Annotated in this window: 216 protein-coding genes, 5 tRNA genes, 1 pseudogene and 1 riboswitch (2 of these 223 cut by a window edge); of the genes and pseudogenes, 90 read left to right on the top strand and 132 right to left on the bottom strand. The window is 57.0% G+C overall.

Going from position 1 to position 230,686, the window contains the following annotated elements; translation table 11 throughout:
* Window positions 1-47 carry the 3' portion of an NADH oxidoreductase gene (hcr, locus tag GNG29_RS07565; protein WP_103178893.1) on the top strand. 922 nt of this gene lie to the left of the window's left edge, so the window shows 47 of its 969 coding nt (coding positions 923-969); the start codon falls outside the window, past its left edge; the stop codon is at window positions 45-47.
* Between the two features lie 99 nt (window positions 48-146).
* On the opposite strand, the gene GNG29_RS07560 is transcribed toward hcr, so the two are convergent.
* Window positions 147-581: a DoxX family protein gene (locus GNG29_RS07560; RefSeq protein WP_156654197.1), complete on the bottom strand. Its 435-nt coding sequence runs from the start codon at window positions 579-581 to the stop codon at window positions 147-149.
* A 151-nt stretch (window positions 582-732) separates the two neighbouring features.
* Here GNG29_RS07560 and poxB point away from each other — a divergent pair, with 151 nt between their 5' ends.
* From poxB to GNG29_RS07540, 4 genes are all read left to right on the top strand, one after another.
* Window positions 733-2,451 carry a ubiquinone-dependent pyruvate dehydrogenase gene (gene poxB, locus GNG29_RS07555; RefSeq protein WP_156654196.1) on the top strand — a complete coding sequence of 573 codons (1,719 nt, stop codon included), beginning with the start codon at window positions 733-735 and terminating at the stop codon, window positions 2,449-2,451.
* Window positions 2,452-2,489: 38 nt separating this feature from the next.
* Window positions 2,490-3,491, top strand: coding sequence for a low-specificity L-threonine aldolase (gene ltaE / locus GNG29_RS07550; RefSeq protein WP_156654195.1), 1,002 nt, complete (start codon window positions 2,490-2,492; stop codon window positions 3,489-3,491).
* A gap of 9 nt (window positions 3,492-3,500) precedes the next feature.
* Complete coding sequence (locus GNG29_RS07545) at window positions 3,501-4,937, top strand: SDR family oxidoreductase (protein WP_103178889.1); 1,437 nt, start codon at window positions 3,501-3,503, stop codon at window positions 4,935-4,937.
* Window positions 4,938-5,028: 91 nt separating this feature from the next.
* Window positions 5,029-6,042 carry an NAD(P)-dependent oxidoreductase gene (locus GNG29_RS07540; RefSeq protein ID WP_103178888.1) on the top strand — a complete coding sequence of 338 codons (1,014 nt, stop codon included), beginning with the start codon at window positions 5,029-5,031 and terminating at the stop codon, window positions 6,040-6,042.
* A 55-nt stretch (window positions 6,043-6,097) separates the two neighbouring features.
* On the opposite strand, the gene GNG29_RS07535 is transcribed toward GNG29_RS07540, so the two are convergent.
* From GNG29_RS07535 to gspC, 15 genes are all read right to left on the bottom strand, one after another.
* On the bottom strand, window positions 6,098-7,939 hold the full coding sequence (locus tag GNG29_RS07535; RefSeq protein ID WP_156654194.1) for a glycoside hydrolase family 19 protein: 1,842 nt from the start codon (window positions 7,937-7,939) through the stop codon (window positions 6,098-6,100).
* 135 nt (window positions 7,940-8,074) lie between these two features.
* The gene (gene iagB / locus GNG29_RS07530; RefSeq protein ID WP_156654193.1) at window positions 8,075-8,518 is read right to left on the bottom strand and encodes a type III secretion system invasion protein IagB; all 444 of its coding nucleotides are present in this window, start codon (window positions 8,516-8,518) and stop codon (window positions 8,075-8,077) included.
* Window positions 8,519-8,614: 96 nt separating this feature from the next.
* Window positions 8,615-11,305, bottom strand: a complete 2,691-nt coding sequence (locus tag GNG29_RS07525) for a glycosyl hydrolase family 18 protein (RefSeq protein WP_156654192.1) — start codon at window positions 11,303-11,305, stop codon at window positions 8,615-8,617.
* Between the two features lie 246 nt (window positions 11,306-11,551).
* On the bottom strand, window positions 11,552-12,349 hold the full coding sequence (locus GNG29_RS07520; RefSeq protein WP_103178885.1) for an A24 family peptidase: 798 nt from the start codon (window positions 12,347-12,349) through the stop codon (window positions 11,552-11,554).
* Window positions 12,346-12,831 carry a type II secretion system protein GspM gene (gene gspM, locus GNG29_RS07515; protein WP_156654191.1) on the bottom strand — a complete coding sequence of 162 codons (486 nt, stop codon included), beginning with the start codon at window positions 12,829-12,831 and terminating at the stop codon, window positions 12,346-12,348. Before gspM ends, GNG29_RS07520 begins: the two co-directional genes overlap by 4 nt.
* Window positions 12,828-13,973, bottom strand: coding sequence for a type II secretion system protein GspL (gene gspL, locus GNG29_RS07510; RefSeq protein ID WP_156654190.1), 1,146 nt, complete (start codon window positions 13,971-13,973; stop codon window positions 12,828-12,830). The genes gspM and gspL overlap by 4 nt, the downstream gene beginning before the upstream one ends.
* Before the next feature lie 15 nt (window positions 13,974-13,988).
* Window positions 13,989-15,002 (bottom strand): type II secretion system minor pseudopilin GspK, encoded by a 1,014-nt coding sequence (gspK, locus tag GNG29_RS07505; RefSeq protein WP_156654189.1) that lies wholly within the window; start codon window positions 15,000-15,002, stop codon window positions 13,989-13,991.
* Window positions 14,999-15,658 carry a type II secretion system minor pseudopilin GspJ gene (gspJ, locus tag GNG29_RS07500; RefSeq protein WP_156654188.1) on the bottom strand — a complete coding sequence of 220 codons (660 nt, stop codon included), beginning with the start codon at window positions 15,656-15,658 and terminating at the stop codon, window positions 14,999-15,001. Before gspJ ends, gspK begins: the two co-directional genes overlap by 4 nt.
* Window positions 15,655-16,035, bottom strand: coding sequence for a type II secretion system minor pseudopilin GspI (gene gspI / locus GNG29_RS07495; protein WP_103178880.1), 381 nt, complete (start codon window positions 16,033-16,035; stop codon window positions 15,655-15,657). The genes gspJ and gspI overlap by 4 nt, the downstream gene beginning before the upstream one ends.
* The gene (gene gspH / locus GNG29_RS07490) at window positions 16,028-16,513 is read right to left on the bottom strand and encodes a type II secretion system minor pseudopilin GspH (RefSeq protein WP_103178879.1); all 486 of its coding nucleotides are present in this window, start codon (window positions 16,511-16,513) and stop codon (window positions 16,028-16,030) included. Before gspH ends, gspI begins: the two co-directional genes overlap by 8 nt.
* Entirely contained in the window at window positions 16,513-16,956 is a 444-nt protein-coding gene (gspG, locus tag GNG29_RS07485) for a type II secretion system major pseudopilin GspG (RefSeq protein WP_103178878.1), read from the bottom strand. The genes gspH and gspG overlap by 1 nt, the downstream gene beginning before the upstream one ends.
* A gap of 2 nt (window positions 16,957-16,958) precedes the next feature.
* Complete coding sequence (gene gspF, locus GNG29_RS07480; protein WP_156654187.1) at window positions 16,959-18,167, bottom strand: type II secretion system inner membrane protein GspF; 1,209 nt, start codon at window positions 18,165-18,167, stop codon at window positions 16,959-16,961.
* Window positions 18,167-19,645, bottom strand: a complete 1,479-nt coding sequence (gene gspE, locus GNG29_RS07475; protein WP_156654186.1) for a type II secretion system ATPase GspE — start codon at window positions 19,643-19,645, stop codon at window positions 18,167-18,169. The genes gspF and gspE overlap by 1 nt, the downstream gene beginning before the upstream one ends.
* A gap of 11 nt (window positions 19,646-19,656) precedes the next feature.
* Window positions 19,657-21,567, bottom strand: coding sequence for a type II secretion system secretin GspD (gene gspD / locus GNG29_RS07470; protein ID WP_156654185.1), 1,911 nt, complete (start codon window positions 21,565-21,567; stop codon window positions 19,657-19,659).
* Between the two features lie 13 nt (window positions 21,568-21,580).
* On the bottom strand, window positions 21,581-22,312 hold the full coding sequence (gspC, locus tag GNG29_RS07465; RefSeq protein ID WP_103181054.1) for a type II secretion system protein GspC: 732 nt from the start codon (window positions 22,310-22,312) through the stop codon (window positions 21,581-21,583).
* A gap of 304 nt (window positions 22,313-22,616) precedes the next feature.
* Here gspC and GNG29_RS07460 point away from each other — a divergent pair, with 304 nt between their 5' ends.
* Window positions 22,617-24,194 (top strand): ExeA family protein, encoded by a 1,578-nt coding sequence (locus GNG29_RS07460; protein ID WP_156654184.1) that lies wholly within the window; start codon window positions 22,617-22,619, stop codon window positions 24,192-24,194.
* The gene (locus GNG29_RS07455; protein WP_197431837.1) at window positions 24,194-24,847 is read left to right on the top strand and encodes a hypothetical protein; all 654 of its coding nucleotides are present in this window, start codon (window positions 24,194-24,196) and stop codon (window positions 24,845-24,847) included. Before GNG29_RS07460 ends, GNG29_RS07455 begins: the two co-directional genes overlap by 1 nt.
* Here the strand turns inward: GNG29_RS07455 and GNG29_RS07450 are convergent.
* The 3 genes from GNG29_RS07450 to GNG29_RS07440 form a co-directional block, all read right to left on the bottom strand.
* A complete protein-coding gene (locus GNG29_RS07450; protein WP_103178873.1) occupies window positions 24,841-25,464 on the bottom strand; it encodes a helix-turn-helix domain-containing protein in 624 nt (207 codons plus the stop codon). The two genes, GNG29_RS07455 and GNG29_RS07450, sit on opposite strands and share 7 nt — an antisense overlap.
* 253 nt (window positions 25,465-25,717) lie before the next feature.
* The gene (locus GNG29_RS07445) at window positions 25,718-26,548 is read right to left on the bottom strand and encodes an N-acetylmuramoyl-L-alanine amidase (protein ID WP_156654183.1); all 831 of its coding nucleotides are present in this window, start codon (window positions 26,546-26,548) and stop codon (window positions 25,718-25,720) included.
* Complete coding sequence (locus GNG29_RS07440; RefSeq protein WP_103178871.1) at window positions 26,545-26,868, bottom strand: heavy metal-binding domain-containing protein; 324 nt, start codon at window positions 26,866-26,868, stop codon at window positions 26,545-26,547. The genes GNG29_RS07445 and GNG29_RS07440 overlap by 4 nt, the downstream gene beginning before the upstream one ends.
* Window positions 26,869-26,983: 115 nt before the next feature.
* On the opposite strand from GNG29_RS07440, the gene GNG29_RS07435 reads away from it, so the two are divergent.
* The 6 genes from GNG29_RS07435 (at window position 26,984) to artJ (ending at window position 31,515) form a co-directional block, all read left to right on the top strand.
* The gene (locus tag GNG29_RS07435) at window positions 26,984-27,502 is read left to right on the top strand and encodes a lipoprotein (protein WP_156654182.1); all 519 of its coding nucleotides are present in this window, start codon (window positions 26,984-26,986) and stop codon (window positions 27,500-27,502) included.
* A gap of 237 nt (window positions 27,503-27,739) precedes the next feature.
* Window positions 27,740-28,468, top strand: a complete 729-nt coding sequence (artP, locus tag GNG29_RS07430) for an arginine ABC transporter ATP-binding protein ArtP (protein WP_039029538.1) — start codon at window positions 27,740-27,742, stop codon at window positions 28,466-28,468.
* Between the two features lie 19 nt (window positions 28,469-28,487).
* Window positions 28,488-29,219 (top strand): arginine ABC transporter substrate-binding protein ArtI, encoded by a 732-nt coding sequence (gene artI, locus GNG29_RS07425; RefSeq protein WP_103178869.1) that lies wholly within the window; start codon window positions 28,488-28,490, stop codon window positions 29,217-29,219.
* Window positions 29,220-29,225: 6 nt separating this feature from the next.
* Entirely contained in the window at window positions 29,226-29,942 is a 717-nt protein-coding gene (artQ, locus tag GNG29_RS07420; protein WP_156654181.1) for an arginine ABC transporter permease ArtQ, read from the top strand.
* On the top strand, window positions 29,942-30,610 hold the full coding sequence (gene artM / locus GNG29_RS07415; protein ID WP_039029540.1) for an arginine ABC transporter permease ArtM: 669 nt from the start codon (window positions 29,942-29,944) through the stop codon (window positions 30,608-30,610). Before artQ ends, artM begins: the two co-directional genes overlap by 1 nt.
* A 173-nt stretch (window positions 30,611-30,783) precedes the next feature.
* Entirely contained in the window at window positions 30,784-31,515 is a 732-nt protein-coding gene (gene artJ, locus GNG29_RS07410) for an arginine ABC transporter substrate-binding protein ArtJ (protein WP_103823610.1), read from the top strand.
* 147 nt (window positions 31,516-31,662) lie between these two features.
* On the opposite strand, the gene GNG29_RS07405 is transcribed toward artJ, so the two are convergent.
* From GNG29_RS07405 to nfsA, 11 genes are all read right to left on the bottom strand, one after another.
* Complete coding sequence (locus GNG29_RS07405) at window positions 31,663-33,117, bottom strand: sensor histidine kinase KdpD (RefSeq protein ID WP_156654180.1); 1,455 nt, start codon at window positions 33,115-33,117, stop codon at window positions 31,663-31,665.
* Window positions 33,114-33,806 carry a response regulator transcription factor gene (locus GNG29_RS07400; RefSeq protein WP_103178865.1) on the bottom strand — a complete coding sequence of 231 codons (693 nt, stop codon included), beginning with the start codon at window positions 33,804-33,806 and terminating at the stop codon, window positions 33,114-33,116. The genes GNG29_RS07405 and GNG29_RS07400 overlap by 4 nt, the downstream gene beginning before the upstream one ends.
* 157 nt (window positions 33,807-33,963) lie before the next feature.
* Window positions 33,964-35,091, bottom strand: a complete 1,128-nt coding sequence (gene rlmC, locus GNG29_RS07395) for a 23S rRNA (uracil(747)-C(5))-methyltransferase RlmC (RefSeq protein WP_156654179.1) — start codon at window positions 35,089-35,091, stop codon at window positions 33,964-33,966.
* 40 nt (window positions 35,092-35,131) lie between these two features.
* Window positions 35,132-35,620 (bottom strand): YbjO family protein, encoded by a 489-nt coding sequence (locus GNG29_RS07390; protein WP_103178863.1) that lies wholly within the window; start codon window positions 35,618-35,620, stop codon window positions 35,132-35,134.
* Window positions 35,621-35,679: 59 nt separating this feature from the next.
* Window positions 35,680-36,525: a putrescine ABC transporter permease PotI gene (gene potI / locus GNG29_RS07385; protein WP_103178862.1), complete on the bottom strand. Its 846-nt coding sequence runs from the start codon at window positions 36,523-36,525 to the stop codon at window positions 35,680-35,682.
* A complete protein-coding gene (potH, locus tag GNG29_RS07380; protein ID WP_103178861.1) occupies window positions 36,522-37,472 on the bottom strand; it encodes a putrescine ABC transporter permease PotH in 951 nt (316 codons plus the stop codon). Before potH ends, potI begins: the two co-directional genes overlap by 4 nt.
* Before the next feature lie 9 nt (window positions 37,473-37,481).
* A complete protein-coding gene (gene potG, locus GNG29_RS07375) occupies window positions 37,482-38,615 on the bottom strand; it encodes a putrescine ABC transporter ATP-binding subunit PotG (RefSeq protein ID WP_156654178.1) in 1,134 nt (377 codons plus the stop codon).
* Between the two features lie 96 nt (window positions 38,616-38,711).
* Window positions 38,712-39,824, bottom strand: coding sequence for a spermidine/putrescine ABC transporter substrate-binding protein PotF (gene potF / locus GNG29_RS07370; protein ID WP_103178859.1), 1,113 nt, complete (start codon window positions 39,822-39,824; stop codon window positions 38,712-38,714).
* A gap of 349 nt (window positions 39,825-40,173) precedes the next feature.
* Complete coding sequence (locus GNG29_RS07365) at window positions 40,174-40,650, bottom strand: YbjN domain-containing protein (protein WP_103178858.1); 477 nt, start codon at window positions 40,648-40,650, stop codon at window positions 40,174-40,176.
* 61 nt (window positions 40,651-40,711) lie between these two features.
* A complete protein-coding gene (rimK, locus tag GNG29_RS07360) occupies window positions 40,712-41,614 on the bottom strand; it encodes a 30S ribosomal protein S6--L-glutamate ligase (protein WP_103178857.1) in 903 nt (300 codons plus the stop codon).
* A gap of 72 nt (window positions 41,615-41,686) precedes the next feature.
* Window positions 41,687-42,409: an oxygen-insensitive NADPH nitroreductase gene (gene nfsA, locus GNG29_RS07355; protein ID WP_103178856.1), complete on the bottom strand. Its 723-nt coding sequence runs from the start codon at window positions 42,407-42,409 to the stop codon at window positions 41,687-41,689.
* A gap of 181 nt (window positions 42,410-42,590) precedes the next feature.
* Between nfsA and GNG29_RS07350 the strand changes: the two genes are divergently transcribed.
* Window positions 42,591-42,860 (top strand): GrxA family glutaredoxin, encoded by a 270-nt coding sequence (locus tag GNG29_RS07350; protein WP_103178855.1) that lies wholly within the window; start codon window positions 42,591-42,593, stop codon window positions 42,858-42,860.
* Between the two features lie 13 nt (window positions 42,861-42,873).
* Here the strand turns inward: GNG29_RS07350 and GNG29_RS07345 are convergent, their stop codons facing one another.
* Window positions 42,874-43,263: an inner membrane protein YbjM gene (locus GNG29_RS07345; protein WP_156654177.1), complete on the bottom strand. Its 390-nt coding sequence runs from the start codon at window positions 43,261-43,263 to the stop codon at window positions 42,874-42,876.
* A gap of 273 nt (window positions 43,264-43,536) precedes the next feature.
* On the opposite strand from GNG29_RS07345, the gene GNG29_RS07340 reads away from it, so the two are divergent.
* Complete coding sequence (locus tag GNG29_RS07340; protein ID WP_103178853.1) at window positions 43,537-45,222, top strand: aspartate:alanine antiporter; 1,686 nt, start codon at window positions 43,537-43,539, stop codon at window positions 45,220-45,222.
* Between the two features lie 274 nt (window positions 45,223-45,496).
* Window positions 45,497-46,033, top strand: coding sequence for a sterol desaturase family protein (locus GNG29_RS07335; RefSeq protein WP_156654176.1), 537 nt, complete (start codon window positions 45,497-45,499; stop codon window positions 46,031-46,033).
* Here GNG29_RS07335 and crtB read toward each other — a convergent pair.
* The 7 genes from crtB to GNG29_RS07300 all read right to left on the bottom strand — a co-directional run bounded on the left by crtB (window position 45,972) and on the right by GNG29_RS07300 (window position 53,029).
* Window positions 45,972-46,898, bottom strand: coding sequence for a 15-cis-phytoene synthase CrtB (gene crtB / locus GNG29_RS07330; protein ID WP_103178851.1), 927 nt, complete (start codon window positions 46,896-46,898; stop codon window positions 45,972-45,974). The two genes, GNG29_RS07335 and crtB, sit on opposite strands and share 62 nt — an antisense overlap.
* On the bottom strand, window positions 46,895-48,373 hold the full coding sequence (locus GNG29_RS07325; RefSeq protein ID WP_103178850.1) for a phytoene desaturase: 1,479 nt from the start codon (window positions 48,371-48,373) through the stop codon (window positions 46,895-46,897). The genes crtB and GNG29_RS07325 overlap by 4 nt, the downstream gene beginning before the upstream one ends.
* A complete protein-coding gene (crtY, locus tag GNG29_RS07320; protein WP_103178849.1) occupies window positions 48,366-49,541 on the bottom strand; it encodes a lycopene beta-cyclase CrtY in 1,176 nt (391 codons plus the stop codon). The genes GNG29_RS07325 and crtY overlap by 8 nt, the downstream gene beginning before the upstream one ends.
* Entirely contained in the window at window positions 49,541-50,569 is a 1,029-nt protein-coding gene (gene fni / locus GNG29_RS07315; RefSeq protein WP_156654175.1) for a type 2 isopentenyl-diphosphate Delta-isomerase, read from the bottom strand. The genes crtY and fni overlap by 1 nt, the downstream gene beginning before the upstream one ends.
* Window positions 50,566-51,486: a polyprenyl synthetase family protein gene (locus GNG29_RS07310; protein WP_103178847.1), complete on the bottom strand. Its 921-nt coding sequence runs from the start codon at window positions 51,484-51,486 to the stop codon at window positions 50,566-50,568. The genes fni and GNG29_RS07310 overlap by 4 nt, the downstream gene beginning before the upstream one ends.
* Window positions 51,487-51,696: 210 nt before the next feature.
* Window positions 51,697-52,269: a DUF2239 family protein gene (locus tag GNG29_RS07305; protein WP_156654174.1), complete on the bottom strand. Its 573-nt coding sequence runs from the start codon at window positions 52,267-52,269 to the stop codon at window positions 51,697-51,699.
* 211 nt (window positions 52,270-52,480) lie between these two features.
* Entirely contained in the window at window positions 52,481-53,029 is a 549-nt protein-coding gene (locus GNG29_RS07300) for a TetR/AcrR family transcriptional regulator (RefSeq protein ID WP_156654173.1), read from the bottom strand.
* Window positions 53,030-53,110: 81 nt separating this feature from the next.
* Here GNG29_RS07300 and GNG29_RS07295 point away from each other — a divergent pair, with 81 nt between their 5' ends.
* Together GNG29_RS07295 and GNG29_RS07290 are read left to right on the top strand one after the other, a co-directional pair.
* The gene (locus GNG29_RS07295; RefSeq protein WP_103178844.1) at window positions 53,111-54,319 is read left to right on the top strand and encodes an MFS transporter; all 1,209 of its coding nucleotides are present in this window, start codon (window positions 53,111-53,113) and stop codon (window positions 54,317-54,319) included.
* Window positions 54,319-55,131 (top strand): Cof-type HAD-IIB family hydrolase, encoded by an 813-nt coding sequence (locus tag GNG29_RS07290; protein WP_156654172.1) that lies wholly within the window; start codon window positions 54,319-54,321, stop codon window positions 55,129-55,131. The genes GNG29_RS07295 and GNG29_RS07290 overlap by 1 nt, the downstream gene beginning before the upstream one ends.
* A gap of 196 nt (window positions 55,132-55,327) precedes the next feature.
* On the opposite strand, the gene GNG29_RS07285 is transcribed toward GNG29_RS07290, so the two are convergent.
* Window positions 55,328-56,563: an MFS transporter gene (locus GNG29_RS07285; protein WP_156654171.1), complete on the bottom strand. Its 1,236-nt coding sequence runs from the start codon at window positions 56,561-56,563 to the stop codon at window positions 55,328-55,330.
* A gap of 167 nt (window positions 56,564-56,730) precedes the next feature.
* Between GNG29_RS07285 and GNG29_RS07280 the strand changes: the two genes are divergently transcribed.
* From GNG29_RS07280 to deoR, 3 genes are all read left to right on the top strand, one after another.
* Window positions 56,731-57,459, top strand: a complete 729-nt coding sequence (locus GNG29_RS07280; protein ID WP_156654170.1) for a phosphatase PAP2 family protein — start codon at window positions 56,731-56,733, stop codon at window positions 57,457-57,459.
* A gap of 7 nt (window positions 57,460-57,466) precedes the next feature.
* Window positions 57,467-58,075: an undecaprenyl-diphosphate phosphatase gene (ybjG, locus tag GNG29_RS07275; protein WP_156654169.1), complete on the top strand. Its 609-nt coding sequence runs from the start codon at window positions 57,467-57,469 to the stop codon at window positions 58,073-58,075.
* Window positions 58,076-58,142: 67 nt separating this feature from the next.
* Window positions 58,143-58,901 (top strand): DNA-binding transcriptional repressor DeoR, encoded by a 759-nt coding sequence (gene deoR, locus GNG29_RS07270; RefSeq protein WP_103178839.1) that lies wholly within the window; start codon window positions 58,143-58,145, stop codon window positions 58,899-58,901.
* Between the two features lie 101 nt (window positions 58,902-59,002).
* Here deoR and GNG29_RS07265 read toward each other — a convergent pair whose 3' ends face one another.
* Window positions 59,003-59,914 carry a LysR family transcriptional regulator gene (locus GNG29_RS07265; protein WP_156654168.1) on the bottom strand — a complete coding sequence of 304 codons (912 nt, stop codon included), beginning with the start codon at window positions 59,912-59,914 and terminating at the stop codon, window positions 59,003-59,005.
* A gap of 76 nt (window positions 59,915-59,990) precedes the next feature.
* Between GNG29_RS07265 and GNG29_RS07260 the strand changes: the two genes are divergently transcribed.
* The 3 genes from GNG29_RS07260 (at window position 59,991) to GNG29_RS07250 (ending at window position 66,743) form a co-directional block, all read left to right on the top strand.
* Window positions 59,991-61,328 carry an MFS transporter gene (locus tag GNG29_RS07260; RefSeq protein ID WP_197431836.1) on the top strand — a complete coding sequence of 446 codons (1,338 nt, stop codon included), beginning with the start codon at window positions 59,991-59,993 and terminating at the stop codon, window positions 61,326-61,328.
* 251 nt (window positions 61,329-61,579) lie between these two features.
* The gene (locus GNG29_RS07255) at window positions 61,580-65,266 is read left to right on the top strand and encodes an ACP S-malonyltransferase (protein WP_156654167.1); all 3,687 of its coding nucleotides are present in this window, start codon (window positions 61,580-61,582) and stop codon (window positions 65,264-65,266) included.
* Between the two features lies 1 nt (window position 65,267).
* Window positions 65,268-66,743: a hypothetical protein gene (locus tag GNG29_RS07250; RefSeq protein WP_156654166.1), complete on the top strand. Its 1,476-nt coding sequence runs from the start codon at window positions 65,268-65,270 to the stop codon at window positions 66,741-66,743.
* 59 nt (window positions 66,744-66,802) lie between these two features.
* Here the strand turns inward: GNG29_RS07250 and dacC are convergent, their stop codons facing one another.
* Entirely contained in the window at window positions 66,803-68,008 is a 1,206-nt protein-coding gene (gene dacC, locus GNG29_RS07245; RefSeq protein WP_156654165.1) for a serine-type D-Ala-D-Ala carboxypeptidase, read from the bottom strand.
* Between the two features lie 256 nt (window positions 68,009-68,264).
* Here dacC and GNG29_RS07240 point away from each other — a divergent pair, with 256 nt between their 5' ends.
* Entirely contained in the window at window positions 68,265-68,891 is a 627-nt protein-coding gene (locus GNG29_RS07240; protein WP_103178833.1) for a glutathione S-transferase family protein, read from the top strand.
* A 1-nt stretch (window position 68,892) separates the two neighbouring features.
* On the opposite strand, the gene GNG29_RS07235 is transcribed toward GNG29_RS07240, so the two are convergent.
* Both GNG29_RS07235 and bssR read right to left on the bottom strand, forming a co-directional pair.
* Window positions 68,893-70,011 (bottom strand): PQQ-dependent sugar dehydrogenase, encoded by a 1,119-nt coding sequence (locus tag GNG29_RS07235; RefSeq protein ID WP_156654164.1) that lies wholly within the window; start codon window positions 70,009-70,011, stop codon window positions 68,893-68,895.
* A gap of 104 nt (window positions 70,012-70,115) precedes the next feature.
* The gene (gene bssR, locus GNG29_RS07230) at window positions 70,116-70,499 is read right to left on the bottom strand and encodes a biofilm formation regulator BssR (RefSeq protein ID WP_103178831.1); all 384 of its coding nucleotides are present in this window, start codon (window positions 70,497-70,499) and stop codon (window positions 70,116-70,118) included.
* 294 nt (window positions 70,500-70,793) lie between these two features.
* On the opposite strand from bssR, the gene rimO reads away from it, so the two are divergent.
* A complete protein-coding gene (gene rimO, locus GNG29_RS07225) occupies window positions 70,794-72,119 on the top strand; it encodes a 30S ribosomal protein S12 methylthiotransferase RimO (RefSeq protein ID WP_156654163.1) in 1,326 nt (441 codons plus the stop codon).
* Between the two features lie 51 nt (window positions 72,120-72,170).
* On the opposite strand, the gene GNG29_RS07220 is transcribed toward rimO, so the two are convergent.
* The 7 genes from GNG29_RS07220 to GNG29_RS07190 form a co-directional block, all read right to left on the bottom strand.
* Window positions 72,171-73,181, bottom strand: a complete 1,011-nt coding sequence (locus tag GNG29_RS07220; RefSeq protein WP_156654162.1) for an SIS domain-containing protein — start codon at window positions 73,179-73,181, stop codon at window positions 72,171-72,173.
* Window positions 73,182-73,194: 13 nt separating this feature from the next.
* Entirely contained in the window at window positions 73,195-74,256 is a 1,062-nt protein-coding gene (locus GNG29_RS07215) for an SIS domain-containing protein (RefSeq protein ID WP_156654161.1), read from the bottom strand.
* 12 nt (window positions 74,257-74,268) lie between these two features.
* Entirely contained in the window at window positions 74,269-75,114 is an 846-nt protein-coding gene (locus GNG29_RS07210) for a PTS system mannose/fructose/sorbose family transporter subunit IID (protein ID WP_103178827.1), read from the bottom strand.
* Complete coding sequence (locus GNG29_RS07205; RefSeq protein ID WP_156654160.1) at window positions 75,095-75,871, bottom strand: PTS mannose/fructose/sorbose/N-acetylgalactosamine transporter subunit IIC; 777 nt, start codon at window positions 75,869-75,871, stop codon at window positions 75,095-75,097. The genes GNG29_RS07210 and GNG29_RS07205 overlap by 20 nt, the downstream gene beginning before the upstream one ends.
* 16 nt (window positions 75,872-75,887) lie before the next feature.
* Window positions 75,888-76,358 (bottom strand): PTS sugar transporter subunit IIB, encoded by a 471-nt coding sequence (locus GNG29_RS07200; protein ID WP_114387589.1) that lies wholly within the window; start codon window positions 76,356-76,358, stop codon window positions 75,888-75,890.
* Window positions 76,359-76,373: 15 nt separating this feature from the next.
* Entirely contained in the window at window positions 76,374-76,796 is a 423-nt protein-coding gene (locus tag GNG29_RS07195; RefSeq protein ID WP_156654159.1) for a PTS sugar transporter subunit IIA, read from the bottom strand.
* A 105-nt stretch (window positions 76,797-76,901) separates the two neighbouring features.
* On the bottom strand, window positions 76,902-79,664 hold the full coding sequence (locus tag GNG29_RS07190; RefSeq protein ID WP_156654158.1) for a sigma 54-interacting transcriptional regulator: 2,763 nt from the start codon (window positions 79,662-79,664) through the stop codon (window positions 76,902-76,904).
* A 318-nt stretch (window positions 79,665-79,982) separates the two neighbouring features.
* On the opposite strand from GNG29_RS07190, the gene GNG29_RS07185 reads away from it, so the two are divergent.
* A complete protein-coding gene (locus GNG29_RS07185) occupies window positions 79,983-80,546 on the top strand; it encodes a hypothetical protein (RefSeq protein WP_156654157.1) in 564 nt (187 codons plus the stop codon).
* Window positions 80,547-80,626: 80 nt separating this feature from the next.
* Window positions 80,627-80,800 (top strand): hypothetical protein, encoded by a 174-nt coding sequence (locus tag GNG29_RS23155; protein WP_168192009.1) that lies wholly within the window; start codon window positions 80,627-80,629, stop codon window positions 80,798-80,800.
* Between the two features lie 57 nt (window positions 80,801-80,857).
* Here GNG29_RS23155 and GNG29_RS07180 read toward each other — a convergent pair whose 3' ends face one another.
* Window positions 80,858-81,295: a GNAT family N-acetyltransferase gene (locus GNG29_RS07180; RefSeq protein WP_103178821.1), complete on the bottom strand. Its 438-nt coding sequence runs from the start codon at window positions 81,293-81,295 to the stop codon at window positions 80,858-80,860.
* A gap of 149 nt (window positions 81,296-81,444) precedes the next feature.
* On the opposite strand from GNG29_RS07180, the gene GNG29_RS07175 reads away from it, so the two are divergent.
* Both GNG29_RS07175 and GNG29_RS07170 read left to right on the top strand, forming a co-directional pair.
* The gene (locus GNG29_RS07175) at window positions 81,445-82,122 is read left to right on the top strand and encodes a type 1 glutamine amidotransferase domain-containing protein (RefSeq protein WP_156654156.1); all 678 of its coding nucleotides are present in this window, start codon (window positions 81,445-81,447) and stop codon (window positions 82,120-82,122) included.
* Between the two features lie 109 nt (window positions 82,123-82,231).
* The gene (locus GNG29_RS07170) at window positions 82,232-82,972 is read left to right on the top strand and encodes a nitroreductase family protein (protein WP_103178819.1); all 741 of its coding nucleotides are present in this window, start codon (window positions 82,232-82,234) and stop codon (window positions 82,970-82,972) included.
* A gap of 107 nt (window positions 82,973-83,079) precedes the next feature.
* On the opposite strand, the gene gsiD is transcribed toward GNG29_RS07170, so the two are convergent.
* Genes gsiD through iaaA form a run of 5 tightly spaced genes read right to left on the bottom strand, consistent with a single transcriptional unit; the run spans window position 83,080 to window position 89,353 of the window.
* Entirely contained in the window at window positions 83,080-83,991 is a 912-nt protein-coding gene (gene gsiD / locus GNG29_RS07165; protein WP_103178818.1) for a glutathione ABC transporter permease GsiD, read from the bottom strand.
* A gap of 1 nt (window position 83,992) precedes the next feature.
* Window positions 83,993-84,913: a glutathione ABC transporter permease GsiC gene (gene gsiC / locus GNG29_RS07160; protein ID WP_103178817.1), complete on the bottom strand. Its 921-nt coding sequence runs from the start codon at window positions 84,911-84,913 to the stop codon at window positions 83,993-83,995.
* A gap of 47 nt (window positions 84,914-84,960) precedes the next feature.
* Window positions 84,961-86,499 (bottom strand): glutathione ABC transporter substrate-binding protein GsiB, encoded by a 1,539-nt coding sequence (gsiB, locus tag GNG29_RS07155; protein WP_156654155.1) that lies wholly within the window; start codon window positions 86,497-86,499, stop codon window positions 84,961-84,963.
* Between the two features lie 32 nt (window positions 86,500-86,531).
* On the bottom strand, window positions 86,532-88,403 hold the full coding sequence (gene gsiA / locus GNG29_RS07150; RefSeq protein WP_156654154.1) for a glutathione ABC transporter ATP-binding protein GsiA: 1,872 nt from the start codon (window positions 88,401-88,403) through the stop codon (window positions 86,532-86,534).
* 11 nt (window positions 88,404-88,414) lie between these two features.
* Window positions 88,415-89,353, bottom strand: a complete 939-nt coding sequence (iaaA, locus tag GNG29_RS07145; RefSeq protein ID WP_156654153.1) for a beta-aspartyl-peptidase — start codon at window positions 89,351-89,353, stop codon at window positions 88,415-88,417.
* A 189-nt stretch (window positions 89,354-89,542) separates the two neighbouring features.
* On the opposite strand from iaaA, the gene moeA reads away from it, so the two are divergent.
* A complete protein-coding gene (moeA, locus tag GNG29_RS07140) occupies window positions 89,543-90,775 on the top strand; it encodes a molybdopterin molybdotransferase MoeA (RefSeq protein WP_156654152.1) in 1,233 nt (410 codons plus the stop codon).
* A 2-nt stretch (window positions 90,776-90,777) separates the two neighbouring features.
* Window positions 90,778-91,530: a molybdopterin-synthase adenylyltransferase MoeB gene (moeB, locus tag GNG29_RS07135; RefSeq protein WP_156654151.1), complete on the top strand. Its 753-nt coding sequence runs from the start codon at window positions 90,778-90,780 to the stop codon at window positions 91,528-91,530.
* An 89-nt stretch (window positions 91,531-91,619) separates the two neighbouring features.
* Here the strand turns inward: moeB and fsa are convergent, their stop codons facing one another.
* Window positions 91,620-92,282 carry a fructose-6-phosphate aldolase gene (gene fsa / locus GNG29_RS07130; RefSeq protein WP_103178811.1) on the bottom strand — a complete coding sequence of 221 codons (663 nt, stop codon included), beginning with the start codon at window positions 92,280-92,282 and terminating at the stop codon, window positions 91,620-91,622.
* Window positions 92,283-92,409: 127 nt separating this feature from the next.
* Between fsa and GNG29_RS07125 the strand changes: the two genes are divergently transcribed.
* The 4 genes from GNG29_RS07125 (at window position 92,410) to GNG29_RS07110 (ending at window position 98,143) form a co-directional block, all read left to right on the top strand.
* Window positions 92,410-93,309 carry a glycyl-radical enzyme activating protein gene (locus GNG29_RS07125; RefSeq protein ID WP_156654150.1) on the top strand — a complete coding sequence of 300 codons (900 nt, stop codon included), beginning with the start codon at window positions 92,410-92,412 and terminating at the stop codon, window positions 93,307-93,309.
* Window positions 93,310-93,313: 4 nt separating this feature from the next.
* Window positions 93,314-95,746, top strand: coding sequence for a formate C-acetyltransferase/glycerol dehydratase family glycyl radical enzyme (locus GNG29_RS07120; RefSeq protein WP_156654149.1), 2,433 nt, complete (start codon window positions 93,314-93,316; stop codon window positions 95,744-95,746).
* 168 nt (window positions 95,747-95,914) lie between these two features.
* The gene (locus GNG29_RS07115) at window positions 95,915-96,730 is read left to right on the top strand and encodes a Cof-type HAD-IIB family hydrolase (RefSeq protein ID WP_103178808.1); all 816 of its coding nucleotides are present in this window, start codon (window positions 95,915-95,917) and stop codon (window positions 96,728-96,730) included.
* A gap of 150 nt (window positions 96,731-96,880) precedes the next feature.
* A complete protein-coding gene (locus GNG29_RS07110) occupies window positions 96,881-98,143 on the top strand; it encodes a DUF1479 domain-containing protein (RefSeq protein WP_103178807.1) in 1,263 nt (420 codons plus the stop codon).
* Between the two features lie 407 nt (window positions 98,144-98,550).
* On the opposite strand, the gene GNG29_RS07105 is transcribed toward GNG29_RS07110, so the two are convergent.
* Window positions 98,551-100,146 carry an ABC-F family ATPase gene (locus GNG29_RS07105; RefSeq protein WP_156654148.1) on the bottom strand — a complete coding sequence of 532 codons (1,596 nt, stop codon included), beginning with the start codon at window positions 100,144-100,146 and terminating at the stop codon, window positions 98,551-98,553.
* A 219-nt stretch (window positions 100,147-100,365) separates the two neighbouring features.
* Here GNG29_RS07105 and ldtB point away from each other — a divergent pair, with 219 nt between their 5' ends.
* Window positions 100,366-101,286: a L,D-transpeptidase gene (ldtB, locus tag GNG29_RS07100; protein WP_103178805.1), complete on the top strand. Its 921-nt coding sequence runs from the start codon at window positions 100,366-100,368 to the stop codon at window positions 101,284-101,286.
* A 675-nt stretch (window positions 101,287-101,961) separates the two neighbouring features.
* On the opposite strand, the gene GNG29_RS07095 is transcribed toward ldtB, so the two are convergent.
* The 5 genes from GNG29_RS07095 to mntR all read right to left on the bottom strand — a co-directional run bounded on the left by GNG29_RS07095 (window position 101,962) and on the right by mntR (window position 107,833).
* Window positions 101,962-103,485, bottom strand: a complete 1,524-nt coding sequence (locus GNG29_RS07095; protein ID WP_197431845.1) for an efflux transporter outer membrane subunit — start codon at window positions 103,483-103,485, stop codon at window positions 101,962-101,964.
* Window positions 103,482-105,053, bottom strand: a complete 1,572-nt coding sequence (locus GNG29_RS07090) for a DHA2 family efflux MFS transporter permease subunit (protein WP_103178802.1) — start codon at window positions 105,051-105,053, stop codon at window positions 103,482-103,484. The genes GNG29_RS07095 and GNG29_RS07090 overlap by 4 nt, the downstream gene beginning before the upstream one ends.
* Window positions 105,050-106,150 (bottom strand): HlyD family secretion protein, encoded by a 1,101-nt coding sequence (locus tag GNG29_RS07085; protein WP_156654146.1) that lies wholly within the window; start codon window positions 106,148-106,150, stop codon window positions 105,050-105,052. Before GNG29_RS07085 ends, GNG29_RS07090 begins: the two co-directional genes overlap by 4 nt.
* 103 nt (window positions 106,151-106,253) lie before the next feature.
* Window positions 106,254-107,363, bottom strand: coding sequence for an anion transporter (locus GNG29_RS07080; RefSeq protein ID WP_156654145.1), 1,110 nt, complete (start codon window positions 107,361-107,363; stop codon window positions 106,254-106,256).
* Window positions 107,360-107,833 carry a manganese-binding transcriptional regulator MntR gene (gene mntR / locus GNG29_RS07075; protein ID WP_156654144.1) on the bottom strand — a complete coding sequence of 158 codons (474 nt, stop codon included), beginning with the start codon at window positions 107,831-107,833 and terminating at the stop codon, window positions 107,360-107,362. The genes GNG29_RS07080 and mntR overlap by 4 nt, the downstream gene beginning before the upstream one ends.
* A gap of 183 nt (window positions 107,834-108,016) precedes the next feature.
* Between mntR and mntS the strand changes: the two genes are divergently transcribed.
* Window positions 108,017-108,142 (top strand): manganase accumulation protein MntS, encoded by a 126-nt coding sequence (mntS, locus tag GNG29_RS07070; RefSeq protein WP_103178798.1) that lies wholly within the window; start codon window positions 108,017-108,019, stop codon window positions 108,140-108,142.
* 279 nt (window positions 108,143-108,421) lie between these two features.
* A complete protein-coding gene (locus GNG29_RS07065; RefSeq protein WP_156654143.1) occupies window positions 108,422-110,005 on the top strand; it encodes a phosphoethanolamine transferase in 1,584 nt (527 codons plus the stop codon).
* A gap of 279 nt (window positions 110,006-110,284) precedes the next feature.
* Here GNG29_RS07065 and ompX read toward each other — a convergent pair whose 3' ends face one another.
* Window positions 110,285-110,803, bottom strand: coding sequence for an outer membrane protein OmpX (gene ompX / locus GNG29_RS07060; protein ID WP_103178796.1), 519 nt, complete (start codon window positions 110,801-110,803; stop codon window positions 110,285-110,287).
* Between the two features lie 355 nt (window positions 110,804-111,158).
* Here ompX and rhtA point away from each other — a divergent pair, with 355 nt between their 5' ends.
* The 6 genes from rhtA to ybiO all read left to right on the top strand — a co-directional run bounded on the left by rhtA (window position 111,159) and on the right by ybiO (window position 117,784).
* Window positions 111,159-112,046 (top strand): threonine/homoserine exporter RhtA, encoded by an 888-nt coding sequence (rhtA, locus tag GNG29_RS07055; protein WP_156654142.1) that lies wholly within the window; start codon window positions 111,159-111,161, stop codon window positions 112,044-112,046.
* 279 nt (window positions 112,047-112,325) lie between these two features.
* The gene (gene dps, locus GNG29_RS07050; RefSeq protein WP_156654141.1) at window positions 112,326-112,829 is read left to right on the top strand and encodes a DNA starvation/stationary phase protection protein Dps; all 504 of its coding nucleotides are present in this window, start codon (window positions 112,326-112,328) and stop codon (window positions 112,827-112,829) included.
* 360 nt (window positions 112,830-113,189) lie between these two features.
* Window positions 113,190-113,936, top strand: a complete 747-nt coding sequence (glnH, locus tag GNG29_RS07045; protein WP_103178793.1) for a glutamine ABC transporter substrate-binding protein GlnH — start codon at window positions 113,190-113,192, stop codon at window positions 113,934-113,936.
* Window positions 113,937-114,056: 120 nt separating this feature from the next.
* On the top strand, window positions 114,057-114,716 hold the full coding sequence (glnP, locus tag GNG29_RS07040; protein WP_039029408.1) for a glutamine ABC transporter permease GlnP: 660 nt from the start codon (window positions 114,057-114,059) through the stop codon (window positions 114,714-114,716).
* Complete coding sequence (gene glnQ, locus GNG29_RS07035; RefSeq protein WP_103178792.1) at window positions 114,713-115,435, top strand: glutamine ABC transporter ATP-binding protein GlnQ; 723 nt, start codon at window positions 114,713-114,715, stop codon at window positions 115,433-115,435. The genes glnP and glnQ overlap by 4 nt, the downstream gene beginning before the upstream one ends.
* Before the next feature lie 135 nt (window positions 115,436-115,570).
* A complete protein-coding gene (gene ybiO, locus GNG29_RS07030) occupies window positions 115,571-117,784 on the top strand; it encodes a mechanosensitive channel protein (RefSeq protein ID WP_156654140.1) in 2,214 nt (737 codons plus the stop codon).
* Between the two features lie 34 nt (window positions 117,785-117,818).
* Here ybiO and rlmF read toward each other — a convergent pair whose 3' ends face one another.
* Entirely contained in the window at window positions 117,819-118,733 is a 915-nt protein-coding gene (rlmF, locus tag GNG29_RS07025; protein WP_197431835.1) for a 23S rRNA (adenine(1618)-N(6))-methyltransferase RlmF, read from the bottom strand.
* A gap of 241 nt (window positions 118,734-118,974) precedes the next feature.
* Here rlmF and mcbA point away from each other — a divergent pair, with 241 nt between their 5' ends.
* The 5 genes from mcbA (at window position 118,975) to ybiJ (ending at window position 123,438) form a co-directional block, all read left to right on the top strand.
* Entirely contained in the window at window positions 118,975-119,235 is a 261-nt protein-coding gene (mcbA, locus tag GNG29_RS07020) for a DUF1471 family periplasmic protein McbA (RefSeq protein ID WP_156654138.1), read from the top strand.
* A 272-nt stretch (window positions 119,236-119,507) separates the two neighbouring features.
* Window positions 119,508-121,793 carry a catecholate siderophore receptor Fiu gene (locus GNG29_RS07015; RefSeq protein WP_103178788.1) on the top strand — a complete coding sequence of 762 codons (2,286 nt, stop codon included), beginning with the start codon at window positions 119,508-119,510 and terminating at the stop codon, window positions 121,791-121,793.
* A gap of 82 nt (window positions 121,794-121,875) precedes the next feature.
* Window positions 121,876-122,553 carry a PKHD-type hydroxylase YbiX gene (gene ybiX / locus GNG29_RS07010; protein WP_156654137.1) on the top strand — a complete coding sequence of 226 codons (678 nt, stop codon included), beginning with the start codon at window positions 121,876-121,878 and terminating at the stop codon, window positions 122,551-122,553.
* Window positions 122,554-122,625: 72 nt separating this feature from the next.
* A complete protein-coding gene (locus GNG29_RS07005) occupies window positions 122,626-122,892 on the top strand; it encodes a DksA/TraR family C4-type zinc finger protein (protein ID WP_039029401.1) in 267 nt (88 codons plus the stop codon).
* Between the two features lie 285 nt (window positions 122,893-123,177).
* The gene (gene ybiJ / locus GNG29_RS07000; RefSeq protein ID WP_103178785.1) at window positions 123,178-123,438 is read left to right on the top strand and encodes a DUF1471 family protein YbiJ; all 261 of its coding nucleotides are present in this window, start codon (window positions 123,178-123,180) and stop codon (window positions 123,436-123,438) included.
* Between the two features lie 112 nt (window positions 123,439-123,550).
* Here ybiJ and ybiB read toward each other — a convergent pair whose 3' ends face one another.
* Window positions 123,551-124,513: a DNA-binding protein YbiB gene (gene ybiB / locus GNG29_RS06995; protein WP_156654136.1), complete on the bottom strand. Its 963-nt coding sequence runs from the start codon at window positions 124,511-124,513 to the stop codon at window positions 123,551-123,553.
* A gap of 280 nt (window positions 124,514-124,793) precedes the next feature.
* Between ybiB and GNG29_RS06990 the strand changes: the two genes are divergently transcribed.
* Genes GNG29_RS06990 through GNG29_RS06970 form a run of 5 tightly spaced genes read left to right on the top strand, consistent with a single transcriptional unit; the run spans window position 124,794 to window position 130,133 of the window.
* The gene (locus GNG29_RS06990) at window positions 124,794-125,330 is read left to right on the top strand and encodes a fimbrial protein (RefSeq protein ID WP_103178783.1); all 537 of its coding nucleotides are present in this window, start codon (window positions 124,794-124,796) and stop codon (window positions 125,328-125,330) included.
* 57 nt (window positions 125,331-125,387) lie between these two features.
* Window positions 125,388-126,062: a molecular chaperone gene (locus tag GNG29_RS06985; RefSeq protein ID WP_156654135.1), complete on the top strand. Its 675-nt coding sequence runs from the start codon at window positions 125,388-125,390 to the stop codon at window positions 126,060-126,062.
* A gap of 13 nt (window positions 126,063-126,075) precedes the next feature.
* Window positions 126,076-128,619, top strand: a complete 2,544-nt coding sequence (locus tag GNG29_RS06980) for a fimbria/pilus outer membrane usher protein (protein ID WP_156654134.1) — start codon at window positions 126,076-126,078, stop codon at window positions 128,617-128,619.
* 16 nt (window positions 128,620-128,635) lie between these two features.
* Entirely contained in the window at window positions 128,636-129,625 is a 990-nt protein-coding gene (locus tag GNG29_RS06975; RefSeq protein ID WP_103178780.1) for a fimbrial protein, read from the top strand.
* 7 nt (window positions 129,626-129,632) lie between these two features.
* Entirely contained in the window at window positions 129,633-130,133 is a 501-nt protein-coding gene (locus GNG29_RS06970) for a fimbrial protein (RefSeq protein ID WP_103181052.1), read from the top strand.
* On the opposite strand, the gene dinG is transcribed toward GNG29_RS06970, so the two are convergent.
* On the bottom strand, window positions 130,120-132,297 hold the full coding sequence (gene dinG, locus GNG29_RS06965; RefSeq protein WP_156654133.1) for an ATP-dependent DNA helicase DinG: 2,178 nt from the start codon (window positions 132,295-132,297) through the stop codon (window positions 130,120-130,122). The genes GNG29_RS06970 and dinG overlap by 14 nt on opposite strands.
* 95 nt (window positions 132,298-132,392) lie before the next feature.
* Window positions 132,393-133,754, bottom strand: coding sequence for an ATP-dependent RNA helicase RhlE (rhlE, locus tag GNG29_RS06960; RefSeq protein ID WP_103178778.1), 1,362 nt, complete (start codon window positions 133,752-133,754; stop codon window positions 132,393-132,395).
* Window positions 133,755-134,024: 270 nt separating this feature from the next.
* On the opposite strand from rhlE, the gene cecR reads away from it, so the two are divergent.
* The 5 genes from cecR to GNG29_RS06935 all read left to right on the top strand — a co-directional run bounded on the left by cecR (window position 134,025) and on the right by GNG29_RS06935 (window position 139,764).
* Window positions 134,025-134,702, top strand: coding sequence for a transcriptional regulator CecR (gene cecR, locus GNG29_RS06955; protein ID WP_103178777.1), 678 nt, complete (start codon window positions 134,025-134,027; stop codon window positions 134,700-134,702).
* Window positions 134,699-135,694: a secretion protein HlyD gene (gene hlyD, locus GNG29_RS06950; RefSeq protein WP_156654132.1), complete on the top strand. Its 996-nt coding sequence runs from the start codon at window positions 134,699-134,701 to the stop codon at window positions 135,692-135,694. Before cecR ends, hlyD begins: the two co-directional genes overlap by 4 nt.
* Window positions 135,687-137,423, top strand: coding sequence for an ATP-binding cassette domain-containing protein (locus tag GNG29_RS06945; protein ID WP_103181051.1), 1,737 nt, complete (start codon window positions 135,687-135,689; stop codon window positions 137,421-137,423). Before hlyD ends, GNG29_RS06945 begins: the two co-directional genes overlap by 8 nt.
* Window positions 137,416-138,549, top strand: coding sequence for an ABC transporter permease (locus GNG29_RS06940; RefSeq protein ID WP_156654131.1), 1,134 nt, complete (start codon window positions 137,416-137,418; stop codon window positions 138,547-138,549). Before GNG29_RS06945 ends, GNG29_RS06940 begins: the two co-directional genes overlap by 8 nt.
* A gap of 108 nt (window positions 138,550-138,657) precedes the next feature.
* Window positions 138,658-139,764 carry an ABC transporter permease gene (locus GNG29_RS06935; protein ID WP_103178774.1) on the top strand — a complete coding sequence of 369 codons (1,107 nt, stop codon included), beginning with the start codon at window positions 138,658-138,660 and terminating at the stop codon, window positions 139,762-139,764.
* On the opposite strand, the gene GNG29_RS06930 is transcribed toward GNG29_RS06935, so the two are convergent.
* Window positions 139,726-140,136, bottom strand: a complete 411-nt coding sequence (locus tag GNG29_RS06930; RefSeq protein WP_114315572.1) for a YbhQ family protein — start codon at window positions 140,134-140,136, stop codon at window positions 139,726-139,728. The genes GNG29_RS06935 and GNG29_RS06930 overlap by 39 nt on opposite strands.
* 132 nt (window positions 140,137-140,268) lie before the next feature.
* Here GNG29_RS06930 and GNG29_RS06925 point away from each other — a divergent pair, with 132 nt between their 5' ends.
* Genes GNG29_RS06925 through GNG29_RS06915 form a run of 3 tightly spaced genes read left to right on the top strand, consistent with a single transcriptional unit; the run spans window position 140,269 to window position 143,230 of the window.
* Window positions 140,269-141,030: an endonuclease/exonuclease/phosphatase family protein gene (locus GNG29_RS06925; protein WP_103178772.1), complete on the top strand. Its 762-nt coding sequence runs from the start codon at window positions 140,269-140,271 to the stop codon at window positions 141,028-141,030.
* Window positions 141,027-142,268 (top strand): cardiolipin synthase ClsB, encoded by a 1,242-nt coding sequence (gene clsB, locus GNG29_RS06920; RefSeq protein ID WP_103178771.1) that lies wholly within the window; start codon window positions 141,027-141,029, stop codon window positions 142,266-142,268. The genes GNG29_RS06925 and clsB overlap by 4 nt, the downstream gene beginning before the upstream one ends.
* Window positions 142,268-143,230, top strand: a complete 963-nt coding sequence (locus GNG29_RS06915; RefSeq protein ID WP_103178770.1) for a YbhN family protein — start codon at window positions 142,268-142,270, stop codon at window positions 143,228-143,230. The genes clsB and GNG29_RS06915 overlap by 1 nt, the downstream gene beginning before the upstream one ends.
* Window positions 143,231-143,314: 84 nt before the next feature.
* Here the strand turns inward: GNG29_RS06915 and GNG29_RS06910 are convergent, their stop codons facing one another.
* The 6 genes from GNG29_RS06910 to moaA form a co-directional block, all read right to left on the bottom strand.
* Window positions 143,315-144,022 carry a Bax inhibitor-1/YccA family protein gene (locus GNG29_RS06910; protein WP_103178769.1) on the bottom strand — a complete coding sequence of 236 codons (708 nt, stop codon included), beginning with the start codon at window positions 144,020-144,022 and terminating at the stop codon, window positions 143,315-143,317.
* Window positions 144,023-144,080: 58 nt separating this feature from the next.
* Window positions 144,081-144,533: a molybdopterin synthase catalytic subunit MoaE gene (gene moaE, locus GNG29_RS06905; protein WP_103178768.1), complete on the bottom strand. Its 453-nt coding sequence runs from the start codon at window positions 144,531-144,533 to the stop codon at window positions 144,081-144,083.
* Window position 144,534: 1 nt separating this feature from the next.
* The gene (gene moaD, locus GNG29_RS06900; protein ID WP_156654130.1) at window positions 144,535-144,780 is read right to left on the bottom strand and encodes a molybdopterin synthase sulfur carrier subunit; all 246 of its coding nucleotides are present in this window, start codon (window positions 144,778-144,780) and stop codon (window positions 144,535-144,537) included.
* On the bottom strand, window positions 144,773-145,258 hold the full coding sequence (moaC, locus tag GNG29_RS06895) for a cyclic pyranopterin monophosphate synthase MoaC (protein ID WP_156654129.1): 486 nt from the start codon (window positions 145,256-145,258) through the stop codon (window positions 144,773-144,775). The genes moaD and moaC overlap by 8 nt, the downstream gene beginning before the upstream one ends.
* Before the next feature lie 3 nt (window positions 145,259-145,261).
* Window positions 145,262-145,774 (bottom strand): molybdenum cofactor biosynthesis protein B, encoded by a 513-nt coding sequence (gene moaB, locus GNG29_RS06890; RefSeq protein WP_156654128.1) that lies wholly within the window; start codon window positions 145,772-145,774, stop codon window positions 145,262-145,264.
* 20 nt (window positions 145,775-145,794) lie between these two features.
* Window positions 145,795-146,784 carry a GTP 3',8-cyclase MoaA gene (gene moaA, locus GNG29_RS06885; RefSeq protein ID WP_103178764.1) on the bottom strand — a complete coding sequence of 330 codons (990 nt, stop codon included), beginning with the start codon at window positions 146,782-146,784 and terminating at the stop codon, window positions 145,795-145,797.
* A riboswitch (molybdenum cofactor riboswitch) is annotated at window positions 146,772-146,906 on the bottom strand. It overlaps the preceding gene by 13 nt.
* 225 nt (window positions 146,907-147,131) lie before the next feature.
* On the opposite strand from moaA, the gene yvcK reads away from it, so the two are divergent.
* Window positions 147,132-148,040 carry a uridine diphosphate-N-acetylglucosamine-binding protein YvcK gene (gene yvcK, locus GNG29_RS06880; protein ID WP_103178763.1) on the top strand — a complete coding sequence of 303 codons (909 nt, stop codon included), beginning with the start codon at window positions 147,132-147,134 and terminating at the stop codon, window positions 148,038-148,040.
* A 92-nt stretch (window positions 148,041-148,132) separates the two neighbouring features.
* On the opposite strand, the gene uvrB is transcribed toward yvcK, so the two are convergent.
* Complete coding sequence (uvrB, locus tag GNG29_RS06875; protein ID WP_103178762.1) at window positions 148,133-150,148, bottom strand: excinuclease ABC subunit UvrB; 2,016 nt, start codon at window positions 150,146-150,148, stop codon at window positions 148,133-148,135.
* A gap of 745 nt (window positions 150,149-150,893) precedes the next feature.
* On the opposite strand from uvrB, the gene GNG29_RS06870 reads away from it, so the two are divergent.
* Window positions 150,894-151,598, top strand: coding sequence for an ABC transporter ATP-binding protein (locus GNG29_RS06870; RefSeq protein ID WP_103178761.1), 705 nt, complete (start codon window positions 150,894-150,896; stop codon window positions 151,596-151,598).
* Here the strand turns inward: GNG29_RS06870 and bioD are convergent.
* Genes bioD through bioB form a run of 4 tightly spaced genes read right to left on the bottom strand, consistent with a single transcriptional unit; the run spans window position 151,558 to window position 155,188 of the window.
* Entirely contained in the window at window positions 151,558-152,262 is a 705-nt protein-coding gene (gene bioD, locus GNG29_RS06865; protein ID WP_168192008.1) for a dethiobiotin synthase, read from the bottom strand. The genes GNG29_RS06870 and bioD overlap by 41 nt on opposite strands.
* Window positions 152,255-153,010 (bottom strand): malonyl-ACP O-methyltransferase BioC, encoded by a 756-nt coding sequence (bioC, locus tag GNG29_RS06860; RefSeq protein ID WP_156654127.1) that lies wholly within the window; start codon window positions 153,008-153,010, stop codon window positions 152,255-152,257. Before bioC ends, bioD begins: the two co-directional genes overlap by 8 nt.
* On the bottom strand, window positions 152,994-154,151 hold the full coding sequence (gene bioF / locus GNG29_RS06855) for an 8-amino-7-oxononanoate synthase (protein WP_156654126.1): 1,158 nt from the start codon (window positions 154,149-154,151) through the stop codon (window positions 152,994-152,996). The genes bioC and bioF overlap by 17 nt, the downstream gene beginning before the upstream one ends.
* Window positions 154,148-155,188, bottom strand: a complete 1,041-nt coding sequence (gene bioB, locus GNG29_RS06850; RefSeq protein WP_103823529.1) for a biotin synthase BioB — start codon at window positions 155,186-155,188, stop codon at window positions 154,148-154,150. Before bioB ends, bioF begins: the two co-directional genes overlap by 4 nt.
* A gap of 69 nt (window positions 155,189-155,257) precedes the next feature.
* Here bioB and bioA point away from each other — a divergent pair, with 69 nt between their 5' ends.
* Both bioA and GNG29_RS06840 read left to right on the top strand, forming a co-directional pair.
* Window positions 155,258-156,565, top strand: coding sequence for an adenosylmethionine--8-amino-7-oxononanoate transaminase (gene bioA, locus GNG29_RS06845; protein WP_156654125.1), 1,308 nt, complete (start codon window positions 155,258-155,260; stop codon window positions 156,563-156,565).
* 44 nt (window positions 156,566-156,609) lie between these two features.
* Window positions 156,610-157,086 carry a kinase inhibitor gene (locus GNG29_RS06840; protein WP_103178756.1) on the top strand — a complete coding sequence of 159 codons (477 nt, stop codon included), beginning with the start codon at window positions 156,610-156,612 and terminating at the stop codon, window positions 157,084-157,086.
* Window positions 157,087-157,227: 141 nt separating this feature from the next.
* Here the strand turns inward: GNG29_RS06840 and hutH are convergent, their stop codons facing one another.
* The 5 genes from hutH to hutI form a co-directional block, all read right to left on the bottom strand.
* Window positions 157,228-158,748, bottom strand: coding sequence for a histidine ammonia-lyase (hutH, locus tag GNG29_RS06835; protein WP_156654124.1), 1,521 nt, complete (start codon window positions 158,746-158,748; stop codon window positions 157,228-157,230).
* Entirely contained in the window at window positions 158,748-160,433 is a 1,686-nt protein-coding gene (gene hutU, locus GNG29_RS06830) for a urocanate hydratase (RefSeq protein WP_156654123.1), read from the bottom strand. The genes hutH and hutU overlap by 1 nt, the downstream gene beginning before the upstream one ends.
* A gap of 125 nt (window positions 160,434-160,558) precedes the next feature.
* A complete protein-coding gene (locus GNG29_RS06825) occupies window positions 160,559-161,293 on the bottom strand; it encodes a histidine utilization repressor (protein ID WP_103178753.1) in 735 nt (244 codons plus the stop codon).
* Window positions 161,294-161,337: 44 nt separating this feature from the next.
* Window positions 161,338-162,276 (bottom strand): formimidoylglutamase, encoded by a 939-nt coding sequence (hutG, locus tag GNG29_RS06820; RefSeq protein ID WP_156654122.1) that lies wholly within the window; start codon window positions 162,274-162,276, stop codon window positions 161,338-161,340.
* Window positions 162,273-163,496, bottom strand: coding sequence for an imidazolonepropionase (hutI, locus tag GNG29_RS06815; RefSeq protein WP_156655450.1), 1,224 nt, complete (start codon window positions 163,494-163,496; stop codon window positions 162,273-162,275). Before hutI ends, hutG begins: the two co-directional genes overlap by 4 nt.
* Window positions 163,497-163,764: 268 nt before the next feature.
* On the opposite strand from hutI, the gene GNG29_RS23150 reads away from it, so the two are divergent.
* Complete coding sequence (locus tag GNG29_RS23150; protein ID WP_159339266.1) at window positions 163,765-163,947, top strand: hypothetical protein; 183 nt, start codon at window positions 163,765-163,767, stop codon at window positions 163,945-163,947.
* A 330-nt stretch (window positions 163,948-164,277) separates the two neighbouring features.
* Here GNG29_RS23150 and GNG29_RS23280 read toward each other — a convergent pair.
* Window positions 164,278-164,376, bottom strand: a pseudogene (locus GNG29_RS23280) (recombinase family protein); the annotation flags it as partial.
* A gap of 450 nt (window positions 164,377-164,826) precedes the next feature.
* Here GNG29_RS23280 and GNG29_RS06810 point away from each other — a divergent pair.
* Window positions 164,827-165,444: a mechanosensitive ion channel family protein gene (locus GNG29_RS06810; RefSeq protein ID WP_156654121.1), complete on the top strand. Its 618-nt coding sequence runs from the start codon at window positions 164,827-164,829 to the stop codon at window positions 165,442-165,444.
* Between the two features lie 441 nt (window positions 165,445-165,885).
* Here the strand turns inward: GNG29_RS06810 and GNG29_RS06805 are convergent, their stop codons facing one another.
* The 3 genes from GNG29_RS06805 to GNG29_RS06795 form a co-directional block, all read right to left on the bottom strand.
* Window positions 165,886-166,533 (bottom strand): hypothetical protein, encoded by a 648-nt coding sequence (locus GNG29_RS06805; protein WP_231736596.1) that lies wholly within the window; start codon window positions 166,531-166,533, stop codon window positions 165,886-165,888.
* A gap of 70 nt (window positions 166,534-166,603) precedes the next feature.
* Window positions 166,604-167,878 (bottom strand): hypothetical protein, encoded by a 1,275-nt coding sequence (locus tag GNG29_RS06800; RefSeq protein WP_156654120.1) that lies wholly within the window; start codon window positions 167,876-167,878, stop codon window positions 166,604-166,606.
* A 76-nt stretch (window positions 167,879-167,954) separates the two neighbouring features.
* Window positions 167,955-168,233 (bottom strand): hypothetical protein, encoded by a 279-nt coding sequence (locus tag GNG29_RS06795; protein WP_156654119.1) that lies wholly within the window; start codon window positions 168,231-168,233, stop codon window positions 167,955-167,957.
* A gap of 497 nt (window positions 168,234-168,730) precedes the next feature.
* On the opposite strand from GNG29_RS06795, the gene GNG29_RS06790 reads away from it, so the two are divergent.
* Both GNG29_RS06790 and GNG29_RS06785 read left to right on the top strand, forming a co-directional pair.
* Window positions 168,731-169,851 (top strand): IS3-like element ISSen4 family transposase gene (locus GNG29_RS06790; protein WP_156653759.1). Its coding sequence is split into 2 segments (ribosomal slippage): window positions 168,731-168,989 and window positions 168,989-169,851, totalling 1,122 coding nucleotides; the frame shifts between segments, so codons are not numbered across the junction.
* 958 nt (window positions 169,852-170,809) lie between these two features.
* On the top strand, window positions 170,810-172,093 hold the full coding sequence (locus GNG29_RS06785; RefSeq protein WP_156654118.1) for a putative acyl-CoA thioester hydrolase: 1,284 nt from the start codon (window positions 170,810-170,812) through the stop codon (window positions 172,091-172,093).
* 52 nt (window positions 172,094-172,145) lie between these two features.
* On the opposite strand, the gene tisB is transcribed toward GNG29_RS06785, so the two are convergent.
* A complete protein-coding gene (tisB, locus tag GNG29_RS06780; RefSeq protein WP_103178749.1) occupies window positions 172,146-172,235 on the bottom strand; it encodes a type I toxin-antitoxin system toxin TisB in 90 nt (29 codons plus the stop codon).
* A gap of 440 nt (window positions 172,236-172,675) precedes the next feature.
* On the bottom strand, window positions 172,676-173,671 hold the full coding sequence (gene pgl, locus GNG29_RS06775) for a 6-phosphogluconolactonase (RefSeq protein ID WP_156654117.1): 996 nt from the start codon (window positions 173,669-173,671) through the stop codon (window positions 172,676-172,678).
* A gap of 153 nt (window positions 173,672-173,824) precedes the next feature.
* Here pgl and GNG29_RS06770 point away from each other — a divergent pair, with 153 nt between their 5' ends.
* Window positions 173,825-174,643, top strand: a complete 819-nt coding sequence (locus GNG29_RS06770; protein ID WP_103178747.1) for a pyridoxal phosphatase — start codon at window positions 173,825-173,827, stop codon at window positions 174,641-174,643.
* Here GNG29_RS06770 and modC read toward each other — a convergent pair whose 3' ends face one another.
* From modC to GNG29_RS06750, 4 genes are all read right to left on the bottom strand, one after another.
* On the bottom strand, window positions 174,644-175,702 hold the full coding sequence (modC, locus tag GNG29_RS06765) for a molybdenum ABC transporter ATP-binding protein ModC (RefSeq protein ID WP_103178746.1): 1,059 nt from the start codon (window positions 175,700-175,702) through the stop codon (window positions 174,644-174,646).
* Window positions 175,703-175,704: 2 nt separating this feature from the next.
* Complete coding sequence (gene modB, locus GNG29_RS06760; RefSeq protein WP_156654116.1) at window positions 175,705-176,394, bottom strand: molybdate ABC transporter permease subunit; 690 nt, start codon at window positions 176,392-176,394, stop codon at window positions 175,705-175,707.
* Window positions 176,391-177,167 (bottom strand): molybdate ABC transporter substrate-binding protein, encoded by a 777-nt coding sequence (gene modA / locus GNG29_RS06755; RefSeq protein WP_156654115.1) that lies wholly within the window; start codon window positions 177,165-177,167, stop codon window positions 176,391-176,393. Before modA ends, modB begins: the two co-directional genes overlap by 4 nt.
* A gap of 179 nt (window positions 177,168-177,346) precedes the next feature.
* Window positions 177,347-177,496, bottom strand: a complete 150-nt coding sequence (locus tag GNG29_RS06750) for an AcrZ family multidrug efflux pump-associated protein (protein ID WP_103178743.1) — start codon at window positions 177,494-177,496, stop codon at window positions 177,347-177,349.
* 128 nt (window positions 177,497-177,624) lie between these two features.
* On the opposite strand from GNG29_RS06750, the gene modE reads away from it, so the two are divergent.
* From modE to gpmA, 7 genes are all read left to right on the top strand, one after another.
* Complete coding sequence (modE, locus tag GNG29_RS06745) at window positions 177,625-178,413, top strand: molybdenum-dependent transcriptional regulator (RefSeq protein ID WP_156654114.1); 789 nt, start codon at window positions 177,625-177,627, stop codon at window positions 178,411-178,413.
* Window positions 178,414-178,481: 68 nt separating this feature from the next.
* A complete protein-coding gene (gene modF, locus GNG29_RS06740) occupies window positions 178,482-179,951 on the top strand; it encodes a molybdate ABC transporter ATP-binding protein ModF (protein ID WP_156654113.1) in 1,470 nt (489 codons plus the stop codon).
* 206 nt (window positions 179,952-180,157) lie between these two features.
* Window positions 180,158-181,174, top strand: a complete 1,017-nt coding sequence (galE, locus tag GNG29_RS06735) for a UDP-glucose 4-epimerase GalE (protein ID WP_156654112.1) — start codon at window positions 180,158-180,160, stop codon at window positions 181,172-181,174.
* A gap of 9 nt (window positions 181,175-181,183) precedes the next feature.
* Entirely contained in the window at window positions 181,184-182,230 is a 1,047-nt protein-coding gene (gene galT, locus GNG29_RS06730) for a galactose-1-phosphate uridylyltransferase (RefSeq protein WP_103178739.1), read from the top strand.
* Window positions 182,231-182,232: 2 nt separating this feature from the next.
* Window positions 182,233-183,381: a galactokinase gene (gene galK / locus GNG29_RS06725; RefSeq protein ID WP_114387637.1), complete on the top strand. Its 1,149-nt coding sequence runs from the start codon at window positions 182,233-182,235 to the stop codon at window positions 183,379-183,381.
* The gene (gene galM / locus GNG29_RS06720) at window positions 183,375-184,415 is read left to right on the top strand and encodes a galactose-1-epimerase (RefSeq protein WP_103178737.1); all 1,041 of its coding nucleotides are present in this window, start codon (window positions 183,375-183,377) and stop codon (window positions 184,413-184,415) included. Before galK ends, galM begins: the two co-directional genes overlap by 7 nt.
* Window positions 184,416-184,626: 211 nt before the next feature.
* Window positions 184,627-185,379, top strand: coding sequence for a 2,3-diphosphoglycerate-dependent phosphoglycerate mutase (gene gpmA, locus GNG29_RS06715; RefSeq protein ID WP_103178736.1), 753 nt, complete (start codon window positions 184,627-184,629; stop codon window positions 185,377-185,379).
* 66 nt (window positions 185,380-185,445) lie between these two features.
* Here gpmA and aroG read toward each other — a convergent pair whose 3' ends face one another.
* Complete coding sequence (gene aroG / locus GNG29_RS06710; protein ID WP_103178735.1) at window positions 185,446-186,498, bottom strand: 3-deoxy-7-phosphoheptulonate synthase AroG; 1,053 nt, start codon at window positions 186,496-186,498, stop codon at window positions 185,446-185,448.
* A gap of 321 nt (window positions 186,499-186,819) precedes the next feature.
* Between aroG and GNG29_RS06705 the strand changes: the two genes are divergently transcribed.
* Window positions 186,820-187,338: a protein YbgS gene (locus tag GNG29_RS06705; protein ID WP_156655446.1), complete on the top strand. Its 519-nt coding sequence runs from the start codon at window positions 186,820-186,822 to the stop codon at window positions 187,336-187,338.
* Between the two features lie 108 nt (window positions 187,339-187,446).
* Window positions 187,447-188,385, top strand: a complete 939-nt coding sequence (zitB, locus tag GNG29_RS06700; protein WP_103178733.1) for a CDF family zinc transporter ZitB — start codon at window positions 187,447-187,449, stop codon at window positions 188,383-188,385.
* Here zitB and pnuC read toward each other — a convergent pair.
* The 26 genes from pnuC to sdhC form a co-directional block, all read right to left on the bottom strand.
* Complete coding sequence (gene pnuC / locus GNG29_RS06695) at window positions 188,382-189,101, bottom strand: nicotinamide riboside transporter PnuC (RefSeq protein WP_103178732.1); 720 nt, start codon at window positions 189,099-189,101, stop codon at window positions 188,382-188,384. The genes zitB and pnuC overlap by 4 nt on opposite strands.
* 30 nt (window positions 189,102-189,131) lie before the next feature.
* Window positions 189,132-190,175 (bottom strand): quinolinate synthase NadA, encoded by a 1,044-nt coding sequence (gene nadA / locus GNG29_RS06690; RefSeq protein ID WP_156654111.1) that lies wholly within the window; start codon window positions 190,173-190,175, stop codon window positions 189,132-189,134.
* A 342-nt stretch (window positions 190,176-190,517) separates the two neighbouring features.
* Window positions 190,518-190,593 (bottom strand) — tRNA-Lys (locus GNG29_RS06685).
* Window positions 190,594-190,622: 29 nt separating this feature from the next.
* A tRNA-Lys gene (locus GNG29_RS06680) sits at window positions 190,623-190,698 on the bottom strand.
* 145 nt (window positions 190,699-190,843) lie between these two features.
* Window positions 190,844-190,919, bottom strand: a tRNA-Lys gene (locus tag GNG29_RS06675).
* A gap of 3 nt (window positions 190,920-190,922) precedes the next feature.
* Window positions 190,923-190,998, bottom strand: a tRNA-Val gene (locus GNG29_RS06670).
* 135 nt (window positions 190,999-191,133) lie between these two features.
* Window positions 191,134-191,209, bottom strand: a tRNA-Lys gene (locus GNG29_RS06665).
* Window positions 191,210-191,371: 162 nt separating this feature from the next.
* Window positions 191,372-192,154, bottom strand: a complete 783-nt coding sequence (cpoB, locus tag GNG29_RS06660) for a cell division protein CpoB (RefSeq protein WP_103178730.1) — start codon at window positions 192,152-192,154, stop codon at window positions 191,372-191,374.
* A 9-nt stretch (window positions 192,155-192,163) separates the two neighbouring features.
* Window positions 192,164-192,685: a peptidoglycan-associated lipoprotein Pal gene (pal, locus tag GNG29_RS06655; protein ID WP_032617096.1), complete on the bottom strand. Its 522-nt coding sequence runs from the start codon at window positions 192,683-192,685 to the stop codon at window positions 192,164-192,166.
* A gap of 34 nt (window positions 192,686-192,719) precedes the next feature.
* Window positions 192,720-194,012 carry a Tol-Pal system beta propeller repeat protein TolB gene (gene tolB / locus GNG29_RS06650; protein ID WP_103178728.1) on the bottom strand — a complete coding sequence of 431 codons (1,293 nt, stop codon included), beginning with the start codon at window positions 194,010-194,012 and terminating at the stop codon, window positions 192,720-192,722.
* Window positions 194,013-194,139: 127 nt separating this feature from the next.
* On the bottom strand, window positions 194,140-195,465 hold the full coding sequence (gene tolA / locus GNG29_RS06645; RefSeq protein WP_156654110.1) for a cell envelope integrity protein TolA: 1,326 nt from the start codon (window positions 195,463-195,465) through the stop codon (window positions 194,140-194,142).
* A gap of 37 nt (window positions 195,466-195,502) precedes the next feature.
* A complete protein-coding gene (gene tolR / locus GNG29_RS06640; protein WP_039029343.1) occupies window positions 195,503-195,931 on the bottom strand; it encodes a colicin uptake protein TolR in 429 nt (142 codons plus the stop codon).
* A 3-nt stretch (window positions 195,932-195,934) separates the two neighbouring features.
* Window positions 195,935-196,627 (bottom strand): Tol-Pal system protein TolQ, encoded by a 693-nt coding sequence (tolQ, locus tag GNG29_RS06635; protein ID WP_072036639.1) that lies wholly within the window; start codon window positions 196,625-196,627, stop codon window positions 195,935-195,937.
* The gene (ybgC, locus tag GNG29_RS06630; RefSeq protein ID WP_032617092.1) at window positions 196,624-197,028 is read right to left on the bottom strand and encodes a tol-pal system-associated acyl-CoA thioesterase; all 405 of its coding nucleotides are present in this window, start codon (window positions 197,026-197,028) and stop codon (window positions 196,624-196,626) included. Before ybgC ends, tolQ begins: the two co-directional genes overlap by 4 nt.
* A gap of 148 nt (window positions 197,029-197,176) precedes the next feature.
* The gene (ybgE, locus tag GNG29_RS06625) at window positions 197,177-197,461 is read right to left on the bottom strand and encodes a cyd operon protein YbgE (protein WP_103178726.1); all 285 of its coding nucleotides are present in this window, start codon (window positions 197,459-197,461) and stop codon (window positions 197,177-197,179) included.
* Window positions 197,461-197,574 (bottom strand): cytochrome bd-I oxidase subunit CydX, encoded by a 114-nt coding sequence (gene cydX, locus GNG29_RS06620; protein WP_003858598.1) that lies wholly within the window; start codon window positions 197,572-197,574, stop codon window positions 197,461-197,463. The genes ybgE and cydX overlap by 1 nt, the downstream gene beginning before the upstream one ends.
* A gap of 14 nt (window positions 197,575-197,588) precedes the next feature.
* A complete protein-coding gene (gene cydB, locus GNG29_RS06615) occupies window positions 197,589-198,728 on the bottom strand; it encodes a cytochrome d ubiquinol oxidase subunit II (RefSeq protein WP_103178725.1) in 1,140 nt (379 codons plus the stop codon).
* Window positions 198,729-198,743: 15 nt separating this feature from the next.
* Complete coding sequence (gene cydA / locus GNG29_RS06610) at window positions 198,744-200,345, bottom strand: cytochrome ubiquinol oxidase subunit I (RefSeq protein ID WP_103178724.1); 1,602 nt, start codon at window positions 200,343-200,345, stop codon at window positions 198,744-198,746.
* Between the two features lie 810 nt (window positions 200,346-201,155).
* Entirely contained in the window at window positions 201,156-202,025 is an 870-nt protein-coding gene (gene sucD, locus GNG29_RS06605; protein ID WP_032617085.1) for a succinate--CoA ligase subunit alpha, read from the bottom strand.
* Window positions 202,025-203,191: an ADP-forming succinate--CoA ligase subunit beta gene (gene sucC, locus GNG29_RS06600; protein WP_103178722.1), complete on the bottom strand. Its 1,167-nt coding sequence runs from the start codon at window positions 203,189-203,191 to the stop codon at window positions 202,025-202,027. Before sucC ends, sucD begins: the two co-directional genes overlap by 1 nt.
* Window positions 203,192-203,278: 87 nt before the next feature.
* Window positions 203,279-204,505, bottom strand: a complete 1,227-nt coding sequence (gene odhB, locus GNG29_RS06595; protein ID WP_103178721.1) for a 2-oxoglutarate dehydrogenase complex dihydrolipoyllysine-residue succinyltransferase — start codon at window positions 204,503-204,505, stop codon at window positions 203,279-203,281.
* 14 nt (window positions 204,506-204,519) lie between these two features.
* On the bottom strand, window positions 204,520-207,327 hold the full coding sequence (sucA, locus tag GNG29_RS06590) for a 2-oxoglutarate dehydrogenase E1 component (protein ID WP_103823558.1): 2,808 nt from the start codon (window positions 207,325-207,327) through the stop codon (window positions 204,520-204,522).
* 363 nt (window positions 207,328-207,690) lie between these two features.
* A complete protein-coding gene (gene sdhB, locus GNG29_RS06585; RefSeq protein ID WP_103178719.1) occupies window positions 207,691-208,407 on the bottom strand; it encodes a succinate dehydrogenase iron-sulfur subunit SdhB in 717 nt (238 codons plus the stop codon).
* A 15-nt stretch (window positions 208,408-208,422) separates the two neighbouring features.
* The gene (gene sdhA / locus GNG29_RS06580; RefSeq protein WP_103178718.1) at window positions 208,423-210,189 is read right to left on the bottom strand and encodes a succinate dehydrogenase flavoprotein subunit; all 1,767 of its coding nucleotides are present in this window, start codon (window positions 210,187-210,189) and stop codon (window positions 208,423-208,425) included.
* A complete protein-coding gene (gene sdhD / locus GNG29_RS06575; RefSeq protein WP_103178717.1) occupies window positions 210,189-210,536 on the bottom strand; it encodes a succinate dehydrogenase membrane anchor subunit in 348 nt (115 codons plus the stop codon). Before sdhD ends, sdhA begins: the two co-directional genes overlap by 1 nt.
* On the bottom strand, window positions 210,530-210,934 hold the full coding sequence (sdhC, locus tag GNG29_RS06570) for a succinate dehydrogenase cytochrome b556 subunit (RefSeq protein WP_168192044.1): 405 nt from the start codon (window positions 210,932-210,934) through the stop codon (window positions 210,530-210,532). The genes sdhD and sdhC overlap by 7 nt, the downstream gene beginning before the upstream one ends.
* A 640-nt stretch (window positions 210,935-211,574) precedes the next feature.
* On the opposite strand from sdhC, the gene GNG29_RS06565 reads away from it, so the two are divergent.
* Complete coding sequence (locus GNG29_RS06565) at window positions 211,575-212,861, top strand: citrate synthase (protein ID WP_103178716.1); 1,287 nt, start codon at window positions 211,575-211,577, stop codon at window positions 212,859-212,861.
* A gap of 81 nt (window positions 212,862-212,942) precedes the next feature.
* Here GNG29_RS06565 and nei read toward each other — a convergent pair whose 3' ends face one another.
* From nei to GNG29_RS06515, 10 genes are all read right to left on the bottom strand, one after another.
* Window positions 212,943-213,734, bottom strand: a complete 792-nt coding sequence (gene nei / locus GNG29_RS06560; protein ID WP_156654109.1) for an endonuclease VIII — start codon at window positions 213,732-213,734, stop codon at window positions 212,943-212,945.
* A 12-nt stretch (window positions 213,735-213,746) separates the two neighbouring features.
* Window positions 213,747-214,391 carry a pyroglutamyl-peptidase I gene (pcp, locus tag GNG29_RS06555; protein WP_156655444.1) on the bottom strand — a complete coding sequence of 215 codons (645 nt, stop codon included), beginning with the start codon at window positions 214,389-214,391 and terminating at the stop codon, window positions 213,747-213,749.
* 9 nt (window positions 214,392-214,400) lie between these two features.
* The gene (locus GNG29_RS06550) at window positions 214,401-215,396 is read right to left on the bottom strand and encodes a DUF979 domain-containing protein (protein ID WP_156654108.1); all 996 of its coding nucleotides are present in this window, start codon (window positions 215,394-215,396) and stop codon (window positions 214,401-214,403) included.
* Complete coding sequence (locus GNG29_RS06545) at window positions 215,393-216,103, bottom strand: DUF969 domain-containing protein (protein WP_103178712.1); 711 nt, start codon at window positions 216,101-216,103, stop codon at window positions 215,393-215,395. The genes GNG29_RS06550 and GNG29_RS06545 overlap by 4 nt, the downstream gene beginning before the upstream one ends.
* Window positions 216,104-216,138: 35 nt before the next feature.
* Window positions 216,139-216,873, bottom strand: coding sequence for a 5-oxoprolinase subunit PxpA (pxpA, locus tag GNG29_RS06540; protein ID WP_103181048.1), 735 nt, complete (start codon window positions 216,871-216,873; stop codon window positions 216,139-216,141).
* The gene (gene pxpC / locus GNG29_RS06535) at window positions 216,863-217,795 is read right to left on the bottom strand and encodes a 5-oxoprolinase subunit PxpC (protein WP_103178711.1); all 933 of its coding nucleotides are present in this window, start codon (window positions 217,793-217,795) and stop codon (window positions 216,863-216,865) included. The genes pxpA and pxpC overlap by 11 nt, the downstream gene beginning before the upstream one ends.
* Window positions 217,789-218,445, bottom strand: coding sequence for a 5-oxoprolinase subunit PxpB (gene pxpB, locus GNG29_RS06530; RefSeq protein ID WP_103178710.1), 657 nt, complete (start codon window positions 218,443-218,445; stop codon window positions 217,789-217,791). The genes pxpC and pxpB overlap by 7 nt, the downstream gene beginning before the upstream one ends.
* A 14-nt stretch (window positions 218,446-218,459) precedes the next feature.
* Window positions 218,460-219,203, bottom strand: coding sequence for a type 2 GTP cyclohydrolase I (locus GNG29_RS06525; RefSeq protein ID WP_103178709.1), 744 nt, complete (start codon window positions 219,201-219,203; stop codon window positions 218,460-218,462).
* A 9-nt stretch (window positions 219,204-219,212) separates the two neighbouring features.
* Window positions 219,213-220,625, bottom strand: a complete 1,413-nt coding sequence (gene phrB, locus GNG29_RS06520) for a deoxyribodipyrimidine photo-lyase (RefSeq protein ID WP_103178708.1) — start codon at window positions 220,623-220,625, stop codon at window positions 219,213-219,215.
* A 179-nt stretch (window positions 220,626-220,804) separates the two neighbouring features.
* Window positions 220,805-221,011, bottom strand: coding sequence for a YbfA family protein (locus tag GNG29_RS06515; protein ID WP_103181047.1), 207 nt, complete (start codon window positions 221,009-221,011; stop codon window positions 220,805-220,807).
* Window positions 221,012-221,319: 308 nt separating this feature from the next.
* On the opposite strand from GNG29_RS06515, the gene kdpF reads away from it, so the two are divergent.
* From kdpF to speF, 8 genes are all read left to right on the top strand, one after another.
* Window positions 221,320-221,409 (top strand): K(+)-transporting ATPase subunit F, encoded by a 90-nt coding sequence (gene kdpF, locus GNG29_RS06510; protein ID WP_103178707.1) that lies wholly within the window; start codon window positions 221,320-221,322, stop codon window positions 221,407-221,409.
* Complete coding sequence (kdpA, locus tag GNG29_RS06505) at window positions 221,409-223,088, top strand: potassium-transporting ATPase subunit KdpA (RefSeq protein WP_156654107.1); 1,680 nt, start codon at window positions 221,409-221,411, stop codon at window positions 223,086-223,088. Before kdpF ends, kdpA begins: the two co-directional genes overlap by 1 nt.
* An 18-nt stretch (window positions 223,089-223,106) precedes the next feature.
* Complete coding sequence (gene kdpB, locus GNG29_RS06500; protein WP_156654106.1) at window positions 223,107-225,155, top strand: potassium-transporting ATPase subunit KdpB; 2,049 nt, start codon at window positions 223,107-223,109, stop codon at window positions 225,153-225,155.
* Window positions 225,156-225,167: 12 nt separating this feature from the next.
* Complete coding sequence (kdpC, locus tag GNG29_RS06495; RefSeq protein ID WP_156654105.1) at window positions 225,168-225,743, top strand: potassium-transporting ATPase subunit KdpC; 576 nt, start codon at window positions 225,168-225,170, stop codon at window positions 225,741-225,743.
* A complete protein-coding gene (gene kdpD, locus GNG29_RS06490) occupies window positions 225,744-228,419 on the top strand; it encodes a two-component system sensor histidine kinase KdpD (RefSeq protein ID WP_156654104.1) in 2,676 nt (891 codons plus the stop codon).
* Window positions 228,416-229,093: a two-component system response regulator KdpE gene (gene kdpE, locus GNG29_RS06485; RefSeq protein ID WP_103178702.1), complete on the top strand. Its 678-nt coding sequence runs from the start codon at window positions 228,416-228,418 to the stop codon at window positions 229,091-229,093. Before kdpD ends, kdpE begins: the two co-directional genes overlap by 4 nt.
* Window positions 229,094-229,369: 276 nt before the next feature.
* Window positions 229,370-229,474 carry a leader peptide SpeFL gene (gene speFL, locus GNG29_RS06480; protein WP_138369585.1) on the top strand — a complete coding sequence of 35 codons (105 nt, stop codon included), beginning with the start codon at window positions 229,370-229,372 and terminating at the stop codon, window positions 229,472-229,474.
* Window positions 229,475-229,728: 254 nt separating this feature from the next.
* Window positions 229,729-230,686, top strand: the 5' portion of a protein-coding gene (gene speF, locus GNG29_RS06475; protein WP_156654103.1) for an ornithine decarboxylase SpeF. It continues 1,241 nt past the right edge of the window; only the first 958 of its 2,199 coding nucleotides appear in the window; the start codon lies at window positions 229,729-229,731; its stop codon lies beyond the right edge, outside the window.

The raw sequence follows: 230,686 nt of genomic DNA, 5'->3' as shown, positions 1-230,686 counted from the left end.
TGCTGGCCTGCTCCTGCCATCCGCAGGGGGATCTGGTGCTGGCCTGAAAAAACGCCCGGTGGCGCTACGCTTGCCGGGCCTACAAAAGAGCGCGAACCGTAGGCCGGGCAAACGCAGTGCCGCCCGGCATTACCGCCGCAGAGGAATTACTTCCACGCCGGATCGCTGACCACCGCAAACCGCCCTGCCCCCAAAAATGCCACCGCCAGCGCCCCCACAAAGAAATAGACCAGACTCTCAATCGCCCATGCCCCTACCGCATCCAGCGCGAAGGTTTTCCCGGTGCCTACCATCAGCCACGCCACCACCATGGTGAACGCTAATATCAGCGCCGCCGGACGGGTGAGAATGCCGAGAATAATCAGGATCGGCGCCACCACTTCACCCATCAGCACGCCCCAGGCGATAAAGCCCGGCAGCCCTTTTGCCACCAGCATGCCTGCAATCCCCCCGACCCCGTCGATAGCCTTATGCAGGCCATGAAACAGCATCAATCCCCCCACCGCCAGCCGCAGCAACAATCTGCCGAAATCTTCGTGCGTTAGCGTTTTATTAACAGCAAGTAACAATGATTTAACCATCTGAATTAACTCCATTTTTAACTAAACTCATACCACAATATGACGAAATGTTGCACAGTGAAAGCAACTATTAATAAGGGGGATTCCGCGGGCATGCCGGTCAGTTTCATCTAAGCTTGAAAGCGTTATCACATTCAGGAGATGGACTACCATGAAACAAACCGTGGCGAACTATATTGCGAAAATGCTGGAACAGGCCGGGGTAAAACGGATCTGGGGTGTTACCGGGGATTCCCTCAACGGTCTGAGCGACAGCCTGAACCGAATGGGCACCATCGAATGGATGCCGACCCGCCATGAGGAGGTCGCCGCGTTCGCCGCCGGGGCCGAAGCCCAACTGACCGGAGAGCTGGCGGTCTGTGCGGGCTCGTGCGGGCCTGGCAACCTGCACCTGATCAACGGTCTGTTTGATTGTCACCGTAATCATGTCCCGGTGCTGGCTATCGCCGCGCACATTCCGTCGAGCGAGATCGGCAGCGGCTATTTTCAGGAGACGCATCCGCAGGAGCTGTTCCGTGAATGCAGCCACTACTGTGAACTGGTCTCCTCCCCTGAGCAGATCCCCCAGGTGCTGGCCCTGGCGATGCGCAACGCCATTCTGAAGCGCGGCGTTTCGGTGATTGTGCTGCCAGGCGACGTGGCGCTGCAGGCTGCGCCGGAAAGTGCCAGCACCCACTGGTATCCTGCGCCCCAGCCGGTGGTGACGCCCGCCCACGCGGAGCTGAAAAAACTGGCCCAGCTGCTGCGCTACTCCAGCAACATCGCCCTGATGTGCGGCAGCGGCTGCGCCGGAGCCCACGAGGAACTGCTGGAATTTGCCGGCACCCTGAAGGCGCCGATTGTTCACGCCCTGCGCGGGAAAGAGCATGTAGAATACGATAACCCCTACGACGTGGGGATGACCGGGCTAATTGGCTTCTCCTCCGGGTTCCACACCATGATGAATGCCGACACCCTGGTGCTGCTCGGGACCCAGTTCCCCTATCGCGCGTTTTACCCCACCGACGCCAAAATTATCCAGATCGACATTAACCCCGCCAGCATCGGGGCGCACAGTAAAGTGGATATGGCGCTGGTGGGCGACATCAAGGCGACCCTGAGCGCACTCATGCCGCTGCTGGAGGAGAAGACCGATCGCACCTTCCTGGATAAAGCCCTGAGCGATTATCGCGATGCCCGCAAAGGGCTGGATGACAAGGCGAAACCCAGCGATAAAGCGCTGCACCCGCAATATCTGGCCCAGCAGATCAGTCGTTACGCCGACGAGGACGCCATCTTTACCTGCGACGTGGGTACCCCCACCGTCTGGGCGGCGCGTTACCTGAAAATGAACGGCAAGCGCCGCCTGCTGGGGTCGTTTAACCACGGCTCAATGGCCAACGCCATGCCGCAGGCGCTGGGGGCGAAAGCCACCGCGCCGGACCGTCAGGTGGTGGCGATGTGCGGCGACGGCGGCTTCAGCATGCTGATGGGCGACTTCCTTTCAGTGGCGCAGATGAAACTGCCGATCAAAATCATCGTCTTTAACAACAGCGTGCTGGGCTTTGTGGCGATGGAGATGAAAGCGGGCGGCTATCTGACCGACGGTACGGATCTGCACGACACCAACTTCGCCGCCATCGCCGAAGCCTGCGGTATCACCGGTATTCGCGTGGAGAAAGCCTCGGAAGTGGATGATGCCCTCAGCCGCGCCTTTGCCACCGACGGCCCGGTGCTGGTGGATGTGGTGGTGGCCAAAGAGGAGCTGGCTATTCCGCCGCAGATCAAACTGGAACAGGCGAAGGGCTTTAGTCTCTATATGCTGCGCGCCATTATCAGTGGCCGCGGTGACGAAGTTTTGGAGCTGGCAAAAACCAACTGGCTCAGGTAAAACATTTCACATCACCTTTTAAATTATAGGGATGTGAAATGATTGATTTACGTAGCGATACCGTAACCCGCCCGACGCAGGCCATGCTCAAGGAGATGCTGGCCGCGCCGGTCGGGGACGACGTCTATGGCGATGACCCCACCGTTAACGAACTTCAGCGCTATGCCGCCGAACTGAGCGGCCACGAGGCCGCCCTGTTCCTGCCCACCGGCACCCAGGCGAACCTGGTGGCCCTGCTCAGCCACTGCGAGCGCGGCGAAGAGTATATCGTCGGCCAGGGAGCGCATAACTATCTGTACGAAGCGGGCGGCGCGGCGGTGCTCGGCAGCATTCAGCCCCAGCCGCTCGATGCCGCCGCAGACGGCACCCTGCCGCTGGACAAGGTGGCGGCTAAAATCAAAGCCGACGACATTCACTTCGCCCGCACCAGACTGCTCAGCCTCGAAAACACCCATAACGGCAAAGTGCTGCCGCGCGACTACCTGAAAGCGGCGTGGGAGTTTACCCGCGAGCGTAAACTGGGGCTGCACGTCGACGGCGCGCGCATCTTCAACGCCGTGGTGGAGTATGGCTGTGAGCTGAAAGCGATTACGCAATATTGCGACTCGTTCACCATTTGTCTCTCCAAAGGGCTGGGCACGCCGGTGGGCTCCCTGCTGGTGGGCAACGCCGACTACATCAAGCGCGCCAACCGCTGGCGCAAAATGACCGGCGGCGGCATGCGCCAGGCCGGGATCCTCGCCGCGGCGGGTCTGTACGCCCTGAAAAATAACGTAGCCCGCCTGAAGGACGATCACGACAACGCCGCGTGGATGGCTGCGCAGCTGCGCGAGATCGGCGCCGACGTGATGCGTCACGACACCAACATGCTCTTTGTCCGCGTCGGAGAGGAACACGCCGCAGCATTAGGCGAGTTTATGAAGGCGCGCGGCGTGCTGATTAACGCCTCGCCGGTGGTGCGTCTGGTGATGCATCTCGACGTTAACCGCGAGCAGCTGACAGAAGTGGTTGCTCACTGGCAGGCATTTTTGCAGCGCTAAGGAGTCCATGTGCCGCAACGTATTCTGGTGCTGGGTGCCAGCGGGTATATCGGTCAACATCTGGTGGCCGCCCTGAGCGCACATGGGCACCAGGTCCGGGCTGCGGCACGCAGCATTGAGCGTCTGCAAAAGCAGGCCCTGCCCCACGTCACCTGCCATGCTATCGACCTCAACTGGCCGCAGACGCTGGCGGCGCTGCTGGAGGGGGTGGATACCCTTTACTATCTGGTACACAGCATGGGCGAAGGGGGGGACTTTATCGCCCACGAGCGCCAGGTGGCGATGAACGTGCGCGACGTGCTGCTGGAACACCCGGTTAAGCAGATTATCTTTCTCAGTTCGTTACAGGCACCGGCGCATGAGCAGTCCGACCATCTGCGTGCCCGGCAACTTACCGCCGATATTCTGTGCAGCGCCGGGATCCCGCTTACCGAACTGCGGGCCGGGATCATCGTTGGCGCCGGTTCTGCCGCCTTCGAAGTGATGCGCGATATGGTCTATAACCTGCCGGTGCTGACCCCGCCGCGCTGGGTCCGCTCCCGCACCACGCCGATTGCGCTGGAGAACCTGCTGCACTATATGGTGGAGCTTCTCAACCACCCGGCCACGCAGCACCGGGTGCTGGAGGCCGCCGGGCCCGAGGTGTTGAGCTATCAGCAGCAGTTTGAGCATTTTATGCGGGTAAGTGGCCGTCGTCGCCCGCTGATCCCCATTCCTTTCCCGACCCGCTGGATCTCAGTGTGGTTTTTAAATGTGATTACCTCCGTGCCGCCGACCATTGCCAAAGCGTTAATCCAGGGTCTGAAACACGATCTGCTGGCGGACGATCGCGCGCTGCGCAACCTGATCCCGCAAACGCTGATCCCCTTCGATGACGCGGTTCGTAACACGCTGAAAGAAGAGGAGAAGCTGGTGAACTCCAGCGACTGGGGCTACGACGCCCAGGCGTTCGCCCGCTGGCGTCCGGAATATGGTTACTACCCGAAACAGGCCGGATGCACGGTGAAAACCACCGCCAGCCTCAGCGCCCTGTGGGAAGTGGTGAACCAGATCGGCGGTAAAGAGCGCTACTTCTTTGGCAACGCGCTGTGGCAAACCCGGGCGATGATGGATCGGCTCGTCGGGCATAAGCTGGCGAAAGGCCGTCCGGCCGCGCCATATTTGCAAACCGGCGATACCGTTGACAGCTGGAAGGTAATTATCGTTGAACCTGAAAAGCAGCTGGCGCTGCTGTTTGGCATGAAAGCCCCCGGCCTCGGGCGGTTGTGCTTTACGCTCAAGGACAAAGGCGACCACCGGGAGCTGGACGTGCGCGCCTGGTGGCATCCGCACGGCATGCCAGGTCTGTTCTACTGGCTGCTGATGATCCCGGCACACCTGTTTATCTTCCGGGGAATGGCCCGGCGTATTGTTTTTCTGGCAGAACAAAACAGAGAAAAAGAGTAATTAAAACTCTGAATCTTTCACGTTTCCCATTGCATACAGTCGTAATTCACGGAAGAATGCGCACGAAATTCTTTCAATACAGTGGATCGATATGAAGGTACTGGTTACCGGCGCCACCAGCGGCTTAGGCCGCAATGCGGTGGAGTTTTTGCGCAATAAAGGCGTCAGCGTCCGGGCCACCGGTCGTAATGAAGCGATGGGTAAATTGCTGCAAAAAATGGGCGCAGAGTTTGTCCATGCCGACCTGACGGAACTGGTCTCTTCCCAGGCAAAAGTGATGCTGGCCGGAATCGATACGCTGTGGCACTGCTCCAGCTTTACCTCACCCTGGGGAACCCAGGAAGCGTTCGACCTGGCAAACGTGCGCGCCACCCGCCGTCTGGGTGAGTGGGCTGTGGCCTGGGGCGTGCGCAACTTCGTGCATATCTCCTCGCCGTCGCTCTATTTCGACTATCACCACCATCGCGATATCCAGGAAGATTTCCGTCCGGCGCGCTTCGCCTGCGAATTTGCCCGCAGTAAAGCCGCCAGCGAAGAGGTAATCGATCTGCTGGCGCAGTCTAACCCGCATACCCGTTTTACCATTTTGCGTCCGCAGAGCCTGTTTGGCCCGCACGACAAAGTGTTTATTCCGCGCCTGGCGCAGATGATGCACCACTACGGCAGCGTGTTGTTGCCGCGCGGCGGGGATGCGCTGGTGGACATGACCTATTACGACAATGCCATTCATGCCATGTGGCTGGCCAGCCAGCGTGAGTGCGACGGGCTGCCATCCGGCCGGGCATACAACATCACCAACGGCGAGCCACGCTCGCTGCGCAGCATTGTGCAAAAGCTGATCGACGAGCTGAACATTCACTGCCGGATCCGCTCCGTGCCCTACCCGATGCTGGATATTATTGCCCGCAGCATGGAGCGGCTGGGCAATAAGGCTGCCAAAGAGCCGATGCTGACGCACTACGGGGTGTCGAAACTGAACTTTGATTTTACCCTCGATACGCAACGCGCTGAGAGCGAGCTGGGCTATAAGCCGCTGGTGACGCTGGATGAGGGGATTGTGCGCACCGCGGCCTGGCTGCGGGATCACGGGAAGTTACATCGCTAACAGCCCGGCGCGCGGCAGAGAAAAAAACGGCAACCCTGAGGTTGCCGTTTTGCTATTAAAGCGCGGTCCAGGCGTCTGCCCATGCCAGGCCTACGCCTGGTTCATAGTAAGCCGGGGTGCTGTTACACCAGCCGCTGTACGGGAACGGCTTGCACTGGAAGAGTTTACCGTGGTTGTTCACGATATCCCCTGCGTTGTACTTGTTGTTGGCGCTCCACGCCGCGTAAGTGTCTGAGCCTTCGTCACCTGACGGGGTCTGCGCTTTCGCTTTCACGTTCAGCAGGTAAGTCGTGGTGTCGCTCAGCTCGCCATCGCTGACGGTCAGGCTCACTTCAATCTGCTGAGCCGTTGCCGCCTCAGGCGCAGTAAAGGTCACTACCGCCTTGTCTTCACCGGAGACGGTCTGGCCGTCCTGGGAACGCCAGGTGTAGGTCAGTTTGTTGCCATCTTCGTCAGTGGAGCCTTCCGCGCTCAGGGAGACCTGGGCACCCGCGTCAACCGCCCCAACCGGGCCGGAAATGACCGCAACCGGCGCATGGTTAGTCACAGCTGGCGTCTCATCTGCTGGCGTATTGTCAGCCGGGGTGTTATCAGCCGGAGTATTATCCGCTGGCGTATTGTCTGCCGGGGTATTGTCCGCAGGCGTATTATCGCTCGGGTTAACCGCAGAGCCATCGTCATTGACGATATTCACGTTAAAGAACTTCTGCACGCACTTGGTGTAATCGCCCTCTTTAAAGGCGCTGAATGGCGTCTGATAACCCACCAGCTGACAGGCGTAGGTTTTGCCGTCCGGCGTATCTGCGCTCCATCCCCAGTCCTGTTCCCAGTAAATTTTCAGGGCACCGGCGCCGCCTTCATCAAACTGCTTCATGTTGGCACAGCCCAGGACTTCATTTTCCGGAACCGGCACTTTCAGGTAGTTGGCGAACTCTTTGTAGTATTTGATCCGGTTTTCCGACTGGGCAATTTCCGTCGGGCCGCCACATTCCACGCCGCCGTTAATGATCTGGGTGGTCACGCCGAAGCCCGGTACCAGGCCGTTAGCTTTGTCGTGATCGTTTGGCTGCCAGGTGCCGTCGATGACCTGCAGCATGCTCGGCTTCGGCGGTTGCGGGTAGGCGAAGAAGAAGATGGCGCTCGCCAGGTTCAGCCAGGTGTCGGCAACCAGCTCCGGTCTGTCCAGCAGCGTGCGGACGTCGCCAAACATCGCTTCCGAGAACGGACCGTAGTTATAGTTGTAGGAGAGCTGCTTGGCGCCGCGGCCAAAGTAGCTCAGGAAATCGCCGTCTTTGTCTTTGCCGCACGGCCAGGTCTGTCCCTGCCAGACATCCGGGTTGCATTCGCCGTTATAGCCGCCCTTCTGGCCTTCGCTCCAGCCCATTTCGCGAACGTATACCAGCGCCTGACGCCATTCGGCTTCCGGACGCCAAGATTCATGCCCGCCGGTCTCCTGCGCGAAGTGTGCAAACATGGTCGCCAGCTCTTTACGGCAAATCGCCAGGCTGTCGCGGCCATCGGTGTAGGTATCGCACAGCGCCGGGAATTTACCCACCGCTTTCAGGAAGTTGCTGTAGCTGTACTCTTTGGCGCGCAGCGGGAACAGATACTCCCAGTCGCTCTCCTTCAGAATGCTTTCAACACGCTTCACGTTATCTGGATTGGTCGCCTTACCCGGCTCAATCTGCTCCACCAGGGCGTTATCCAGGGTGCGGATTGTCGCCTTGACCGACTTCATCAGCGGAAAATCCGTTAACGCCTGCTCTTTTTTTGCCAGATCGCTGGCTTTCATCGTGTAGAGTTCACTGCTTTCCGCCTTGAGCATGTTTGCCTGTGCCATTACTGGCGCAACACACGCCCCCGCGACCAGAATGCTCAGCAATGTCCTTTTATTCATCTACGTTGTTCCTTTTAAAAACGATAATAAGCAATACGAACTCGATTTATGTATTAACCCTTTAATAAATAAATCCGGGACAGCAACCTTTTCTTTCTGAAGAACACTCGTAAGATATTCTTCAAAAAAAACTGACTATCGGTACTGCGACATCCGTTTTATTCTTTGATATTTCGCCCAGACTTTTCTGGCGTAAATCCTGCGCTGGGGATAATTCTCCGGTTTCAGTCCCGCGTTATAGGCGCCGACCGCCTCCCAGTTATAGCCATAAACGTTAATCATGCCGGAGAGAATAGAAGCGCCAACCATAATAGAGGTGCAGGGCTCCGTTATTAACCGGTATTCATCAATGCCCTTTTTTTCCAGCTCAGCAAAATGCGTACTATTTATTTGCATCAGACCGACATCCCGGGAGCCGTCGTGGTTATAACCGACCGCGTTCGGATTGAGGCCGGACTCCACGTCCGCAATGGCAAATAATAACCAGGGATCGACATGGTAATATTTCCCGGCAGAATTCCAGCAGTTGGCTAATACCCCCTGACTGATTAACAACAACAGAAAAATAACGCGTTTCATCTCTTCACCTGGCCGACGCTGATGGACTGACCGCGCGGTGAAGCGCGGTCATTGATGGCGGGCAAAGATCGCGCCCGCCATCTCAGAGAAGGACGATTATTTGCAGTCTGCTGCTGCGCCTTCTTTCACCCATACATCGCTGTTGGCTGGGTTATCACCACGGGTCCACCACTTCGCACGGTAAACGAAACCTTCATAAGTGGTCGTGTCGCCGCCGTTATAAACCATTTCGGGTTGCCAGCTGAACTTCACTTTGCTGACCAGTTCCCATGCTCCCTCGCCAAAGCCAGGCTGGTTGCCCTGAGTCCAGTACTTCGCTTTCCAGACCAGATGGTCGAAGCTAACGGTATCGCCAGTGTTGTAGACCTTGCTGCTGCTCCACGCAGCATATTTGCTGGCGTTGGCATCGACAGGCTTATCACAGCTACCGGTTGCTCCTTCGTCGGACGGAGGAGTATCTTCATCAGCTGGTGGCGTGACGTCATCCGCAGGCGGCGTGACATCATCGGCTGGCTCAGACGCTTTTGGCGTGACGTTAACCTGCACGGTTGAGTGCACGCTCTCTTTGCCATCGCCGACCACTACGCTCAGGGAGTAGCTGGACTCGGAGGTCACCTCCGGCGCAGTGATGCGCACGCTTGAGGTATTGATACCGGTAGCATTCATCTCTGCCGGTACGCTCCAGCTATAGGTCAGCGCATCGCCATCTGGATCGGATGCCTGGACATGCAGGGACTGCGTCTGACCCGCTTCCAGGGTGACGGCCTGCATTGGGTTAACCACCGGAGCCTGGTTCGCTTTAGGCGCTTTGTTGACGACCTGGACGTTCACGGTGCTGGAGAGCCCTTTCGCATCGGTCACGGTCAGACGGAAGGCCAGGGTATGGTCGCTGGTCACAGCCGGAACGCTAAAGGTGGCTTTCGCGGAGGTGCTGTTCGCGATATTCACCGCGGTTCCGGAAATCTGCGTCCACTTGTAGGTCAGCGCATCGCCATCCTGGTCGGAAGAAGCAGAACCATCCAGCGTGACGGTCACCGGACCGGTCACGGTCTGGTCAGCAGCGGTCGCCACAGGCGCGTGGTTGGTGTTCGCTGGCTCGTCAGAAGAGGAACCGTTGCCCAACAGGCTTTCGTTCATGGCGTTCAGGATATCGCCGTTATCGGATTCAATAGACCATGCGAACAGACCGCCGAGGTTTTTGTCCAGTACGTACTTGCCTTTCGCCGCAACCGAACGGGCGTCGTCATAGCTCACCAGCTCGCCGGTGGCTTTGTTGAACAGGTAAGGCGCTTCTGCCGCGCTGTCATATTTGTACTCCCAGCCTGGCTTGCCTTTCATCTGATTGGCAATCACGCGGTAGTCAATGATACCCGCTTCCCAGGTACCCGGAATTGCGCCAGTCGCGGTGCCGGTGAATGGATTGTCGCCGGTGTAGCCGTGTACGCCGGTCCAGCCGCGACCGTACATCGCCGCACCCACTACGATTTTGCCCGGCTGTACTTTCTGGTCCAGCATCGCTTTCACGGCGTTATCGGTGGTGTAGTTGGTATCTGGTTTCCAGGAAGCACCGTACAGCGCCGCCTGGTGACCCAGTTCGGTGTTACTCCATGCGCCGTAGTAGTCGTAGCTCATCAGGAAGATATGGTCGATGTACTGCTGTGCAGTGGTGTAATCGACATCTTCAATCTTATCTCTACCGGCGCCGATAGCGGTGGTCAGCTCGTAAGTACGGCCAGTCTCAGCAGACAGCTCGTTCAGCATGGCGCGCAGATCGTGCATCAGTGCGGTATAGGTGGCTTTGTCGGTCTGCGGGTTGCCCAGTTTGGCATTCTCGCCGCCGCCGCCCGGGAATTCCCAGTCGATATCCACGCCATCAAACACTTTCCAGGTTTTCAGGAACTCTTTAACTGAGCCGACGAAACGGTCGCGCAGCACTTTGTTGTCCATCTGGAAGAAGGGATCGGACAGGGTCCAGCCGCCCACAGAAGGCAGGATCTTCAGGTTTGGATTGGCTTTTTTCATCGCCATCAGCTGGCCGTAGTTACCTTTGTACGGTTCGTCCCAGCCGGTCACACCTTGCTGTGGTTTTTGCAGCGCAGCCCACGGGTCATGAATGGCGACGGTGTAGTCCTGACGGCCAGCACAGGCGCGTTTCAGGGATTCCAGCGCGCCGGAAGATTTAGCGCTGTCGTTGATGCCATCGCCACCGCAAATTGGAATGAAGCCGTAAAGAATGTGGTTCAGGTTGGCAACCGGGATTTTATCCACGGTGAAGTTACGGTCGTATACGCCCCACTCAGGGAAATAGGCCGCAACCACTTTATCGGTATGTTTGGCGAACGCTTTGTTGTTCTCATGAAGCGTGGTGTTTAATGGCAGCAGGTGGCTACCGTCGGTATCCGCCACAATGATCAGTTTGCTGGCGCTGGTGCTACAGCCGCTGTCATTACATACCTGAACCTGCTCCTGGTAACGGCCCCCTTTTTTCACCTTAAAGGTGGCGGAGCCTGTCGCGCCGCTCGCGCCAGACCAGACTTCCTTACCATCCAGCAGCACTTTTGCCGAGGTTGGAGCATCACCACTCCAGACATTCCACTCAACTTTAACGTCTGCGCCATCGTGAACTTTTACCAGAGAGTTATAGTCCTGCGCGGCCTGGTCAACTTCAACAATAGCAAACTTGTCGTTGCCGCTGGTCAATGATGGCACACCTGGAACGGCTGCAAATACAGGGCTGGTTGCCGCTGCAACAAAAAGCGCCAGGTATTTAGGCTTAAAGAAATTCATTTTCATATCCTAATAACTCTACGTGAACTTTAAAAAACATGTCTTCCTTAAACATGAAATAAAACCAACATGGATTTAAAAAAATTAAATACATAATGAATTAAAATGTTTTTAATATTTTCAGTTAATCTTAATTATAAAATTAACGTCACATGCGGTTTATAACGAAGATAGTATTAGCAAAAAAATGATTACTCACCTCTTTCCCTTGTCGAAAAAATCTCAAAATATAATTGACAGATTTAATTAGGGGATGAGTGAATAATTTTGCAAAATAAAGGTAATAACGCCTCCGGCCGCCAGTGCCGGGCCAAAAGGAATGTGCGCGGCTTTTTGATCCGCTTTAATAAAGAGGAGATGTCCGGCAATGCCGGTTAACGACGCCAGTAACAGTACATCAGGCAGCGCCTGCCAGCCGCACCAGGCGCCCAGCGCGGCCAGCAGCTTGAAATCACCGTAACCCAGACCTTCGCGGCCGGTTATCAGGCGAAACGTCCAGTAGACAAGCCAGAGAGAGAGGTAGCCCGCCACGGCGCCGATAATGGCATCGCGCAGGGGCAGCGTCGGGCTGATAAGGTGGACCAGCAGCCCGGCCCACAGCAGCGGTTGTGTCAGGCAGTCCGGCAGCAGCAGATGCCGCCCATCGATGAGGGCGAGCGGCAGCAAAAAGGCGCTCAACAGCCAGAGGGAAAAGAGCCCGGCAAGGTCTGGCATAGACCAGGCGGTGGTGCCAAAAAAGAGGAAGGTAAAGGCTTCAAGTAACCATAAACGCAATGGGATAGCGCTGCCGCAGTAGTGGCAGCGCCCGCGTAGCGCCAACCAGCTTACCAGCGGGATATTTTGCCACCAGGCTAAATCATGCTGGCATGCCGGGCAGTGCGAGCCCGGAACGAGTAAGTTAATCCCGGCCTCATCTTCAAGCAGCATCGGCGGGATCCGCTCTGCTACCACGCCGAGAAAGCTGCCGATAATTGCGCCAAAAACGGCGCTCATCAGGCTGAACAGGCCCGGGCTGCTCTCTCTGAACAGGACGAAAGCCGTCATGCCGTTTTTTTCCAGCTAAGCTGGATCTCTGCCCTGACGTCACGCTGGTGGTCGACAGGAGTCAGCTTTATTTTCTCCAGTTTGATCCCTGAGGTGGCGTTAATTTCGCGCAACCAGTTCTTCAGCTCATTGATCTCCATCCGGGGCACAATAAACGATAACGTCTGCCCCTCCTGACGCACATCATTTAGCGGCAGCTTTATTTGCTTTGCGCTGTTTTCCACCACGCTACGCGGATTGTCGGTTGTTAATTGCTGCACCTGGAGATGGTTTTTATCGATTTCGCTACGCATCCAGTTAAGGGTATCTCTCTGGCGCTTCAGCGTTGACTGGCTATTTTTAATCATATTATCCAGCGGAACCATGCCGCCGTAATAGACGACGGCGCAGCCCAGCGCCGCGGCGCAGAATTTCATCAGCACCTTTTCACGGGCAGAGTAATTCTGATACCGCGCTTTAAGCTGTGCGACACGCTCTTTCATTTGTGTTTCCCCGTGATCATGGCGGTAAAGGGCGCGACCGTTGAAACCGGCTGCAGCGAAAAGTTGAAATCCGCACTGCTCTGCTGAATGAACGCCTGCAGCGATGCGCTGTTCTGGCTGCTGGCGCTGAGCGTCCAGCGGTTTTGCGCACCGTCATAATCCAGCAGGTTAATTTCTATACCCGGAACCGCCTGCTTCGCTTTGTTCAGATCCGCCATTTGCAGAAAGACGCCTTTGTTAACCTTCTTCAGGTTCTGACCAAAGTGATACTTAATATTGCTTTGCTGGCGAAGGCTGGGGAAATGATACTGATAGACCGTGGCGATCTCCTGTTGCAGCTGGTTTTCCTGGTGCACCAGCAGCAGGGCCATCGCCAGTCTCGGCCCCAGCAGCAATCCGACGCTGAGCAGCGCCAGCGCAACCATTGCCCCTTTCATGCCTTTGGAGGCACCGCCCTGGGCGCCGCGGGGATGAAACTCGCCGTGCAGCACATTGGCCCGGCAGTTCTGCCACTGCGGCTGGATCAGCACTAACGGGTGCTGCCAGGGTAAGGATTCATCCACCGCAATTCCGGCAGGCGCCTCGCCATAGCAGCGCACCATCCCCGGCTGAGATTTCGCCATCAGCAGCGGCAGCAGCGAGGCGTCGGCTTCACAGGCGCTGGCCGGTGAAAAGCGCAGCCAGTAGCTCTCATCCAGCGCAACCAGCGTGCTTCCTCCTTCCACGACCGGCAGCAGCCAGGCGTCAGGCAGGGCCTGAACGACCTTCAGCCCGGCCTGCTCAAAGCGGGTGAGCCAGTTGCGCAAGCGCCGACCCTCAATGGCGACAGCATCCACTTCCTCTCCTTTTTTGCTCAATACCGTCCAGTGCAGGTCGTCGACGTCACCGATCAGCGTCTCCTCGGCCATCCACGAGAATGGCGTCGCCTGGGCGCTGAGCCCTTTCTTTGGCAGGGAGAAGTGGCGGAAGATCGTCTCACCGGCGGGTAACAGCAGACAGATGCGCGACGCCAGCGGATGGTCCGCAAGCGTCGACAGGGCCGCCATGCCGTGGAGCGTATTGACCTGCTGGCTCCCGGATTCGCACCATGCAATGGTCCCGTCCTCGCGGCTGTCGGGACGTACAAAAAGTATCTTTTTCATCGGTATCGGCTTTTATTATTCAATCATTCGGTAACGGCGCTGCCAGGTTACGATCTCGCCCGCTTCACTGTTAACCTGAAGCTGACTGACCACGCGCAGCGTTAAATCATCGGTGTTGCCGGTGTAGTTCACCCGGAAGTAGCGACTGTTGACGGCTACCTGTTCAGCCACCTGAGTTAACTCGTCTTTCAGCTGGGGAAAATTTTGCTCCAGCGCCTTGCTGAAGGCCTCCACGTTTTCCCATCCCGCTTCCGGGCGTGACGCGAGCAGCCGGGCGGCGTCATCCTCCGTCAGTTTTCCCGCAAACAGCGCCGCCAGCAGTTTTGCCTGTTCAGGCTTGAGGGTATTGACGTTGATCTTGCTGCTGGCATCCGGCAGGGCGCACAGTAGCGCGCTGACTTTGGCAGAGGCCGATGCCGGAAACGCGGGCAGCAGCCTGATTTCGCTGATGTTGCGCATCATCTGGTTGGCCGGAAGCCGCGCGGGCTGCACACCTGCCCAGGCATCACTCTCCGCGGCCCCTTTCGCCGTGGTGCTGTCGCCGTCCAGGTAATCCACCAGCTGTTGATAGACCTGCTCAGCGGTGATCTGATCCAGACCCGCGTCGGCCAGCAGTTGTTCAACCGTCTGCTGCTTACGGGACTTCTCCGGTATGGCTGACGTGGCCTGATCCTTTGCCGCCTGCTCCACGGTGAGCAGATTATTGACGTTAAAGCAGTCCTGCGCGTCCTCAACCTGGCTCACCACCGTGTAAAACTCCCCCTGTGTCTCAAGGGGTTGATGCCACTCACCGTCCGGCTCCAGCGGTTTCTCGCCGCTGGCGGCGGTCTGCAACAGCTGCTTCACCGCCTGCTCCTGGCGCTGTATCGCCCAGCGCAGCTGCTGCTGGCTCACCTGGTAGTGGGTTTTCTGTAAATTACGGCTGAACTGTTGGCTGATTCTGGCCGCCAGGGCCGACATCATCACCAGCAGGATTAGCACCACCAGCAGCGCAACGCCCCGCTGCTGGCTTTGATTCATTTTGTTCATGGCTGACTTTCCGGTACCGTTGCTGGCGCTTGTTCAGGAGCGGACGCAGGCTTCGCCTCTTCGGGCTTTTCAGCCGTTTTCACGGCGATCTGCGGCTGCGGCATGTCGCCTGGGGTGGTAAAGACCCAGCGCCAGGTGTCGCCGCTCTCCATGGCCAGGGTCAACTCGACCCCGTCTGGCTGATGCCCGCTCTCACGCCAGTGCTTCTGCCATGAACCGCTGAAAAATCGCCACTGGGCGGATTTCACCTCAGAGACAATCGGCACCGCTTCGGGTTTTACGCCTGCCGGGCTGTCGATGGTCGGCCAGACATCGCGCCACAGCCGGTGATCCTCAAACCGCCAGCGCACCCGCTCCAGCTGAACATGCCCGCTCACCCCGTTGAGGGTGGTCAGTTCGATGGCGTTATCATCCTGGCGAAAAACGTCGGGTTCATTGCGCGGTGCCCGAGCCTGCTGCTGAAAAAAATCACGCTCCAGCAGGCTCCAGGCGCGCTGGATCTGATTGAGCCTGGACGCGTTGCGATCGGTGGCATTGCTGGTACGTATCGCGCCGTCGAGGATCTGCCAGGCGAGGGTGCTGATCACCGCAAAGATGGTCAGCGCAATCATGATCTCCAGCAGCGTAAAGCCGCGCTGGCTTTGCCGTTTCTTCATTTTTTCTCTCCCGGAGGCAGTACCCGCATCGCTACCACCGGCTGGCTCTCATCCCCTTCGGCATAGACCAGGATCTCATCGGCCCAGCGCTTATCGGCAACCTTCACCCGCTGCATCCGCCAGTTCCAGTTGCGCCCGCCCATCAGTTCCGTCCCCTTCTGCCCTGCATCCGGGAAGTCACTCTTGGTCAGCTGCGCTTCGGCGAGCAGATTCTCAGCGACCCAGCTGGCCTGGAGGGTATCCGCCAGACCGTGGGTAAAGCGCACGTTCAGGGAGACAGAGTTCATTAACGCCAGCGCGGCGGTGGAGAAGATCACCAGGGCGACCATCACCTCCAGCAGCGTCATCCCGCGCTGCGAGGCATTTCGTTTAGCCATCGTTCTCTACCGTAACCGGTGCCGCGCCCTGCGACACCACGCGGAAATGGTGTTGTTTATCGTCACTCTGTAATGTCAGGGTGAAACGGCTCATCTCGCCGTCCGGCAAAAAGACGATCTGCGGCTCGGCGTCAGGCGTGGCGGCCAGACGCTGCGGGGTGAGCGAGACGTGCATCCCTTCAGGGAAGTCGCCCCCGGTAGTGATACGGCGTTGCGCTAACGGCACCCAGCGGCGTTCACCCTTTTTTTCATTGAACGTCATCAGCTGATATTTATCCGGCGTCACCACCAGGCCCACAATATTTCCGTCCATCACCGCCCGGTCGGAACCATATTCAACAACGGCTTTTAATTGCTGACCAAATATATCCGCGCCGTTGCGCGACGGTATTGTTGAGACCACCATCATGGCGCAGCTGGCGAATATCACCAGCGCGAGAATAATTTCCAGCAGCGTAAAGCCGCGTTGCCTGTTCATTATTTTTTATCGAGCGACCAGTTGGTAATATCGTCTGCGGTATTGGCTTCGCCGTCCGGACCGGCGGAGAATACGTCAACGGCGCCATGTTCGCCCGGGCTGACCAGAATGTAATCACTGCCCCACGGATCCTGCGGCAGGCGGCGAATATAGCCGTCGGCGCGGTAGCCGTTCGGGATTGGCGCGATTTCAGGTTTGGTGACCAGCGCCTGCAGGCCCTGTTCAGTGGTGGGATAACGGTGGTTATCCAGCTTATACATATCCAGCGAGCCTTCCAGCGCCACAATATCGCTGGTGGCTTTCTGGATATCCGCTTTCTCTTTATTTCCCATTAAATTCGGCACCACCATACTGGCCAGTACGCCGAGAATAACAATGACCACCATTAATTCGAGCAAAGTAAAGCCCGCCTGGCCCGCCAGGTTTTTTCGTTTCATCGCCATAATTAACCTACCATATTATTAAGTTGCAGAAGCGGTTGTAATATTGACATCACAATAAACAGAACAATGGTCGCCATAGAGACCACCAGCGCCGGTTCAAATACCGACAGCGTTAAAGTGATGCGATGCTGTAATGCTGATTCCTGGTTTTCGGCCGCGCGATCCATCAGGTTACCCAGCTCGCCGCTCTCTTCGCCGGAGGCAATCATGTACAGCATGGTGGGCGGGAATAATCTCGCCTGCTCCAGGGCGGCATATAACGAGGCTCCCTGGCGCACGGTGTCCGCCGCCTGTTCCAGCACCTGGCGGGCGTGCAGATTTTCAATCCCGTCCATGGCGATATACATCCCCTCAAGCAGCGGCACGCTGCTGGCCTGCAAAATACTGAGGGTGCGGATATAGCGCGCGCTGTTGATGGCGCAGACCAGTTTTTTGATTGGCGAGGCGTTAACCAGCCAGCGGTGCCAGACAAAGCGGTTCCGGGCGTTTTTAAGCCAGCTTTTAAAGCCGATAAATGCCGTGACCAGCCCGCCGCCGATATAGAGGCCATACGCCTGCAGGAAATCACTCACCGCGATCAGCGTGCGGGTGGTGATCGGCAGTTGCTGTTTCATATGGGTAAACTGCTCAATCACCTGCGGCACCACCGCCACCAGCAGGATGCAGATCACCGCCACCGCCACCACCGTCAGGGTGATGGGGTAAACCATCGCCTGGGTGAGCTTGCTTTTCATCTTCTGGCGCTGCTCGTTGTACTCCGCCAGTTTTTCCAGCACGTCCCCGAGATGGCCGGTTTTTTCCCCGGCCATCACCAGGGTGCAGTAGAGTTTGTCGAAGGTGCGCGGAAACTGGCTGAAGGCGTCAAACAGCGTGTGCCCTTCCACCACTTTGTCGCGGATCCCGGTCACCATCGCCGCCAGCTTTTTATCTTCCGACTGCTTTGCAATCGCCTTCAGGGCGCTCTCCAGCGGCAGCGCGGCGTTCACCAGAGTTGACAGCTGACGGGTGAACATCGACAGCACCGGGGTGGAGAGTTTGATCCCCTTCTGCGCGCTACCGGTTGTCGCAGGTTCGCGGGTCGGCGTAATGCTCACCAGCATCAGCTTTTGCTCACGCAACGTCTGGCGAACCTGCTTCGGCCCCTCGGCCTGCAGGATGCCGCGCTGGGTTTTCCCCGCCGCACTGGTGGCTGTCCACGCATACCACGCCATTATTCATCTCCCCCGCGCTCGGCGGTGACGCGCATGACCTCTTCCAGGGAGGTGACGCCGGAAATCACCTTCAGCAGGCCGTTTTCACGCAGGCTGTAGGCCTGTTTGAAGAGTTCGGTCTCGATGGACATCTCATCTTTATCTTCGTGAATGGCCCGGCGCATCGCGCTGTCCACCACCAGGAATTCATGGATCCCGGCTCGCCCCTGATACCCGCTCTGACGGCAGTGTTCGCAGCCCACCGCGCGGTAGATCGCTTTCGGCGGCGCCTCCATAAAGCTGAACAGCGCTTTTTCATTGGCGTCCAGCGGACTGGTGGTCCGGCAGTGTACACACAGCCGACGCACCAGACGCTGGGCAATGACCCCCAACAGGGATGAACCGATTAAAAATGACTCCAGGCCCATGTCGCGCAGGCGGGTGATGGCCCCTGCCGCGCTGTTGGTGTGCAGCGTGGACATCACCAGGTGACCAGTGAGCGACGCCTGCACCGCAATCTGCGCGGTTTCGCCGTCACGGATTTCACCGATCATCACCACGTCCGGGTCCTGGCGCAGAATGGCGCTCAGCCCGCGGGCAAAGGTCATGTCGACGCGCGGGTTAACCTGGGTTTGCCCTACCCCTTCCAGCTCATACTCGATGGGATCTTCAACGGTGAGGATGTTGCGTTCATGGCCGTTCAGCGCCGAAAGAATGGCGTACAGGGTGGTACTTTTCCCGGAACCGGTCGGGCCGGTGACCAGAATGATGCCATGCGGACGGCCAATTAATCCCTTCAGCTGCTGTAACTCTTCGTCGATTAGACCCAGCTTGTTAATGTCCGGCTTGAGATTGCTTTTATCGAGCAGACGCATCACTACCCGCTCGCCGTACTGCGAGGGGATGGTGGAAACACGCACGTCGATCGCTTTACGCCCGATACGCAGCGAAATACGCCCATCCTGCGGCAGCCGTTTTTCGGCGATATCGAGCTTCGACATCACCTTGATACGGGACACCAGCAGCGGCGCCAGCTTGCGCGCCGGTTGCAGCACCGGACGCAGCACGCCGTCGACGCGAAAGCGGATGCTCAGGGTACGCTCAAAGGTTTCGATATGAATATCCGAGGCACCGTCTTTCACCGCCTCGCCGAGAATGGCGTTGATCAGGCGGATCACCGGCGAGTTTTCGTCGTTATCCAGCAGATCCTCGTTATCCGGGATCTCCTCGGTCAGCGCCATCAGATCGATATCGGCATCCATGTCATCCACCAGCTGCTGCGAGACACCGCTATTCTGCTGCCAGATTTTGGCCAGCATCTCGTCAAACGCCTCTGGCGTCAGGACAACCGGCGTAAAAGAACGGGCCAGCACCCGGCGCATCTCCAGCAGAGCAAAGGCCGGGGCGTCATCGCGGACAAAGACCTGATCCTGATAAAAGAGGACGCCGTTATCCTTGGCAAAGCTGCTGGTGCATAAGGCATTGGTGAGTTCATCCATCTCCCGCCCCCTTACCCTTTAAACGGATTGCGCGGGGCCGGAGTGGCGGAAGTGCCCTTAGACGGATAGGCCGGTAGCACCGCTGTGTCATCGTTAGAGACAATGCCCAGCTTTTTCTCCTCCATGCGCTGCTGCTGGCGCGCGCGGATCTGGTCATATTTTTCCTTCGACGAGGCGCTGTAGCTATCGTCATCCCGCAGAACGGTGGTATGGATAAAGACCATCAGGTTACGTTTCGAGGTATCCTGGGAGGTGTAGCGGAACAGCTGTCCCACCAGCGGAAGATCCCCCAGCAGCGGCACTTTCGAGACATTCTGTTTGGTGACGTTCTCCATTAACCCGCCGAGCACTACCGTCTGCCCACTGTGCACCATCACTTCGTTATTGATGGTACGGGTGTTGAAGGTTGGACCGAGGCTGGCATCTTCCGTCGCGCTGGCATCCACGCTGGAAACTTCCTGCTCAATCTTCAGGTGGATGATGTCACCGTCGTTGATCTGCGGAATAATTTTCAGCTTGGTACCGACCGTCTTACGCTCCACCGAGTTAAAGACATTATCGCCGCTGGTGGTCTGCGAGCCGGACAGGACCGGCACATCCTGACCCACGTTGAACGACGCCTCTTTGTTATCCAGGGTGACCACACTCGGGGTTGAGAGAATGTCGTTTTTACCGTCAGTAGAGAGGGCGGTCATCAGCGCGCCAAAATCACCGTTAAAGAAGCCGGTCGCCATACCGGTAAAGCTGGTCCCTTTCATGGTACCGTTCTTGATCTGGCTGATTGGCAGACCGGTGGCACCAAACTGCACGCCGCCATGTTTGCCGGTCCACTGCACGCCAAGGTCGAGGCCGTTGCCGTCCTGCACTTCGGCAATGATCGCTTCTACCAGCACCTGCGGACGGCGGATGTCGAGTTTGTCGATCACTTTTTCCAGCGAGTTCATCACGTTAGGCTGGGCGGTGATCACCAGTGAGTTGGTGGCCTCGTCGGCAGTGATATTCAGATCGCTGCTGGCGGAGGCCGTTTTGCTTTTTGACGCTGGCGCTTTGTCTTTCAGCTGTTCGCCAATGCCGGTGAGCACCGGCACGACTTTGCTGGCATTGGCATATTTCAGATAGAAAACGCGGGTATTGCCCTCGTTGTTCTGCTCCCGATCGAGCTCACTTACCAGCGACCGGGTGCGCGCGCGGGCCTCTTCCGAGCCACTGATCACCAGGCTGTTGGTCTCGTCATCGGCAACGACTTTCGTCGCCAGCTGCGGCGCGTTCTGCCCTTTTTGCTCTTCGTTGTTGAGATTGTTCAACATATCGGAGAGCGCTTTAGCTGAGGCATAGCGTAGCGGTACGATTTCGCGACGCTGCATGCCGGAGCGATCGACCCGCTGGACCAGATCCACCAGCCGGTTCACCACCGAGGCTTTACCGGTCAGCAGCAGCACGTTAGAGGGTTCAAAGTGGACCACGTTACCAATGCCGGAGGCATCGTTCAGCTGGCGCAGCAGCGGCGCCAGCTCACGCACCGGCACATTTTCCATCCGCACCACGCGAGTGATAATCTCATCGCCTTTGCCGGGATGCTGACTGTCCGCCAGCGGCACGCCCGCGGTACGCGCCACCGTGGAACGCACCACTTTCACCATGCCGTTATCCATCGGGATCACCGACAGACCGTACAGATCCAGCACGCTCAGGAAGAACTGATAGTATTCCTCTTCCGTAAGCACGTTATAGGTCTTAACCGATACGTTGCCCTGCACGGAGGGATCGACCAGGATGGTTTTATTAAGGTTGCGCCCTACCGTATCGATAAATTCTCGAATATCGGTGTTCTTAAAACTGGCGCTGAAGTTCGCCGCCATCACCGAACTGGAAATAAAAGAGGCGGCAGTCAGCGCGAGACATGCCCAGGGAAATTTCTTCATCTCATTACACTTGTTAATTGGTTAATACATTAACCCGAATATTTTCAAGGTGAGCGTGGCGTCTGACTACGACTTCCGCTTCTCTCATTTTCGACCAGCTGGCAATAATACTTTTTGCCTGCTCCGCTCGCGTCATATCGACGGAATTCACTTTCACTACCACATCCCCCTTTTCCAGCCCGCTCGCGCTAAAAAAGGAAGAGGCATTTTTGGGCTTGATTTGATAGCCTTCGAGCTGCCCTTTTTCGATATAGGGTTTCAGCACCAGATAATCGTCAAGATGGACATTATCCGCCCCGGCATCGCCTTTAGGCTTCAGTGCGGGCGAAGAATTGATGTCGCCTTTGAAATAGTCAGGGCGTTTTAACGCCAGCACCTGCCGCTCGCCCTCGTAACTCACCACCACGTTATCGGGATTAATTTCATCAATGTAGGCATCGTTGTAACCGGGCAGCGGGTCGCCTTCACGCAGACTCTTCTGCCCGACAGGCGTTTTGATAACGGCGAAGGAGAGCCACGCTTCGTCGCTGTTGATGATGCCGTCCACCTCGGCAGAAATGCTCTTTTTTGCCGCCTGCTGTGCCACGGGTTGGTTAACCGCTGGCTGGAAAAGGGCAAAGTCCTGCTCTGACTGTCGCATGCGGGAAAGCGCGGGTGCCTTATTCGGGTCGGAATTGGCCGCCTTTTTATACGCTTTAAATACGACATATCCCTGCTGGCCGCTAAATATCAGCAGAACAAACATTACGCATGGCGCAATAAACCGGGAATAGAGCTGCATTTTCATTTTTAATAGTGACCTTTTAGTCAATGCAGAAGTTAGCAGCCTGGCGCTGCACCTGAAAACTCTGAAATAGTAATAATGATGTGCCTCCCGCTCCATCGGGTTTGCCACTAACTTTAATACAGAAAAATATTGACCAGATAATTAACCGATGTTAGTCAGTCGACGCAGGTTATTTTTCTCCTCACGCAAAATTGACCCTTTACCGCGCATCCCTTACTTTCCCGGGTGACATTTGGTCAATGAAATAGATCGGTGAAGCGTTATGTTCCTCAGCCATTTTAAATTTACCCGCCCCCCCTTCAGGAGCGCAGCCAGCCCCTGCGGCAGTTTCTTTGCGGCCTATCATCAGGATGTCTTTGGCATGCTGGCAGAGAAATCAACCGTGCCCGGGATTGTGGCGCTGTTTGGCGATGACGAGGCACTGCTCAACACCTTCACCGGACACCTACTGGCGAACGCCTCCGCCGGGGTTGCCGTTAACGCTTTTCCAAAGCTGAGCGCGAAGGGGCTGCTGTATAAACTCAGCGCCCAGACCAAAGAGGCCAGCAACAAAATTCAGGCTGTTGACGCGGTACTGCGCCAGTGGCACGAAAAATACCCAGCCAGCAAAACGAGTGGCATGGTCGTGACCCTCTCTGCCGTTCAGGCGATGCGTGATAACGGCTGGGAGGCGCTGGGCATGCTGCTCTCCCGGGCGCAGGAGTGCGATCTGTCGTTGACGCTGGTCCTGACCGGTACCCCTGATCAGGATGCGCGTCTGATGAAGCACTCTGGGCTGGCGTCCCGGGTGCATACCCGCCATACCTTGCGCCCGCTCACCTGTCGCGAAGTGATGCGCTATGTTGAGGCGCAATCGCAGGAGCATGGGGCGGAAACGTCCCCCTTTACCCCTGCCCGCATACGCCGGATGCACGCCCTGACCAGAGGATCGGTGAGCCAGCTGAACGCGCTGGCGCACCTGTCGCTACTGGCGGCCTGGACCGAACGGGCGCCCGGCGTGGGGCCACGCCATTTACGTCTGGCGGCGGGTGAAGTGCTGCCGCGCAACACCCATCGCAAAACCCTGGCGACGGTCGGCCTGTTCGCCAGCGTGCTGTTTGCCGCCTGCGGATGGTATTTCTCGGGCGCCATCACAGCGAAACTCCCCGTGCCGCTGCCTGTTCCGGCAAGCTGGAAACAGACAGTCCGCACACCGCAGGCGCCGGTTCTGCCGACCCTTGATAAAGAGGTGGTGAATGCGCCGGACGCCATGCATCAGCTCTACACCATGTGGGGGTACGATCCCTCAACGGACGAGGCGCTTTGCCAGAATGCCGCCCGGGTGAATCTCATCTGTAAACAGGGCAACGCCTCGCTGCAGGCGCTGGAAAAAGAGGGCTATCCGTGGGTGAGTGAACTGAAAACCGGCGATCACCTGAACTATGCGGTGGTAGCCCGCGTTGGGGCAAACTCGCTGGATCTGCTGCTGAATAATCGCACCTGGCAGGTGAAGCGCAGCTGGTTTAACGCCCACGCCACCGGGAATTACACGTTATTGCACCGTCTGACCCCGGCAGGACAAGATATGGTCGGCGCCGCCAGCAGCCGCCAGGATCTGGCCTGGATTGATACACAACTCAGCCAGGCGCTGCATGAACCCGAAACCCATGCTCACACCTGGACGCAGACGCTGGTGCAGCGCACCCGCGAATTTCAGGCCCAGGCAAGGCTGAACGTTGACGGTATGCCGGGGGAAGAGACGCTGATGCAGCTAATGCGGGCCAATAACACTATTCCGACGGTTCTCTCCCCGGTCGCTGACACCGCACCGCATGTTCTGGCGCAAGGAAAAACGCACTAATGTCTACTATATGCCTCGCTGCCCAGCGCAGCTTTAATACCGGCGAGGCGGTCTGGTTCTCTTACCGCCTTCCCGCGTTGCATAGGATCGCCTTCCGAACTTTGGCCTGCTTATGCTGCGTGGGGGCCATTTTGATTGCCGGGCTGTACGCCCATCTCTACTGGAATCTTCGACATCCGGCGCCGATCCCCAAACCGGTGAGCGTGGCGCAACCGGATACGCAGCTTTCGGAGATGCATTATGTTTATGTCTCAAAACCGTTCCCGGAACCGAAACCAAAAGCTGCGGAGTATGCCGCACCACCGCTACCGTCAGACGATCCGTTGATGATGGATAAGTCATTAGACTGGCAGCAGGCTCCGGACAATGACATTTCCAGTGAACCGTTGCCCGATACGCATACCGCCCGGCAAGAAACAGATGCCGATTCACTAAAAGAACGGTTTATGGAGGCGCTGAAAGAGCAGCAGCAAGATTATTTGCAGGGAAAGATACCGGATGCGCCGGTTGATGAGACGCAATATGATTCTGAGACGACGAATCGGGTGATAAATCAGACGGCAGCGTTAAAAACAGAAAAAATAGATGCATCGATGCGAAAAAAATCTCCACAGGCGTTAACCCATGGAGATATTCGTAATGGTTATCAGTAGCGTTCAGGCAGGCTGGTGATATTTATTAATTTGCCTTTTTCAACCACAATGTAATGACCTTTTTTCAGGTCTGAGAGAATTTTAATAATGGTGCTGCGCGCCAGGCTGGTGTATTCCTGAATATAGTCATATACGTTAATATCACGATTCTGATGAACAATCAGGTCATTAATTTCGAGGAGGAATTCCCGGACTATAGAATAAGCACTGCGGGCCACCAGAATATCATCGCGCTTGCTCAGTATGTCGATATACCAGATTAAGTACTGGCTGAATTCTGGCCAAAGGTTTTTCTCGCTAATAAGACGTTCGAATTCATCACGTCTGATGGTGCGAATGATGGTGGTATCGCGTACCAGACCGTACATGCGGGAGGCGGTGTTATAGATGGCTGAGATGCCTAAAAATCCGGCCTGACGCATGGTAAACATACTTAACTCGTCAGAGTTACGACGAATTTCGATTTCACCGCTGACCATCACATGAACATATTGTGAATCGGCGGTAATAATTTTCTGCCATTTTTTTAATGTTTTTTCAGGATAATCCGCCGTAGCGGCAACAAGGGCGTCAATCGCCTTTTTCGGTCGATTATTTTTACAGTATACGTTTAACATTATTATGCCTGTTTAATTTTTTTATGGATAAAGCAGCCCACTGCGTCAGAAACGTCGCAACAGATAATTCAAAATAATTTTGCTGAGAATGACTATCAAATAATATTTGCTCTACCTAATAGTTAGCAAGCTATATGTACATATTATATTCGGGTAATTTTAAGTCAATTAACTAAAAATGAATCACAAATGAACCTAAGATTAATCTTAAGGTCGATACAGAGAAAACTACCTCAATAGTGATAGTCGAGGCTTATCCCTGGCCATATTTTTCAAGTAACGCTTCGGCGATAGCAATTGTTTCTCTATCAGAAACACCATTCCATAATTGCGGTCTGAAATGCATCTGAAAAGCCATAATAATGCGCTTTTGTTGTGCGGGCGAAATATTATCTGGAACATCATATCCGTAGCGAGATAATAAACTGAGGAGTGTGGCACTGTCTGCGGGTTGATAAGGCGGTTGCCCGTTCAGATAAAACGCCACCCGGGCCGGATCCGGCCAGGCGCCTATCCCCTGCTGCGCCAGCGCCTGCCAGGGGAACAACGGACCGGGATCGTCCTTGCGCTGCGGGGCGATGTCCGCGTGGGCGACCACGTTCTGGGGTTTGATGTCGTAACGCTGGATAATATCTTTCGCCAGTGGGATCAGGGCAGCGATCTGCGCCGGTTCGAAGGGAACAAAGCGTTTCTGGCCGTTAATTTTTTGCCAGCCGCGGTTTTCCAGCTCAATGCCAATAGAGGTGTCATTAATACGCGTGGCGCCACGCCAGAAGCTGACGCCGGCATGCCAGGCCAGATCCCGCTCCGGCACCAGCTGCCAGATCCGCGGTTTTCCTTTATGCAGGGGCGGGATCGCCGGGATCAAATAGTGAGAGCTGACGTTTTTATCGGTCAGGGTAGCCAGCGAGCTGTCAAAATCGTCGGCGGTGTAATGGATAACCAGCACCTTAACGCGCGGATAGGCCGCCTGCGCCTGACGCCGGGTGTCCAGCTCATAGGTCCCTTTCTCGACAATCCCTTTTTCTGCCGCACAGCCTGCCAGCAGCAGCGCCAGCAGGAGGGGCGCAAAAGCCTGCTTCATCGGCGCGTTTTCACCGCCGTACCGCTGACGCTAACCATCAGCATGCTGGCATCTTTGCCGACGGTTTCGTAGTCGATATCGATCCCCACTACCGCGTCAGCCCCCATCGCCTTCGCCTGCTCGCCCATCTCCCTGAAGGCAATTTCACGGGCTTTACGCAGCTCTTTCTCATAGGCGCCGGAGCGGCCACCCACGATATCGCGGATGCCGGCAAAAAAGTCGCGGAAGACGTTGGCGCCGAGTATGGCTTCCCCGGTCACCACGCCGCAGTATTCGCTGATGGGTTGTCCTTCCAGAGTGGGGGTGGTTGAAAATTGCATCCTGATCTCCTTTGCGCGGTTAAGGGCCTAAGCGGTTAAGAACAAAATCATTATCTGCTCGTTACGCTATGATTTAAAGGTTAGTTAATTATTGCAGCCTAATAAGGAAATCATCATGCGCTATTCTGCTTTGACGCTTTTAGTGCCTTGCGCGCTGCTGCTCAGCGCCTGCACAACGCCAGTCACCCCGGCCTTTAAGGAGATCGGTACCCGCAGCGGCAGCTGCATCACCGGCGGGCCGGATGCCGTGGCTCAACAGTTCTATGACTACCGCATTACGCACCGCAGCAATGACCTCACCGCCCTGCGCCCCTACCTGAGCGACGGCCTGGCCCAGCTGCTGAGCGATGCCAGCCGCGATCCGCAGCACCGTAACCTGCTGAAAGACGATCCTTTCTCCAGCCGCACCACCGCGCCTGAAAAAGCAGAAGTCTCCAGCGCATCGACCATCCCGAATACCGATGCGCGAAATATTCCGCTGCGCGTCAAGCTGACGCAGGGTAGCCAGACCTGGCAGGATGAAGTGTTGATGATCCGGGAAGGTCAGTGCTGGGCTATCGACGACGTTCGCTACCTGGGCGGCACTGTCCACGCCCCGGCTGGCACCCTGCGCCAGTCGATTGAAAACCGCTAAACGCGCGCGTTTCAGACCGTTAACCAGGGGAAAACCCCGTAAAATGTCTGGCATTTCGCGAGGAATGCCGACATTTATTCTCGTCGACCTGCCCTTCCGCTATTTTGTGCTATGTTTAGGTATGGATACGGTTTATATTTAACTTTTAACGCAGTTATATTGCATAACTATTCTGTCAACGGTACTATTTGCGGCCTCAATTGCTATAGATTGCCTGGATGAGTAAAGACTGCCCCGATGAGTATTCAACTAAACGGCATTAACTGCTTTTACGGCGCACACCAGGCGCTGTTCGACATCACCCTGAATTGCCCTGAGGGCGAAACGCTGGTTCTGCTTGGTCCCAGCGGCGCGGGTAAAAGCTCGCTGCTTCGCGTCCTTAATCTGCTTGAAATGCCCCGCTCCGGTACGCTGGATATTGCGGGCAACCACTTCAATTTTGCGAAAGCCCCTTCTGAGAAAGCGATCCGCGATCTGCGCCAGAATGTCGGCATGGTCTTTCAGCAATATAATCTCTGGCCGCACCTCACCGTGCAGCAGAACCTGATTGAAGCGCCGTGCCGCGTGCTGGGCCTGTCAAAAGAGCAGGCGCTGGCACGTGCCGAGAAGCTGCTGGAACGTCTGCGCCTGAAGCCCTACAGCGACCGTTATCCGCTGCACCTTTCCGGGGGCCAGCAGCAGCGTGTGGCCATTGCCCGCGCCCTGATGATGGAGCCGCAGGTTCTCCTGTTTGATGAACCCACCGCCGCGCTCGACCCGGAAATCACTGCCCAGATCGTCAGTATCATTCGCGAGCTGGCGGAGACCAACATTACCCAGGTGATCGTGACCCACGAGGTGGAAGTGGCGCGTAAAACCGCCAGCCGTGTGGTCTATATGGAAAACGGTCATATTGTGGAGCAAGGGGATGCGCGCTGCTTTGCCGAGCCGCAGACCGATGCATTCAGAAATTATCTGTCTCACTAATCGAACCGAGAGAACGACAATGAAAAAAATAGTGATTGCCGCGCTGCTTGCCAGCGTTAGCCTCTCTGCCACCGCAGCACAGACCATCCGTTTTGCCACGGAAGCCTCCTACCCTCCGTTTGAGTCTATGGATGCGAATAACAAGATTGTGGGCTTTGACGTGGATCTGGCGAACGCCCTGTGTAAAGAGATCGACGCCACCTGTACCTTCTCCAACCAGTCTTTCGACAGCCTGATCCCAAGCCTGAAATTCCGTCGTATCGACGCGGTGATGGCCGGTATGGACATCACCCCGGAACGTGAGAAGCAGGTTCTGTTCAGTACGCCGTACTATGAGAACTCCGCCCTGTTCATCGGTCAGAAGGGTAAATATGCCTCTATCGACGCGCTGAAAGGCAAGAAAGTGGGCGTGCAGAACGGCACCACCCACCAGAAATTCATCATGGATAAGCACCCGGAAATCACCACCGTGCCTTACGACAGCTACCAGAACGCCCGTCTGGATCTGCAGAATGGCCGTATCGACGCCGTCTTTGGTGATAACGCGGTGGTGACCGAATGGCTGAAAGCGAACGACAAGCTGGCCGCGGTGGGCGATAAAGTGACGGATAAAGACTACTTCGGCACCGGTCTTGGCATTGCTGTTCGTCAGGGCAACACCGAGCTGCAGCAGAAATTCAACACTGCGCTGGAAAAAGTGAAGAAAGATGGCACCTACGATTCCATCTACAACAAATGGTTCCAGAAGTAAGATCTGATGAACGAAATTTTTCCATTAGCAAGCGCCGCCGGGATGACCGTCGGCCTTGCCGTTTGTGCGCTGATCATCGGCCTGGTGCTGGCGATGATCTTTGCCGTGTGGGAGTCGGCTAAGTGGCGACCTGTCGCCTGGGCCGGCTCAGCACTGGTGACCCTGCTGCGCGGCCTGCCGGAAATTCTGGTGGTGCTGTTTATTTACTTTGGCTCCTCGCAGCTGCTGCTGATGTTGTCGGACGGCTTTACGCTCAATCTGGGCGTGGTGCAGATCCCGATTCAGATGCAGATTGAAAACTTTGACGTCAGCCCGTTCCTGTGCGGTGTGATTGCCCTTTCCCTGCTCTACTCCGCCTATGCCTCGCAAACCCTGCGCGGCGCGCTGAAAGCGGTGCCGGTGGGACAGTGGGAGTCTGGTCAGGCGCTGGGGCTGTCGAAAACCGCCATTTTCTTCCGTCTGGTGATGCCGCAGATGTGGCGTCATGCCCTGCCGGGGCTCGGCAACCAGTGGCTGGTGCTGCTGAAAGATACCGCGCTGGTGAGCTTAATCAGCGTTAACGACCTGATGCTGCAAACCAAAAGCATTGCCACCCGTACTCAGGAGCCTTTTACCTGGTACATCGTGGCGGCGGCCATCTACCTGGTGATCACGTTGCTCAGTCAGTACATTCTCAAGCGTATTGATCTGCGTGCGACGCGTTTTGAACGGAGACCAGGCTGATGCTTGAGTATTTACCCGAACTGATGAAAGGGCTGCATACCAGCCTGACGCTGACGGTGGCCTCGATTATCGTGGCGCTGATCCTGGCGCTGATTTTTACCATCATCCTGACGCTCAAAACGCCGGTGCTGGTGTGGATTGTGCGCGGCTATATCACCCTGTTTACCGGCACGCCGCTGCTGGTGCAGATCTTCCTGATTTATTACGGCCCGGGCCAGTTCCCCACGCTGCAGGAATATCCGGTGCTGTGGCATCTGCTCTCGGAGCCGTGGCTCTGCGCCCTGCTCGCCCTCTCGCTGAACAGTGCCGCCTATACCACGCAGCTCTTCTACGGCGCGATCCGCGCCATTCCGGACGGCCAGTGGCAGTCCTGCGGCGCGCTGGGGATGAGCAAGAAAGATACGCTGGCGATCCTCCTGCCTTACGCCTTTAAACGCGCCCTCTCGTCATATTCCAACGAAGTGGTGCTGGTGTTTAAAAGTACGTCACTGGCCTACACCATCACCCTGATGGAGGTGATGGGCCACGGACAGCTGCTGTACGGTCGTACCTACGATGTGATGGTGTTTGGCGCCGCAGGTATTATCTACCTCATCGTCAACGGCCTGCTGACGCTGCTGATGCGTCTGGTTGAACGCAGAGCCCTCGCCTTCGAACGCCGCAATTAAAACTGCATATGTTTGATTTAAGAAAGACGGGAAGCCCTTAAACCTTCCCGTCTTTTTTATTTTCCAATTAATATTTAATCATTTTTATTGCATATAAATTCATTAAGTGGCAATGTAACTCCCAGCCGCAGACACGGCACATAATGACAAGATTGACAGACGGGAGCTTCATCATGAAAAAGTTAGTTCTGGCCGCTTTACTCGCTACCTTCGCCGCAGGCGCCTCTGCTGCCGATAAAATCAACTTCGGTGTTTCTGCGACCTATCCACCGTTCGAATCACTGGATGCCAGCAACCAGATTGTCGGGTTTGATATCGACCTGGCGAAAGCGCTGTGCAAGCAGATGCAGGCCGAGTGCACCTTTACTAACCACGCTTTTGACAGCCTGATCCCGTCCCTGAAATTTAAAAAATATGACGCGGTGATCTCCGGCATGGATATCACGCCGGAACGTAGCAAGCAGGTCGCCTTCACCGAGCCGTACTACGCCAACTCCGCGGTGGTGATTGCCAAAAAAGGCCAGTACACCTCCTTTGAGCAGCTGAAAGGCAAGCGCATCGGCATGGAAAACGGCACCACGCACCAGAAATACCTCCAGGATAAGCACCCGGAAGTGAAAACCGTCGCCTATGACAGCTACCAGAATGCGATTATCGACCTGAAAAATGGCCGTATTGATGGCGTGTTTGGCGATACCGCGGTGGTGAACGAGTGGCTGAAGACCAACCCGCAGCTGGGTACCGCCACCGATAAAGTGACCGATCCGCAGTACTTCGGCACCGGCCTGGGCATCGCAGTTCGTCCGGATAACAAAGCCCTGGTAGAGAAACTGAACGGTGCCCTGAAAGCGATTAAAGCCGACGGCACGTATCAGAAAATCAGCGACCAGTGGTTCCCGCAGTAAGCCTGTTTTGCCGGGTGGCGCTAATGCTTACCCGGCCTGCGAATGGTGCTGTCTGATGCCCGGTGGCGGCTACGCCTTACCGGGCCTACGGATGGTGCGGTTTGTGGTTTTGTAGGCCGGGTCAGGCGAAGCCGCCACCCGGCGTTTTTATAACGGCACATAGAAGCGAAAACGCGCCCCTTTCGCCGCCTCCATCAGCCTGATCCCCCCGCCGTGCAGTTCCAGCATTCTTTTGACGATCAACAGCCCCAGCCCGCCGCGATTATCCCGCGACGCCTGCTGGCTCAGCGCTGAAGGCCGCATAAAGAGATCGGCGCGCAGGTGTTCATCCACCCCCGGCCCGCTGTCGTTGACTTCCACCTGCAATTGCTCGCCCTCCAGCCACACCTTCAGCCCGATCTCACCGCCCGGCGGCGTATGCCGGATGGCGTTATCCAGCAGATTGGTGACCACCCGCTCGATCATCGACAGATCGGCGTTGATCATCGGCAGCTGGCGCGGCACGTCGATATGCAGCCGCAGCTTGCGCGTCTCTACCGCCAGGTCAAACTTTTGCGCCACGTCGGAGATGAGCTCCCCGATAGCAAAGCGCTCGCGCTGGGGCTTGATGCTGCCGTGCTCAAGGCGCGCCAGCTCAAACAGCTGCTGCGACAGATGGCGCACTTTATGCCCCTGACGCAGGGCAATGGCGAGATAGTGCTGCGTCTCCTCTGCGGATAGCGTGCCCGATTTCAGCGACAAAGTTTCCAGATAGCCCAGCAGCGCGGTCAGCGGGGTACGCAGATCGTGGGAGATATTGGCGATAAACTCCCGGCGCTGCCGGTCGCTGTCGGCCAGCTGATCCCACTGGCTGGCAATCTGCTGCGCCAGTTCGATGAAGGTGTTACGCAGCAGGGCCACTTCATCAGAGGGCGCGGTCTGTATGGGCTGGGTGGCAAGCTGTTTGATGACGTGCATACTCTCGCGATCCAGGCCGCTCACCTCGTCGGTTAACTGCTTCACCGGCCGGGTCACCCAGTACCAGACCAGGCCCCCCGCCAGCGCGCCGAAAAGGGCCACCAGCATCAGCGACCAGAGCACCGTGCTCCAGAGCGTTTTCTGCCATGCCTGTTCCGCCAGCGCGTTCAGCTCTTCACCCTGCAAAATGATGTAGAGATAGCCGCGCAGCACGCCGTCCTGATGCAGCGGCACGGCGCTAAAGACCTTCTCTCCCGTCAGGCTGCGCGGGTCGTCGCCGTAGACCGGCATCATCCCGCCGCTCAGGAACTGCTGTACCGGCGCAACGGCGAGGCGCTGGCGTTTGATATGCCCCGGCGGCGCGGCATCGGCAAGGATCTGCCCGTCCGGGGAGAGGATGTAGAGTTCCACGCTGGGGTTGTAGGTCATCAGCCTGTCGAACAGCGGCTTGAGACGGGAGCGATCCACCTGCCCGTGTGCATCCAGCAGGGTTTCGCGCTGGGCAATGTGCTGCGCCAGCCCGCCGGAGAGGCGCTGCACCATGGCGTTGCCATACTGCATGCTGGTCCAGAGCTGCACCGCGCAGGCCACCGCCGCACAGCCTGTCAGCAGGAGAATGAAGATCAGGGTGAGACGGCGGATCATAGCGGGCGTTCCGCAAACAGATAGCCTTTACCCCAGACGGTGCGGATGATCTCCGGCTCGGCGGCATCTTTCTCAATTTTTACCCGCAGACGATTGATATGGGTGTTGACGGTGTGCTCGTACCCTTCGTGCTGGTATCCCCACACCTGTTCGAGCAGGGCGAGCCGGGAGAAGACCTCGCCGGGATGGCGGGCAAAAAAGTAAAGTAAGTCGAACTCGCGCGGCGTCAGGTCAACCACCTCGCCGCGCAGCAGCACGCTGCGGGCCAGCGGGTCGATGGTCAGGCCGTGGGCATTAATCAGCCCGGACGTTTGCTGCCCCATCGCCTGCTGACGACGGAACAGCGCCCGGATGCGCGCCACCAGCTCCTGCACCGAGAAGGGTTTAGCCAGATAGTCATCGGCCCCGGTTTCCAGGCCCAGAATACGCTCGGTTTCGCTGCTGCGGGCGCTGATGATAATCACCGGCAGGTAGTGGTCCCGGGCGCGGATCGTTCTACAGAGGGTCAGCCCGTCAACGTTGGGCAGCATCAGATCGAGGATCACCGCGTCCCAGTGAGGTTGCCCGAGCAGCTGCTGCGCCCTGCCCCCGTCCGCTTCATGGGTAATCACGTAACCTTCGTCTTCTAAATTGAGGCGCAGTAATGCGGCGATATCGCCGTCGTCCTCCACCAGCAGGATATGCTTCATCGGTCAGCCTTATTGAATCTTAACTGCTAAAGCTTACCCGATTTCCGGGGAGGGAAACGTTCACATTTTGTTTAAGATTGTCGCCGGGTGGCGGCTACGCCTTACCCGGCCTGGGAAACCGTAGGCCCGTGCAAGCGTAGAGCCGCCGGGCAAGGTCTCAGGATTTAACTAATAGCGTCAGCACTTCATAGTGTGCAGTATGCGGGAACATATCGAACAGCTGCACCCGCGCAATCCGGTAACCGGGCAGGTCGCGAATGTCTTTCGCCATCGTCTGGGCGTTGCAGCTGGAGTAGATAATAAACTCTGGCGCCATCTGGCTCAGGTAGTCACACAGCGCCCTACCGATACCGCGGCGCGGCGGGTTTACCAGCACCAGCTCCGGCACGTTGCCCTGGCCGGTGGCGAACTGCGTCGAATCGAGCGCCTGGAAGTGCAGATTCGTCAGCCCCAGCTCCGCGGCGGACTGGGTGGCACAGGCGATCGCCTCGGCGGAGATCTCAATCCCGGTCAGCTGCATCTGCGGGGTGGCGCAGTGCAGGCCAAAGCCGCCGACGCCGCAGAAGAGATCCCACATATGGTTAACCGGCAGACCACGCACCCAGTCGCGTGCGGTGGCGTACAGCTCGCTTGCCACGGTCGGGTTGGTCTGGAAGAAGCTCTTCGGGCGGATCCACAGCGGCACGTCGTTAAAACGCTCTGCCAGCGCCTGAGCGTCGGTGAGGAAGATCTCCTCTTCCCCTTCCATGATCGCCATATGCACCGGCTGAATATTGGCGGTAATCACCTTCAGCTGCGGCAGCTGTTCCTGTAGCCACGGCAGCGCCGCGCGCAGCTGGGGCAGCTTGGCCTCTGAGCGCAGCACAAAGCGCAGCATCATCCCGCCATCAAGCTGGCTTTCGGTGAGCAGAATGTACTTTAACTCGCCGCGCTTGCGTTCCACGTTGTAGGGCGTCAGGCCCGCGCGGGCAATAAAGGGTTTCAGGGCGGCAAAGACCGGCGCGAACGAGGCCGGATAGAGCGGGCAGTCGGTCAGATCGACAGGGGTGCCGTCGCGGTGCAGCATGCCGAGCAGCGGTTTTTCGACGCTGCCGCTGACTACCATTTTGGCTTTATTGCGAAACGCCTGTTCCGGCCCGCTGACCGGCGCGCACCACTCCGCCACCGGCAGGCCAGAGAGCAGCGTCTGCAAATCGGTCATTTTGGCGGAAAGTTGTGAAGAGACCGGCTGCGCTATCCACTGACAGGAGCGACAGCGACCGGCATCATAGAGTGCGCACTGCATAACGAAACCTTAATACGTCTGGGGGCAGCGATTATACACGTTATTGCAGACGGAAAAACCGTCGGCTGGCCGCAGGCACAAACAGCAGGCCGAGCACCAGGATGTCGGGCAGTTTTTGCATCACCAGAGTGTGGAAAATCTCGCGCTTTGACTCGCCAGGGATGCTGAACAGCTCGGGATAGCCGTAACCCAGCGAGGCGGACCACAGATAGCCGGTGGCGGTGATCTGGGTCAGCAGGTAGATAATCCGCGCCCAGTTACGCCCTTTCACCAGCGAAAAAGCGCAGTAAATTTCGATAAAGACCAGCATCAGGCTGGCGAAAAAGACCAGCGTCAGGCTCCAGGTCTGTACGCTGCGGTGAACAAATTCGCTCAGCCCGCGCATCCCCAGCGTATTGAAAATCATAAACACATCGAGGCAGCGGATCATGATAATGGCGAGCGCCGCCACCTGCACCAGTGCAGGAACGTTCAGACGGGCATGCGAACGGCTTGTTTTCGTGAAAAATCCCAACGTGATGTCTTCCATGAAACGATGCCGCGATAACGCGGCATCTTAATTTCGCTTCTTTGCAGATTTTAGGAGCTTCAGCCGCGTCTTGCACGCTGGATATCGCGCTGACGCTGTTTTTCAGACCGCGCCATCAGATACCAGGCAATCAGCCCGATGATGCCAACCACGCCGAGAATCAGCGTCGCCAGGGCGTTGATCTCCGGGTTGACCCCCATGCGCACGCTGGAGAAGACCAGCATCGGCAGCGTGGTGGCCCCCGGGCCGGAGACAAAGCTGGCGATCACCAGGTCGTCCAGCGACAGGGTAAAGGCCAGCAGCCAGCCGGAGATCACTGCCGGCATGATCATCGGCAGGGTGATGATGAAGAAGACCTTCAGCGGCGTCGCCCCGAGATCCATCGCCGCCTCTTCAATGGAGTGGTCCAGCTCGCGCAGGCGCGAGGAGATGACCACCGCCACATAGGCGGTACAGAAGGTGACGTGGGCCAGCCAGATGGTGAGCATGCCACGATCCGATGGCCAGCCGATGGCATGCCCCATGGCGACAAACAGCAGCAGCAGCGACAGGCCGGTGATGACATCGGGCATCACCAGCGGGGCAGTGATCATAAAGGCGAAGCCGTTGGCCCCGCGAAAACGACCAAAGCGCACCATCACCACCGCGGCAATCGTGCCCAGAATGGCCGCCATCGTCGCCGCGCAGGCGGCAATGGTCAGGCTCAGGCCCACGGCGCTCATCATCGCCTCGTCGCGGAACAGCTCGCCGTACCAGCGCGTGGACCAGCCCGCCCACACCGTCACCAGCTTCGAGCTGTTAAAGGAGTAGATCACCAGCATCAGCATCGGCGCATAGAGGAAGGTAAAGCCGAGGACCAGGATCAGGATCCGCCACGGAGAGCGCACTACCGGTAAATTGTTCATCCGTGATCTCCCATCTGTTTCTGCTGGTACTTGTGGAACCACATGATCGGCACGATCAACAGCAGCAACATCACGATCGCCACCGCCGAGGCCACCGGCCAGTCGCGGTTATTAAAGAACTCCTGCCAGAGCACGCGGCCAATCATGATGCTGTCCGGGCCGCCGAGCAGTTCCGGGATCACAAACTCCCCCACCGCCGGGATAAACACCAGCATCGACCCGGCGATAATCCCACCTTTGGTCAGCGGCACTATCACGCTGAAGAAGGTTTTCATCGGACGGGCACCGAGATCCAGCGCCGCCTCCACCAGCGAGTAGTCGATGCGCGTCAGGGCGGTGTAGATAGGCAGCACCATAAACGGCAGATAGGCGTAGACAATGCCGATATAGACCGCCAGATTGGTGTGCAGAATGGTCAGCGGCTGGTCGATAACCCCGAGCCAGAGCAGAACGTTATTCAGCACGCCGTTGTTTTTCAGGATCCCCATCCAGGCATAAACGCGGATCAGAAACGAGGTCCACGAGGGTAAAATCACCAGCAGCAGCAGAATATTACGCGTTGAGGGCTTGCTGTGCGCCACCGCCCACGCCAGCGGATAGGCCAGCAGCAGACAGCAGATCGTCGAGATAGCCGCGACCTGCAACGACTGCAGATAGGCCTCAAAATAGAGTGGATCCTCGGTCAGCTGCAGGAAGTTGCCCAGGTTAAGCATGATCGACAGCTGACTGTCCCCCCACTCCAGCAGATCGCTGTAGGGTGGGATCGCCCGCGCCATCTCCGCCAGGCTGATTTTGAACACAATCAGAAACGGCAGCAGAAACAGCAGGATCAGCCACAGATAGGGCAGCGCAATCACCAGCTTACGCCCGTGAGCCATTTGCATACGGGTCAGCCAGCTGGTATCAATGCCCGCCGCTACGCGGGTCGCAGGTTCAGGTTTGTTCATCGCCCTTCCTTATACCGTCAGCACAACGCAGCTATCGGCTTCCCAGCACAGACGCACTTCGTCACCCCAGGTTGGCAACCCCTTGCGATAGCGGAAGGTGTTCTGCAATTGCGCACTGATCATCTGCCCGCTCTTCAGGCGGACATGGTAGATGGAGAGATCGCCGAGGTAAGCGATATGCACCACCTCCCCCACGGCAAAGTTGTAGCCATCCGCGGGCGCCTCTTCGCAGAGGGTGATTTTTTCCGGGCGCAGGGCCACGTAGACCGGCACGTTATCCGCTACCGAGTTGTCCGCCGCCACTTTCAGCGGGTGGATCAGCCCCGGTGAGTCAATCACCAGCCCGTCCTCTTCGCGGCTTTTCAGCAGCCCTTCAAATACGTTCATGGAGCCGATAAATTCGGCGCTGTAGCGGGTGGTCGGGTGCTCGTAAATCTCTTCCGGCTCGCCAATCTGCACGAACTTGCCGCGGTTCATGATGGCGATACGCCCGGCCATGGTCATCGCCTCTTCCTGGTCGTGGGTTACCATCACGCAGGTCACGCCCACGCGCTCGAGAATATCCACCACTTCCAGCTGCATACGGTCGCGCAGCTTTTTATCCAGCGCCCCCATCGGCTCATCGAGCAGCAGCAGCTTTGGCCGCTTCGCCAGGCTACGGGCCAGGGCCACGCGCTGACGCTGGCCGCCGGAGAGCTGGTGCGGCTTGCGCTTCGCAAACTCCTGCATGTGCACCAGGCTCAGCATTTCGGCCACGCGGGCGGTGATTTCCGCTTTTGGCAGTTTGTCCTGCTTCAGGCCAAAGGCGATGTTCTGCTCCACGGTCATGTGCGGAAAGAGGGCATAAGACTGGAACATCATATTGATCGGGCGCTGATAGGGCGGCACCCGGGAGAGGTCGACGCCATCCAGCATAATCTGCCCGGCGCTGGGCTGTTCAAACCCGGCGAGCATGCGCAGCAAGGTCGATTTCCCGCAGCCAGATGCGCCAAGCAGAGCAAAAATTTCACCTTTGTAGATAGTCAGGCTGACATCATCCACGGCATTCTGACCATCAAAAGATTTGGTCAGGTTACGGATTTCCAGCAGCGGGGTCAGCGCTTTACGGGTTTTCGCCTGCGGGCGGGGGATCGCGTCGTTCACGGGGTGCTCTCCGGCATCAATCAAAATGGTGCAGGCGCACCAGAACGGTGCGCCTGTTGCCGGGGGCGCTACGCTTGCCCGGCCTACGACGAACGGTTATTTACCGCTTTTCACTTTCGTCCACGCACGGGTACGGACGCGGTCAATTTTCGGCTCCTGCACGCTCAGGGTAAACATCTTGGCGCGCACCTCTGCCGGCGGGTAGATCCCCGGGTTATCACGCACTTCAGCGCTGACAAGTTTCGTGGCCTCTTTGTTGCCGTTGGCATAGAAGACGTGGTCAGAGATGTGGGCGATAACTTCCGGACGCAGCAGATAGTTCAGGAACTGATAGGCTTCCTCTTTGTTTTTTGCATCGGCTGGCATCGCGAAGACGTCAAAGAAGGCCATTGCCCCCTCTTTCGGGATTGAATAGGCGATATTCACGCCGTTTTTCGCCTCTTTCGCGCGGTTCGCCGCCTGCCACACGTCCCCTGCCCAACCGATGGCTACGCAGATATCGCCGTTTGCCAGATCGTTGATGTACTGGGAGGAGTGGAAGTAACGGATATTTGGACGCAGCTTCAGCAGCAGGTCGGTGGCCGGACCGGTGTAGTCATCCGCTTTGGTGCTGTTGGGATCTTTGCCGAGATAGTTCAGGACGGTGGCAAAAATCTCTTCAGGCGCATCAAGGAACGACACGCCGCAGCTTTTCAGCTTCTCGAGGTTCTCTGGCTTCAGCACCAGGTCCCAGCTGTTTACCGGCGCATCGGCACCCAGCACCTGTTTCACTTTCTCGACGTTATAGCCAATGCCGGTGGTGGCCCACATGTACGGCATGGCGTATTTATTGTCCGGATCGTGTTTGGCGATAAGCTTCAGCAGCTCAGGGTCGAGGTTTTTCCAGTCCGGCAGTTTGCTTTTATCCAGCGGCTGGAACACGCCCGCAGAGAGCTGACGTTCCAGGAAGCTGGCTGACGGTACGACCAGGTCAAAGCCGGTGCTGCCCGCCATCAGTTTGCCTTCCAGCACTTCGTTAGAATCGAAGACGTCATAGACGACTTTAATCCCGGTCTCTTTTTCAAAATTGGCCACCGTATCCGGGGCGATATAATCAGACCAGTTGTAGATATGCAGCGTTTTTTGCTCTGCCGCCAGCGAGCCTGCAGAGACCGCCATCAGCGCGCCCGCAACCAGACCCGATAACCATTTTTTATTTAAAGCGATCATAGCGTTAATCCTTCTGAAAGCACGTTAACAAACGCACTAAAAATGAACACTCTTAGCCTATGCAAGAAACGTGCATAATTTATCACTCCGCCTGTAGCAGAAGATGTTACTCAGGTGGCTGTATCTGCTCGCGTTTAACAGCATCGCAAGAATAAACTGTAGCTTGTCTCCGTAGCTATAGCTCAGATTAAAAAACGCCTTTTAACAATTTTTTATGCAAGAAGTATCTATGTGATAAGCCGAATTGGCGGGATGGCGGTGAATAATTCTTTAAAGAAAGGTTAAAGTCAGCAGAAAAACGGGTGTTATGCAGCCGCCACAACAGCGACTGCCTAAATGTCAGACAGCTTTAGTGCAGAAAATTGCCCGCAGATTCAGGCTGCTCAGCGCCCTCTTCGGCGTTGTAGAGCAGATGATGGGCGCTGGCTTCCAGCATCACCATAGAGATCTGCTCTTCGCTCTGCTGGATAAAGGCCGCGAACTGCGGGAAGGTCAGCCCAACGGACGCGGATAAAGACTGGCAAACCACCAGCTTTGGCAGATTATCATCCTGTATATCGAGAAATGCTTTTACCGTCAAAGAACTGGCATTGATGGCGGACAAATCCGATGCTAAGGCCAGCAGCGCCGAGGGTTTGACCTCCGCCAGCGCGGAGAAAAGAATGACGTCATTGATCAGATCGAGCTTGGCATCGAACACGCCGTCAAAGTTTTGCATGTGCGGCAGGTGCAGCGCCTGGCAGGTGTCGCATTCAAAAAAGCTGACGCCCATGTTGTCCAGCCAGTGGCGTAACGTATCAAGTGTCGGTACTACAAGTGAATCCATAACGGTGGAACCCCTTCAAAAAAATAGTGCCTGGCCCAGGCCACACGGCGCGGCAGGCCAGTTATCCGCCCGTTTTCAGGCAAAACTCCGGCGTGGCATGGCGTTCAATCCAGCCGATCATCTTCCCGGCGATATCAATCCCGGTGGTTTTCTCAATGCCTTCCAGCCCTGGCGAGGCGTTGACTTCCATCACCAGCGGCCCTCTGTCGGCGCGTAAGATATCGACCCCGGCAACGTCCAGCCCCAGGGTTCTGGCGGCCAGCAGGGCCATCTCCCGCTCGCGTGGGGTGATCTCCACCACCCGGGCTACGCCGCCCCGATGCAGGTTAGAGCGAAAATCGCCCTCTTTCGCCTGACGCTCGATGGACGCAACCACTTCATCGCCCACCACCAGGCAGCGAATATCGCGCCCTTTCGCCTCTTTAATGTACTCCTGCACCAGAATGTGCGCGTTCAGGCCGCGAAACGCATCCACCACGCTCTCTGCCGCCTGGCGGGTTTCGGCCAGCACCACGCCAATGCCCTGGGTGCCTTCAACCAGTTTAACCACCAATGGCGCGCCGCCGACCATCTCGATCAGATCGTGGGTGTCGTCGGGCGAATGGGCAATACCGGTGATCGGCAGGTCGATTCCCTGGCGGGCCAGCAGTTGCAGGGAGCGTAGTTTGTCACGCGCCCGGGTGATCGCCACGGATTCATTCAGCGGATAACTGCCGAGCAGCTCAAACTGGCGCAGCGCGGCGGTGCCATAAAAGGTGATAGCCGAGCCAATGCGCGGAATAACCGCGTCAAAATGCGGCAGCTGGCGCCCTTTATAGTGAATAGAAGATGCCGCCGGGCTGATATTCATATAGCAGGACAGCGGATCGAGGATTTCCACCAGATGGCCGCGCTGCTGCGCCGCTTCACGCAGGCGTTTACACGACCAGAGCGTTCCATCCCGGGACAATATGGCAATTTTCACCCTGCACCTCTCAGACATGATCTGGTAAAAGCCTGCGTATCATACACGCAGGCAGGCGCAGGATGAATGGACTTATCGCGTCGCCCAGCCCTGTTTGTGCAAATAGTCGAGAATAAACGGACGATTTTCTTTGATGATGGTGCGCCGGATATGGTCGCTCCAGGTGTCGCGGCGGTTATTGGTCGCGCGGCTGAGGTAGTAGTTCGCCAGCTCCTCGTCGTACTGCGCCAGCACCGCTTTATCGACAGGTTGGTAATGGTTTTCATGCATCACCATCGCCGCAGGCAGGCGCGGCTTGACGTCCGGGTTATCCGCAGGCCAGCCCAGGCAGAGACCAAACAGCGGCAGGACATGCTTCGGCAGCTGCAGCAGCTCGGTCACAGCCTCAATGCTGTTGCGGATGCCGCCAATGTAAACCCCACCCAGCCCCAGCGACTCCGCCGCGGTCATGGCGTTCTGCGCCAGCATTGCGGTATCCACCACGCCCAACAGGAGCTGCTCGGCGAGTCCCAGCTGTGCTTCGGGGCAGATTTGCAGATGGCGGTTGAAGTCGGCGCAGAAGACCCAGAACTCCGCCGCCTCTGCCACGTGCTTTTGCCCGCCGGTGAGGGTCACCAGCTGTTCACGCATCGCGGGATCGGTAATGCGGATGATGGAGCTGCACTGGAGGAAGCTGGAGCTGGAGGTTCCCTGCGCGCCGGCAAGAATGGCCTCACGCTGGGCATCGCTGATGGGTTGATCGGTAAAATGGCGAATGGAACGGTGGGAACGAAGCAGATCAATTACGGGCGTCATGCGGTCTCTCTGTACGGGCGTTAATGACAATATCGCCAGTATAGGCAAAGAAAAGGCGGCTGTAATTGGCGAAACATAGCCTGGAGGTATCAATGTAACAGGCAGAACCTGCTTTTCATTACCGATAGTTATCGGCAATATAGCGTCATTCGCCGTCAGGCTTCGTTTCAGGAGAGAGAACATGTTTGCAGTAATTTTTGGACGTCCAGGCTGCCCTTACTGTGTGCGCGCTAAAGATCTGGCAGAAAAACTGACCGCCGAGCGTGATGATTTTAACTACCGCTACGTAGACATTCATGCCGAAGGCATCACCAAAGCCGATCTGGAAAAAACCGTCGGTAAGCCGGTTGAAACCGTACCGCAGATCTTCCTCGATCAGACCCACATCGGCGGCTTTACCGATTTTGAAGCCTATGCCAAAGCACACCTCGGGCTGTTTGCTGCCCAGTAAGCCTTTCTCGCCCTCACTCTGAGGGCGTTTTTATTCTTGCCCGGCGGTTCTCCAGCGCCCGGCGCACGAACAGAAAGAACAGCGCCCCCAACGCACACCAGAAGACCCCACTTAACAGCCAGGCCATCTCCTGCACAATCGTGCGTGAAGGGATAAAGACCAGACGCATCACCACCAGACAGAGGGGCGCGGCGAGTATTGCGCCGAGCAGCGGCCGGATGACCTCTCCTCCGCGGGAGACAAAACTGGCGACAGCACCGGGCAAGGTGAAGAACAATAATCCCAGCTCAGGACGCCCGGCGGCAATAAATGCCCCCCTTACGTTGAACGTCAGGCAGATGCACACGCCGGTGAAAAGTAAAAAACAGCAAGCCACCCCAAACCAGTTACGTTTAATATTCAAATCGTCCCCCTACAGCGCGGGCAAATTCATTTTTCGTCCACTGGACGCACTATCAGATGGTTTATATGGCATTCCATGCCTGAACGGCGCGTCGTTACGCAATCACGAGCAGATGTTGCTGTCTGTTATAAATAAAGTAATAGTTTGGTATTATTATTCGATATATATTATAGTGTGCGGCCGGGAGCCGCAGCGCTCCTCAACACCGGGAAAACAGTAGCCTAAATCACCTGTCCCTTCAACCACTTACTGGTAAACAAGAAGTTATCCTTCGTGAACATAAACGTCGCAGAATTGTTAAACGGGAATTACATCCTGCTATTATTTGTGGTACTGGCGCTGGGCCTGTGCCTGGGTAAATTACGCCTGGGATCAATCCAACTTGGTAATTCTATTGGCGTTTTAGTCGTCTCGTTATTATTAGGCCAGCAGCATTTCAGTATTAACACGGATGCCCTTAATCTGGGCTTTATGCTGTTTATTTTTTGCGTCGGTGTTGAAGCCGGACCTAACTTTTTTTCTATTTTCTTCCGCGACGGCAAAAATTACCTGATGCTGGCGCTGGTGATGGTCGGCAGCGCCCTGCTGATTGCGTTAGGCTTAGGCAAACTGTTTGGCTGGGATATCGGCCTGACGGCGGGCATGCTGGCCGGTTCGATGACCTCCACGCCGGTGCTGGTTGGCGCGGGAGATACGCTGCGCCATCTGGGGCTGGATAACGCCCAGCTCTCTATGGCGTTAGATCACCTCAGCCTTGGCTATGCCCTGACCTATCTGATTGGTCTGGTGAGCCTGATCGTGGGGGCTCGCTATCTGCCGAAGTTACAGCATCAGGATCTGCAGACCAGCGCCCAGCAAATCGCCCGCGAACGCGGTCTGGATACGGACAGCAAACGCAAAGTCTACCTCCCGGTGATCCGCGCCTACCGTGTCGGCCCGGAGCTGGTGGCCTGGGCAGACGGTAAAAACCTGCGCGAGCTGGGCATTTATCGCCAGACCGGCTGCTATATCGAACGCATCCGCCGTAACGGCATTCTGGCGAACCCGGACGGCGACGCGGTGTTGCAGATGGGGGACGATATCGCCCTGGTGGGTTATCCGGATGCGCACGCCCGTCTCGACCCGAGCTTCCGTAACGGCAAAGAGGTCTTCGACCGCGACCTGCTGGACATGCGCATCGTCACCGAAGAGATCGTGGTGAAAAACCACAACGCCGTGGGCCGCCGCCTGGGACAGCTTAAACTGACCGACCACGGCTGCTTCCTCAACCGGGTGATCCGCAGCCAGATCGAGATGCCTATCGATGACAACATCGTGCTGAACAAAGGCGACGTGTTGCAGGTGAGCGGCGACACGCGCCGCGTGAAGACCGTTGCCGACCGCATCGGCTTTATCTCCATTCACAGCCAGGTGACCGACCTGCTCGCCTTCTGCGCATTCTTTATCGTCGGCCTGATGATCGGGATGATCACCTTCCAGTTCAGCAATTTCAGCTTTGGCATCGGCAACGCTGCCGGCCTGCTGTTCGCCGGGATCATGCTCGGCTTCCTGCGCGCCAACCACCCTACCTTCGGCTATATCCCCCAGGGGGCGCTGAACATGGTGAAAGAGTTTGGCCTGATGGTGTTTATGGCGGGTGTCGGCTTAAGCGCAGGTAGCGGCATTGGCCACAGCCTGGGCGCGGTGGGCTGGCAGATGCTGGTGGCCGGGCTGATCGTCAGCCTGGTGCCGGTGGTGATCTGTTTCCTGTTCGGTGCCTACGTGCTGCGTATGAACCGCGCCATGCTGTTTGGCGCCATGATGGGGGCGCGAACCTGTGCGCCTGCGATGGAAATCATCAGCGATACCGCGCGCAGCAACATTCCGGCGCTGGGCTACGCGGGCACCTATGCCATCGCTAACGTATTGTTAACCCTCGCGGGGACGCTAATCATCATCATCTGGCCGGGTCTGGGATAAAAAATTTTTGCGCAATGACGAAAAAATTTTCGCTATGCGCAGAACTTTTCTGCCAGACGTCAGTCATAACTATTGCCACTGCTTTTCTTTGATGTCCCCAATTTGTGGAGCCCATCAACCCCGCCGTTTTGGTTCAAGGTTGATGGGTTTTTTGTTGCCTGAAACCCTGCACCAGCCCTTTCGCAAAGCCCTTTATTGCTTGCCCCCACCCTTGCTCCAAATAAGTGTTACGCTTAATCAGCCAGATCAATTTTCCCGAGCCCAAGGAGCCCCAATGCTCGCGTTGTACAACACAATGATCGTGCTTTTAACCGTTGCCGCCATGGAACTCGTCGCCGCTCTTTCCCACAAGTACATCATGCACGGCTGGGGTTGGGGATGGCATGAATCGCACCACGAGCCGCGCACAGGCTGGTTTGAGGTGAACGATCTTTACGCCGTGGTATTCGCCGTGCTGGCGATTGTGCTGATTGCACTGGGAACGTGGGGCCTGTGGCCGCTGCAGTGGATTGGTGCCGGGATGACGGCCTACGGCGCGCTCTACTTTATGGTGCATGATGGGCTGGTGCATCAGCGCTGGCCGTTTCGCTATATCCCGCGCAAAGGTTATCTCAAGCGTCTCTATCTGGCGCACCGTCTGCACCATGCGGTGCGGGGCAAAGAGGACTGCGTCTCCTTTGGTTTTCTCTATGCCCCGCCGGTAGAAAAATTGCAGGCGACGTTACGCCAGCGCAAGGCGCGTCGCGCGGCTAGCGAGGGCGCTGCCAGAGCTGAGCCGGACGCGGCGACGGCGTCGCAAAACGAGAAGTAAGCGCCAGCAAGGCGCCTTTTAGCAGTAATCCCGATTTTTCCACCGAACTGGTGCCCTGTCGATTATCCCAGGCGCGGGCACCCGCCGCGCTCACCTTCACGCCAATTTCACGGTAGACCCCGTGCGCCGAGGCAATTGCCCATGCGGATCGCAGCGGTAGCCCGGCCAGACCTTGCCGGGCAGAGGCATAGTAAGGTTCGGCTTCGGCCACCAGCCTCTGGGCAATGCCCGCGAGGGGTTGGCGCATCTGGGGTGAGGTCATTGCCGCCGGGTCGATGTCCGCCTCCGCCAGCCACCGGGCCGGCAGATAGCAGCGACCAACCCGGGCATCCTCGACAATATCCCGGGCGATATTGGTCAGCTGAAACGCCAGGCCTAAATCGCAGGCGCGATCGAGCACCGCTTCATCGCGCACGCCCATCACCCTCGCCATCATCAGCCCCACCACCCCCGCCACGCGATAGCAGTATTGCAGGGTGTCATCGAAGGTCTCGTAATGGGTCTCGCGCACATCCATGGCAAAGCCATCCAGATGATCGTAAGCCAGCTGGAGCGGGATGTTGTGCCCCAGCGCCACCTCCTGAAAGGCGGCAAAGGCGGGTTCATGCATCTCGCCCCCCTCCCAGGCGCGCAGGGTCTGGCGTTTGAGCATCTCAAGACGCTGTTCTGCCGGGGTGAGCTCTACAGGAGTGACGTTAAACCCCAGCTCCTGCCCGTCGATCACGTCGTCGCAGTAGCGGCACCAGGCGTAAAGCATCAGCACGCTACGCCGGGTGGCGGGATCGAACAGCTTTGCGGCGGTGGCAAAACTTTTTGACCCCACGGCGATGGTGTCGGTGGCGTGATCCATCAGGGTTGTGTTCATCGGGAAAGCGCCTCCAGCATCAGTCCTGCCGTTGCTTTGGCCGAGCCAATCACCCCGGGAATACCGGCGCCTGGGTGGGTACCCGCCCCGACCAGGTAGAGGTTGGGGATGCGGCTGTCGCGATTGTGCGGCCGGAACCAGGCGCTCTGGCGCAGGATCGGCTCCACCGAAAAGGCGGAGCCCAGATGCGCCCCAAGCTGGTCGCGAAAATCAAACGGGGTAAACATGCGGTGAGTCACCAGTTGGCTACGCAGCCCCGGCATGTAGTGGGCTTCGAGATAGGCAAAAATCCTGTCGCGCAGGCGCGGCCCCTCAACGTCCCAGTCGAGATCCGCCGTCCCCAGATGCGGCACAGGCGCTAACACGTAGTAGCTGCCGCAGCCCGGCGGGGCCAGGGAGGGGTCGGTGACGCAGGGGGCATGCAGATAGAGGGAAAAATCCTCCGCCAGGGCGTTTTTATTAAATATCTCGTCGATAAGCGCTTTATAGCGCGGCCCGAAACAGACGGTGTGGTGGGCCAGATCGTGCTGCTTGTTAAGGCCAAAATAGAGCACAAACAGGGAGTTACTCATCCGTTTGCGCTTAAGCGAGGCCGCGCGCGCCGCCCCTGTGGGATGATGTCCCAGCAGCTTTTCATAGGTATGCACCACGTCGGCATTGGAGGCCACCGCCGCGACCGGGATCGTCCGGCCATCTTTTAGCGTGACGGCGCTGATACGATCGCCGTCTGCCTGCAGCCGGGTCACCTCCGCATTCAACTGTAGCTCGCCGCCCAGATCCTGGTAGAGCTTCACCAGCCCCTGCACCAGCGCCCCGGTGCCGCCCCGGGCAAACCAGACGCCCCACTCCCGTTCAAGGGCGTGGATCAGGGTGTAAATGGACGAGGTGGCGAAGGGATTGCCCCCCACCAGCAGGGAATGAAACGAGAACGCCTGGCGCAACTGTTCGTTCTCGATAAAGCGGGAGACCATGCTGTAGACGCTGCGCCAGGCCTGAAGGCGGGTAAGCTGCGGCCCGGCGCGAAGCATGTCGCGAAAAGAGAGGAACGGCACCGTGCCAAGCTTGAGATAGCCCTCGTTAAACACCTCCCGCGAATAAGCGTGAAACTTGCGGTAGCCCTCTACATCGCGCGGGTTAAATCGTCTTATCTGCTCTTCCAGCCGGGTCTGCACGTTGTCGTAATCAAAGACTTCTCCCGTCTCCCAGCAGAGGCGATAGAACGGGGTCACCGGCAGCAGCTCGACATAATCGACCATGCGTTTACCGGCCAGGGTAAAGAGCTCTTCGATGGCGCTGGGATCGGTTATCACCGTCGGCCCGGCGTCAAAGGTGAATCCCTCGTCGTGATAAACGTAAGCGCGTCCGCCGGGCTTATCCCGCTGCTCCAGCAGAAGCGTGTTGATGCCCTGCGCCTGTAGCCGAATGGCCAGCGCTAATCCGCCAAAACCGGCGCCAATAATCACTGTTTTATTCATGGTGAAACGCTCGCATCCGGGGAGTGAGTTTCAGTATGGCGAGCATCGCTTCGCCGACGGGTACCGGGGGCTTGCCTGCCAGGATCCGCGCTTTATCGGCCAGAGTAATGTTTCCGGCGTAAAAGCGGGCAATCAGCCCTTCGTTAAGAGAGTAAAACCGCTGCATCACCTGCCAGCGCTTATCGGCATCCCCCGCCAGGAAGAGCATGCGGTTGAGGGAGCGGAAAAAGCGCTGCTCGCGCCACTGGCGCAGGGAGTAGCGATGGATAACGGAAAAAAGCGCGGCTGCGCTGCTATCCGCGCTTGCGGCAATAGCCTCGGCCAGCGCCACCGCGTGAGGCAGAGAATAGCCGGTGGTGGCATGAAACAGCCCGGCGCGCAGGCCGCTGCAGGGCTGTTTGTCTCGCCCCTGCCAGAAGGCCGGGAAATCGCCCGCCAGCATAATGGGGAGGTCGCCCTGCTCTTCGCGCTCAAGATGCGCCAGCGCCCAGCACTGCTCGCGGGCATAATCGGCGATGTTTTGCCGCGCAACGCCAGCATCCAGTCGGGCGGCGTCAACGTAGTGAGTATCTTCGATCAAGAGTTCGGTGGCGGAAAGCGGCAGCGTGTAGACAAAGCGATACCCGCCCTGCTGATTGACCGTGGCATCCATCAGGATGGGCCGGGTCAGGCCATGGGGCTCGCTCAGACGCCACTGCTGGCCGAGGAAAGACTGGCTGCCGGTAGTAAGATGCCTGTCCGCCATGTAGCCCCGACCATCAATGACCGCCCGGGCCTGGAGCGTGGTGCCGTCAGCAAGCGTCACCGACGTCGGGGTGAGCGCGGTGACTGCGACGCGGGTATGCAGATTGTCGCCGCAGGTCGCGGTCAACACCTCGGCAAAACGTTCGGAGGTGATGCTGAGATAGTCCCCGGCAAGGGTGCGGTTCAGGTCCGGAAAGCGGACGTCATACCCCTGCCAGCGGTGAGCCACCAGCGGGGCAACCCAGCGATGCTGTTCCGGAGTAATGTCGCCCTCGTGAAAAGACCAGGTGTGATTCCCGCCAGGCTTACTGTCAGCCTCAAGAAGCAGTACGCGCAGCGCCGGCTGTAGCTGTCGCAGGCGTAAGGCGATCAGCCCGTTGGCCAGTCCGCCGCCCGCTAAGATGATATCCCATGCTGGCGCCATTACGTTTGCGCCACCAGCGTGGCCTGACGCAGCTGGGCCAGGTTTGCACTGCCGGTGCAGAAGCAGGCGACGCGCAGCTGGTCGATAATCACCTGAAAATGGTCGATAACCGCCTCGCTGGAGGTTAACGCGCTTTGCAGCACGCCGGCCGCCTGCCCCACCAGGCTTGCGCCTAAGCGGATCGCTTTTGCCACCTCAATGCCGTTGGCGATCCCGCCCGAGGCCACCAGCGGCATATCGGGCAGCGCCTGATGCAGATCCTGGAGCGCCGTTGCGGTCGGGATCCCCCAGTCGGCAAAGGCCATCGCCACCGCCCGGTCGTGGGCATTAACGGCGCGTTCGCCCTCAACCGCCGCCCAGCTGGTGCCCCCGGCACCGGCGACATCCAGCATCGCCACACCTGCCGCGACCAGCTTGCGGGCCACCGGTACCGAAATCCCGCTGCCCACCTCTTTGACCACCACCGGCACATGCAGCGCCTCGACGGTGCGATGGATGGCATCGATGACGCCGCACCAGTTGCGATCCCCACCGTGCTGCAGCGCCTCCTGCAGCGGGTTAAGGTGGATGATGAGCGCATCCGCCGCGAGGGTCTCGACGGCCCGTTTGGCATAATCCAGCCCCTGTGGTCCCGCGATTTGCGCCGCGCCGAGGTTCGCCATCAGCACAATGTCCGGGGCAACGGCTCGGAGTTCGCGCGTCAGGCCATACCTGGCGTCACTCTCCAGCGCCACGCGCTGGGAGCCCACCCCCATCGCCAGCCCCAGCGTCTGGGCGGCGGTGGCAAGGTGTTGGTTAATCTGGCTCGCCCGGCGGGTGCCGCCGGTCATGGAGCTTATCAGCAGCGGCGCGTTCAGGGTTCGGCCAAACAGCGGGGTCGAGAGGTCAATCTCATCAAGATGCAGTTCGGGCAGTGCGCAATGCCCGAAGCGCCATTTTTCAAAGCCGCTGGTACACTTTTTTACGCCGGGCGTGCTGTTAAGGACGATATCGAGATGATCGCTTTTACGTTGCGACAGGCTGCTCATTGACACTCCGACAGGGATAATGACAGGCTCTGGCTGATAAGCGTCAGCTGTTTTTCAAACCAGATGTGAACATAGTAGCGGGCGGTATTTCCCGGCTGACAGGCGGTAGCAATATGCTGATCGGCGCTGCGCACGTGCTCGCGCAGCCGCAGGAAGACACTCTCTGCCCCGAGCACGGCAACCAGCGTCGATTTGTCTTTATCCTGATGCGGATCTTTGCCGTTGGCACTGGAGCCATCGGTCAGGTCATCAATCAGCTGGAAGGCCTGGCCGAGATCGCGGGCAAAAAAGCGCAACCGTTCGCTGACCGGAGGTGGCGCGTCGGCCGCAATCGCCGCCAGTTGCAGGGTGGCGTTAAACAGGCTGCTGGTTTTCAGCTCATTGGTCAGGAGGATCTCATCGGTGTTTCGGTTCTGGCGAGCCTCATTGAGATCGCGAAATTGTCCCTGCACCAGCCCCATATGCCCCACGGACGCAGAGAGCTCAGCAATCGCCCGCGCTTTTGCCTCGTGGGTCAGCGAAGGCGTGCGGGAGATGACGCAAAAAGCGTGACTGAGCAGCGCCACCGCTGCCAGAATCGCCACGTGTTCGCCATACTGGTAGTGAACCGTAGGCCGCCCGCGGCGGAGCGTAGCGTTGTCCATGCAGGGCATGTCATCCAGGATCAGGGAGGCGACATGGACCATCTCAATGGCGCAGGCCAGATCGAGAATGCCCGTCGGCTCTGTTTTGTAGCCCATATCCCGCGCCGCCAGCAGCAGCAACAGAGGGCGCATGCGCTTGCCCGCGACAAGCGTGGCATCGCGCATGGCCGCATAGACCTGCCCTTCCTGCTCTCCCGCAGGCAAAAGTTGTTCGAGACGTTGCTCAAACGCAGACAGCAGCATTTTCACATCATCTTCATGACTGTGGGTCATAGTGGCTTCCCCGGTGTTATGGTGGCGACGTCCGCAGAAGAGGTAGAAACGCTTGCCGCAGGCTGGTTTACAAAGCGTAGCGTATCCTTCTGCGTTTTGTTGTCTGACGAAAAAAGAGAAAGCAGTAGTGGATTTTAATATTATTAAAATCAATAAATTATAGTAATACCAAAGAAGCAAATTGCACAAAAATTTACACTTGTAGAGATTTTAGGCGTCCTGGTTCGCTTCTTCTTTGCTAAAGGCTAACCGTAGCGCGTACTCGCGCACATCCTGCGGCCAGTTTGCGATAGTGGCCGTAAACGTGGCTTCATCGTCAGCAAACAGCGCGCGCATGCTGGCCTCGTAGCCAGGAAGATCCCCGGCAATTTCGTACATAAAGTGATAGGCGCGGTCGTGGCGCTGGCGCTTGTTATCCACCGGTTTAGCGCTTTTCCTCGCCTGATCGATAAGCCTGCGCAGGGTGGCGGAAGCGCCGCCGGGCTGGGTAGCCAGCCACTCCCAGTGTCGGGGCAGCAGGGTGACCTCTTTTGCCGACACGCCCAGTTTTGGTCGTCCACGGGTTTTCACCGCGGTGCTTTCCGCCAGCTCCGGGTAGACCGCCAGGGTGCTGGCAATATCTGCATGAAGATGAATATCGAGGCGCTTGCCGCTGCGATCGTTAAAGATGAAAACGGTTTCACGACCGATGTTAGCGGATTGTAACTGCTGCATCAGTTCGCTCAGGGTTCCGTGCGCAATCTCCTGCTGCCGCCAGAAGGCGGTAAGGGTGATAGCGGGCATGTGCTTGCCTTTTTATCCGGGTAAAAATATAAGCGTAGGCTGACAATAAGAATGGTGCCAATTTTACCCGGGTAAAATTTATTATGCCCGTTTAGCCTGATATGATGCCATCGATTTGTGGATAAATTTTCAACACTATTTCTGGCACAATGTTACGTAAAAGTAAAATCACTATCTGCGTTTGCGGCAAAGGCTGTTGCTGACCTGACGCTTATCCCCCCTCCCCCGCAATCCGCCCTACCATCGCCCTTAACTCTTCTCGTGAAAGCGGCTGCCGGTCGGTAACAAAATGCAGCGTCATCCCTTCGATAAACGCATCCAGCGCGCGGGCGGTGACCGGATCAAACCACTGCTCCAGCGTCGTCTGGCTGGTTTTCATCCAGTCCTGCATCACGGTTTTTAACGACGGGCTGCGGTTCATAAAGGCATAAAGCTGGTACATCAGCTCCATATTGTGCGGCGTGGTGACCTGGGAGCTGTGAATCAGAGTGGTAATCGACTCGCAGGCCATCTCCGGCCCCGTCACCCCGGCAAAAAACTCGCGGTATTGCACCGACATCTGCTGCGTAAACCAGGTGAAGGCTTCCTCAAGCAGCGCGTCCATTCCGGCGAAATAGTAGGTCATCGACCCCAGCGGCACCCCGGCGCAGCTGGCGATTTTGCGGTGGGTGACGGCGTTCAGGCCGTGTTCGGCGATGGTGTCCAGGGTGGCCTGCAATATCCGTTCCCGCCGTTGCGGATCGTTGGGTCGTCTGTTCATTTTTACCTCAGCGAATTTATGTACAAATGTACACAAACTTGCTAGTGTTGTCTCCTGTGTTGTCCCTCTGGTACAGAAATCATGACCGACATCTCATCGCGCAAAAAGCTGCAACGCCGCCTGTGGGCGCTGTTTATGTTCTTCTTTATCCCCGGCCTGTTGATGGCCTCCTGGGCCACACGTACCCCCGCCATTCGCGACATTTTGTCGGTCTCGACGGCGGAAATGGGCATCGTGCTATTTGGCCTGTCGATAGGCTCGATGAGCGGCATTCTCTGCTCCGCCTGGCTGGTTAAGCGCTTCGGCACGCGGACCGTGATCCGCACCACCATGTGCTGCGCGATTCTCGGTATGATGATGCTCAGCGCTGCGCTATGGTTTGCCTCCCCGCTGGCGTTTGCCCTCGGGCTGACCGTCTTTGGCGGCAGTTTTGGCGCGGCAGAGGTGGCGATCAACGTCGAAGGCGCCACTATCGAGCAGGAGATGAACAAAACCGTGCTGCCGATGATGCACGGCTTTTACAGCCTCGGTACCCTGGCAGGCGCCGGTATCGGCATGGCACTTACCGCCTCCGGTATCGCTGCCACGACCCATACTTTGCTGGCGGCGCTGGTCTGTATCGCCCCGGTTCTGCTGGGGATCACCGCCATCCCGGATGGCAACGGCAAGAACCAGGCCGGTGAGAGCAAAAAGGGTGAGAAAGGCGTGCCGTTTTATCGCGATATGCAGCTGATGTTGATTGGCGTGGTGGTCCTGGCGATGGCCTTTGCCGAAGGTTCTGCAAACGACTGGCTGCCGCTGCTGATGGTGGACGGCCACGGATTCAGCCCCACCTCCGGCTCGCTGATTTACGCCGGGTTTACGCTCGGTATGACCGTCGGTCGCTTTACCGGCGGCTGGTTTATCGACCGCTACAGCCGCGTGACGGTGGTCCGCGCCAGCGCCCTGCTGGGCGGGCTGGGTATTGCATTGATTATTTTTGTTGATGTCGACTGGGTGGCCGGCGTGTCGGTGATCCTGTGGGGACTTGGCGCTTCGCTCGGCTTCCCGCTCACCATCTCGGCAGCCAGCGATACCGGCCCGGATGCGCCAGGGCGCGTCAGCGTGGTTGCCACCACCGGCTATCTCGCCTTCCTGGTGGGCCCGCCGCTGTTGGGCTTCCTCGGGGAGCATTATGGCTTACGCAGCGCCATGATGGTGGTACTGGGCTTAGTGATCATTGCCGCCCTGGTCGCCCGGGCAGTCGCTAAACCGGCGTCGCAGAGTGAATCTGTCATGGAGAATGGATAATGAGCGTTAAGATGATTGCGGTTGATATGGATGGCACCTTCCTGAACGATGCGAAGGAGTACAATCGCGCGCGCTTTCTGCGCCAGTATGCGCAAATGAAGGAGCGTGGCATACGGTTTGTGGTCGCCAGCGGTAACCAGTACTACCAGCTGATCTCCTTTTTCCCGGAGATAGCCGATGAGATCGCCTTCGTCGCTGAAAACGGCGGCTGGGTGGTAAATGCCGGAGAAGATGTTTATAACGGCGAGCTGACCCAGGCGCAGTTCGCCACCGTCGCAGAGTTTCTCTGTTCCATCCCGGAAGTGGAAGTGATCGCCTGCGGGAAAGGCAGCGCCTATACCCTCAAGCACTATGGCGAAGCGTTCCACGACGTTGCCGCGAAATATTATCACCGCCTGGAAAAGGTGGATAACTTCGACAACTTTAACGATATCTTCTTTAAATTCGGGCTGAATCTGCCGGATGAGGCGATCCCGCGCATCCAGGAGATGATCCACGACAAACTGAGCGATATTATGGTGCCGGTGACCACCGGCTACGGCAATATCGACCTTATCCTGCCGGGGATCCACAAGGCTAACGGCCTGCGTCTGCTTCAGGAGCTGTGGGGCATTGATGACAGCGAAGTGGTCGCCTTCGGCGACAGCGGTAATGACATGGAGATGCTGAGCCAGGCCGGGTTTAGTTTTGCCATGGCCAACGCCCGGGATCACATCAAAGCGATCGCCCGCTATGAGGCGCCGCACAATAATGAAGAAGGGGTGCTGGAGATTATCGACCGCGTCCTGAACCGCGAGGCGCCGTTCAGCTAAGGCCATGCCCGGCGGCGCGTTGCTTGCACGGGCCTACGATTTTGTAGGCCGGGTAAGCGCAGCGCCACCCGGCAAAAATGCGAGCACAGTGCCTATGCCCGGCGGCGCTTCGCTTGCGCAGGTCTACGGGTTCGCAGGTCTTGTAGGCCGGGTAAGGCTAAGCCGCCACCCGGCAAAATGCGGGCACCATGCCCGCTTAATCCGGTTGTAACGAACTGCCCACCCGCTTGTCTTTCAGGAAGACAAACATCAGCGCCAGCCACAGCAGGCCGTTTACCAGATTAAACAGGCTGAACAGCCCGTTGCCGCCGCTGCTGAAGGCGTGTTTGCTCACCTCAATGCCCACGGTAAAGATCAGCATCTGTAACATGCCCATCGCCGCCGACACCGTCCCTTTGCTCACCTCGCTGGCAAACAGCGTCAGACGCACCAGCCCGGCGTTTGCCAGCCCAATACCAAACGCGTAGATGCTGAGACCCGCGGTCATCCACAGGTAAGCGTGCGATGAGACGACCGTCGCCACCGCGGCCACCACCAGCCCAATCACGATCGGCCAGCCGCCCATAATAATCAGCGAGCGCACGGTACGGCGCGAGGTCAAACGGGCCAGCACGATATTACCCACAATCAGCGCACCAAAAATCGGCACCTGCAGCAGGCCATATTCGTAGCTGCTGAGGTTTTCGCCGCTGATGATGATCACCGGCGACTGGGCGATCCACGCCAGCAGCGGCAGACAGACAAAGCCAATCGCCAGCGCCCCGGCCACAAAGCGACCGTTTTTCAGCACCTCTTTATAGTCGCGCCCCAGCTCCTGCAGTGAGAGCTTTTCGCCGATGCGGGTAGCCGTTTCGGGCATCGCCCGGTGCAGACCATAAAACGAGATGGCGGCCAACACTGCAAACAGCACAAACATCCCCTCCCATGGCGCGACGTGCACCCACGCCGCCCCTACCAGGGGGCCCAGCAGCGGCGCAATCAGCGCCACGTTAGCCATCAGGGCGGTGATTTTGATGCACACCGCCTCCTCAAACGACTCCTGGATGGCGGCGTACCCGACCGCGCCGATAAAGCACAGGCTGACCCCCTGTAAAAAACGCAGCACCATAAACTGCTCGATGGTTTGCGCCAGCAGGGTCGCCAGACAGGTGACGATAAACCACGCCACCCCGGTGAGCATCACCGGACGACGGCCAATACGGTCCGACAGCGGGCCGAGCAGCCACTGTAAAAACATCCCTCCCGCCAGGTAAGCGGTCATGGAGGTGGGCACCCACTCGATCCCGGCGTTGTACTGCGCCACCACGGCGAGCATGCCGGGCTGGATCATATCGTTACCGATATAGGTGGAGAATTCGTAAAGCACCAGGCACAGGGGGAACAACAACGCCTGACGCCCCAGGCGAGTGCCAGAAGAAGAATGGTTTAACATGGAGTCTCAATATCCGATAAAAAATCGCGCAGAGTGTAATGAAATGGCCGCGCCAGCGATAGCAGATTCACGCAGCAGTTCAGAAATAACGTACAAATCGCCGTCGTTTAAGGTTTCCTTAAGTTGGCATCCGTATGCTTAGGCTTTTCCAGTCATTGACCTTAATTATGACACAGATTTCCTCCGCTTCAGAATTGTCTAAGTTAAAGAGTTCTAAGACAAAACCCCTTTACCCTTTGCCGGTACGTTTTTATGTTAACCAGTTCATTGTGCTGCTGGTGCTGGCCGCGGTTTTTACCTGGCTTTCGCGGAATGAAACCCTCGACAGGGTGCTGACCGGCTACTGGTTTGATGCGGCGAGCCAACACTTTCCGCTGCAGCAGAACGCGCTGCTCGATCTGCTCAATCATCGACTGGCGAAATACCTGACCATCACTCTGGCCGCCGGGATGCTGCTGTACGGTATCTGGCGACGCAACGCTCAGTGGGTGACCGGGGCGTTGCTGATGGGGCTTGGCACGGCGGTGGTGGGCATACTGAAAGCCACCAGCCATCACAGCTGCCCCTGGGACCTGGTGGAGTACGGCGGCAAAGCGCTGTCCTATCCCCTGTTTGACGCCGCCCCTGCCGGCAGCGGCCCCGGGCGCTGTTTTCCGGGCGGGCACGCCTCAAGCGGCTTTATGGTGATGGGGCTGTTCTTCGCCTTCTGGCGTGAACGTCCGCGCCTGGCCTGGGGAATGGTCGCCGCGGGTATCGTGCTCGGGCTGGGGATGGGCTATGGCCAGGTGATGCGCGGTGCACATTTCTTCTCCCATAACCTGTGGGCAGGCTGGTGGGTGTGGTTTTCTCAGGTGGTGGCCTATGGCCTGGTGTCCGCCTGGTTTGCAAAAGAGTAACGAGGATATGTTAGAAGATCTGAACTACGGACTGTTTCATCTGATTAATGCCACACCTGCTTCAGCGGAGTGGAGCATTAATCTCGCCACCTTTGTGGCGAAAGACCTGATCAGCATCGTGCCGGCGCTGATTGCGATCCTCTGGCTATGGGGACCGCGCAAACAGGTGGGTGCCCAGCGCCAGCTGGTGATTAAAATTGCCATGGCGCTGGTGATCAGCCTGGCAGCGTCGTGGCTGCTGGGGCATCTCTTCCCTCATGACCGCCCGTTTGTCGATCGTGTCGGCTATAACTTCCTGCCTCACGCCGCAGACGACTCCTTCCCGAGCGATCACGGCACCGTCATTTTCACCTTTGCGCTGGCGTTTCTGTTCTGGCACCGCGTCTGGTCGGGCATCGTCTTAATGATGGTAGCCTGCGCTGTCGCCTGGTCCCGCGTCTATCTTGGCGTGCACTGGCCGATGGATATGCTGGGCGGGCTGATGGTCGGCTTGCTGGGCTGCCTGAGCGCGCAGATCCTCTGGAATCTGTGCGGTGACGTTATCTATCAACGTCTTTCGCAGCTTCACCGCTTCTGCTTTGCCCTGCCTATCCGTAAAGGCTGGATACGTGACTAAGTCGGGTTTAGCGAGTTAAACTTGAGCCCCCGGCGTAACGGGGGTTCATTTTTGGCTCCGAGGACCTATGGAAACACGACGTGACGAACGGCTGGCTCAACTGATTAATGCGCTTAAGCGCAGCGATAAATTGCATCTGAAAGAAGCCGCCGCGCTGCTGGGTGTCTCTGAGATGACCATTCGACGGGATCTCAACAGTGAAAGCGGCCCCGTAGTGCTGCTTGGCGGCTATATCGTCCTCGAACCCCGCAGCGCCAGCCACTATCTGCTGAGCGATCAAAAGACCCGTCTGGTGGAAGAGAAGCGCAAAGCCGCGCGTCTGGCCGCCTCGCTGGTGCAGCCGCATCAAACGCTCTTTTTCGATTGCGGTACCACTACCCCCTGGATCATCGAAGCCATTGATAACGACCTGCCCTTTACCGGCGTCTGCTACTCCCTGAATACGTTCCTCGCCCTGCAGGAAAAACCGGGTTGCCGGGTGATCCTCTGCGGCGGCGAGTTCCACGCCAGCAATGCCATTTTCAAACCGCTCAATCTGCAGGACACGCTTAATAATCTCTGCCCGGATATCGCCTTTTACTCCGCGGCGGGTGTGCATGTCCGTCAGGGCGCAACCTGCTTTAATCTGGATGAACTGCCGGTAAAACAGTGGGCGATGAGCATGGCTCAGTACCATGTGCTGGTGGTGGATCACAGCAAGATAGGCAAAGTGCGCCCGGCCCGAATGGGCGAGCTGACCTGTTTTGATGCCATCGTGAGCGACTGCCGTCCGGATGAGGATATGGTGACATACGCGAAGGGGCAGCAGATTAAATTGATGTACTGAAAGCGGTTTATTGCCCGGCGGGACGGCGCTTGCGCGGGTCGTTTGTTGGCCGGGCTGTTCGTAGGCCGGGTAAGACGAAGCCGCCACCCGGCGAGTTCGGTTCATCCATTTTCGCCCTCTTCCAGAGACCTCACCACCAGATCCCGCAGCCACTTGTGTGCAGGCTCACGATGCAAATGTTCGTGCCAGAGCATATTCATCTCAAAGCCTGGGATATCAACGGGGGGTGCGAAGTAATGGAGCTGCGGGTTATCCCTCACCAGCCGCAACGGTAGCATACCGACCAGATCGGTCGTAGCAATGGTAAAGACGGCAAACATAAAATGCGGCACCGACAGCACGACTTTTCTGCTTAACCCCATCTCCGACAGCACCCTGTCCGTATTTCCCCAAAAACCGCCGCCGTCCGGTGAAATCATCACAAAATCCAGTTCCAGAAATTGCCTGAGCGTTGGCGTTGATTTCAGCCAGGGATGACCTGCCCGGCAGACCAGGACGTAGCGTTCGCTAAATAACATGCGACAGCGCAGTCCCTGGGGTGACTCTTCGCGGATATGGAAAAAAAGATCGACCTTATCCTGTCCTGCTACCTGGGCAATTTGTGAATTAGCGTTTTCCAGCACGGCCAGGCGGGTGCCGGGGGCTTCACGACGTAAATTTTTCAGCACCGGCAGCAGCACCGTATTTTCGCAGTAATCTGCCGCAATCACCTGCCAGGTATGCAGGGATTCGCCGGGAATAAACGGGCCAGGGGAAGAGATGGCTTTATCCAGTAATGCCAGCGCCTGGCCGAGCGGCGCGCGCAGAAGCTCCGCGCGCGCGGTAGGACGCATGCCGCGTGGACCAGGTAAAAAGAGCGGATCGTCGAGACTTTTACGCAGCTTCGCCAGTTGCACGCTGACAGTGGGCTGAGAAAGATTGAGCTTTCGGGCTGCGCGCGTGACGTTGGGATCTGTGAGCAACGCATCCAGCGTCAACAGCAGATTCAAATCCAGCTTCTTAAGATTATCCATTGTAATACCTGGTATTGTGATAATTAATTTCTACTATACCTGACAAATTCATAATATTCATTCCGAATGAGCTCCATTGAGGAGAACAGGCGACACAATTATTTTCACCTATTTCAGCAGGCATGCTGAGTGCGGCAATCTATTAATTGAAGCACAGCTGAACGCTGTATTTATTTCACCGCATGCGTATGCCACTTATCACTTAAATATTATTCGTTATACGAATAATCCTATCAATCAGGAGAAGAAAATGCCTACAGGACTTTTTGCCCTGGCGCTTGGCGCGTTTGGGATCGGTCTGACAGAGTTTGGTATTGTAGGCTTGCTGCCGCAAATTGCCGCTGAATTTAATGTCACTGAACAGGTGGCGGGATATTTAGTTTCTGGTTATGCGATCAGTGTAGCTATAGGTGCCATTCTGTTAACCGCTGTCATGATTCGTATGGAGCGCCGCTTAACCCTGTTACTTTTAAGCGGCTTATTTATTGTCGGCAACCTTATTTCTGCCCTTTCAACCAGTTATGAAACGCTGCTGTTGGGTCGAATCGTGGCGGCACTTTGCCACGGCGCATTCTTCAGCGTCGGAGCGGTGGTGGCCTCTGATATGGTTGCAGGGGATAAAAAAGGGGCGGCTATCTCGCTCATGTTTGCCGGTTTGACCGTCTCCAACATTGTTGGTGTGCCGCTGGGCACCTTCGTCGGGCTCGAGCTGGGCTGGCGTACAACCTTCTGGGCACTGGCAATCATTGGCTTTATAACGATAGTGGGGATCAGGACGTTAATTCCGGTTATGCCCGCTCACCGTGATACTAACCTTGGCCGTGAATTCGCCGTCTTCAACCGACCTCAGGTGTGGGTATCCGCCCTCCTGAGCGTACTCTCCTTCGGTGGCGTGATCGGTGGGTTTACTTATATCGCCTTTACCCTGACGCAGGTCTCTGGTTTCACCGCACAGATGGTACCCTGGCTGTTGGTGCTGTTTGGCGTAGGGACTTTTGTGGGGAATATCTACGGGGGCAAAGCGGCGGATAAATCACTGAACAAATCGCTCGGTACCATCCTGTTACTCCTCACCGTGGTGATGGCGGCATTCGCCCTCTCCGCCCAGAATCAGATTATGACCGTGATCCTGTTACTGATGATGGGAACTGTTGGCTTAGCCACCGCGCCAGGACTACAACTGCGCATGATGAAGTATGCCAGCGATGCGCCAACTGTCGCCTCTGGCACTAACATTGCCGCGTTTAATATTGGTAACGCCCTCGGCGCCTGGCTTGGCGGCATGGCCCTGGACAAAGGTTATGGCTTTGTCTCACCACTCTGGGTAGGCGCATTGCTGAGCTTAATTGCCTTAATGGTGGTCATTCTTGGCAGCTTCAACGGCGGGTTAAAAACGAGCCAAATAAAAGGCTAATTATATTAATAGCGCATCTGGTGCTGTGCTATCTGGATAATTCATTTCCGTAATATATTAATCGGGTGAGAATTAAATAAGGGTTCTCACCCGCTTTACAGCGATTCAAATAAATAACACACGACAAAATATTCTAACAATATTTTTATTAACTACTTCATCTGCATTCTGTTTATCTGTTTAGATGGCGCAAATGCACCTGCCTTATAAAAATATCAATATTAATGTGTTAAATAAATGGGGTGTTTATAATGAATGAAAAATATGTGGCAAACAGGAATAATATAGTAGGTTTCTTTCCGGGATTAGGTAGCCGGGCTGTTTATCAGAATATTGGTGGTGAGCTGTTGCACAGTGGAAATAAACGCATTGAGCAGATATACCGTGACGCGGCGATAGCGATGGGATACGGGGACCAGCCCGAGAAGATGTTGATTACCCCAGCGACCCTTCCTGAAGGAAAGATGGAACGGCAGGGGTTTATCGGTGCCAGTTTCCTGACCCATAATCTCGCGCTGGCTGCGCTGTGTCATGCGCAAGCAGAACAACAAAATCTGTCTCTGCATGTCGTTGCCTACGGCGGAGAGAGTTTTGGCATGATTAACGCCGCCGTTGCCAGCGGTGCCCTAAGCATCGGTGACGGTGTAAAAATCGCCAACTTTTTTACCCCTTATATTTTGCTGGCTTCCGAAAGCCATGACGATCCCTTCAGTCAGGCGGTTTTTGATTATTATCCCCCCGAGCTAAAAGCACAGCCCTTAGTCACCGAATTCTATTACGTTATTGCGTTACGTGGCCGGGAAAAAACGCTCGCCGACGCCTCTGCTGCATTAAAGGATGAATTTCTTAGCAGCGAAATCGAAGTGCATAAAATTTATAGCCGCCGACAAATCAATCTGTATGTGAAAGCGAGCATAAAATCATGCTTCGATATCTTTATGAAGAATTTTGCAGATATCGAGGTCATTAAGCTTAAGGAGCCCACCGCCTTTATCACCCACTCGGCGCAACTGGCCCCCTTAACGTGGGGACTCGAACAATTCCTGCTCGACCAGCAGATCGTATTTCAGGATCCTCATACGCCGGTGATTGCCAACCACTGCGACAAAATCCTGACCGATAAAGAGGAAATACGCCTGTCCATCCTTGCCCTTGTGGATCAGGTCATGGTTTCTGCCACTAGCGCCAGCATGGCGGACGGTCTGGGTGCTGACGCGATTATAGAGCTCGGTCTCGGAAATAAATCGGTGCAGATGCTGCGCGATAACCCTATTCATACCCCGACGTTTTCGTTTACCGGCGACAGACAGGAAGCGTCGCTTATTATGGGGGCGCTGGGGGCGTTAACGACTATCCGGGACAGTAGTGACCCCATCCAGGTTTGCATCGGTATTGATCGGTGGCTGGATGTTGCTCGTGCCCATACGGAGTTCGCAGCACAGTTTTTACCGAAAATTACGCAGGCCATTCAGCAAGTTGAGAAGATTAAACTGGAGGTGAAAGGCAACATCCCGGTGAGCGTAGCGAGTATTTATAAAAATAGCTGGCGTTATCGTCATTTTTTGCAGTCTGGCGAGAGGGTGTTAATGGCCCGTCTGAAACGCAATATTCAGGGAGATTCAACCGATAAACACCAGACTTACGCTGATTTAAAAATTCTCACCCCGGACGGCATGATTCGCTATCAAAAAACCCCTTTTATTATCCATGCGGAAAAGACGCTCTTTTACTTATCCAGCCTCGACGAACTCAGTAATACCGACGTGTTTAATGCGCTACAGGAACTGGCAACCGCGCCAGACTATGCCGCTATTTGCCTGCGCATTGAAGCGCAACAGAGTGAGGGAGCATCGCTGCGCAGACTTTTGCAATTACGTACCGTCGAAGCTCAGCCTGAAACGCAGGTAATACGACGCATAATTCTGCAAACCCTCACCTTTGAACTCCTGAACCTTCACCGCCCTGGATTATTCCATAAGGGAAAAAGCTGCCTGGTGAGCCGTGATTTTATCGGTTGGCTCGCGTGCCTTGTCACCGCCGGAGCCGCTTCGTTAGACAACGCTGTTCAGCTGTGTCGCGATTACTACTCCAGAGTGGGCCGCAAGTTGTCGCCCTGGGCAGTGGTGAAACATTTTGCTGCCGGGCTTACCGACGCCCGTGTGCCGGTCATCTCCATTACCGGCCTGCCACTGACAGCACAGCGGGATCTGGAAATTAATACCTATAAAATGTTGCTGGGAGAGTTCCCGGATCAGCAGATGCAAGCGGCCCTTGATTGCCATCTTTCAGTCATTACGCTGGATAGCCTGCTCGCTCCTGACGCGCTGGAAACCGCGCCGTATCAGGCTGAAATTATGCTGATCGCCTCGGTGCGCGATGTCTGGTCGCGCAACCCAGAGTTGATCCTGGAACAGCGGGAGCGGGAAGCGCAGGCAGATCTCACCGACGAATATCACCAGGTGGCTGACTATGCCGAACGGCGAAATCTGCTTTGCGGCACGATTAACGCTTATATCGAGGCGGATGAAGTGCCGGTGCTGTTCTGTAACAGCGGTAGCGAATCGATGACGATGTTCATTCAACGCTCACCTGATGAACCGATCGTGGTAAGGAAAATATTAAGCGAGGCCTTAACCGCCGCTAAATGGTCCCCGGGAGGTCAAGGCGTAATGCTTCCCCCCTTTGCCAAAGCTGCCCGGCAGGTGGATTATCTCCGGGCCCTGCCGGACAGCGTGAAACCCTTCTTCCCGCAGATTTACCGCATTACCGAACGTGAAATCCTTACTCCTGTCGGCCAGGAGCGGGTCGGCAAAGATACCTGTAAGGAAGTCATTTACGAGATGAGTCTGATCGAGGGGGAAGAGGTCAGCCAGTTTATCCAACGAAACTGCCTTGCACCTCCCATCGTTGCCCGACTGTATGAAATCATTTTTACTTTTCTGCGCGACAACGTTCATCGGGAGAAGCGGAAACTATCGGGCGGCAATACGCTGGAAATCGCCTATTTCAGGAAAATCGAAGATCGCCTGGGGTTATGCCGTCAGACCGCACCCCGGACTTTTGGCCCAGAGCTGCTGGACAGCGAGAAGATTATTATCAACGGTGGCGAGTTCCTGAATATTAAAGCCCTGCTGAGCGCCTTCCGTTCCCATCCTGAGTACCAGCGTATGCTTGAACCACGCTATCACTCGCTGGTGATGGGCGATACGAATACGGAAAACATCAAGATTAATAATACGGCGCCCTTGCTGGCGGTACAGGAATTAATTAACCAGCAGCGAAGCGAAGAAGAGATTACTCAGGCCCTGACAGCGATTAACGCCAACATTATTCAACTGCGTTTTCTCGATCCACGGGCAATTGGCTTCCAAAGCGAAGGGGCTGGCTGCCAGGATGATTATATGTACGATAATAAGCCATGGCACAACTCCATCGGACATTATGATGAAATCCATAATGAGCTCTTTACGCTGGATATGAACGTCAGCGCTGGTGAAAGCCCGGTTATCCGAATTCAGTTCACGGATAATAATGTCTATCAGCAGTCCTACAAGGTTGCCGATTGTGCACAAAATAACAGTAATCCCCTTAATGACCCGTCGATCGTTGGGATAGAAAAATACTTTGCGCAGGTGATGAGCAACGTCTACGACAGCGCCAATCCGAATTCAATATATGTACAAGACGATCCCTGGTGGCTGGTGCGTTTAGTCTTTGTGATGGGAACACACTTTGCCGCAATGCCGCCTTTCCACTTTTCCTCTGAGCTTGACGGCACCATTAAAGACAGCGTCGTTACCCAGCGCAGGCCGGTCGCGATTTACTGCGAAGGCATCAAGTGGCTCAACTGGGCGCTGGAAATTTTACAAGGGAAGCGCGACCATTTTCTCGGTCTCAGCGTACCTGTTGTTGAACAGACTGTGACAGAGGCACTTTAATATGCAGCACACGACTAACCTGACATCCGACAATAATTTGCACGCGGCATTATGCCAACTGAATGGCGAAAACCGACTTATTACCACGCCCTGGAGCAGAATAGTCAGGGGTCTGGGATTAGGGCAATATCCGATGCCCTACAGCGAAACACTTTCCCTGTGGATCCAGGAGGCATTTGAAGATCTCAAGCATAAAACCCAATATAAAAATAGTTATGTGCGGTTTTCCTCTTTGCTTTGTGATTTTATCTGCCTGCTGATTAAACCCAAGGAGAGACTTAGCGAAAATGATAAGTTCGATTACATCTCTAACATCCTCTATTTAATTAATAGCGAACCTGACCCTTATCGGAAGGTGATGCAATACAGTATAACCATTGATGCACTCGCCAAATTAAATATCAACCTTTTTGATATTCTGGAAAAGAGTGTGGATCTGCCACGGTTATTATTTACCGCAATAAATGAGATTAAATCGAACCGCATAAAAGATGAGAACAGCGGCAAGCATGGCGACTACGAGAAGCTATCTGCCTATACCTCGGTGTTTTTTGCGCTGGCAGTTTGCAATAAAGCGCAAGCCGCCGTAACCTGGCAGCGTAATCACATTAGCGAGGCGCTGCAGACGCTGGCTACTATTCCATCGCCCTTTTTCCGCGGGCGCGGGGGGAGCATGCTGTTTAGCGCGATCAGTCTGATGGGCTATCGCGGGATGTTGCAGAACGATGGCCGGGACTACATCTTCGAGACGCTGGATTACCTTGATAACGCGGCGACAATGGGTATCGACCCGACATTTCCACAGAGTATGACGCCTGCATTTGTCACCGTTTATCCATTACTGACGATGTTAAACGCCATCGCCGCAGCGGGTCATCATCAGGCTATTCACTATAAACAGGATCGTATTAGCCAGGCCAACGCGCTGATGGATAGCCTCACACCGGTTGAACGAACCCATATGGGTCTCTATTACATTATGGCAATCTTTAATCTCGGCCTGCTTGATCGCGAAGAAAAAAGAGTTAACGCGTTAATAGAAGAGTTGGTACATACAGCACACCATATTGACCCGTCAGAAAACTATTTCCTGCATGGTATCGCCAGTTCTTACGTTATCGAAACAGCCACGCTTACCGGCAGGAAGAGTTGGCTTACAGAGCAGATCATTAATAATCTTGCCGGAAGTTTCGCCAGAATGAACAGGAAACTGGAGGATGAGATTAACCGCCCCTATCCTTTAGCCTATGCGTTAACGATGCTGGCTGAAGCCGGACATGCGGATAAGCTGTTTGAGCCGTCGGCATGTTACGAAAACAGATCGGCTATCAGCTGGACGATCGACAATCTTACGCAGATAGAAGATGGCGCCGATGGCCGGCTTTATATGCTCAATCATGCCTTAATTAACCTGATGCTACGCATGCGAGGTAACGGGTTCACCATGCCACGCGTGTACAGTGATTTTATTTTTTAAAGCGGGAGAGCCGCGCCAGACGCTAAAACGGCAACCTGTGGTTGCCGTTTTGCTTTCAACTACTTAAACCAACCCCCAAACCATTCGTGGAATTTCATCATGACGAAATCCCACATCCGGCCAAAGAAGCCCCCCTCTTCCACCGCCTCCATCACAATCAGCGGACGCTGTTCGATGGATTTGCCGTTCAGCTGGAAGTCGATGGTGCCGACCACCTGGCCTTTCTTCAGCGGCGCAGTGAGCTGTTTGTCGGTGAGGGTGTAGCTGGCCTTCAGGTTTTTCAGCTGGCCGCGCGGAATGGTCACGGAACCGCTCTCCCCGGCGCCGAGTTTAACCTCGCTCTTGTCGCCAAACCAGACGCGCTGGCTGACAAACGTCGCATCCGGCTTGATAGGGGTAACAGTTTCGAAGAAGCGGAAGCCCCAGGTCAGCAGTTTTTCCGACTCGTTAAAGCGGATGCGGTCGGTTTTGGTGCCCAGCACCACTGAGATCAGACGCATATCGCCCTGGGTCGCCGACGCCACGAGGTTGTAGCCAGCCCCCGCCGTGGTTCCGGTTTTCATCCCGTCAACGTTAAGGTTGCTGCTCCAGAGCAGGCGGTTACGGTTCGGCTGGCGGATTTTGTTGAAAGTAAACTCTTTCTCTTTGTGGATCGCATACTCTTCCGGCACGTCATGAATCAGTGCCTTACCGAGCAGGGCCATATCGCGGGCGGTACTGAACTGGCCCGGCGCATCCAGACCGTGAACGGTTTTAAAGGTGGTGTTGGTGAGGCCCAGTCGCTGGGCATAACCATTCATCAAACCAATAAAAGAATCCTGACTGCCGGCCACATAATCGGCCAGCGCGATACAGGCATCATTTCCTGACTGAATGATTACCCCTTTGTTCAGGTCAGAAACTGCCACCTGATCGCCAGGCTTCAGGAACATGACCGAGGAGCCGCGCAGCGCCGGGTTACCGGTCGCCCAGGCATCTTTACCAATGGTCACCATATCGGTGAGCTTGATTTTACCCGCTTTCAGCGCCTGCCCTACCACGTAGCTGGTCATGATTTTGGTCAGGCTTGCAGGATCAAGTTTCTCGTCTGCGTTGCCCTCGGCCAGCACTTTACCGCTGGCATAGTCCATCAGTATCCAGGCGCGCGCATCAACAGGCGGTGCCTCTGGCGCCGCCTGTTCCGCTGCGTACAGCGAAGGTGCAAAAAAGACCAGCAGCGCACTACCTGCTACCAGACCACGTAAATAAGAAGTTTTTCGCATCATGTTGCCACCCGAATGTCCATTCCAAAAATCACGTCATACCGCCGTGTCGCAAGAAACGTTGATTAATAACGTACTAATGGCTTTAAAAAAACTAAAACCTGGTAAACTTTTTTAAAGTTTACGCAATTACAATCCGATACGCTTTGACCCCATCGATTTTTTTCGCCTCTGTTGCGTATTTGTTAGGTTTATCCCAACATGGAAGCCCTACACACGGATCTCATCCTGATATCGGCTTTAATTATAAGGGGTTATTATGATTACTTTGTGGGGCCGGAACAATTCAACGAACGTCAAAAAGGTGCTCTGGACGCTGGAAGAGCTCGATTTACCCTTCAACCAGATCATGGCGGGAATGCAGTACGGGGTGAATAAAGAGGCGGAGTATCTGGCGATGAATCCCAATGGCCTGGTACCGCTGCTGCGCGATGACGAAACCGATCTGACGCTGTGGGAGTCCAACGCTATTGTGCGCTACCTTGCGGCGCAATATGGACAGAACAGGCTGTGGATCGATGCCCCTGCGAAGCGTGCCGTGGGTGAGAAGTGGATGGACTGGGCTAACCAGACGCTCTCGCCCGCCCACCGGGTGATCCTGATGGGGCTGGTGAGAACCCCGGAAGCCGAACGTAACTATGCGGCGATTAACGCAGCAAAAGAGAGCTGCGAATCCCTGTTCGCCATGCTGGATGAGGCTCTCGCGACACAACCGTGGCTGTCGGGCGATGCGTTTGGCGTAGGTGATATCGCCGTCGCACCCTTTGTCTGGAACCTCACCAACGTTGATCTTGAGTGGACGCCGCGCCCCAATCTGGCGCGCTGGCTGACCAACCTGAGCGAGCGACCGGCATACCGCAACGTGGTGATGATCCCGGTCAGCTAAGCTATGTCCCGGACGGGCTGACCTTCAACAGCTGCCCGTCCGACTCATCGGTCAGCACGTATAAATAGCCATCCGGCCCGACCCGCACATCGCGCACCCGCTGATTGCGATCCCCCAGAATACGCCCCTCTTCCGTCACGCGATTGCCGTTAACGTTCAGCACAATCACATCTTTGTCTTTCAGCGCGCCGATAAAAAGTTTGTTCTTACACTGCGGGAAAACATCGCTGTTGTAGAAGGCCATGCCGCTGAGGGCCGGGGACTGCTTCCAGACAAACAGCGGCGGCTCGGTGCCTGCCACCTGCTCGCCTTTGGCTTCCGGTATCGGCAATCCGCTGTAGTTGATGCCATGCGTCGCCAGCGGCCAGCCGTAGTTTTTGCCCTTTTCCGGAATGTTGATTTCATCGCCGCCGCGTGGGCCGTGCTCATTAAGCCACAGCGTATCGCTCCACGGGTTCATCGCTAACCCCTGCGGGTTACGAATGCCGTAAGACCAGATCTCGGGTCGTGCGCCCTGGCGGTTTACGAACGGATTATCGTCCGGTACGGCCCCCTGGTCAGTAAGACGCACCACTTTGCCCTGCAACTTGTCCAGATCCTGGGCGGTGGGCCGCTGATTATTCTCCCCCAGGGCGATATAGAGATAGCCTTTCCCGTCGAACACCAGCCGGCCACCAAAGTGATTGCCGGTGGAGAGTTTTGGCTGCTGGCGGAAGATCACCTTGAAGCCCTCCAGCCGGGTATTGTCGTCGCTGAGACGGCCATACCCTACCGCCGTGCCCGCTTTACCGTCATCCCCCGCTTCGGCATAGCTCAGCCAGACCCGGCGCGACGTGGCAAAATCAGGGGCCAGCGCCACGTCAAGCAACCCGCCCTGGCCGTTAGCCCAGACCTTCGGCACGCCGACGATGGGGTCGGAGAGCCCTTTGCCCGCCTGCCAGCGCTTAAGCTGCCCGCCTTTCAGGGTGATCAACATCCCCTGATCTTCCGGCAGGAACGCCAGCGCCCACGGATGATCGAGTTTATTTTGCAGTACCGAAACCTTCACGTCGGCTGACGCGGCAAACAGCGAGGCAGAGATCAGTAACAATGGCAGGGAAATAAGCGAGGATCGACGCATAATGCACTCCTTTACAAGGTATGACTTAAAGGTAGCCACTCAGCGCAGGGGCATTATCACTTTTACAAAAGCTTAAGCAGTTGGGGGAGTTGCCTCCCCCGGGGTCAGCTCCGAATCAGCGGTGTATGCGATTTCAGATACTGGATGCAGAGAGTGAGATCGTTCAGACAGCTTTCCAGCTTCTCTGCGTTGACGGCGATGAACGTCGGGCAATCATGGTTGCCGGTCATCATACAGACGCCTGCGGTGGTGAGCGAACCGGCGGCACGATAGAGCATCGCCTGCTCCTCAGCATTGCAGTGCGCCCTCAGTTCAGGCGCTTTTTCACGCATGTAAGTACAAAGTTCAAAGAAATTGTCACGCAGATGGTCGCTTTCGCTGACTGACATATACCCCTTCGCTTTCCTTAACTGCAGATAGGCCGCGAGATCGATTCGGGCGTTGATCATCTTGTTAAGAAGATCGCGTTTTAGTCTGTCAACGGACATGCTTTTTCCCCCCTTGTCAGCCTTAGTACACTCTTAGATTATGTCTATTTTTTGCGCAGTTTAATGCGTCAGGTCAATAATCCACGGCGGATGACTGACATTTACAATGTTAAATTGTCCCGGATGGGTATCGCCAAAAACAGGCGGACCCGCAGGCGCTTAAATCCTTATTCTTCTTCCAGTGCGCAATATCAGGCTACCTGCGTCTGCCGCTGCACAGATCGCTATAAATTCGCCGCGGAAATCTGTACAATCCCTGCCCTGATAACTCCATAACTGACTACTTTTTAATCTATGAGCAATGTTACGCACCAGCCGAAAATCGGCTTCGTCTCTCTGGGCTGCCCGAAAAACCTGGTGGATTCCGAACGTATCCTGACCGAGCTTCGCACCGAAGGCTATGACGTGGTACCAAGCTACGACAACGCCGATATGGTGATCGTTAACACCTGCGGCTTTATCGACAGCGCCGTACAGGAGTCTCTGGAAGCCATCGGTGAAGCACTCACCGAAAACGGCAAGGTGATTGTCACCGGTTGCCTGGGTGCCAAAGTCGATCAGATCCGCGAAGTCCACCCTAAGGTGCTGGAAATCACCGGTCCGCACAGCTATGAGCAGGTGCTGGAACATGTGCACCACTACGTGCCAAAACCAAAGCACAACCCGTTCCTGAGCCTGGTGCCGGAACAGGGCGTGAAGCTGACCCCGCGTCACTATGCGTACTTAAAAATTTCCGAAGGTTGCAACCATCGCTGCACCTTCTGCATTATCCCGTCGATGCGTGGCGATCTGGTGAGCCGTCCGATTGGTGAAGTGCTGGCCGAAGCCAAACGTCTGGCCGATGCGGGCGTAAAAGAGCTGCTGGTGATCTCCCAGGACACCTCCGCCTACGGCGTGGACGTGAAGCACCGTGCCGGCTTCCACAACGGCGAGCCGGTGAAAACCAGCATGGTCGGCCTGTGCGAACAGCTCGCTAAGCTCGGCATCTGGACGCGTCTGCACTACGTCTACCCTTACCCGCACGTGGACGACGTGATCCCGCTGATGGCGGAAGGCAAAATCCTGCCGTATCTGGATATCCCGCTGCAGCACGCCAGCCCGCGCATCCTGAAGCTGATGAAGCGTCCTGGCTCCGTTGACCGCCAGCTGGCGCGCATCAAGCAGTGGCGTGAAATCTGTCCGGATCTGACCCTGCGCTCCACCTTTATCGTCGGCTTCCCGGGTGAAACCGAAGAAGATTTCCAGATGCTGCTCGATTTCCTGAAAGAAGCCCGTCTGGATCGCGTGGGCTGCTTCAAGTACAGCCCGGTTGAAGGCGCGACCGCCAACGAACTGGCGGATCAGGTGCCGGAAGAGATCAAAGAAGAGCGCTGGAACCGCTTCATGCAGCTGCAACAGCAGATCTCTGCTGAACGTCTGCAGGAGAAAGTGGGCCGCGAGATTCTGGTGATCATCGACGAAGTGGATGAAGAAGGCGCCATTGGCCGCAGCATGGCCGACGCCCCGGAAATCGACGGTGCGGTCTACCTGAACGGTGAAACGAAGGTGAAACCGGGCGATATCGTGCGCGTGAAGGTTGAAAATGCTGACGAATATGACCTGTGGGGCAGCCGGGTTTAATCACACAGCTGCATAGATTAAGGGGACGTCACGTCCCCTTTTTTATTGTGATTAATACTCAAACTGCCGGTAATAACGGCGGATATCCAGACTGTGGCCGGTGTAATGCTCGAAGTGGGCGGCAAGACGGTCCACCAGCAGGGTTGAGATGACGCACGGCGCCAGCAGCCAGCGGAACGCATCGTCAATGCCCGCCAGGGTGTAATCACGCGGATCAAACACCACCAGATTATCGGTAATTTTCGCCGCGAAACGTTCGACGCGGTCGTCCAGCGCCCGGCATTTGCCCTCGCCTTTGACCAGGAACAGCGGCACCTCTTTCTCCAGCAGCTCCAGCGTGCCGTGGAAAAACTCCGCAGACGAAACCGATTTGGTACGCTTCCACTGCATCTCCTCCAGAATACACATCGAGAAGAGATAGACTTCGCCCCACATCTCCGCGCCGCCAATCCACATCATATAATCGGCGGTATGGTATTTTTGCGCGATGGCATCCGCCTGTGGATCAAATTGCTTTTTGGCATTAAGGAGATTCTCAGGTAACAGCTCCAGCTGGCTGGCAAAGCGGTCGTAATCCACGAATTCCCCGTTACGATGCAGTAAGCGGAAAAATACCCAGTAGAGCAGCATATATTCATATTCCACGCCGTTCTTGTGCCGCATCGGAATATGCCAGGTGGCGGCATTCGCCAGCGGTGAGTCGCTGTTTTTGGTGATCGCCACCACGCGGATCCCCTGCGCCTTGCACCATTCGGCAATCGCCACCGACTCTTTGGTATCCCCCGATTTCGAGAGGGTAATCACCACGGAATCTTTATTTAAGCGTTTATGTCCGGCATGAATTAATTCTGCCGCCTGTTCAAGGTAAACCGGTATTTCGGTTAATTCCCGGGCGAAGGCGTTAATGGCCATCATCGGCGCCAGCGATCCCCCTACCGAGGAGAAAAATAGCGTGCTGAAGCCCTGCTGATAAATATCGTCGGCGACCTGTTCCGCCTGTTTACGCGCAGCAACAATCTCACGAGCACTGGTCAGGTACTCGTCCTGATTAAAACCTAACATAGTTGTTCTCCTGCTATATTTTGCTTTTTAAAACCCGATCGAAGTCATCGAAGATACGCACCGAGAGATCGATGCCTTTGGCGCAGGCGGTACGCCAGGCCAGAATTTGCATGGGGACAATCAACAGCAGCGGCGAGAGCAGATGCGGCAGGCCGCAGTTCAGCGCCAGGGTATTTTCCTGCTCCTCGCCCGTCAGCGTCACCAGAAACGTCTGTTTAACCGCCGGGGCCATATAGTCCCTGAGCGCCCGCAGGCGTGGGTTTGGTGCATCCTCAATAAAGAACATCACATGCTCTGCGTTGGCCTCCAGATAGGGGCCATGCATGTAGGCTTCCAGCTCAAATCCGCCGGACGGCACCCGCACCGTTTCGGTGAACTTGGTTTCGAACTCCTTCGCCACCCCGGTCAGGGCCCCTTCGCCGATGGCAACAAAGCGTGTGCCCTCCCGAAGAGTGTGCTGATGGTGCGCGAAAAACGTCTCCGTGCGGGCGATGGTGTCGGGGATCGCCGTTGCAAGCTGGTGCAGCGCCTTCAGGTAGTCCTGTGCTTCCCGTTCATCAATCTGCTGTTGCGCCTGGGCAAGCGTGAGCGCAACCAGCAGCAGATTGAGCACCGTGGCGCTAAAGCCGCGGGTCACAAACCCCACCTTCTCGATCCCGGTATGGATATCCAGCACACGATCGCAGCGGCGGCCTATCGGGCTATCCGGGTCTGACGTCAGGGCGAACACCGGCAGCCCGGCGGCCTGCACTTTTTCCATCGCCGCCAGCGTCGAGGCGCTTTTTCCGCTCTGGGAGACCACCAGCACCATGTCGGTGTGCGGGTCGATGGCTTCATAATGCACAAAGTTGTACGGCTCCTTGATTTCCACCAGCAGGCCGAAGCGGTGTTCAAAGAAGTAGCGCGCGCACATCGCCGCATTGAGCGACGATCCGGTCGCCAGCACCAGCAGACGGCGTACCGGGTGCTGACGGGCAAAGGCCTCCAGCGATTCGAGATGAGCCGGATAGTGCCGGAGAATATTCTCCAGCGCCGCAGGCTGCTCCTCGATATAGGTCATCATTGTTGGTTGCATCGTTTTCTCCGCTTAAAACAGACCGATCCACGAACCCAGAATGCCCACCAGCGCCATGCCGCCGATGATGGTGAGCGGTTTTACCTTACGCCCCAGCAGCCAGTAGACAATGCCGAAGCTGATAAGGGGCAGCAGACAAGGCATGATGTTGTCGATGATCCCCTGGACCTCGGTTTTCGCCTCTCCCGCGCCGAAGGAGACAGGGATAGTGATGTTGATCATCGAGGCGGCCATCGCCCCCACCACCATCAGCCCGATAATCGACGCCCCGTAGGTAAGGCTCTCCATCATCCCGCTCTTCTGCACCCGATGGAGCACCCCGGTGCCCAGCACGTATCCCCAGCGGGTAAAAAGCCAGCGCACCAGAATGTGCGGCACGTTAAACACCAGCAGGAACAGGATTGGCCCCAGGATGTTGCCCTGCAGCGCCAGGCTGGTGCCGATCCCGGTGGCGATCAGGCGCAGCGTCCCCCAGAAGAAGGAGTCCCCCAGCCCGGCCAGCGGCCCCATCAGCGACGCCTTCACGTTGTCGATTGCCGTGCCGTCCATCTCGTTTTGCTGGCTGTTTTTCTCCTCCATCGCGGTGGTGATGCCCAGCAGCAGCGTGACGATATGCGGCGTGGTGTTGAAGAACACCAGGTGGCGTTTTAGTGCCGCCGCCAGCGCGGCCTTTTGCGGATAGAGCTTTTTCAGCACCGGGATCAGGGCATAGACGAAGGCAAGGTTCATCTGCCGCTCATAGTTCCAGGAAAACTCCATCTGGAACGACCGCCAGAACACCCGGCGCAGATCGCGGGCGTTAATCGCGTTCTCATCCTGCGTCTCGGGCAGGGTCTCTTCAGAAATCTTCGTCGTCATCAGCGACTCCTTGATCGGTCGTTGTACGGGGAGCGTTAGGGGCGGTCATATTGACCATCACCACCGCCACAATGGCACCGAGAATGGCGATACCGGTGACGGGTATTTTCAGGTACGCCATCAGGGCAAAGCCGAGGAAGAAGAACGGGGCCACTTTTTTGTTGATCAACAGCCGGGCGAGCATGGCAAAGCCCAGCGCCGGAATGATCCCCGTCGCCACGCTTAACCCGTGCTTAATAAATTCCGGGATGGCATCCAGCAATGATTTCACCGCGCTGCTGCCCACCAGGAATGACACCGTCACCACCGCCGCCAGCATTAGCGACAGACCAAACCCGGCGATAAGGTGCATCCGCTCGATACCGCCGGTATCCGCCTGTTCGGCATAGCTGTCGGCCTTCTGGCTGAGCATGGGGATAAACATGCCGAGATAGACGTTTTTCAGCACCAGCGTCAGGGTGGCGATTGGCAGGCCGAGCAGCAGCGCCGTTTCCGTTCCCGCCCCGGAGGTGATGGCGAATGCCACGCCGAGCACCCCGCCGGTGACCACGTCCGGCGGGATCGACGCTCCCACCGAAAACGAGCCGATAAACGCCAGCTCGAGCGTCGCGCCCATCACCACCCCCGTCTGCACATCGCCCAGCACCAGCCCGGTTAACAGGCCGGTGACAATGGGCCGGGAGAGCAGCGAGGTGCCGAGGGCATATTCAGACTGGGCGATAAACGCCACCAGTCCGAGTAAAAGTGCCTCTACCATAGTGAGTCCTCATGAATTACAGCGTTTCCGCTAATAACTGCTTGCGATCGTTCGGCACCTGGCGTATTTCGACTTCAATACCGTTGCCGACCAGTTGAGTAAGTTTTTCTATTTCGTCCGGCAGCAAATTAATGGCCTTAGAGATATTGCGCGCCCCCTCTTTCGCTTTAACGCCGCCAAGATTAATGCTTTTAATACCGTCCACCGCCGAAGCTAAACGCCAGGCATCGTCTACGGACTCCACAACGATAAAAAGATGATATTTATCGGTGACGCCGCTTTTAATGGCTTCAATGGAGTCGTTGATATTTTTAATCACCAGCTTCACCGCAGGCGGTTTTGCCAGCTTGATGGTCGTTTTACGTAATTCATCATTGGGCACACTGTCGTTGGCAATTAATATGCAATCCGCCCCGACATACTGGGTCCAGGAAAAGGCGACCTGTCCGTGTAATAATCGGTGGTCAACGCGTAATAACGTAATCATTATTCTTCCTCTCGATCAGAAGTCTTTATCCGCCTGCAGCGCACTGGCAATAGACTGGTTGCAATACTGAATACTCTCTCTGGAACTGAATAACGCTTCGTGAATTAATTTCTCGCTATCCTGCTCATCCGCTGAAATCAGCAAGCCGATCACCAACGGGAGATTGAGGCCTGCGATCAAATGAAAATTTGGCCGGTGCAAAAAGCGGATAAATTCGTTGTTGACGCTACCGGCAAAAATATCGGTGATCGCAATCACCTCATCCTCTTCGGGCAGGCTGGCGAGTAAGGTTTCTACCTGCTCGGTTAAATCGCGGTTCTCGTCGACGTAGGCGCAGAGCGTATGGATGTCCTGCTGCTTGCCGAGGATCAGCTCAACCGAATCGAGTAACCCGCGGGCAAAGGTGCCGTGACTGGCAAAAATGTAATGTCGTTTCATCCTGTCCTCGAAAGCTCATTCCACTGTGCAGCGATGTGCTAAACAGAGAGTGCAACCCACGTGCCAGAAAAAGTGGCGCGTGGGAGGAGAGAAGGATGGGAGGGTTTAAAACTCTTGATCTGCCTGAATAAATTCCGTATCCAGGGTCAGAATATTGTGGATATAACAGAGCTCGACGACGGGGATTTTGACACTATAACTGCTCTCAATGACACTAAAGGCCTGGCGCAGCAGCGCCAGCTCGCTTTCAGGACACTGTTGTCCGGCATAGGTGGAAGGTGACGCGTTGCGGATGAGCCGCTCGATCAGACAGCTAATGTGCACATAGAGCGCCACCTTGCGTTCGTTTGGTACCTGGTAGCCAGCCAGATGCTCATAGCGAAAGACAAACTGCTCCACCTGGTTAATCACTTTGGTGGTATCCAGAATGGTGACCGACTCAATCACCCGCCGCAGGGAGAAGTTCTTCAGCAGCAGATTGTTAATCTCGTCCACCTGCTCCTGGGTGGCAATGTCACCAAAGATGCGCATCAGCGGTCGCGTCCCCTCCCCGGCAATCAGCGAATCCAGCGAGATCCACGGCACAGCGGGCACCTGTGGATCGAAGGTGCCGACAATCGCCAGTATGTCGTAGCGGTTGAAGGCCACCGTCCGCTCCTGGGGGTCGCTGAGCATCTCGTAATCGCAGGCGATTACCTCTATCCCCAGCGCCTCCGGGATGCTGGCCTTCAGCAGATGACAGAGATTGGCCGCCGCGCCGATTCCGGTGATGCAGGTGGTGAGGATCACCCGGGGTTTACTGGCCTGCGGCCAGAAGATCTGGTGCTCCACCGGTAAATCCGCGCCAACCTCCTGAGCAATCGCTTCAATGTGGTGCCCTTGCAGGATCCGCTCTCCGACATAGAGCGCCATGCTGGTGGAGACGTTATTCACAATCGCCACCGGGGTCGAGAGGCGACGCTGAAAGTGGCTATGGATAGCATTAAGCGACCCCATATCCACCAGGATCATCAGCCCAGACGTCACGGCGTTACTTTCGATGTAGTGCATGACCTGCTGGGCAATCGCCTCCGGCGTAACGTCGAGGGGCATGTCGAAGGATTCAAAAACGGTCTGTTTCAGTAAGCGATTCGCCACGTTAGCAATACTGCTGGCGGTGGCGTAGCCGTGGGCCAGGATCACCGCCCGCGTCACCTGGGATTGACTTACCGCCCCGGCTTTATGCAGCCACAGCACCAGCAGCAGGGCATCGATGCGCTGGGCGTCGATATCGAGTTTTTGCGTCAGGGCGGCGATCATCGCCTGGCAAAAACGGTACAGCTGGGGGTACTTTTGCGCCAGGAAATCATCCAGCAGACGGACACGCTCCTGGCTCAGGGCCGAGAGCCCCCCATGGGCGCGATGCACAAGATAGTGGCTCAGGGCGTAGATCCCATTGCCGTTAAACTGCACGTTAAACTGCTGCTCCAGGCGGTAAAACGCCTCCCGCACCTGCTGGGTGGTGAGCTGCAACAGTGGCGAGGCGGTAGTCTCGCGATGATGGAACACCAGCCTGTCGAACAGGGTTTCGATCTCTTCCCCCATCCGCCGGTGCACATCCTCCCAGTCTGACCGACCGGCGATCACCTCTTCGTACAGAGCCAGCACCTGACACTGGGTATCATGGATCAACCCCTGGGTCCGGTCGTGGGCGCGGAGCAGCCACAGCAGGTTGGTCTGCGGCGCTATCGTCAGCGGCTCTTCCACCACGGGCGCATCGCTCAGCGTCGGGATGGCAGCCAGCACCTTCTCCGGCAGATCCTGAAGGGTAACGCTAATTGTCTCCTGCCCCCGCTGCCTGGCCCATGCCGCGGCGACCGCATACTTAACCACGTTTTTCAGCTCGCCCACGTTACCGCGATAAAGGACGTGGAGAAGCACCTGGCGCAGTCGGGGCGTAAGAGTCAGGGGAACATCCAGCTTCTTCGCTTCCCGCCAGAAGAACTGAAGGATCAACGCCTCTTTTTCCTGGCGGGAACGCGCGTTAAGGTCGGGCAGCGTGACCAGAATGGGGATACGCCGCAGGAAGGTGGTTAAGAAGGTGCTGTGCAGATCCTCGGTAGTGGCAAAGACCAGCCGGGTGGTGATGGGACGACCCTGGGCGGTTTCCCCCACCCGGTAGATCTCCTTGCGATCGAGCCAGGTAAAGAGTTTCTCCTGGCCTTCGGCATTCAGGCGATGCACTTCGTCGAGAAACAGCATTCCGCCGTCGGCGGCCTCAAAGGCCCCCTGCCTGTCGGTCTGCGCGCCGGTAAAAGCCCCTTTCACATAGCCAAACAGGTTTGCCGCCAGCAGCTCCGGGTTGCTGGCGTACTGGGCGCAGTTGAAGCTGACAAAGGGTGCATCATCCGCCAGTAACCCCTGCGAGATGGCGTAGGCATGCATCAGGTTCGCCATATAGCTTTTGCCGGTGCCGCTCTCCCCGGTGATCAGCAGCGGCAGACCACCATCGGGGTAAAAGAGCGCCGTTTTCAGCTGGGCAATGGCCTTCTTCAGGCTGCCATCATGACCGATCAGCAGCGAAAAGTGATCCGGGGGCGCCTGTTCACTGGTGCCGTCGTTAAGCAGCTGCGCAATGCTGTCGTATTCGTTACCTGACAGAGGGGAGAACTGCTGGCTGAAGGCTTTCTTGTGCAGGAAGTAGACCGGCCGGGTATTGATTTTAACCAGCTCGCCCTGCGCTACCAGCTGGTTCAGATAGTGGCTGGCGGTGTTGCGTTTGAGATCAAACCGCTCTGCCAGATAGCTGGCGGTAAAGACCTCACTCAGGTTTTGCGGGTCAAAAAAATCGGTCTGGTTGGCCAAAAAGCTCAGGATTTCATTACGCATGGCTTATCCCACAACTGGAGTGTCATGGGGATATGATGCCCGCAAATGCGCGGGCGGAGGGAACGCGACGGCGGGTTATGTGCGCTTTTGTGGAGGAGTGCACAGAATGCCAGCGGGGGGAACAATGCCCAGGCCGGGTAGATTTACATCTTTTCTGAAGGCGCCTCGCAGGATTGAATTCTGCGCTATTTCCCTGCTTTAACCGTGCCTGTTTGCGGCGTAGGGTGTTTGTACGCCAATAACATTAAACCGAATCGGGTTATGACCGTTTTCCCTCACGACAACGTGAGAAGATGACAGCTAAGGAAGGCTGATGAAATGCGCAATTTATCGCTCCAGGAAATACACGAGCAGTGCCTTAACACTACCCAAAAAATCATACAGGGTTTCGGTTGGGGCAGCATTGTAGTCAGCGCGTTAAGTCAAACAGACAAAAATTATCTTCATAAAGAGAGCGATAACGCTGTTCTCAACTGGCGATGGGGGATGGAGCATTATCATGGAAGCGCCAACGATGACGGCATTTTAGATATCAGCCTAAAAAGTACGAAGGCTAACGATCCCGGCGCCCTGCATGCAGCGATAATTTGCAAATATGATGCTCGCCGGGAAGAGTTCGCCATTTGTATGCTGGAAAATCTGATAACTGATGAACACGCCGCACTTACAGGCAACGTCTTTATCATTGCACTGGTCTATTCGACAATATTTTGCAGCATGATGGAACTTGAGGATGTGGTCATAGAAAATCCATTGGAGGAGATAAAACCACGATATCGAGCATATGGGTTCTCACAAGTTTTTTACGCACCCAATAAAATGTCTTCTTCAGTAGCAGATATTCAGGCAATGATTCGACGTAAAGTGATGAGTATGACCTGACATAAAAATGGACTGTTTGTCAGGCAAAGACGACCGCTGTAAACTCAGATGCAATGGTCAAAAACTAACCGGGAGAGGTTATGATCAAGCAAAACAAAAAAATTGATTCCACCAAAGCGATGGCTGCGGCCCAACGCGCCGCAGACTTCTGGGCAACGATTGACGGCAACAAACTTGCACAAGTAGGCCAGCGTGAAAAAGAGAGGGATCTCGTGGGTCCAACAAAGAAGGCTGAATACGTCAAATTAGGCTAAGGGATTTCCTCTCATTCCAGCCCTCTCTCTAAAGAGAGGGGCTGACTATGCACCGAGTTAGATCGTAATCCGGTAGCGAACGTAATCATCCACCGTGGCCAGCTTGTCATAGAGCGCCCGGGCCGGATTGCCCTCCCGGGTCACCCAGTAGACCTTCGACCACCCCTTATTCCGGGCCTCAGCAATAATGGCTTCGATCAGCGCCCTGCCCGCCCCTTTGCCGCGCGCCGCGTCATCCACAAACAGATCTTCCAGATAACACAGCGGCTGGGTTACCCAGGTGCCTTCATGCAGCACGCAGATGGCAAAACCCACTACACCCTGTTCCGTTTCTGCCAGTCGGCAAAACAGTCCCGAATCCGGGGATAATACCCGGCGCCAGGTCGCCAGCGTCACCGCCTCATCCAGCGCGGTGCCGTAAAAATCGAGATAGCCTTGCCACAGCGCTAACCATGCTGCGTAATCTTCCGCTTTCGCTTCACGCACCTTAATCATTGATGTGATCCTTGATGTGTCTGATATCTCCCGATGATAACAAGGATTGTCTGGAAGCTGCCGTAATCATTCTGAAACAGCCCTCCCTCCGGGGATGGCTTCGCTGAACCAGGCTACCTTTATAGCTATCCACATCACCGGAGAAAACAATGAAAGTCTTAATGGTTCTCACCTCTCACAGTGAACTGGGCAATACCGGCAAGAAAACCGGCTTCTGGCTGGAGGAGTTTGCCGCCCCCTATTACGTCTTCAAAGACGCAGGTGCCGAGGTGGTGCTGGCTTCCCCGGCGGGCGGCCAGCCGCCACTGGATCCCAAAAGTGATTCCGCCGATTTTCAGACCGAACTGACCCGGCGCTTCAAAGCCGATCCGGCGGCCCAGCGCGAGCTCGCCAATACCCTGAAGCTCGACAGCGTGCGTCAGGACGATTTTGATGCCGTCTTCTATCCGGGCGGCCACGGCCCGCTGTGGGATCTGGCGGAATCCCAAACCTCCATCTCCCTGATTGAAGCCTTCACCCGCGCGGGTAAACTCACCGGCTTCGTCTGCCATGCTCCGGGCGTTCTGCGCCATGTGAAGGCCGCCTCTGGCGAGCCGCTGGTCAAGGGCCGTCAGGTGACCGGTTTTACCAACGGTGAAGAGGCCGACGTGGAACTGACCAACGTGGTGCCTTTCCTGGTGGAAGATGAGTTGAGCGCGCTGGGTGCGCACTACCAGAAAGGCCCGAACTGGGGCTCGTATATTGTCGAAGATGGCAAACTGATCACCGGGCAGAACCCGGCAAGCTCCGAAGAGACGGCCAAAGCGCTGGTTGCTGCGCTGCGCTAACTCCCCACCCGGCCGCTGGCCGGGCTTTTCGCCTGCGTGAACCGCAAAGAGTGTTAAATGCAAAACAGTTTCAGGCTGTTAAGATTTTGCGCTTCACACGGGAGAACGCATGAACACCATTATTGACCTGTTTAACGACCATAAAAGCGAGCGCAGCTTTACCGATCAAGCCATCGATGACACCACGCTCGAACGCATTATCAGCACTGCTTACCGTGCTCCTACCTCCGTCCATTCCCAGCAGGTGTCGGTTATTGTCACGCGCGATGCCGAAAAGCGGGCGCAAATTTCACAGATCGCCGGCGGCCAGCCGTGGATTGCCAAAGCCCCGGTGTTTATCACCTTTGTGCTGGATATGTACAAAACCGAGGTTGGCATGAAGCTGGCGGGTAACGAGCAGGTGGCGCACCAGAGTATCGAGAGCCTGGTGGCAGGCGCGACCGACGTGGGCATTGCCCTGGGCTCGGTGATGGCGGCGGCCCGTTCTGAAGGGCTGGGGATTGTGCCGATTGGCGGGATCCGTCTGAAGCCGCAAGAGCTGATTGAACTGCTTGAGCTACCGGAACACACCTTCCCGGTCGCGGGCGTGGTGATTGGTCATGTCGATGTGCCATCCCATCACAAACCGCGTCTGCCGCTGGAGACCTTCCGCCACGACGAAGCCTATGTCACCGAGGGGCTGGAAGCGAAAATCACCCGCTACAATCAGCAGATGACCGAACACTGGCAGGCGATTAACCGTACCGACGGCGAAACCTGGAGTGAAAGCGTGAGCGGTTATTACCAGCACATTTACTTCCCGGACGTACTGCCAGCCCTGATTAAGCAGGGCTTCGGCGTCGACAAGTAATCTCTGCCCTTGCCCGGCGGCGCTGCGCTTGCGCGGGCCTACGGGTTAAATGCCGTTTGTAGGCCGGGTAAGCGTCAGCGCCACCCGGCATAAATGCGAGCACCCGATCACCCCTTAATGCGCGGGTCCAGCGCGTCCCGCAGTCCATCACCCAACAGATTAAACGCCAGCACGGTGAGGAAGATCGCCATGCTCGGGAACAGCGCCACGTGCGGAGCAATCACCATATCGGCCCGCGCCTCGTTAAGCATTGCGCCCCATTCCGGGGTGGGCGGCTGGGCGCCTAAGCCGAGGAACGACAGGCTGGCGGCGGAGATAATCGACACCCCAATACGCATGGTGAAATAGACCACGATGGAGGAGACGGTGCCCGGCAGGATGTGATTAAACAGAATCGTGGTGTCGCTGGCGCCGATACTGCGCGCCGACTCGATAAAGGTCTGCTGTTTCAATACAAGGGTATTGCCGCGCACCAGACGGGCGAAGGCCGGAATGGAGAAGATCGCCACGGCGATAATCACGTTAGCCATGCCGTTGCCCATCACCGCCACCACCGCAATCGCCAGCAGAATGCCGGGGAAGGCAAAGAGCACGTCGCAGATGCGCATGATAATCCGGTCCCACCAGCCCTCATAGTAGCCCGCCAGCAGCCCCAGTACGGTGCCGATAGCCGCGCCAATCAGCACCGCAAACACCCCCGCCGCCAGCGAAATCTGCGCCCCCATCAGCACCCGGCTGAAGATATCACGCCCCAGCGAGTCCACGCCGAACCAGTGCATCATTGATGGCCCCTCGTTCAGACGGTCGTAATCGAAATAGTTCTCCGCATCGAACGGGACGATCCACGGTGCCAGTATCGCCACCAGGATCAGCATCAGCACGAACAGCCCGGCGGCGATCGCCACCGGCTGCTTGCGAAAACGTCGCCAGAATTCATGCCACGGGGTGCGGATCTGATCCGGTTTGAGCCCCGGCATCGCCTTTAACATGGCCTGCCGGCGCCAGTTTAACAGTCGCATCTTACTTATACCTGATAGCCGGATTAATGGCGGCATACAGGACATCCACCACTAAGTTGATAAGAATAAACTCCAGCGAAAAGAGCAGCACTTCCGCCTGGATCACCGGGTAGTCGCGCATGTCGACAGAATCGACCAACAGGCGCCCAAGCCCCGGCCAGTTGAAGACCTTTTCCACCACGATGGAGCCGCCGAGCAGAAAACCGAACTGTAGCCCCATCATGGTGACCACCGGGATCATCGCATTGCGCAGGCCGTGCTTGAGGATCACCCACCTCTCGCTCACCCCCTTCGCCCGGGCGGTGCGCATATAGTCTTCATTCAGCACATCCACGAACGAGGCGCGGGTGAAGCGGGCCATCACTGCCGCCACCGCCGCGCCCAGCGTCAGCGAAGGCAGGATGTAGTGCCGCCAGCTGTCCGCACCCACGGTGGGCAGCCAGCCCAGCTCCACGGAAAAGATCTGCATCAGCAGCATCCCCAGCGCAAAGGCCGGGAAGGAGATGCCGGTCACCGCCAGCGCCATACCCAGCCGGTCCGGCCAGCGGTTACGCCACACGGCTGCCACAATCCCGGCCATCAGGCCAAACAGCACCGCCCAGGCCATGCTGGCGAGGGTCAGCCAGAAGGTGGGCATAAAGCGGCTGGCGATCTCCGCGGAAACGGGCCGACGGGAGACCATCGAGGTACCAAAATCCCCCTGCAGGACGTTGGTGATGTAGTGCCAGAACTGCCGGTAAAGCGGCTGATCCAGCCCCAGTTGCTTACGCACCAGCTCAATGACCGTGGCATCCGCTTCCGGACCGGCAATCAGCCGCGCCGGATCGCCTGGCAGCAGATGCACAAATAAAAAGACCAGCACCGCGACAATCAGCAGCGTCGGGATCAGGCCAAGCAGGCGTTTAATCACATAATTCAGCATGCACATTCCTCTCATCCCGCAGGGGCATGCCTGCGGGAATGAGTGCTCTATTTCAGATCCGCGTCGTCAAAGCTAAAGCCGGTATCCGGCATGATGTAGAACCCGGTCAGCGCCTTGTTATGCGCCGAAACCAGTTTCTCGACCACTAACGGCACCCACGGCGACTCCTTCCAGATGGTATCCTGCGCGTCCTTATACAGTTTCGCTTTCTCTTCCGGCTGGGTGGTTTTCAGGGCATCCGTCAGATCTTTATCCACCTGCGGATTGCTGTAAAACGCGGTATTGAACAGCGTTGGCGGCCAGTTTTGCGAGGCGAACAGCGGCGACAGCGCCCAGTCGGCTTCGCCGGTAGAGGCCGACCAGCCGGTGTAGAACATCCTCACCCCGCTCTCTTTCTGCCCTTTGCCTTCCACTTCGGCGGCACGCTGTCCGGCATCCATTGCCGTCACCTTCACCTTAATGCCCACCTGCGCCAGCTGCTGCTGGGTAAATTGCAGCACCTTCTGGGCGGTGCTGTGATTGTGCGACGACCACAGGGTAGTGCTGAAGCCGTTCGGGTAGCCAGCCTCTTTCAGCAGCGCGCGCGCTTTTGTCGGATTGTATTCCCACGGATGGTACTGCTGGGAATAGGCGATGGTGGGCGGCACGACCCCGGTTGCCGGAGTGGCATAGCCCGCAAAGGCCACCTTCACCAGCGCCTCGCGGTTGATGGCGTAGTTGATCGCCTCGCGCACTTTCGGGTTATCGAACGGCTTTTGCGTCACGTTCATGCTGATGTAGCGCTGCATAATGGACGGGCTGGCGACCAGCTCCAGCTTGCTGTTTTTGCCGAGCAGCGCCGCCTGCTCATAGGGGATCGGGAAGGCAAACTGCGCTTCGCCGGTCTGTAGCATCGCCGCGCGGGTGTTGTTATCCACCACCGGACGCCAGGTGATGGTGTCCAGCTTCGGCAGCCCTTGCTGCCAGTAACCGGCAAATTTCTTCACCTTCACAAAGTCGGTCTGGTTCCAGGTCACCAGCTCATACGGCCCGGTACCCACCGGATGGAAGCCAATCTCTTTGCCATACTTTTTCAGCGCCGCCGGGGAGATCATCGCCGTGGCCGGGTGCGCCAGAATGTTGATAAAGGCGGAGAAGGGTTCTTTGAGAGTGATTTTTACCGTGGTGGGATCGACGGCTTCGGTGCTGGCGATATTTTTATAGAGGTTGTAGCGCTTGAGGCTGTTGTCCGGGTTGCTGGCGCGATCGAGGTTGACCTTTACCGCTTCCGCGTTGAAGTCGGTGCCGTCCTGGAACTTCACCCCGCTGCGCAGCTTGATGGTGTAGACCAGCCCGTCATCAGAGACGGTGTAGCTCTCGGCGAGTACGTTTTTCAGCTGCATCTCTTTATCGAGGCCGAACAGCCCCTGATAAAACGACTTCGCCACCTGCTGGGAGAGCGTGTCGTTGGCATCATAGGGATCGAGGGTGGTGAAATTGGAGGCCACCGCCACGACCACATCTTTTGCTGCGAAGGCCGGCGTGGCCGCGAGGACCGCCGTTACGCTCGCGGCTAACAGCCATCTGCGAGCAACAAATTTTGTCATGTTCTTCTCCTGTTGTTCCCTGCTGTCTTAAGTTATAAACGCGAAAAAGCATTGTCCTGACGCGGCGGCGCGACGAAATGGCCGGGGCTGACCTCCCGCAACGCCACGCGCTCGGTGGGTTCTCCCCGCTGGCGAATGTTGCCCGGCAGCTCGTCCTGCAGCAGCACCCGTCGGGCCTGCCGGTGAGCCGGATCGGCCACCGGTACCGCCGCCATCAGTTTGCGGGTGTAAGGGTGCTGCGGATTTTCAAACACCGCCCGCCGCGGGCCAATCTCGACAATCTGCCCGAGGTACATCACCGCCACCCGGTGGCTGATGCGCTCCACCACCGCCATATCGTGGGAAATAAACAGAAAGGCGATGCCCATCTCGCGCTGTAAATCGAGCAGCAGATTAATGATCTGCGCCCGGATGGAGACATCCAGCGCCGAGACGGACTCGTCGGCAATCACCACCTTCGGGTTCAGCGCCAGCGCGCGGGCAATACAGATCCGCTGCCGCTGGCCGCCGGAAAATTCATGGGGATAGCGCCAGGCATGTTCCGGTTTGAGACCCACGCGCTCCAGCAGCCACGCCACCCGCCGCTGGGCGGCATCCCCGTCCAGCAGGTTATGCACCCGCAGCGGCTCCATAATCGAATAGCCCACCGTCTGGCGGGGATCGAGGGAGGCGTAGGGATCCTGGAAAATAAACTGAATATCCCGCCGCAGGGGTTGCAGCTTCCCGTCCGGCAGGGTGTCGATGCGCTCACCGTTAAAGGTGATGGTGCCCTCCTGGACCTCCACCAGCCGCAGTAGCGCCCGGCCGGTGGTCGATTTGCCGCTGCCGGATTCGCCCACCAGCGACAGCGTTTCGCCGGGCCATAAATCGAAACTGACGCTCTCCACCGCGTGGACTTCGCGCCTGACGCGGTTAAACAGGCCGCCGCGCAGGGGAAAGCGGGTTACCAGGTCGCGCACCTGTAAAATGGGCTCGCCGGGCACCACGGTATCCTGCTCGGTTTCGGCCTCCTGATGGCCGGGTTCGGCAAGGGAGATCAGCGGAAAACGCCGGGGCAGATCGCTGCCGTTCATCGCCCCCAGACGTGGCACCGCGGCCAGCAGCGCCTTCGTATAGGGGTGCTCAGGGGCATGGAAAACCTGCTCCACAGTGCCGGTTTCAACCGCCTCGCCCTGATACATCACCAGCACCCGATCGGCGATATCCGCCACCACGCCCATATCGTGGGTGATAAAGATCACCCCCATCTCCATCTCCTCCTGCAACACCTTGATGAGCTGCAGGATCTGCGCCTGGATGGTGACGTCCAGCGCGGTGGTCGGTTCATCGGCAATCAGCACCGCCGGGCGACAGGAGAGCGCCATGGCGATCATCACCCGCTGGCGCATGCCGCCGGAAAGCTGGTGCGGATAACGCGACAGCACGGCGTCGGCCTCCGGGATCCGCACCTGCTCCAGCATGCGCCGGGCTTCGGCCAGCGCCCCATCGCGGTTCAGACCCTGATGCAGGCGAATGGATTCGGCGATCTGCTCCCCCACCGGAAAAACCGGATTGAGGGAGGTCATCGGCTCCTGGAAAATCATGGCGATATCCGCGCCGCGCACGCTGCGCATCTGGGAGGGGTTCAGGGCGGTGAGATCGCTCACCTGGCCATTGCGACGGCGCAGCAGCAGGCTATCGCACGCCACCTGCCCGCCGGACTGTTCAATCAGGCGCATCAGCGACAGCGCGGTCACCGATTTACCGGAACCGGACTCGCCGACAATCGCCAGCTTCTCGCCGCGTTTTAGCGAAAAAGAGAGGTGTTTAACCGCCGGGATCGACTGACGGTTGTCGGGAAAGGCAACGTTCAGGTTGTGTACCGCCAGCACCTGCTGACTGTCCAGTTCATCACTGTGCGGCATGCCTCTCCCCCTTATTCACGGTAAATTCCGGTGCTCGGCGTATCGCCTGCGTATCCCCAGGCACGGTACATGCCCTCACTGTTAAACGGTAGTGCCACATTGCCCTCGCGATCGATGGCAATCAGCCCGCCGCTGCCCTCCAGCGCCGGGAGTTTTTCCATTACTACCCGCTCGCAGGCTTCTGCCAGGCTTAAGCCGCCGTAATCCATCAGCGCGGCAATGTCATAGGCCGCCAGGGTGCGGATAAACACCTCCCCGGTACCGGTACAGGAGACCGCCACGCTGGCGTTATTGGCGTAGCAGCCTGCACCGGGCAGCGGGCTGTCGCCCACCCGGCCAGGCAGTTTATTGGTCATTCCCCCGGTGGAGGTGGCCGCGGCCAGATTGCCCGCTTTATCCAGCGCGACGGCGCCCACGGTGCCCATTTTGCTCGCCTCGTCCAGCGGGGCGGCGTGGTCGAGCCGGGTTTCACCCGCCCCGCGGGCCGCCAGCAGCTGCTGATAGCGCTCCGGGGTAGAGAAAATCTCCGGCGACACCGCCTCCATGCCGTGGGCAAAGGCGAATTTCTCGGCGCCCTCCCCAACCAGCAGCACGTGCGGGCTCTGCTCCATCACCAGACGGGCGGCAAGCACCGGGTTGCGCAGATGACTGACCCCGGCCACGGCGCCCGCTTTCAGGCTAATGCCGTCCATCACGCAGGCATCCAGCTCGTGGGTTTCATCCCGGGTGAATACCGCGCCAATCCCGGCGTTAAACAGCGGGCACTCCTCCAGCAGGCGTACCGCCTCGGTAACCACATCCAGCGCGCTTTCGCCCGCCTCCAGCATCCGCTGGCCGGTTTCCACAATCGATGAGAGCGCCTCAACGTAACGCCTCTCCTGCTCCTGACTAAGCTGCGCGCGGGTGATAGCCCCGGCGCCGCCGTGGATTGCGATGACTGCCTTCCCCATCTACTTTACCTTTGGGCACGTAATGGCCGCTTTTTTTATAAATATCATTATCGTGGCTGACAATTCATATAATTTTTGAATATAGAAAGACGTCACCGTGATGTAAAGGGTAAGCCCATGGTGTCATACAGTTAACGGCACTTTTCTGCCATAATGGCCGCCTTCGTTATTCTCTCCCTGGAGTGACCCATGGATTTTACCGCCGGACTGATGCCGCTTGAGACGGCACTCACCCAGATGCTCGATCGTATTTCTCCGCTTACAGAGCAGGAAACCTTGCCGCTGCTGCGCTGTTTTGGCCGCGTGACCGCCGCCGACATCATCTCTCCCCTGAACGTGCCGGGCTTTGATAACTCAGCGATGGATGGCTACGCCGTGCGTCTGGCGGATCTGGCGGCAGGCACCGCGCTGCCGGTGGCGGGAAAAGCCTTTGCCGGTCAGCCTTTCCAGGGTGAATGGCCTGCCGGAAGCTGCGTGCGCATTATGACCGGCGCGCCGGTGCCGCCAGGCTGCGATGCGGTGGTGATGCAGGAGGAGACCGAGCAGACCGACGATGGCGTGCGTTTTACCGCCAGCGTGAAGCCGGGACAAAATATCCGCCGCAGCGGGGAAGATATTGCCCTCGGCGCGACCGTCTTCCCGGCGGGGACAAAACTGACCGTCGCCGAACTGCCGGTGCTGGCCTCGCTGGGCATTGCAGAGATCGCCGTGGTGCGCCAGGTGCGCGTGGCGCTCTTCTCCACCGGCGATGAGCTTCAGTTGCCGGGCCAGCCGCTGGCCGAAGGGCAGATCTACGACACCAACCGGCTGGCGGTGCACCTGATGCTGGAGCAGCTCGGCTGTGAGGTGATCAACCTCGGCATTATTCCTGACGATCCGCAAAAACTGCGGGAGGCCTTTATCGAAGCCGATCGCGTGGCCGACGTGGTCCTGAGCTCCGGTGGCGTCTCGGTGGGCGAAGCGGACTACACCAAAACGATCCTCGATGAACTGGGTGAGATCGGCTTCTGGAAACTGGCCATCAAGCCCGGCAAACCTTTCGCCTTCGGCAAACTGCCGGATAGCTGGTTCTGCGGCCTGCCGGGGAACCCGGTCTCTGCGGCGCTCACCTTCTATCAGCTGGTACAGCCATTGCTGGCGAAGCTCTCCGGCAACCGGGCGCACAGCCTGCCTGCCCGCCAGCGCGTCCGCGCCGCCACCCGGCTGAAAAAATCGCCGGGCCGTCTCGACTTCCAGCGCGGCATTCTGGCGCGTAACGCCGAGGGCGAGCTGGAGGTGCGCTCCACCGGACATCAGGGCTCGCATATCTTCAGCTCCTTCAGCCATGGCAACTGCTTTATCGTGCTTGAGCGTGAACGCGGTAACGTGGAAGCGGGTGAGTGGGTGGAAGTCGAGCCGTTTAACGCCCTGTTTGGAGGCTAACCATGACGGTGGAGCTGAGCGACAACGAGATGCTGCGCTACAATCGCCAGATTGTGCTGCGCGGCTTTGATTTCGACGGCCAGGAAGCGTTAAAGGCCGCGAATGTGTTGGTGGTCGGCCTCGGCGGATTAGGCTGCGCCGCGGCGCAGTATCTGGCGGCGGCCGGTGTCGGGCGCATGACGCTGCTCGATTTCGACACCGTGTCGCTCTCCAACCTGCAACGCCAGACCCTGCACAGCGATGCGACCCTGGGCGAGCCGAAAGTGGTCTCGGCCCAGGCATCGCTTTCGCGCATCAACCCCAACGTGCAGTTTACGCTGCTCAACGCCCTGCTCGACGACGCCGCGCTCTCTGACCAGATTGCCCAACACGATCTGGTGCTCGACTGCACCGACAACGTCACCATTCGCAATCAGCTCAATGCGGGCTGTTTCGCTCATAAGACACCGCTGGTTTCCGGGGCAGCGATCCGTATGGAAGGACAGGTGAGCGTCTTTACGTACGCGGAGGGCGAGCCCTGCTACCGCTGCCTGAGCCGTCTGTTTGGCGAAAACGCCCTGACCTGCGTTGAGGCGGGGGTGATGGCGCCGCTGGTGGGGGTGATCGGGTCGATGCAGGCGATGGAGGCGATTAAGGTGCTGGCCCGTTACGGCACGCCCGCGGCGGGGAAAATCGTGATGTACGACGCGATGACCTGCCAGTTCCGCGAGATGAAGCTGATGCGCAATCCGGGGTGTGAGGTGTGCGGGGGGTAAAACATGCCGGGTGGCGGCTTCGCCTTACCCAGCCTACAAAAACCTCGAACCGTAGGCCGGGCAAGCGTTAGCGCCGCCCGGCAATAAGGTCAGATCGATGTCCGTCCAAAGGCGTTCTGCCAGTCCTGCTCAAATTTTGCAATCGCCGCGTCCACCGCCGGAGAGGTAATCAGTTGCTGGGCCACATCCAGCGGCAGGGTGATGGATTCACAGCCCGCCAGCAGGCAATCCAGCGCCTGACGCGGGGTTTTGAAGCTCGCGGCCAGCACTTTGGCGTGCGGCGCGTGGAGCGTCAGCAGCTGTTGCAGCTCCGCCACCGTCTGAATGCCATCCCCGCCCTGCGCATCCACGCGGTTGACATAGGGCGCGACATACTCCGCCCCCGCCAGCGCCGCCATCAGCCCCTGCGCCGCGCTGTAGACCGCCGTACCGAGCGTCGGCACACCCTGCGCTTTCAGCATCTTAATGGCCGCCAGCCCTTCCGCCGTGACCGGCACTTTGACCACCAGATCCGCGACGATACCGCGCAGCTTCAGCGCATCTTCCACCATCCCTTCCGCGCTGGTCGCCATCACCTGGGCAAACAGACGGCCCTGGCCGCCCATCGCCTCCTGCAGCTGCGGCAGCAGGACTTCCAGCGGCGTTTTGCCCGCGGCAACAATGCTTGGGTTGGTGGTGACGCCTGCCAGCGGAAAGATGCGGGCCAGTTTTTTAACAGTAATGACGTCGGATGTGTCGAGATACAGTTCCATGATGGGGTCCTCAAAAATGACTATGCCGTAACCCTATCACGGCAAAACCTGCCTCAGAGTTGATTTGCGTCAAGATAACTTTCATTCGAAAGTAATTTAATCTTCATACGCAACAAGAGGCGACATTATGATCTTCAACATTCAGCGTTATTCGACACACGACGGCCCGGGGATTCGTACCGTGGTCTTTATGAAAGGCTGCTCCCTGGGCTGCCGCTGGTGTCAGAACCCTGAAAGCCGCGAACGCTCGCGGGATCTGCTGTTCGACGCTCGCCTGTGCCTGGAGGGGTGTAACCTCTGCCAGCAGGCGGCGCCCGCGGTCATCCACCGCACGCTGAATGGCCTGGTGATCCACCGCGAAAAACTCGACGATACCCATCTGGATGCCCTCACCGACTGCTGCCCGACTCAGGCCCTGACCGTCTGCGGTGAAGAGAAGCAGGTGGAGGAGATCATGGCGACCGTCCTGCGGGATAAGCCGTTTTACGATCGCAGCGGCGGCGGCGTCACCCTCTCCGGGGGCGAACCTTTTATGAACCCGACGCTGGCCCGCGCCCTCTTCCAGGCCAGCCACGACGCGGGCATTCATACCGCCGTGGAAACCTGTCTGCACGTGCCGTGGCACTATATCGAACCGTCGTTACCGTACATCGATCTGTTTCTCACCGACCTGAAACATGTCGACGGCGCGGTCTTTAAGCAGTGGACCGACGGCTCGGCGAAACGGGTGCTGGATAACCTCAGACGCCTCGCCGCCGCCGGGAAAACGCTCACCATTCGCGTGCCGCTGATCCAGGGCTTTAACGCCGATGAAGCGTCGATTACCGCGATTACCAATTTTGCCGCGGATGAACTGAACGTCCGTGACATCCATTTTTTACCGTATCACACGCTGGGCATGAACAAATACACCCTGCTCGGCCAACCCTACTCTGCCCCAGATAAACCGCTCGATAATCCTGCATTACTGGACTTTGCCCGGCAGTACGCCGCCCAGAAAGGGTTAACCGCGACCTTACGAGGATAATGTTATGACACAGCTGAATCTTACTACCCTGAGCGATCGCATTAAGGCGCATAAAACTGCCCTGGTCCATATTGTAAAGCCGCCGGTCTGTACCGAACGTGCGCAGCACTATACGGAAATGTACCAGCAGCATATGGATAAGCCGATCCCGGTCCGCCGCGCGCTGGCCCTGGCGCATCACCTGGCGCAGCGCACCATCTGGATCAAACATGACGAACTGATTATGGGTAACCAGGCAAGCGAAGTGCGCGCTGCGCCGATCTTCCCGGAATACACCGTCTCGTGGATTGAAAAAGAGATCGACGATCTCGCCGACCGTCCGGGCGCGGGCTTTGCGGTAAGCGAAGAGAACAAACGCGTTCTGCATGAACTCTGCCCGTGGTGGCGTGGCCAGACGGTGCAGGATCGCTGCTACGGTATGTTCACCGATGAGCAAAAAGGCCTGCTGGAAACCGGGATTATTAAAGCCGAAGGCAACATGACCTCCGGCGACGCCCACCTGGCGGTGAACTTCCCGCTGCTGCTGGAAAAGGGGCTCGACGGCCTGCGCCACAAGGTGGCCGAGCGCCGCTCCCGCATCAACCTGACGGTACTGGATGATCTGCACGGTGAACAGTTCCTGAAAGCGATCGATATCGTGCTGGAAGCGGTAAGTATGCATATCGAACGCTTTGCCGACCTGGCGCGTGAGATGGCCGCCAGCGAAACCCGCGAACGCCGCCGCGACGAACTGCTGGCCATGGCGGAAAACTGCGATGTGATCGCCCACGAACCGCCAAAAACCTTCTGGCAGGCGTTGCAGCTGTGCTACTTCATCCAGCTGATCCTGCAGATTGAGTCCAACGGCCATTCGGTCTCCTTTGCCCGGATGGACCAGTATCTCTACCCGTACTACCGCCGCGACGTGGAGCTGAACCAGTCTCTGGATCGTGAGCACGCCATTGAGCTGCTGCACAGCTGCTGGCTGAAGCTGCTGGAGGTGAACAAGATCCGCTCCGGCTCCCACTCCAAAGCCTCTGCCGGTAGCCCGCTGTATCAGAACGTTACCATCGGCGGACAGAAACTGGTGAACGGTATGGCGATGGATGCGGTGAACCCGCTCTCTTACGCGATTCTGGAATCCTGCGGTCGTCTGCGCTCCACCCAGCCGAACCTGAGCGTGCGCTACCATGCAGGCATGAGCAACGACTTCCTCGACGCCTGCGTGCAGGTGATCCGCTGTGGCTTCGGGATGCCAGCCTTCAACAACGATGAGATTGTGATCCCGGAATTTATCAAGCTCGGGGTAGAGAAAGAGGACGCCTACGACTATGCGGCCATCGGCTGTATCGAAACCGCCGTGGGCGGCAAGTGGGGCTATCGCTGCACCGGCATGAGCTTCATTAACTTCGCCCGCGTGATGCTGGCGGCGATGGAGGGTGGCCGCGACGCCACCAGCGGTAAAGTATTCCTGCCGCAGGAAAAAGCGCTCTCGGCGGGCAACTTCAACAACTTTGACGAAGTGATGACCGCCTGGGATAGCCAGATCCGCTACTACACCCGCAAGTCCATCGAAATCGAATATGTGGTGGACACCATGCTGGAAGAGAACGTCCACGACATTCTCTGCTCGGCGCTGGTGGATGATTGCATCGAGCGCGCGAAGAGCATCAAGCAGGGCGGCGCGAAGTACGACTGGGTATCCGGCCTGCAGGTGGGCATCGCCAACCTTGGCAACAGCCTGGCGGCGGTGAAGAAGCTGGTCTTTGAAGAGGGGGCGATTGGTCAGCAGCAGCTGGCGGCGGCCCTTGCGGATGATTACGAGGGGCTGACCCACGAGCAGCTGCGCCAGCGTCTGATCAACGGCGCGCCGAAGTACGGCAACGACGACGACAGCGTGGATCTGCTGCTGACCCGTGCCTACCAGACCTACATCGAAGAGCTGAAGCAGTACCATAACCCGCGCTACGGTCGCGGTCCAATTGGCGGCAACTACTATGCCGGCACCTCGTCCATCTCCGCCAACGTGCCGTTTGGCGCGGCAACCATGGCGACCCCGGACGGGCGTAAAGCGCATACTCCGCTGGCGGAAGGGGCCAGCCCGGCCTCCGGTACGGACCACCTGGGCCCAACCGCGGTTATCGGCTCCGTGGGCAAACTGCCGACCGAGGCGATTCTGGGTGGCGTGCTGCTGAACCAGAAGCTCAACCCGGCGACGCTGGATAACGACAGCGACCGCCAGAAGCTGATGGTGCTGCTGCGCACCTTCTTCGAGGTGCATAAAGGCTGGCATATCCAGTACAACATCGTGTCGCGCGAAACGCTGCAGGAAGCGAAGAAACACCCGGATCAGTATCGTGATCTGGTGGTGCGCGTGGCGGGTTACTCGGCATTCTTCACCGCCCTGTCACCGGATGCGCAGGACGATATTATTGCGCGTACTGAGCATACGCTGTAACCCCATTGCCCGGTGGCGCTACGCTTACCGGGCCTACAATTCCCCCCGTAGGCCGGGTAAGCGTCAGCGCCACCCGGCTTTTCACTTTCATTCGAAATTAAATTTGTGGTTTTGGTCACATTGTTATTAGAATGTTGCTGGTCGCAGTTATATCCAGGAGCGCAATGTATGACCGTTAAAGTTATCGTCACCGATATGGACGGAACTTTTCTTGATGACGCCAAGCAGTACGATCGTGACCGCTTTCAGGCGCAGTTCCAGCAACTTCAGGCCCGCAATATCGAGTTCGTTGTCGCCAGCGGCAACCAGTATTACCAGCTCATCTCCTTCTTCCCGGAGCTGAAATCGCAGATCTCCTTCGTGGCGGAGAACGGCGCGCTGGTGTTCGATCACGGCGAGCAGATCTTCCACGGCGAACTGACCAAACATGAGTCGCAGATTGTCATTGGCGAACTGCTGAAAGATAGCGCCCTGAATTTTGTCGCCTGCGGTCTGGAGAGTGCTTACGTCAGCGACAAGGCACCCGATGCCTTCGTCGACCTGATGTCAAAACACTATCACCGCTTACAGCGCATCAGCGACTATCGCGACATCGACGACGTACTGTTCAAGTTCTCGTTGAACCTGCCGGACAGCGATATCCCGAACCTGATTGACGCCCTGCATGTCTCCCTCGACGGCATCATGAAGCCGGTGACCAGCGGGTTTGGCTTTGTCGATCTGATCATTCCCGGCCTGCATAAAGCCAACGGCATCAGCCGCCTGCTGAAACGCTGGCACATCTCCCCGCAGGCGTGCGTCGCCATTGGCGACAGCGGTAATGACGCCGAAATGCTGAAATTTGCCCACTACTCCTTCGCCATGGGTAACGCGGGCGAAAATATCAAAGCCATCACCCGCTATCAGACCGACGACAACAACCACCAGGGCGCGCTGAACGTGATTCAGGCCGTCCTCGATAACACCCCGCCTTTCAGCAACTGATTTTCCCGCCGGAGCCTCCTCCGGCGAACCTCCCTCTTTTTCTCCGGGTTGTGCACTTCATCAAGTTATTTAACTTGCATTAACTTTTTTTTAACCTAAAGTATCACTTGTAATTATTTTTACTTTCGAATGAAAGATAGCGAGGCTGTTATGACCTTAACGTTTACCAGTGAAACTTTGCCCGCTGATCACAAAGCGGCCATCCGCCAGATGAAACGTGACCTGCGGGCGCAGATTGGCGACGTGCAGGGCGTGTTTGATCGCCTGAGCGATAAAATTGCCAGCCGCGTGGCAGAAATTAATGCCCTGAAAAGCAAAGGCGATCCTGTCTGGCCGGTGATCCCCTTTGCCGACGTGCAGAGCGGTAACATCAGCCCGGCGCAGCGCGAGGCGGTGAAACGCCGGGGCTGTGCGGTAATCAAAGGTCATTTCCCGCGTGAGCAGGCGCTGGCGTGGGATAACGCGATGCTCGACTATCTGGATCTCAACCGTTTTGATGATGTCTATAAAGGTCCGGGGGATAACTTCTTTGGCACCCTCACCGCCTCCCGCCCGGAGATCTACCCGATCTACTGGTCGCACGCCCAGATGGAAGCCCGTCAGAGCGAAGAGATGGCCCAGGTGCAGTCATTCCTGAACCGTTTATGGACTTTTGAGAGCAACGGCAAGCAGTGGTTCAACCCGGACGTCAGCGTGATCTACCCGGACCGCATTCGTCGCCGTCCGCCGGGAACCACCTCGAAGGGTCTGGGGGCGCACACTGACTCCGGCGCGCTGGAGCGCTGGTTGCTTCCGGCCTATCAGCAGGTCTTCGCCCGGGTCTTTGATGGCAATATCGAGCAGTACGATCCGTGGGATGCCGCCCACCGCACCGAAGTGGAAGAGTACACCGTGGACAACACCACCAAATGCTCGGTGTTCCGCACCTTCCAGGGCTGGACGGCGCTCTCAGATATGATCCCGGATCAGGGGCTGCTGCACGTAGTGCCAATCCCGGAAGCGATGGCGTACATTCTGCTGCGTCCGCTGCTGGATGATGTGCCGGAAGATGAACTCTGCGGCGTGGCGCCAGGACGCGTGCTGCCGATCTCCGAGAAGTGGCATCCGCTGTTAATGGAAGCGTTGACCAGCATTCCGGCTCTGGAAGCAGGTGACTCCGTGTGGTGGCACTGCGATGTGATCCACTCGGTGGCCCCGGTCGAGAACCAGCAGGGCTGGGGCAACGTGATGTACATTCCGGCGGCGCCGATGTGTGAGAAAAACCTCGCCTATGCGAAGAAGGTAAAAGCGGCGCTGGAAACCGGCGCCTCGCCAGGCGATTTCCCGCGTGAAGATTATGAAGCGACGTGGCAGTCACGTTTCACCGTTGATGATCTGAACATTCACGGCAAGCGCGCACTCGGCATGGCCTGACCCCTTTATGGCGGCGCGTCCAGTATGGGCGTCGCCGCCCCGCTTAATCTCCCCTCGGTAATTTTGTGACGGCGCTCCGGTTACGTTAAAAATCATTTTTCTTAACGCAAACAACAGGTCATGATGTCTCACCGCATAACGGTTACAAAGTGTGTGCCGCTTTTATCCCGCTTTTTGCACGAAACTGCCTGATTTCCGCTCGCCGCCGGTTCTCCTTTCTTTTAAGTTTTTATACCAATTTTACGATAGTTATATGACAGGTGAAATGGTGCCATAATTGGTATACCAATTATATAAACGCATTGATATTGTGTTTATAAACAAGAAGTTATGAAAAATGCGGGGGAAAGCGTGTAGACAGGGGGAAAGCAGACCCTCCCCGGACGGGAAGGGTCAGAAACGGGTGATTAGCCGTCGATACCTTTGCTGCGCAGGTAGTCTTCGTAGTTACCGCTGAAGTCCACCACGCGCTCCGGCGTAATTTCAATTACGCGGGTCGCCAGCGAGCTGACGAACTCACGGTCGTGGGAGACGAAGATCAGGGTGCCCTGATACATCTCCAGCGCCATGTTCAGCGATTCGATCGATTCCATATCCAGGTGGTTGGTCGGTTCGTCCATCACCAGAATGTTCGGTTTCTGCATCATCAGCTTGCCGAACAGCATACGGCCCTTCTCACCCCCGGAGAGGACCTTCGCCGGTTTTTTGATATCGTCCTGGCTGAAGAGCAGACGGCCCAGGAAGCTGCGCACCACCTGCTCGTCGTCGCCTTCTGATTTCCACTGGCTCATCCATTCGAATACGGTCAGGTCGTTTTCAAACTCATACTCGTGATCCTGCGCGTAATAGCCGATAGAGGCGTTTTCGGACCACTTCACGGTGCCGTTGTCCGGCTGGAGTTCGCCCACCAGGGTCTTCAGCATGGTGGATTTACCCACGCCGTTGGCGCCGATAATCGCGATCTTCTCACCCACTTCCAGCAGCAGGTTGAAGTTTTTAAACAGCGGCCCCTCTTCAAAGCCCTTGGTGAGGGCTTCCACTTCCAGCGCGTTACGGAACAGTTTCTTATCCTGCTCGAAGCGGATGAACGGGTTCTGACGGCTGGAGGCTTTAACTTCTTCCAGCTTGATTTTGTCAATCTGACGGGCGCGGGAGGTGGCCTGACGGGATTTAGAGGCGTTGGCGCTAAAGCGGCTGACGAAGGATTGCAGGTCGGCAATCTGCGCCTTTTTCTTGGCGTTGTCGGCCAGCAGACGCTCACGCGCCTGGGTCGCGGCGGTCATGTACTCGTCGTAGTTGCCCGGATAAACGCGCAGCTCGCCGTAGTCGAGATCGGCCATGTGGGTGCAGACCATGTTCAGGAAGTGACGGTCGTGCGAGATGATGATCATGGTGCTGTTACGCTCGTTCAGCGTCTGCTCCAGCCAGCGAATGGTATCGATGTCCAGGTTGTTCGTCGGTTCGTCGAGCAGCAGGATATCCGGGTTGGAGAAGAGCGCCTGCGCCAGCAGAACACGCAGCTTCCAGCCTGGCGCGACTTCGCTCATCGGGCCGTAATGCTGTTCAACCGGAATACCGACGCCGAGCAGCAGCTCACCGGCGCGGGCTTCGGCGGAGTAGCCGTCCATTTCGCCGTACTGGGTTTCGAGATCGGCCACTTTATAGCCATCTTCTTCGCTCATTTCGGCAAGGCCGTAGATGCGATCGCGCTCCTGCTTCACTTCCCACAGCTCAACGTGCCCCATGATCACCGTATCAAGCACGGTAAACGCTTCAAAGGCGAACTGATCCTGACGCAGCTTACCGATGCGCTCGTTCGGATCGAGAGAAACGTTGCCCAGGGTCGGCTCTAAATCGCCGCCGAGGATCTTCATGAAGGTGGATTTTCCGCTACCGTTGGCACCAATCAGGCCGTAACGGTTGCCGCCGCCAAACTTGACGGAAATGTTTTCGAACAGCGGCTTACTGCCAAACTGCATAGTGACGTTGCTGGTAACTAACACGGGAGATTCCTGCGAGAAGTGTGATAAACCCGGCATTATGCCACAATTCCGAAATGAGATCCCGCTTAACAACGTAGCGCTACACTTAACAGAATTGAAAAAAGTGTGATTTAGTACACATCCGAATTCCATGCGGGTGGGAATGCACATATAATGCGCTCCCTAAACCGTTCTGACTTTTAAACAACCTGCCAACGTGGCACAGATACCTCGCACAACATGAATATGAAATTAACTTCGCTTTTTGCGGCGGCGTTTGCCGTAGTAGGGTTTTGCAAGACCGCTTCTGCTGTCACCTATCCACTGCCAACCGACGGTAGCCGTCTGGTCGGTCAGAACCAGGTTGTGACCATTGAAGAAGGCAACAGCCAGCCGCTGGAATATTTCGCAGCAGAATATCAACTTGGCCTCTCCAACATGATGGAAGCTAACCCGGGCGTCGATCCGTACCTGCCGAAAGGCGGCACCGTGCTGAACATTCCTCAGCAGCTGATCCTGCCGGATACCGTGCATGAAGGTATCATCATCAACAGCGCCGAAATGCGTCTGTACTACTACCCGAAAGGCACCAACACCGTAATCGTGCTGCCAATCGGTATCGGCCAGCTGGGTAAAGATACCCCGATGAACTGGACCACCAAAGTTGAGCGTAAGAAAGCGGGCCCAACCTGGACCCCAACCGCGAAAATGCACGCGGAATACATTGCCGCGGGCGAGCCGCTGCCAGCCGTTGTGCCTGCGGGCCCGGATAACCCAATGGGTCTGTACGCGCTCTATATTGGCCGTCTGTATGCGATTCACGGCACCAATGCCAACTTCGGTATCGGCCTGCGCGTGAGCCACGGTTGTGTGCGTCTGCGTAACGACGACATCAAATTCCTGTTCGAAAACGTACCGGTGGGTACTCGCGTACAGTTCATCAACGAGCCGGTAAAAGCGACCACCGAGCCAGATGGCAGCCGTTACCTCGAAGTGCATAACCCGCTCTCTACCAGCGAAGAGCAGATCGACAATAACGTGACTGTGCCAATTACCCTGACCAGCAATGTGCAGGCGGTGACCGGCCAGCAGGATGTGGATGCGACGATTGTGGATCAGGCGATTCAGAATCGTTCGGGGATGCCGGTTCGTCTGAACTAATCGACCGTTTGTTAAAGGAACAATTCTGTCGTAACGGTGGAATTGTTCCGTTCACTAAAGCATTTCTGCATTATGTTCACCCCGCTGCGGTGAACGTGTTAAGGGGGCTATCGCCGCCCCCTTAACAATCCCGGCTCCCGGCAAAGAAAATCGCCGCTTCGCGGTACCCTCAGCTTATTCCTTCCGGCTTTCGGGTCGGGCGTGATCCTACATCCATGTAGGTCACGCCCTCTCGGCGCATCCATGCGCCTCGCCCCGGCCTACAGGAAACGCTTCGGCGATTTTCAGCCGGACCTACGCTCCCTCCGCCTTCAGAATTTTTTGAATAAATTATTTAAATCCTTATTTCATTGCCTGAATGTGGCACGGGGGTTGAGTTCCCGCTGAAATCGGCGAACCGGAGACCGGATGACAAGGGCTGGACGCCAGGGATGGCGGCCAGAGGCGAATCGAGACAGGATGTCGAGTTGAGCCGACCGCAGGCAGCAGGTCGGGAGGTGAGCGCAGTGCGAAGCACCGATTTCTTGCGGGGCCGCGGGGATTGAAAAGGGGGCCGCGGTGGCCCCCTTTTCCCGTTCACGTGTGCTGGCAACTAATAATCTACCGGTCTCAAAGTGAACGGAACACACTACCGTACCCAACTATGTCTCCATGCTACCGTTTATAACGCGATAATCATCCCCTCGGCGCATCCCCAAACACAGCATAATCCGGCAGCTGCACCTCCTGATACGGCTCCCATCCCCCGCCAAGCGCTTTATAAAGCGCCACCAGATCCAGCGCACTCTGCACCCGGGCCTGATCCCGCTGCTGCTGCGCCTGGGCCAGCTGGCGCTGGGCATCAAGCACGTCGATAAAGGTGGCGATCCCCTGACGATAGCTGCTGCTCGCCAGATCGAAAGCGTTTTGCAGCGCATCGATGGTTTTGCTTAATCCCGCCTCCCGCTTCTGGTCGGTGCGGTAGCTGACCAGCGCATTTTCCACATCCCCCAGCGCGGTAAGCACCGTCTGACGATAGTCCAGCACGGCGGCACCCTGCTGGGCACGGGCGACCTTCACGCTGGAGACCAGCCGTCCGCCCTGGAAGATGGGAATAGAGACCTGCGGCCCGACGCTGTAGAAGTGGCTGCTCCAGTCGGTGAGCCAGCTGGCCTCGCTGTTACGCAGCCCAAACTGGCCGCTGAGGGAGACGCTGGGGAAGAGCTGCGCCACCGACACGCCGATCTGCGCGGTGGCCGCATGCAGATTCGCCTCGGCCTCACGCACGTCCGGACGTCGCCGCGCCAGCGTGGACGGGATCCCGGTGGGGACAATTTCCGGCAACTCGGGCAGCGGTTTGCTGGCCTGCAATTCGCCGTCCAGCGCCCCCGGCGGTTTGCCCAGCAGGATCGCCAGGCCGTTCATCGCCTGCCGCGCCTGGGCTTCATACTGCGGAAGCTGCGCCTCCAGATTGCCAAGCTGGGCGCGGGCGTTCTCCACGTCCATCTGCGGCGACAGGCCGCCGCGCTGGCGGCTGCTGGTCAGATCCAGAGTCTGCTGCGCGCTCTCGATCTGGGTGTTGAGCGTCGCGATGCTGCTCTGGGCACCGCGCAGCTGGAGCCAGGCGCGGGCGACTTCCGCCTCCAGCGACACCAGCGCATCGTTGCGCTGCTCGATAGCCGCCTGCTGCTGAGCGTTGGCGGCTTCAACCTGGCGGCGCACCTTGCCCCACAGATCCAGCTCCCACTGGGCGTCAAAGCTGCCCTGATAGAGGTTAATCGGCTGGGTCAGCGGCCCCAGCGCCCCGCGCAATTCAGGGTCGACATCATCAAGCTGGTCGTACACGCCGTGGGATTTCAGCTCCCCCTCCAGCCCCAGCTGCTGCCGGGTAGCCTGCAGGTTGCCGTTCACCGCCGGGAAGAAGGCGCCGCCCGCCTGGTTGATCTGTTCCCGCGCCCCGGCGATGCGCAGCACGGTTTGCTGTAGCGACAGGTTGCCGGCGATGGCGCGCTCAATCAGGCTATCCAGCTGCGGATCGCCGAAGGTTTTCCACCAGCGAGGATTGATGGCGCTCGACGCGGTTTGTGATTTCACGCCGCCATCTCCCGGATCGTTCCACTGGCTCGGGGTTTGCGGCGCGGGCTGCTGGTAATCAGGCCCTACGGCACAGCCTGCCAGCAGCAGCATTAACATCAGGGGGCTTAAACGTCGAATCATCAGTGTGCTCCTGCACTCCCCTCGCTCTTAACCGGCGAGAGCAACAAACAAAACGGAATCAGTAAGAGGGCCACCGCGCTCAGAATGGTGAAGACGTCCACGTAGGCCAGGAAACGCGACTGCTCAATCATCGCCTGGTACATGCGCCCGGTGGCGATGCCGGTGGGGTCGCCCACCTGGGTGGTAAAGTTCTGGATCGCCTGGGCCATCTCGCGGATCGTCTGCTGGAACGGCTCATCAAACGCCGAGGTATGCGTGGCGAGATGCGCGCTGTGGGCCTGGGAGCGCTCGGTGATGGCTGCCGTCGAGAGCGAAATGCCCACCGACCCCGCCACGTTGCGGAACATGGTAAAGAGCGCCGCAGCGTCGGCGTTCAGCCGCCGGGGGATCGAGATAAAGGCGATGGTGGTCAGGGGCACAAACAGGAACCCCAGCCCAATCGATTGGGCGCTGCGGAACAGCACCAGGGTCTCGAAGTCGATATCCGGCGTCAGCGTCCGCGACCAGAAGAAGGCCGTCGCCAGGCAGGCAAAGCCGAAGGCGATGATCCAGCGCGTCTGCACAATCGGCATCAGCTTCAGCACCAGCGGGATGGTCAGCACAATGAGGATCGCGCCGGGCGAGAGCACCAGCCCTGACCAGGTGGCGGTATAGCCCAGGTCCTGCTGCGCCAGCTGCGGGATCACCACCGAACTGCCGTAGAGGATCATCGCCATACCGGCCATCAGCAGGCTGGAGACCGCGAAGTTTTTATCCTTCATGCAGTGCAGATCCACCACCGGCTTTTTGGCATACAGCAGCCAGTAGATGGCGCCGATAATGCCGATCAACGTCAGGACGGCAAAGGTGCGCGTAAAGTTCGAGTTAAACCAGTCTTCGTCTTCCCCGCGGTCGAGCATCACCTGCAGGCAGCCGAGGCCAAGGGCGATAAGCCCGATGCCGGTCCAGTCGACGGAGAGTTTCTCCTTCGATTTACTCTCCCAGGGCGGATCTTCCAGCAGCTGATAGATCGCCAGAACGGTCACTATCCCCACCGGAATGTTAATAAAGAACACCCAGCGCCAGGAGTAGTTATCGGTGATCCAGCCGCCAAGCGTCGGCCCCAGCACCGGGGCGACAATAATGGCGATGGACGACAGGCCAAAAGCCTTACCGCGATCTTCCGGCTTAAAGTAGTCGAGCAGCACCGACTGCTGGGTCGGCTGCAGCCCGCCACCAAAGAAGCCCTGCAGAATACGGAACAGGATGATCTGCCAAAGCTCGGTGGCGATCCCGCACAGGAAGGAGCAGATGGTGAACATCACAATGCAGATCAGGAAGAACTGCTTGCGGCCAAAAAGCCGGCTCAGAAACGCCGAGATGGGGAGCACGATGCCGTTCGCCACCAGATAGCTGGTGAGCACCCAGGTGGATTCGTCATAGCTGGCGGAGAGTGAGCCCGCCACGTGGGGCAGCGCCACGTTCACGATGGTGGTGTCGAGGATCTCCATAAACACCGCGAGGGTGACGACGATCGCCACCGCCCACGGGTTGCTGGCGGGCCGCCAGTTTTCATGGCTGTGGTCGGTCATTCCACGGTTACCTTCGGCTCAACCGACAGGCCCAGCGGCAGCGGCTTATTAGGGTCCAGCCCTTTATCAATGACAATTTTCACCGGCACGCGCTGGACGATCTTCACGAAGTTACCGGTGGCGTTCTCCGACGGGAAGGCGGCAAAGCGCGAGCCGCTCCCCTGCTGGATAGAGTCGACATGCCCTTCCAGCTCCATATCCGGCCAGGCGTCCACGCTCAGCGTGACCTTATTCCCGGGGCGCATCCGCTCCAGCTGGGACTCTTTGAAGTTGGCCACCACCCAGATATCGCTCGAAACCAGAGAAAAGAGCGCGGTGCCCGCCTGCACCAGAGTACCGGTCTGGACGTTGCGCTTCGTGATGTAGCCATCAAAGGGAGCACGCACCTGGGTGTAAGAGAGGTTGAGCTCGGCGGTCTCCAGCTGGGCGCGCGCCTGCTCCACCTGACGTTCCCGGGCTTCGACGTTGGTCTCCTGCTGACGAATTTGCAGTTGCACCTGGGAGGCCACCTCAAGCTGCGCTTTGGCGCTGGCAAGCTGGGCCTGGGCGCTGCGCAGCTGGGCATTGGCCGCGTCGATGCTCTGTTGGGTAGTGGCGCGGGGATCGACGCCGCGCTGACGGCGATACTCCGCCTGGGCATTGGCGAGATCGGCCTGGGCTTTAATCACCTGGGCATTCGCTTCGTCGCGCTGGGCGGGATATTGCACTTTCGAGAGGGCAAGCTGCGCCTGGGCCTGATGCAACTGGGCCTCGGCCAGACCCAACTGGGCTTTAGCCTGATCGCGCTGGGCGAGCGTATCCCGGGGATCGATGGTCACCAGCAGATCGCCTTTTTTCACCCGCTGGTTATCCCGCACCCGCAGTTCGGTGACGTAGCCTGCGGTTTTCGGGGCGATGGTGACGGCGTCGCCTTCGGTGAAGGCATCGTCGGTGGTCTCCTGGTTGCGGGTCATCATCCACCAGACCAGGGCCACGATGACCATCACGATCACCACAATACCCAGAATAATCAGCGGTTTTTTGCCGGGGCGTTTACGTTCAGTCTCTTTATTGTCTTTATTATCTGCGTCGTCAGAGGTGTGGTTTTCTTCGGCCATAGAACAGCATCCATCCTGTTAGTGAGCGGTATCACCATTTATACCGCTCACTAAAGTTAGGACGTTGCTATACATTTGCCAGGAAAAACTGACAAAGAGGGCACTATATGAGAAGGAATAATCCGAAACCGACGAACCCGGCCCAGACCAGCATCGGCAGCGACCAGAGATGGAAGCGCCACCAGATACGACGATCGTTTGCCATGCGCAGAGCGATGAGGTTAGCGAGGGATCCCGGCAGCAGACCAAAGCCCCCGATGTTTACCGCCCAGGCCAGCAACGCCGTCGGCGGCACATAGTTCAGCAGCAGAATGGTAGAGGGCACGTTGCTGATAAACTGCGACAGCCCGATGGCGGTCAACCACAGTCCCGGCTGCGACAGATGGGTGACATTTTGCAGTACGCCCTGCAACGCCGGGACCTGAATCAGCAGGTGCACATCGATAAACATCGCCATAAACACCAGCAGTAGCGTCCAGTCGACGCTTATCAGCACCCGACGCGCCAGCAGCAGGAAGCCCCCCGCTACCAGCAGCACGCCCCATAGCTCCTGCTTCAGATCGAGGGCCACCAGAAAGACCAGATAGAGCGCCAGACAACTCCACGCCAGCCGCGGTTTCGCCTGGGCGACGGCGCTGCCGCTGTGGTAGCGCAGCGGCGTTGCCGGGAAAGCAAACCAGCACAGCAGCGCCAGGGTGAGCATCATCACCAGCGCCAGCGGCGCCATCTGCCAGGTAAAGGCGGCGAACGACAGCCCGGAGCGCCCCCATAGCAGGATGTTTTGCGGATTACCAATCGGGGTCAACAGCGACCCGGCGTTAACCGCCAGCGCCTCGAAGATGATCATCCGGTTGACCGGGATTTCGCACAGCTTGCGCAGCGTGAGCGTCAGCGGCACCACGATAAACAGCGCCACATCATTGGTCAGGAAGGTGGAGAGCAGCGCGGCAGAGAAGACCATAAACAGCGCCAGGCGCCGCTCGGTAGCGAAACGGCGCACCATCTTGCGCCCGAGTACGTCAAAAAAGCCGCTCTGCTCGACCCCTTTGGTGAGCATCATCAGTCCGGCGAGGGTAATAATGGTGTGCCAGTCGATGGCGGCAGGCCAGCGCTCAGGTGCGAAGGGCACCAGAAAACTGAGTCCAATCCCGACCACCAGCAACAGATGAAAGAAGCGATCGCGGGCCAGCGCCCGCAGGCCTGGAAAGGTCATTCTGCGGCGGATCCGTGTTTCAGCGTAAAGGCCAGGAACTGCTGCAACGTCTCTTCGCTAACGTGGTGTTCCATCCCCTCGGCATCCCGGCGGGCAATCTCAGGGCTTACGCCCAGCACCAACAGGAAGTTTTCGACAATCTGATGGCGCTCGCGGCTCACCTGCGCCAGCTTTTCCCCTTCCGGAGTGAGAAAGACGCCGCGCCAGGGGATCATTTCGATCAGGCCCACCGTGGCCAGACGCTTGAGCATTTTAGCCACCGTCGGCTGCGAGACGCCGAGACGCGCCGCCATATCCACCTGACGGGCCTCCCCTACTTCGCGGATCAGATCCGAGATCAGCTCGACATAGTCATCAATCAGTTCGCGGCGATGCGCTTCGCGAACCTGGCGAAAGCCTTCGACATGCTCTTCGACATTGACCAGTTGCGTCATTTTTTTTGTTGTTGGTTTACCTGCACGGCGATTCATTGTGCTTCCTCAATCCGGTGACACATCAAGCGTATCAATGCATAAGCGGCCATTGTAAACCATCGCTACACAAGCACAAAAAATTAACGTAATAGCCATAGCTATACAACATAGCCTGTGCTATATCTGTATGTAATGCAGTCACCCTTCAGGGATCGAAGGGATCAACCCGCAGGAGGTCACATGAACGAATTCAAGAGGTGTATGCGCGTGTTTAGCCACTCTCCCTTTAAGGTACGCTTAATGCTGCTGAATATGATTTGCGACATCATCAACGGCAAGCCAGAGCAGAACAAACCTTCCCACTAAGCGGCGTCGCGGTACGCCGCTTCATTTTTTTGTCATTTATCATCGCTATACTCCCTCGCGGACGGCTATTCCCCGATCTTTTTTACGGAAATGCAGCCCTCTTCGCAAAACACCCCTTTTATATCTGTTGACGTTATACCTTACTGGCTCTATCTTCTTGCAGCCCTGCACTTTTTGCGGCTCGCAGATGCGGACCTCAATCCCCCTTCTACGCATTCTCAGGCAGGTTTTGACCCTTGGCGCCAGGGTGAGCACATGGCGTTTTCGCGATAGTGACCTATGAATTTAACCCTGAAAGAGACGCTCATTACCCGCAGCCGGGCCTTAAGCCCGTGGACGGGATTCTATTTTTTACAGTCGCTGCTGATTAACTTTGCCCTGGGCTACGAATTCAGCCTGCTGTATGCCGTTGCCTTCACCTGTATCCTGCATCTGTTATGGCTCGGCGCGCCGCGACTGCAGAAAGGGGTGGTTGGGATCTGCTCGCTGGTGGCGGCCATGTATTTCCCGTTTGGTCAGGCCTACGGCGCGCCAAACTTTAATTCCCTGCTGGCGATGCACTCCACCAACATGGAAGAGTCGACGGAGATCCTCACCATCTTCCCGTGGTACAGCTATATTGTCGCCCTGTTTATCTTTGCGCTCGGCGTGATTGCCGTGCGCCGTAAGCCCCAGCCCAGAAACGCGTGGAGCAAAATCGACAGCCTGTGCCTGGTCTTCAGCGTGGTGGCCTTTTTCGTCGCCCCGGTGCAGAACCTGGCCTGGGGCGGCGTCTTCAAGCTGAAAGATACCGGCTATCCGGTGTTTCGCTTCGTCAAAGATGTGGTGGTGAACAACCAGGAAGTGGTTGAAGAGCAGGCCCGGATGGCCGAACTGTCACAGATGAAGGACACCTGGAACGTGCTGGGGGTAAAACCGAAGTATCACATCTATATGGTGGTGATCGGTGAAAGTGCCCGCCGCGATGCGCTGGGGGCGTTTGGCGGCCACTGGAATAACACCCCGTTTGCCAGCAAGGTCAACGGCACCCTGTTTACCGATTACATTGCCGCCAGCGGTTCAACCCAGAAGTCGCTGGGGCTGACGCTTAACCGGGTAGTGGATAACAAGCCACAGTATCAGGATAACTTTGTGACCCTCGCCAACCGCGCGGGCTTCCAGAGCTGGTGGTTCTCCAACCAGGGGCAGATCGGGGAATACGATACCGCCATCGCCAGCATTGCCAAACGGGCTGACGAAGTGCATTTCCTGAAAAGCGGTGATTTCGAGGCGGATAAAAATACCCGGGATGAGGCGTTACTGAAGATGACCGAACAGGTCTTCAGCAGCCATCGCACCCAGCCGCAGCTGATCGTTCTGCACCTGATGGGCTCCCACCCGCAGGCCTGCGATCGCACTCAGGGGAAATATGCCGAGTTCGTGCAGTCGAAAGAGACCTCGTGCTATCTCTACACCATGACCCAGACCGATGACCTGCTCAGCAAGCTCTATGCCCAGCTGCAAAACACCGGCGAGAGCTTCTCGATGGTCTATTTCTCCGATCACGGGCTGGCGTTCAAGGAGCGCGGAAAAGAGGTGCAGTATCTGGCGCACGACGACGCTTATCAGCAGAACTTCCAGGTGCCGTTTATGGTGCTGTCGAGCGATGACAAAGCCCATCGCATCATCAAAACGCGCCGCTCGGCGAATGATTTCCTGAGCTTCTTCTCGCAGTGGACGGGGATCACGGCCAAAGAGATCGCGAATAAGTACCGCTTCCTGTCAAACGACAAAGCGCCGCCGGTGTATGTGACCAACTTTAAATTACAGAAAGTGGATTACAACCATCTGGGGACGGATCTCTTTGAGACGAAAAGCCGGTAGGTTGTTAGCCCCCACCTATCGGTCCGCAACCATGGTCTGCTCCCTCTCCCTTGAGGGAGAGGGTTGGGGTGAGGGAGAGCATGCGCCTCGCCCCGGCCTTCCGGAAACGCTTCGGCGATTTTCAGCCGGACCAGGGAGCCGCTGTAAGTTAGCGATTTTTTTTAGAATTTGATCATTGCTGTAGACGCGAAATATTCTTGGTGGCTCTTCAGCGCACAGGGAAGGACAAAAACAAAAAAACCCGCCGAAGCGGGTTTTTATATTGGCTCACCGAAGTGATTAGAAGCGGTAACCTACGCCCGCGATCCAGGTGCCAACGTCAACGTTACGGATGCGGCTCTGCTCATAGGAGAAGTCCAGCGCAACGTTTTCAACTGGGTTGAACTGCATACCTGCGCCATAGGAGAAGCCGTAGTCGCTGTTGCTTGCAGTACGGTTGAAGCCCTGGTTTTCAGTCTGCTGGAATTTACCGTAGCCAACACCCACAACACCGTAGATGCTCGCCCAGTCGTTCAGACGGTAAGCCGGGCCAGCAGTGATGCCGTAGTACTGACCTTTGTTGTACGCGCCGTCTTCAGAACGGTCTTTCTCGGTGTAAGTGAAGGAACCGATAACACCCAGTGGGTTGTTATCCTGCTCGTAGCGATATTTCAGGTTGAAACCGTTGGTTTTGTTCATCACGCCCTGCATATCGCTCTGAGCGTAACCGCCAGTAACGGTAGAAGTATCCGCCATTGCGGAACCTGCGGTAACAGCCAGAACTGCCGCCAGTGCTGAAAGACATGCAATTTTTTTCATAACCACCTCAAATGTGCTTCAAGTAAATCCGTAAGTTTTAAATATATCAAAAAAACTTGTGAAACTCTTTGTGATTCATGATGTCTAACGCGGGTTTTCATGTAACTAAACATTTCCACCAGCAGCTATCTTATTCAAAAAACACCAGATTTGTGTTTCAATCAGCTAATTTTGCGCGTCAGTCACAATACATTCATCCAGACGATTCCTAAACTGTTACAGAAATCATCCGCTCGTGTGACGCCATTTTACGGATTTGTGACGACTTTTTTTCAACAAAGTCTCAACCGCCCGGCGTTATTTCCTTTACACTCCTCCTCTTTACTTCCTTTGACACAAACTGACAGGAGAAAGGATGCCTGGGTTGTCTCGCAGGGCGCCGGTCTGGTTGCCCGTCATCGTTATCCTTATTGCTATGCTCTCCATTCAGAGCGGCGCGTCGCTGGCAAAATCGCTCTTTCCGCTAGTGGGTGCCCCTGGCGTGACGGCGCTGCGTATTGCGCTCGGCACCCTCATTCTGGTTGTGATTTTTAAACCCTGGCGGCTGCGCTTTCAGAAGGAGCAGCGCCTGCCCCTGCTGTTTTACGGGCTTTCTCTGGGGGCGATGAACTACCTCTTCTACCTGTCGATTCAGACGGTGCCGCTGGGGATCGCCGTGGCGCTGGAGTTCACCGGCCCGCTAGCGGTAGCCCTTTTCTCCTCCCGACGTCCGGTAGACTTTATCTGGGTGGTGCTGGCGGTGCTCGGGCTATGGTTTCTCCTGCCGCTGGGCCAGGACGTCTCGCACGTTGATCTCACTGGTGCGGCGCTGGCGCTGGGGGCCGGTGCCTGCTGGGCCATCTATATTCTGACCGGACAGCGCGCAGGAGAAGAGCACGGCCCGGCCACGGTCGCCCTCGGATCGCTTATCGCCGCCATTGTTTTCGTTCCGCTGGGGATGGCTCAGGCCACCGAATCGATCTGGCAGTGGTCAATCCTGCCGGTGGGGCTGGCGGTGGCGGTGCTCTCCACCGCGCTCCCCTACTCACTGGAGATGATTGCCTTAACACGCCTGCCGACGCGTATTTTCGGCACCCTGATGAGCATGGAACCGGCGCTGGCGGCAATATCCGGGATGGTGTTTCTTGGCGAATCCCTGACCTTCACCCAGACTCTGGCGCTCTGCTCAATCATTGCCGCCTCGATGGGTTCGACCCTTACCCTGCGCCGGGAGAGTAAAGTCGAAGAGGTGGATATCCGCTAGCAGGCGTTATTTTGCCGGGGAGCGGCTTCCCGGCAAAATATTCCCATTCGCATTAGCGTCATTATTTTGAAATATCTCCCTCCCCTCCCTCAAAGCCCTTAAAAAATAAGATTAATTTACCCGCATATATCCATATTGTTTTATTTTCAATAGGTTACATATAACAACCAACCTTTCACTATTAAACCGATAGGCAGTACCCGGTCGCGCTATCTATAGCCAGTGCTATACTTAATCTCGAAATAACTTTGGACGCCAACATCAAGAGGAAATGAGATTATGCCTACCGCTAAACTGGTAAAAACAAAAGCACCTAATCTGCTGTATACCCGTAACGATGTGTCAGACAGCGATAAGAAAGCGACGATTGAGCTGCTGAATCGCCAGGTGATCCAGTTCATTGACCTGTCTCTGATTACTAAACAGGCTCACTGGAATATGCGCGGTGCCAACTTTATTGCTGTGCATGAGATGCTGGATGGCTTCCGCACTGCACTGACTACCCACCTGGATACCATGGCCGAACGTGCCGTGCAGCTGGGCGGTGTGGCGCTGGGTACTTCCCAGGTGATTAACAGCAAAACGCCGCTGAAGAGCTACCCGCTGGATATCCACAGCGTTCAGGACCACCTGAAAGAGCTGGCGGATCGTTATGCCGTGGTCGCTAACGATGTGCGTAAAGCGATTGGCGAAGTGAAAGACGAAGACACGGCGGATATCCTCACCGCGGCTTCCCGCGACCTGGATCAGTTCCTGTGGTTCATCGAATCTAATATCGAGTAATCCATAGCTTTTTGCTATTACACCCTCGCCCTCGGCGGGGGTTTTGCACTTTCATGGTGCAGTCATTTCTCCTCTCCCCCGGCAAAAGTAAAGCATTTGTAATAATCACCTCACACAATCGTTAATGAAAGATTGTTTTCTCATCAATATTTGCGCTAAATAGCATAACCGTTAGTGATGGCGTTTCGCTGCACCAAAACAGTGCTTCGTTATGGTGCAACTGACCGCCATTGTGACCTTTTTTGTGCAATGAAATCCGTCCTGGCCTTGCAAAAACAACACGTTGTAAAGTTGGCACGATTTTTTCATAGAGCGTTCGTTCTCGCAGGGGATCGCCCCGTGGATATAAAAGGAAATGCTATGAAGTCTGTATTAAAAGTTTCACTGGCTGCACTTACCCTGGCTTTTGCGGTCTCTTCTCAGGCTGCTGATAAGAAACTGATTGTTGCCACCGACACCGCCTTCGTACCGTTCGAATTTAAACAGGGCGACCAGTACGTTGGTTTTGATGTGGATCTGTGGGCGGCTATCGCCAAAGAACTGAAGCTGGACTACACCCTGAAGCCAATGGACTTCAGCGGTATCGTGCCGGCCCTGCAAACCAAAAACGTTGACCTGGCGCTGGCCGGTATCACCATTACTGACGCACGTAAAAAAGCGATCGACTTCTCTGACGGCTACTACAAAAGCGGCCTGCTGGTGATGGTGAAAGCGGATAACAACGACGTTAAAAGCGTGAAAGATCTCGACGGCAAAGTGGTTGCGGTGAAGAGCGGCACCGGTTCTGTTGATTACGCCAAGGCAAATATCAAATCGAAAGATCTGCGCCAGTTCCCGAACATCGACAACGCCTACATGGAACTCGGCACCAACCGTGCTGACGCCGTGCTGCACGACACGCCAAACATCCTTTACTTCATCAAAACCGCAGGCAATGGCAAGTTCAAAGCGGTAGGTGATTCCCTGGAAGCACAGGAATACGGTATCGCCTTCCCGAAAGGCAGCGACGAGCTGCGTACTAAAGTGAATGGCGCGCTGAAAACCCTGCGCGAGAACGGCACCTACAACGAAATCTATAAAAAATGGTTCGGTACTGAACCTAAATAAAACAGCCTGTTAAACAGGAACTGTACTGCCCGGTGACGCTTGCGTTGACCGGGCCTACAATTGTAACCATCCCCCTGATGGTTAATTGTCTGTTTTCACCACGGTATACAGGAACTCATCATGCAGTTTGACTGGAGCGCCATCTGGCCCGCCATTCCTCTTTTGCTTGAAGGCGCCAAAATGACCCTGTGGATTTCGGTCCTCGGTCTGGTTGGCGGGTTGATTATCGGCCTTGTCGCCGGTTTTGCCCGCACCTACGGCGGCTGGATAGCCAACCACGTAGCGCTGGTTTTCATCGAAGTTATCCGCGGCACGCCGATTGTGGTGCAGGTGATGTTTATCTACTTCGCCCTGCCGATGGCCTTTACCGACCTGCGGATTGACCCGTTCAGCGCGGCGGTGGTCACCATCATGATCAACTCGGGCGCCTATATCGCCGAGATCACCCGCGGTGCGGTACTGTCGATCCACAAAGGCTTCAGCGAGGCCGGTCTGGCGCTGGGTCTCTCCCGTCGCGAAACCATCCGCCACGTGATCCTGCCGCTGGCGCTGCGCCGCATGCTGCCACCGCTGGGTAACCAGTGGATCATCAGCATTAAAGATACCTCCCTGTTCATTGTTATCGGCGTGGCTGAACTGACCCGTCAGGGCCAGGAGATCATTGCCGGTAACTTCCGTGCGCTGGAGATCTGGAGCGCCGTGGCCGTGGTCTATCTGATTATTACACTGGCGCTGAGCTTCGTGCTGCGTCGTCTTGAAAGAAGGATGAAAATCCTGTGATTGAATTTAAAAACGTCTCCAAGCACTTCGGTCAGACCCAGGTGCTGCACAACATCGACCTGACTATTCAGACCGGCGAAGTGGTGGTCATTATCGGGCCGTCCGGCTCCGGCAAATCGACCCTGCTGCGCTGCATCAACAAGCTGGAGGAGATCACCAGCGGCGATCTGATTGTCGATGGCCTGAAGGTTAACGACCCGAAAGTGGACGAGCGCCTGATCCGCCAGGAAGCGGGCATGGTGTTCCAGCAGTTTTATCTCTTCCCGCACCTGACGGCGCTGGAAAACGTGATGTTTGGCCCCCTGCGCGTGCGCGGCGCCGACAAAGCGGCAGCCGAGCGGCTTGCAAAAGAGCTGCTGGCGAAAGTGGGGCTGGCGGAGCGCGGGCATCACTACCCGTCCGAGCTCTCCGGCGGTCAGCAGCAGCGCGTGGCCATCGCCCGTGCGCTGGCGGTGAAACCGAAGATGATGCTCTTCGATGAGCCAACCTCGGCCCTCGACCCGGAACTGCGCCACGAAGTGCTGAAAGTTATGCAGGATCTGGCGGAAGAAGGGATGACTATGGTGATCGTGACCCACGAAATCGGCTTTGCCGAGAAAGTGGCCTCACGCCTGATCTTTATCGACAAAGGCCGTATTGCCGAAGATGGCAATCCGCAGACGTTGATTGAGAACCCACCGAGCCAGCGTTTGCAGGAGTTTTTGCAGCACGTTGCGTAAGTTTTTGCCCTTTGTAAGCCGGGTAGGCGTAGCCGTCACCCGGCTTTTTTATTGCCGGAATTCTCCCAAAAACCCCCCGCCCCCGCGCGCCTTCTATACTTATCACTTTGCACAATTTTGTCACCGGAGGACATCGTGCCGTGGATTTTGCTGCTCCTGATAAGCCTGTTTTGTCTGCCTGCCCAGGCCGTCAGCCTGCCGGGCATTCCCGCCGCCACCGCCAGCGAGCAGAGCACGCCGCCACCGGAGCCGGACGTTGAGCAGAAAAAGGCGGCCTACTCGGCGCTGGCTGATGTGCTGGAAAATGACGCCTCGCGCAAGGAGCTGATCGATCAGCTGCGCAGCGTGGCTGCCACACCGCCTGAGACACCGGTGCCTAAAATAACCCCGCCAGAGATCACCGACGAGAAAACGGTGCTGGAGAACGTCACTGATATCAGCCGTCACTATGGCGATGCCCTCGCCTCCCGTTTCGCCCAGCTCTACCGCAACCTGATCGGCTCCCCGCATAAGGCCTTTAACCCGCAAACCTTCACCGCCGCCGCGCAGCAGTTTCTGATCCTGGCCGGACTGGTCTTTGCCTTTTACTGGATGGTGAGGCTCTGCGCCTGGCCGTTGTACCGCAAAATGGGGAGCTGGGGGCGCAAAAAGAACCGCGAAACCAGCAGCTGGGTTCATCTGCCGCTGACCATCGCCGCGGCCTTTATTATCGATCTGCTGCTGCTGGCGCTAACCCTGTTTATTGGCCAGATGCTGCGTGAGTATCTCAACACCGGCAACCCGACCATTGCCTTCCAGCAGGCGCTGTTCCTCAATGCCTTCGCGCTGATTGAATTCTTTAAAGCGATCCTGCGGTTGATATTTTGCCCGCGGGTGCCCGATCTACGACCTTTCGCCATTAACGACAGCGCCGCGCAGTACTGGTCGCTACGCCTGAGTATTCTGAGCGGCCTTATCGGCTATGGCCTGCTGGTAGCGGTGCCGATTATCTCCAATCAGGTCAACGTGCAGATTGGCGCTCTGGCCAACGTGCTGATCATGCTCTGTATTACCGTCTGGGCGCTGTACCTGATCTTTCATAACAAGCGCGCCATTACCGAAGGGCTGCTCCACCTTGCCGACCGTTCGCTGGCCTTCTTCAGCCTGTTTATTCGCGCTTTCGCGCTGGTGTGGCACTGGCTGGCGAGCGCCTATTTTATTGTGCTCTGCTTCTTCTCCCTCTTCGATCCGGGCAACAGCCTGAAATTTATGATGGGGGCGACCTTCCGCAGCCTGGCCATCGTCGGCATTGCCGCCTTCGTGTCGGGGCTGCTCTCGCGCTGGCTGGCTAAAACCATCACCCTCTCGCCGCACGTGCAGCGCAGCTATCCGGAGCTGCAAAAACGGCTCAACGGCTGGATCTCCGTGTCGCTGAAGGTGGCGCGGTTCCTGACAGTCTGCGTCGCCATTATGCTGCTGCTCAGCGCCTGGGGGTTGTTCGACTTCTGGAACTGGCTGCACAACGGCGCAGGGGAAAAGACGGTCGATATTCTGATCCGTATCGCGCTGATCCTCTTCTTCTCCGCCATCGGCTGGACGATCCTGGCGAGCCTGATCGAGAACCGGCTGGCGTCAGATATTCATGGCCGGCCACTGCCCAGCGCCCGCGCCCGAACGCTGCTGACGCTGTTCCGCAACGCGCTGGCGGTGGTCATCAGCACCATTACCATCATGATTGTGCTCTCGGAAATTGGCGTCAACATCGCCCCGCTGCTGGCCGGTGCCGGGGCGCTGGGGCTGGCGATCTCTTTTGGCTCCCAGACGCTGGTGAAGGACATCATCACCGGGATCTTTATTCAGTTTGAAAACGGGATGAATACCGGGGATCTGGTGACCATCGGGCCGCTGACCGGCACGGTGGAGCGGATGTCGATTCGTTCGGTGGGGGTGCGGCAGGATACCGGGGCGTATCACATTATTCCGTGGTCATCGATCACTACCTTCGCCAACTTTGTCCGCGGCATCGGGTCGGTGGTGGCGAACTATGACGTGGACAGGCATGAAGATGCCGAAAAAGCGAAAGACGCGCTGAAAGCGGCGGTGGATGAGCTGCTGGAGAGGGAGGATATTCGCGGGCTGATTATCGGCGAGCCGTCGTTTGCCGGGATTGTCGGCCTGACCAGCACCGCCTTTACCCTGCGCGTGTCGTTCACCACCCAGCCGCTGAAACAGTGGACGGTGCGTTTCGCCCTCGACAGCATGGTGAAAAAACACTTTGACCAGGCGAACGTGCGGATGCCGGTGCAGATGTATCAGCTGCTGCCGTCGCCGGGCCCGACACCACCGTCACCGCAGGAGCCCACCCTGTAGCCCCGGTAAGCGCAGCGCCACCGGGGAGAAGCGGTTAACGCTGGCGGCGTTTGGCGTTGTCCATAAAGGTCCAGGCGATAAAGCGGCTCTGCTTCTGTCCCTGGGCCATTTCTTTTTTCACCACTTTCACCGCGCCGACGTCGGTCAGGGCGCGGTAGAGCGGCGGCAGGTTTTCGCTGCGAGAGACCAGGGTAGTAAACCACTTCACCTGACGGGCAAACTGGGCGCTTTCGGCAATCATCTTCGTGATAAAGGCCACTTCGCCGCCTTCGCACCACAGCTCCTGCTGCTGGCCGCCGAAGTTCAGCGCGGCATCGGCCGCCTGGCCGAGGTTGCGACGCTTACGCTCGCTGCCCGCCCGGGCGGATTCAGCGGAATCATGGAACGGCGGATTACACAGGGTGGCATCGTACTGTTCGTTTTTATGGATAATACCCGTGAAGATTGCCGAGGCCTCTTTCTGACGACGCAGACGGATGGCGCGGCTCATGCCGGGGTTACCGTTAATGATGGCCGTGGCGTTGGCAAACGCCTGTGGGTCCACTTCGCTGCCGGTAAAGCGCCAGCCATATTCATGCACACCAATCAGCGGGTAAATGAGGTTCGAGCCGGTGCCGATATCCAGGAGGGTTGCCTCTGCGGGAGCGACGCCGTTGTTACCCTCCGCCAGCAGATCGGCGAGATGGTGAATGTAGTCGGCACGCCCCGGCACCGGTGGGCAGAGATAGCCGTCCGGAATATCCCACAGCGTCACCCCGTAGAAATGCATCAGCAGCGCTTTATTCAGCGTCTTCACCGCCTGTGGATCGGCGAAGTTCACCGTTGGCTCGCCTGTGGGCGTCTGGGTGATAAATTCGCGCAGCGCCGGACAGCTCTCGCATAAGGCATTCATGTCGTAACGGCTACGGTGGCGGTTGCGAGGATGCAACCCCGGCTTCTGGGATGTCATGGCGTTCTCCTGTAAACAGCGGCGTAAGATACCCGTTGCGGGCGCAACGGTAAATATTTCTCTGCGCCGCAGAATAAAACATCAGAAATCAGTCACCTGTATGTCGCTGATTTGTCATGGAATTGTCAAAAAATGTCGTTCAAAAAATAAGCAGATCATCATCAATTTTTTGCCCTAAATCACGCTCTGAGCCGTTCTACACTTACTGTGCATCACCCGTTGTCAATCAGAGGAAGTGATTATGAAAAAATACCTGGTAATGCTCGCTGCCGCTTCACTGGCAGGTGCGTCGTTTGCTGCATGGTCAATCGAATCACTCAGCAATGGCGATACCGGTCAACTGAGACCCGCCGGAACCGTGCAGGCTTCTGGCGCAAGAAACCTTGACGATCTGCAGGACAAACTGGCTGAGAAAGCGCGTGAACAAGGTGCTAAAGGCTTTGTGGTAAATTCTGCCAGCGGCGACAACACCATGTTCGGTACCGCCACGATTTACAAGTAATCCCCCGCTCTGCACTGCATACTGCATCCCCCGGGGTGCAGTACATTTTTTGCCCAAAATCCACTTTGTGAAGTTTTTTAGCAGGCAATGTAAATTTACGTATTTCATTTTGTTGACGAGAGTGATAAAAAGTGACGCCAAATGATAATGTTTATCACAATAATTATCATTTGTAGGCTCATTACTGATATCGAGTGGCACAGGATAAGGCGCAGACCTGCCTGACAACGTAATGAAAACTCAATACTAAAAATTATAAGTCGCTAAACAATATGGATAAAAATCGCAACGTTCCGAACAGCTTTAACTCGCTGACCTTTTTTGCGGGTCTGTGTATCGGTCTTTCCCCGGTGGCGACAGCGCTTGCCGCAGACAGCACGGATAACAAACCTGACGATACCCTGGTGGTGGAGGCCGCCCAGCCTTCGCTCTATGCCCCGCAAAAGTCTGCCGACGCCAAATTCAGCCGCCCGGTGGCAGACACCACCCGTACCATGACGGTGATCTCCGAGCAGGTGCTGAAGGATCAGGGCACCACCAATCTGACCGACGCCCTGAAAAACGTTCCGGGTGTCGGCGCCTTTTTCGCCGGTGAAAACGGCAACTCCACCACCGGCGACGCGGTCTACATGCGCGGCGTGGATACCTCGAACAGCATCTACGTTGACGGTATTCGCGACATCAGCACCACCACCCGTGACACCTTCAACACCGAACAGGTGGAAGTGATCAAAGGGCCGTCCGGCAGCGATTACGGACGCAGCGCCCCGAGCGGCTCGATCAATATGATCAGCAAACAGCCGCGTCTGGATTCCGGTATTGATGCCTCTGCCAGCATTGGCAGCGCCTATATGCGCCGTGGAACCCTCGATATTAACCAGGTGATGGGCGATACCTCGGCGTTTCGTCTGAACCTGATGGGTGAAAAAACTCACGATGAAGGGCGCGATAACGTTAAAAACGAGCGCTACGGCGTGGCCCCTTCCCTCGCCCTGGGGCTGGGAACGGAAAACCGCCTCTACCTGAACTACCTGCATGTGACCCAGCACAACACCCCGGATGGCGGGATCCCGACTATCGGGTTGCCGGGCTACTCTGCCCCCTCGGCGGGCACCGCGGCGCTGAATCACTCCGGCAAGGTGAACACCAGCAACTTCTACGGCACCGATTCCGATTATGACGATTCTACGTCTGACACCGCCACGATGCGCTTTGAGCACGACTTTAACGACAACACCACCCTGCGCAACACCACGCGCTGGTCGCGGGTGAAGCAGGATTATCTGATGACCGCCGTAATGGGTGGCGCCAGCAACATCACCCAGCCTGACCGTAATAATGTGGACACCTGGACCTGGTCGCGCCTCGCCAACACCAAAGATGTCAGCAATAAGATCCTGACCAACCAGACCAACCTGACCACTAAATTCTATACCGGCAGCGTCGGCCACGATATCAGTACCGGAGTGGAGTTCACCCGTGAAACCCAGACCAACTACGGCGTGGATGCCATCACCCCGCCGCCGGTCAATATCTATCATCCGAACAGCAACGTCGATATTGGCGGCCTGAATAACAATGGCGCTAATGCCAATGGCCGGACCGATACCTTCGGTCTGTACGCCTTCGACACGTTGCAGGTCACCCGTGATTTCGAGCTGAACGGCGGGATTCGTCTCGATACCTACCATACCGACTATGACAGCGCCAGCATCTGCGGCGGCACGGGGCGTGGGGCTGTGGCCTGCCCGGCCGGCACGCCGAAAGGTTCCCCGGTCACGACGATCGATACCGCTACCTCCGGTAACCTGGTCAACTGGAAGGCTGGGGCGCTTTATCACCTGAACGAATACGGCAACGTCTATGTGAACTACGCCATCTCCCAGCAGCCGCCAGGCGGCAATAACTTCGCGCTGGCCCAGGGCGGAAGCGGCAGCAGCGCCAACCGCACCGACTTTAAGCCGCAGAAGGCCAAAACCAGCGAGCTGGGTACCAAATGGCAAGTGCTCGATAAGCGTCTGCTCCTGACCGCGGCAGTCTTCCGCACCGACATCGAAAACGAAGTCGAGCAGAACGACGACGGCACTTACTCCCAGTACGGTAAAAAACGCGTCGAAGGCTATGAGCTGTCGGCAGCCGGTAACATCACCCCGGCCTGGCAGGTGATCGGCGGCTATACCCAGCAGCGCGCCAGCGTGCGCACCGGCAATGACGTGGCGCAGGATGGCACCTCATCTCTGCCCTATACCCCGGAACATGCCTTCACCCTGTGGAGCCAGTACCAGGCCACGGACGATCTCTCCGTTGGCGCAGGCGCCCGCTATATCGGCAGCATGCACCGCGGCGCTGACGGCGCGGTGGGTACGCCGTCGTTCACCGAAGGGTACTGGGTGGCGGATGCCAAACTGGGCTATCGCGTCAACCGCAACCTCGACATGCAGCTCAACGTCTACAACCTGTTTGATGAAGACTATGTCGCCTCCATCAACAAGAGCGGCTACCGTTACCATCCGGGCGAGCCGCGCACCTTTATGTTAACGGCGAACATGCACTTCTGATCCTCTGGGGGGCATGGCTCCCCATGCTTCAGTGCACGTCTGATCCGCGTGGGGCTTTAGCCCCACGCTTCGGAGAATTATTATGATGTATCACATTCCGGGCGTGCTGAACGCCGATGAGGTAGCGCACTTTTGCGCCCAACTGGAGCAGGCCCCGTGGATTGACGGGCGCGCCACGGTAGGCAACCAGGGGGCGCAGGTTAAAAACAACCAGCAGGTAGACACCCAAAGCCCGCTGTATGCCACGCTACAGGCCGCGGTATTGCAGGCGGTGAATCAGCACCCGCTCTTTTTTGCCGCCGCTCTGCCGCGCCAGATCTCAAGCCCGCTGTTTAACCGCTACCAGCAGCAGGAGACCTACGGTTTTCACGTTGACGGCGCCGTGCGAAGCCATCCGCAAAGCGGCTGGATGCGGACCGATCTCTCCGCCACCCTCTTTTTAAGCGACCCCGACAGCTACGAGGGCGGCGAGCTGGTGGTGAACGACACCTACGGCCAGCACAGCGTCAAGCTCCCGGCGGGCGATCTGGTGCTCTATCCCTCCAGCAGCCTGCACTGCGTCACGCCGGTCACCCGCGGCGTGCGGGTAGCCTCCTTTATGTGGATCCAGTCGATGATCCGCGACGATAAAAAGCGCGGCATGCTGTTCGAGCTGGATCGCAACATCCAGACCCTTCGTGCCCGTCACGGCGAAAGCGACGAAGTGCTCTCCCTGCTGAATCTCTATCACAACCTGCTGCGTGAATGGTCTGAAATCTAGCCGTTCGCCTTGATTGTACGTTTTTTGGCCCCATAGTTACTGATCAGCGCAATAACCTGTCAGGAGGGGTCTATGGCTTCCGGTTGGGCGAATGATGATGCCGTTAACGAACAGATCAACAGTACCATTGAAGATGCAGTGGCGCGGGCGCGGGGCGAAATTCCGCGAGGCGAGAGCCTGAAATTCTGCGAAGAGTGTGAAGAGCCGATCCCCGAAGCGCGGCGCAAGGCGGTCCCTGGCGTGCGGCTTTGCATCGCCTGTCAGCAGGAGAAAGATTCACATAATGCATCACACGCAGGATATAATCGCAGAGGATCGAAAGACAGCCAGTTACGCTGACTGCTATGCTGGCTATGAGGCCACACAAGCGATTACTTTTTTGTGCACGAATTTTAGCCCCTGGTTTGGCAAAATGTGCCCTCTCCGTCCCGTCTGTAAAGCGCAACGGTAAGAAACGTAAATCCATTCACTGAATTTATTAATATTCAATAACTTATTTGTCATTCAAATTTTTCGAAGGATGACGTCAATTCTCTTCGATTTTATCTCTCGCAAAAAAGCGTGATACTTATCACATCGACGGAACAACGTCCCCTTAACAGAATAACCTGCGAGATACTGACCATGAAAACCATCAAATATGCTGTCGCTGCTGTTGCCCTGACCACTCTCTCTTTCGGTGCTTTCGCTGCGGAATCTGTGACCGCTGCCCAGGCAAACAGCATGAATAAAATCGGTGTGGTCAGTGCAGAAGGCGCGACCACGCTGGATGGCCTGGAAGCACGTCTGGCGGCGAAAGCTGAAGCCGCGGGCGCGACCGGTTACACCATTACCTCCGCTAATACCAACAACAAGCTGAGCGGCACTGCGGTTATCTACAAATAACCTGACCCTTATCTCTGCTCTGCTCGCCGGTCCGCTGGCGAGATGTTCCAACCCTCATTGACCCTGTTGTTATTTTTTTGGCCCGTCCATCGCTGGACGGGCCTTTTTTTAGTTAAAAACTCCGGTTAACCCGCGCCAGACCGGCCTCCACCGTCTCCACCTGGCCGCTCGCCAGCAGGCAACAGGCCATCTGCAGCTTCAGGGAGTGCGGCACCGCTTCGCGCCCGGCGAGGCAGCCCTCAATCCAGCGAGCCGTGGTTTCAGCATCCTTCGCTTGCGGCAGAACAACGTCGCTGTTCTCTTCGCCGCGCTCCAGCACCACCCGGGTGCCCGCCGCATCAATCAGCGTTAGCTGCGGACAGCGCTGCGGGTTGGCATAGACTTCGCCTTCCGTCCCGTGCATCAGAAGCCCTCTGCCACCGATATCGGCAAAAAATGTCGCCACGCGGGTGACATATTCCGGGTGCGACACGCTGGAAAGGCGGAGCGCGGCATCTTCTGAAAACGGCGTCGCCAGCTTCGCCAGGGTATGGGCGCTGTTACGCACCCCCATACGCCAGCGCATCGCCAGCTGTTTTTCCAGCGGCGGACAGAGAGTACTCACCGGGATATAGACCGGATGATGCCCATCCAGCTTCGCCTGCGCCTGGCCGCCGTGACGGGTCGGCTCAATGCCCAGCAGGGTGAAAATGGTTTCCGTCAGCACGCGGGTCGGATCTTCACTCACGCCGTGCACCACCACCGGGAAACCCAGCTTATGCAGCAGGATCGCCAGCAGCGGGGTCAGGTTGGCTTGCTTACGCGCCCCGTTATAACTTGGGATCACCACCGGCATCGGCTTTGCGACCGGGGGCGTCAGGCGCAGGGTTTGTGCCTGCATCGCCTCATAGAAGCCCCGCATTTCGCCTTCGCCCTCACCCTTAATGCGCAGCGCAATCAAAATGCCGCCCATCTCCAGGTCCGGCACCTCGCCGTTCAGCATCGCGGTATAGAGGGCCCGGGCGGTCTCCTGATCCAGGTCGCGGGCATGATTTTTCCCTCGACCGACCTCTTTAATAATTTTGCGATAATCCACGATCGTTCTCCTTGTGACATCTTATTAACACTATAGCGTTGATAAGGGGCCATCGAACAGACATTTCTCTTATCGCTATCGGGTAAAATCAAAATTAACTTGTTGTATTTTCAGTAAAAATTATATTGCAACCGCTAATGAAATTACTATTGACCAGGCCAATGTTTATTAATTTGCAATAAATTACGTAAATTAGCCCCCGATAAAAAGTCGCCCCGCTTTTTTCCAAAAATTAATCACAACGGATGTTATAAACACCGGAATTCACTCAGGAATTATTATGCGTAAAATTGTCTCCGGCACCTTTATTGCCACTGCATTATGTTGTTCTGTCTCTGCCTGGGCTGCAACCAGCGGCGAGGGGCAAATTAATTTTACGGGTGAGATCATTGATTCCGCCTGCCAGGTGGTCAATGGCGTCAGCAGCCCGCTGGATGTGTCCCTTGGCAAAGTGTCACAAACGGCCTTCACCGGTTCTGGTTCCACCACCGGCACCATCCGATTTGATATTCAACTGAAAGACTGCCCGGAAACCATCACCAGCGCGGCCATCACCTTTGGTGGCTCCGCTGACGGCACCAACGCCAACGTGCTGGCCGTCACCCCAGGCACCGGTGCGGCAACCGGCGTGGGTATTCAGCTGCTGGATAAAACCGAAAATCCGCTGAGCCTCTATACCGCCTCGACCAGCTATACCCTGCAGTCTGGCACCACTACCAACGATCTGGTATTTGGCGCACGCTATATCCAGACCGGCAGCACCATCACCGCCGGTCCGGCGAATGCCGTCTCCACCTTTACCGTAATGTACAACTAATCCTGTTACGCCTGGCCCCTGCGGCCAGGCGCTGTCAGCTTTATTCAGAGTCCCACCATGCGTAAATCTATTTTCATCGCCTCCCTGTTAGTCATGACCACCGCCGCTCACGCCGGGGTGATTATCGAAGGGACCCGTTTAATTTATCAGGGAGATAAAAAAGAAGCGTCGTTAGGGATTTCCAACCCGGATAACCTCGACTACCTGGTGCAGTCCTGGGTAGAGAACGTTGATGCCGGGCGGGATAAAGCGCCGTTTCTTATCACCCCGCCGCTGTTTCGCCTCGATGGCAGACAGGACAACGTCCTGCGCGTCGTGCGCACCGGGGGCAATCTGCCAGCCGATCGCGAATCGCTCTACTGGCTGAATATTAAATCTATCCCCTCTACCTCCCCGAACGAGAGCAGCAACACCCTGCAAATCGCCATTAAAACGCGGATCAAACTGATCTACCGTCCGAGCGGAGTGAGCGGCAAGCCGGATGAGGTGGCAGATAAATTACGCTGGCATAAACAGGGGAATAACCTGGTGGTGAGCAACCCGACACCGTTTTACATGAACTTCCAGTCCATCACCGTAGGCGGCAAAAAAGTCAGCAATGTCACCTGGGTGGCTCCCGACAGCGACGCGCACTTTGCCGTGCCGGGCGGCATCACCGGCAACACGGTTTCCTGGAAAATTATCAACGATTATGGCGCGGTGAGCCACGCCCTGTCTGCACCACTGCAATAAGCCCGACGCCGCCATGCCCTGGGACTACTCCACCAAAGCCCCCCGTAATCCCGTACGCACCCTGCTGATTGCCCTGGGCTGCGCGGTGCTGAGCGTGGGGGTACAGCAGGTGCTGGCGGAGGATTATTTCAACCCGGCACTGCTGGATATCGACACGCCCGGCCAGGGCAAAACCGACCTCTCGCTGTATGAGAAGGGCCCGGGCATCGCGCCGGGGAGCTATCAGGTGGATGTCTATGTGAATAATAATAAAGTGGCTAACAGAAAGATCGCCTTTGGCCTGCAACAGCCAGCCAGCGGTCCGGCCACCCTGCAACCCTGCCTCTCGCCAGAAACCCTGAAGAGCCTGGGTATCCAGAGCGATAAATTCAGCGTCACCAAGGATGACGGCTGTGTCGATCTCTCTGGGTTACCGGCCGCCAGCGCCACTTTCCGCCCCGGCCAGCAGCAGCTGCTGCTGAGCATCCCCCAGGCGGCCATTGTTCCCGTGCCTCACGGTTATGTGGCGCCGGATGAGATGGACAACGGGATCAACGCTTTCCTGCTGAACTACAGCTACTCCGCCGGGGATAGCCGCAGCCGGGGTGAAGAGGGCAGCCACCAGCGTAATGAATATCTCAACCTGCGGCCGGGACTGAACCTCGGCGCCTGGCGTCTACGCAACTACTCCACCTGGAGCCGCACCCGGGACGATCGTACCACGCAGCACGACTTCTCGCCGGTCTACAGCTATGCCCAGCGCAATATTCTGTCGCTGGGCAGCGTCGTTACTCTCGGAGAAAGCTCTACCCCCTCCGACGTGTTTGACAGCCTGTCGTTCACCGGGGCGCAGATTGCCTCCGACGATGACATGCTGCCGGACAGCCTGAAGGGCTTCGCCCCGCGCATTCGCGGCGTGGCGCACAGTAACGCCCAGGTGGTGGTGCGCCAGAACGGCTACGTGATCTATCAGAACTACGTCGCCCCCGGCGCGTTTGAAATTAACGATCTCTACCCTACCGGCGGCAGCGGCGATCTGAACGTTACCGTCAAAGAGACCGATGGCAGCGAGCAGCACTTTGTGGTGCCTTACGCCTCGGTGCCGGTTTTACAGCGTGAAGGCCGCTTCAAGTACAGCCTGACTGGCGGGCGCTACCGCAGCTATGACCACAGCGTGGAGAAGACACCGTTCCTGCAGGGCACCGGGATCTATGGCCTGCCGTACGATATCACCGCCTACGGCGGTATCCAGACCAGTCAGTATTACGATGCCCTGGCGCTCGGCACCGGTAAAAACATCGGTGACTGGGGAGCGTTTTCGGTGGATATGACCGCGGCAAAATCGCAGATGCAGGGGCAAAAAACCTCCCGTGGCCGCGCCTGGCGAGTGCGCTATAGCAAAGACTTCGCGACCACCGGCACCCACTTTACGGTGGCCGGGTATCGCTACAACAGCGCCGGGTTTGACACCATGGCAGACGTCCTTAACTCCCATACCCACGACGACGACTGGAGCCCGACGGATCGCCGCCGCAACCGCCAGGAAGCCACTATCGATCAATCCCTGGGCGGCTCCCTGGGCTCGATGACGTTAAGCCTGGTCAAAGAGAATTACTGGCACAGCGACCAGAGTATGACCTCGTTGAGCATCGGCTATAACGGCAGCTGGCACGGCATCAGCTACGGTATCAACTATGGCCTGAGCAAAAACATCCAGGATGAAGAGGATGACGACGATCGGCGGGAGAACGAGCAGACCTTCGGCTTTAACGTCTCCGTTCCGCTGGATCGCTGGCTGAGCAATACCTGGGTCAATTACACCTTTAACAACAGCAAGCATGACACCAGCCAGAGCGTCGGCCTGAACGGCACCGCGCTGGCGGGGGATAACCTCAGTTGGGGGATTCAGCAGGGCCACAGCCACACTTCCGGCTATAGCACCAACCTGAACAGCGATTACAAAGCCACCTACGGCGAGATGACGGCAGGCTATTCCCAGGATAACCAGCAGCGCCAGCTCAACCTCGGCGTACAGGGGAGCATAATTGCTCATGCCCACGGCATCACCCTCGGCCAGCCGATGGGGGACACGGTGGCATTGGTAGAGGCGCCGGGGGCCAACGGCACCGGGATCGAAAACCAGACCGGGGTTAAAACCGACTATCGTGGCTATGCCATTGTGCCTTACGTCACGCCGTACCATCACAATACCGTGTCACTGGATACCGAGAGCCTGCCTGCAGGCGCCGACGTCGGCCAGGCGGCCCAAATTATTACCCCAACCCGTGGGGCGGTGGTGCGTACCCACTTTAATACCCGCGTCGGCAGCCGGGTGCTGCTGACCCTCACCCGCGCCGATGGACGTCCGGTGCCCTTTGGTGCCACGGCGGCGCCGGCCCATGAGAGCGGCGAATTTATCGTTGGTGATGGCGGCCAGGTCTATCTGACCGGGATGCACGCCCGGGGCAGTGTCAACGTCAGCTGGGGCAAAGGCGCAGGCGCGCACTGCTCCGCCCACTATCAACTGCCGTCCCGATCCGCTGACCCGGTGATTAGCGTCACCGCGCAGTGCTCGTGACAGCATCGAGGAAAAGATGAAACCCTTCCGTTACGGCTCTGTACTGGCCCTGTTTGCCGCCCTGTTTCTGTTTATGCCGCAGGCTAAAGCAGCATGCTCTACCGCAGATCTGCCCTGGACAACCACGCCGGGTGCGCTGACGGTGCCCGCCACGCTGGGGGTGGGCAATGCTATCCCCGGCTCCGCCCGCACGCACACGGTAAAAGGCCACTGTGACGCTGCCGACAGCGGTAAGCCAATCACCGCCTGCCATCTGGGCGAAGGCGATGAAATTCCGGGGATGCCGGGCGTCTGGCGCAGCGGTATCGAGGGGATTGGTATTGAACTGCTGAACAGCGCCGGCCAGCCGGTCCGGGGCCGTAACGCCCACTGTGACAGCCGAAGCACGCCCCTGGGGTACGTCAGCAGTGACGGCTCCGGCAGCTTCAACGTATCGCTGAGGATGCAGCTGATCAAAACGGCAAGCACCACCAAAGAGCAGACGTCAACGACGGTGCGTAACGGCATCTGGTCCCTGGGTATCTACCCCGATCAACAGCTGGGTCAACTGAACGCCGTGCGCTACGGCGGCAGCCTGGCGCTGAAGGCCACCACCTGCTCCGTAGATCCGAGAAGCCTGGTCATTATGCTGGGGAATTTTCCGGTCACTCTCTTTACCCACATCGGCAGCACCAGCGGCTGGCAAAGCTTTAACCTGACGGCAACCTGTACCGACGCGGTGACCATGACCGCCCGGGTTACCAGCGCCAACGGCAGCACCTCGCTCGGTGACGGCAATGACGTGCTGAACCTGACACCGGGCAGCGACAGCGCCACGGGCATCGGGGTGCGAATGATGGTTGGCGGCGTGGCGCTACGCTACAACTACCCTATCCCTTTTGGCGACCAGACCGTTCCCAACCAGCCGTTCGACCTGCCCTTCAGGGTGCAGTATTACCAGACTGGCGTTCAGGCGACTGCCGGAAGAGCCAATACCATTGCCACCATCGACATTGAATATCAGTGAGATCCCGATGAAATATGTAGCCCTGCTCGTGCTGCTGGCCAGCCTGCCCGCCTCAGCCACCGACGTGCTCCTCAGCATCAAAGGCAATATTTACGATACGGCCTGCGAGGTGGACAGCACCAGCCAGAATAAAGTGGTCAATCTCGGCCAGGCGGTGGCCAGTGATTTTAAAGCGCCGGGGGATGTCGGCGTGTGGAAAAATTTTGATATCACCATTTCGCATTGCCCGCAAAGCCTCACCCTGGCGACGATCAACCTGGAGGGGCAGCGCGACAGGCTTCATCCGTTCAAGTTCGCCAACACCGGTACGGCGAAAGGGCTGGCGCTGGAACTGGGCGACCGCACCGACTCGATCATTCTGGCGCCAGAAGCGCGCTTCAATGCGGTAATTGACCCGATCACCCACAGCGCCGATTTCCCGATGGCGGCACGCTATTACGCCTCGTACGTTCCGGTCCACGCGGGGGAGTTTTCAAGCACGGTGCTGTTTACCTTCACTTACCAGTAGGACCACGCCCCTTAGCACGGATGCTTTTCCTGCGCCCGGCGGCAAGCTTAGCCGGGCGTTTTTTTACTTCGGGAACCTCAGGCTGTTCGATGGGAAAGACCGGCAGGGCATTCAGCAACCGCTTGCCGTAGTTTTTGGTCAACAGCCGCTTATCGTAGATCACCACTTCGCCCCAGCAGCTGTGGCTGCGGATCAGGCGCCCGACCTGCTGGATCAGGTTGAACGACGCCGCAGGCAGACTCTGCACCTCAAACGGGAAGCGGTTCAGGCTTTTCAGCCACTCGCCTTCGGTGAGCACCACCGGGCTGTCGATAGGCGGGAAGGCAATCTTATGGATATGCACCTGGGTCAGGTAGTCGCCCTTCAGATCCAGCCCTTCGGCGAAGGACTGGAGCCCCACCAGCACGCTGCGCTCTCCGGCCTCGATACGTTTACGGTGCAGCTCTACCAGCCGGTAGCGGGGCTGATCCCCCTGAACCAACAGCAACAGGCGCAGGTCGGTGACAAAGGTTAAAAAGAGGTTCATTGCTCGGGCGCTGGCGAACAGCACCAGCATGCCGGGATACTTTTTACTCTCCAGCTGTTCGCGAAAGTAGGCCGCCATTTCGGCCAGGTGCTGCTCTTCGTTGTCAATCAGCGGCTCATACTGCATACGCGGGATCACCAGCTTGCCCTGCTCGCAGTGGTTGAACGGCGAGTCGAGGGCCACAAAGCGATCGCCCGCCTTCTCCTTCAGACCGCTCATCTCCTGCAGGCGGGAGAAACTGTTCAGCGAGCGCAGCGTGGCGGAGGTCACCACCACATGCGGAACGCTGCGCCAGAGCAGCTTTTCCAGCTGATCGCTGACGCGAATGCCCGCGCAGTGGAAGAAGAGATGCACCTGCCCCTCCCGGACCTCCCGCGTCGCCCACTTGGTGACCGGCGCGCCGGAGGCCTGGGCCATCGACGCCAGCCGCCACAGCTTGCTCTGCCCCTCGAACATACCCAGGGCACGGTTCATCTGCAGCAGCACCCGGTGGACACGCACCACGTCATGGGTGCCGGTTTTTTCACTGAGATCGTTTAAAAACAGCTCCGCCAGCCCACGCAGTTTTTCAATAAGCTGCGCCAGCTCGCGGCAAAGATCCATGATCTCCTCCGGCAGCGTGCCCATCTCAAAGCGGTGCTCTGCTTCCTGGCCGGGTGGCAGATAGAGATTGAGCATGTTATTCAGCGAGGCGATATGGCTATAGATCGTTTCGCAGTGCTCGCTGAGGCGCTCCGGGATCGCCAGCGGCGGAATGGTTTTCGGCCGGAACTGATCCATGCAGGTCGCCACCAGCTTGCAGAACAGATCGAGCTGCAGGCGGAACCAGGGGGCCGTGATCTCGGCGCTCATCTCCAGCGCGTCGCGGGCGACGTCCGGCAGGTGGTGCCCTTCATCCAGCACCAGCAGCAGATTTTTCGGATCCGGCAGCACAGCTTCGCTCTCCATCGCCGCCATAACCAGCGCATGGTTGGCGACCACCACTTCAGCCTCCTGAATTTCGCGGCGGGCAACAAAGAACGGGCATTCGCGATAGTAGTGGCAGTTGCGGTTCAGACAGCTGGCCTTATCGGTACTGAGCCTGCGCCAGAGATCGTCACTGAGCGCCTGATCGGTGTGATCCCGCAGGCCATCCCATTTATAGCTATCGAGATCGGCCTTAAGCCGGGCGCACTGCTCCTGCTCGGCCTTGTTGTTGGGGGTCAGCTCGTCATCCAGAAAGGCCAGCAGATCCTGCTGGGTGGGCTCGGTGCTGGCAAGGGCGGTTAAGTTGCGCGGGCAGACATAGCGCCCGCGACCAAAGGCGGCGGTGAAGCGCAGCTCGGGAATAATTTTGCGCAGCAGCGGCAGGTCTTTGCTGTAGATCTGATCCTGCAGGGCGACGTTGGCGGTACTGACCACCAGCGTCTTTTGTTCTTCCCGGGCGATAGCGATGCCGGGGATCAGGTAAGAGAGGGTTTTACCGACGCCAGTCGGGGCTTCAATTGCCAGATGTCGGCCCTCGTCACCGGCCAGCGTTTTTGCCACATCGGCAATCATCTGCCGTTGCGGTGCGCGGGGAATGAAGTCGGGGATCTGCTGTTGTAGCGCCTTATACCAGGCGGCAATTTGCGCTTTCAGCGCGGCGGTTAAAGCCATGATGAACCTGAAGTACTGTATAAACAGCCACTATTGTGGCACTTTCTCAAGCGGGCCGCAAAAGAAAAGCCCGGCTTTACGACCGGGCTTCCAGATTACTGCGCTGCTGACGGCTTGCGCGGACGGCGTCGACGCTGGCCTTCACCCGCCGGTTTGCCCTCGCCATCGCGACGCGGCGGTTTATTTGCCGCTTTCGGCGCGCCGCCTTCGCTACGGCGCGGCTGCTGCTGACCACGTCCACCGCCGCCCTGCCCGCGTCCACCGCCCTGACCACGCCCGCCCTGACGCCCGTTCTGGATCGGCTCGGCCTTGATGGACGGATCAACGTCATAGCCCTCGAGGGCGATACGCGGGATCTCTTTTTTCAGCAGGCGTTCAATGTCGCGCAGCAGCTTGTGCTCATCAACACAGACCAGCGACAGCGCTTCGCCTGTTGCCGCCGCGCGACCGGTACGGCCGATACGGTGGACATAATCTTCCGGGACGTTCGGCAGCTCGTAGTTCACCACGTGCGGCAGCTCTTCGATATCCAGGCCGCGGGCGGCGATGTCGGTTGCCACCAGTACGCGGATATCACCCGATTTGAAATCGGCCAGCGCGCGGGTACGTGCCCCCTGGCTCTTATTTCCGTGGATGGCCGCGCTGCGGATGCCGTCTTTGTTCAGCTGTTCCGCCAGGTGGTTCGCCCCGTGCTTGGTACGGGTAAAGACCAGCACCTGCTGCCAGTTGCCTTCGCCAATCATCTGGGAGAGCAGTTCGCGCTTGCGCTTTTTATCAACAAAGTGAACATGCTGGGTCACCTGTTCGGAGGCGGTGTTGCGACGCGCCACTTCCACTTCCAGCGGATTGTGCAGCAGCTTTTCCGCCAGGCCTTTGATCTCGTCGGAGAAGGTTGCAGAGAAGAGCAGGTTCTGACGGCGGGCCGGCAATTTTGCCAGCACGCGACGAATATCGTGGATAAAGCCCATGTCCAGCATGCGGTCGGCTTCGTCGAGCACCAGGATCTCCACGCTGTCGAGCTTAACGGCGTTCTGGTGTTCCAGGTCGAGCAGGCGGCCCGGGGTGGCGATCAGCACGTCCACGCCGCCGCGCAGTTTCATCATCTGCGGGTTGATGCTCACCCCGCCAAACACCACCAGCGAGCGGATGTTGAGATAGCGGCTGTACTCACGCACGTTCTCACCCACCTGGGCGGCCAGTTCACGGGTTGGGGTCAGGATCAGGGCGCGTACCGGGCGACGGCCTTTGGCGTGCGGTTCGCTTGAGATGAGGCGTTGCAGCAGCGGCAGGGTAAAGCCGGCAGTTTTACCGGTCCCGGTCTGGGCGCTGGCCATCAGATCGCGGCCTGCCAGTACAGCAGGAATGGCCTGCTGCTGGATAGGGGTCGGTTCGCGGTAACCCTGCTCCGCTACAGCGCGCAGAATTTCCGGGTTCAGGCCAAGGGTATCAAAAGACATAACAACTCCGAACCGCCCCGACCATTTTCAGGTGTAGTTTTCAGGGAGATATAACAAATGAAAGGACAAAAACCACGGTGTCGCGAAGCAGCGGAGTGTAGCAGCTTTTGTGACTTGGCGCATAAATTATCCTGCAAACTCATAACTCCGCGTTATTACCTGTGCCGGGCAACGCCGTGCCGCCCGGCGCAAAACGTGCCGACAAAAGTGGACAAGCTCAAAAAACAGTCATACTCTTAATCAATCGATTGATTAATTTTGTGTGCCGCTATGAATCCGATCCCGACCACCACCAAAGGTGAGCAGGCTAAAAGCCAGTTAATCGCCGCCGCGCTGGCGCAGTTTGGCGAATATGGGCTGCATGCCACCACCCGCGATATCGCCGCGCAGGCGGGGCAGAATATCGCCGCCATCACCTACTATTTTGGCTCGAAAGAGGATCTCTACCTCGCCTGCGCCCAGTGGATCGCCGACTTCATTGGCACCCAGTTTCGCCCCCACGTGGAGGAAGCCACCACGCTGCTTGCCGAGCCGTCGCCGGATCGCGCGGCCATTCGTGGCCTGATCCTAACCGCCTGCAACAACATGATTCAGCTGCTGACCCATGACGATACGCTGAACCTGAGTAAGTTTATTTCACGCGAGCAACTCTCGCCCTCTGCCGCTTACCAGCTGGTCCACGATCAGGTTATCGCCCCGATGCACTCCCACCTGACCCGGCTGGTGGCGGCCTATACCGGGCGTGACCCTCTTGATACGCAGACCATTTTGCATACCCATGCCCTGCTGGGGGAAGTGCTCGCCTTTCGCCTGGGGCGTGAAACCATTCTGTTACGCACCGGCTGGACCGAATTTGATGAGGATAAAGCGCTGCAAATCAGTCAGGTCATCACCTGTCATGTCGATTTGATCCTGCAGGGCTTAACGCAAAGGAGCCTGGAGTCATGAAAAAACCTGTCGCCATTATTGTGGCTGTGGTGGTTGTGCTGGCAGCCGGTATCGGCGGCTGGCTGTGGTATCAGAGCCAGCAGGATAAAACGCTGACCCTGTACGGTAACGTCGATATCCGCACCGTGAACATGAGCTTTCGCGTCGGCGGACGGCTCGCCTCCCTGAGCGTGGATGAAGGTGATGCCATTACCGCTGGTCAGACGCTGGGCACGCTGGACAAGGCGCCCTACCAGAATGCGCTGTTGCAGGCCCAGGCGGGGGTTGCCGTGGCACAGGCGCAATACGACTTAATGCAGGCGGGCTACCGTGACGAAGAGGTCGCCCAGGCCGCCGCCGCCGTTAAACAGGCGCAGGCCGCCTATGACTACGCGCAGAACTTCTTTGTCCGTCAGCAGGGATTGTGGAAAAGCCGCACCGTGTCGGCCAACGATCTGGAGAACGCCCGCTCCTCGCGGGATCAGGCTCTGGCGACGCTGAAATCCTCCCAGGATAAGTTGCGCCAGTACCGCTCCGGCAACCGCGAGCAGGATATCGCCCAGGCAAAAGCCAGCCTCGAACAGGCCCAGGCTCAGCTGGCGCAAGCGCAGCTGGATCTGCACGACACTACCCTGGTGGCCCCGGCCAACGGTACCCTGCTGACACGCGCCATGGAGCCCGGCAGTATGCTGAACGCGGGCAGTACGGTACTGACCCTCTCCCTGACGCGTCCGGTATGGGTGCGGGCTTACGTCAATGAAGCCAGTCTCGGCGAGGCGAAACCGGGGCGCGAAGTGCTGCTCTATACCGACAGTCGCCCCGACAAGCCGTACCACGGGAAAATCGGCTTTGTCTCCCCGACCGCGGAATTTACGCCGAAAACCGTCGAAACCCCGGACCTGCGTACCGATCTGGTCTATCGCCTGCGCATTATCGTGAACGATGCCGACGATGCCCTGCGCCAGGGAATGCCGGTGACCGTCAGCTTCGACAATGGGCAAGCCCATGAGTGATGCGGTGATCCAGCTTACCGGCCTGGTCAAACGCTTTGCCGGGATGGACAAACCCGCCGTCGCGCCGCTCGACTGCACGGTGCATAAAGGCTACGTCACCGGGCTGGTCGGCCCGGACGGCGCGGGCAAAACGACCCTGATGCGGATGCTTGCCGGCCTGCTGAAGCCCGACGAAGGCAGCGCCAGCGTGCTGGGGCTGGACCCGGTTCGCGACGATCGCGCCCTGCATGCGATGCTGGGCTATATGCCGCAGAAGTTCGGACTGTATGAAGATCTGACGGTGATGGAGAACCTGACCCTGTATGCCGACCTGCGCAGCGTCACCGGCGAAACCCGGGAGAAAACCTTTCAGCGCCTGCTTGAGTTTACGTCGCTCGGCCCCTTCACCGACCGGCTGGCGGGCAAGCTCTCCGGCGGCATGAAGCAGAAGCTGGGGCTGGCCTGTACGCTGGTGGGGCAACCGAAGGTGCTGCTGCTGGACGAACCCGGCGTCGGCGTGGATCCCATCTCCCGTCGCGAGCTGTGGCAGATGGTGCATGAGCTGGCAGGCGACGGGATGTTAATCCTCTGGAGCACCTCCTATCTCGACGAAGCGGAGCAGTGCCGCGACGTGCTGCTAATGAACGAAGGGGAGCTGCTCTATCAGGGCGATCCCACAGCCCTGACCCGGAGCATGACCGGGCGCAGCGTGCTGCTGCACTCTCCCCACGAGAACAACCGCCGCCTGCTGCAACGGGTGCTGAAGCTGCCCCAGGTGAGCGACGGCATGATCCAGGGGAAATCGGTGCGGGTGATCCTCAAAAAAGAGGCCCGCGCCGACGATCTGCGCCGAAACGCGGATCTGCCGGATCTGGCGATTGATGAGACTGCGCCGCGGTTTGAAGATGCCTTTATCGATCTGCTCGGCGGCGCAGGCACCGCCGAATCGCCGCTGGGGGCGATCCTGCATACCGTGGAGGGCACCCCCGGCGAGACGGTGATCGAGGCCAAATCCCTGACCAAAAAATTTGGTGATTTTGCCGCTACCGACAATGTGAACTTTACGGTAAAACGCGGCGAAATCTTCGGCCTGCTGGGCCCTAACGGCGCGGGTAAATCCACCACCTTTAAAATGATGTGTGGCCTGCTGGTGCCCACCGCCGGCAAAGCGCTGGTGCTGGATATGGATCTGAAGGTCAGCTCCGGCAAAGCGCGCCAGCATCTGGGCTATATGGCGCAAAAGTTCTCGCTCTACGGCAACCTGACGGTTGAGCAAAACCTGCGCTTTTTCTCTGGCGTCTACGGCCTGCGCGGGCGGGTGCAGAATGAAAAAATCGCCCGCATGAGCGAGGCGTTTGGCCTGCGCCAGGTCGCCGGCCAGGCCACCGACGCGCTGCCGCTCGGGTTCAAGCAGCGGCTGGCGCTGGCCTGCTCGCTGATGCACGAGCCGGACATTCTGTTTCTTGATGAACCCACCTCCGGGGTCGATCCCCTCACCCGCCGGGAGTTCTGGCTGCATATCAACAGCATGGTGGAAAAGGGGGTTACGGTGATGGTGACCACCCACTTTATGGACGAGGCGGAGTATTGCGACCGGATTGGGCTGGTCTATCGCGGCAAGCTGATTGCCCACGGCACACCCGACGATCTGAAAGCCCAGGTGGCGGATGCGCAGCAGCCCGATCCCACCATGGAACAGGCGTTTATCACGCTCATTAACGACTGGGATAAGGAGCATGGCCATGTCTGACAAAGCCCTCTCCTGGCGTCGGGTCCGCGCCCTGTGCATCAAAGAGACGCGGCAGATTGTGCGTGACCCGAGCAGCTGGCTGATTGCGGTGGTGATCCCCCTGCTGCTGCTCTTTATCTTCGGCTACGGCATAAACCTCGACTCCAGCAAGCTGCGGGTGGGGATCCTGCTGGAGCAGCACAGCGAAGAGGCGCTGGACTTCACCCATACCCTCACCGGCTCGCCCTACATCGACGCCACCATCAGTGACGATCGCCATAAGCTCACCCAGATGATGCAGGCCGGACGCATTCGCGGGATGATTGTGATCCCGGGGGATTTTGCCGCCCGCATGGCGCGCCCGAACGATACCGCTCCGATCCAGGTGATCACCGACGGCAGCGAGCCCAATACCGCCAACTTCGTGCAGGGCTACTCAGAGGGGATCTGGCAGCTGTGGCAGATGCAGCGGGCGGACGATCGCGGCGAGACGTTTGAGCCGCTGATTGACGTCCAGACCCGCTACTGGTTTAACCCGGCGGCCATCAGCCAGCACTTTATTATTCCCGGTGCGGTAACCATTATCATGACGGTGATCGGCGCCATTCTGACCTCGCTGGTGATTGCCCGCGAGTGGGAGCGCGGCACCATGGAGGCGCTGCTCTCCACCGAAGTGACGCGCACGGAACTGCTGCTGTGCAAGCTGATCCCCTACTATTTCCTCGGAATGCTGGCGATGCTGCTCTGCATGCTGGTATCCGTATTTATTCTCGGCGTGCCCTATCGCGGCTCGCTGCTGGTGCTGTTCGCCATCACCAGCCTTTTCCTGCTCAGCACGCTGGGGATGGGGCTGCTTATCTCCACCATCACCCGCAACCAGTTTAATGCCGCCCAGGTGGCGCTGAATGCCGCGTTTTTGCCGTCGATAATGCTGTCCGGGTTTATTTTCCAGATCGACAGTATGCCGGAGGTGATCCGCGCGGTGACCTATATCATCCCGGCGCGTTATTTCGTCAGCACCCTGCAAAGCCTGTTCCTGGCGGGCAATATTCCGGTGGTGCTGATGGTGAACCTGCTGTTTTTGATTGCCTCGGCGGTAATGTTTATCGGCCTGACATGGATGAAAACCAAACGGCGCCTGGATTAGCCGTCGTGCATCGATTGTGCCCGGTGGCGCTACCTTACCGGGCCTACAAGGCCCGTTGATTTTGTAGGTCGGGTAAGCGATAGCGCCACCCGACGAGAGGACGACACTATGTTTTACCGTTTATGGACATTGATTCGCAAAGAGCTGCAATCCCTGCTGCGCGAGCCGCAGACCCGGGCGATATTGATTCTGCCGGTGCTGATCCAGGTGCTGCTCTTCCCCTGGGCGGCCACCCTGGAGGTGACCAACGCCACGATCGCTGTCTATAACGAAGATAACGGCAAACATTCGGTGGAGCTGACCCAGCGTTTCGCCCGCGCCAAAGCCTTTACCCATGTGCTGATCCTGAAGAGCCCACAGGAGATCCAGCCCACCATCGATACGCAAAAGGCGCTGCTGCTGGTGCGCTTCCCGGCCGATTTTTCCCGTAACCTCGACACCCTGCAAACTGCCCCTATGCAGCTCATTCTCGACGGGCGTAACTCCAACAGCGCGCAAATCGCCGCCAACTACCTGCAACAGGTGGTAAAGGATTACCAGCAGGAGCTGATGGCGGGCAAACCGAAACCGAACAACAGCGAGCTGGTGGTGCGCAACTGGTATAACCCGAACCTCGACTACAAATGGTTTGTGGTGCCGTCGTTGATCGCCATGATCACCACCATTGGGGTGATGATCGTCACCTCCCTGTCGGTGGCCCGGGAGCGCGAACAGGGCACCTTCGATCAGCTGGTGGTCTCCCCGCTGGCGACCTGGCAAATCTTTGTCGGTAAGGCGGTCCCGGCGCTGATTGTCGCCACTTTCCAGGCCAGCATTGTGCTGGCGATTGGCATCTGGGCCTATCACATCCCGTTTGCCGGATCGCTTCTGCTCTTTTACTTCACAATGGTGATTTACGGGCTGTCGCTGGTGGGGTTTGGTCTGCTGATCTCGGCGCTCTGCTCGACCCAGCAGCAGGCGTTTATCGGGGTGTTCGTCTTTATGATGCCCGCCATTTTGCTCTCGGGCTACGTCTCGCCGGTGGAGAACATGCCGGTCTGGCTGCAGAACTTAACCTGGGTGAATCCGATACGGCACTTCACCGATATCACCAAGCAGATCTATCTCAAGGATGCGAGTCTGGATATTGTCTGGGGGAGTTTGTGGCCGCTACTGGTGATAGCGGCCGTGACGGGTTCAGTGGCGTACGCGATGTTCAGGCGGAATATCGCGTAGCTTTTTGTCTTTGGTTAACAGGGAAACGATCGCGGGCCCAGCAAGGATAGCCAGCCCTGCGACAGCCAGCAAAAAGTTGTTTTGCAGCACGCGGGACAACAGCCACAGCACAATCAGTGCCGCGCCAAAATACCAGGTGGTGGTGAGCTCTTCGAGCACATCCGCCACTTCGCGCCAGCGCGCTTCATGATGACGCTGTAAAAAGAGCATCAACAGGACAGTCACGCCGTACAGCACGCATAATCCTAAGCCGACCCGCACCAGGGTACCGCTCATCCAGGCCATCACCAGCACGGCCACCACCAATAAATGCAACATAATCTGCCAGCAACTCAGGCCGGTTGCGACGCGTATGCGTTGTTGCCACTTCATGGCACTCTCCTGAAGGATTTTACTCTGCCTGTTCAGACTATCGCACTTTACGGAAAATTCCGTAACACAGCACCTTTTTGTGACGACGACTACACTTTATTTTCATCAGGATAGTGACGCGGGAAGGAGTGTATGGCCCAACAAACCCGGCATTTTTCGCTTAAAGTGTTAACAATCAATATTCATAAAGGATTCGCGGCTTTTAACCGCCGTTTCATTCTGCCCGAACTGCGTGACGCTGTACGAACCGTCAGCGCGGATATCGTCTGCCTGCAGGAGGTGATGGGCGCGCATGAAGTTCATCCTTTGCATGTGGAAAACTGGCCCGATACCAGCCACTACGAATTTCTCGCCGACACCATGTGGAGCGACTACGCTTACGGGCGTAATGCCGTCTATCCCGAGGGGCATCACGGCAATGCCATTCTCTCCCGCTACCCTATCGAACACTATGAAAATCACGATGTCTCGGTGGGCGAGAGTGAAAAACGTGGGCTGCTTTACTGCCGTGTCGCGATCCCGGAGCTGAGCAGATCGCTGCATGTGGCCTCGGTCCACCTTGGCCTGCGCGAAGCGCACCGCCAGGCCCAGCTGCAGATGATGACCGAGTGGGTCAACGGCCTGCCGGAAGGCGAACCGGTGGTGGTCGCCGGAGATTTTAACGACTGGCGCCAGCGCGCCAACCATCCGCTGAAAACGGGGGCCGGGTTAGAAGAGATCTTCACCCTCGCCCACGGCAGGCCCGCCCGTACCTTCCCGGTGAGATTCCCGCTGCTGCGTCTGGACAGGATCTATGTCAAAAACGCTCACGCCAGCAGCCCCACCGCGCTGGCCCTGAGCAACTGGCGTCACCTTTCCGACCATGCGCCGTTAAGTGCGGAGATTCATCTATGAAATGTTCATGGCAAAGCGGCAACCGGATAAAGCTGCTGGAAAATGGCGATCAATATTACCCGGCGGTATTTGCCGCCATCGAGAAAGCGCAAAGCCGGGTACTGCTTGAAACCTTTATCTGGTTTGAAGACAACGTGGGGCGAAAACTGCATTCGGTGATCCTGCGGGCGGCCCAGCGCGGGGTGCATATCGAAGTGCTGCTGGACGGCTACGGCTCCCCCGACCTCAGCGATGAATTCGTGGGGGAACTCACCTCAGCAGGGGTGGTATTCCGCTACTACGATCCACGCCCGCCTCTGCTGGGTATGCGTACCAACGTCTTCCGCCGCATGCACCGTAAAATTGTGGTGGTGGACGATCAGGTGGCCTTTGTGGGCGGGATTAACTATTCCGCGGAACATATGTCGGACTACGGTCCTGAAGCCAAACAGGATTATGCCGTTCAGGTCGAAGGCCCGGTGGTACAGGATATTTTGCAGTTTGTCGTGGAAAACCTCCCCGGCAAAGCCGCAGTGCGTCGCTGGTGGAAGCGGCGTCATCGCGCCGAAGAGAATACCAAACCGGGCGAAGCGCAGGCGCTGTTTGTCTGGCGCGATAATGAAGAGCACCGGGACGATATTGAGCGGCACTATCTGAAGATGCTGACCAACGCCCGTCGGGAGGTGATTATCGCCAACGCCTACTTCTTCCCGGGGTATCGCCTGCTGCACGCCATGCGTAACGCAGCCCGGCGCGGCGTGCGGGTTAAGCTGATTGTGCAGGGCGAGCCGGATATGCCCATTGTGACCGTGGGCGCCCGCCTGCTCTACAACTATCTGGTAAAAGGCGGCGTCGAGATTTACGAATACCGCCGTCGCCCGCTGCACGGCAAGGTCGCGCTGATGGACGATCACTGGGTAACTGTCGGCTCCAGCAACCTCGATCCCCTTAGCCTGTCGCTGAATCTGGAGGCCAACCTGATTATTCACGATCGCGAGTTTAACCAGACCCTGCGTGACAATCTCACCGCCATCATCGCCGAGGATTGCGTCCGGGTGGATGAGTCGATGGTGCCGAAACGCACCTGGTGGAATCTGGGCAAAAGCGTGGTGGTGTTCCACTTCCTGCGCCATTTCCCGGCGCTGGTCGGCTGGTTGCCTGCGCATACGCCTAAACTGGCGCAGGTCCCCCCGCCGGTACAACCCGAGATGGAGACTCAGGATCGCGTTGAGGCGAGCAACACGGGGGTAAAACCCTGATGAGCAAAAAACATTCGCGCTGGCGTCTGGCAAAAAAGATCCTCACCTGGGTATTTTTTATAGCCGTTGCAGTGCTGCTGGTCATTTACGCCAAAAAAGTCGACTGGGGCGAGGTGTGGAAGGTCATCCGCGACTACGACCGTGTGTCGCTGATGGGCGCCGTGGCGCTGGTGATACTGAGCTTCCTGCTGTATGGCTGTTACGACCTGCTGGGACGAGTCTACTGCGGGCATAAGCTGGCCAAGCGCCAGGTCATGCTGGTGTCGTTTATCTGCTACGCCTTTAACCTGACCCTGAGCACCTGGGTGGGCGGCATCGGCATGCGCTACCGGCTTTACTCCCGCCTGGGACTGCCCAGCAGCACCATCACCCGCATCTTCTCCCTGAGTATTACCACCAACTGGCTGGGTTACGTTCTGCTGGGCGGGGTAATCTTCACCGCGGGCGTGGTGCAGTTGCCCGCTCACTGGTATATCGATCAGTCGACGCTGCGCATTATTGGCATCGTGCTGCTGCTGGTGATTGGGTTCTATCTGTGGGCCTGCGCGTTCGCTAAGCGGCGCCATGTAACCATCAAAAAGCAAAAGCTTGTGCTCCCCTCCTGGCGCTTTGCGCTGGCGCAGATGGGCATTTCCGCCGCCAACTGGATGGCGATGGGGGCCATTATCTGGCTGCTGATGGGTGAAGATATCAACTACTTCTTTGTGCTGGGCGTGCTGCTGGTGAGCAGTATCGCCGGGGTGATTGTCCATATCCCGGCCGGGATTGGGGTGCTGGAAGCGGTGTTTATCGCCCTGTTAGCGGGGGAACATGTCTCTCACGGTACCATCATCGCCGCCCTGCTGGCCTATCGTATGCTCTACTATTTCCTGCCTCTGGGGCTGGCGACGGTCTGTTATCTGGTGCTGGAGAGCCGGGCGAAGAAGTTGCGGGCCAAAAACGAACAACAGATGGCGAAGTAGTGGCGGGACTGGCCGGGTGGCGCTGCGCTTACCCGGCCAGGAAGACCGTAGGCCCGGCAAGCACAGCGCCGCCGGGCATATTACTTAACGACGGTTGCCGAAGATGCGCAGCAGCATCAGGAAAAGGTTGATGAAGTCCAGATAGAGCGTCAGCGCCCCCAGAATGGAGTATTTACGCAGATTAGAGCTGTCGCGCACGTCAATCTGCTCGCCAATGTTTTTCAGCTTCTGGGTGTCATACGCCGTCAGCCCGACAAAGACAATCACCCCGATATAGGTCACCGCCCACATCAGCGCTTCACTCTTCAGCCAGAAGTTCACTAGCGACGCCAGCACGATACCAATCAGCGCCATAAACAGCATGTTGCCAAAGCCGCTCAGGTCGCGTTTAGTGGTGTAGCCGTAGAGACTCATCGCGCCAAACATCCCGCCGGCCACCACAAAGGTGCTGGCGATGGAGGAGTAGGTGTAGACGAGGAAAATACTGGAGAGCGTCAGGCCGGTCAGCGCCGAATAGAGCATAAACAGCGTGGTGGCCATCCCGGCGCTGAGCTTATGCACCAGCCCGGAGAGGACAAACACCAGCGCCAGCTGGGCGATGATCAGGCCAAAGAAGGTGATTTTGCTGGAGAAGACAAACATCATCACCGCAGGGGTATTGGCGGAAAACCACGCGACAAACGCGGTGAGCAGCAAGCCGCAGGTCATCCAGCCATAGACCTGGGCCATATAGGTTTGCAGCCCGGTACGGCTCTGCTGCACGATGGAATCGGAACGGGGAAATCTGTCCATAACATACTCCTTTTTAAGTGGACACACTGTTAAAGCCTAACACATCCCGGCAATCCGGCTACCAGCGGTTGGCGGCTTCCTTGTCGCTGTCGCGGGACTCGACCCAGCGATCGCCCTCCGGGGTCGCTTCGCGCTTCCAGAACGGGGCGCGGGTTTTCAGGTAATCCATAATAAACTCACCCGCCGCAAAGGCGCTGCCGCGATGGGCGCTGGTGACGCCAACGAAGACGATCTCCTCCCCCGGCCACATCTCGCCGATGCGGTGGATGACGGTCACGCGGCCGAGCGGCCAGCGCTGACGCGCCTGTTCAACGATCTCCGCCAGCGCTTTTTCCGTCATGCCGGGATAGTGCTCAAGGGTCAGCGCTTTTACGCTGTCGCCGAGATTATGGTTACGCACCTTGCCGGTGAAGGTGACCACCGCGCCATCTTCGTCACGCTCAGCAAGCCAGTTATACTCCGTGCCGACGTTAAAACGCGCCGGTTCGACCAGGATTTTGGTGTCACTCATCTCAGCCCCCGGTCACCGGTGGGAAGAAGGCCACCTCATCGCCCGGTTTGACCGGATGCGTGAACTCCACCAGCGTCTGGTTTACCGCCGCCAGCAGTTTGCTCGCGTCCAGCGCCAGCGCCCAGCGGTCGCTTTGCGCCGCCAGATGCGACCGCAGCGCTTCGACGTTTTCTACCTCTATATCCAGCGTCAGGCTGTCGGTATTCACCAGCTCGCGCACCTGCGCAAAAAACAGTACTTTAATCATGCTCTTGTGCCCTGAAATCACCCGATTTCCCCCCGCTTTTCGCCAGCAGGCGAACCGGGCCGATAACCATGTCTTTCTGTACCGCTTTGCACATGTCATAGATGGTTAATGCCGCCACGGAGGCGGCAGTTAAGGCTTCCATCTCCACGCCGGTTTTCCCGGTCAGGCGGCACAATGATTCGATGCGCACGCGGTTCTGCTCCGGTTCGGCCCGCAGGTTGACCTCCACTTTGCTGAGCATCAGCGGATGGCACAGCGGGATAAGCTCCCAGGTGCGTTTGGCGGCCTGAATGCCGGCGATCCGCGCCGTAGCGAAGACGTCCCCTTTGTGGTGGCTACCGTCGATAATCATCGCCAGCGTCTCCGGGAGCATGGTGACGAACGCTTCCGCGCGGGCTTCACGCACGGTTTCGGCCTTGGCGGAGACATCCACCATATGGGCTTCGCCCGCGGCGTTAATGTGGGTCAGTTGCGACATAGCTTATTTCTTCAGGTGAGGATGGAAATTACACGGACGCGTGCGGGCATCCAGCTGCGGGGCGATAATGTTTTCCCACGCGGTGCGGCACGCTTTGGTGGAACCTGGCATGGCAAAAATCACCGTGTTGTTGGCGATCCCTGCAACAGCGCGCGACTGTAGGGTCGAGGTGCCAATCTCTTCAAACGAGAGCATGCGGAACACCTCGCCGAAGCCTTCGATCTCGCGATCGAAAAGCGGCAGCAGCGCTTCCGGGGTCTGATCGCCTGCGGTAAAACCGGTGCCGCCGGTGATCAGCACCACCTGGACGTTATCGCTGGCGATCCAGCGCGACACTTCCGCGCGAATGGCGTAGCGGTTCTCTTTGACGATGGCCTTGTCGACGATCTGATGCCCGGCCTCGTGGGCCGCATCGCGCAGCCAGTGGCCGGAGGTGTCATCCTCTTCGCCGCGGCGTTCAGAAACGGTAAGAATAGCAATACGCGTCGGGATAAATTCAGCGCTTACCTGACTCATCTTCTGGTTCCTTGTAGCGATTACCCGCCAATGTATGACAGGTTCTGGGTGATCCCGGTGTTGCCCTGATGCAGGAAGTGGGTCTGTTTTTTGTGCATCAGCGCCTCAGAAATGCGTGCTTGCAGCGCCGCCTGCTGCGCATCATCGGCCAGCAGATCGCGCAGGTCGACGCCGCCATCGCCAAACAGGCAGAGGTGCAGCTTGCCCACCGACGAGACGCGCAGGCGGTTACAGCTGGCACAGAAGTCTTTTTCATACGGCATGATAAGGCCAATCTCCCCTTCGTAGTCGGGGTGGCAAAAGACCTGCGCCGGGCCGTCGCTGCGCTGGCGAAGCTGGTGGATCCAGCCGCGTTTGAGCAGTTCATCGCGCAATACCATGCCGGAGATGTGATGACGGGAGAAGAGGTCGCTGCCCTCGCCGGTTTCCATCAGCTCAATGAAGCGCAGCTGAATGCGGCGGGGCTTGATCCACGCCAGGAAGGTATCCAGCTGATGATGGTTCACATCGCGCATCAGCACGGTGTTGACCTTCACCTTGTCGAAGCCGGCCGCAAAGGCCGCGTCGATACCTTCCATCACCTGGTGGAATTTATCCTGTCCGGTGATGGCATGAAACTGGCGGGCATCCAGACTGTCGACGCTGACGTTGATGGCTGTCAGCCCCGCGTCGCGCCATTGCGCGACATCGCGCGCCAGACGATAGCCATTGGTGGTGACCGCAATCTGGCGGATGGCGTCGTTTTCGCGCACCGCCGCGATAATATCGGTGAAGTCCCGGCGCAGCGAGGGTTCGCCGCCGGTAAGACGGACCTTCTCCGTTCCCATGGCGGCAAACGCGCGCGTGACGCGGCGCACTTCATCCACGGAGAGAAAGCCGTTATTGGTGACGCTGCCAGGCTTATAGCCATCCGGCAGGCAGTAGGTGCAACGGAAGTTGCACACATCGGTAATCGACAAACGCAGGTAAAAAAACTTACGCGCGAATGCATCGGTAAGTTGTGAAGCCATGTACACCTTTCCTGATACGGGAGGCACAGTCATTTCTTCCTGTACCCTGGTGGCAAAAGCGCCACGGCCAGAGCGCCATATCTGTCGACACAGGCGCAAAGGCTAGAGTGTATGTTTTCAATGATGAAAACGTGGTTATGTCGATAGTAGCGTGTTAAAGCGAGTTTCGCTATCGTCGACTTACGCTATATAAAAATGTATATAGCGAGCTAATCGTGCAATTTCGGTTCAGAATACGTCATTATCACATTTTTGCATTGATATACGTCATTTTGCGCGGGTCGCAGCATCGTCATTTAGGAGTAGTTGCGTTACTGTTTACATGTTGGTCTCAATAAGGAATTTTTATGCGCAATCGCACTTTTGCGGATCTTGACCGGGTGGTCGCTCTCGGCGGAGGCCATGGACTGGGCCGGGTCATGTCCTCCCTGTCATCGCTCGGCTCCCGCCTGACAGGGATCGTCACGACCACCGATAATGGCGGCTCAACCGGGCGCATCCGCCGCTCCGAAGGCGGTATCGCCTGGGGCGACATGCGCAACTGTTTAAATCAGCTTATCACGGAACCGAGCGTGGCTTCGGCCATGTTTGAGTATCGTTTTGCCGGTAATGGCGAGCTTTCCGGGCATAACCTTGGAAATCTGATGTTAAAGGCGCTGGATCACCTCAGCGTGCGGCCTCTGGAGGCGATCAATTTAATCCGCAACCTGCTTAAAGTGGACGCCTTTCTCATCCCCATGTCCGAGCTTCCGGTTGATTTGATGGCAATCGACTGCAACGACCATGAAGTGTATGGCGAAGTGAATATCGATCAGCTTGCCCTGCCCCCGAAAGAGCTGATGCTCTACCCCACTGTCCCGGCGACCCGCGAAGCGGTAGAAGCGATTGGTGAAGCGGATCTGATCCTCATCGGCCCCGGCAGTTTTTACACCAGCCTGATGCCGCTCCTGCTGATTAAAGAGCTGGCCCAGGCGCTGCGGCGCACGCCCGCCCCGGTGGTCTATATCGGCAATCTGGGTCGCGAACTCAGTCCGGCCGCCGCCGGGCTTTCGCTGGCCGCAAAGCTGGCGCTGATGGAGCAGTATGTCGGTAAAAAGATCGTCGATGCGGTAGTGGTCGGGCCGAAAGAGGATATCTCAGGTATGGAGGGCCGGGTGGTGGTGCAGGAGCCGCTCGAAGCAAGCGACATCAAGTACCGTCACGACCGGCATCTGCTCCGCGTGGCGCTGGAGAGGGCGATTCAGGCGTTGGGTTAGCTTGTGCGGCCTGTAATGCCCGGTGGCGCTTCGCTTACCGGGCCTACAGGCAGCGTGCCGTTGTTGAGCCGATAAGCGCCACCGGGTACAAACTACGACGCGGCTATGAATAAATCCCGCAGCTGATGCAGCTGGTCGCGGATCTGCGCCGCCTCTTCGAACTCCAGGTTCTGTGCGTGCTGCATCATCTGCCCTTCCAGCTCGTGGATTTTCTGCTGCAGCGCTTTCGGCGTCAGTGCCACGGTATCGGCCTCAACCGGTGAGCGCGACTTGCCGCGACCCTTGGTTTTGGTTTTCGCGATATTCTGTCCGAGCTGCAGGATATCCACCACCTTCTTGTTGAGCCCCTGCGGAACGATCCCGTGCTCTTCGTTATAGCGTTGCTGCTTCTCGCGACGGCGTTCGGTTTCGCCGATCGCTTTCGCCATCGACGGGGTGATCTTATCCCCGTAGAGAATCGCTTTGCCGTTAACGTTTCGTGCCGCACGGCCAATGGTCTGGATCAGCGAGCGCTCGGAACGCAGGAAGCCCTCTTTGTCGGCGTCCAGAATCGCCACCAGCGACACTTCTGGCATATCCAGCCCCTCACGCAGCAGGTTGATCCCCACCAGCACATCGAACTCGCCAAGACGCAGATCGCGGATAATCTCCATGCGCTCCACGGTGTCGATATCCGAGTGCAGATAGCGCACCTTCTCACCGTGCTCTTCGAGGTATTCGGTCAGGTCTTCCGCCATCCGCTTGGTCAGGGTCGTCACCAGCACACGCTCGTTAATAGCCGACCGGGCGCGGATCTCCGAGAGCAGGTCATCTACCTGGGTGGCCACCGGGCGTACTTCGATAATCGGGTCCAGCAGGCCGGTCGGACGCACCACCTGATCCACCACTTCGTCGCCCGACTTCTCCAGCTCGTAGTTACCTGGCGTAGCCGACACGTAGATGGTTTGCGGCGCCAGCGCCTCGAACTCTTCAAACTTCATCGGACGGTTATCCAGCGCCGACGGCAGACGGAAGCCGTACTCCACCAGGGTCTCTTTACGCGCCCGGTCGCCACGATACATCCCGCCAATCTGCGGAATGGTGACGTGGGATTCATCCACCACCAGCAGGCCATCCGCCGGCAGGTAGTCAAACAGGGTTGGCGGCGCTTCGCCCGGCCCACGGCCAGAGAGATAGCGCGAGTAGTTTTCGATACCGGAGCAGTAGCCCAGCTCGTTCATCATCTCGAGATCGAACTGGGTACGCTGGCTGATACGCTGCTCTTCCAGCAACTTGTTATTTTCTAACAGCACCCTGCGACGATCCGCCAGTTCAACCTTGATGTCCTCCATCGCCTGCACGATGCGCTCGCGCGGGGTGACGTAGTGGGTTTTCGGGTAGACCGTGAAGCGCTGAATGGTCGATTCCACATGGCCGGTCAGCGGGTCGAACAGCGACAGCCGCTCCACCTCTTCATCGAAAAGCTCGACGCGCAGCGCGAAGTCGTCCGACTCCGCCGGGAAGATGTCGATCACTTCGCCGCGCACGCGGAACGTGCCGCGCTGGAACGCCTGATCGTTACGGGTGTACTGCAGCTCGGCCAGGCGACGCAAAATGGCGCGCTGATCGATAATCATCCCCACGGTCAGGTGCAGCATCATCTTCAGGTAGAGATCCGGGTCACCGAGGCCGTAGATAGCCGACACCGAGGCCACCACCACCACGTCACGGCGCTCAAGCAGCGCCTTGGTTGCGGAGAGACGCATCTGCTCGATATGCTCGTTCACCGAGGCATCTTTCTCGATAAAGGTGTCCGAGCTGGGAACGTAGGCTTCCGGCTGATAGTAGTCGTAGTACGACACGAAGTACTCCACCGCATTCTCCGGGAAGAACTCTTTCATCTCGCCGTAGAGCTGCGCCGCCAGGGTTTTGTTCGGGGCAAGCACCATTGTAGGGCGCTGGAGATCGGCGATCACGTTGGCGACGGTGAAGGTCTTACCCGACCCGGTCACCCCCAGCAGCGTCTGGTGCGCGAGTCCATCCTCCAGCCCCTCTTTCAGACGGCGAATCGCTTCAGGCTGATCGCCGGAAGGACGGAAAGCGGAATTCAGTTTGAACGGTTTACTCATGAACGGCGACCTGATGATGGTTAATACGGCAGGTGAGTAATTTTACTCCTGATGGCTATTTTTGCCAGTAAATTATACTGGACATAAATCCAGTGGCAACCGCGTCGTTTTGTGCCACCCTGGGTAAGAATCAAACGAAGCTGCACAAAATTTCGGCTGCGACGGGATAAAATTCCATCAACGCACGGTTATCCCCAGAACTTTTTATTTTTTAACATTTGTCAAGGCGAGACGCCGGACTTAAGCGCATTATCGTGACCGTTTAATGACAACGATTGATTTTATTTAACGCATTGATTTAATTTAATCTTTTCAAAAAGACGCGTTTCGCAGCAATTCAGGCGCAGGCCGCGTATTCTCTCGCTTACCTCGCGTTTTCTAACTCTAATGCACATGGTTATCCACAGGAATAGTGGATAACTGCCTCCAGCCCATACGGAGCGTGACTCGGCTAATTCCCGGTTTTTACCCACAGCGCGACGGTAAAAATTTTTTATTGCCCAATTTTGGCGATCTGTTGCCAAAAATTGGATAACGAATTGACGAGACACTGCTCACATTTTGTTCAAATAGTCGCTGCACCAGGCTCACCCTTTGGGGCACCGGGGCAGTGCACGCTTCCTGGCTACCTGCGCTGTTTACTGAGGGGATTCCGAAAAAACGGGGTTTAATCCTCCTTTTCAGGTCGATGGCAAGAGTCTTGCACTGTACCCGAGGTCATCGATGCCTGTTAAGGAGAAACACCATGTTGAGCCTGCGTGCCGTTAATCAGTATTACGGGGATCGCCACACCCTGTGGAACGTCGACCTTGATCTGCCGCCCGGCGTCTGTACCGGGGTGGTCGGACTGCCCGGAATGGGAAAAACCACCCTCGTAAACTGCATCGCCGGCCTGCTGCCTATTGCCAGCGGTACGATGGTCTGGCATGACGCCGGAGCCTCCCCTTGTGAGTGGCTTCCGGGCGCAGAAATTGGCTTTGTCCCACAGGAGAGGCGGATTTTTTCCCAGCTGACGGTAGAAGAGAACCTGCATATCGCGCGGATGGCAAAAGGGAGCGTGGGCGGGTCGGTGAGTAGCGAAATTTTTGAGTTCTTTCCGGAGCTTTACCCGCTACGTCAGCAGCGGGCGTCAGGACTGAACGACGACCAGCAGTACCAGCTGGCACTGGCGAACGCGCTGGTCACCCGCCCTCGCCTGCTGATCCTCGACGAGCCCAGCCGTGGCGCCAGCCCGCTGTTTAGCATCAGGCTGGCGCAGTTGCTGCTCAGGTTTAACCGCGAACTGGGGCTAACGGTGCTGCTCGCCGAGCAGCACCTGTCGCTGATCCGCCGGGTGGCGGAGCGCTTCTGCCTGCTTTACCGCGGGCGAAACGTGGCCCAGGGCCGCGTCAGCGAGCTGGATGACCCGCTTATTGCCCACTGGATGGGGCCGACGGCGCCAGTGCGCTGAGAGAGAGATAACGCCCGATATCCGCCGTGTCGGCCTGCTCGCCAAGCCAGGGGATTTCGCCCAGCAGCGGTGCAGGCAGTACGCGTTTCAGCGTTGCCATGTATTCGCCATGACGTTTGCCGGGGGCTACCACCCCATTGGCTATCCAGCCTGCAACATGCAGCCCCGCCTGGCGGATCGCCTGGGCGGTCAGCATGGCGTGGTTGATGCAGCCCAGCTTCACCCCCACCACCAGGATCACCGGCAGGCGCTCGGCGATTGCCCAGTCGGCGAAGGTCTGCTCCGGGGAGAGCGGCGTAAACCAGCCGCCCGCCCCTTCCACCAGCACCCAGTCGGCCTGGCTTTCCAGCGCGCGTAGCCCGGCTGAAAGCGCACTGAACTCGATGGGTCGTTGCTCTTCCGCGCTGACGATATGCGGCGAGGTGGGCTCCGCGAAGGTGTAAGGGTTCACCGCCTGATAGCTGAGCGCCACGCTGCTGTTGCGCTGTAGCGCCAGCGCATCGCTGTTACGCAGCCCTTCCGCGGTCATTTCGCTGCCCGAGGCCACGGGCTTATACCCGGCGGTGTTGCGGCCCAGCGCCCGTGCCGCCTGTAGCAGGGCGGTGCTGGCGACGGTTTTTCCGACCTCGGTGTCGGTGCCGGTGACAAAATAGCGTTCAGTCACGTTCGATAATCCCATGAAAAAGTTGATAAGAGAGCGGGTATTTGCCATTACGCTGCGGCCAAGCCTGCGCCAGATCCTGCAGCTGTCCCCGGGTTAAGGGCCTGGCGGCCCGCCCGGCATGCAGATGGGTGGCGCCGATCCCCTTCAGGGAGTGCATGGCGCTGAGCGCATCGTCAAAGTGCAGCGTGATGGTCTGGACCGCACAGCGGTGCCGCCAGCCATCGAGGGCATCGTTTACCTCTTCCCGGCTCAGAAAGCGGTTGGTGTGCGGCTGCGTGTCTACCGCCTGCCAGGCCTGCTTCAGCTCCGGCAGGGAGCCGTTCAGCAGCGTGGTAAAGGCCACCCTGCCTCCGGGCTTCGCCACGCGACAGAGCTCCGTCAGCGCCTGCGGCAGGCTGGCGCACCACTGCACCGCCAGATGGCTCCAGACCAGACTGAACTGCGCATCCGCCAGCGGAATGGCTTCGATATCCGCCTGCAGATAGTGGTCGGCCGCCCGGTTGCGGCGCGCTTCCTCCAGCATCGGGGCGCTGAGATCCATCGCCGTCACCACGCTGCCACTTCTGCGCCAGGCGAGGCTGTTGCTGCCCGGGCCACAGCCGGCGTCCAGCACGCTGGGGAAGGCGTTTTCTGCGAGCAGCGCCCGCAGGCCGTCAGCACTTTGCCGCTGGAGCGCGTCGTGGCGGGAATAGCTCTGCGCCGCCCGGCCAAAGGCGGCGGCAATGGCCTGTTTATTCACTTGCGACATGCAGCGCCTCCAGTAACGCGGTGATGTCTGCCGCTTCATGGGCCGCCGTCAGGGTCAGGCGTAAGCGCGCCGTGCCCGCCGGTACGGTAGGCGGACGAATGGCCGTCACCCAGATCCCCTTCTCTCTGAGGGTCTGCGCCAGATGCAGGGCGCGCGCGTTTTCGCCCACAATCAGCGGCTGAATGGCGCTTTGCGAGGCGGTGATCTCAAGCGGAAGGCCGCTCACGCCTGCGCGGAACTGGCTGATAAGCGTCGAGAGCCGCTGCCGCCGCGCCTCCCCTTCGTCGCTGCGAATAAGATTAAAGGCTGCCAGTAATGCCACCGCCTGGGCAGGGGGCATGCTGGTGCTGTAGATGAGATGTCGGGCAAACTGCAACAGATAATCAGCCACCGGGTCGCTGCACAGTACCGCTGCGCCGCTGATGCCAACGCCTTTGCCAAAGGTGACCACCAGCAGCTCGGGTTTGACGCCCAGATGTGCCGCACTGCCGCGCCCTTCTGGCCCGGTAACGCCAATCCCGTGAGCATCGTCCACCAGCAGCCAGCTGCCCTGACGCCGGGCCACAGCATGGATATCGACCAGCGGGGCGCTGTCGCCATCCATGCTGAAGATCCCCTCGGTCACCACCAGCTGCTGGCCCTCGCAGGGTATATCCAGCAGCGAAGCGAGCTGAGCGGCATCGTTATGGGCGAAGCGCCGGAGCTGGGCCGGGCTGTGACTGGCCGCTTCCAGCAGGGAGGCGTGGCTTAAGCGGTCGGCCACAATGCGATCGTCCTTGCCGGTCAGGGCAGCAATCAGCGCCTGATTGGCAGCAAAGCCGGAGATAAACAGCAGCGCCCGGGGGTAGCCGAGCCAGTCGGCGAGCTGCTCCTCCAGCGCCTGATGCGCGCGGGTATAGCCGCTGACGTGGCCGGAGCCGCCACTGCCCACGCCATACTGCTCCGCCCCCTGTTGCCAGGCGCGGATAAGGGCCGGATGCTGGCTCAGGCCGAGATAGTCGTTGCTGGAGAAATTAGAGTAGCGCCGCTGGTCGCAGGTGAGAAAACGGCCTGCGCCGTTCTCCACCGGGGTGCGCACGCGCAGCGCCTCTGCCGCCCGACGGGCGTCGAGGGCGGCATCAATACGTTGCTGCCAGGTCATAGCGTCGCCGCGTTATAGAACTGGTCGGTATCGGCGTTGAAGAGCTGCTGTTCCAGCTGGTGCTGCTGTTCGTTATCGCCGGTGAGAACCGCGGTCTGCTGCGGATTAAGCCCCAGCTTGCGGAACAGCTGGACATCTTTGTCCTCTTCCGGGTTCGGGGTGGTGAGCAGTTTGCAGCCGTAGAAGATAGAGTTGGCCCCGGCCATAAAGCACATCGCCTGGGTCTGCTCGTTCATCTGCTCGCGGCCCGCCGAGAGGCGCACATAAGAGGTTGGCATCATCACCCGCGCCACCGCAATGGTGCGGATGAAATCAAAGGCGTCAACGTCGTCGTTATCGGCCAGCGGAGTGCCCTTCACCTTCACCAGCATGTTGATCGGCACGCTTTCCGGCGGGGTCGGCAGGTTCGCCAACTGCAACAGCAGACCGGCGCGATCGGTGACCGTTTCGCCCAGCCCCACGATGCCGCCCGAGCAGACCTTAATGCCCGCCTCACGCACTTTATCCAGCGTGTCCAGCCGCTCCTGGTAGGTACGGGTGGTGATGATATTGCCGTAGAACTCCGGGGAGGTGTCGAGGTTGTGGTTGTAATAATCGAGCCCCGCCGAGGCCAGGCGCTGCGCCTGGCTGTCATCCAGCGTGCCGAGGGTCATGCAGGCCTCCAGCCCCATCGCCTTAACGCCCTGTACCATCTGTTCGAGGTAAGGCATGTCGCGCTCGTGCGGGTTTTTCCACGCCGCGCCCATGCAGAAGCGGGTCGACCCGGCGTTTTTCGCCTGACGCGCCGACTCCAGCACCTGCTCCACCTCCATCAGCCGCTCGGATTCGAGGCCGGTTTTGTAGCGCGCACTTTGCGGGCAGTATTTACAGTCTTCCGGGCAGGCGCCGGTCTTGATCGACAGCAGCGTACTGACCTGAATCTGCTGCGGATCGAAATGCTGACGGTGGATCTGCTGCGCTTCAAACAGCAGTTCAAGAAGGGGTTTTTCAAATAATGCAGTGACTTGCGACATTGTCCAGCGAGTCTGGTGAGCCATGGGGCATCTCCAAAGGGGTTTAGTTCAGCGTGGTTTCGGTTTATGCTTGTAAACCTAAATGTTTTCAAAATGGTTTACAAGTCGATTATGACAACGGACGATCTCGCCTTCGATCGGCAACATATCTGGCATCCTTACACCTCCATGACCCAGCCCCTGCCGGTTTATCCGGTGACGGAAGCCCACGGCTGCGAGCTGACGCTGGCCAACGGCGAACAGCTGGTAGACGGGATGTCCTCATGGTGGGCGGCCATTCACGGCTACAATCACCCCCGGCTGAACAGCGCGATGAAAGCGCAGATTGACCGCATGTCGCACGTGATGTTCGGCGGGATCACCCATCCTCCCGCGGTAGATCTCTGCCGTCGGCTGGTGGCAATGACCCCCGACGCGCTGGAGTGCGTGTTCCTGGCCGACTCCGGCTCGGTGGCGGTGGAGGTGGCGATGAAAATGGCGTTGCAGTACTGGCACGCCAAAGGCGAATCCCGCCAGCGGTTCCTCACCTTCCGTAACGGCTATCATGGCGACACCTTCGGGGCGATGTCGGCCTGCGATCCCGACAACTCGATGCACAGCCTGTGGAAGGGCTACCTGCCGGAGAACCTCTTTGCCCCGGCGCCGCAGAGCCGCTTTGACGGCGAGTGGGATGAGAAGGATATGGTCGGCTTTGCCCGCCTGATGGCCGCCCATCGCCACGAGATTGCCGCGGTGATCCTTGAGCCCATCGTGCAGGGTGCCGGCGGCATGCGCATCTACCATCCCGAATGGCTGAAGCGCATCCGCAGGATGTGCGACCGGGAAGGTATCCTGCTGATTGCCGACGAGATTGCCACCGGCTTCGGGCGCACCGGTAAACTGTTTGCCTGCGAGCACGCGGGGATTACGCCGGACATTCTCTGCCTCGGCAAAGCCCTGACCGGCGGCACCATGACCCTCTCCGCCACCCTCACCACCCGCCTGGTGGCCGAGACCATCAGCAACGGCGAGGCGGGCTGCTTTATGCACGGTCCGACCTTTATGGGTAACCCGCTGGCCTGCGCCGTCGCCAGTGAAAGTCTGGCATTGCTGGAGAGCGGCGAGTGGCAGACCCAGGTGGCCGCCATCGAAGCCCAGCTGAAGGATGAACTGGCGACGGCGCGGGAGGCAGAATGTGTCGCCGACGTGCGGGTGCTGGGGGCCATTGGCGTCGTCGAAACGACTCACCCGGTGAACATGGCGGCGCTGCAACGCTTCTTTGTGGCGCGCGGCGTCTGGGTGCGGCCGTTCGGCAAGCTAATCTATCTGATGCCGCCGTATCCGATCAGCCGTGACCAGCTCAGCAAGCTGACCGCCGCGGTGGTGGATGCCGTTCAGGAACCTGCGCACTTTACGATCTAGTTTATGCGTTACACTTCTGGCTGAGCTTATTACGGAGGAACAGTATGAAACTCATCAGTAAGGATCTGCGCGACGGCGATAAACTCCCGCTGCGCCACGTGTTTAACGGTATGGGCTATGAGGGAGATAACATCTCTCCGCATCTGGCGTGGGACGAGGTGCCGCCGGGCACCAAAAGCTTTGTCGTGACCTGTTATGACCCGGACGCCCCTACCGGCTCCGGCTGGTGGCACTGGGTTGTCGCCAATATCCCGGCCGATATCCGCGTGCTGCCGCAGGGGTCAGGCTCGTCGCTGGTGGCGCTGCCGGAGGGTGCCGTAGAGACCCGCACCGATTTTGGCAAAGCGGGATACGGCGGCGCGGCACCCCCTAAGGGCGAAACCCATCGCTATATCTTCACGGTGCATGCGCTGGATGTGGAAAGGATTGAGGTAGATGAGGAGGCGAGCGGTGCAATGGTGGGCTTTAACGTCCATTTCCACACCCTGGGAAGTGCCTCCATCACGGCGATGTATTCATAAAAAAGCAGTCCCGGAAACCGCACAAAACCGTAGGCCCGTGCAAGCGCAGCGCCGCCGGGCATTTGCCGGGTGGCGGCTTCGCCTTACCCGGCCTACGTTGGCATTTGTAGGCCCGGTAAGCGTAGCGCCACCGGGCGTGTATTACAGGAAGGCCGGTAACATCGCCGCCAGACTCCCTTTCTTCAGCAGATCCATCGCTGCATCAATGTCCGGGGCGAAGAAGCGATCATCATCATAGTGCGCCACCTGCTCCCGCAGGATATGACGCGCCTGCTCCAGCAGCGGGCTGGAGGTGAGGCCATCACGCAAATCGCAGCCTTGCGCTGCCGCCAGCCACTCGACCGCCAGCACGCCACGGGTATTACCCGTCATCTCCCATAAGCGACGGCCTGCTGCCGGGGCCATTGAGACATGGTCTTCCTGGTTGGCGGAGGTGGGCAGACTGTCCACGCTGTGCGGGTGCGACAGCGCCTTGTTCTCGCTCGCCAGCGCCGCGGCGGTGACCTGGGCAATCATAAAGCCGGAGTTCACCCCGCCATTGCGCACCAGGAACGGCGGCAGCTGGGACATATGTTTATCCATCATCAGCGCGATACGGCGTTCAGAGAGCGCGCCGATCTCGGCAATCGCCAGGGCCAGATTATCCGCCGCCATCGCCACCGGTTCGGCATGGAAGTTGCCGCCGGAGACCACCTCACTTTCCGCTGCGAAGACCAGCGGGTTATCGGAGACGGCATTGGATTCTACCAGCAGGACCTCTGCCGCCTGGCGCAGCTGGGTCAGGCAGGCGCCCATCACCTGCGGCTGACAGCGCAGGGAGTAGGGATCCTGCACCTTGTCGCAGTTATGATGCGAGTCGGCAATGGCGCTGGTGTCGGTCAGAACGTGGCGGAACAGCGCCGCGGCGTCGATCTGCCCGCGCTGGCCGCGCACCTCGTGGATGCGGGCATCAAACGGACGCCGGGAGCCGAGCACCGCTTCGGTGGTCAGCGCCCCGCAGACCACCGCCGAGGCAAAGAGATCTTCAGCTTCAAACAGACCGCGCAGGGCAAAGGCGGTGGAGGCCTGGGTGCCGTTCAGCAGGGCCAGCCCCTCTTTCGCCGCCAGCGTCACCGGGGCCAGCCCCGCTTTTTGCAGGGCGGTGGCGGCCGGGAGCCATTCGCCACGGTAGCGGGCTTTGCCTTCGCCGAGCAGGGTCAGAGACATGTGCGCCAGCGGCGCCAGGTCGCCGGAGGCACCCACCGAGCCTTTGGCCGGGATCCACGGGTAGACGCCCGCATTGACCATGGCAATCAGCGCCTCAATCACGCTCAGGCGGATGCCGGAGAAACCGCGCGCCAGGCTGTTGATCTTCAGCACCATCATCAGGCGCACCATGTCATCATCCAGCGGCTCGCCCACGCCCGCCGCGTGGGACAACACCAGCGAACGTTGCAGGTTTTCCAGATCGTGGGTGGCGATGCGCGTCTGCGCCAGCAGGCCAAACCCGGTGTTAATGCCGTAGGCGGTGCGCCCTTCTGCAACAATGGCTTCCACGCAGGCGACGCTGTCGTTAATCGCCTTATGGGCCGCCTCATCGAGCGTCAACTGGTGCGGCTGCTGCCAGATCTGGCGCAGCTGGGCCAGGGTCAGGGAGCCGGGCGTCAGGGTTAAGGCGTTCATTAGTGCTTTCCTTGTGTGGCCGCGATCATCGGCAGGTTGAGTCCCTGCTCTTTCGCGCAGTCGATGGCAATGTCATACCCGGCATCGGCATGGCGCATAACGCCTGTCGCCGGATCGTTGTGCAGGACGCGGGCAATACGGGCCGCGGCTTCATCGGTGCCGTCGCAGACGATCACCATCCCGGCATGCTGGGAGAAGCCCATGCCCACCCCGCCGCCGTGGTGCAGCGAGACCCAGGTGGCGCCGCTGGCAGTGTTGAGCAGCGCGTTCAGCAGCGGCCAGTCGGAGACCGCGTCGGAGCCGTCCTGCATCGCTTCAGTTTCGCGGTTCGGGCTGGCAACCGAGCCGGAGTCGAGATGGTCGCGACCAATGACGATGGGCGCGGAGACTTCACCGCTGCGCACCATTTCGTTGAAGGCCAGGCCCAGCTTCTGGCGCCACTCCAGCCCAACCCAGCAGATCCGCGCCGGCAGTCCCTGGAAGTTGATGCGCTCGCGGGCCATGTCCAGCCAGTGATGGAGGTGCTCATCATCGGGAATGATCTCTTTCACTTTGGCGTCGGTTTTGTAGATATCCTCCGGGTCGCCGGAGAGGGCCACCCAGCGGAATGGGCCAATCCCGCGGCAGAACAGCGGACGGATATAGGCCGGGACAAAGCCCGGGAAGTCGAAGGCGTTGGTCACGCCCATCTCTTTCGCCATCTGACGGATGTTGTTGCCGTAATCGAAAGTCGGTACACCCTGCTGGCTGAAGGCCAGCATCGCGTTAACGTGGTCAGCCATGGAACGCTTCGCCGCCAGCACGGTGCCTTCCGGATCCTGCTGCGCTTTCTGCTGGTACGCTTCCCAGCTCCAGCCTTTTGGCAGGTAGCCGTGCAGCGGATCGTGGGCGCTGGTCTGGTCGGTGACCAGGTCCGGGCGCACGCCGCGCGCCACCAGTTCCGGTAGGATCTCGGCGGCGTTACCGCACAGGGCAATGGAGACGGCCCGTCCCTCGGCGGTATATTTCTGGATGCGCGCCAGGGCGTCGTCAAGCGTTTCGGCCTGCTCATCAACGTAGCGGGTCCGCAGACGGAAATCGATGCGGCTCTGCTGGCACTCAATATTCAGGGAACAGGCCCCCGCCAGCGTTGCCGCCAGCGGCTGTGCGCCGCCCATACCGCCCAGGCCTGCGGTGAGCACCCAGCGGCCTTTCAGGGAGCCGTTATAGTGTTGGCGGCCTGCTTCGACAAAGGTCTCGTAGGTCCCCTGGACGATGCCCTGGCTGCCAATGTAGATCCAGCTGCCGGCGGTCATCTGGCCATACATCGCCAGCCCTTTCGCATCCAGCTCGTTAAAGTGTTCCCAGGTGGCCCAGTGCGGCACCAGGTTGGAGTTGGCGATCAGCACGCGCGGGGCGTTTTCGTGGGTTTTGAACACGCCGACCGGTTTGCCGGACTGTACCAACAGGGTTTCGTCGCTTTCCAGTTCAGTAAGCGCGGCGACAATGGCGTCATAGCACGCCCAGTTGCGCGCGGCGCGGCCAATCCCGCCATAGACCACCAGCTCGTGAGGGTTCTCCGCCACGTCGGGATCGAGGTTATTCATTAACATGCGCAGCGGGGCTTCGGTGAGCCAGCTTTTGGCAGTCAGCCGGGTGCCACGTGGGGCGCGGATCTCTTGCTGGCGAAACTTACCTGACGACATTGTGTGCTCCTCATAGGGGACAGAATATACAGTAAGATATACTTGTATAGACAAGTGCACACAAGAGCGGTTTTAACAATTACGATACATTTTTGTTATATTGCGTCAGCAATCACGCTTTTCGCTTATGACATAAAATGGCCCTGCAGCCGGTAGCGGTTGCCGGGGAAGAGCAGCCGGGCATGGGAGACGATGTGGGAGGCTGACCATGTGCGGCGGTGGATCAGCAGGCAGGGGTCGTGCTCCTTGATGCGCAGCAGTTCGCACTCCTTCGGCGTGGCCCGCACCGCCTCGACGATATGCTCCCCTTCCGTCAGCGGCGCAACCCGCGACAGATAAGCATGGGGCGTGGTGGTGGTGTAGTCCTGCTGAAGGTAGTCCGGCACCAGTGCGGCATTGACGCAGCGATCCTCTATCTGCACCGGGACGTCATTTTCATAGTGCAACATCAGGGAGTGAAAGATGCGCGATCCCTCTTTGACGTTCAACGCTACCGCCTGGGCGGCGCTGGCCTGCGTCTCTTCGAGGAACTGCACTTCACACCGGTGCTGATGGTTGCGGGAGGCGATCTCATCGGCAATGCTGCGGATCTCAAACAGCGCTGACTGCCCTTTTGGCTCGGCAACAAAGGTGCCGACCCCCTGCAGGCGCACCAGCAGTCCCTCATCGGTCAGCTCCCGCAGCGCGCGGTTGATGGTCATCCGGCTGAAGCCGAACTGGGCCACCAGCTCCGCCTCGGAGGGGATACGATCGTGGGGACGCCAGACGCCGGTGGCGATTTGATGGCTGATCGCCTGCTTGACCTTTTCATAGAAAGGGGCTGGCGCACTGGCCTGCTGCTGCGGGGCGCGAGAGAACATAGCAATTCCTTAAGCCGTCATAAAAAATCGAGTATATACAAGCTTTATGCCCACCAGTGAGCGATTTGCCACGCCAGCCGTGCGGCGAGCTTCGCCCCCTGACTGTCACGATCGAAGCCGGGACTGAACTCAACCAGATCGGCCGCCTGCAGTTTGCCGCTGCGACAGATCCGCTCGATAACCGGGAGCAGATCACGGGCGGGAACCCCCAGCGCGGCGGGGGCCGACACGGCGGGCATCTCCCCGGCAGGCATCACGTCGAGATCGAGGGTCAGGTAGACACGATCTGCCTGTTCCAGAAGCGTTGTGAGCGCGTCAAGCGCCTGCTGGCGGAAATCGAGATCCTCCACCAGCGTAACGTTAAGGCGCGCAGCCTCATCCCACAGCGCCTGGGTGTTGGCCGCCCGGCTGACCCCGAAGCAGGCATAACGAAACTCACGCTGCTGTTGTGCGCAGTAGAGCGCCAGCTGGCGGAACGGTGTCCCTGAGGTCGCCTGGCGGGCATTTCGCAGATCGAGATGCGCGTCGAGGTTGATGATTACTACACGCTCGCCGGCAAAGGCATCCAGCACGCCGCGGCCATGGGCCCAGGCGGTTTCATGCCCGCCACCGAACACCAGGGTGCGCATCCCGCCCCGCTGACAGGCGGTGACCGTCTCGCTCAGCGCCTGCTGGGCCGCCTCCAGCGCCTCCCCTTCCACGCGGATGTTGCCGATATCGGTCAGCCGCTCGTGACCCTGATGACTGGCCATGTTCGCCAGCGCCCGGCGTATTACGTCCGGCGCCTGTGCGGCACCGGTTCGGCCCTGATTGCGCCTGACCCCTTCATCGCAGGCGAAGCCAATCAGGGCGATACCGTCGCCGGTCGGCGTTGGCGTGTCGCTAAGTTGCACGGTCTGGAACAGGCGCAGCGCGTTGCTGGCCTCGCTGCTGTCGTCGCGACCCTGCCAGACCTCAGGTGAAACCGGCTGCCATAGGTTCATTTTACTTTTCCTCTGAATACGCGCTGATAAAGCGGGTTACGACCCGGCTCATAGACCATCTCAACCGGGTTTTTCGCATCCCAGATGGCCAGATCCGCCACAAACCCCGCCTTCAACTGGCCATGGGTGTCGCCGCGCCCCAGCGCCCGTGCCGCGTGCCGGGTTACCCCTGCCCACGCCTCTTCCGGGGTGAGACCAAACTGCACGCAGGCCATGTTCATCGCCAGATGCAGGCTGGCGAACGGACTGGTGCCCGGGTTGTAGTCCGTGGCGACCGCCATCGGTATCCCCCGCTGGCGTAACCGCGCAACCGGCGGGCGCTGTCGCTCCTGTAAAAAGTAAAATGCGCCGGGGAGTAACACCGCCACGGTGCCGCTCTGCGCCATCGCGTCGACACCAGCCTCGTCGAGATATTCAATATGATCGGCGGAGAGCCCATGGTAACGACTCACCAGCGCAGTGCCGCCGAGACTGGAGAGCTGCTCAACGTGGCCTTTAATGGGGATGCCCAGCGTCTGCGCCGCCTGGAACACCCGCTCGCTCTGTTCGGGCGTAAACCCGACATTTTCGCAGAAGACATCCACAGCTTCGAAGAGCCCTTTTTCCCACAGTGCAGGCAGCATATGCTGGCAAACATGGTCGATGTAGGCATCCGGATCGTGGCGATACGCCTTCGGCACGGCGTGGGCCGCCAGCAGCGTCGGGCTGATCTCCACCGGGTTGGTCTGTGCAAGACGCCGGGCCACGCGCAGCATCTTCTCTTCGGATTCGTCATCCAGGCCGTAACCCGACTTTATCTCGAGGGTGGTGACACCCTCGCGCATTAAGCGCTGCAAGCGCTGCTGCGCAAGCTGTTCGAGCTGCTCAGGCGTGCTCTCCCGGGTGGCAGTGACCGTGGCGTTAATCCCGCCGCCCTGAGCGCTGATGGTCTGATAGGAGACGCCGTTGAGTCGCTGCTCCCATTCGGCGGCACGATCGCCACCAAACACCAGATGCGTATGGCAGTCGATCAGGCCCGGCGTCACCAGCCGCCCCTGTAAATCGATGGTGTTGGGCAGATCCTCCGGCAAGTCAGATTCCGGCACGATGGCCAGGATGGTCTCACCGCGCACAATCAATGCCCGGTTTTCCAGCAGGCCATAGGCTGTGCCGTGGTCGGGATCCATTGTCGCGAGGCGCAGGTTACGCCAGATTAGGTCGTCGGGATGAAGTTGCAGCATCGGGCTTCCGCTTGTCATGAGTTGTATAGACATTTATTTTCATTCCTGTCGCCCTGTCAATCGGCTTTACCGAAATTGTTATTTATTTGTGACAACTTTCCCGCTAAGCACGGGAAGAAAAAGTAACTTTTTTGCACTCAACTAAAAGTTTCAGCAGTATTTTTAGAGCATTACTACATGCTCCTTTCATTAGTCATAACTGGCTCGGCACCTATACTTAAAAGTAGATTAGTATGCGAACGATAGAGTCAGAAGGGGTCAGGTAAAGGTGGTTGATGATGGTTCTTTAAGCGTTGAGCGGTCCATGCCCATCAAAGGCGTACTCATGCTGCTCACCAGTGAAAGGGTGCAAGTGTTTGAACCGAAGGCCTTCATCCTGTATCGTCACAACATTGAAAATATCAAGGATATTATCCAGAGCGCTTTCTTCGCTCAACGCATTAGGGCGTAAACCGGACCTCATTGATAAAGTTTTAAAGAATCTGACCTGCCCATATTCCATGTGCACGGTTTTAGGCTAGCCCCCACCTTCTGGGCGTGTGTTTTTCGCGTCATCTGGCTGTGTGGCATCTCGCCTGATGTTGAGCCCTTGGGACCAGCTAAACAACGCGCCGTCAAGGCTGCAGATATACTCGTAACATTTGCAAAAGCATCAAGCGGCCCTGTCCCGTTGTTCTTTTTGAACCGGTTGCCTTTAACAGGAAGATTTGATTCATGCCAGGATATTCGTGCGATACTCGGAGGTGCTTTTTTAGTGACGTCTGTCTTTATCCCGACGTTCCTGCATAGTCATTCTTCCGGCTGCACTTGTCAGGTCAACACCGACGAGATCCAGGCAGTGAAAACGACTATCTAACGCAGCCAGTAGTTCAATCGTTTTCCCTGGCAGCCTGTACAAAACAGTTTTAACGCAGGATATTTTCTATTTGCCAAGCCGACGCCAAGATTGAGAGCGAAATCAGAGTAATGTATTTAGTGCTGAAGTACTGGATAAATATATTACCCGCTAAATACCGGATGAAATAAAGATGGAAGCTATTACCAATGCTCGCGCGGAGTGCCACGCGCAGCTGATGGCCTTTCAGGAAGAGCTGAACAGGCCGCAGGCAAAGAGTATGTTGAAGAGACGGTAGATGACGTAACGGAAGACGGTTAGACGCCAAAGACAAAGAGTAATTCGCATGCAGACGGGTTATATTTTAACTTAACGCTTAATCTTCTGATTTATTTTAGATACGTTATAATCGTTAATATGTCGTATATGAATATAGAAATTTCAGTTAAGTATTAATCATAAAACGCTATACCAATTTAATTGCGAGGGTTAACAATGAGCGTCAGAAGAGATAGCGACGGAAAATATGTGACAAGTGGACAGCCTTTTAAGCAGTATGATGAAAAATGGCGTGCTGATAACGCAGCTAGCTGGGAAGCCCCCATCAGCCAACCAAACCAGCCGGTTAATAATTCATGGGGAACTATCCAGCAGCCAACATCAACATCGACGTCCATGTCTTATGAAGACCAGCTGGCTTTCGCCAGTGGCGCGCGCAAAGTTCTCGCCTCAATTATTATCTGGTTTACGCTATGGGGCGTTATTTTAGTGCCAGGGCTACAGGCTGCGCAAATGCTCATATATGAAGGGGGGCTTACCTCAATCCTGGCAAGGATAATTTTTTCAATCCTTTATATTGTTTATGTCATCCTATTTGCCCCTCTTCAGTTCGCTTACCTCTTTGAAGTTGGTGACCTGGCAACGCGATTGCTTATTCAGCTAGGGGTGGGAGTTGTACTGTCATTTCTGGTAGTTAAATTCTGGCGGAAGTTAAAGAAAAAAGTATTGTATAGCTTCACATTTATTGCAGTGCTGGCCTATATAGCCGTTGGGCTGGTGTCGCTTAATAGTGGTCTTTGGGGATCATTTAAGTTTTTCCCGTACTTTAGTTAATATTTTTTCCGTATTGACGTGTTAAATGAGTTAGCGGTGGGCTGTTGCCTACCGCTAACATTACAATTCTGTGATAATGCGAACGATTTCTCGCAGGTGAACTACATCGAATAAAGTTTTTGGCACGGGAGATTATGCCGTCAGTACTCCCCCGCGGGACATCATCCATTGAAATGGTATTACAGCGTGATCTCATAGATGGCGGTGACTTTAACTCTGCACTGATCCGCTCCCTGGCAGCCTTGTTTGACTTTAATGAAATTTACTAATTGATGCTTCTTACACACCATCATTATTAGTAGTTTCTCGAAAAATATTTAATACTTAGTTGCCGAAGCCCAGCCATTAAATATTGATTTTTCCACGATATAGAAAAATAGAAAGGCAAACGGATGCCCTGTTTGCCTTTTTATAACTAGTAAAACATTTCACAGTTATTATTTACCAACCGGACCCACCTTCATCTTCCTTTTTCTGAAGCGCATCTCTGTAGCGCTGTTGTTCGACAAGTGAAAGATTAGGATCGTTCAATACGCTTCTTCCCTTAATACTTACATCATAGTCTATATCAGTTTGCGAAGCATAACTTTTGTCTACGCGAGTTTCCGACGAGTGATTGCTTAACGCATTGTAGGCTGAATCTAATTTTTGCGTGTCGGATGTACCTATATAGGCAAGTAAACAAGCGAAAACGAAAAATGCTGACCAAACTATACCAAATGATGTTATTTCAAACCCCAAACCTGTATTAATGAATATGACATTAAATCTGATAGCATAGACGATAATAAACGAAGTTAGAATTATGGTTCTTCTTTTCCACTTTGTAACAAACTTACGAATATGTTTTACACAGTTTACCAACGCAATCATAAAAAGTACTACAGATGCAATTGGCAACCAGAACGGGAATGGTGAGTATTCATTAGTGATATTAGATGTTAGTGTTACCAATGAAAAAATTAATAAGACAGATACAAGATATACACATATAGCTATTCCCGTTTTGTGAGACTTATCTATTTTTAAAAATAAAACAGGTAATATTGCGGGAATGTTCATCAGTAATGCTATAACAATAGTCATCATTAATGAGTTCATGGTGGTTCTCTCATTTTAATTCAATATTAAAGGGAGCCTTGAAGCTCCCTCGCAGTAATTATCTTACAACGGTATCAATGATTACTTCATTAGTTTCAGGATCGTAAACTTTGACTTCATCTCTAATAATTGTTGTATGAATAGTGTTACTATCACCATCAACCTTCGAGATATGAAGATAGGATTTTACAAAAGAGCCTACATCGAGTCCTTTACTATTAATAGCTGCAAATTTTGCCGAAACTTCACGAGCTTTATCATCTGGCACAACAACAGTACAGCCACGTAATACGTCATCTGTAGAGACTTTAATCCCACGACGCTCGATCGTTAAACCGCCGTTCATATCACAACCGGCTGCATTATATTTGAAACCTTTTTTAGCAATGTCATAGCTATCCCTTGCCGAAACCCAGCCGTCAGAGGCAGGAATTGACTTTTCACCATTTTCTGTCTTAAGAGCAGATTGTTCAGCAATTTGACTATTTAGACTAAATGTCGAGTAAGCTAAAATGTTTTTTACATCTTTATATTGATTAATTTTAGCTTTGATTTTTGGAAGCTCTTCTTTTTTAATGTCTTCTTTAGCAAATACATCTGTAGTATTGTTCCACTTAGAACTAAAGAAATCCATTAATTCATCGTCACTAAACTGGCGTGGCGTCTGAGCAAAATAGACATAATAAATATCATCCTGAGAAACGACTTTAAAATCAGCATCAGAAATATTTCTTAACGCATCATCATCAGCGTTGAGTTTTGCTTCAAGTTTATCGCGCCACGTTTTTTGTTGTGACGTCGGTTCAGTTTTATGATGTTCTAATTTCTGCAGAGAAAGCTCGGCATCAGTAAAGAATTTGTTATTTTCTTTTTTCACATTATATGAAATGTCGTTTGAAAATAATACGCCATAGATTTCATCAGAGCTAAACTCAATTTTGGCACTACATGACAGCTCATCTTGACCGCTAGCAGTAAGCGATGCATTATTGATTTGTACTTTATCTGTCGAGCCAAATCCTTTAGAAAAATCATCCGCCGTATAATGATAACTAGCGTCAATTCTCAATTTTTTCCTTTCATTGCCATCAAGGTATCCTGCTTCTGATTTATATCTATCCATAAATGGAGAATAGCCTAGTGGATTACGATTTAAGAATTCGATGCTTCCTTTTTTGAAACTGTTTTCTAATTGCGAAATAATTTCGGGGCGCTTACAAATAGCATTTGCTTCCTCGCTGGTGAGTTCATTGATTGGTTTATCTTCAACAGCTTTATCACATCCTGAGAGAACAACAGAAAATCCTACTGCTAACATAATGGACTTGCGCATAGTCTATCCTTTGAATTAGTAAAACAGGAAAATACTTACAGGTATTTAATATGTATATAGTAGCGTTGTCATAGGGTTATTGACGTTCATACTCTACGCCCATGATTGCTATTCCATTTTTTGTTTTTTCAATATCTAATGTGGTATAGGTAGTATGAGCTACATACTCTTTTTGGTCTTTGCTCACATCCCATTTTTGAACAGCAACATTTCCTATGCCCGGCATTTTAATATTCTTTTCTTCGATCTTGATTACGAGGCCTGATGAGGTGTTTTTCCATGTTCCATAGATCCCGTCATCACCACACCCTGTCAGTAAAGTAACCAGACCGACACCCCAAAGAAGCTTACGCATACCAATTCCCTAAGTAATCAAAAAATAGCAGCTAATCCAGCTGCCTTTCCCAAAGGCTTTAATCTCGCCCGGCAAGCCACTCTGAGCTTGCTCTCAGCCAATAGCATTCAATTAAATTCGCTGCTCGTCACATCGTTTGTGACGATCAAAAAGCAACCAAATGATAGATTATAACTATCATGAATATGTTAAACATCATTAATTGATTTAATTAAATATAATATAGTGATGAAACTACTGATATCAGCTGAATAATATTGCCCTTGGGGAAGCGCTATAAGACCAGTACCGTTATCCAGTTTTCGTCAGGCTCACGGAGCTATGCGAACATAGCAATGGTTTATTAATGAGACAGGGAAAAGCAGGAGGTAAAAAGTAGCGAAATGGATAATCAGGTTGAGGAATAGCCAATTTAGCTTAAGTGCATGACCTGCTCCCCGTTGATTAGTACACCCCGATGTTAGTAATGTCTTCATAAGCCACATGAGGACATCCCCATGAAGAAGCGTTTTTCCGACGAACAGATCATCAGTATTCTCCGCGAAGCCGAAGCTGGGGTACCCGCCCGTGAACTCTGCCGCAAGCATGCCATTTCCGATGCCACGTTTTACACCTGGCGTAAGAAGTATGGCGGTATGGAGGTGCCTGAAGTTAAGCGCCTGAAGTCGCTTGAGGAAGAGAACGCCAGACTCAAGAAGCTGCTTGCCGAAGCCATGCTGGATAAAGAGGCGCTTCAGGTGGCTCTTGGGCGAAAGTACTGACGACAGACCAGAAGCGGGAAGCCGTGATGTTGATGTGTGATGCGACCGGTCTGTCGCAACGTCGTGCCTGCAGGCTTACAGGTTTATCCCTGTCGACCTGCCGCTATGAGGCTCACCGTCCGGCTGCTGATGCGCATTTATCAGGGCGCATCACTGAGCTGGCACTGGAGCGCAGGCGTTTTGGCTACCGTCGTATTTGGCAGTTGCTGCGCCGTGAAGGGCTTCATGTTAATCATAAGCGCGTGTACCGGCTTTATCACCTCAGTGGCCTGGGCGTAAAACGCAGAAGACGTCGTAAAGGGCTGGCAACAGAACGTCTGCCGCTGCTCCGTCCGGCGGCGCCCAATCTGACCTGGTCGATGGATTTCGTCATGGACGCACTTTCCACCGGTCGCAGGATCAAGTGTCTTACCTGCGTCGATGATTTCACAAAGGAATGCCTGACGGTCACTGTTGCCTTTGGGATTTCAGGCGTTCAGGTCACGCGTATTCTGGACAGCATTGCACTGTTTCGAGGCTATCCGGCGACGATAAGAACTGACCAGGGGCCGGAGTTCACTTGCCGTGCACTGGATCAATGGGCCTTTGAGCATGGTGTTGAGTTGCGCTTAATCCAGCCGGGCAAGCCAACGCAGAACGGATATATTGAGAGCTTTAACGGACGATTTCGCGATGAATGTTTGAATGAGCACTGGTTCAGCGATATCGTTCATGCCAGGAAAATTATTAATGACTGGCGGCAGGATTATAACGAATGCCGCCCGCACTCCACGCTGAATTATCAGACACCGTCTGAATTTGCAGCGGGCTGGAGAAAGGGTCATTCTGAGAATGAAGATTCCGACGTTACTAACTGAGTGTTGTATCTAATCGTGGGGGCAGGTCATGCAAAATAAAAAGAGACCAGGTATTCCATTGCTGCGTTCTCTAATGTCTCTGTTGGTCTGTCCAGATACCGAAGACTGTAAAATCTAAGCATCGCTTAGACAGGGCTCAGTCTCATTTTTACAAGGATTTGCCAGCATCATGGGTGTTCTGAGTTTTCCGACAGCCGCAGTCTGACCATCGCCAGCAAAATAAAGGCCATAGACATCCCGTCCAGCCCATAGAACCCCGCTACCGGATAAACCCGCCGAGCCCAAAGCCGATGCCACCAGATCACAAGGCAATGCCCGGCGCCAGAGCAATAACGCGATGTCCGTAAGCATCAGCTTACGATGGCACCAGTGACCAAACATCACCTGCACCAGCGGAGCGGCCAATAAAAAGATTAGTTCGAAAAGCACTTATTAAGCGTGCGCTCTGCACATCGGTCAGTTGAGGGGGGTATTTCGAGCGAAAGCGGAAATTAAAAGCATCTCCCATTTGGAGTATGGCTACCGAAGCCGTGGCGATTCCTTGCCAGCCCCTATCAGAGCTTATTCCTGATTGATGAAGGCGTCTAATTTTCTTGAAGATCAGGAACATAGATAACTTTGAGCGTTATTCAACTTTGTACATTTACTATGTACGCAACCACGTCACCAGTAAAACTTTTTCATCACGTTTGCTCTAAACCACACTTATCTGTAATGTGCACACGGTGTTCAAGTAGAATGCGATTAAAAAGCGAAGTCATTTGCAATTTACATCGACCATTAAGCGATCTTTCTCGTTTTTTCGACAGAATGAGATGTAGGCAGCACCATATAAAGATTTTCTAAGTTTTAGTTAGATGTATTTTTGCCTTTTCATCTTCCCGTTTCGCTCAACTTAGTATAAAAAAGCAGGCTATTCCAGTTGTCCCCCTATTGATATGTTTTGCAGGAGCTTCCCTTGAACATTTCCAGGATTTCTCGTCTGGCGCTGGCACTCGCATTTGGCGTGACGTTATCGGCGTGCAGCTCTACTCCGCCGGATCAACTGCCATCAGAGCAGGTTGCGCCGGGCACGGCTTCCCGTCCGATCCTCTCCGCTGACGAAGCGAAAAACTTCCAGCAGGCTCGCTACTTTACGGCCATGGATCCGAACGCGGCGCCGTGGAGTCCTTATGCCATCCGCCTGCCTGAGCAGCCGAACTTTGTGGTTGGCCCGGCGGGAACCCAGGGCGTGACGCACACCTCCATCCAGGCGGCAGTCGATGCTGCCATTGCTAAGCACAGCAGCTCCCGTCAGTACATCGCCATTTTACCGGGCGAATACGAAGGTACTGTGTATGTGCCCGCCGCGCCGGGGAGCGTGACGATCTACGGTACGGGTGAAAAACCGATCGATGTCAAAATGGGTCTGGCGATCGACTCCGAGATCGACACCGCAACCTGGCGTCACCTGGTTAACCCGGGCGGCAAATATATGCCGGGCAAACCGGCCTGGTATATGTTCGACCGTTGCCAGAGCAAGCACAGCGCCACCGTTGGCCTGATGTGTTCCGCGGTCTTCTGGTCGCAGAACAACGGTCTGCAGCTGCAGAACCTGACCATTGAAAACAATCTGGGTGACAGCGTGGATGCCGGAAACCACCAGGCGGTGGCTCTGCGCAGCGATGGCGATCGGGTGCAAATCGACAAGGTTAACATTCTGGGTCGCCAGAACACCTTCTTCGTCACTAACAGCGGCGTTGACAACACCCTGAAAAACAACCGTATCACCCGTACGCTGGTGACCAACAGCTACATTGAAGGGGATGTGGATATGGTTTCTGGTCGCGGTGCCGTGGTGTTTGATAACACCGATTTCCGCGTCATGAACACCCGTACCCAGCAGGAAGGCTACGTCTTCGCCCCTGCGACGCAGTCCAATCTGTTCTACGGCTTCCTGGCAGTGAACAGCCGCTTTACCGCAATGGGCGACGGCGTGGCACAACTCGGCCGCTCCCTGGATGTCGATTCCGCCACTAACGGTCAGGTGGTGATCCGCGACAGCGTGATCAACGAAGGCTTTAATATGGCTAAACCGTGGGGCAACGCCGCCATCTCTCAACGTCCGTATGCGGGTAACACCGGTGCGGTGGATGAGAAAGGCAACGTGCAGCGTAACCTCAACGACGCTAACTTCAACCGCATGTGGGAATACAACAACCGCGGCGTGGGAAGTAAAGTGATCGCAGAGCCGAAGCAGTAAATATTTAGCAAAAAGGGGGAGCAACTCCCCCTTTTTGCTGCGGCTGAACACGTCAGGCACCGGTTTTAAGATACGCATCCAGCAGTTGCAGAACTGCAACCATGAGTTGCAGGAACAGAATTATCCATCCCATCATGCTCATACGCCACTCCTTGGGTCAGGAGCACTTCCACTGACTTACCTTTCCGCTGCCTGTCGCCAGTGGGCGTTGGCTTATGTTGATGTGCTCCGCAGTTAAGGCACTGACGGCACCACCCGCCAGCCAGGACTTAAAAGTGATCCCAGATTGCGGACTGCCACACATCTACACCAACAGTTCTGATTATAAGCAGACGAGACTGGATATTTAAACAGTCTTTTATCAAATAGGAATTTATAAAGGAGCGCGGTTAAAATCAATATTATTCAAACATTTAAGTTAATATCACTACGAGTCACTCTTCCAGGATTAAGCAACTGACGTTGTGCAAAGGGTCAGTACGACGCTAATATAAGGCGGTTGGTTTATGTTGATGTGCTCACCCGGCTACCACCGGGCATAAAAAAACCTCGCATTCGCGAGGTTTTTTTATTTCATCCGTCTTAGTGCGCGTTAACCACCACCCACATTGGCCCCTGGCCGACGGCGTAACGTCCCTTCTCTTCAAGCAGCCCCTGCTCACCCTGAATTTCATACAGCGCGATATGGTGCGATTTTTGCCCCGCCGCAATCAGGAATTTACCGCTGTGATCGACGTTGAAGCCGCGCGGCTGCGTTTCGGTTGGCTGGAAGCCTTCGATAGCCAGCACGCTACCATCTTCCGAAACACTAAACACGGTGATCAGGCTGGAGGTACGGTCACAGGTATAGAGGTGACGGCCATCAGGCGTGATATGGATATCTGCCCCCCAACGGGTATCGGTGAAATCAGACGGCATCATGTCCAGGGTCTGCACGCACTCAATCTTGCCGTGCGGATCGCGCAAGGCCCAAACGTCTACCGTGCAGTTCAGCTCATTCACCACGTAGGCGTACTGCTGATTCGGATGGAATGCCATATGACGCGGACCGGCCCCTTCAACGGTAGCCACTTCCGCCGGGTTCTGCGCGGTCAGCTTGCCGTCATCGCCCAGCGTAAACAGGCAGATGCGATCCTGCTTCAGCGCCGGCACCCACAGAGTGCGGTTATCCGGGGAGATGTTAGCCGAGTGGCACCCTTCCAGCCCTTCAACCACCTCAACGGTTTCGCCAGGAATACCATCATCCAGACGGGTTACGCTGACGCAGCCGGCATTGTAGGAGCCGCTAAAAATGAAGCGTCCCTGCAGATCGGTGGAGATATGCGTCGGGCTGCCGGGCAGCGCGGCTTCGGCCGTGTATGTCAGAGCGCCATCTTCAGGCGAGATACGGTACGCGAGCACGCGGAACTCCGGGCGAACACCCACATACAGGAAACGTTTATCCGGGCTGATCACCATCGGCTGAATCTGGCCGGGAACATCGACAACCTGAACCAGGGTGAGCGAACCTTCGGGATTCAGACGCCAGACATGGATCTGCTGGCTTTCAGGACTGGCGGTATAAACGGTTTGTTTCATGAATGCTCCTTTCCTCACTGCGCGTAAAAGTAATGTACCAGGATAGTCGTTTTTAACGGTGAATGCTGAATTTTAACCAGGAATTTTGCAGCGTTACTTGCACGGTGTACCATCTGCGCATCCCCTCCTTTCAACATTAACCCGGAATATCAAATGACCTCGCGTGTGATTGCACTGGATTTAGACGGTACGCTGTTAACGCCGCAAAAAACCCTGCTCCCCTCTTCGCTTGAAGCACTGAAGCGTGCCCAGGAGGTGGGATATCAACTCCTCATCGTGACGGGTCGGCATCACGTTGCTATTCATCCTTTTTATCAGGCACTGGCGTTAGATACACCTGCAATTTGTTGTAATGGAACCTATTTGTATGATTATCAAGCAAAAAAGGTTCTGCAAGCCGATCCCTTACCGGTTCCGCAGGCGCTGCAACTGATCGATCTGCTCGATGAGCATGCCATTCACGGCCTGATGTATGTTGACGACGCGATGCTGTACGAGCGTCCTACCGGCCACGTGATTCGCACCAGCAACTGGGCACAGGCGCTGCCGGAAGCGCAGCGCCCGGTCTTCACGCAGGTGCCGTCCCTCGCCCAGGCCGCCCGTGAGGTCAACGCGATCTGGAAATTTGCCCTGACCGGTGAGGACACAGGCAAACTCAACGACTTTGCCACACAGGTTGAGCAGACGCTGGGGCTGGAGTGCGAATGGTCGTGGCACGATCAGGTGGATATCGCCCGTAAAGGCAACAGCAAGGGGAAACGCCTGACGGAGTATGTGGAATCCATCGGCGGCTCTATGAAGGACGTCATTGCCTTTGGCGATAACTACAATGACATCAGCATGCTGGAAGCGGCTGGTACCGGAGTGGCGATGGGGAATGCGGACGACGCCGTCAAAGCGCGCGCGAATGTGGTGATCGGCGATAACACCACCAACAGCATCGCCGAATTTATCTATACCCGTCTGCTGTGATCAGGTGGTGATGGAGACGCTCTTGATCTGCGCGTAGAGCCAGAGGCCAGGTTTGATCCCCAGTTCATCTCTGGCCCACGGGCTGATGCGGGCCCACAGCGTGCGGCTGCCAATCTCCAGCTGCACCTCCACCTGACCGTTGTCGTCGTAACACTGGGCGACCTTGGCGCGCAGAATATTACGGATGCTGCTCTGTAGCGGCGGCTGGAGTACCAGCGAGACATCGGACGCCTGAATGCGAATGCGCAGGTTGGTTTGCAGCGGTTTATCCAGCTTGTTGACCCAGACATGCTGATCGCCGATAGCCAGGGCGGTCATGGCATAGTGCGGATGGTGTTCCAGCACGCTCACCTTCAGAATGCTGCTTTGCTGCTCCTGCGGCAGCCAGGGATGCATTACGCTGCTCCCCCACACCTCTTCCAGATTACCGAACGCTTTCACGCTGCCATTTTCCAGCACCAGTACCTTATCGGCCAGATGCAGGATCTCATCCAGCGAATGGCTCACATAGAGCATCGGGATGTTGATTTCGCGGGCCAGGCGCTGCAGATAAGGCAGCAGCTCGCGCTTACGGGGGATATCGAGCGAGGCCAGCGGTTCGTCCAGCAGCAGCAGTTCTGGGGCAGTAAGCAGCGCCCGGCCTATCGCCACGCGCTGCTTTTCCCCGCCCGACAGCGACGACGGCAGCCGGTCAAGCAGGTGCTCAATGCCCAGCAAAGCCACCAGCTTATCGAACTGCCCGGCCATGCTTTTCGCCATGCCGTAACGCAGGTTGCCCAGTACTTTGTAATGGGGAAACAGCCTGGCGTCCTGGAAGACATAACCAATCCGGCGCTTTTCTGGCGCGAGAAAAATACGCTTTTCGGCATCGTTCAGCACCCGATCGTTGAGTACGATCCGCCCCGTCTGAGGTCGCGTCAGCCCGCTTATCGCGTTGATTAGCGACGTTTTGCCCGCGCCGGAGACGCCAAAAATGGCGGTAATGCCGCTGGCTGGCAGGGTTTCGTTGAGGGTCAGGCAGTGATCGCCCAGCGTCTGGGTAAAATTGAGTTCCAGCATGATTATTTCCCCATCCGTTCACGGCTGATGCGCGCCAGCCACTCCGACACCAGCAGCGACACCAGCGCCAGCACAATGGAGATCAGGCACAACCGCGCCGCAGCCCCCTCGCCACCCGGGGTCTGGATCAGGGTATACATGGCCGACGGGAGAGTGCGTGTTTCGCCCGGAATGTTGGAAACAAAAGTGATGGTGGCGCCAAACTCCCCCAGCGAGCGGGCAAACGCCAGCACCGTGCCGACGATAATGCCCGGCAGCGTCAGGGGAAGCGTAATGGTGAAAAAGACGCGCCAGCGCCCGGCCCCGAGGGTACGGGCCGCCTGTTCAAGTTTAAGATCGACCCCTTCCAGCGCCAGGCGGATCGCCCGCACCATCAGCGGGAATGACATCACCGCCGCCGCCAGCACGGCGCCGCGCCAGCTGAAGGCAAAGCTAATGCCAAACCACTCATACAGGCGCTCGCCGATAAAACCGCGCCGCCCCATGGCAATCAGCAGCAGATACCCTACCACCACCGGCGGCAGCACCAGAGGCAGGTGCAAAATACTGTCGAGGAGCGCTTTGCCCGGAAACTGACAGCGAACCAGTAACCAGGCGAAAAAGACCCCAAAGGGCAAACTCAAAGCAACCGCGAGAGAAGAGACTTTCAGGCTCAGCAGCACGGCCTGCCATTCGGGATCGGTCAATATCATTCGTGCGTCGTAAATCCGTAACGGTTAAAGATGGCAGACGCCTGCGGCCCCTTCAGATAATCGTAAAAGGCGCTGACGGTTGCGTTTTTATGTCCATCAATGATGGCCACAGGATATTCCACTTTCTTATGCGAGTCTTCAGGGAACGTACCCACCACTTTCACCCCTTTTTCAGCAACCGCATCGGAACCGTAGACGATCCCAAGCGGCGCTTCATTGCGCGCCACCAGCGCCAGCGCGCCACGCACATCTTCCGCAGGCGCCAGTTCAGGAGCCAGCGTCTCCCAGGCACCCAGTTTTTGCAGCGCCTCTTTAGCGTAAATGCCTGCCGGAACGTGTTCCGGATCGCCCACCGCCAGACGCCCCCCTTTCAGCAGGCTGCTCCAGGGCGTCTCCTTGTTGATAGCCACCTCGCCCTGGGCGCTGGCTTTCGGCGCCACCACAACCAGGCTGTTGCCGAGCAGGGTGACACGGCTCGCCGCATCAACCGCTTTTTTATCGACGGCGTAATCCATCCACTTCTGATCGGCCGAGATAAAGAGGTCGGCAGGGGCGCCTGCTTCAATCTGTCGCGCCAGAGTGGACGAAGAGGCAAATGACGACACCACGTCGACGTTTTTCTCTTTTTTATACACCGCGGCAATATCCTGCATTGCGTTCGTCAGTGATGCGGCGGCAAAGACGGTGATCTTGCCTTCGTCTGCCAGCGCCTGGCCGGCCAGCGTGAGTGTCAGCGTCACGCCGGTAACCAGTCCTGACCATGTACGTTTCATTTAAAGCTCCTGCAAATACCGTTATATAAATTGAAATATAACGATAACCGTCAGGTTTGCCCAGCGTTAAATCGTACCGATCGGGGAGTAGATCAATTTTGTCCTGAAAATAGTATCGGCGAGGAAGGGGGAAACTTGAGAGCAAAACGCCCGGCGGAACCGGGCGTTTTTAAAGGGAATTAATGCTGTTTTTTCGGCTGTTTTCTGTGGCCGACATTGGAAAAGATGTTGAACACCTCACCCAGGCCGTAGATGGCACCGAGGATGATAGCCATCACCACTGGTACCATGATCACGGCGAATACCAGACTTTTCAGCAACTCTAACATGGCTTTCTCCAGACAATGTGAATTGCCTTATTCTAACCGGAAAAGCGAGAATTACATCCCCTTTTGTGCGGTACAGTTTGCGCCGGTAACGAATTACGTCACAATAACCCTTTTGCCAGGACATTGTTATGCAGGCCGAAATTCTCCTCACCCTACGTCTTTCGCAAAAACTGTTCGCCGATCCCCGCCGCATTGCCCTGCTCAAGCAAATTGAGCAAACCGGCTCCATCAGCCAGGGGGCAAAAAACGCCGGAATTAGCTATAAAAGCGCGTGGGATGCCATCAACGAGATGAACACGCTGAGCGAACAGACCCTGGTCGATCGCGCCACCGGCGGCAAAGGCGGCGGCGGTGCCATCCTGACGCGCTACGGGCAGCGGCTGATCCAGCTCTATGACCTGCTGGCGCAGATCCAGCAAAAGGCCTTTGATGTTTTAAGCGATGACGACGCCCTGCCGCTGGACAGCCTGCTCGGCGCCATCTCGCGTTTCTCTTTGCAAACCAGCGCCCGCAACCAGTGGTTTGGCACGGTCACCGCCCGCGATGATGACCAGGTCCAGCAGCATGTCGATATTTTACTCGCCGACGGCACCACCCGCCTGAAAGTTGCCATTACGGCCCAGAGCGGCAAGCGGCTGGGGCTGGATGAGGGCAAAGAGGTGCTGGTGCTGCTGAAAGCGCCATGGGTCAACATCACGCTGGACAGGGAAACGGCAAAACAGGCGGATAACCAGCTACAGGGAGTTATCAACCATATCGACCGTGGCGACGAGCAGTGTGAAGTGCTGATGACCCTGCCCGACGGCCAGACGCTCTGCGCCACCGTGCCTGCGGCCCAGAGCCAGGATTTAGAAGAAGGTGCTGAGGCGACCGCATATTTTAATGCCGACCGGGTGATTATCGCCACGTTGTGCTAAGCGCATTGACATGTGTGCCGACAGTGGGTTATCCCTGATGCTTATTGCTGCAAAAAATGGGATAAATCATGTCATCATTGCAAATTGCGCAAGGCACGTTTCGTCTTAGCGACACGCGCACGCTCACCCTCGCTGATTTTACGTTGAATGGTGGTGAAAGCTGGGCTTTTGTGGGCAGTAACGGCAGCGGTAAATCTGCCCTCGCCCGCGCCCTGGCTGGCGAGCTGACGCTGCTGAAGGGCGAACGCCAGAGCAGTTTCACCCGCGTGACCCGCCTCTCCTTCGAGCAACTGCAGAAACTGGTCAGCGACGAGTGGCAGCGTAACAACACCGATATGCTCAGCCCCGATGAAGATGATACTGGCCGAACGGCCGCTGAAATCATTCAGGACGAGATGAAAGACGACGTCCGTTGCCGCCAGCTGGCGGAACAGTTCGGCATCACTTACCTGCTGGAGAGACGTTTCAAGTATCTTTCTACCGGTGAAACCCGCAAAACACTGCTGTGCCAGGCCCTGATGGCCGACCCCGACCTGCTGATCCTGGATGAACCTTTTGACGGCCTCGACGTGCAATCCCGCAGCCAGCTGGCGGATCTGCTGGCCTCGCTTAATCAGCAGGGCTATACCCTGGTGCTGGTCCTGAACCGTTTTGACGAGATCCCCGATTTTGTCCAGCACGCGGGGGTGCTGGCCGACTGCATCCTGACGGCGGTGGGCGAAAAAGCGGCTCTGCTGAAGCAGGCGCTGATTGCCCAACTGGCGCACAGTGAAAAACTGAACGGCATTACCCTGCCCGAACCGGATGCGCCATCTGCGCGTCACGGTTTGCCGGAGGGCGAGGCGCGGATTGTGCTGAATAACGGCGTGGTCTCCTATAACGATCGTCCGATCCTCAACCAGTTAAGCTGGACGGTAAATCCCGGCGAGCACTGGCAGATTGTCGGCCCTAATGGCGCCGGGAAATCGACCCTGCTTAGCCTCATTACCGGGGATCACCCCCAGGGCTACAGCAACGATCTCACCCTCTTTGGCCGCCGTCGCGGCAGCGGCGAAACCATCTGGGATATCAAAAAACATATTGGCTACGTCAGCAGCAGCCTGCACCTCGATTACCGCGTCAGTACCACGGTGCGCAACGTCATCCTGTCCGGTTATTTCGACTCCATCGGGATTTATCAGGCGGTGTCTGACCGGCAGCACAAGCTGGCGCAGCAGTGGCTGGATATTCTGGGGATGGATAACCGGGTTGCGGATGCCCCGTTCAGCAGCCTGTCGTGGGGCCAGCAGCGGCTGGCACTCATCGTGCGCGCGCTGGTGAAACACCCGACGCTGCTGATCCTCGACGAGCCGCTACAGGGGCTGGATCCCCTGAACCGCCAGCTTATTCGCCGTTTTGTTGATGTCCTGATTAGCGAAGGTGAAACGCAGCTACTGTTTGTTTCTCACCATGCCGAAGACGCGCCCGCCTGTATCACCCACCGCCTGGAATTTGTCGCCAACGGCGACGGCTATCGCTACCAGGTTGGCCGCATCTGACATCCTGACGGGGGCCACGCCCCCGCTCTTTTTCGGACAACCTGCAACATCCCACCCCAAGCGCTTTGATCTACAATCCTTTTTTAGCCGGAGAGCAGCTGCGTTTTGTGCAGTGTAAACGATTCCACTATTTTATCCCATGTCACACTTTCCTGCTCTCTGTTATGCTAGGATTATCTCATACCATAAGCCTAATGGAGCGAAATATGCGAGTTCTGGTAACAGGTGGTAGCGGTTACATAGGAAGTCATACCTGTGTGCAACTGCTGCAAAATGGCCATGACGTCATCATCCTTGATAACCTGTGCAACAGTAAACGCAGCGTGCTGCCGGTTATGGAGCGCCTGGCCGGTAAACAGCCTGCTTTTGTCGAAGGCGATATTCGTAACGAAGCGCTGATGACTGAGATCCTGCACGATCACGCCATTGATACGGTGATTCACTTTGCTGGCCTGAAAGCGGTGGGCGAATCCGTGGCGAAGCCGCTGGAATATTACGACAACAACGTCAACGGCACGCTGCGCCTGGTCTCTGCCATGCGCGCGGCGGGCGTCAAAAACTTGATCTTCAGTTCTTCCGCCACCGTCTACGGCGACCAGCCGCAAATCCCTTATGTTGAAAGCTTCCCGACCGGTACGCCGCAAAGCCCGTACGGCAAGAGCAAGCTGATGGTGGAACAGATCCTGACCGACCTGCAAAAAGCACAGCCGGAGTGGAGCATCGCCCTGCTGCGTTATTTCAACCCGGTGGGCGCGCACCCATCCGGCGACATGGGTGAAGATCCGCAGGGCATTCCTAACAACCTGATGCCCTATATTGCCCAGGTTGCGGTAGGCCGTCGTGACTCGCTGGCGGTCTTCGGCAACGACTACCCTACCCCGGACGGCACCGGCGTTCGCGACTACATTCACGTGATGGATCTCGCCGACGGCCACGTCGCCGCCATGCAGCAGTTGGCCAATAAACCGGGCGTTCACATTTACAACCTCGGTGCGGGCGTCGGCAGCAGCGTGCTGGATGTGGTGAATGCCTTCAGCGCCGCCTGCGGCAAACCGGTGAGCTACCACTTCGCCCCGCGTCGCGACGGCGATCTGCCTGCCTACTGGGCCGATGCATCGAAGGCGGATAAAGAGCTTAACTGGCGTGTCTCCCGCACGCTTGACGAAATGGCACAGGATACCTGGCGCTGGCAGTCTCGCCACCCACAAGGCTATTCGGACTAAGGACCTGTCATGACCCAATTTAACCCCGTCGATCACCCGCATCGTCGTTTTAATCCATTAACCGGGCAGTGGATCCTGGTCTCTCCGCATCGCGCCAAACGCCCCTGGCAGGGCGCGCAGGAGACACCGTCCAGCGAGACACTGCCCCAGCACGATCCGGACTGCTTCCTCTGTCCGGGAAATACTCGCGTCACCGGCGATATCAACCCGGACTACAAAGGCACCTTCGTCTTTACCAATGACTTTGCCGCCCTGATGACCGACACGCCGGACGCCCCGCAGAGTGACGATCCGCTGCTGCGCTGCGAAAGCGCGCGCGGCACCAGCCGGGTAATCTGTTTCTCGCCGGATCACAGCAAAACCCTGCCGGAGCTGAGCGTAGAAGCGCTGACCGAAGTGGTGAAAACCTGGCAGGAACAGACCGCCGAACTGGGACAAACCTATCCCTGGGTGCAGGTCTTCGAGAACAAAGGCGCGGCGATGGGCTGCTCGAATCCCCATCCCCACGGCCAGGTGTGGGCCAACAGCTTTATGCCTAACGAAGTGGAGCGGGAAGATCGCCTGCAAAAAGCCTATTACGCTGAGCAGCAGTCGTCCATGCTGCTGGACTATGTCCAGCGCGAGCTGGCTGATGGCAGCCGCACCGTCGTGGAAACCGAACACTGGTTAGCGGTGGTGCCATACTGGGCGGCATGGCCATTCGAGACCCTGCTGCTGCCGAAAGCCCACGTTCTGCGGTTAACCGATCTGAGCGACGCCCAGCGCAGCGATCTGGCGCTGGCGCTGAAAAAACTGACCAGCCGCTATGACAACCTGTTCCAGTGCTCCTTCCCCTATTCCATGGGCTGGCACGGCGCACCGTTTAATGGCGAAGAGAATCAACACTGGCAGCTGCACGCCCACTTCTATCCGCCGCTGCTGCGCTCCGCCACCGTACGTAAGTTTATGGTCGGCTATGAGATGCTGGCAGAAACCCAGCGTGACCTGACGGCGGAGCAGGCCGCAGAGCGTCTGCGTGCAGTGAGTGATGTCCATTTTCGCGAATCCGGAGAATAACAATGAGTCTGAAAGATAAAACCCACGCCCTGTTTGCTGAAAAATTTGGTTATCCCGCCACTCACGCAATCCAGGCGCCAGGCCGCGTTAACCTCATCGGCGAACATACCGACTACAACGACGGTTTCGTCCTGCCCTGCGCCATTGATTACCAGACGGTGATCAGCTGCGCAAAACGCGACGACCGCAAGGTGCGCGTTATGGCAGCGGATTATGACAACCAGATCGATGAATTTTCGCTGGATGAGCCGATTGTTGCCCATGACAGCCAGCAGTGGTCTAACTACGTCCGCGGCGTGGTGAAGCATCTGCAAAAACGTAACAAGGAGTTTGGCGGCGCAGATCTGGTGATCAGCGGCAACGTCCCACAAGGTGCGGGCCTGAGCTCCTCTGCCTCGCTGGAAGTGGCTGTCGGCACCGTCTTCCAGCAGCTTTATCACCTGCCGCTGGACGGTGCGCAGATCGCCCTTAACGGCCAGGAAGCAGAGAACCAGTTCGTCGGCTGTAACTGCGGCATCATGGATCAGCTGATCTCGGCGCTGGGCAAAAAAGGCCACGCGTTACTGATCGACTGCCGCTCGCTGGGCACCAAAGCGGTCAGCCTGCCGAAAGGCGCGGCGGTGATCATCATCAACAGTAATTTCAAACGCACCCTGGTGGGCAGCGAGTACAACACCCGCCGTGAGCAGTGTGAAACCGGCGCGCGCTTCTTCCAGCAGTCTGCGCTGCGTGATGTCTCGCTCACCGAGTTCAATAAAGTGGCCCACGAGCTGGACCCGGTAGTGGCAAAACGCGTTCGTCACGTCCTGACCGAAAACGCCCGTACCGTAGAAGCAGCGGCTGCGCTGGAGAAAGGCGATCTGCAACGGATGGGTGAGCTGATGGCCGAGTCGCATGCTTCCATGCGCGATGACTTCGAAATCACCGTTCCACAGATCGACACCCTGGTTGAGATTGTGAAATCCGCCATTGGCGATCAAGGCGGCGTGCGTATGACCGGCGGCGGCTTCGGCGGCTGCGTGGTGGCGCTGGTACCGGAGGAACTGGTGCCGGTTGTTCAGCAAGCCGTGGAACAACAGTATGAAGCCAAAACCGGTATCAAAGAGACTTTCTATGTTTGTAATGCATCACAAGGAGCTGGCCAGTGCTAAACGAAACACCTGTTCTCGCCCCTGACGGCCTGCCGTATCGCCTGATCACCCTGCGCAACGAAGCAGGGATGGTCGTCACGCTGATGGACTGGGGTGCGACGCTGCTCTCCGCCCGCGTCCCGATGACCGACGGCAGCGTCCGCGAAACCCTGCTCGGCTGTGCGTCACCTGAGCAGTATGTGGAGCAAACGGCCTTCCTGGGCGCCTCGGTAGGCCGTTATGCCAACCGTATCGCCAAAAGCCGCTTTGAACTGGACGGCGTGCGCTATGACCTGCTGCCAAGCCAGGGCGAAAACCAGCTCCACGGCGGCCCGGATGGATTTGACAAGCGCCGCTGGCGCATTGTGCAGCAGAACGATGGCGAAGCGCTGTTGGCCCTCGACTCCCCGGATGGCGACCAGGGCTACCCTGGCAACTGTTCGACGAGCGTCCATTATCGCTTAACGGAGGACAACCGGATCGCCATTACCTACCGCGCCACCGTGGATAAACCTTGCCCGGTCAATCTGACCAACCACGCTTACTTCAACCTCGACGGCGACTGCAGCGACGTGCGTAACCACAGGCTGCAACTGCTGGCCCAGCGCTATCTGCCGGTCGATGAAATGGGGATCCCCCATGAAGGATTAAAAGCGGTGGCGGGTACCAGCTTTGATTTCCGCACTACCAAAGCTATCGCCCAGGATTTCCTGGCGGATGACCACCAGCGCAAGGTGAACGGTTACGATCATGCTTTCCTGCTTGATGCCCAGGGCGATCTGAGCCAGCCCGCGGCGCATCTCTGGTCTGCCGATGAAAAGCTGCAGATGACGGTCTATACCACCGCCCCTGCCCTGCAATTCTATTCTGGTAACTTCCTCGAGGGTACCCCGGCGCGCGAAGATGGAGAATACCGGGCCTGGCAGGGTCTGGCGCTGGAGAGCGAGTTCTTACCCGATAGCCCGAATCATGGGGAATGGCCGCAGCCTGACTGCATACTGCGCCCGGGCGAAGAGTACATCAGCGTTACCGAATATCACTTTATTGCGCAATAAAAACCAGCCCTCCTGCCGGAGGGCTTTTTTTATCCATCTTGCTGAAAATAGCGCCAGTCACCGACAAAATCACAACCCCTCATTCACAAGCATCTTACACTGCGACACTATTTTCGCTATGGTTAGGGTTAAGCGTTGCCCGCGGCTCAGCCGCAGCAATACAATGAGAATTGTTATCATTCAAATAATGCTTGTTCTGGAGGAGTAAAATATGGCTGTAACTAAGCTGGTTCTGGTACGTCATGGCGAAAGCCAGTGGAACAACGAAAACCGCTTTACCGGTTGGTATGATGTTGACCTGTCCGAAAAAGGTGTTGGCGAAGCGAAAGCAGCGGGCAAACTGCTAAAAGACGAAGGCTTCAGCTTCGATTTTGCTTATACCTCCGTGCTGAAACGTGCCATCCATACCCTGTGGAACGTACTGGACGAACTGGATCAGGCCTGGCTGCCGGTTGAGAAGTCCTGGAAGCTGAACGAGCGTCACTACGGTGCGCTGCAGGGTCTGAACAAAGCCGAAACCGCAGAGAAATACGGTGACGAGCAGGTTAAACAGTGGCGTCGCGGCTTCGCGGTCACCCCACCAGAGCTGACCAAAGATGACGAGCGTTACCCAGGCCACGATCCGCGTTACGCATCCCTGACTGACGCTGAGCTGCCAACTACCGAAAGCCTGGCGCTGACCATCGATCGCGTTGTTCCTTACTGGAACGAAACCATTCTGCCACGCCTGAAAAGCGGTGAGCGCGTGATCATCGCTGCGCACGGTAACTCCCTGCGCGCGCTGGTGAAATACCTGGACAACATGGGTGAAGACGAGATCCTCGAGCTGAACATCCCGACCGGCGTGCCGCTGGTGTACGAGTTCGACGAAAACTTCAAACCAATCAAGCACTACTATCTGGGTAACGCTGACGAAATCGCGGCTAAAGCGGCGGCCGTTGCGAACCAGGGTAAAGCCAAGTAATAAAAAAGCCCGGTCGCGATGACCGGGCTCTGCGTTCTGAATGCCGGATGCGAATCCGGCATTTTTTTAGCCGCGACGGGCTTTCACCGCATTCGCCAGCTGGCGCAGTACCGTTTCGGTATCGTCCCAGCCAATGCAGGCATCGGTGACGCTCTTACCGTAGACCAGCGGCTCGCTGCCTTCCAGATTCTGATTGCCTTCCACCAGGTGGCTTTCAATCATCACCCCGATAATCGCCTTTTCACCGCCGGCAATCTGCTGGCAGACATCGGTGCCCACATCCATCTGCTTTTTGAACTGCTTGCTGGAGTTGGCATGGCTGAAGTCGATCATCACCTGCGCCGCCAGACCGGCTTTTTCCAGGCCCGCCTTCACTTCGGCGACGTGCGCCGCGCTGTAGTTAGGCTCTTTGCCGCCGCGCAGAATGATATGGCAGTCGCCGTTCCCGCTGGTGTTCACAATCGCGGAGTGACCCCACTTGGTGACGGAGAGGAAGCAGTGCGGCGCCCCGGCAGCGTTAATGGCGTCAATCGCCACTTTGATGGTGCCATCGGTGCCGTTTTTAAAACCAACCGGGCAGGAGAGCCCTGACGCCAGCTCGCGGTGAACCTGAGACTCGGTGGTACGCGCGCCAATGGCGCCCCAGCTCATCAGGTCTGCGAGATATTGTGGGGTGATCATATCGAGGAACTCACCCGCCGCAGGCAGACCGCTGTCGTTGATGTCCAGCAGCAGCTTACGGGCGATGCGCAGACCGTCGTTGATCTGGAAGCTGCCATCCATATGCGGATCGTTAATCAGCCCTTTCCAGCCTACGGTGGTGCGTGGCTTTTCAAAGTAGACGCGCATGACGATTTCCAGCTCATCCTTCAGCGCTTCGCGCAGGGTCAGCAGTCGCGCCGCATACTCTTTTGCCGCCGCAGGATCGTGAATGGAACATGGACCGATAACCACCAGAAGACGATCGTCATTACCTTTCAGGATCTTATGGATCGCTTTACGGGCATGAGAAACGGTATTGGCGGCGTTTTCGGTGGCGGGAAACTTCTCAAGGAGCGCTACAGGGGGTAATAACTCGTTGATCTCTTTAATGCGTAAATCGTCATTCTGATAATTCATGTTCGTTCCAGCGTTGCCATACTTTTATAAATGAATGCAATCCCTCCAATCTATCTTGTCAGTCAGGAAGTGTAAACTCACTTTTACACTACGCACAGATAAATCCTGGAATTCGCTTAAAAAACGCAACAAAGTAGCGAAAAACGAGATACACCCTAAACTTTTTAACTGTATGCACTGCATTTATAAATTTTATCGCGATTCCATACTGACCTAAGTAGGGATCATGGCATCTTTAACCACTGAGCAGTATATCGATTTCGCATATGCACTGTGGAAAGAAGTTATCCAGAACATAACGACCAGAACAGGAGCAGCATGATGAAAATGACTAAACTCGCAACCCTTTTCCTGACAGCTTCGCTCACGATGGCGAGCGGTGCGGCACTGGCTGCTGATAGCGCCGCCGGCTCTAACACCAATAATGGCCAGGCGAATGCCGCCGCTGATGCAGGGGCCGTTGCGCCTGACGCACGCCAGAATATTGCTCCAAATAACACCGGCAACAGCCAGATTAACACCGGTTCTGGTACAACCGGCACAACAGGTACTGGTACTGGTACTGGTACGGGGACTGGCACGGGTTCCATGCTCAATCCAGATGGAACGAACTCCAGCGGCACCGGGGTGACCAATGGTACCGGCAACAGTTCAACCACTGGCGGCACTAACTCCGTCATGGGTAATGACGACCCAAGTAAGATGAGTAACGACGGCATGTCCAAGGATGATCAGCACAGGAATTCGATGTGTAAAGACGGTAAATGTCCGGATCAATCCGGCAAAGTTGATACCGAAAGAACCCCACAAGAACAAAAGACTGACGGCACTACTCAGTAATTGACGGTAATGCGGTTATGATGAAGGAGTGCTACGGCTCTCCTTTATTTTTTGTGCAAAATGTTAAAAACTCTACACTTAAAATAATAATTTACCGGGACAGTATTCATGGCGCACTCCCACTCGCACGCCCCTTCTTCACAGGATGAAAATGCTAAACGCTTAACGCTGGCGTTCGGCGTCACCGCCACCTTTATGATCATTGAGGTGATCGGCGGGTTGGTTTCTGGATCGCTGGCGCTGCTGGCCGATGCGGGTCATATGTTCACGGACGCCGCTGCGCTGCTGTTTGCGCTACTGGCGGTGATATTCGCCCGCCGCCCGCCTAGCCACGGACGCACCTTTGGCTGGCTACGTCTCACTACCCTCGCCGCCTTCGTCAACGCCATCGCGCTGGTCTTGATCACGATTTTAATCGTCTGGGAAGCCTTCCAGCGTTTCCGCCATCCGCAGCCTGTCGCGGGTGTCACCATGATGGTGGTAGCCGTTGCCGGGCTTATCGCCAATATCCTGGCGTTCTGGATTTTGCATCGCGGCAGTGGAGAAAAGAATCTCAACGTGCGGGCAGCGGCGCTGCATGTGCTGGGGGATCTTCTGGGATCGGTGGGAGCCATCGTTGCGGCGCTGGTGATCCTCTGGACCGGCTGGACGCCCATCGACCCGATATTGTCGATTCTAGTCTCGTGCCTGGTGTTACGCAGTGCCTGGCGGCTTCTACAGGAGAGCGTCAATGAGCTGCTGGAAGGGGCGCCGGCGACGCTGGATATCCCGGCGCTGAAGCGCAACTTAACGCGCTCCCTTCCTGAAGTGCGCGATGTGCATCATGTACACGTCTGGATGGTGGGAGAAAAACCGCTGATGACCCTGCATGTTCAGGTTATCCCGCCTCACGATCATGATGCGTTACTGGGGCGTATTCAGCACTTTCTGGAGCACCATTACGCCATTGCGCACAGCACCATTCAGATGGAATACACCCCCTGTAACGGACCGGACTGCCACCTCAACGAGATCCCGTCCGGTCACGCCCATCATCACCACCATTAACGTGCCAGCGCGTGTGAACCCCGTTCACGCGCGCTGTTGATCCACATCCTGCTGCCGTTCAGGGCGATGAAGGTGAGGATCATATACTCCAGCGACATGGCGTAGACGCCCTGCAGGGCAAAGATCGCCACGCTTATCACGTTGATGATCACCCACAGCAGCCAGTTTTCGACATATTTACGGGTCATCAGGATCATGGCGGCAATCGACAGAACCATCATGCATGAATCCCAGAACGGGAAGGCGTCAGGCTGCAGCTCCGGCATGGTGACGTTCAGCCCCAGGGTATTCATCACCGAGACCGCTACGCGGGTCAGGAAAGCGAACACCGGGTCGATATAGACCGTCATCAGGCCAATGGCTACCACGCAGGCAGCCAGCCAGCCCATGGCCTTCGGCAACGGTAGCCAGCGGATCTGCAGTTCCGCCTCCTGCTGGCTGTTCTGCCGGGACCAGGCGTACCAGCCGTAGATATTGGCCCCAAAGAAGAACAGCTGCAGCAGCAGGCTGGCATACAGCTGGATCTGGAAGAAGATAATGGCGAACAGGGTGACGTTCACCAGGCCAAACGCGTAGTTGACGATCTTCTCCAGACTGGCAAGCCAGATACAGAGCAGACCTGCAATTGTCCCGACCGCTTCAATCCATGACAAGTCATAGCCGCCAGCGCCAATCGGTATATGTACCAGAATGTTTTGCGTGCTAAAAAAATCCATCTTTTCCCCTGAGCGTTACGTTTACGTGGTTTAAGGACGTAGTGTAGCCGCAAAATCCAGCATTCGGTTAAGCGGAATTAACGCCCCCTCTCGCAGCGCGGCATCAACATGGATTTCATGGGCGGCTCCGCCCGTCTCCAGACCGTCTGCAATCGCTTTGAGCCCGTTCATGGCCATCCACGGACAGTGCGCGCAGCTGCGACAGGTTGCCCCCTCGCCTGCGGTCGGTGCTTCCAGCAGCTCTTTCTCTGGCACCGCCTGCTGCATTTTGTAGAAGATGCCGCGATCGGTCGCCACAATCAACTGGCGATGCGGCAGCGTCTTCGCGGCAGCGATCAGCTGGCTGGTTGAGCCGACGGCATCCGCCATATCAACGATCGCCTGCGGGGATTCCGGGTGAACCAGAATGGCCGCATCCGGGTAGAGCCCCTTCATGCGCGCCAGCGCCTGCGTTTTGAATTCATCATGGACGATACAGGCGCCCTGCCAGCAGAGAATATCCGCTCCGGTCTGTTTCTGGACGTAATTGCCAAGATGTCTGTCCGGTGCCCAGATAATCTTCTCGCCCAGGCTGTCGAGATGCTCAATCAGTTCAACGGCGATACTGGAGGTGACCACCCAGTCGGCACGTGCTTTAACCGCGGCAGAGGTGTTGGCGTAGACGACGACCGTTCTGTCAGGGTGGGCATCACAGAAGGCGGTAAACTCGTCGATCGGACAGCCCAGATCGAGCGAGCACTCCGCATTCAGGGTCGGCATCAGGATCGTTTTTTCCGGGCTGAGGATTTTGGCCGTCTCGCCCATAAAACGCACCCCGGCCACCAGCAACGTCGAAGCAGGATGCTTAGCACCAAAGCGCGCCATCTCCAGCGAGTCCGAGATACAACCGCCCGTCTCTTCTGCAAGCTGCTGAATTTCAGGATCGGTATAGTAATGGGCCACCATAACCGCATCACGCTCTTTGAGCAGACGCTTAATTTTCTCACGGTAAAACTGCTTTTCGTCCAGGCTCAGCGGGGCAGGCTTTGGTGGGAAAGGATAGATAGCGGCTTCTGGATCAAACATCACACTCATTTTGGCTTCTCGTTTTACTGGCTTAACAAGTTTGCCGTTATTTTTTGGCGGAAACCAAAGTAATGGCAATTGTGTTTTATATACTAAACAAGATAGCGAATCTGAGAGAGAAAGTCACACCAAAAGCGTGCGGGCAGCATTTGTCGGGTGGCGCTTCGCTTACCCGACCTACGTAAACCCTCGCATTTTGGATTCTGGAATAACAGATAGCAAAAAGGCGCCTTTAGGGCGCCTTTTTACATTGGTGGGTCGTGCAGGATGACTCGGCTTCGCCTCGCCCTTCGGGCCGTTGCTGATGCAACGTTATCCTTCACGTTTACTCTCTGAGTCAGAAAGTAAAATTGGTGGGTCGTGCAGGATTCGAACCTGCGACCAATTGATTAAAAGTCAACTGCTCTACCAACTGAGCTAACGACCCCTTGCGGGATGTACTGCTTTTCTTCGAAGTGGTGGGTCGTGCAGGATTCGAACCTGCGACCAATTGATTAAAAGTCAACTGCTCTACCAACTGAGCTAACGACCCATTCGGGTGCTGACTTCGAAGATTATTACTCGGTACCACCAGAAAGTGGTGGGCGTGCAGGATGACTCGGCTTCGCCTCGCCCTACGGGCCGTTGCTGACGCAACGTTATCCTTCACGTTTACTCTCTGAGTCAGAAAGTAAAATTGGTGGGTCGTGCAGGATTCGAACCTGCGACCAATTGATTAAAAGTCAACTGCTCTACCAACTGAGCTAACGACCCGAGTGGTGGGTGATGACGGGATCGAACCGCCGACCCCCTCCTTGTAAGGGAGGTGCTCTCCCAGCTGAGCTAATCACCCGATACTACGCTGGATACTACTTACTACTAAGTTAGTGGTGGGTCGTGCAGGATGACTCGGCTTCGCCTCGCCCTACGGGCCGTTGCTGACGCAACGTTATCCTTCACGCTAACCTACTGCTTTCTACTTAAGTAGTGGTGGGTCGTGCAGGATTCGAACCTGCGACCAATTGATTAAAAGTCAACTGCTCTACCAACTGAGCTAACGACCCACTATTTCGGCTGCTTCTGGGGTGTTTGATATCCCTTGGCAACGGCGGCATATATTACTGATTTAAGAATTCTGCGCAACTAAAATTTTGATGAATATCACTTAACTGCTTACGAATTATGCGGCAAGACCAGAAATAAAGCGATTTCTGGTCATGCGGCAATCATCCCATCGCAGCAAGGCGTTTTTGCGCTTGTTTTGCCCCTTCGGTGCCCGGGAACTTTGTGACTACCTGCTGGAAAACGGCTTTCGCTTTTGCGGTGTCGCCTTTGTCCTGCATGATCACACCGACCTTATACATCGCGTCAGGAGCTTTCGGTGATTTCGGGTAATTTTTAACGACAGAGGCGAAATAGAATGCCGCATCGTCTTTTTTACCCTTGTTGTAATTCAACTGTCCCAGCCAGTAATTTGCGTTTGGCTGATAAGTCGAATCCGGGTATTTCTTCACGAAGTTCTGAAACGCCGCCATCGCCTCGTCCTGGCGCGAGTTATCCTGCACCAGGGCAATTGCCGCATTGTAATCAGTATTCGCATCACCGCTCTGCACAGGCGCAGCGGTCGAGGCTGATGTGTCAGCCTGAGGCGTTGCCGCAGCACCCTGATCCCCTGCTGCCGGTTGCGCTGCTGCGCCGCCATTATTCAGGTTATCAATCTGCAACAGGATCTGCTTCTGACGCTCCACAACCTGATTGAGCTGATACTGGCTTTCCTGGATCTGTCCGCGCAGTGAGTCAATATCGGTTTGGTTGTCAGAGAGCTGCTGCTGAAGTTGGGTTAAAAGCTGGCTGTGAGCATTAGAAATACGCTCGAGTTGGGTGACCCGGTCTTCTACCGAGCCTGAGCCGACACTACTGATTGGTGCCTGAGCAAAAGCGGCCCAGGGGGCCGCTATACCAACCAGTAACGACAGACTCAACAGATGATGTCTGAAGTTACTGCTCATGCAATTCTCTTAGTAAACCAGTACGGCACGACGGTTTTTGGAGTAAGCCGCTTCGTCGTGGCCCAGTACTGCAGGTTTTTCTTTACCGTAAGAAACGATGGAGATCTGGTCAGCAGAAACGCCTTTACCCTGCAGGTACATTTTAACGGCGTTAGCACGACGCTCACCCAGAGAGATGTTGTACTCAGGAGTACCACGTTCGTCCGCGTGACCTTCTACGGTGACTTTGTAAGACGGGTTGCTACGCAGGAAGTTAGCGTGCGCATCCAGCATCGCAGCGAAGTCAGAACGGATGTCGAACTTGTCCAGATCGAAGTAAACAATGTTGTTCTGCTGCAGCTGTTGCATCTGAAGACGCGCCTGCTCTTCAGAAGACATATTGCCGTTGCCGTTTGCGTCCATACCGGTGCCGGCACCCATCATGCCTTCGCCGCTCTGGTCGTTGCTGGCGTTCTTGTTAGAAGAACACGCTGCGATTGCCATAACAGGCAGAGCGATCATCAGCCCTTTCAGCACTTTGTTCAGTTGCATTTCTATGATTCCTATATTATTCAATTAATTATTATTACAGGTACGGCGACCAGGCAGGTGATTTTACCTGTCCATCAGTTGCCGGAATACGCGCTTTGAAACGCCCATCGGTAGAAACCAGATTCAGCACGGATCCCATCCCCTGAGAAGAGCTGTAGATAACCATAGTGCCGTTAGGTGCCAGACTTGGCGTTTCATCCAGGAAAGTCGACGACAGAACTTGTACGCCGCCCCCGCCCAGATCTTGTTTAGCAATGTGCTGCTGACCACCGGCCGAGCTGACCATTACCATAAACTTACCATCAGCGCTCACGTCGGCGTCCTGGTTCTGAGAACCTTCCCAGGTGATACGCTGCGGTGCACCGCCATTAATATTAACTTTATAGACCTGTGGACGACCCGCCTGGTCAGAGGTAAAGGCCAGGTTCTGGCTGTCCGGGAACCAGGTTGGTTCGGTGTTGTTGCTGCGACCATCAGTTACCTGACGGATCTGGCCGGAGGCGATATCCATCACGTACAGGTTCAGGCTACCGGTTTTAGACAGGGCAAACGCCAGTTTAGAACCGTCAGGCGAGAATGCTGGTGCGCCGTTGTGACGTGGGAAAGAGGCAACCTGACGTACCGCGCCGTTAGATAACGTCTGGATAACCAGCGCCGAACGACCGCTTTCGAAGGTCACGTAGGCCAGCTTAGAACCATCCGGCGACCAGGCCGGAGACATCAGCGGCTGTGGTGAACGGTGAACGGTGAACTGGTTGTAGCCATCGTAGTCAGAGACGCGCAGCTCATACGGGAACTGACCGCCGTTGGTCTGTACAACGTAAGCGATACGGGTGCGGAAAGCGCCTTTGATGCTGGTCAGCTTCTCAAACACTTCATCACTTGCCGTATGGCCCGCATAACGCAGCCACTGCTTGTTCACTTTGTAGCTGTTCTGCGCCAGCACGGTACCCGGTGCGCCACCGGTATCCACCAGCTGATAGGCCACGGTGTAACCGCCGTCCGGGTTAGGGGTCACCTGACCCACCACCACCGCGTCGATACCCAGTGCAGACCATGCTGCTGGCTGCAACTCTGCGGCTGTGCCCGGCTGCTGTGGCAGACGAGAACGGTCTAATGGGTTGAATTTACCGCTGTTGCGCAGGTCAGCGGCAACAATGCCGCCCACATCTTCCGGCGCAGCGCCTGGCCCTTTCCACTGGAACGGAACCACACCAATTGGACGTGCCGAATCCACCCCCTGGGTGATCTCGATACGCACTTCTGCGTGCAGCACCGCTGCCCACAGCATTAAGAAACTCATTGCAACACGTAATGCCTGCTTCATCATATCTCCCATATCCGGGTAACCTTACCCGCATAATTTAGCAGAATGTTAACAAACCCAAATAAACAAAACTACCAATCCACAGCCTCAAACGTAGACTGTTTTGCCAACTTTAGCGGGAAAAACGCTACAGTTTGAAATCAAGTTTGGCATCTTTTACTTTTTCATAAACAGCCTGGCTAGGCGGTTTAGGAATTCTGGCAGTTTTTGCAGCCGTCAGCGCAGCCTGACATAAGGCAGGATCACCGCCCTCTTCAGTGACATCCAGCAGCAGGCCATCTGGCGCCAGCTTAATATGTAGCACACAGGATTTACCGGCATACAGATCAGCGCCATATAGACGGCTCTGAATTGCATTACGAATCTGCGAAGCATAAGCACTAATATCAGCGCCTGACGCACCACCATTCGCCCCGCTTGTTCCACTATCTTTTGCTGGTTGGCCGTTACCTTTTGCACCACCCGATTTCGGCGCATTCTTACCTGAGCTTAAATCACCGAACAGATCGTCGACATCCGATGCGGCCGCTTTTTCTGCTGCGGCTTTCTTGGCGGCAGCGGCTTTCGCGGCGGCAGCTTTGTCAGCAGCAGCTTTATCGGCAGCCGCTTTCTTTTCTGCAGCCGCTTTTTCGGCTGCGGCTTTCTTATCGGCTGCGGCTTTTTCTGCGGCAGCCGCTTTCTTCTCGGCTGCGGCTTTTTCAGCAGCAGCCTTTTCAGCGGCCGCGGCTTTTTCCGCAGCAGCCGCTTTCTTCGCTGCTTCGGCAGCCGCTTTTTTCTCGGCTTCCTGGGCGGCTTGTTTAGCGGCTTCTGCTTCGGCTTTTTTCTGTGCGTCGGCAGCGGCTTTCCTAGCCGCTTCCGCTTCTGCCTTTTTCTTCGCGTCAGCCGCTGCTTTTGCGGCTTCGGCTTCAGCCTGTTTCTGGGCATCGGCTGCAGCTTTTTTCGCTGCGGCTGCGGCGGCTTCAGCAGCTTCTTTTGCCTGAGCATCTGCCTTCGCTTTCGCTTCCGCTGCGGCTTTGGCTGCCGCCTCTTCCGCCTGCTTCTGCTGCTCCTGCGCTTTTTTCGCGGCGGCTTCAGCCTGTTTTTGCTGCTCCGCCTGCTCTTTCGCTGCTTCCTGCGCCTGCAAACGTTCTTTCTCAAGCTGCTTCAGACGTTCCTGCTCGGCGGCCTGCTTTTCACGCAGCTCCTCCGCCTGCTGTTGCGCCTGCTTTTCACGCTGCTCTTCAGCACGTTTTGCACTCGCCTGCTGCTGTTGCTGACGGTTATAGTTCTGAACGACCGCGCCGGGATCGACCATGACGGCATCGATGGAAGAACCTCCACCACCTCCGGCAGCGGCATCCAGATGCTCATCGAACGAACTCCAGATCAGTCCTGCAAAAAGAATCACATGCAGCACCGCCGAGATAATTATCGCCCGTTTAAGCTTATCGTTTTGTTCGGTTGCCTTTGACACTATGGGTTCCCAAAAACTCTGTTGTGTACGCAGATAATCAAATAGGCTGCGTCATCAAGCCGACTGACTTAACGCCCGCGCTATGCAACAGGTTCAGCGCTTTAATTATTTCATCGTAAGGCACGTCTTTCGCGCCACCGATTAAGAAGACCGTTTTCGGATTGGACTGCAGGCGTCGTTGCGCTTCCGCAATGACCTGCTCCGGCGGCAGCTGATCCATACGATCTTTTTCCACCACCACGCTGTACTGCCCTACTCCGGATACCTCAATGATTACCGGCGGATCGTCATTGGTACTTACAGCCTGAGATTCTGTCGCATCCGGCAGATCAACCTCCACGCTCTGGGTGATGATGGGTGCTGTCGCCATAAAGATCAGCAGCAGCACCAGCAGCACGTCCAGCAGCGGTACAATGTTGATTTCGGACTTCAGTTCGCGACGACCCCGTCCACGCTGTCTGGCCATGGTTTACCCCTTGTTGCTCTCGGTGCTGGTAAACGCCTGGCGGTGCAGAATCGCAGTGAACTCTTCCATGAAGTTGTCGTAGTTCAGTTCCAGTTTGTTCACGCGCTGGTTCAGACGGTTATACGCCATAACCGCTGGAATCGCCGCGAACAGACCAATAGCAGTCGCGATCAGCGCTTCAGCGATACCTGGTGCAACCATTTGCAGCGTCGCCTGTTTTACCGCACCCAGGGCGATAAAGGCGTGCATGATCCCCCATACCGTACCAAACAGACCGATATAGGGGCTGATGGAACCCACGGTACCCAGGAAAGGAATATGCGTTTCCAGCGTTTCCAGTTCACGGTTCATGGAGATGCGCATCGCACGGGATGCTCCCTCCACTACCGCTTCCGGCGCATGATTATTCGCGCGGTGCAAACGGGCGAACTCTTTAAATCCGCTATAGAAGATTTGCTCGGAGCCGGAGAGGTTTTCACGACGGCCCTGGCTCTCCTGATACAAACGGGAAAGTTCGATACCAGACCAGAACTTGTCTTCAAAGGCTTCCGCTTCGCGGCCTGCCGCATTGAGGATACGGGTTCTCTGAATGATGATGGCCCAGGATGCGATTGAAAAACCAATCAAAATCAACATGATAAGTTTAACCAGAAGGCTTGCCTTCAGGAACAAATCAAGGATATTCATGTCAGTCACTGCTTAAACTCCGCGACAATAGACTTAGGAAGCGCACGAGGCTTCATGATGAGTGGATCAACACAGACAATCAGGACTTCAGCTTCGTTCAGTACCGTGTTCTCTGCATTGACGATCCGCTGCGTGAAAACCAGTGAGGTTCCGCGCATTGATGTTATTTCTGTTTGGACTTCGAGCATATCGTCGAGTCTGGCAGGCGCAAAATACTCCAGCGTCATCTTGCGTACCACGAAGGCAACTCGCTCCGCCAACAGAACCTGCTGGCTAAAGTGATGATGGCGCAGCATTTCAGTGCGTGCTCGTTCATAAAAGGCAACGTAGCTGGCGTGGTAAACCACACCACCGGCATCCGTGTCTTCATAGTAGACCCGAACCGGCCATCGAAATAGCGTTGTATTCACTTTACATCCCGGTAATGCAAAAAAGGTTAGAGCTTTTAAACTTCGCTACTATACGCGCGGGAATGGTGGTTTGGAATGGGGGAAAGTAAACAGAGAGTAAATTTTTATGGGCCCGGGTAAGCCCATAATATTAACGGATAGTTCTTATTCAGTTGAAAAAGAAAAACAGGCCCAACAGCAGGATCACATCAGCAATCAGCGGGCAAAAAATGCCCTGCCAGTGTACGGCTTTCGGACGAAATCCCACCCCGTGGATTACGCCTGCACATACCGCCCACATAATAAGAAAACCGTGCCAGATCTCAAGCTCGCTGGTTTTCGCCGCGAAGCGCGACGGATCCCAGAAAATACAGCCCGCCAGCAGTAAGGCCATCACTAAGGAAAGCGCCCTTAACGGGCGCTTATCCATGATCGCGTAGAGATACGTGATCATCAGTGTTTTTCTTCACCGGCTTTGGTCGCTTCAACGTGCTCAAGCGCCAGTGCGGTAATCACACCAAATGCACAGGCCAGAAGCGTTCCTAAAATCCATGCGAAATACCACATATTCAGCTCCTTCCTTAATACAGAGAGTGGGTGTTGCTTTCGATATGTTCTTTCGTGATACGACCGAACATTTTCCAGTAACACCAGGCGGTGTAAGCCAGAATAATCGGTACGAACACGGCAGCCACAAACGTCATCAGATTAAGGGTCATCTGGCTGGAGGTTGCATCCCACATCGTCAGGCTTGCATTCATCATCGTGCTGGATGGCATCACGAACGGGAACATCGCGATACCGGCTGTCAGGATGATGCACGCCAGCGTCAGTGAAGAGAAGACAAACGCCAGTGCCCCTTTCTCCGCGCGGGAGGTCAGGATGGTCAGCACCGGCAGCACGACGCCCAGTGCCGGAATCGCCCACAGAATCGGTGTGTTATTGAAGTTCACCAGCCAGGCACCAGCCTCGCGAGCCACCTCTTTGGTCAGCGGGTTCGACGGCGCGGTATGGTCAATCGCAGTGGTCACAACATAACCGTCGATACCAAACATCACCCATAGACCTGCCAGCGCAAAGCCAACCAGCGTCACCAGAGCCGCCATCTGCGAGACGGCACGGGAGCGCAGGTGCAGCTCGCCCACGGTACGCATCTGCAGGTAGGTTGCCCCCTGGGTGATGATCATCGCCACGCTGACGACCCCTGCCAGCAGACCAAACGGATTCAGCAGCTGGAAGAAGTTACCGGTGTAGTAGAGGCGCATATATTCATCAAGGTGGAACGGCACGCCCTGCAGCAGGTTGCCGAACGCCACGCCGATGACCAGCGGCGGCACGAAGCTACCGATGAAGATGCCCCAGTCCCACAGGTTACGCCAGCGGGTGTCTTCAATCTTCGAGCGGTAATCAAAACCGACCGGACGGAAGAACAAGGATGCCAGCACCAGAATCATCGCCACATAGAAGCCGGAGAACGCAGCCGCGTAGACCATCGGCCAGGCAGCGAACAGTGCGCCGCCTGCGGTGATGAGCCACACCTGGTTACCGTCCCAGTGCGGGGCGATGGAGTTAATCATAATTCGACGCTCGGTATCATTACGACCGAGGAAGCGGGTGAGCATGCCCACCCCCATGTCGAAACCGTCAGTGACCGCAAAACCAATCAGTAAGATCCCGACCAGCAGCCACCAGATAAAACGCAATACTTCATAATCGATCATTTGATGACTCCTGTCTTACCGTGCCGGCTGAGTAGTCACGGTGGACTGCTCGTAGTGAGGCTGAGAAGCAACGGTGGACTGCTCATAATGGTAGCGACCGGTTTTCAGGCTGCTTGGGCCAAGGCGCGCAAACTTGAACATCAGGAACAGTTCAGCCACCAGGAACAGAGTGTAGAGGCCGCAAATCAGCAACATGGAGAAAATCAGATCGCCTGCGGTAAGAGAGGAGTTCGCCACCGCAGTTGGCAGCACCTCACCGATAGCCCACGGCTGACGGCCATACTCCGCAACAAACCAGCCGGATTCAATGGCAATCCACGGCAGCGGAATCGCATACAATGCGGTGCGCAGCAGCCATTTCTTCTCACCGATACGGTTACGAATGACCGACCAGAAGGAGGCGGCGATAATCAGCAGCATCAGCACACCACAACCCACCATGATACGGAAGGCGAAGTAGAGCGGCGCCACGCGCGGAATCGAGTCTTTGGTCGCCATCTGGATCTGCTCTTCCGTCGCGTCAGAGACGTTCGGGGTATAGCGTTTCAGCAGCAGGCCATAGCCAAGGTCTTTTTTCACGTCGTTAAACTGGTCGCGAACAGACTGATCGCTGGTCCCGGAACGCAGTTCTTCCAGCAGCGAGTAGGCTTTCATCCCGTTACGGATACGCTCTTCATGCTGCACCATCAGATCTTTCAGACCGATAACCGGCGTATCCACAGAGCGGGTGGCAATGATGCCCAGCGCATAAGGGATCTGAATAGCAAAGTGGTTCTCCTGCGCATCCTGATCGGGGATACCAAACAGGGTAAAGGCGGCCGGGGCAGGCTGGGTTTCCCATTCTGCTTCGATCGCTGCCAGTTTGGTTTTCTGCACGTCGCCCATTTCGTAACCGGATTCATCACCCAGCACGATAACGGAGAGGATAGCCGCCATACCGAAGCTCGCCGCGATGGCGAAAGAGCGCTTAGCAAAGGCGAAGTCACGACCACGCAGCATGTAGTAGGCGCTGATGCCCAGCACGAACATCGCGCCGCAGACATAGCCGGAGGCCACAGTGTGAACGAATTTCACCTGCGCGACCGGGTTCAGCACCAGCTCGGAGAAGCTGACCATCTCCATACGCATGGTTTCGAAGTTGAAATCAGAGGCGATAGGGTTCTGCATCCAGCCGTTGGCGACCAGGATCCAGAGTGCGGACAGGTTAGAGCCCAGGGCCACCAACCAGGTTACGCACATATGCTGGACTTTACCCAGGCGATCCCAGCCAAAGAAGAACAGACCTACAAAGGTAGATTCGAGGAAGAAGGCCATCAGACCTTCAATGGCCAGCGGCGCCCCGAAGATATCCCCGACATAGTGGGAATAATAAGACCAGTTAGTCCCGAACTGGAACTCCATGGTCAGGCCGGTTGCCACGCCCAGCGCAAAGTTGATACCAAACAACTTGCCCCAGAACTTGGTCATATCTTTATAAATCTGTTTGCCGGAGAGGACGTAAACCGTTTCCATGATGGCCAACAGGAACGCCATACCGAGCGTCAGCGGCACAAACAGGAAGTGGTACATCGCGGTCAAGGCAAACTGTAAGCGCGACAGTTCGACTACGTCTAACATTATGACTCCTTGCTCATCGCATGAAGACTCCGAGAGTGAATCCCGTTAGAGAAGGATCCACACACATGCCCCAAAAATTATCAGCACCCTTTCTTCGTTACTTAATCCTCGCAGGAGGAAAAAGCGATGATGAAAGGTTACAGATGCGTTAATAAAAACTGAAATTGATCCCGCAAATATATTACGCTGCAAAACCCTTACAATAAACAGGTTTTTAATGGAAGTCTTTTACGATTTACGACAGCGATCAATATTTAGCAAAATTACCACTTTCCGACCAATTTGATCGGGAACAATTTAGCGCCTTTTGACGCTCTTTTCCAGGTATTAAATATTGATATAAATCAATAATGCCTGAACGTGTTAAGGGTGTTTACGCGTGGTAAATGCAATGAAAATGATGTTAATGATATGTTTTAATATTCGCTTGATGGTTATCAAATAAAGCGGGGATTATAAATAAAGGTGATTTAAATTAACGCAGGCAGCGAAGCATTTTTTTAATAAGCCTGTACTACTAATGTCAGATGGTTCACAGTAATTTTCCGCAGGGGTTTTATCAAAAATTATTATCACAAATATTTTACTTTTAACAATCTATAATTTAACACCAATGTGTTGCTAATTTGTTTCATCCCGTCGCACCAAAAATGTTTTCACGCCCGTTTGCTTAACTTTCATCCGCCCTGCCCGCCTCTGTCTCCACACGTAAACACTGTCGCGCAAAAAAAAGGCCATCTTGCGATGGCCAACCATGTCGAAACGGACATTTATTATGTCAAAGCTCCCCGCACGGGGAGCAGAGAGGATTTACTTAATGATGGATTTCAGTGCTTCACCGATGTCAGCCAGGCTGCGCACGGTTTTCACGCCAGCGGCTTCCAGCGCAGCGAATTTCTCATCCGCAGTGCCTTTGCCGCCCGCGATGATGGCGCCTGCATGGCCCATACGCTTGCCTTTCGGCGCGGTCACACCCGCGATGTAGCCAACAACTGGCTTAGTCACGTGATCTTTAATGTAAGCAGCCGCTTCTTCTTCCGCGCTACCGCCGATCTCACCGATCATCACAATCGCTTCAGTCTGCGGGTCTTCCTGGAACAGCTTCAGGATGTCGATGAAGTTAGAGCCCGGGATCGGGTCGCCGCCGATGCCCACGCAGGTGGACTGGCCGAAACCGTAGTCGGTGGTCTGCTTAACCGCTTCATAGGTCAGGGTACCGGAACGAGAGACGATGCCCACTTTACCTGGCTTGTGAATGTGACCCGGCATAATGCCGATTTTGCATTCGCCTGGGGTGATCACGCCCGGGCAGTTTGGCCCGATCATGCGCACGCCCGCTTCGTCCAGCTTCACCTTCACGGTCAACATATCCAGGGTCGGAATACCTTCGGTGATGGTGATAATCAGTTTGATGCCTGCGTCGATCGCTTCCAGGATGGAGTCTTTGCAGAACGGTGCCGGAACGTAGATCACGGTGGCAGTTGCGCCAGTCGCTTCTACCGCTTCACGAACGGTGTTGAACACCGGCAGGCCCAGATGGGTGGTGCCGCCTTTACCTGGCGTTACGCCGCCAACCATCTGCGTACCGTAGGCAATCGCCTGCTCAGAGTGGAATGAACCCTGGCTACCGGTGAAGCCCTGGCAGATAACCTTGGTATCTTTATTAATTAAAACGGACATTATTTCCCCTCCACTGCGGCAACAACCTGCTGAGCTGCATCCGTCAGACTTTTCGCTGCAATAATATTCAGGCCGCTGTCAGCCAGTTTTTTCGCGCCGAGTTCAGCGTTGTTACCTTCCAGACGAACGACAACCGGGACGTTCACGCCCACTTCTTCTACCGCGCCGATGATACCGTCAGCGATAAGGTCGCAACGTACGATACCGCCGAAGATGTTAACCAGAACGGCTTTCACGTTGTCATCGGAGAGAATAATTTTGAATGCTTCGGTCACGCGCTCTTTGGTTGCGCCGCCGCCCACATCCAGGAAGTTTGCCGGCTCGCCGCCGTGCAGCTTAACGATGTCCATGGTGCCCATTGCCAGGCCCGCACCGTTAACCATGCAGCCGATGTTGCCATCGAGTGCCACGTAGTTCAGCTCCCACTGTGCAGCCTGCGCTTCACGTGGATCTTCCTGAGACTGGTCGCGCATTTCGCGCAGGTCAGCCTGGCGGAACAGCGCGTTGCCGTCAGCGCCCAGTTTGCCATCGAGGCAGATCAGATCGCCCTGCTTGGTGATCACCAGCGGGTTGATTTCGATCAGCGCCAGATCGCGCTCCAGGAAGATGGTTGCCAGGCCCATGAAGATCTTGGTGAATTGCTGCACCAGTTTACCTTCCAGACCCAGTTTAAAGGCCAGCTCACGACCCTGGTAAGGCATTGGGCCTGCCAGCGGATCGATAGCGACTTTGTGGATCAGATGCGGCGTCTCTTCCGCCACTTTTTCGATCTCCACGCCGCCTTCGGTAGAGGCCATGAACACCACGCGACGGGAGCTACGGTCTACGACTGCGCCCAGGTAGAGTTCTTTAGCAATATCGGTTGCCGCTTCAACCAGGATCTGGTTAACCGGCTGGCCGGCTGCGTCTGTCTGGTAGGTCACCAGTCGTTTGCCGAGCCAGTGCTCCGCAAAGGCGCGGATCTCTTCTTTACTGTTAACGACTTTCACACCGCCCGCTTTACCGCGGCCGCCAGCGTGAACCTGACATTTCACTACCCATGGACCCGCACCGATTTTAGAGGCGGCTTCTTCTGCTTCACGAGGGGTATTGCAGGCATAACCCACCGGAGCCGGTAAGCCATACCGGGCAAACAGCTGTTTTGCCTGATATTCATGTAAGTTCATGTGTTCTATCCATCCTTCAGGGTAATCGTTAGGTCATGCTTTTGTAGGCCCGGCAGACCAGGTGCCGCCGGGCAGTACCGCGAAAAACTAGACGTCCAGCAGCAGACGGGTCGGATCTTCCAGCAGCTCTTTAATCGCCACCAGGAAGCCCACGGACTCGCGGCCATCGATCAGACGGTGATCGTAAGAGAGCGCCAGATACATCATTGGCAGGATCTCCACTTTACCGTCTACCGCCATCGGGCGGTCTTTAATGGCGTGCATGCCCAGGATCGCGCTCTGCGGTGGGTTGATGATCGGGGTAGACATCAGCGAACCGAATACGCCGCCATTGGTAATGGTGAAGTTACCGCCAGTCAGGTCATCTACGGTCAGCTTGCCGTCACGGCCTTTCACTGCCAGCTCTTTAATTTTCTTCTCGATGTCAGCCATGCCCAGGGTATCCACATCACGCAGAACCGGGGTCACCAGGCCGCGCGGAGTAGAAACGGCCATGCTCACGTCGAAGTAGTTGTGATAAACCACATCATCGCCATCGATAGATGCGTTCACTTCCGGGTAGCGTTTCAGCGCTTCAACAACCGCTTTCACGTAGAAGGACATAAAGCCCAGACGGATACCGTGACGTTTTTCAAAGGCGTCACCGTACTGCTTACGCAGGTCCATGATTGGCTTCATGTTCACTTCGTTGAAGGTGGTCAGCATCGCGGTGGAGTTTTTCGCTTCCAGCAGACGCTCGGCCACGCGCTTACGCAGGCGGGTCATCGGCACGCGTTTTTCGCTGCGTGCGCCCAGAGCAGGCTGTGCTGCTGGTGCAGCTTCAGGCGCTTTGGCTTCTGCTTTCGCTTCAGACGGCGCTTTCGCCAGGTGTTTGTCAATATCTTCGCGGGTCAGGCGGCCACCAACGCCGGTGCCTTTAATGGCCGCCGGGTCGAGGCTGTGCTCAGCCAGCAGGCGACGGATCGCCGGGCTCAGCGCGTCGTTGCTCTGCTCTTCCAGAGAAGCCTGCTGGCGCTGGGCCGGCGTAGAGGCTTTCTCTTCAGACTTAGCGCTGGACTCTTTGCCCGCGCTGTTGCCTTCACGCAGGCGACCGAGGATCTGGCGAGAGGTTACCGTCGTACCTTCATCTTCCAGGACTGCATCCAGAATGCCATCCGCTGAAGCCGGTACTTCCAGTACCACTTTGTCAGTTTCGATTTCTACCAGCACTTCGTCGCGGGTTACCGCGTCGCCTGGTTTTTTGTGCCAGGTGGCGACGGTTGCATCTGCTACGGACTCAGGCAGGTCGGGAACAAGAATATCTACGCTACTCATTATGTATCCTTTAATTAATCGACGTTCAGCGCGTCATTGACCAGATCTTGTTGCTGCTTCTGGTGAACGGACATATACCCTACCGCCGGAGAGGCGGAGGCCGGGCGACCTGCATAACGCAGAGCAGACCCAAATGGAATCACTTCACGGAAATGATGCTGGCTGCAGTACCATGCGCCCTGGTTGAGCGGCTCTTCCTGGCACCAGACAAAATCATGTACGTGAGCGTACTGTTTCAGCACTTCCTGCATCGCCTGATGCGGGAACGGATAAAGCTGTTCGATACGCACGATGGCGACATCTTTCTGATCGTTCTTACGGCGCTGTTCCAGCAGGTCGTAATAAACCTTACCAGAACACATTACGACACGCTTAACGCCCTGCGGATCCAGTTCGTCAATTTCACCGATGGCCGGCAGGAAGGTGCCGTTTGCCAGCTCTTCCAGGCTGGAGACCGCCAGCGGGTGACGCAGCAGCGATTTCGGCGACATCACCACCAGCGGACGGCGCATCCCGCGCAGCGCCTGACGACGCAGCATGTGATAAACCTGTGCCGGGGTAGACGGTACGCAGACCTGCATGTTCTGCTCGGCGCAGAGCTGCAGATAACGCTCCAGACGTGCGGAGGAGTGCTCCGGCCCCTGGCCTTCATAGCCGTGCGGCAGCAGCATCACCAGGCCACACATACGGCCCCACTTCTGCTCACCGGAAGAGATGAACTGGTCGATAACCACCTGCGCACCGTTGGCGAAGTCGCCGAACTGCGCTTCCCAGATGGTCAGGGTGCGTGGTTCTGCGGTGGCGTAACCGTATTCGAATGCCAGCACCGCTTCTTCAGAGAGCACGGAGTCCCAGACCTTAAACTGGCCCTGGCCGTTGTGCACGTGCTGCAGCGGGGTATAGGTTGAACCGTTGGTCTGGTTATGAATCACCGCATGACGGTGGAAGAAGGTGCCGCGGCCCGCATCTTCACCGGACAGACGGACCGGAATACCTTCATCAACCAGAGTGGCGTACGCCAGGTTCTCAGCTCCGCCCCAGTCAAAGAGCTTCTCGCCTGAGGCCATCGCCTGACGGTCAGCGTAGATCTTCTGCACACGGGACTGCATCTCGATCGCTTCAGGTACGGTGCTGATGCGTTTTGCCAGCTCCTGCAGACGCTTCATCTCTACCTTGTTCGGGTAGCTCTCATCCCACTCGTGGTTGAGGTATGGCGACCAGGTAAAGGAGTGCATGTTCATCGGACGCAACTCTTTCACCACGCATTCGCCGGCATCCAGCGCGTCGCGGTAGAGGTTGACCATCTCGGTGGCATCTTCCAGGGTGACAACCTTCTCCGCTTCCAGCTTGTCAGCATAGATTTTACGCGGGGTCGGATGTTTTTTGATTTTCTGGTACATCAGCGGCTGGGTTGCACTCGGCTCGTCCGCTTCGTTATGACCATGACGGCGATAGCAGAACAGGTCGATGAACACATCGCGCTTAAAGGTGTTACGGAAATCCAGCGCCAGGCGGGTCACGAACGCGACCGCTTCCGGGTCATCCGCGTTAACGTGGAAAATTGGCGCCTGAACCATCTTACCGATGTCGGTGCAGTATGGGGTGGAACGTGCGTCCAGCGGGTTAGAGGTGGTGAAGCCCACCTGGTTGTTGATGACGATGCGAACGGTACCGCCCACTTCGTAACCCCGCGCTTTCGACATGTTCAGGGTCTCCTGAACCACGCCCTGCCCGGTAACTGCCGCATCGCCGTGGATGGTGATCGGCAGAACTTTGTTGCTGCTTGGCTCGTCCAGACGATCCAGACGGGCGCGTACGGAGCCGATAACCACAGGGCTTACGATCTCAAGGTGCGACGGGTTAAACGCCAGCGCCATGTGAACCAGGCCGCCCTGGGTTTCGATATCCGATGAGAAGCCCATGTGGTACTTCACATCACCGGTACCGAGGTGTTCTTTATGTTTGCCCGCGAATTCGTCGAACAGATCCTGCGGCTTTTTACCCAGCACGTTGATCAGCACGTTCAGACGACCACGGTGCGCCATGCCCAGTACCACTTCGCGGGTACCGCTGTTGCCCGCGTGGCGGATCAGCTCTTTCAGCATCGGCACCAGCGCATCGCCGCCTTCCAGCGAGAAGCGTTTTGCGCCCGGGAATTTCGCACCGAGATAACGCTCCAGCCCTTCGGCTGCGGTCAGTTCGTTCAGGAAACGCTTTTTCTCGTCGGCGTTGAAGGTGGATTTACCGGCAACAGATTCGATACGCTGCTGGATCCAGCGTTTCTCTTCGGTAGAGGTGATGTGCATATACTCTGCGCCGATGGAGCCGCAGTAGGTCTGCTTCAGCGCTTCCAGCAGATCGCCCAGCTTCATCGTGTCTTTGCCGATAGCGAAAGAGCCAACGTTGAAGGTTTCCTGGAAATCCGCTTCGGTCAGGTCGTGATATGCCGGATCTAAATCAGCCACGCGCTCCTGCTTCCACAGTCCCAGCGGATCCAGATTTGCGTGCTGGTGGCCGCGGAAGCGGTAGGCGTTAATCAGCTGCAGGACTTTAACCTGCTTCGCATTGGTGTCAGGGTCGGAGATAGCGGAAGAGTAACGTGAGGCATCCTTCGCCAGACGACGGAAATAATCACGTGTTTTGGAATGAAATTGATCCGGTTTGACACCCGTTCCAGGTAACTCCTGGAACATGGAACGCCAGTTAGCGTCCACTGAGTCAGGGTCGGTTAAGAAGTCTTCATAGAGCTGTTCAATCCAGCTTTGGTTTGCACCAGAGAGGAATGAAGAGTCCAGCCAGGCTTTCATTGCGCCGTTCTGCATCGTGATCCCTTAAGCATTTTTATGCTTACTTTCGCCGTAGAAACTACCACGCACACCACGTGTACGTGCCGGGGTTCACCTGCGAGCTCTTTTACTTTGGCCCGCGAAGGAACCTTTAGAAACTGTCTAAATAATCTTCGTCGTTCCGGCTGCGACTGCGTTGCGGCTTTCACTCACCCCAGTCACATAGTTCACTATGCTCCAGGGGATTCGTTCAACCGCGCCTTGTCTCGCGCTGAACGTCTCGATTATTTACTTAACTGGCAGTTTTTAAAGGTTTCTGCAATTTGCCGGATGGCGCTACGCTGACCGGGCCTACAAAATCGTAGGCCGGATAAGCGCAGCGCCATCCGGCGTTGTTACTTACGCACTGCGCTGCAACAACATCGACTTAATGTGGCCGATGGCACGCGTCGGGTTCAGCCCCTTAGGACATACACTGACGCAGTTCATGATGCTGTGGCAGCGGAATACGCTGAAAGCATCACTCAGCCCTTCCAGGCGGTTGTCGGTTTCGGTATCGCGGCTGTCAATCAGGAAGCGGTACGCTGCCAGCAGGCCAGCCGGGCCGATAAACTTGTCCGGGTTCCACCAGAACGACGGGCAAGAGGTCGAACAACATGCACAGAGGATACACTCATACAGGCCATCGAGTTTTTCACGCTGCTCTGGCGACTGTAAATGCTCGCGAGCGGGTGGATTTTGCCCATTATTCAATAAGTAAGGCTTAATCTTCTCATATTGTGCATAGAATTGCCCCATGTCCACCACCAAATCACGCACGACCGGCAGTCCTGGCAGAGGGCGGATGACAATCTTCTGTCCCGGACGGTTAAGCGCCGAGATAGGCGTGATACAGGCCAGACCGTTTTTGCCATTCATGTTCAGACCGTCGGAGCCACACACCCCTTCACGGCAGGAACGACGGAATGACAGTGTCGGATCCTTCTCTTTCAGCTGCATTAAGGCGTCCAGCAGCATCATGTCACGGCCTTCTTCCGCTTCCAGGGTGTAATCCTGCATACGCGGAGCGTCATCAACATCAGGGTTATAACGATAAACTGAAAATTCGAGTTTCATTGTCCTGTCTCCGCATTAGTAAGTACGAATCTTCGGCGGGAACGCCGGACGCAGTTTCGGTTCCATATTGACGCTGCGTCGCGTCATGGATTCCGTCTCTGGCAGATACAGGGAGTGGCACAGCCAGTTTTCATCATCACGATCCGGGAAGTCGAAGCGGCTATGGGCGCCCCGGCTCTCGGTACGGAAGTTTGCAGAGACCGCTGTTGCGTATGCGGTTTCCATCAGGTTATCCAGCTCCAGGCACTCAACGCGCTGGGTGTTGAACTCGCTGGAGGTGTCGTCCAGACGGGCATTTTTCAGACGCTCGCGGATCGCTTTCAGCTGCTCAAGACCTTTGGCCATCGCGTCACCTTCACGGAATACCGAGAAGTTGTGCTGCATGCACTCCTGCAGCGCTTTACGGATTTCCACCGGATCTTCGCCGTTACGGTTGCCGTTCCAGCGGTTGAGACGTTCCAGAGAGGCTTCAATATTCGCTTCGGTGGCATCACGCAGTGGCCCCTGCTCGGCAATGGACTCCTGCAGATGCAGACCGACCGCACGACCAAACACCACCAGGTCGAGCAGAGAGTTGCCGCCCAGACGGTTGGCGCCGTGTACGGATACGCAGGCAATTTCGCCTACCGCAAACAGGCCCGGGATCACCACATCTTCGCCCTGCTCGTTCACGGTCAGCGCCTGGCCGGTCACTTTGGTCGGAATACCGCCCATCATGTAGTGACAGGTTGGGATAACCGGGATCGGCTCTTTAACCGGGTCGACGTGAGCGAAGGTACGGGAGAGTTCCAGGATGCCCGGCAGACGGGATTCCAGAACCTCTTTACCCAGATGATCCAATTTCAGCTTCGCGTGCGGGCCCCATGGACCGTCGCAGCCGCGGCCTTCACGGATTTCGATCATGATAGAACGCGCCACCACGTCACGACCCGCCAGGTCTTTCGCATTCGGGGCATAACGCTCCATGAAGCGCTCGCCATGTTTGTTCAGCAGGTAGCCGCCTTCACCGCGGCAGCCTTCTGTTACCAGCACGCCCGCACCGGCGATACCGGTTGGGTGGAACTGCCACATCTCCATATCCTGCACCGGTACGCCAGCGCGGATAGCCATACCGACGCCGTCACCGGTGTTGATATGGGCGTTCGTAGTGGACTGATAAATACGGCCTGCGCCGCCGGTCGCCAGCACGGTGGCACGGGCTTTGAAGTAGACTACTTCACCGGTTTCAATGCACAGGGCGGTACAACCGACGATGGCGCCATCTTCGTTTTTCACCAGATCCAGCGCATACCACTCGGAGAAGATGGTGGTTTTGTTCTTCAGGTTCTGCTGGTACAGCGTGTGCAACAGGGCGTGACCGGTACGGTCCGCAGCCGCCGCTGTACGTGCCGCCTGCTCGCCGCCGAAGTTCTTCGACTGGCCGCCAAACGGACGTTGATAGATGGTGCCGTTCTCCAGGCGGGAGAACGGCAGCCCCATGTGGTCAAGCTCCAGAATCGCTTCCGGGCCGGTTTTACACATATATTCAATGGCGTCCTGGTCACCGATATAGTCGGAGCCTTTCACCGTGTCGTACATATGCCATTCCCAGTTATCATCATGGGTATTACCGAGCGCAACGGTGATGCCACCCTGCGCAGATACGGTATGGGAACGGGTCGGGAACACTTTAGAGAGCAGCGCACAGGTCTGGCCGCTCTGGGAAATTTGCAGCGCCGCGCGCATACCTGCGCCGCCAGCGCCAATCACTACAGCGTCAAATTCTCTGACTGGAAGTTTCATCACACACCCCACACCACAACAAATCCATAAATAACGTAAACCACCAGTGCAACGACAATAGCCAGCTGCAACGCGAGACGAATCGCCATTGATTTAACGTAGTCGGTCAGTACCTGCCACATGCCAATCCACGCGTGGATCAGAATGGAGAAGAGCGCCAGCAGGGTAAACACTTTGGTAAAGGCAGACCCGAAGAAGCCAGTCCAGATTTCCCAGGTCAGATCGCCGCTGGTGGCAAAGAAACCGATCATGTAGATGATGTAGAGGGTGAGAACGATAGCGGTAGCACGGACCAGAATGAAGTCATGTACGCCGTTGCGTCCTAATGCGGAGGCGTTGCTTACCATACGAGAACTCCTGCGAGAAGTGAAAGCACGACAGTGATAACAAAGGAGATGTTAGCGGTACGTTTGCCGGTTTCGAAGGTCTCTTCCAGATAGCCGACATCCATCAGCATATGGCGGATGCCGCCAACAACGTGATAGGCCAGCGCGGTGAGGATGCCCCACATGATAAATTTCACAAAGAAACCGTTCATGATGTCGGCGGCCTGCTGGAATCCTTCCGGAGACGAGAGGCTGGTACCCAGTAACCATAACAGGATACCCACCGCGACAAACGTGATCACACCGGATACACGATGAAGGATGGACGCTATTGCCGTTACGGGGAATCGGATCGTTTTGAGATCCAGATTGACAGGTCTTTGTTTTTTCACATTTCTTATCATGAATAACGCCCACATGCTGTTCTTATAGTTTCCTTCCTCCGGACTGCGATGCGGGTCAGACAGCGTGCCTTTTATATAACTGTGCGTCATGCAAAACATTGCTTCCAGATGCTCAAATGACACGTTACAACGCTGGTTGGCTCGGGATTGCAGGGTTTTCCGGAGACCTGGCGGCAGTATAGGCTGTTCACAAAATCATTACAATTAACCTACATACAGTTTGTCGGGTTTTCTCTGGAACAGTGATCAGGGTCACGATAACAACATCTTTTTAATTTTTAATCATCTGATTTGACAAATGTTAAACATTATTGTTACAAACATCACCAGAAAAGGCATATAATGCGCAAAAGTTATGAGGTCTCTCTTTCACCTGAGAATAAGTTATGTAACAGTGTGATGGTATTGACCGAAGTTATCAGGACAGTTATTAGTGATATACAGGTTTGAATAATTCGGACTGAACAAACACTGATTTGCTGTTATTTCTCTGGTTTCTCATTTGTTTACCTGCTAGCGCCATTGCTCTGTACCCTGGTTTCTCCTCGTGAGCTGAGCGGCGAGCCAAATAACAAACTGGTAACAATGATAAATCAGCTGAATGCAAATCCGGTTATGGGCAGTCTTAAGCAATAAGGCGCTAAGGAGACCGTAAATGGCTGATACTAAGGCAAAAATCACCCTAAATGGTGACGCTGCTATTGAACTGGATGTGCTAAAAGGCACGCTCGGTCAGGATGTTATTGATATCCGTAGTCTTGGTTCTAAAGGTATGTTTACCTTTGACCCTGGTTTTACCTCCACCGCATCTTGCGAGTCCAAAATCACCTACATCGACGGTGACGAAGGTATTCTGTTGCACCGCGGTTTCCCCATCGACCAGTTAGCGACTGACTCCAACTACCTGGAAGTGTGCTACATCCTGCTGAACGGCGAAAAGCCGACGCAGGAACAGTACGATGAGTTCAAAACCACCGTCACTCGTCACACGATGATCCATGAGCAGATTACCCGTCTGTTCCACGCCTTCCGCCGCGATTCACACCCAATGGCGGTAATGTGCGGGATCACCGGTGCACTGGCCGCGTTCTACCATGACTCCCTGGATGTGAATAACCAGCGTCACCGCGATATCGCCGCGTTCCGTCTGCTGTCCAAAATGCCAACCATGGCAGCGATGTGTTACAAATACTCCATCGGACAGCCGTTTGTTTATCCGCGCAACGACCTCTCTTACGCCGGTAACTTCCTGCGTATGATGTTCGCCACGCCGTGCGAAGAGTACGAAGTGAACCCGGTTCTGGAACGCGCAATGGATCGTATCCTGATCCTGCATGCTGACCACGAGCAGAACGCCTCTACCTCTACCGTCCGTACCGCTGGTTCTTCAGGCGCGAACCCGTTCGCCTGTATCGCAGCAGGTATCGCCTCCCTGTGGGGACCGGCACACGGCGGCGCGAACGAAGCGGCACTGAAGATGCTGGAAGAGATCAGCTCCGTTGAGCACATTCCTGAATTCGTCCGTCGTGCGAAGGATAAGAACGACTCCTTCCGTCTGATGGGCTTCGGTCACCGTGTTTACAAAAACTATGACCCGCGCGCAACCGTGATGCGTGAAACTTGCCACGAAGTGCTGAAAGAGCTGGGCACCAAAGATGACCTGCTGCAGGTGGCGATGGAGCTGGAACACATCGCGCTGAACGACCCGTACTTCATCGAGAAGAAACTCTACCCGAACGTCGATTTCTACTCCGGTATCATCCTGAAAGCGATGGGCATTCCATCTTCCATGTTTACCGTTATCTTCGCGATGGCGCGTACCGTGGGCTGGATTGCACACTGGAACGAAATGCACACCGAAGGGATGAAAATTGCCCGTCCTCGTCAGCTGTACACCGGCTACGAGCAGCGTAATTTCGAGTCTGACGTGACTAAACGCTAAAAGCGATGCCCGGCGGCGCTACGCTTGCCGGGCCTGTAAAAACGAACTAAGCCGGGTATGCGCAAGCGCCACCCGGCTTTTTTACATCTGGCACTCAGGACACCAGTAAAACGGTCTGGAAGAGAGCGTCGTTTTCTCAATCACCCCGCCGCACCGCTCGCACTTTTTCCCCGCCCGATGAAACACCTTAAAGCGGAATAATGCCCCATGATGCTTCTTGTCATTCACCACTCCGCGGGTGTTATACGACAGACGAGGGATCGCCAGTAGCGCATGCGCCAGCGCGTCGAGCTGTTCTTCGGTGAGCTGTGACGCTTTATGCTGCGGCGCCAGCCCCACCTCCCACAGAATTTCGACCCGCAGATAGTTGCCCAGACCAGCGAGAAACGCCTGGTCCAGCAGCAGCCCGGAAAACTGCCGGTTGCTGAATTTTGCCGACAACAGCCGCGCTTTCACCTCCTCTGCCGTCAGGCGTAAATCGAGCACATCCGGCCCCACCCGCTGCAGGAAGGGATGGGTAGTGAGTTGCTCCGGCAAGAGCATCTCAATATCCGAGGCGCTGTAGAGCAGAATGGTTTTATCCGCGGTCTGTAACTTAACGCGCAGGACCCGCGTGGTCTGCGGCTCCTGGCCGGTCTCAACCACCCGCCAGACGCCATACAGCTGGTTATGGCTGTAGAGCGTCAGCTGGTTAGAAAAGTGAGTGAGCAGCGCTTTACCGCGCGTCTCCAGATGCGTGACCGTCTCGCCGATAAGCCGGGATTCAAACGGTTTTAACTGAGGGAAAGCAAACCACACGTCGGTGAGCGGTTTGCCTTTTATCGCCGCCTCCAGGCTATCCGCCGCGCGGCGGATCTCTGGTCCTTCTGGCATGATGACTCCTTGTTAGTGCGTTGCGCCGCCCACCACTTTAATATCCGCCTCCTGGCGCAGCGCCACCGTAATGGCGATCTCCAGCGCCTGCTTCACGGTTTGCGTCGCCATGCTCGGGGCGCCAGGGTGCGCCGCCGCCTGCTCGGGCAGGTAAGGAATATGGATAAAACCGCCCTTCACCTCCGGGCGGTCGGCCAGCTTGTGCAGCACGCCATACATCACGTGGTTGCAGACGAATGTTCCCGCCGTCTGCGAAACCGAAGCAGGAATACCTGATTCACGCAGCACCGCCACCATCGCTTTAATGGGCAGCGTGCTGAACCAGGCCGCCGGGCCGCCCTCAACGATAGCCACATCCACCGGCTGTCGGCCATGGTTATCCGGGATACGGGCATCATCAACGTTGATCGCTACCCGCTCAACGGTGACATCCACCCGGCCCCCGGCCTGCCCTACCGCCAGTACAACGGAGGGCTGTAGCGCGTCAATGGCCGCGTTCAGCACCGATAACGACTCGCCAAACACGCAGGGCAACTGCCGCGCCACCACGCGGCAATCGTCAATAATTGCGCCATCAAGCTGCTTTACCACCTCCCATGAGGGGTTAACGGTTTCGCCGCCAAACGGCTCAAAGCCGGTGATCAATACGGTTCGCATCATTTCTCCTTACAGGAACATCAGGAAGTAGAGCAGGAAGACGTTAGCGATCAGCAGCAATACCCCGGTGGGGACCTGCGCCTTAATGACCGCGTTTTTATCGGGTAACTCCAGCAGCGCGGCGGGCACAATATTGAAGTTGGCCGCCATCGGCGTCATCAGGGTGCCACAGTAGCCGGAGAACATGCCAATCGCCGCCATCACCGCCGGGTTGCCGCCGTGTTGCAGCACCAGAATGGGAATACCGATCCCGGCGGTGACAATCGGAAACGCGGCGAAGGCGTTACCCATTACCATGGTCAGCAGCGCCATGCCCACGGCGTAGACCGCCACCGCAATAAACCGGCTGTCGACCGCCAGGTACGTCTGGGTGAGATATGAAATGCCTTCCCCGACGCCGGCGGCGGTAAACAGCAGGCCAAGGGTCGCCAGGATCTGCGGCAGAATAAAGGCCCAGCCGATGGAGTCGAGCAGACGGCGCGCCTCCTGCAAAGGCTGATGCACTTTCTCATGGGTCATTTTAACCGCCATCGCCAGGCCAATCAGCGAGCCGACGGTCATGGAGAAGAGCGTCACCAGGGTCGAGTGGTTACCCGGCCCGAACAGCATCTCCTGCAGGCCCGGGATATGGTTGAACATCAGCACGCCCACCACCGTCACCACCGGAATGGCCAGCGCTGGTAAAAAGAGGCGATTGCCCAGACGCTTCGCGCTGCTCTCACGCTCTTCTGGCGTGCGCTGGTGATAACTCCCCTGGCGCACCCCGCCGAAACCGGCGATCAGTGCCAGCAGCACGACTGCCACACCCACTGCGATATGGACGGTGCGCTTGTCGCCCACCAGATCGTAGGTCCAGTTCCCCAGCAGGAACAGCAGGCCGTAAATGCCCCAGAACAGACCGGTGGTCATACGTCGCGGGTTGGCTTTATCGCGAAACGACATCAGCGCCACGATGAGCAGGATCAGCCCTGCCAGCCAGTAGAGATAGCTTTGCTGGAAATTCATTTTACCTCTCCCTGCACTTTGGCCAGCTCGCGCTCCAGATGCTTATCCAGGCGGTAGAGGCGGGTCGCGTGGATCGCAAAGGCGCAGAGCGCGGTCGGGATCCCCCAGAGGGCAATATGCAGCGGCTCCGTCTGGATCCCACCGGATTCCAGCATAAAGTTATGCATAAAGATGATGGCGCCAAAGGCGACAAAGATATCTTCTCCAAAGAAGAGCCCGACGTTATCGGTGGCTGCCGACATCGCCCGCAGTCGATAGCGCACCGCCCCCGGCAGCTCGCCATACTTTTTCTCCGCCGCCCCTTCCGCCATCGGCGCCAGCAGCGGGCGCACCATCTGCGGGTGTCCGCCAAGGCTGGTCAGCCCCATTGCCGCCGACGTTTCACGGACGAAGAGATAGACGATCAAAAGCCGCCCGGCGGTGGCGCTGTGGATCTTCGCGATCCACGCCTGGGCCCGCTCTTTCAGGCCGTGGCGCTCCAGCAGACCAATAACCGCCAGCGGGATCAGCAGGATATAAGGCAGGTTACGGGTATTGAGGAACCCTTCGCCCAGTTTTTCCAGAATGGTGGCGATGGGCATTTGCGCCGCCAGGCCGGTGACGATCCCGGCGACAATGACCACCAGCACCGGGTTAAAGCGTAAGAGAAACCCGACCACAATCACCGCGATACCGATGAGTGGCCAGAGGGATAGCGTCTCTGCCATGACCTTTTTCCTGTCGTTGTGTTTGCAAGTGTGCGTTATGCACTGATTTTTATATTATTTTCTTCAAATTCTCTGCGCAGACGACGGGCAAAGGCCAGCGCATGCTCGCCGTCACCGTGGATACACACCGTCTGCGCATGCACGGCTGCCCATTCACCGGTAATACTCTTCACCCGTCCGCGCTGGATCATCTCCAGGGTTTGCGCCAGGGCCTGATCTTCATCGGCGATCAGCGCCCCGGCCTGGGTACGCGGCACCAGGCTGCCATCGGCCTGATATCCACGATCGGCAAACACCTCTTCCCGGGTGATCAGGCCATAGCGCGTTCCCGCGCGGATCAACTCGCTCCCCGCCAGCCCGACCAGGATCAGATCCGGGTCAACGGTCGAAACGGCGCGGGCGATCGCATCCGCCAGGTCGCGATCTTTTGCCGCCTGGTTATAGAGCATGCCGTGCGGTTTTACGTGACGCAGCTGCCCGCCTTCGGCGCGAACGATCGCCGCCAGGGCACCAATCTGGTAGAGCATCTGGGCGTAGACTGTCTCCGGCGGCAGGGTCATGGCCGTGCGGCCAAAGTTTTCCCGGTCCGGGAAGCTGGGGTGCGCCCCGATGGCCACCCCATTTTTTAGCGCTTCGCGCACGCAGGCCAGCATGGTTTCGGCATCGCCGGCATGGAATCCGCAGGCGATATTGGCTGACGACACCAGCTTTAACAGTGCGGCATCGCTGCCGCACCCTTCACCTAAATCTGCATTTAAATCAACCGCGATCATGTAACCTCCACGCCAGCTGTTCGATGTACTGCTTCTGGATGCGCCGCGCCTCCAGCGCCTCTTCCAGCGTACAGGGGACAAAGTGAATAGGTTGTCCGAGCGGGGCCTGCGCCAGATGGTACATATCGGCCTCGATGATGCAGGCGATCCGCGGGTACCCCCCGGTGGTCTGGGCATCGTTCATCAGAATGATAGGCTGTCCGTTATGCGGCACCTGAATCACGCCCGGGAGCAGCCCGTGCGACAGCATCTCCCGATCGGTGGTGCGCGCCAGCTTTTGCCCCTGCAGGCGGTAGCCCATACGGTTACTCTGTGGGCTGAGCTGCCAGGGCAGACGCCAGAGCGCATCCTGGGAGGCCTGATCGAACTCATGGTATTCCGGTCCCGGCAAGGCCCGCACGCGGTTACTCCAAAGGAGCTGTTTCACGCCCTGGGCTTCACGGAATTCACGCCCACCGGCCCGAACCTGCAGGCGATCGCCATCTTTCAGCAGCCGCCCTTCGTGACCGCCCAGCCCCACCTTCAGGTCAGTGCTGAGGGAGTTCATGACCTGCGGCACGTCGATTCCGCCCGCAATGGCCAGATAGCTGCGCATGCCCCGGCGGGGACGATTAAGGGTGAGCTGTTGCCCGGCTTTCACCGGCAGGCGCCAGCCGGTCCAGACCGCGGCCCCGTCAAGCCGGGCATCACAGCCCGCACCGGTCAGGGCAAACCAGCCATCCTGTTCAAATTCGAAGATAGATTGCCCCAGGGTGATCTCCAGCGCGGCATCATCCGGGTCATTGCCCACCAGCAGATTACCAATCTGCAGTGCCGGTTTATCCAGCGCGCCGCAGTAGCTGATTCCTGACTGGCGAAACCCGATACGTCCGCCATCCTGCACCGAAGTATGAAGACCCGCACGAATGATTTTTAACATACCCCCTCCTTCAGCGGGATAAACCGCACGGTGTCGCCCGGTCGCAGCAGCACCGGCTCGTCACGAGCGGGATCGAACAGCGGCAGAGAGGTGTGCCCAATCAGCTGCCAGCCTCCGGGTGTGGCTAAGGGATAAATACCGGTCTGCGACCCGCCAATCCCCACCGAGCCCGCCGGCACCTGCAACCGGGGTTCAGCGCGACGCGGCGTAGCCAGTTGCTCAGGCAGCCCGCCCAGATACGGAAAGCCCGGCTGAAAGCCCAAAAACCAGACCACATAATCCGCGGAGGAATGGAGCTCCACGACCTGTTTCTCGGTCAGCCCCGCGTGTCGCGCCACCTCGCCCAGATCGGGGCCCGCAGCAGTACCATACACCACGGGGATCTCGATAGCGCGGGAATCGGGTTCCAGCGCTTCGCTCTCTTCCCACCAGCGCTGCAGACGTTCTATGGCATCCAGCGCCACCGAGTGGGGATTGCGCAGCACCACGGTGATGTTATTCATCCCCGGAATGGCTTCCACCACTTCAGGGATTTCACCCAGTCGCTGGGTCAAGCGCCAGATCCGTTTTTGCGTCGCCAGGGTCACCGGCGGCTCCAGTTCCAGTACGACGGCGGTTTCGCCTAGCAGATAACAACGTGCTCGCTGCACTTAGATACCTCTCATCAGGCTGGATTAGGAATATCGACAAAGGTGACATCCAGGTCGGTGTTTTCTGTCAGCCATTCGCTGAGCGCGCGAATGCCGCCGCGTTCCGTGGCATGGTGACCTGCCGCATAAAAATGCAGCCCCTGCTCGCGGGCGGAGTGAATGGTTTGCTCAGAGACTTCGCCGGTGATAAACGCATCGACGCCAAAACGCGCCGCGCTGTCAATAAAGCTCTGTCCGCCGCCGGTACACCAGGCGACGCGTTTTACCTCATCCGGCCCGGTATCGCCGCTCCACAGCGGACGACGCCCCAGCCGCGCTTCGATCCACGAGGCCAGCTCCAGCCCCGGCACCGGCATGGAGAGTTCCCCCCACGGCACCAGCGGCTCGATTTCGCCCATGATGTTAATGCCGAGCAGCGCCGCCAGCTGGGCGTTGTTTCCCAGCTCCGGGTGCGCATCCAGCGGCAGGTGCCAGCCATAGAGGTTGATGTCGTTTTCCAGCAAGGTCTTCAGGCGGTTGCGCTTCATGCCGCGGATAACCGGAGATTCCCCCTTCCAGAAATAGCCGTGATGAACGATAACGGCATCGGCCTGCTGGCGAACCGCTTCATCCAGCAGCGCCTGGCTTGCCGTCACACCGGTAACAATCTTCTGAATAGTTTCGCGCCCTTCCACCTGCAGGCCATTCGGTGCGTAGTCGCTGAAGCTGGCGCTGTTCAGTTTGTCGTTAATCAGTCGTTCCAGTTCACTGTTTTTCATTATGACTCCCTATGCTTTACGGGCGGCTTCATACGCGGCCAGCGTGGCAACGCGCGCCTGTTTATGGTCGACAACCGGGCGGGGATACGCGAGGGTGACGCCCTGCTTGTCCGCCCAGATCCAGGGATCGTGGATGGCCTTGTCCGGCACGGTGGCCAGCTCCGGCAGCCAGCGGCGGATAAACACGCCGTCGGAATCAAACTTCTGTCCCTGGGTTGTCGGGTTAAAAATACGAAAATAGGGGGCGGCGTCGGTTCCGGTTGATGCCGCCCACTGCCAGCCGCCGTTATTGGCGGCCAGGTCGCCATCGATCAGCTGTGAAATAAAGTAACGTTCCCCGGCACGCCAGTCGATAAGCAGATCCTTTACCAGAAAGCTGGCGGTGATCATCCGCAGGCGATTGTGCATCCAGCCGGTTTCATTCAGCTGACGCATGGCTGCATCGACAATCGGATAGCCGGTTTGTCCCTCTTGCCAGGCTTTCAGCTGCACATCGTCAGACTGCCATTCGACGTTATCAGTCCAGCGGATGAATGGCCGATATTTACATAAATCAGGGTGATACGTCATCAGATGACGATAAAACTCGCGCCAGATAAGCTCGTTGAGCCATACCGCTCCCGGCCCCCCCTCCAGCGCCTGGGGTTGCTCGGCCAGCAAGCGGTGCAAGCACTGGCGAGGAGACAGCACCCCCAGCGCCAGGCAGGCGGAGAGACGGCTGGTCCCTTCGATAGCCGGAAAATCGCGCTGCGCCTCATACTCCCCTGCCCCCTGTTGACAGAACTGACGCAGCCGGGCAATCGCCTCTCTCTCGCTCGCTGGAAAGAGGTCAGTATCGAATGGCTGTTGCGGATAATCGAAATCCAGCGCCGCCGGGGTCACCTTTTCGCCCTCGCGGACGGCAGGAGCCGCCGCACACTCAGGCAGCCCCTCTTTCAGCCGCCGCAGCCAGGCGTTTTTAAACGGCGTAAAGACCTTGTACATCTCATGACTGCCGGTCATGACGCTGCCCGGCGGCAGGATCACGCTGTCATCAAAACCCTGACAGATCACCTCCTGCAACGCGCGCTCCAGCTGACGATCCCGCTGCTGCTCGTTCAGTTCGTACTGGTAGTTATAAAAGAGATGGGTGACCTCATGCTCTGCGCAAAGCTGCGCCACTTTTTCGCCCTGGGCGGCGAAATCAGCCACCTGCGCGTAGAGCAGCGGAATGTTTCTGTCGGCCAGCTGCTGTTGCAGATCGTTGAGATGAGCATGAAGAAAGGCGGCCTGGCGAGGCGCCATGGCGTGCTCACGCCACTGCTGCGGCGTGGCGATGAAAAGCGCCAGGACGCGGGCATGTTTGTCGCGGCAGGCGGCGGCAAGCGCAAGGTTATCGTGGATGCGCAGATCGGCGCGAAACCAGACCAGATGGGTGGCCATAACACTCCAGTATTATCGTCTGTAACATCTACAAGTCACCGAGGATACTTTGCTTTAACAAGTGTAGCCATACTGAAATAAAAAAGGCCGCCCAACGGACCGCGAATCCCGGGGGATAAAAAAACCGCCACATTGCTGTGGCGGTTTTTTGTTACTGCAATTGCTGTGTGTAGTCTTTCTTAATAAAAATCACAAATGGCTTTTTCAGCCTGATCCATCCACACCGGCTTATCGCTGGTCTTCGCCCATACGCGATGCAGATAGCTGTAAAAACGTGCACGATCTTTCCAGAACAGCATAACTGGTAACGCCAGAACACCCGCTAACACAGCGAAAGTGCGGCGAATAAAAACGATATGTGCCGGATACGCTTTGTAAAATTCCATCATTTTCTCCCCTCTTTCTGGCCGGAAATCTGCTCCGGAAAAGTAAAACTGATTATCTGCTGAAAATAGTAACGCTTTGGCTGTAATTTTACTACTCATCCGACCACTTTTTTGTCCTCTAAAAGGGATCTTTACACTTCATCACGTAATTTAGTTACATAAAAGTTAAATTAATACTAACCATTAGTTAAATTATGGTCTTAGCCATTTTTATACTTTTTTTACACCTCCCCGTCTGATTTTTGCGAAATCTTTGCGCCAGAAAATTTACCGTTTGCACCATGACTAATGTCACCCGGAGGTGAATTGTGAGTGCAGGTGTAATTGTGGGCATCGCGCTGCTGTTTCTGTTACTGGGGTATCTGATTTATGCCCTGCTTAACGCGGAGGCATTCTGATGGCTGCTCAGGGATTTCTGCTTATCGCCAGCTTTCTGCTGGTACTGTTCATACTCGCCCGGCCACTGGGGATGTGGCTGGCACGCATGATTAACGGCCTGCCGCTGCCCGGGGTGCAGGCCATTGACGCAGGGATACTGCGCCTGCTGGGGATCCGCGCCGACGAGATGAGCTGGCGCCATTATTTGTTGGCTATTCTGCTGCTTAATGGCGTGGGCCTGGTTGTGCTCTTCGCCATGCTGATGCTTCAGGGCACTCTGCCGCTCAATCCGCAGCAGCTGCCGGGGCTTTCATGGCATCTGGCGCTGAATACCGCCGTCAGCTTTGTCAGCAACACCAACTGGCAGTCCTATGCCGGTGAAACAACTCTGAGCTATTTCAGCCAGATGGCGGGGCTGACGGTACAAAACTTCCTCTCTGCGGCCAGCGGTATCGCAGTGATTTTTGCCCTGACCCGCGCCTTCTCCCGCCAGAATATCACTACGCTTGGCAACGCCTGGGTCGATCTGACCCGCATCACCCTGTGGGTGTTGCTGCCGCTGTCGCTGGTTATCGCCCTGCTGTTTATGCAGCAGGGTGTATTGCAGAACCTGCTTCCTTATCAGCCCTTCACCTCGCTGGAGGGGGCCAGGCAGCTGCTGCCGATGGGGCCGGTCGCCTCGCAGGAAGCGATCAAAATAGTGGGTACCAACGGAGGGGGTTTCTTTAATGCCAACTCCACCCATCCGTTTGAGAATCCGACCGCGCTGACCAACGCCGTGCAGATGCTGGCGATCTTCCTGATCCCCACCGCACTGTGCTTTGCCTTTGGCGAGTCGGTCAGCGATCGGCGCCAGGGGCATACGATCCTGTGGACCATGTCCGCCATCTTTGTGGTCTGCGCGGCGCTGGTGATGTGGGCGGAGTGGCAGGGTAACAGCCACTTAATGCTGCTCGGCGCGGACAGCAACAGCAACATGGAAGGAAAAGAGAGCCGCTTTGGCATTCTCGCCAGCAGCCTGTATGCGGTGATCACCACCGCCGCCTCCTGCGGAGCGGTTAACGCCATGCATGACTCCTTCACCGCCCTGGGCGGGATGATCCCGATGTGGCTGATGCAGATTGGTGAAGTGGTATTTGGCGGCGTCGGGTCGGGCCTGTATGGCATGCTGCTGTTTGTGCTGCTGGCGGTCTTTATCGCCGGGCTGATGATTGGCCGTACCCCGGAATATCTCGGCAAAAAAATTGACGTGCGGGAGATGAAGCTGACCGCGCTGGCGATCCTCGTCACCCCGGCGCTGGTGCTGCTCGGCACTGCGCTGGCGCTGATGACCGACGCCGGGCGCAGCGGCATCTTCAACCCCGGGATCCACGGCTTCAGCGAGGTGCTGTACGCGGTGTCGTCGGCGGCCAACAACAACGGCAGCGCCTTTGCGGGCCTGAGCGCCAACTCGCCGTTCTGGAACTGCCTGCTGGCATTCTGCATGTTGGTCGGCCGCTTTGGGGTGATTATCCCGGTCATAGCCATCGCCGGATCGCTGGTGAACAAGACCCGCCAGCCCGCCTCTGGCGGCACGCTGCCTACCCACGGCGCGTTGTTTGTTGGTCTGCTGATCGGCACCGTCCTGCTGGTCGGCGCCCTCACCTTTATTCCCGCCCTCGCATTAGGCCCGGTTGCGGAACACCTCTCTTTACGCTGATTTTACGGAGTATTCTTCATGAGTCGTAAGCAACTGGCCCTGCTTGAACCTGCTCTGGTTCGCCAGGCGCTGATGGATGCGATAAAAAAATTAGATCCGCGCGTGCAGTGGCGCAATCCGGTGATGTTTATCGTCTGGCTGGGGAGCCTGCTGACCACCCTGCTTGCCCTCGCCATGGCGGGCGGATGGCTGTCAGGCAGCGCCACCTTTACCGCAGCGATCAGCCTGTGGCTGTGGTTCACCGTGCTGTTTGCCAACGTCGCCGAAGCGCTGGCGGAAGGACGCAGCAAAGCGCAGGCCAACAGCCTTAAAGGGGTACAAAAGACCGCGTTCGCCCGCAAGCTGCGCGAAGCGAAATATGGTGCTGCCAGCGAAACGGTGCCTGCGGATACGCTGCGCAAAGGCGACATCGTTCTGGTGGAAGCCGGAGATATTATCCCCTGTGACGGGGAGGTTATCGAAGGGGGCGCCTCGGTGGATGAGAGCGCCATCACCGGGGAGTCCGCGCCGGTGATCCGTGAGTCCGGGGGCGATTTTGCCTCGGTCACTGGCGGAACACGCATTCTTTCCGACTGGCTGGTGATCCAGTGCAGCGTCAATCCGGGCGAAACCTTCCTCGATCGGATGATCGCCATGGTGGAAGGCGCCCAGCGGCGCAAAACCCCGAACGAAATCGCCCTCACCATTCTGCTGGTGGCGCTGACCATCGTCTTTCTGCTGGCGACGGCCACCCTGTGGCCCTTCTCGTCCTATGGCGGGACAGCGGTGAGCGTCACCGTGCTGGTGGCCCTGCTGGTCTGCCTGATCCCGACCACCATCGGCGGCCTGCTGTCGGCCATCGGTGTGGCGGGCATGAGCCGGATGCTGGCGGCCAACGTTATCGCCACCAGCGGGCGAGCCGTCGAGGCGGCAGGCGACGTCGACGTGCTGCTGCTGGATAAAACCGGCACCATCACCCTCGGCAACCGTCAGGCATCTGAGTTCCTGCCCGCCCCGGGGGTGGATGAGCAAACGCTGGCCGACGCCGCCCAGCTGGCATCGCTGGCGGACGAAACCCCGGAAGGCCGCAGCATCGTCATTCTCGCCAAGCAGCGCTTTAACCTGCGCCAGCGCGACGTGCAAAGCCTGCATGCCACCTTTGTGCCCTTTACGGCGCAAACGCGGATGAGCGGCATCAATATTCAGGACCGCCTGATCCGCAAAGGCTCGGTGGACGCGATTCGCCGCCATATTGCGGCCAATAACGGCCACTTCCCGCCGCAGGTCGATACCCTGGTAGAGAACGTCGCGCGTCAGGGGGCCACGCCGCTGGTGGTGGCGGAAGGGGCGACCGTACTCGGGGTGATCGCCCTGAAAGATATCGTCAAAGGCGGCATCAAGGAGCGCTTTGCCCAGCTGCGTAAAATGGGCATCAAAACGGTGATGATCACCGGGGATAACCGCCTGACGGCGGCCGCCATTGCCGCCGAAGCGGGGGTGGATGATTTTCTCTCCGAAGCGACGCCGGAGGCCAAACTGGCGCTGATCCGCCAGTACCAGGGAGAAGGACGGCTGGTGGCCATGACCGGTGACGGCACCAACGACGCCCCGGCCCTCGCCCAGGCGGACGTGGCGGTAGCCATGAACTCCGGCACCCAGGCGGCGAAAGAGGCGGGCAATATGGTTGACCTCGACTCTAATCCGACCAAGCTGATCGAGGTGGTACATATCGGCAAACAGATGCTGATGACCCGCGGCTCGCTCACCACCTTCAGTATCGCCAACGACGTGGCGAAATATTTCGCCATTATTCCGGCGGCGTTTGCCGCGACTTATCCGCAACTGAACGCCCTGAATGTGATGCATCTGCACTCCCCCGCCTCGGCCATCCTGAGCGCGGTGATCTTCAACGCGCTGATCATTATCTTTCTGATCCCGCTGGCGCTGAAAGGGGTGAGCTACAAGCCGCTCACCGCCGCCGCCATGCTGCGCCGCAATCTGTGGATTTACGGTCTGGGTGGGCTGGTGGTGCCGTTTATCGGTATTAAAGCCATCGACGTCGTGCTCACCCTGTTCGGGCTGGTTTAAGAGGAAAATCAAATGGCTATGTTACGTCCCGCTATACTGTTGTTTATTCTGCTGGCCCTGATAACCGGCGGGCTCTATCCGCTGGTGACCGCCGCGCTGGGTCAGTGGTGGTTTACCGACCAGGCCAACGGATCGCTTATCTACCAGCAGGGGAAGATCCGCGGTTCCCGGCTAATTGGGCAGAACTTTACCGCGGCGGGTTACTTTCACGGGCGTCCTTCCGCTACGGCTGAGAGCCCGTATAATCCCATGGCCTCGGGCGGCAGCAATCTGGCGGGCAGCAACCCTGAGCTGGATGACGCCGTTCGTGCCCGCGTGGCGGCTCTGCGCGCTTCTAACCCGCAGGCGAGCCCGGCAGTGCCGGTTGAACTGGTGACCGCCTCAGGCAGCGGGCTGGACTACAGCCTGACGCCGCAGGCCGTCGCCTGGCAGATCCCACGGGTGGCTCTGGCGCGTCAGCTCAGCGCCGAACAGCTCAGCCAGCTGGTGGCCGCCCATACGCAAAAGCCATTATTCAGCGCGATGGGCAATCCAGTGGTCAATATTGTTGAATTGAATCTGGCGCTGGACGCGCTAAGGAAAGAGTAAATGATTGACGAGCCTCTGCGCCCGGACCCGGACAAACTGCTGGAACAGGCCGCCTGGCCCCATCGCGGTAAGCTGAAAATTTTCTTCGGCGCCTGCGCGGGCGTCGGCAAGACCTTCGCCATGCTCAGTGAAGCCCAGCGTCTGCGCGCCCAGGGGCTCGATATTCTCATCGGTGTCGTGGAAACCCACGGTCGCCAGGAGACCGCCGCGCTGCTGGAGGGGCTGGCAACCCAGCCGCCGCGCCGCATTCATCATCGTGGGCGTCTCGTAACGGAATTCGATCTCGACGCCGCCCTCGCCCGCCGTCCGGCACTGATCCTGATGGACGAGCTGGCGCACACCAATGCCCCGGGCTCGCGCCATCCCAAACGCTGGCAGGATGTCGAGGAGCTGCTGGACGCCGGAATTGATGTTTTCACCACCGTCAACGTCCAGCATCTGGAGAGCCTCAACGACGTGGTCAGCGGCGTGACCGGTATTCAGGTGCGGGAGACCGTCCCGGATCCCTTCTTCGACGCGGCGGACGAGGTGGTGCTGGTGGATCTCCCCCCGGACGATCTGCGCCAGCGACTGCATGAGGGCAAAGTCTATATCGCCGGGCAGGCTGAGCGGGCCATCGAGCACTTCTTCCGCAAAGGCAATTTGATCGCCCTGCGCGAGCTGGCTCTGCGCCGCACCGCCGACCGGGTGGACGATCAGATGCGGGCCTGGCGCGACCGCCAGGGTCAGGAGAAGGTGTGGCATACCCGCGATGCGATTTTGCTCTGCATCGGCCACGGCAGCGGCAACGAGAAGCTGGTGCGCACCGCCGCGCGTCTGGCGGCAAAATTTGGCAGCGTCTGGCATGCGGTCTACGTGGAGACGCCGCAGCTGCACCGTCTGCCGGAGAACCAGCGCCGCGCCATTCTTGGCGCCCTGCGTCTGGCGCAGGAGCTTGGGGCCGAAACCGCCACCCTGGCCGAGCAGGCGGAAGAGAAAGCCATCCTGCGCTACGCCCGGGAGCATAACCTCGGCAAAATTGTTATCGGCAGGCGCGCCCGTCGCCGCGGGTTCAGCCGGGAGAGCTTTGCCGACAAGCTGGCACAGCGCGCCCCCGACCTCGATCTGCTGATCGTCGCGCTGGACGACAAACCGGCCGCCCTGCCCGCCAGAACCCCGGACAACCGGGCATTCAGCGATAAATGGCGGATCCAGCTGCGCGGCTGTCTGGTGGCGGTGCTGCTCTGCGCGCTGATCACCTTTGTTGCCAGCCAGTGGCTACCCGGCTTCGATGCCGCCAACCTGGTGATGATCTACCTGCTGGGTGTGGTGATCGTGGCCCTGTTTTACGGCCGCTGGCCCTCGGTGCTGGCGACGGTGATCAACGTCATCAGCTTCGATCTCTTTTTTATCGCCCCGCGCGGCACCCTGGCGGTGTCGGATGTGCAGTACGTCCTCACCTTCGCCGTGATGCTGGCGGTAGGTTTGCTTATCGGCAACCTGACGGCGGGGGTGCGCTATCAGGCGCGGATCGCCCGTTACCGCGAGCAACGCACCCGCCAGCTGTATGAGATGTCGAAGGCACTGGCGGTGGGCCGCGCACCGCAGGATATCGTCCAGACCAGCCAGCAGTTTATTCACTCCACCTTTAACGCCCGCAGCCTGATCCTGCTCCCGGATCGCGAAGGCAAACTCGCCCCCCTCACCCCGGCTTCGGGCATCACGCCTTGGGATGAGGCCATTGCCCACTGGAGCTTTGATAAAGGCCAGCCTGCGGGAGCAGGCACCGACACGCTCCCGGGTGTACCCTATCAGATCCTGCCGTTGCAGCGTCAGGGGGTGCTGATTGTCGAGCCGGCTAACCTGCGCCAGCTGATGATCCCCGAGCAGCAGCGGCTGCTGGAGACCTTTACCCTGCTGGTGGCGAGCGCGCTGGAGCGGCTGGCGCTCACCGCCAGCGAAGAACAGGCGCGGTTAGCCAGCGAGCGGGAGAGCATTCGCAATTCGCTGCTGGCCGCCCTCTCCCACGATCTGCGCACGCCGCTGACGGTGCTGTTCGGTCAGTCGGAGATCCTGACCCTCGACCTGGCGGCAGAAGGCTCCCGCCACGCTATCCAGGCCAGCGAGATCCGCCAGCACGTGCTGAACACCACCCGGCTGGTGAACAACCTGCTGGATATGGCGCGGATCCAGTCCGGCGGCTTTAACCTGAAAAAAGAGTGGCTGACGCTGGAAGAGGTGATCGGCAGCGCCTTAAAAACCCTTGAGCCGGGGCTGGGTGGCCGGCATATCGCGCTCGCGATGTCCGATCCCCTGGCGTTGATCCATGTGGATGGCCCGCTGTTTGAGCGGGTGCTGATTAATCTGCTGGAGAACGCCGCGAAATATGCGGGCAGCAAAGCGCAAATCGGCATTGACGCCAGCGTCACCCCGGACCAGCTCCAGCTGGAAGTCTGGGATAGCGGCCCGGGCATTCCGGCGGGTCAGGAAGAGGCTATCTTTGATAAATTCGCCCGCGGAAATAAGGAGTCCGCCATTCCCGGCGTCGGACTGGGGCTGGCTATCTGCCAGGCGATTGTGGAGGTGCACGGCGGCACCATTACCGCCCATAATCGCCCCGAAGGGGGGGCCGGTTTTTGTGTTACACTGCCGCTTGATGCCCCACCCGAGCTGAATGACTTTCCAGAGGATTTGTGATTAACGTCCTGATTGTTGAAGATGAACTCGCTATCAGTCGTTTTCTGCGTGCCGCGCTTGAAGGTGAAGGGTTGCGCGTTCACGATGCCGGGACGCTACAGCGAGGCCTGATTGAAGCCGCCACCCGCAAGCCGGACCTGGTGATCCTCGATTTGGGCCTGCCGGACGGCGACGGCCTCGACTTTATCCGGGAGGTGCGCCAGTGGAGCCAGATGCCGATCATCGTGCTCTCCGCCCGTCTGGAGGAGACCGACAAAATTGCCGCACTCGATGCCGGTGCCGATGACTATCTCAGTAAGCCGTTTGGCATTGGCGAACTGCAGGCGCGTCTGCGCGTCGCCCTTCGCCGCCACGCGACCACCGCCCCCGTCGACCCGGTGTATACCTTTTCGGATATTCGTGTCGATCTGGCCTCGCGCCGCATTCAACGCGGTGAGGCTGAAATCCACCTGACCCCCATCGAGTTCCGCCTGCTGGCGGTCCTGCTCAACAATCACGGCAAAGTTCTTACCCAGCGCCAGCTGTTAAGTCAGGTCTGGGGACCGAATGCGGTGGAGCATAGTCACTACCTGCGCATATATATGGGGCACCTTCGCCAGAAACTCGAAACGGATCCCGCGCGCCCGCGCCATTTATTAACGGAAACCGGTATCGGTTATCGGTTTATGCTGTGAATAATCATTCACTCTCATTTCGCTTAAAACAATTACTCTCCTGGTTTATTTTAAAATATCAGCCTCATAGTTATTCACCCTTATTTGAAGTCTCTTTACACACTAAAAAAACAGCACATTAACATAATATCCACAACCCAGAATTATGATCTGCACTTTAAATAAAATGAGGATAATTATTTTTCAAATGATCGCTTAATGTTGATCCTCTTCACGGTTTGCCGTCTCTTTCCGGATAAAATGACCACGCTTTCAATTACTGAAAGGAAAAGGGAAATGGAAAATAACAACCGTTTTATGCCTCATATAAGGCGGGTAACGCATATAATGAAGTTTGCCCACCGCAACTGCTTTGACTTTCATCTCTTCAACGCCCGGTAGTCCTTCGACTTCTGGCGCGCTTGCTTACACACACTCCTGAAAAAGCTTCTTTTACAGTCAGTTGACTGTGAAACAGTGCGCTCATTCTCCTTGATCCAGAATTAACCGTAACCGGACGGGCTGGATTTTATTCAACAAAAAGCAATTTACTGATTTTTTATCAGCGGCCCGACTTTGCTTTTTTTCCGGCAAATAGCGATTTCTTTTTCACAGGAAATCGAAGGACCTCTATTACCTAAAATAAAGAGCGAAAGATGAAAACGTTAAAAATTGCCACCAGCCGCACCTGCCCGCACTGCTTTACCACGACCCGCGATATGGTGGACGTGAACGACTCGGATTATATTGATGTCGCCGCAGTAGTCCTGGCGGTGAGCGATATTTCCAATGGTACTATAGAAAAAATAGATGCCACGGGGTTCAATATTCCCGTTTTTATTTCCACGCATAAAGAAGAGATTGTTCCGGCAGAGTATTTATCGCGTATCCAGGGCGTTTTTGAATGTACCGATAACTGCAATGACTTCTACGGCCGCCAGCTGGAAGCAGCTGCGCAGAAGTATGAAACCCAGCTGCGTCCCCCCTTCTTCCGCGCGCTGGTAGATTATGTTAAGCAAGGCAACAGCGCTTTTGACTGCCCGGGACATCAGGGTGGACAGTTCTTCCGCCGCCACCCTGCGGGAAATCAATTTGTCGATTTCTTTGGCGAAACGCTGTTCCGCGCCGACCTGTGCAATGCTGACGTGGCAATGGGCGATCTGCTGATCCACGAAGGCGCGCCGTGTACTGCTCAACAGCATGCGGCGAAAGTCTTTAATGCCGATAAAACCTACTTCGTACTGAACGGAACCTCTTCGTCTAATAAGGTCGTGCTGAACGCCCTGCTCACACCGGGCGATCTGGTGCTGTTCGATCGTAATAACCATAAATCTAACCATCACGGGGCACTGTTACAGGCGGGCGCTACGCCGGTTTATCTGGAAACTGCACGAAATCCGTACGGCTTTATCGGCGGTATTGACGCACACTGTTTTGAAGAGCGTTATCTGCGCGAACGGATCGCTGAGGTTGCGCCAGGCCGTGCCCGCGATCAGCGTCCGTTCCGCCTGGCGGTGATCCAGTTGGGCACTTACGATGGCACCATCTATAACGCCCGCCAGGTCGTGGATAAGATTGGTCACCTGTGCGATTACATTCTGTTTGATTCTGCCT

Source organism: Leclercia sp. Colony189 (genome assembly GCF_009740165.1).
Classification (GTDB): domain Bacteria; phylum Pseudomonadota; class Gammaproteobacteria; order Enterobacterales; family Enterobacteriaceae; genus Enterobacter.
This window is presented reverse-complemented; position numbering and strand designations above follow the sequence as displayed.

Coding starts and splice junctions, on each gene's coding strand:
- sucD (WP_032617085.1), bottom strand. CDS start 202,025: ATGTCCGTTTTAATTAATAAAGATACCAAGGTTATCTGCCAGGGCTTC.
- GNG29_RS07300 (WP_156654173.1), bottom strand. CDS start 53,029: ATGAACAGACGACCCAACGATCCGCAACGGCGGGAACGGATATTGCAG.
- GNG29_RS07445 (WP_156654183.1), bottom strand. CDS start 26,548: ATGAAGCAGGCTTTTGCGCCCCTCCTGCTGGCGCTGCTGCTGGCAGGC.
- GNG29_RS07090 (WP_103178802.1), bottom strand. CDS start 105,053: ATGACCGACCACAGCCATGAAAACTGGCGGCCCGCCAGCAACCCGTGG.
- galE (WP_156654112.1), top strand. CDS start 180,158: ATGCGAGTTCTGGTAACAGGTGGTAGCGGTTACATAGGAAGTCATACC.
- crtY (WP_103178849.1), bottom strand. CDS start 49,541: ATGGCGCCAGCATGGGATATCATCTTAGCGGGCGGCGGACTGGCCAAC.
- GNG29_RS07400 (WP_103178865.1), bottom strand. CDS start 33,806: ATGAAGCATATCCTGCTGGTGGAGGACGACGGCGATATCGCCGCATTA.
- kdpB (WP_156654106.1), top strand. CDS start 223,107: ATGAGTCGTAAGCAACTGGCCCTGCTTGAACCTGCTCTGGTTCGCCAG.
- sdhC (WP_168192044.1), bottom strand. CDS start 210,934: ATGTGGGCGTTATTCATGATAAGAAATGTGAAAAAACAAAGACCTGTC.
- GNG29_RS07310 (WP_103178847.1), bottom strand. CDS start 51,486: ATGACCCACAGTCATGAAGATGATGTGAAAATGCTGCTGTCTGCGTTT.
- GNG29_RS07540 (WP_103178888.1), top strand. CDS start 5,029: ATGAAGGTACTGGTTACCGGCGCCACCAGCGGCTTAGGCCGCAATGCG.
- GNG29_RS07335 (WP_156654176.1), top strand. CDS start 45,497: ATGCTCGCGTTGTACAACACAATGATCGTGCTTTTAACCGTTGCCGCC.
- GNG29_RS06985 (WP_156654135.1), top strand. CDS start 125,388: ATGCGTAAATCTATTTTCATCGCCTCCCTGTTAGTCATGACCACCGCC.
- GNG29_RS06810 (WP_156654121.1), top strand. CDS start 164,827: ATGAGCGTCAGAAGAGATAGCGACGGAAAATATGTGACAAGTGGACAG.
- pnuC (WP_103178732.1), bottom strand. CDS start 189,101: ATGGATTTTTTTAGCACGCAAAACATTCTGGTACATATACCGATTGGC.
- GNG29_RS07170 (WP_103178819.1), top strand. CDS start 82,232: ATGAACACCATTATTGACCTGTTTAACGACCATAAAAGCGAGCGCAGC.
- bioB (WP_103823529.1), bottom strand. CDS start 155,188: ATGGCTCACCAGACTCGCTGGACAATGTCGCAAGTCACTGCATTATTT.
- GNG29_RS07085 (WP_156654146.1), bottom strand. CDS start 106,150: ATGGCCGAAGAAAACCACACCTCTGACGACGCAGATAATAAAGACAAT.
- nei (WP_156654109.1), bottom strand. CDS start 213,734: ATGCCAGAAGGACCAGAGATCCGCCGCGCGGCGGATAGCCTGGAGGCG.
- modA (WP_156654115.1), bottom strand. CDS start 177,167: ATGAAACGTACATGGTCAGGACTGGTTACCGGCGTGACGCTGACACTC.
- GNG29_RS06825 (WP_103178753.1), bottom strand. CDS start 161,293: ATGTTCTCTCGCGCCCCGCAGCAGCAGGCCAGTGCGCCAGCCCCTTTC.
- gpmA (WP_103178736.1), top strand. CDS start 184,627: ATGGCTGTAACTAAGCTGGTTCTGGTACGTCATGGCGAAAGCCAGTGG.
- potF (WP_103178859.1), bottom strand. CDS start 39,824: ATGATCGCTTTAAATAAAAAATGGTTATCGGGTCTGGTTGCGGGCGCG.
- GNG29_RS07440 (WP_103178871.1), bottom strand. CDS start 26,868: ATGCAATTTTCAACCACCCCCACTCTGGAAGGACAACCCATCAGCGAA.
- tisB (WP_103178749.1), bottom strand. CDS start 172,235: ATGAGCATGATGGGATGGATAATTCTGTTCCTGCAACTCATGGTTGCA.
- hutH (WP_156654124.1), bottom strand. CDS start 158,748: ATGAACGCCTTAACCCTGACGCCCGGCTCCCTGACCCTGGCCCAGCTG.
- GNG29_RS07065 (WP_156654143.1), top strand. CDS start 108,422: ATGAATTTAACCCTGAAAGAGACGCTCATTACCCGCAGCCGGGCCTTA.
- pxpC (WP_103178711.1), bottom strand. CDS start 217,795: ATGTTAAAAATCATTCGTGCGGGTCTTCATACTTCGGTGCAGGATGGC.
- GNG29_RS07250 (WP_156654166.1), top strand. CDS start 65,268: ATGCAGCACACGACTAACCTGACATCCGACAATAATTTGCACGCGGCA.
- GNG29_RS07405 (WP_156654180.1), bottom strand. CDS start 33,117: ATGATCCGCCGTCTCACCCTGATCTTCATTCTCCTGCTGACAGGCTGT.
- GNG29_RS07005 (WP_039029401.1), top strand. CDS start 122,626: ATGGCTTCCGGTTGGGCGAATGATGATGCCGTTAACGAACAGATCAAC.
- gspG (WP_103178878.1), bottom strand. CDS start 16,956: ATGGCGATGAAACGAAAAAACCTGGCGGGCCAGGCGGGCTTTACTTTG.
- GNG29_RS07120 (WP_156654149.1), top strand. CDS start 93,314: ATGACACAGCTGAATCTTACTACCCTGAGCGATCGCATTAAGGCGCAT.
- hlyD (WP_156654132.1), top strand. CDS start 134,699: ATGAAAAAACCTGTCGCCATTATTGTGGCTGTGGTGGTTGTGCTGGCA.
- mntS (WP_103178798.1), top strand. CDS start 108,017: ATGAACGAATTCAAGAGGTGTATGCGCGTGTTTAGCCACTCTCCCTTT.
- GNG29_RS07520 (WP_103178885.1), bottom strand. CDS start 12,349: ATGACGGCTTTCGTCCTGTTCAGAGAGAGCAGCCCGGGCCTGTTCAGC.
- GNG29_RS07560 (WP_156654197.1), bottom strand. CDS start 581: ATGGTTAAATCATTGTTACTTGCTGTTAATAAAACGCTAACGCACGAA.
- cydX (WP_003858598.1), bottom strand. CDS start 197,574: ATGTGGTATTTCGCATGGATTTTAGGAACGCTTCTGGCCTGTGCATTT.
- GNG29_RS06840 (WP_103178756.1), top strand. CDS start 156,610: ATGAAACTCATCAGTAAGGATCTGCGCGACGGCGATAAACTCCCGCTG.
- gspL (WP_156654190.1), bottom strand. CDS start 13,973: ATGAAAAAGATACTTTTTGTACGTCCCGACAGCCGCGAGGACGGGACC.
- gspJ (WP_156654188.1), bottom strand. CDS start 15,658: ATGAAGAAACGGCAAAGCCAGCGCGGCTTTACGCTGCTGGAGATCATG.
- ybiJ (WP_103178785.1), top strand. CDS start 123,178: ATGAAAACCATCAAATATGCTGTCGCTGCTGTTGCCCTGACCACTCTC.
- odhB (WP_103178721.1), bottom strand. CDS start 204,505: ATGAGTAGCGTAGATATTCTTGTTCCCGACCTGCCTGAGTCCGTAGCA.
- ybiX (WP_156654137.1), top strand. CDS start 121,876: ATGATGTATCACATTCCGGGCGTGCTGAACGCCGATGAGGTAGCGCAC.
- gspC (WP_103181054.1), bottom strand. CDS start 22,312: ATGTTTGTTCTGCTGATATTTAGCGGCCAGCAGGGATATGTCGTATTT.
- GNG29_RS07290 (WP_156654172.1), top strand. CDS start 54,319: ATGAGCGTTAAGATGATTGCGGTTGATATGGATGGCACCTTCCTGAAC.
- moaC (WP_156654129.1), bottom strand. CDS start 145,258: ATGTCGCAACTGACCCACATTAACGCCGCGGGCGAAGCCCATATGGTG.
- moaB (WP_156654128.1), bottom strand. CDS start 145,774: ATGAGTCAGGTAAGCGCTGAATTTATCCCGACGCGTATTGCTATTCTT.
- GNG29_RS07115 (WP_103178808.1), top strand. CDS start 95,915: ATGACCGTTAAAGTTATCGTCACCGATATGGACGGAACTTTTCTTGAT.
- mntR (WP_156654144.1), bottom strand. CDS start 107,833: ATGAATCGCCGTGCAGGTAAACCAACAACAAAAAAAATGACGCAACTG.
- crtB (WP_103178851.1), bottom strand. CDS start 46,898: ATGAACACAACCCTGATGGATCACGCCACCGACACCATCGCCGTGGGG.
- rhtA (WP_156654142.1), top strand. CDS start 111,159: ATGCCTGGGTTGTCTCGCAGGGCGCCGGTCTGGTTGCCCGTCATCGTT.
- galK (WP_114387637.1), top strand. CDS start 182,233: ATGAGTCTGAAAGATAAAACCCACGCCCTGTTTGCTGAAAAATTTGGT.
- zitB (WP_103178733.1), top strand. CDS start 187,447: ATGGCGCACTCCCACTCGCACGCCCCTTCTTCACAGGATGAAAATGCT.
- GNG29_RS06975 (WP_103178780.1), top strand. CDS start 128,636: ATGAAACCCTTCCGTTACGGCTCTGTACTGGCCCTGTTTGCCGCCCTG.
- GNG29_RS06515 (WP_103181047.1), bottom strand. CDS start 221,011: ATGGAATTTTACAAAGCGTATCCGGCACATATCGTTTTTATTCGCCGC.
- GNG29_RS07325 (WP_103178850.1), bottom strand. CDS start 48,373: ATGAATAAAACAGTGATTATTGGCGCCGGTTTTGGCGGATTAGCGCTG.
- GNG29_RS06980 (WP_156654134.1), top strand. CDS start 126,076: ATGCCCTGGGACTACTCCACCAAAGCCCCCCGTAATCCCGTACGCACC.
- GNG29_RS07255 (WP_156654167.1), top strand. CDS start 61,580: ATGAATGAAAAATATGTGGCAAACAGGAATAATATAGTAGGTTTCTTT.
- iaaA (WP_156654153.1), bottom strand. CDS start 89,353: ATGGGGAAGGCAGTCATCGCAATCCACGGCGGCGCCGGGGCTATCACC.
- GNG29_RS06935 (WP_103178774.1), top strand. CDS start 138,658: ATGTTTTACCGTTTATGGACATTGATTCGCAAAGAGCTGCAATCCCTG.
- galT (WP_103178739.1), top strand. CDS start 181,184: ATGACCCAATTTAACCCCGTCGATCACCCGCATCGTCGTTTTAATCCA.
- modB (WP_156654116.1), bottom strand. CDS start 176,394: ATGATATTGACCGATCCCGAATGGCAGGCCGTGCTGCTGAGCCTGAAA.
- iagB (WP_156654193.1), bottom strand. CDS start 8,518: ATGAAACGCGTTATTTTTCTGTTGTTGTTAATCAGTCAGGGGGTATTA.
- GNG29_RS07185 (WP_156654157.1), top strand. CDS start 79,983: ATGCGCAATTTATCGCTCCAGGAAATACACGAGCAGTGCCTTAACACT.
- bioF (WP_156654126.1), bottom strand. CDS start 154,151: ATGACCTGGCAGCAACGTATTGATGCCGCCCTCGACGCCCGTCGGGCG.
- GNG29_RS07235 (WP_156654164.1), bottom strand. CDS start 70,011: ATGCGTCGATCCTCGCTTATTTCCCTGCCATTGTTACTGATCTCTGCC.
- bioC (WP_156654127.1), bottom strand. CDS start 153,010: ATGTCGCAAGTGAATAAACAGGCCATTGCCGCCGCCTTTGGCCGGGCG.
- GNG29_RS07215 (WP_156654161.1), bottom strand. CDS start 74,256: ATGCAACCAACAATGATGACCTATATCGAGGAGCAGCCTGCGGCGCTG.
- ybjG (WP_156654169.1), top strand. CDS start 57,467: ATGTTAGAAGATCTGAACTACGGACTGTTTCATCTGATTAATGCCACA.
- gspH (WP_103178879.1), bottom strand. CDS start 16,513: ATGAACAGGCAACGCGGCTTTACGCTGCTGGAAATTATTCTCGCGCTG.
- nfsA (WP_103178856.1), bottom strand. CDS start 42,409: ATGACGCCCGTAATTGATCTGCTTCGTTCCCACCGTTCCATTCGCCAT.
- GNG29_RS07200 (WP_114387589.1), bottom strand. CDS start 76,358: ATGATTACGTTATTACGCGTTGACCACCGATTATTACACGGACAGGTC.
- GNG29_RS07525 (WP_156654192.1), bottom strand. CDS start 11,305: ATGAATTTCTTTAAGCCTAAATACCTGGCGCTTTTTGTTGCAGCGGCA.
- potI (WP_103178862.1), bottom strand. CDS start 36,525: ATGAACAATTTACCGGTAGTGCGCTCTCCGTGGCGGATCCTGATCCTG.
- GNG29_RS07460 (WP_156654184.1), top strand. CDS start 22,617: ATGTTCCTCAGCCATTTTAAATTTACCCGCCCCCCCTTCAGGAGCGCA.
- GNG29_RS06910 (WP_103178769.1), bottom strand. CDS start 144,022: ATGGACAGATTTCCCCGTTCCGATTCCATCGTGCAGCAGAGCCGTACC.
- phrB (WP_103178708.1), bottom strand. CDS start 220,625: ATGGCCACCCATCTGGTCTGGTTTCGCGCCGATCTGCGCATCCACGAT.
- GNG29_RS07175 (WP_156654156.1), top strand. CDS start 81,445: ATGAAAGTCTTAATGGTTCTCACCTCTCACAGTGAACTGGGCAATACC.
- GNG29_RS06990 (WP_103178783.1), top strand. CDS start 124,794: ATGCGTAAAATTGTCTCCGGCACCTTTATTGCCACTGCATTATGTTGT.
- GNG29_RS07295 (WP_103178844.1), top strand. CDS start 53,111: ATGACCGACATCTCATCGCGCAAAAAGCTGCAACGCCGCCTGTGGGCG.
- dinG (WP_156654133.1), bottom strand. CDS start 132,297: ATGGCTTTAACCGCCGCGCTGAAAGCGCAAATTGCCGCCTGGTATAAG.
- glnP (WP_039029408.1), top strand. CDS start 114,057: ATGCAGTTTGACTGGAGCGCCATCTGGCCCGCCATTCCTCTTTTGCTT.
- GNG29_RS06770 (WP_103178747.1), top strand. CDS start 173,825: ATGACCTCGCGTGTGATTGCACTGGATTTAGACGGTACGCTGTTAACG.
- ybgE (WP_103178726.1), bottom strand. CDS start 197,461: ATGATCACGTATCTCTACGCGATCATGGATAAGCGCCCGTTAAGGGCG.
- GNG29_RS06945 (WP_103181051.1), top strand. CDS start 135,687: ATGAGTGATGCGGTGATCCAGCTTACCGGCCTGGTCAAACGCTTTGCC.
- GNG29_RS07305 (WP_156654174.1), bottom strand. CDS start 52,269: ATGCCCGCTATCACCCTTACCGCCTTCTGGCGGCAGCAGGAGATTGCG.
- rimO (WP_156654163.1), top strand. CDS start 70,794: ATGAGCAATGTTACGCACCAGCCGAAAATCGGCTTCGTCTCTCTGGGC.
- GNG29_RS07280 (WP_156654170.1), top strand. CDS start 56,731: ATGACACAGATTTCCTCCGCTTCAGAATTGTCTAAGTTAAAGAGTTCT.
- hutG (WP_156654122.1), bottom strand. CDS start 162,276: ATGAACCTATGGCAGCCGGTTTCACCTGAGGTCTGGCAGGGTCGCGAC.
- pcp (WP_156655444.1), bottom strand. CDS start 214,391: ATGCGAACCGTATTGATCACCGGCTTTGAGCCGTTTGGCGGCGAAACC.
- cecR (WP_103178777.1), top strand. CDS start 134,025: ATGAATCCGATCCCGACCACCACCAAAGGTGAGCAGGCTAAAAGCCAG.
- GNG29_RS07390 (WP_103178863.1), bottom strand. CDS start 35,620: ATGGAAGACATCACGTTGGGATTTTTCACGAAAACAAGCCGTTCGCAT.
- moaD (WP_156654130.1), bottom strand. CDS start 144,780: ATGATTAAAGTACTGTTTTTTGCGCAGGTGCGCGAGCTGGTGAATACC.
- gsiB (WP_156654155.1), bottom strand. CDS start 86,499: ATGACAAAATTTGTTGCTCGCAGATGGCTGTTAGCCGCGAGCGTAACG.
- GNG29_RS06915 (WP_103178770.1), top strand. CDS start 142,268: ATGAGCAAAAAACATTCGCGCTGGCGTCTGGCAAAAAAGATCCTCACC.
- sdhB (WP_103178719.1), bottom strand. CDS start 208,407: ATGAAACTCGAATTTTCAGTTTATCGTTATAACCCTGATGTTGATGAC.
- GNG29_RS07435 (WP_156654182.1), top strand. CDS start 26,984: ATGCGCTATTCTGCTTTGACGCTTTTAGTGCCTTGCGCGCTGCTGCTC.
- bioA (WP_156654125.1), top strand. CDS start 155,258: ATGGTTTACAAGTCGATTATGACAACGGACGATCTCGCCTTCGATCGG.
- nadA (WP_156654111.1), bottom strand. CDS start 190,175: ATGAGTGTGATGTTTGATCCAGAAGCCGCTATCTATCCTTTCCCACCA.
- sucC (WP_103178722.1), bottom strand. CDS start 203,191: ATGAACTTACATGAATATCAGGCAAAACAGCTGTTTGCCCGGTATGGC.
- pal (WP_032617096.1), bottom strand. CDS start 192,685: ATGCAACTGAACAAAGTGCTGAAAGGGCTGATGATCGCTCTGCCTGTT.
- GNG29_RS06750 (WP_103178743.1), bottom strand. CDS start 177,496: ATGTTAGAGTTGCTGAAAAGTCTGGTATTCGCCGTGATCATGGTACCA.
- GNG29_RS07365 (WP_103178858.1), bottom strand. CDS start 40,650: ATGGATTCACTTGTAGTACCGACACTTGATACGTTACGCCACTGGCTG.
- tolR (WP_039029343.1), bottom strand. CDS start 195,931: ATGGCCAGACAGCGTGGACGGGGTCGTCGCGAACTGAAGTCCGAAATC.
- GNG29_RS07125 (WP_156654150.1), top strand. CDS start 92,410: ATGATCTTCAACATTCAGCGTTATTCGACACACGACGGCCCGGGGATT.
- modC (WP_103178746.1), bottom strand. CDS start 175,702: ATGCTGGAACTCAATTTTACCCAGACGCTGGGCGATCACTGCCTGACC.
- GNG29_RS06545 (WP_103178712.1), bottom strand. CDS start 216,103: ATGGCAGAGACGCTATCCCTCTGGCCACTCATCGGTATCGCGGTGATT.
- yvcK (WP_103178763.1), top strand. CDS start 147,132: ATGCGCAATCGCACTTTTGCGGATCTTGACCGGGTGGTCGCTCTCGGC.
- GNG29_RS07285 (WP_156654171.1), bottom strand. CDS start 56,563: ATGTTAAACCATTCTTCTTCTGGCACTCGCCTGGGGCGTCAGGCGTTG.
- GNG29_RS07110 (WP_103178807.1), top strand. CDS start 96,881: ATGACCTTAACGTTTACCAGTGAAACTTTGCCCGCTGATCACAAAGCG.
- GNG29_RS06805 (WP_231736596.1), bottom strand. CDS start 166,533: ATGATGACTATTGTTATAGCATTACTGATGAACATTCCCGCAATATTA.
- GNG29_RS07455 (WP_197431837.1), top strand. CDS start 24,194: ATGTCTACTATATGCCTCGCTGCCCAGCGCAGCTTTAATACCGGCGAG.
- kdpA (WP_156654107.1), top strand. CDS start 221,409: ATGGCTGCTCAGGGATTTCTGCTTATCGCCAGCTTTCTGCTGGTACTG.
- moeB (WP_156654151.1), top strand. CDS start 90,778: ATGACGGTGGAGCTGAGCGACAACGAGATGCTGCGCTACAATCGCCAG.
- GNG29_RS06940 (WP_156654131.1), top strand. CDS start 137,416: ATGTCTGACAAAGCCCTCTCCTGGCGTCGGGTCCGCGCCCTGTGCATC.
- GNG29_RS07080 (WP_156654145.1), bottom strand. CDS start 107,363: ATGACCTTTCCAGGCCTGCGGGCGCTGGCCCGCGATCGCTTCTTTCAT.
- rlmF (WP_197431835.1), bottom strand. CDS start 118,733: ATGACATCCCAGAAGCCGGGGTTGCATCCTCGCAACCGCCACCGTAGC.
- GNG29_RS06930 (WP_114315572.1), bottom strand. CDS start 140,136: ATGAAGTGGCAACAACGCATACGCGTCGCAACCGGCCTGAGTTGCTGG.
- sdhA (WP_103178718.1), bottom strand. CDS start 210,189: ATGAAACTTCCAGTCAGAGAATTTGACGCTGTAGTGATTGGCGCTGGC.
- pgl (WP_156654117.1), bottom strand. CDS start 173,671: ATGAAACAAACCGTTTATACCGCCAGTCCTGAAAGCCAGCAGATCCAT.
- mcbA (WP_156654138.1), top strand. CDS start 118,975: ATGAAAAAATACCTGGTAATGCTCGCTGCCGCTTCACTGGCAGGTGCG.
- artQ (WP_156654181.1), top strand. CDS start 29,226: ATGAACGAAATTTTTCCATTAGCAAGCGCCGCCGGGATGACCGTCGGC.
- GNG29_RS06705 (WP_156655446.1), top strand. CDS start 186,820: ATGAAAATGACTAAACTCGCAACCCTTTTCCTGACAGCTTCGCTCACG.
- GNG29_RS07240 (WP_103178833.1), top strand. CDS start 68,265: ATGATTACTTTGTGGGGCCGGAACAATTCAACGAACGTCAAAAAGGTG.
- modF (WP_156654113.1), top strand. CDS start 178,482: ATGTCATCATTGCAAATTGCGCAAGGCACGTTTCGTCTTAGCGACACG.
- fsa (WP_103178811.1), bottom strand. CDS start 92,282: ATGGAACTGTATCTCGACACATCCGACGTCATTACTGTTAAAAAACTG.
- rlmC (WP_156654179.1), bottom strand. CDS start 35,091: ATGCAGTGCGCACTCTATGATGCCGGTCGCTGTCGCTCCTGTCAGTGG.
- gspD (WP_156654185.1), bottom strand. CDS start 21,567: ATGAAGAAATTTCCCTGGGCATGTCTCGCGCTGACTGCCGCCTCTTTT.
- uvrB (WP_103178762.1), bottom strand. CDS start 150,148: ATGAGTAAACCGTTCAAACTGAATTCCGCTTTCCGTCCTTCCGGCGAT.
- GNG29_RS06970 (WP_103181052.1), top strand. CDS start 129,633: ATGAAATATGTAGCCCTGCTCGTGCTGCTGGCCAGCCTGCCCGCCTCA.
- dacC (WP_156654165.1), bottom strand. CDS start 68,008: ATGATGCGAAAAACTTCTTATTTACGTGGTCTGGTAGCAGGTAGTGCG.
- potH (WP_103178861.1), bottom strand. CDS start 37,472: ATGAACAAACCTGAACCTGCGACCCGCGTAGCGGCGGGCATTGATACC.
- GNG29_RS07535 (WP_156654194.1), bottom strand. CDS start 7,939: ATGAATAAAAGGACATTGCTGAGCATTCTGGTCGCGGGGGCGTGTGTT.
- gspI (WP_103178880.1), bottom strand. CDS start 16,035: ATGGCTAAACGAAATGCCTCGCAGCGCGGGATGACGCTGCTGGAGGTG.
- cpoB (WP_103178730.1), bottom strand. CDS start 192,154: ATGAGCAGTAACTTCAGACATCATCTGTTGAGTCTGTCGTTACTGGTT.
- GNG29_RS06870 (WP_103178761.1), top strand. CDS start 150,894: ATGTTGAGCCTGCGTGCCGTTAATCAGTATTACGGGGATCGCCACACC.
- GNG29_RS06525 (WP_103178709.1), bottom strand. CDS start 219,203: ATGAAAAACAGTGAACTGGAACGACTGATTAACGACAAACTGAACAGC.
- GNG29_RS07450 (WP_103178873.1), bottom strand. CDS start 25,464: ATGTTAAACGTATACTGTAAAAATAATCGACCGAAAAAGGCGATTGAC.
- ompX (WP_103178796.1), bottom strand. CDS start 110,803: ATGAAAAAAATTGCATGTCTTTCAGCACTGGCGGCAGTTCTGGCTGTT.
- modE (WP_156654114.1), top strand. CDS start 177,625: ATGCAGGCCGAAATTCTCCTCACCCTACGTCTTTCGCAAAAACTGTTC.
- GNG29_RS07350 (WP_103178855.1), top strand. CDS start 42,591: ATGTTTGCAGTAATTTTTGGACGTCCAGGCTGCCCTTACTGTGTGCGC.
- GNG29_RS06925 (WP_103178772.1), top strand. CDS start 140,269: ATGGCCCAACAAACCCGGCATTTTTCGCTTAAAGTGTTAACAATCAAT.
- glnH (WP_103178793.1), top strand. CDS start 113,190: ATGAAGTCTGTATTAAAAGTTTCACTGGCTGCACTTACCCTGGCTTTT.
- ltaE (WP_156654195.1), top strand. CDS start 2,490: ATGATTGATTTACGTAGCGATACCGTAACCCGCCCGACGCAGGCCATG.
- artI (WP_103178869.1), top strand. CDS start 28,488: ATGAAAAAAATAGTGATTGCCGCGCTGCTTGCCAGCGTTAGCCTCTCT.
- GNG29_RS07210 (WP_103178827.1), bottom strand. CDS start 75,114: ATGACGACGAAGATTTCTGAAGAGACCCTGCCCGAGACGCAGGATGAG.
- speFL (WP_138369585.1), top strand. CDS start 229,370: ATGGAAAATAACAACCGTTTTATGCCTCATATAAGGCGGGTAACGCAT.
- deoR (WP_103178839.1), top strand. CDS start 58,143: ATGGAAACACGACGTGACGAACGGCTGGCTCAACTGATTAATGCGCTT.
- gspE (WP_156654186.1), bottom strand. CDS start 19,645: ATGGATGAACTCACCAATGCCTTATGCACCAGCAGCTTTGCCAAGGAT.
- GNG29_RS07180 (WP_103178821.1), bottom strand. CDS start 81,295: ATGATTAAGGTGCGTGAAGCGAAAGCGGAAGATTACGCAGCATGGTTA.
- moeA (WP_156654152.1), top strand. CDS start 89,543: ATGGATTTTACCGCCGGACTGATGCCGCTTGAGACGGCACTCACCCAG.
- GNG29_RS07195 (WP_156654159.1), bottom strand. CDS start 76,796: ATGAAACGACATTACATTTTTGCCAGTCACGGCACCTTTGCCCGCGGG.
- kdpC (WP_156654105.1), top strand. CDS start 225,168: ATGGCTATGTTACGTCCCGCTATACTGTTGTTTATTCTGCTGGCCCTG.
- GNG29_RS07265 (WP_156654168.1), bottom strand. CDS start 59,914: ATGGATAATCTTAAGAAGCTGGATTTGAATCTGCTGTTGACGCTGGAT.
- GNG29_RS07190 (WP_156654158.1), bottom strand. CDS start 79,664: ATGCGTAATGAAATCCTGAGCTTTTTGGCCAACCAGACCGATTTTTTT.
- dps (WP_156654141.1), top strand. CDS start 112,326: ATGCCTACCGCTAAACTGGTAAAAACAAAAGCACCTAATCTGCTGTAT.
- poxB (WP_156654196.1), top strand. CDS start 733: ATGAAACAAACCGTGGCGAACTATATTGCGAAAATGCTGGAACAGGCC.
- aroG (WP_103178735.1), bottom strand. CDS start 186,498: ATGAATTATCAGAATGACGATTTACGCATTAAAGAGATCAACGAGTTA.
- GNG29_RS23155 (WP_168192009.1), top strand. CDS start 80,627: ATGATCAAGCAAAACAAAAAAATTGATTCCACCAAAGCGATGGCTGCG.
- gsiA (WP_156654154.1), bottom strand. CDS start 88,403: ATGCCGCACAGTGATGAACTGGACAGTCAGCAGGTGCTGGCGGTACAC.
- GNG29_RS07220 (WP_156654162.1), bottom strand. CDS start 73,181: ATGTTAGGTTTTAATCAGGACGAGTACCTGACCAGTGCTCGTGAGATT.
- bssR (WP_103178831.1), bottom strand. CDS start 70,499: ATGTCCGTTGACAGACTAAAACGCGATCTTCTTAACAAGATGATCAAC.
- GNG29_RS06800 (WP_156654120.1), bottom strand. CDS start 167,878: ATGCGCAAGTCCATTATGTTAGCAGTAGGATTTTCTGTTGTTCTCTCA.
- gspF (WP_156654187.1), bottom strand. CDS start 18,167: ATGGCGTGGTATGCGTGGACAGCCACCAGTGCGGCGGGGAAAACCCAG.
- gsiD (WP_103178818.1), bottom strand. CDS start 83,991: ATGCGACTGTTAAACTGGCGCCGGCAGGCCATGTTAAAGGCGATGCCG.
- GNG29_RS06550 (WP_156654108.1), bottom strand. CDS start 215,396: ATGAATTTCCAGCAAAGCTATCTCTACTGGCTGGCAGGGCTGATCCTG.
- cydA (WP_103178724.1), bottom strand. CDS start 200,345: ATGTTAGACGTAGTCGAACTGTCGCGCTTACAGTTTGCCTTGACCGCG.
- GNG29_RS06565 (WP_103178716.1), top strand. CDS start 211,575: ATGGCTGATACTAAGGCAAAAATCACCCTAAATGGTGACGCTGCTATT.
- hutI (WP_156655450.1), bottom strand. CDS start 163,496: ATGCTGCAACTTCATCCCGACGACCTAATCTGGCGTAACCTGCGCCTC.
- artJ (WP_103823610.1), top strand. CDS start 30,784: ATGAAAAAGTTAGTTCTGGCCGCTTTACTCGCTACCTTCGCCGCAGGC.
- gsiC (WP_103178817.1), bottom strand. CDS start 84,913: ATGCTGAATTATGTGATTAAACGCCTGCTTGGCCTGATCCCGACGCTG.
- moaA (WP_103178764.1), bottom strand. CDS start 146,784: ATGGCTTCACAACTTACCGATGCATTCGCGCGTAAGTTTTTTTACCTG.
- hutU (WP_156654123.1), bottom strand. CDS start 160,433: ATGTCGTCAGGTAAGTTTCGCCAGCAAGAGATCCGCGCCCCACGTGGC.
- sucA (WP_103823558.1), bottom strand. CDS start 207,327: ATGCAGAACGGCGCAATGAAAGCCTGGCTGGACTCTTCATTCCTCTCT.
- gspM (WP_156654191.1), bottom strand. CDS start 12,831: ATGAAAGAGCGTGTCGCACAGCTTAAAGCGCGGTATCAGAATTACTCT.
- kdpD (WP_156654104.1), top strand. CDS start 225,744: ATGATTGACGAGCCTCTGCGCCCGGACCCGGACAAACTGCTGGAACAG.
- gspK (WP_156654189.1), bottom strand. CDS start 15,002: ATGAACAAAATGAATCAAAGCCAGCAGCGGGGCGTTGCGCTGCTGGTG.
- artP (WP_039029538.1), top strand. CDS start 27,740: ATGAGTATTCAACTAAACGGCATTAACTGCTTTTACGGCGCACACCAG.
- GNG29_RS06795 (WP_156654119.1), bottom strand. CDS start 168,233: ATGCGTAAGCTTCTTTGGGGTGTCGGTCTGGTTACTTTACTGACAGGG.
- tolB (WP_103178728.1), bottom strand. CDS start 194,012: ATGAAGCAGGCATTACGTGTTGCAATGAGTTTCTTAATGCTGTGGGCA.
- fni (WP_156654175.1), bottom strand. CDS start 50,569: ATGAGCAGCCTGTCGCAACGTAAAAGCGATCATCTCGATATCGTCCTT.
- rhlE (WP_103178778.1), bottom strand. CDS start 133,754: ATGTCTTTTGATACCCTTGGCCTGAACCCGGAAATTCTGCGCGCTGTA.
- artM (WP_039029540.1), top strand. CDS start 29,942: ATGCTTGAGTATTTACCCGAACTGATGAAAGGGCTGCATACCAGCCTG.
- GNG29_RS07015 (WP_103178788.1), top strand. CDS start 119,508: ATGGATAAAAATCGCAACGTTCCGAACAGCTTTAACTCGCTGACCTTT.
- sdhD (WP_103178717.1), bottom strand. CDS start 210,536: ATGGTAAGCAACGCCTCCGCATTAGGACGCAACGGCGTACATGACTTC.
- moaE (WP_103178768.1), bottom strand. CDS start 144,533: ATGAGTGACACCAAAATCCTGGTCGAACCGGCGCGTTTTAACGTCGGC.
- clsB (WP_103178771.1), top strand. CDS start 141,027: ATGAAATGTTCATGGCAAAGCGGCAACCGGATAAAGCTGCTGGAAAAT.
- GNG29_RS07205 (WP_156654160.1), bottom strand. CDS start 75,871: ATGGTAGAGGCACTTTTACTCGGACTGGTGGCGTTTATCGCCCAGTCT.
- ldtB (WP_103178805.1), top strand. CDS start 100,366: ATGAATATGAAATTAACTTCGCTTTTTGCGGCGGCGTTTGCCGTAGTA.
- cydB (WP_103178725.1), bottom strand. CDS start 198,728: ATGATCGATTATGAAGTATTGCGTTTTATCTGGTGGCTGCTGGTCGGG.